This is a genomic window from Pontibacter ruber, assembly GCF_023630205.1.
GTDB lineage: Bacteria > Bacteroidota > Bacteroidia > Cytophagales > Hymenobacteraceae > Pontibacter > Pontibacter ruber.
Genome location: NZ_JALPRR010000001.1, coordinates 519,043 through 749,728, shown reverse-complemented (window position 1 = coordinate 749,728; position 230,686 = coordinate 519,043). Strand labels below are relative to the sequence as shown.

Genomic DNA, 230,686 nt, shown 5'->3' with positions numbered 1-230,686 from the left:
TGAGGGTGCAGCTGTGGTAGGCAGCATGAGCGGCTGGTTGTCTTCTCCCCACAGGTGCCGCTCTACACGCAGTTTGCTGTTGTTATACTCCTGCAGGGCCTGGCTCAGCAACACCTGCCGGTTAAGCGCTTCGGTGCGAGCCTCCACGGTATCGATGGCTGCCAGATCTCCCTGACGCGCACGCTCGTTCACAGCTTTTGCCCGTATGTTTGCCAGCTCCAGCGCCTCCCGGTATAGTTGTACCTCGTTGTAGTAGTACAGCCAGTCCCAGTAATCTTTGGCCACCTCCAGCAGCAGCTTGTTTACCAGTTTTAGTCTGTCGGCCTCTGCCATGCGGGGCAGCAGCTGTGCCTGCCGGATGGTGGCGCGGCGCTCGTCGGTGAGCAGGCCCTGCCCAAGCGGAATGCTGATGCCGGCATAGCTCAGGCCATCAGCCGGAGTGGTATATTCCGGGTTGATGTATTGGCCCTGGTTGCGCTCATAACCCAGTTTCAGCTCCGGCCCAAACCATAACGGCAGGCGCAAACTATTGTCCCAGTAGCTGTAGTACTCTTTGCCACCATACTCCTTTTCGCTGTACTTGGTACTCAGTACCGGGTCCAGGCGGCCCCGTGCCATCCGCAGTTCCTGGTCGGCCTGCTCCGAGAACAAAGCCGCCTGTGCTGTAACGGGGTGGTTTGCCAGCACCCTGCGGTACAATTCGTGCATGGTCAGCACCTGTAGGGTATCGCTCTGCCGGGCGTAGGCAGTTGTTGCCATACCTGCAGCAGAAAACAGCCAGACCAGTAGCACTATCATGTGTTTATACTTCCGGATCATGCGCTTATTTCTCTTCCTTGGCTGGTTTTGCGTCTGTTGTTGAAGTGCTGCCTGTATAATCAGGCGGGAAGCCGTTGAGCTGGCGCCATAGTTCGTACCAGATTGGCACGGTGTTGAGCATGGCCCAACCGTTGGCGCCGGTGCCTATGCGGAGCGCCTCGGGCCACGGCCCCTGCTCCGGATCGGGCACTACCAGCATGCGGTACTGGCCGTTGGTGGCTGTATTGTCGATTACGGCTACTTTGCCGCCAAACGTACCGAAGCCCACATTAGGCCACCCCGAAAACACCAATGCAGGCCAGCCGTCGAACTGAAGACGCACAGGTGCCCCCCGGTAGAGCAGCGGCAAATCCATTGGTTGCACGAACAGCTCTACCGCCATCTTCGGATTTTCAGGCATGATGGTGGCGACAGCCTCCCCTTCCTTGATATTCTCTCCTATACCGGCTTTTAGCGTGCGTACCAGGTAACCTGTTTGCGGCGCTACCACCTGGTAAAACTTGCTTCGCTCGAGGGTGCTGCTGTACTCGCTGCGCAACTTGGAGGTTTCGCCTGCAGTGCTGTAGAGGTAAGCGCGGGTGGCACTCAGCTCGGATTCGGCTTTGGCAATCTTGTCACCGTACTCGGCCCGTAAAGAGTTTAGCTCGGTGTAGGCGTTCTGTAGTTCGGCGCGGGAGCTGCCCAGCTTGTTTTGTTGCGCAACCAGCTTTGCCTGGGCTTCCTGTAGTTTCAATCGACGTGCCTCCAGCTCTGTAAGGGACTTTAGCCCTTGTTTGTACAAGGCCTCCTGGCGCTCGAACTGGTTCCGGGCAATATCCATTTCTACGCGTTGGGCCACCAGATCCATGCTGTCGCTCTGTGCTTTCAGGCGCGATTGTTCTACCTTATTCTTTCCTTTGGCAAGGCTGAACTGTAGTCCCTGGCGCAGGGCCTGCAGCTGCTTTTCCAGCGCGTCGGCCTTGGCGGCGGTAGCTTCCTGGGCGCCTTCTTTGGCCTGCACCTGCTCGTCTAGGCGCGTGAGCAGCTCCGGGTCAAAGTACTTTTCCTTCACCTCCGACAGGCTTACAATGGTGTCGCCTTTCTGCACCAGTTGGCCTTCCTGCACATGCCAGCGCTCGATGCGGCCAGCAATGGTAGTCTGCACCGTTTGTGGGCGGTCCTGTGGGTTAAGGGCTGTCATAGTGCCTCTGGAGCTGATGTTCTGCGTCCAGGGCAGGAAGAGGCAAAGTATGAGCAGCAGCACGATGCCGATGAGCCAGTAAGCCAGCGTACGCCCCAATTGCGGGGTACGTACCATGTCCATGGCCTTGTATGGAATTGGCTCCAAAGGTGCTTCCTTAAGTTCTTTCTGCTTCATCTTCTATGCGGTTAAATAAGCCAGTTGCTGATATTGCCTGCTGGTGCGTACTTCCTCGTAGGTGCCGCTTGCTACCAGTTCGCCATCGGCCAGTACCAGGGTGCGGTCGCAGCTCCTCATCACATCCGGGTCGTTGGAGATGATAAGGAGAGTCCATCCAAACTCTGGCGACGACAGCATCTGGATCAGACGCATTTTCTCGTGCTTCTCCATGCCGCCCCAGAAGTCGTCGAGGAGAAGCATTTTAGGGCGGTGTACCAGGCAGCGTGCCATAATGATCTTACGCGCTACACTGGCTGACAGGCGCATGCTGCCACCGGTCAGGTGTGTTTGCAACCCCTCCGGCAGGGCATGTATAAACTGCGTCAGGCCGACACTCTCTGTTGCCCACACCACATCCTCAATGGGCACGGTTGGTGTGCCAAGGGTGATGTTCTCCAGGATGGTGCCGTCAAAAACCTGTTCTTTGGAAGTGTTATCGCCGATCAAGCGGCGCAGGCTGCTCTTTTCCAGGTCACGCAGCGAAAGGCCGTTGTAGGCAATGCTGCCCTCATAAGAATCATAAAGGCCCAGGAGCAGGTTGCTCAGGGTAGACTTGCCCGAACGGTTAAAGCCGGCAATACACACCCGCTCCGAAGGCCTCACATCAAATGAAATTCCTTTGATGGCATACTCTTCGGCTTTAGGGTAACGGAAGCGTAGGTTGCGCACCTGCACACTCAAGCCTTCAATGTTGCCGCTGATCGGGATGCCTCCTTCTTCCTCTAACGGCAGGTCGGTTACCTGCCCCAGTTTGTCCAGGCTTGTCAGCAGGTCGTATACCGTATCCAGTTTTATGATGATCTTTTCTACCGCCGTCATAATAAGGATGATGATGATCTCGGACGCCACAAACTGGCCAATATTGATCTCCCGCTGAATTACCAGCACACAACCCAATACCAGCAGGCCACCTGTGATAAGCGTTTTAAACCCGACAAAGCTCAGGTACTGCGTCATCAGGATGCCAAAGTGCTGCTTTCGGGCTTTGATGTACTTGGTCACGTACCCATCGGTCTTTTGCATGGGCAGGTCCGACTGGCCCACCAGCTTAAAGGTGTTCATGGCGCGCGCCATCTCCTGCAGCCAGGCGACCAGTTTATATTTATACTTCGATTCTGTGATACTAGAATCAATGCCCCTGGGGCCGGAAAAGTAGAAAATAGCGATCAGCACTACTACCAGAAACAAGCTGAACACAATAAAGTACGGGTGGTAGAACGACAGCAGGATCAGGCCAAACACAATCTGGATAGCTGCTGTGGAAAAATCCGTCAGAATTTTGGCCATGGATTTCTGCAGCGACACCGTGTCGAAAAAGCGGTTCATAAGTTCGGGCGGGTAATGCTTGTGCAAAGCCTCTGTCTGCAGCCGCGGTACCCGGAAAGCAAAGTCGAAAGCGGTTCTGGTAAAAATGCGCTGCTGGATGTACTCTACGAGCCAGAGTTGCATGACCTGCATGCCACCCACAATCAGCAGGCCCACCACAATGAGCGTGATCAGCACAATAACCGATGCCGTGATCTGTCCGCTTGACACAAAGGCAATGATGCTTTGTATGCCCAGTGGCAGCGAAAGACTGATGAGGCCGGCTACCACGGCATAAATGTACAGGTACATTATCTCGCGTTTTTCGGTGGCCAGTAGCTGCCAGAAGCGCTGCATGGGCGTGTAGAGTGGCTTTTGTTTTGTATTTGCCATAATGTCTTTTCTGGTTGTGATGGTTAAGCCTGCACTTTGTTATCGATAGCGGCAAAGATGAGGTGGCGCAGAAAGCGGGTGGTATCGGCGTTTGTCTGCTGGGCGCCCTGCACCTCGGTAAGCGAAGGCAGGTGCTGCGCAAAAAACTGCTGCTGGTGCGCGGCCTCTACCATCGTGCTGCTAAGCGAGTGTGGGTAAGGGTAATTGGGGTTTATTTCCAGTATAATCTGCCCGATATGGCGGCACAGGCGTTTGTACTCCAGAAAGTAGCCCTCTTTGTTGTCCAGGTCCACTTCTTTGGTCAGGTATACTTTAGACGACTCTGCAATTACGATGCGGTGCAGGGTGCTTTCGCTGACGTGCAGCGTGGTAGGGTCGTCAGCATTTGCGCTCGTGATTACATCGATTACATGGTTAAGCCGCTCTCTTGGGTCGGGCAGGTTGTTGGTTCTGAAGGTAACAGCATAGTATAGCCATGCCCAGTACCACGACACCAGGTATACCAGCAGCTTGTGCTTGTTCTCGAAATAGCGGTAAACAGAAGCCTCCGTCGAGCCGATCACGCCTGCCAGCTTTTTGAAGGTGAACTGCTCAAAGCCCAGCTCATCTATGAGTATGATGCTCTCCTTGATAATCTTGCGCCCCAACTCGGTTTGTTCCGGATCGCGGAGGTAAGATTTGTGGTTCAGGTTGATTTTTATACTGGAGCCTGCTGTGGTATAGTTCATGACTTTAGGTGTCGTTTGTTCTGCTGATGTTTTATGACAAAGTTATACATGCTTTTGTTTATAATAGCATTACTATTAAAAAAGTTTGCTTTACTCTCTTTTTTTCGCCGAAGTGCAGCTATAGGTAGCCAGCGTACGCTACAGGTCCGCAAAATCCTTTCAGGAGGATTAGTAGGAGAGACGGAAACCACCCTAATGGAGGGAGAAGTAAAGTATAAATCTTGCCAGGCCTTCTATAAGCACGGGCAGGCGGTGAGGGTTATGTGGCTACTGACAAACAGCCTGTATTAATTATCCTGCAGCAATTAAACAATTCACGCTACCTTTGCATTTCGTGCCTGCACTACGTACAGTAAAGGCAGTAGGCAAGTATAACCGCATTACCATGAAATTCGCAGATTACCGCATATCCGACGAGATCAAGAAAAGCCTGGACAAACTGGGTTTCAAAAAACCTACCGATATCCAGTTCAAAGCCATTCCGCCGATCATGAAGGGAGAAGATGTGCTGGCCATTGCCCAGACAGGTACCGGCAAAACAGCAGCCTTTGCCATTCCGGTGCTCGACAGGTTACAGTTCAGCAAAAACAGGAAACGGGAGGATGGCATCAAATGCGTAGTAATGGTGCCAACGCGTGAGCTGGCACTGCAGATAACAGAAGTATTCAACGAGATTGGCCGCGGCACCCGCGTGAAAACCTTTTGTGTATTTGGTGGTGTGGAGCAGGGCCCGCAGATCGCCAAACTGGAAGATGGCATCGATGTGCTGGTAGCCACCCCGGGCCGGCTGTTTGACCTGGTAAGCCAGGGCTACATCAAACTGCACCGCGTAGAAGTGCTGGTGCTGGACGAGGCCGACCACATGCTGGACCTGGGCTTTATCCACGACATCCGCCAACTGATCACCAAACTGCCCCGCCAGCGCCAGACGCTGTTCTTCTCGGCAACCATAGACGAAAAGATCAAGGATCTGGCGTACTCGCTGGTGAACAAACCGGTGCGCATCCAGATCTCGCCAAAAGACCCTGTATCTAAGAACGTAGACCACTCGGTGATGTACGTGGACATGGACGATAAGCGCTTTTTCCTGGAGCGCGTGGTGAAGGAGAACCCGGAGAAGAAGATACTGGCCTTTGTGCGTACGCAGGTGCGTGCCGAGCGTGTGGTAAAAGCTATGGAGCGTGTCGGCATTCAGGCGATGGCCATACACGGGGGCAAAGAGCAGAAAGACCGCCTGGACGCGATGAAGCAGTTCAAGAAAGGCGATGTGAAACTGCTGATCGCAACCGATGTGAGTGCCCGTGGCATCGACATCCCGAACGTGGATTATGTAGTGAATTACGACCTGCCGGAGCAGCCGGAAAATTATGTGCACCGCGTAGGCCGTACGGGCCGTGGCACAGCAAAAGGTATAGCCGTGTCGTTTTGTGCGCCGGAAGAAAAACCGATACTCGACGAAATACAGACCTACCTGACCAAAGACATTAAGGTGCTGGAGGTGGATAAAGAGGACTACGAAGCTACCATCGACTTCAGCGCCGACGCCAAGTATGACTGGAAAGCATTGATGAAAGAAGCCGAGGAGGCGGAGTCAAAAGCCAAGGCAGCCAAGAGCAAAAAGGCCAGCTCCAAAGCCAAGAAAAAGAAGTAACAGGATTTATAATTGTAAAACACCAGGGCCGGCACAGATTTACCTCTGTGCCGGCCCTGGTGTTTTACAATTATTGCCGGAAGTATGCTGACGTTTATGCCTGGCAATATTGCCCGGTCCTTCGGCGTCCTCCGACGCTGTACTCTCCTTCTTTAGGATGTTGATTATCAGGCAAAATATGTGCAATGCTTCTTCACTAAATAGCTGGGCTGTTAAGGCACATTTGTATGCTATTTGCGTATACTAAATTGTAGATATACTTTAAATTTTTAACTTATTTAAAGAGTATCGATTGGTTTAGTATCAATTTATTTAAGAAAGGAGCGTGTGAAATGAGACGACACAGGAGACCTTCAACAGGTGCAATTTCTGATACCTGGAACTATAGCCAGCGATCAGCGGACGAAAGCCTGGAGTTTACCCACCAGTTTACAGACACAGTGAACGAGCCCCTGATGGAGGAGGACAGAATAGAGCACGAGAAACAGCTGCATCATCCGGTTGAGCCCACCAATGAGCCTGCTGAAAGAACCGACATGGTACCACCAGAAGAAGGAAACACAGAAGTATAACTCAGATCCTTTTCAGAACACCAAGCCCACGTTATTGTACCTGATCCCGGATAACCAGAATATCCACCTCGCGCCTGGCAGGCGTTAGCTTCAGACCATACTTTGCCAGCTCCTTGTGGATGTTCTCCGGGTTCTCATTTACCCACGTAAGCTGCAGGTCATACTTTTGTGTTAATCCGGTTTCGTCTACCACTACAGCCTGAAGCTGCTCTTCCAGGAAAATTCTTACCTCCTCTATCCTGTTATTTACCATTGTTAGTCCTCTGCCTCCATAGGTAAAATCACTTTCTGCAGTTAAAATGCTTGGCTTTAATTTAGATTTCTTGCTCTGCGTAAGCAACAGCACATCGGTAGTTCTTTTTTCTACATTGGCTGTGAGACCAAAATACCGGGAAAGATCCTGCTGCATGATCTTATACTTCCGGCCAGCCGCTTCTGCCGGCACGATCAGTTCGTACGTATAGCGGTTACTTTCATTATCGATATCATACTTGTCTTCCTTCTGCACCTGCACATCTATTCTAATAGGGCTCCACTGATACGCTGTTTGCAGCATGGTTATAGGATCAAGGTTAGATAACATGATTCTGCGGTTTGCAAAGGGGCCAGATGTAGGGGTTCTTCCCCCTGAAGGGGCACCTTGCTGGTACGGCAACAGTATAGATTGGAACAGAGACTGATCAGCCATTGCCGCAAGAGGCTTTGACGCATCAAACTCCATCATGTCCTTTTTCACCGGCAGGTTTGCGGGCTCCCCGGCCAGCATTTTTTCTATATTGGCTTTCGTGATGTACTTTTCTTCCGTGATCGCCAGCACCACACCATTGCCATCCAGCACGGCATAATGTGGTTTGCTGCGGTGTTTAAAGAAGTTGTTGATCACTCTTTCCTCATCCAGCACAACAGGGATGTTGACCGGGCGCTTCTCCAGGAACTTGTCGATGCGTTTTGCCGGCTCATCGGTAATGGCTAAGAACTGAATCTTGTTGCCGAAGTGCTGCTGCAGTTCTGCGTTTTTGGGAAAACTTTCGATGCAGGGCGCGCACCAGGTAGCCCAGAAATCAAGTATAACCAGCTTGTCGCGGAAATCTTTCAGCGTAGCTGTTTTCTGCGTATGGTTGTAGATCTTCTGCAGCTTAAAATCCGGGGTGGCTTGACCAACGGTTGCTTCTGCCGGCAGCTGCTGGGCTTTCAGGGTAAAGGCGGTGCTCAGCGCAAGTATAGCGGAAAGAAGGAAGGTTTTCATAGCAATAAGGAATGTTAGTTCTGTATTATCCTGTTAATATATAGATAAAAACTAATATCCTGTAGCTATACTTCAAAAATTCTCACTGCATACTGCTGCTTCCTGCTAACAACTATACTTCAGCTGCACAAAGCCATTCCGGTACTGGTTTCCTTCGGTAGGTTTTAGCTTTAGTTTATGCTCGTTGGCGTCTTCTGAGAAAAGCTTGATGCCCTTGCCCAGTATAATCGGGATGTAAGTCAGGATGATCTCGTCGAGGAGGCCGGCGTTCAGCACCAGCGAGTTGAGTTGCCCGCCGCCAATCAGCCAGATATCCTTCCCGTCCTGCTCTTTCAGCTTTTCGATAAACTCCACCGGGTTATCCTTCACAAACGATACATATTCCGTGTCCTCATGCGCTGAGCGGCTGAAAACATAGTTCTTCAAATCAGGGTAGGGGAAAGGCATATCGAAGCCCATCACTTCTTTGTAGGTGCTGTGGCCCATCAGCGTGGTGTCGATGGTTTGCAGGAAGGCGGAGTAGCCGAAGTCTTCGTCAGGGATGGTATACTTTTTATCGGTGAGCCAGTCGATGTTGCCATCGGGGCGGGCAATGTAGCCGTCGAGGCTGGCGGCAATGTAGAGTACGATCTTGCGCATAGCTTGGTGTTTGGGCTGTTAGTGTATGGTAAATTTTATAGGTACATAATGCCTGCTCTTAACGGGCTTGCCATCGATCATGGCAGGCACCCACTCGTTTGGCAACAGACTTATGGCACGTAATGCCTCCTCATCAATTCCATAACCTACTTTTTTTACCACCTCATGGTTGCTGGCTTTTCCATCTTCGTCTATGTCTAAACTAATGACGGCAACACCTTCTACCCGGGCACGTTGGGCTGCAATCGGATATCGAATATTTTTACCCAGGAAAAAGAACATACGGCTATCACCGCCAAAGTAGAAGGGCCGGTTTCCTACCTTTGTCTTTACCAGTTCACCATGCTGGTAAACCTTCACTTCGTTCCGGATCGTGTCACTTTTCCTGTCTGCAAAAACCTCTTGATTGGTGGTGAAATCAAACTTGTATTCAAGCTTATCTCTCCAGCCGTAGAACGACCAGAGGCCGCTTCTTTTCCCCATTTCATACTGGCCTTCGCTTCTCCAGCCAGCGGCGCCCATTGTAAACGGACCATGTTTTAGTTTTGGATTATCCTGCAGTACGTGATAGCGCTGGTTGTAATGCTTGAGTGTCTCTGTAACTTCTTTGGTCTTAGGCTCCGTTTGATTGTTGCCCTGAGCTGCAGCGCCATAACAGGTGATCAGTAAAAGCAGGAGTGTGTAGATGATCCGCATGTAAATCAGTTGTTTGTTTTTTAAGGTGAAGATACAGACCTGCAGGTGAATAGTAAAATAAAATATACTTTATTTACTATATTATGTTCTCCATCAGGCTTCCTATTTGGGCTCCTGCAAACTTACCGGCTCTACCTCCTTCAGCAGCACCTTGTCTATACGGCTGCCGTCCATGTCGAGCACTTCCAGCTGGTAATTCTGAATGCGGATCTTGTCGCCGATTCCGGGTATGCGGGCAAGGGTGTAAAGTATAAAACCGCCTAAAGTGGAGTAGCGCTCGGGCAGGTCGGGTATCAGCTCATTGCCTACCGCCTGGTTCAGGAAGCGGATAAGGATGGAGCCGCTGACGAGGTAAGAGCCATCGTCCCGCCTGAAAATTTCAGGCTCGCTTACTTCGCCTACATCCGGCAGTTCACCTACAATGGCCTCCATGATGTCGTGCAGGGTGATGATGCCTTCCACGTCTCCAAACTCATTCACCACAATACCCATGTACTGTTTCTTTTTCCGGAACATCTTCAGGGTGTTCATGGCGATCATCAGTTCCGACACAAACAAGGGTGGCTTTATGATTCGGGTAAGAGGTTCGTCTGGCCTGTTCAGGTGCTCCAGGTAATCTTTTACAGCCAGTATGCCGATCACGTTATCCATATTTCCCTGACAGACCGGGAATTTGGAATGCGAGCTTTTTACAATCAGCTGGTGGATGGTTTCAGGGGAACAGTTGAGGTCTATCCATTCTACTTCTGTGCGGTAGGTCATCAGGCTGCGGTTGCGCTGCTCGTACAGGTAAAAGATGTTGTCGTGGATCTGCTGCTCCTCTTTCTCCAGCACGCCTTCCTTGCCGGCCACTTTTATCAGGTAACGCAGTTCTTCTTCGGTAAGGGAGGCCGTATCCCTTTTCTGTGGTATATGCAGCAGGTGCAGGATCAGGTTGGTGGAGCCGGATAGTAGTTTAACGAGCGGGTAGGCAGCCTTGGTAAAAAAGTGCACAACAGGGGCTACCAGCAAAACGATGCGCTCTGCATTATGCAGGGCGATGGTTTTAGGTATAAGCTCACCCACCACAATGGTGAAATAGGTGATCAGGAATACGATCAGGGCAAAGGATATTTGTGGGGCGTAAGGGGTCAGCGCACCGACAGAGGCAACAAGTGGCGTAAGGCTGCCTGCGAGGGTGGTGCCGCCGTAAGCACCGGCAATGATGCCGATCAGCGTGATACCCACCTGCACTGCAGACAGAAATTTTGCCGGGTTCCGCAGGAGCTGCAACACAACTTTGGCATTCCGGCTTCCTTTGTGTGCCTTCTGCTCTATGTGCGTCCGCTTCACAGATACCAACGCGATCTCCGACAACGCAAAAAAGCCATTGATCAGGGCCAGTATAAGTATGACAAGAAATTCCATACTTGTATTTACGGTGCTGCAAAAGCTACCGCCTTACTTGTTGGCTTAGGGTCTGGGGCTTTTCAGGTCGGTGCAGCCGTTGTAGCCGATGGCTTGGTTTAGCGGGCAGTAACGCAGCATGCCGGTTACGATCGGGATGATGCCCAAGGCAGCCAGCGGCTTTATATTATAGTATGCACCAATACCGATCAGGGCGAGGCCGCCGAGTACGCGTGCTTTCTGTTCTACTAATCCAACATTGCATTCCATAGTTTCAGGCTTTTATAGTTCTATACCTAAGTATACGGCAGCCAGCAGAGTCGTTGCCTGCTTAGGGTGCCGTCTCGGGTTTGTCTTTGCGCTGCTGTTTGATGTAGGCCATCAGGTCGTCGAGCTTGTCATCCGGGATGGTTTCTTCTTTGAATGCCGGCATGGCACCGAGCTCGTTCCTGACCTGAAAACGGATAACAAAATCCGGCACCAGCTTGTCGTTTATAGCAGGAGCCAGGCCTTGATTCGCCGCCGGCCTCTACGCGTAGCAGCCTTGGCTCCAGGAACTCTTCGCCATACGAATAGCCGACCTCAATTACGTGCAGGTGTCTCTGGGCGTCAAATGCCACATCGGTAAGGTAAGTTAACCCGGTTGCCACAGGTTCCAGGGTATAGCCCGGAGGCAGTGTCACATCCGCAGGGTTCACGGGCAAATTGTCTTTCCGCACATAGCCCTGTCCGCCTCCCTCAGACGAGAGGGTACGGTAACAGCTACTAAGCAGGAGCAAGCCAGAAAGTATAAAAGGGTATAGTTGTTTCATATATTTATTTTTGTCATATTTATAGTATAAATTATACCTTGCTAATAGGTGCGACGCCTGTTCTGATAAGTTAGATAATGCCTTATACAAATACCTGTGCTACAAAAGTTGCATATAGCCCTGAAGGTCAACCTGTTAGAGGCTGTTTGCTGGATAGCGGGAGTAGGTTTGCTGGCGCTGTTAGAGCCTGCAGACGGGCACCTGTTTAGCCTGTGTGCTTTTAGCTGGGTGCTTGAAGGAGGGTGCCCGGGGTGCGGCCTGGGGCACAGCATTGCTTATTTGTTCAGAGGAGAATGGCAGGCCTCCTGGGAAGCGCATCCGCTGGGGCTGCCTGCTCTGTTTATACTTGCTTACAGGGTGTTCGCGCTGGTGCGACACTATTTGCTTTTGAAAAAATTTCATCTAACCCATACTTACCATGGCTAATATTTTACACCATATGCCGGAGCTCGATCCCGAAGAGATGGCCTTTGTGCAGGGCATTGTCAACCACATGTCTGACAACCAGGCACAGCAGTTCGTATCAATTTACCGTTCCCGTCGTCGCGAGCCGCTGCTGGTCCTGATCACCGCCGTTGTCGGCTTCTTCGGAGTAGCAGGCATTCACCGGTTTATCTTGGGTCATATCGGAATGGGTATACTGTACTTCTTCACCGGAGGCCTCTGCCTGGTAGGTACGATCGTAGACCTGATCAACTACAAGCGCCTGGCTTTTGAGTATAATATTAAGGAGGCGCAGAAAGTGCAGGCCATGATGAGTTCGCAGTATGGTGGTGCGAATGGATATTATTAAGGCAGACGACTTTGGATTGTCATTTCGAGCAGAGCGAGAAATCTTATAACTATAGCTCTGGTTTATACTTGCTTGCAGGCTAGCCTTTGCTCCGTAGCAGTCTTAGATCCTCAGTCTTACTCACCCATAGTTTCATTTTTACATTGGTGCGCTCACGGCCGCGGGGCCTCGTCCTCGGGCATCGCGCTGTCTAGCTTTCCTTTGCTACCCTTCGGTCGCAATGCCCTTGCGGGCACCGGAAACCCAGAAGGCGCTCAACCCAAGGACTGGAAACAATACTGCTTCGTGAGCCACTATGCAACTGGAACCGAATTGTAGAGACAGGTCGCGACCTGTCCGTGCCATACCTGCAGCTATAAAACTTCTACTTTGCACATAGCAGTAGCAGAGATTCCCCTCTTGAGAGGGGTAGGGGTGTGTTTATACTTCAGCTATGAAACTGAAACCTAAAATATAGCAAAGGCTTAAGCTCCCCTCCTTAGACAATGGGCTAGGGATGGTTGGACCACAGCAACGATGAAAGTATAACTCCAACTATAGCTAACGCTACTTAACTCAGCACTCGCTACGGTAGCTTGATAAAAGAAGAGCGGAAGATCTCAGAGTCATTGGTAACCCGGAGGATATAGAGCCCTGCCGGTAGGTCGGCTATGTTCATAGATACTTCTGTCTGCAGAGATAGTTGTTGTTTGCTTACCAGCCGCCCGGTACGGTCGAAGATCTCGGCTATAGTTGGATTGAACGTCAGGTTTACCAGCTTCAGGTAAGCAGAAGCGGGGTTAGGGTATACCATGGTATTTAGCTGAAACTCCGCAGGTATTTTCAGGTTTGTGTTCTTCACCACCTGTAAGGTAGTATTCAGGATCTGTTGGTTTGGGTCTATCTCAATACTTATAATCTCCTCATCCCTGACCTTCAGCAGGTATTGTTCTTCTGGATCGTCCTGCGTTACCCGAAAAGTGGTAACACCGGAAGCAGTCCTGACAAGGTAATCCACGTCCGTCTTAAAAAAGGGTGTGCTGCCGGTGCTGGTTTGTGTTGTTTGAAGGAGGAGCTTATCACCCTCCTGGTTCCACTCCACAGCAAACACGGGAGCGCCTTCGCCCTTGTACCACTGCTCAAAAAAGTAATCCAGGTTCTGTCCCGTTACCTGCTCAAACACCTGCTGCAGATCGGCGGTAGTGGCGGTTCCTCCACCAAACTGCTGTTGATATCGGCGCAATGCTTCGAAGAAAAGTGCATCGTTGTTGATGGTGTAGCGGAGCATGTGCACCACGGTTGCCCCTTTCTTATAGGTTAGCCTGCCGCTGAAAATGCGACTCACATTGCTGGTGTCAGGTACAAGTACGCTGCCACCCGGCTGCTGCAATACGGAAGCATGCGCGTTATCCATCCAGCTACTGGCGCTTCCCGGTTGGCCAAATCGCTCCAGCGCAAGAAACTCTGCATAAGACGCAAAGCCTTCATTCAACCAGATATCCTGCCAGCTGGCGCAGGTAACGTTATCGCCAAACCACTGGTGCGCCAGCTCGTGTGCTGTCAGGGTAAAAAAGAAGGTGCTTTGCGTGGTCATGGTCTGGTGTTCCATGCCGCCATTCATGGGTGCCATGCTGTGGCCGTACTTTTCGGCAGCAAAGGGGTAGAGGGTGAACAGGTCGGAGAAATGCTCGATAAGAGGTGCAGTAAGATCAATCTCGCTTTTGAACTTGTTCAGGGCCCCGCCGCGGTATACATAATTAAGTATAGGGATAGGTTTTGGCGCACCCTTGGTGTTGGTATAGATCAGGTATTCCTCGTAATCGGACATTGCTACCGATATCAGGTAATAGGCGATCGGGTACCGGGTTTTCCACTCATACCGTACCTTATTTCCGGGCAAGGGTACCGTGTTTGTCAGCAGACCGTTGGAGCCAACTTTGTTTTCAGTGCTGGTAGTCACGAATACATATGCCGAATCAGCTTTATCTGTGAGCACCTGTTTGGTAGGCCACCACTCGTAGGCGGCATAAGGTTCGCTCAGGCTCCAGGTTACCTGGTTGCCCCACGTGTTTTCAGTGGCGGTGTTAAAGCCGTTGCCAATGGCAGCATTGTTGCTCCGCGGAGCAGTTCCTTTATAGTATACAGTAGCCGTGAGCTTAGAGGTAGGAGCAACAGGCGTGATGAGAGCTACGGAAACATTGCTGCTGTTACGGTTTATACTTTGTTGCCTGCTCCCGTTCACGATAACCGAGTCTATCTGGAAATTAGGGTGCAGCTCAAAGGCAAAAGTCTCCAGAGTTGGGGCCTTTATACTTGCGACGATAGTTACATGGCCTGCGATAAAGGTTGTATTCCGCTCAAGCTGCAGGTTTAATTCATAAAAGCTGACATCATACTGATTCATGAGCCTCACATGCTCCGGAGTAGCAATGGCTTGCCGTTTTACAGAGCTCTGCCGGGTGGCAGAGCAGCTTTGTACGTCCTGTGCTTGTATCAAAAAGGTATGCAGCAGCCCGAAGAGCAAAGAAAGTATAATCGTAATGCTCTTTCCTTTCATTTGGTTAGCAGATAGTGGCGGTAATTTCAGGCAAGTATAGGAACAGGTGGGTATACGAAACAAAGCGGTTAAGTGGTGCCGCTATACTTTAAGTATAAAGGTATAAAAGCACTGTTGCGGTAAAGGGAGTTTAGGTTTAGAACTTCCTCCTGGTGGTAACTTGATAGTTTATACTTTGGGAATACTGGCCTTATAGCAAAAGGTGTATCGATGTCTGTTTATATGATAACATAAGATAGATGATCCTGCATGAAGCGTCTGCTGCCTTTACTTACACCCCTCGCTTGCCTACACCTAAGGCAGGAAAAACTAAAGCAGTTATGAGTATACAGTACTACATTGCGCTGCAGGAGCGAAAAAATTATTCAGTTCTATCTATGTTGCCGATACACAGGCATAGACCTAACCATCTGATTTTCTTTGTTTCTTCACTGCTCCACATCTGTTCTATGTGACAGCCAAACTCCTTAGAGGAGTAGCTCGAATTACGTTTTCTTGCTATTGTAACATGAAGTACATTTTAGAAGCTGTTTTTCTGTTGTTTGTCTTGTAAAAGTTATATTATGCAAGATTGTGCTTTTTTGATTTTATTGATGGATAATCTAAAGTATGTTTAAACATGGTTTCCTGTTGATGGTGATTTGGTAGAAATAAACTGCTGTTTCACGGATGATTATATGCTGTTTGTCAAAAATAAAAACAGATATGTAACCTTCGGTTTTGCATTATTTAAGTAGGTATGGTGATGGTGAAAAAAATATTTTTTAGTCAGCGCGTTTGTTTTGTAACATTTAGTCGATATTTTGGAGGACCAAATTAACCTAACCTAATAAACAGTTAACTAATCAAAACAAAAATGTAGTATGAAAAAGAGTTTACTACTCAGTTTTGTGTTTATGCTTGCGCTAGTAGTACAGGCATGGGCGCAGCAGGGGCGGGCCATCACTGGCCGCGTGACCTCTGCTTCGGGAGGAGGGGCGCTGCCCGGCGTAAGTGTTATCGTAAAAGGCACCACAGTTGGTGTTAGTACGGATGTGGACGGTAACTATTCACTCAATGTGCCGGCCAACGCCACCACACTTTTATTCCGTTATCTGGGCTTTGCTGATAAAGAAGTAGCTATCGGCAACAATTCCCAGATCAATGTTTCGATGGAGCAGGCTACAAGAACTATCGATGAGGTAGTTGTTGTGGGTTACGGTACACAGAAACGTGAAGAGCTGACAGGTTCTATTACTTCCGTTAGTGCGGAAGCGTTGAAAAACGTTCCTGTAGTATCCGTTGATCAGGCCCTGCAAGGTCGTGCTGCCGGTGTTCAGGTAACGCAAAACTCTGGTACTCCAGGTTCAGGTATTGCGGTGCGTGTTCGTGGTGCCGCTTCTATCGGTGCCAGCAACGAGCCACTTTATGTAGTAGATGGTGTGCCTATCAACACTGGTAGCTACACAAGCATCGGTACAGGTGGCCAGCAGACGAACGCTCTTTCTGATCTTAACCCGAACGACATCTTGTCAATGGAGATCCTGAAAGATGCAGCTTCTGCTGCTATCTATGGTTCAAGAGCATCGAATGGTGTGGTATTAATCACCACAAAACGTGGTAAAGCCGGTAGAACCAACGTGAACTTTGGCTACTATACTGGTACGCAGCAAGCCTGGAACAAACTGGATCTGCTTACTGGCCCACAGACAATAGAGCTTTTCAACGAGCAGTTAAGAAACAGATACCCTGTTAATGCTGCTGGTAATATCAGTGCTTTTGGTGTTAACTGGAATTCTTATGCTGATCTTGCAGCCTATGTGTTTGGTGGATCTAAACTTGGCCAGGGAGCAGATGGTAAGTATGTGTCAATGGATAATGGTGATGGTATTCGTGACGTATCAACATTTAACGATCCATCTTCTGCCGTTACTACTAACTGGATGGATGAGATCTTTAGATCAGCGCCTATCTCCAACTATGACCTTTCTGTATCGGGTGGTAACGACAAAACCAAGTTCCACCTATCAGGTACTTACTTTGATCAGGAAGGTATCGTGCTGGGCTCTGGTTTTGAGCGTATGAACGGTAGATTAAACCTGGACCACAGCCTGACTGATAAATTCAGAATTGGTGCAAGTGTTGGTTTGAGCCGTTCTAATGCCAGCCGTATCCAGAACGACAACAACATCAACGGTGTAGTTAGTACAGCAGTACTGGTAGCTACTGATATTCCGGTATACAAAGCAGACGGTACTTATGCAAAAGACCCGGGTGCTTCTACTGAAAACCCGGTTGCTGCAGCGTTAGAGCCTACACTTTCTGCAATTAGTGCACGTGTAATTGGTAACACGTTTGCTGAATACGACATTCTTCCTTCTCTGAAGTGGAAGTCTACTTTCGGTATAGATTACCTTACTTTCCGCGACGAGGACTTCAGGCCAACTACTACCAACACTGGTGCCGGTTCTAAAGGCTTAGGTCAGCAATCTTATTTGCAGGATGTGTCTTGGTTAACAGAGCATACCCTTAATTTTAACAAAACTTTTAGCGACATTCATAACTTCTCTGCTCTGTTAGGTATTGCTTACCAGCAATCTACACAGAACTCCATCTTTGCCGGAGCTACAGGCTTCCCTGGTAACGATATCAAGCAGTTGTCAGCAGGTTCAGTAAAAACATCTGCTTCTTCAAATGAGACAGCATGGGGTTTAGCGTCTTACTTTTCAAGATTTAACTACGCGCTTAAGAACAGGTATTTGCTTTCTGCTAGTGTAAGAACAGACGGATCTTCTAGATTTGGTGAAAACTATCGTTATGGTATATTCCCAGCAGGTTCAATTGGCTGGAGAATTTCTGAAGAATCTTTCTTACAGGATGTAGAATTTATCAGCGAGTTAAAACTTAGAGCAAGCTGGGGTGTAACCGGTAACTCTGAAATCTCAAACTTCGGATCGCTGGCCCTTATTTCTCCGGGTGCAAACTACATCCAGAATGCTGGTCTGAGACCATCTCAGTTAGGCAACCCAGACTTAACTTGGGAAGAAACAACGCAGTCAAACGTAGGTTTGGACTTCTCTGTTCTTAATAACAGAATCGTGTTCAACGCAGATGCTTACCTGAAAAAAACAGACGACCTGCTATTAGCAAGATCTCTGGTTGGTAGCTCAGGTTTTACTAGCATTACTGAGAACATCGGTTCTGTTGAGAACAAAGGTTTGGAATTTGCTTTAACTTCTTACAACGTAGATTCTAATACACCTGGTGGCTTTACCTGGAATACGAACTTCAACATTGCCATCAACAGAAACAAAGTAACCAAGCTGAATGATGGTACTCCATATGCACAAGGATTTGCAAGCTGGGTAGAAGAAGGTCAGCCGCTAGGCGCTTTCAGAGGCTACAGAGTAGAGCGTATTTTCCAGACACAGGCAGAGATTGATGCCCTGGATGCTGCTGCAAGACAAGCTACTGGCAATGCTGGTGCTCGTTACCAGTCTTCAGCAACCCGCCCTGGTGACATCATGTTCAAAGACCTGAACAGCGATGGTATAATTAACAGCGAGGACCAGGAAATACTTGGCAGCGCTCAGCCTGACTTTACAGGTGGTATCACCAACAACCTTGCTTTCAAAGGCTTTGATTTGTCTTTCTTCTTCCAGTTTGTACAGGGTAACGAAGTATGGAACCATACCAGAGCGTTTGCTGAAGGTATGAACGGTGTGTTTGGCCAGACATCTGCTGTGTTGAACAGATGGACTCCTGAAAACACAAGCACTGATATGCCAAGAGCGGTATACGGTGACCCTAACAACAACAGAAGAAACTCAGACAGATGGATCGAAGACGGTTCTTACACAAGGCTTAAGAACATCCAGTTAGGCTATAACCTGCCAACCAGCCTGGTAGAGCGCGCGAAATTAAGATCTGCACGTGTATTCGTACAGGGCCAGAACCTGCTGACTTTCACAGATTACTCAGGTATGGATCCGGAAGTGAACACGTTCAGCGGCAGCAATACATCACTTGGAACTGACTTCCTGGTGTATCCGCAAGCCAAAACATTAACCTTTGGTGTAAACATTGGTCTGTAATTATTATAAGTTGATTAAAATGATAAATAGAAGATATTTCAAAGTTTTAGCCTTGGGTCTGCTTCTCTCTACATCGGCATGCGAAGTGCTTGATGTTGAGCCTCAGGCTTCCCTACCGGCTGACTCTGCATACAATACACGAACTGGTGTTGAAGCAGGTTTAATTGGTGCCTACAGCGCACTACAGAGTGCTAACTATATGGGTTTGCGTTACTTCGTTTTCGCTGATCTTGCAACGGCTAACGTGGCGCACACAGGTACTTTCCCTTCATTTGCACAGATCGAGCAGAATAGCATTCTGGCAGATAACGTGGAAATCAGCAACATGTGGAATGCCATTTACGATGGTGTTAACAGGGTAAACACGCTGATATCTGTTATTCCTAACATCAGCGATCCTGCTTTCAATAACAATGCAGCTTTAGGAGAAGCCAGATTCCTGCGTGCTTACCATTACTTTAACCTGATCAATTATTTTGGCGGCTCTGGCACAGGTTATGGCGAAAACGGAGTTGGTGTGCCGTTGAAACTAACGCCAACACTTACTGCAGCAGATGCAGAACCGCTTGCAAGAGCGTCTGAAGCCGAAGTTATTGCACAAGTATACCAAGACCTTGACTTTGCAATTGAGAACCTGAATGGTGGTAACAAAGGCAGAGCTTCAAAAGCTGCTGCGCTAGCGCTTAAATCAAGAGTGGCTTTGTATCAGAAAGATTACCAGTTAGCAGCAGACCTTGCAAAGCAGGTAATAGAGCTGGGTAAATATAGCTTAGCTGCTAACTATGGTGATATTTATGCGCTGAAGAATACATCAGAAGCAATCTGGGAACTACAGTTCGATCCGGTAAACTCAAACTCTATTGCCTTCTTCTGGTTCCCGACCAGTCTTGGTGGTAGAAATGAGGTTTCTCCGGATGCAAGCTTAGCTGGTGCACATGAGGCAACTGATAAACGTCTCCCTGTAAACGTGAACGGGAGCTATACGCAAAAGTATACTAAGATTGCAGGTGGCGATGATAACGTGCTTCTGATCAGATATGCGGAAGTACTTTTGAACAGAGCCGAAGCATTAGCCAGGCTTGGGGGTGCTGCAAATGAGTTAGAAGCCTTAGATTTAGTGAACAGAGTTAGAGCTAGAGCTGGTTTGACACCTTTAGTAGCTACTGGTCAGGATCTGATTAACGCTATTCTGAAAGAAAGACGAATAGAGTTAGCTCACGAAGGTCACTACTGGTTCGACCTGAGAAGAACAAACACTACAGGTCTGGCAGATGCTAACAAGAACCTGTGGCCAATTCCGCAGAGAGAAGTGCTTACTTCTGGCGGTGTGATAACTCAGAACACAGGTTATTAATAGCTTGAGCACAGAAATGAAAAGGCAGGAAGTTTTTCCTGCCTTTTTTTATTTGCAAACAGCATTGGAATTGGTTTGTAGTGGGGTAGAAAAGTAAACTGTTGAAAAATTCTATACTATTATAAGCTAATAATTAAATTGTGGGAAAATAGAATAAAACAGAAAGCAATATGAAAAGAGAATACAAAGCTGCATTACTTGGAGTGGCATGCTTTGCCTCCGGAGCCTTCGTTACCAAAGTAGCAGATGAAACTAAGATAACGGTAGCGATGCTGCAGGGTGCACAGCAGCTGATGGGGTTGAATTTCACCAATGCGCAGCTCGACTCTGCTGTAAGCGAGGTGCAGGATTTTAGGGCAGGTTATGCCAATGTAAGAAAGCAGCCGTTAGGGAATGAGGTAGCACCGGCGATCATGTTCAACCCGATTCCGGTAGGTTATACTTTTGAGCAGAAGCGGGAAAAGTTTGAAGTAGAACGGGCGAAGAAAACAAAGCTTCCCGCCAACAAAGAAGATCTGGCTTTTTATACCGTGCCGCAATTGGCCGAGCTGATCCGTACCAAGCAAATTTCCTCCGTAGAGCTTACGACGTTTTTCCTGAACCGCCTGAAGCAATATGGTCCCACGCTGGAATGTGTGACTACGCTTACAGAAGAGCGGGCTATGCAGCAGGCCCGCAAAGCAGACCAGGAGATAAAGTCCGGCAAGTATAAAGGCATGCTGCACGGGATACCGTTTGGTGTAAAAGACCTGCTGGCTACAAAAGGCTACAAAACAACATGGGGTTCTGTGCCTTACAAAGATCAGCAGATTGACATGGATGCCACGGTAGTGCAGCGTCTGGAAGAGGCAGGTGGTGTGATGGTAGCAAAACTGACTTTAGGAGAACTTGCCATGGGCGATGTATGGTATGGAGGCAAAACCCGTTCGCCATGGGATATCTCCAAAGGCTCAAGCGGTTCATCGGCTGGCTCTGCTTCGGCGGTAGCAGCAGGCTTGCTCCCTTTTGCAATCGGCACCGAAACACTTGGCTCTATTGTCTCCCCATCCACTGCCTGCGGTACAACTGGCTTGCGTCCTACTTACGGCCGGGTGAGCCGGCACGGAGCAATGGCCCTGAGCTGGTCGATGGATAAAATTGGCCCGATAGCGCGTACGGCAGAAGATTGTGCCATTGTGTTCAATGCGATCTACGGGCCGGATGGTCAGGACTTATCGGTTTACGATGCGCCCTTCAACTACAACGACAAGATAGATGTGAAGAAGCTGCGGGTAGGCTACCTGAAGAAGGATTTCGAGCGGGAGTATGGCTTTAAGCAGAACGACCAGGCAACCCTGGAGGCACTTCGGAAGGCTGGTATCGAGCTGGTACCTATGGAGCTGCCTGACTTTCCGGTGCGCGACCTGACACTAACCATCTCTGTTGAGGGTGCTGCTGCCTTTGATGAACTGACCCGAAGCGGGCGCGACAGCCTGATGGTGCAGCAACATAAAAATGCATGGCCCAACAGTTTTAGATCGGCTCGCTTTGTGCCGGCTGTGGAGTACCTGCAGGCACAGCGTGTCCGTACGCTCATGATCCAGGAGATGCAGAAGAAGATGAAAGACATTGATGTATACATCAGCCCATCTTTTGCAAGCAACAACCTTGTGTTTACGAACCTGACAGGCCACCCATGTGTGGTGTTGCCGAACGGCTTCCAAAAAAACGGCATGCCGACAACCATTACCTTTATGGGTAAACTGTTCGGGGAGGCACAAGTACTGGCACTCGCCAAATTTTATCAGGGACTCTCAGACTTTGAGGAGAAGCACCCAACCCTTGCTTTAAAGGCAGAAAAGCAATAGAGATTTGAAAGTATAACAGCTGATTAAGTATGGCTGAATTTGGCGTGTCATACTTAATCAGCTAATTTGTAACGTCTAAATACTAACACCCTTCAATAAACAAGCTAACATGTTATTTAAAAGAAAGGCACTTGCGCTTGCTGCCTGGCTCGTACTCTGTGGTGGTGCGCTGCAGGCACAGGATGGCAAAATGGAGTTGAGTGTAGAGAAAATAATGCGCGATCCGAAATGGATCGGGATCTCTCCAAGCAACATCTTCTGGTCAGAAGACGGCAAAAAGATCTACTTCAACTGGAACCCTGAAGGCAATCGCAAAGATTCGCTCTACAGCGTGTCGGCAGATGGCAAGAACATCCGCAAAGTAAGTGCACAGGAACGCCGAAGCCTGCCAAGCCCGTTTGGTCGTTACAACAGAGCTGAAAACAAGAAAGTATATGAAAAGAGTGGAGATATCTTCCTGCTGGATATCAAGAGCGGAAAGGCACAGCAGGTTACCAACACCTCTGAACGTGAAAGCAGCCCTTCTTTCAGCCACGACGAAAAAAAGATAGCTTACCTGAAAGACAGCAACCTGTATACCTGGAATATTGCCAACGGACAGGTGGCGCAACTTACAGACTTCAAAAAAGGAGTAAAGCCTGCTGAAGGTGAACCCAAAGACCCGCAACGTGTGTGGTTGCGGGAGCAGCAAAAGGAGCTTTTGCAAATAGTACGCGAACGCGAAGCTGATAAAGAAGCAGCCAAAAAGCAGCAGAAAGCAGATACGCCAAAGCGCCCGAAAGAGATCTACACCAGCAATAAGTCTGTAGATAATATCGTGCTTAGCCCGGACGAACAGTTTATTACCTATCGTCTTGTTAACAGGCCTAAAAACGCAAGAATAGCTATTGTTCCAGATTTTGTTACCTCCTCAGGGTACACGGAGGACATTAACACCCGAACCAAGGTGGGGGATGCGCAGGCAACGTACGAGTTCTTTGTGTACGACACCCGCCGCGATACAACCTTTGCTGTAACCATGAAGGATATAGCAGGTATTTACGAACAACCTGCTTACCTGCAGACCCAAGCTGCCAAAGACGGATCTGATAAGGCTGGAGCAGAGAAAGCAGCCAAGCAGGAAATGCGCTCCACCACTATCTTCGGCCCTTTCTGGTCAGATAACGGCAAGAACGCTGTGGTAGTGGCTCGCTCCAACGACAACAAAGATCGCTGGATTCTGAAACTGAACCCGGCCACGGGAGCCTTGACATTGCTGGACCGGCAGCGGGATGAAGCCTGGATCAACGGACCTGGAATTAGCTACGGCGCTGGTGATATTGGCTGGATGCCGGATAACGAAAACGTGTGGTTCCACTCGGAAGAAAGCGGCTATTCGCACCTGTATACCGTTAATGTGAACAGCGGCAAGAAAAAAGCGCTGACCAGCGGTAAGTTTGAGGTATCGAACGTGCGCATGTCTGATGATAAAAAGCACTGGTACTTCATTGCCAATAAGGTACATCCGGGAGAGCAGCATTTTTACCGCATGCCGCTTCAGGGTGGCGAGATGGTGCAGCTAACTACCATGACAGGTGCACATGAAGTGGAGTTGTCGCCGGATGAAAAGAAGCTGGCCGTACGCTACTCCTATAGCAACAAGCCATGGGAGCTGTTTGTGATGGATAACAAAAAAGGTGCGAAGCCCCGCCAGGTTACCGAGTCTCTTACAAAGGAGTTTAAATCTTACAACTGGCGCGAGCCGGAAGTGATCAGCTTTAAAGCAAGCGACGGCGTTGATGTATACGCCCGTCTATACAAACCAAAGAATGCAGTAGCCAACGGCCCGGCTGTAATTTTTGTACACGGGGCTGGTTACCTGCAGAATGCGCACAAGTGGTGGAGCAATTACTTCCGGGAGTATATGTTCCATAATTTCCTGGCCGATAACGGCTATACCGTACTGGACATTGACTACAGGGGGAGTGCCGGTTATGGGCGTGACGTACGCACGGGTATCTACCAGTTTATGGGTGGCAAAGACCTGAGCGACCATGTGGATGGTGCCAAGCTGCTCGTCGACAAGTATAACGTTGATCCGAAACGCATCGGTATTTACGGTGGTTCTTATGGTGGCTTTATTACGCTGATGGCCATGTTCACGCAGCCTGATGTGTTTGCTGCCGGAGCCGCGCTGCGTTCTGTAACAGACTGGGCACACTATAACCACGGCTATACTTCCAACATCCTGAACACACCGTACACCGATAGTCTGGCCTATGCAAAGAGCTCCCCAATTTACTATGCGGAAGGTCTGAAAGGAGCCTTGCTTATGTGCCATGGTATGGTAGACACAAACGTACACTTCCAGGATATCGTGCGCCTGTCGCAGCGCCTGATCGAGCTGGGCAAAGATAACTGGGAACTGGCTGTTTACCCGGTAGAGGACCATGGTTTTGTAGAGCCTGCCAGCTGGACAGACGAGTATAAGCGTATCTACAAACTCTTTGAGCAGAACCTGAAAAAGTAAAAGCTTAACACAGGGTATTCTAAGGGCGTGAGGTGTAACAACATCTCACGCCTTTGTTTTTAATGGAGTATAAGTAGCTAGAAGATCGGAGAGGTAAATGTTAGAGTCGAGAGGCTTGTTTACACTAACAGGACGCTGAAACGTGTGGTGGAGATGTAAGTTGCTGACTTGCAATTTCTTATTTGAGCGCATTAAAAAAACGCGCAAATGGCTGCTCAGGAGCAGGTATTTGATAGTTTATTATCCGGCAAAAAGAAAATATACAATTCAGTGTTAGGCGGCAGAAGCTTTGTTTCTGTCGCCTTTCTTTTTTCTCCTGAGATGTATTTTGTAATTGTGGAAATATAGTACTATACTATATATTATGTTGGAACATCAAATTGAAATTTTATAATCTACATAACAAGAGATGTAAATGCTTATATATGAACAAGATAAATGCACTGGGAACATGGTGGATTTGTGAAAAATAGCTTTAAAACGTTCAAAGCGTATTTTTTTTCAGGTATAGTGTAGTTATAACCAATTAGGTAGTAACTTTGACTGCTTAATCTAATACCAAACAACCAATTATTCTAATTTTAATTTATGAGAAAAGTTCTATTTTTGAGCTTGGTTGTGCTCCTAACGCTTGTTAGCCAGGCGTGGGCGCAAAATCAGGCCGTCTCAGGGAAGGTAACCGACGCTGGGACAGGACAACCATTGCCTGGGGTGTCTGTCGTTGTAAAGGGTACAACTGCAGGTGCTTCTACAAGCGTTGATGGTACTTATACAGTAAACGTGCCTGCAGGGTCTACCACACTGGTATTCCGCTACATTGGCTATGCTACTGTTGAGCGTGCCATTAATGGTTCAGTTATTGATGTTGCTTTAGGAGTTGACAACAAACAGCTTTCTGAAGTTGTTATCACCGGTTACGGCACAACAGTTAAAAGTGAAGTAACAGGTTCTGTAACTACAGTTAGCGCTTCGAAACTGGAAGACAAGCCAATGCCTTCAGTTGATCAGTTGCTGCAGGGACAGGTTGCAGGTTTGCAATCAGTAGGTAGCTCAGGCCAGCCAGGTGCTAGCCAGCAGATCCGTATCAGAGGTGTAGGCTCAATCAACGCTGGTTCTAACCCGCTATACGTTGTGGATGGTGTGATCATCAACTCTGGTGACCTTTCCAGAAACACAACTTCTGCTAACCAGTTAGCAGGCCTGAACCCGAACGACATCGAGAGTGTAACAGTTCTTAAGGATGCGGCTTCTACGTCTATCTATGGTTCCAGAGGTGCAAACGGTGTAATCGTAATCACAACCAAGTCTGGTAAATCAGGAAAAACAAAGTTCAACTTCACAACAGAGCAGGGCTATACTGACGTTGCTACAGTTCCTGAAGCTGGTGAATACTTAAATGCAGCACAGTATTTAGAGTTAACCCGTGAAGGTCTTGTAAATGCAGGTTATTCAGCGGATGTAGTTAACGAGACAATGCTTGCATTTGGCGAAGGCTCCGGAGTAGACACCGATTGGAGAGACCTTATTACAAGAAGAGGAAACCAGCAGACATACAACCTGTCAGCTTCTGGTGGAAATGAGAAAACTCAGTTCTATGTTTCAGGTGGCTACTTTGATCAGGAAGCTCCGGTTATTGGCTCTGACTTCAGAAGAATTTCAGGTGCTTTGAACCTGAACCACAAGATCAACGACAAGATCTCTTTCTTCAACAAGCTTAATATTTCTAATATTAACCAAACTACGCCTTCTAACGGTGGTGCTTTCTCTAACCCTGTAGGGGCTATGGGCTTCTTGCTTCCAGTACAGAACCCTTACAACCCAGACGGTTCACTGAACATTTCTCGTACAGGTATCACAAATTTCAACTCACAGTTTAACCCACTGTACCTGGTTGAAAACGATATCAGAGATATGCGCAACACCAAGGTTTTAGGATCTATCGGTGCAGAGTATAACATCATCAAAAACCTGAAATTCACTTCTAAAGTTGGTGTTGACTACATCACTATTGAAGAAGAAATGTTCTGGAACCCATTCCATGGTGATGGTAGAACAGTATCTGGTCGTGGTTACAACTACTACACTCGTTTGTTCAACTGGATTACTACTAACCAGTTAAATTACCGTTTCACTGTACCAGGTGTAGAAAAGTTAACTGCTGATGCGACGCTTGGCTATGAAGCACAGAAGTCTCGCCAGTATAACATTACTACGAACTCTACTACTTATCCTAAAACAACGGCACTGCCTTCTTCATCAGTAGCTTCAGTTCCGATTGTAGGTAACGCTTCTGGTTCAGATTATACTTTCTCATCTATCATCTCTGCATTAAACCTGAACTATGATGAGAAATATGTACTGACTGGTACTTTCCGTCGTGACGGTTCTTCAAGATTCGGTTCAGAAAACAGATATGGTAATTTCTGGTCTATCGGTGCAACCTGGAACGCTCATGAAGAAGACTTCATCAAGGATCTTGACTTCGTGTCAACTGCTAAGCTGAGATCTTCTTATGGTGTAAACGGTAACGGTGATATCGGTAACTATACTTGGCGTCCGCTGTTTGGCTACGGCTTTAACTATAACCAGCAGCCAGGTGGAGCTTTCAACAACTTAGGTAACACTGACCTGACCTGGGAGCTTAACAAGCCATTCAACGTAGGTGTGGACCTGGGCTTCTTTGGTGAGCGCCTGACATTTACTGCTGATTACTATGAGCGCGTTACAAGCGACATGCTTCTGTACCGTGAGATCTCCAGAACAAATGGCTTCGGATCTTCTGTTCTGCAGAACATTGGCGAAATGAAGAACAGCGGTTTTGAATTAACGATCGGTGGTTCTCCAATCGATGGTGAGTTCAAGTGGACTTCTAACTTCAACATTGCCTTCAACAAAAACAGAATCACGAAACTGGTAGGCGGAAGAGACATCATTGATGGTGCTTACATCCTGAGAGAAGGCGAAGATTACAGAACTTTCTATGTACGCCAGTGGGCGGGTGTAGACCCTGCTACAGGTGACCCAATGTGGTGGAAAGATGCTGAAAAGACTGAGACAACAAAATCTTACAGCCAGGCAGCAAGAGTACTTTACAAGAGCGGTACTCCTAAGTTCTTCGGGGGCTTTAACAACACATTCAACTACAAAGGCTTTACTTTAGATGCGTTGGTTGTTTTCAACTATGGCAACTATGTAAGAGATGGTTGGGAGTATTACCTGATGGACGGTTCTTATCCTTTGGCTAACAAATATGCTAAGAACCTGAACAGATGGCAGAAAGAAGGAGACATCACAGATGTTCCTAAGTATGTTTACAACCAGCCAAACAACTCCAGCTCTTTGTCTACAAGATTCTTGTACAAAGGTGACTTCATGCGTTTGAGAAACTTAAGCCTGGGTTACGATCTGAAGTCTCAGTGGGTTGAGAAAGTAGGTCTGTCAAGAGCTAACGTTTACGTGCGTGGAACAAACCTTCTGACCAAGACTTATGATGATAATCTGACAGTAGATCCGGAAGCAGGCGTTAACAGCAGCGCGAACGCAGACATTCCAGCTTCTAAGTCTGTAACTGTAGGTCTTAATGTTAATTTTTAATTTTAGTAACTAATGAATAAGAGATTTATATATATGTCTTTACTCTCGGCAACATTGCTGCTGGGGTCTTGTAAAGATGAGTTCCTGGATCAGGAGCCGTATTCTTCCCTGCCGATTGGCAGTGCTATTCTTACTGCAGATGATATGCAGTCTGCAGCCAATGGTATGTACCAGTCGCTTCGCTCAACGGACACTTTCGGACGTAACATTCCGCTGATGGGCGATCTGATGGCTGACAACGTGTATATTGCTCCTGCGAACTCAGGTCGTTATATCGCACAAAACGCTTACACTACAACGGTTGCAACTGCAGAGCCAGCAAACATGTGGAGCGCGCTCTATACTACTATTCTTAGAGCAAACACCATCATCAATGCTACTGTACCTGCAAGCCCTACTGTTGATCAGTTAAAAGGTGAAGCTTATGCAGTAAGAGCTTTGTGTTATTTCGAACTAACAAAGTTCTTCGCAACCCCTTATACAGTAAACCCTAATGCACTTGGTGTACCTTTGGTTACAACATTTGATCCAAAGAACCCAACAAGCTACTATACAGGATCAAATCCGAAGAGAAATACTGTAGCTGAAGTGTATGCACAAATCAATGCTGACTTAGATCAGGCATATAGCCTGATCACAGCCACTAAGAACTCTTCTTATATAAACAAGTATGGCGCAAGAGCCCTGCAGGCAAGAGCATATTTGTATATGGGAGATTATCAGAAGGCTAAGGAAGCAGCACTGGATGTAGTTACCAACGGAGGCTACACGCTTGTTTCTGCTGCTAACTATGCTTCTTACTGGAAAAATGCAGCACCTGTAACCAACAAGGTTGAAACTATCTTTGAAATTTCGCTGGATGGTGTAAACAACAACGGTACAAATGCCCTGGCTTACATCTATGACCAGAACGGTTATGGTGACATGCTTGCTACAACAGACCTGTATAACACTTATGCAGAAGGTGATGTGCGCAAAAGCGTTATAACTGCAGGTAAGAAAGGTACAGTAAACCCAGCTTACATTGTTGCGAAGTATCCGAATACGCTGAACGCATCTGATAAAGATGATATCAAGGTAATTCGTTATGCAGAAGTATTGCTGACCCTTGCTGAAGCGGAAGCCAGAACTGGTAACCCGATTGAAGCTCTAAGAAGACTGAATGAAGTAGCAACAGCACGTGGTGCGGCTCCTTATGTTTCAGTTGGTGATCAGCTGATCCAGGATATCCTGACCGAGAGACGTAAAGAGCTTGCTTTCGAAGGCCATCGTTACTGGGACTTTATGCGCCTGAACTTGCCTATTATCCGTACTGCTCAGCATCCAAGTGCTGCAAGAGAGATTGCGGTTGACAACTTCCGACGTATTCAGCCAATACCACAAGGTGAGCTTGATGCTAACCCTAATATTGAGCCTAACCCAGGATACTAATCTTAAAGTTAGTACCTCTAAAAAGAAACAGCCGGCGCTATTATTTAGCGCCGGCTGTTTCTTTTTAGAGGTTATCAAGTCAAAGTGAGTTGTTTTTTATTAAGCTATATTTTAAAAAGTATAAGCAAACGATGCTCCTTGAAAAGCAGATCCTTCTAAAGTAGGAATCACGGTAGGAGCAATGGATATACCTGTGTTGTTTGTTTTCTTATGCAGTTGCGGCACCAGGATTCCGGCAGCGGCTCCTAATCCGTAGCCAAGCAAGTTATCGCTCAAAAAGTGCTTGCCAGCTTTCAGGCGCAAATAACCGACCGAGGCCGGGATGGCCGCTGCAGCAGCCCAAACGTAAGGCCGAGCAGGGGAGTCAGGGTTGAAATCGTGGAAAACCTTAGCTGCAAAGAATGTAGCGCTGGCAGTAGCAGCCGTATGGCCGGCGTAAAAAGAGTTCCGGGCGTTTGAGTTGGTCCGGTCCGACATCTCCACATCGTTACTGTAAACCATCGGTCTGGTGCGCGGTACAAGGCCGTTGGTAATAGTGAACAACGTACCGGTCACAGCCATCGTCTGAACATACAATACCGCTACCTGCCCGAACTTACTGCGTACATTGTCATTCAGGAGCATAACGGCTAGCGGCATGGCAAAGGAGCCGTAAAAAGGGTAATCACTCGCTTTTTTGGCTGCATCCGAATGGTACCCGGCAGAGAAACGGTCAAAGCCGTTTACATCACTTTTTCTGAGATTGGCAACCTCCTCTTCCGTTAAGCCTTCTTTGTCCTGCATCAGGGTAAGACCGTAGTAGCTTAGACCCATGCCCGCAATTGTTACAGGGGCGTCAACGGCAAATCTTGTTCTGTAAGGGGAGTCATCCTGAGCACGCGCCGTGCTGGTAAGGAGAGAAAGTATAAATACGATAACTATAGATGGTTTCATATGATCTTTTTGAAATAGAAAAATTCAATGCTCTTGAAACGCGACTATATATAAAAGGTTTAGTAGCTGCGGCAGGCTTTTCACCTCAGATTTTAAGTTAAACCTATACCTACGGTTACCCGTTTTGATACTACTTTGTAAATGTTTAACAACAAAAATGATAGCTTGTTTGTACTTTCATAATAAACTAACGTAAGGTGCTTTAATATTCCCCTTCATTTACATCATGTTTTTTAAGTGTGCCGTATTTCCCTTAGCTTTGTATCTGCTGTGTTAGAGCAGCCGGTTTATACTTTGTACCTAAACCCATTTGCAAAATGCCATACTTATTCACTTCTGAGTCTGTGTCAGAAGGACACCCTGATAAAGTAGCTGACCAGATATCGGACGCGCTACTTGATGAATTCCTAAAGCAGGACCCGCAGTCTAAAGTGGCCTGCGAAACACTGGTTACTACCGGTCTGGTGGTGCTGAGCGGCGAGGTTAAATCAGAAGCCTACGTTGATGTACAGAAAGTGGCCCGCGACGTGATCAAGCGTATTGGCTATACTAAATCTGAATACATGTTCGATGCCGATGCCTGCGGCGTTATCTCTGCCATACACGAGCAGTCGAGCGACATTAACCAGGGCGTAGAGCGTGCTAACCCGGAAGATCAGGGAGCCGGTGACCAGGGGATGATGTTTGGTTACGCTACCAACGAAACCGACAACTACATGCCGCTGGCATTAAGCATTTCGCACCTGCTGCTGGAGGAACTTGCTGCCATCCGCAAGGAAGGCAAAGAAATGACATACCTTCGCCCGGATGCAAAATCGCAGGTAACGATCCGCTACAGCGACAACCACGTGCCGGAGAAGATCGATACGATTGTTATCTCGACACAGCACGATGAGTTTGTGCTGCCGGAAAGCAATACTTCAGAAGCGAAGGATGCAGCAGAGAAGCAAATGGTGGCAAAGATCAAAGCCGATGTGGACAGCATCCTGATCCCACGCGTGCTGAAGCAGTTGCCGGAGCGTATCCAGAAGCTGTTTAACAGCGACATCGTTTACCACATCAACCCGACTGGTAAATTCGTGATCGGTGGACCACACGGCGACACGGGCCTGACTGGCCGTAAGATCATTGTAGATACCTACGGTGGTAAAGGTGCGCACGGTGGTGGTGCTTTCTCCGGAAAAGACTCTTCTAAAGTAGACCGTTCGGCAGCTTACGCTGCACGCCATATTGCCAAGAACCTGGTAGCAGCTGGTGTAGCAGATCAGGCATTGGTGCAGGTAGCTTATGCGATTGGCGTTGCCAAGCCGGTTGGTTTGTACGTGACAACGTATGGCTCTACCAAAGTGAAGGATGCGAGCGGCAGCGTGATGAGCGACGGCGAAATTGCAGAGAGAGTAGACAAAATTTTCGACATGCGTCCGTATGCCATCGTACAGCGTTACGGCCTGCAGAACCCTATCTTCTCTGAAACGGCTGCTTATGGCCACATGGGCAGAACGCCGGGTATTAAGCGTGTAGAATACTCCAGAAATGGCAACACAGAGGTGAAGGAGTACGAAACCTTTACCTGGGAGAAACTGGATTATGTAGATAAGATCAAAGAAGCTTTTGGTTTATAACCGAAGCAGAACTATAAAAAGAAAGGTCCGCTAGAGTTAGCGGACCTTTCTTTTTAAATCAGGTTGATATAATTAAGTATGGCTTAAAAGGCTGCCTGCTTGTCTTTGAACTTCTTAAGCTGGCGGCGCATGGCTTCCACGGCGGCATCGGCGGCGGCTTCAAAAGAAGGAGCGTCTTCTTCTGAGAAAAGGGTACTGCCCGGTACGTACAGTTTTATCTCTACGGTCTTTGTGTTTGTGCCGTCGCTGTTGTTATGTTTAAGAAACACTTCACCATCCACAACACGGTCGTAGAATGTTTCCAGTTTATCTACTCGTTGTTGAATGAAATCGGTCAGCTGCTTGTCAGCCTCGAAGTGGATAGAATGAATCTGTAACTTCATAGTCGTACATATTAAAGGTTTAACTTATGCTTTGGGATGCGCTTTCTCGAAGATCGATTTAAGCTTCTCGATAGAGTTATGGGTATATACCTGTGTTGCTGCCAGGCTGGCATGCCCCAGCAAGTCCTTTATGGCATTAAGATCGGCTCCATTGTTCAGCAGGTGTGTAGCAAAAGAATGACGCAGTACGTGCGGGCTGTTATGTTCTGAGGTTGTAACCAAGCTGATGTACTTTTTAACTACACGGTAAACAAATTTTGGATAAAGGGGGCGTGCTTTTGTTGTAACGAGCAGCTTTTCTGAATTGTTATCGCTAACTGCGGCTTTCTTGTAGGCCAGGTAGTCTTCCAGGCAGGTATAAAGCGAGTCGTTGATCGGTACGATGCGCTCTTTGTTTCCTTTGCCCAATACACGTACTGTTTTTGCGTGCAGGTCTATGTTGGCATGTTCGATGTTGATGAGTTCGGCAAGGCGCATGCCGGTGCCGTACAGGAACTCAAGTATAAGCCTGTCGCGCTGCCCTTCAAAAGTATCTTCGAAAGTAAAGCTGTCCAGAAAGTTGTTGAAAGGCTCCTCGGGTACAAAGCCTGGTAGCTTTTTAGATGCCTTGGGTGCCTTGATGCGCAGCATTGGGTTGGCCTTTATCCGCTGCTGACCTAATAAGAATCGATAGTATGTGCGCAGGCAGGCAATCTTACGGTTGATGGAGCGTGGCTCCAGGTTACGCTGCACCAGCGATAGTATCCAGGAGCGGATAATGGCATGGTCGGCTTCGGCCGCATCGGTGATCTCGTATACCTTTTGTAGGTACTGGGCAAATTGCCCGAGATCGGTGTGGTAGGAGGTAAGCGTATGCGGGCTGTACCGTTTTTCGTACTGGAGGTACTTAAAAAATAAATCCATAAACTAGTATACCTGATGGGTGAATCAGATATACTAATTTATGGAAAAATAAGATATCTTGGTCGAAAGACTAGTAGTTTTGCTGAGCGAAAAGCGACTGAATGTATTTCGCTTTCTCCTTCTGCTTTCTCTTTGTTACAGATGGCTTCTGGAAGAACGTTCTGGATCTCAGTTCTTTAAGAACACCAGTTCTTTCGAATTTCTTCTTAAATCTTTTTAACGCGCGGTCTACTGACTCGTTATCTTTTACGTTTACAATAATCATGTTTTCTCTCGCTTCTACTGATATTTAGGGTTGCAAATTTACAAAAGCTTTTGTCTATAAATCAATAGATTGAGAAAATATTTATCTCAATCTATACAAAAGTGTCGCCAGTGGAGCTGTAAAACCACACTGGAGGGAATATTTAACGTGTTTTTATACGTATCTGTTACTTCAGGATAGCCCTGGAAATTACCAGTTTCTGAATTTCGCTGGTGCCTTCGCCGATGGTGCAAAGCTTGGCGTCGCGGTAATATTTCTCTGCCGGGTAATCTTTGGTAAAGCCGTAACCACCGAAGATCTGCACCGCCTCGTTAGCCACTCTTACCGATACTTCCGAAGCATACAGCTTGGCCATAGCCGATTCTTTGTTCACGTTCAGGCCGCGGTTCTTCATGTCGGCTGCCTGGTAGGTAAGCAGCGATGCCGCTTCGATCTCCGTGGCCATATCAGCCAGTTTGAAGGCAATGCCCTGGAAGCTTGATATCGGTTTGTTGAACTGCGAGCGCTCCTGTGAGTAAGCAAGGGCTGCTTCAAAAGCGCCTTGTGCGATGCCTAAAGAAAGGGCAGCAATCGAGATGCGTCCGCCGTCCAGCACTTTCATGGCCTGGATAAAGCCTTCGCCTACATTGCCCAAAATCTGGCTCTGGTGTACGCGGCAATCCTGGAAGATAAGCTCTGTTGTTTCAGAGGCACGCATGCCCAGTTTGTCTTCTTTGCGGCCGGCACTGAAGCCAGGGGTGCCTTTCTCAATAACAAAAGCAGTCATGCCATGGGAATCGCCAACCTCGCCCGTACGCACGATCACCACTGCTACATTGCCTGTTTTGCCATGCGTAATAAAGTTCTTGGCACCATTGATCACCCAGTACTCGCCGTCCTGTACTGCTACGGTGCGCATGTTGCCTGCGTCAGAACCGGTATTTGGCTCTGTAAGACCCCAGGCTCCGATCCATTCTGCAGTAGCCAGCTTCGGCAGGTATTTCTGCTTCTGCTCTTCGTTGCCAAACTGCAGGATGTGGCCTGTGCAAAGGGAGTTGTGCGCTGCCATCGAAAGGCCGATAGAACCATCGATCTTGGAAAGCTCGGCAATGGCAGTTACGTACTCCAGGTAACCGAAGCCGGAGCCGCCATACTCGGTTGGTACCAGCACGCCCATCAGGCCCAGCTCGCCTAATTGCTTGAACACTTCCACCGGGAACTCCTGGCTTTCGTCCCACTCGCGCATTTTAGGTTTAATGTGCTTTGCCCCGAAATCCCGGACCATGTCCGCAATCATGCGCTGGTTTTCTGTAGCTTTTAATTCCATTAGTTAAGTTAAAGAAAGTTATAGTTATTAAGGGTGTATGTCGCGTATATAACGAGTCTGTTGTATCGTTGTTTACAAAGCTATATAATTACGTGCAATTGCCCAATGCTATGATACAAATTACCCTTTGATAAAGGCAGTTAAGAGCTGCGCCTGCTCATGCGAACATATTTTGATTGCGCATGATAATTGCTTTATTTTGAACTTGCTTTGTGTTCTTGTAAAAGCAGGGTGGCCGGTTGGCTGCCATAATGCTGTTGGTGTAGGTAAATGATAAAGTTTATTCAGAATCTGTTTGGTAGTAGCACTGCGCCAGAGGCCTCTCTGAGCGTGTTGGGCGTGGATATGCATTCGCATATTCTGCCGGGCCTCGACGACGGAGCAGATACACTGGAGCGCTCGCTGGAGCTGGTGCAGGTTATGCAGGAGCTGGGCTACCGCAAACTGATCATGACGCCTCACATCATGAGCGATTTTTACAGGAACACGCCAGAAGGTATACGGGAACGCCTGGAGGTGCTGAAGATAGCTGTAAAAGACGCCGGCATACAGATGGAGCTGGATTGTGCCGCTGAACATTACCTGGATGAAGGCTTCCTGGACAAGCTGGAGAACGGCGAAGAGCTGCTGACGTTTGGCGACAAGTATCTGCTGTTCGAAACGTCTTTTCTTAACGAGCCCCTGAACCTGCGGGAGGCTATCTTTAAAATGCGTACCTTTGGGTATAAACCGGTACTCGCCCACCCGGAACGTTATACTTATTTTTATGGAAAGTTTGACGAACTGGTGGCGTTACGGGATTACGGTGTGCTGTTTCAGCCAAATCTTAACTCCCTAACGGGTTACTATTCGCCGGCAGCCAGGCAAGTGGCCGAGAAACTGATTGATGCCGGTATGGTGGATTTCCTGGGGTCGGATGCACACAGCCTGAAGCATACAAACTCCTTGCAAAAGGTGCTTGGCTGCAAATACCTTCAAAAGGCACTGGAGCTACCTTTGCTCAACAATCAACTCTAATTAACTATTTCCGCAGCAATGATATTTGTAACAGGCGGCAGTGGCCTGATCGGTAGCTTTCTTATAGAGGCGCTTCTGGAACTGGGGCACCCGGTAAGGGCTTTGTACAGGGGGCAGAAACCGGCTGTGCGGGGTGCCGATAAAGTGCAGTGGGTGGAAGGCGATATCCTGGACCCGGTTCTGCTGCGGGAAGCCCTGGACGGGGTGCGGTATGTATTCCATTGCGCAGGGCTTGTTTCGTATGCCCCGCAGGATGAGGAACTGCTCAAAAAGGTGAACGTGGAGGGTACCGCCAACATCGTGGATGCCTGCCTGGAAGCCGGAAGTATAAAACTTTGCCACGTAAGCTCCATAGCAGCGATTGGCAGGCCCAAAGGGGCTACCGTGCTGAGCGAGCGCAACAAATGGGACCAGGCAGAAGAGCATTCTGCTTACGCCAGTTCCAAGTATTTCGGAGAGCTGGAAGTATGGCGCGGCGTATCCGAAGGGCTGGATACCGTGATCGTAAATCCATCGGTGGTGCTCGGGCCTGCGGACTGGAACCGCAGCAGTACCCGGCTGTTTAAGTATGTGTTTGATGAGCGTCGTTTTTATACTATAGGCAGCGCCAACTTTGTGGATGTGCGCGATGTGGTAGAGGCGATGATACGACTTACTTTCTCGGATATTTCCGGAGAAAGATTTATATTGAATGCAGGGCAGCTTACCTACAAGGACTTCTTTACACAAGCTGCCAGGTGCCTGGGCAAAAAAGCGCCCGGTACAAAGGTGCCTCCGGCGCTTGCCGAAGTAGTATGGCGCCTGGAGCACGTACGGTCCTGGCTTACCGGAAAAAGGCCGCTGATCACGAAAGACACAGCCCGTGTTTCCGCGAAAAGCCACCTGTTCAGCAATGAGAAAATAAAGCAGGCAGTAGCAATGGATTTCCGTCCGCTGGAGGAGACCATTGCCTGGAGCTGCAGCCAGTTGCTTGCCTCTGCACCTGCTCAAAATGGCTTTAAACCAAGCCAGGTAATCTAAACTATTTGCAGCATTAAAATGTAATAGGACAAAGGCTGTTTTGGTGCAGCCTGTTGGATTTTTGGAGATGAAAGATAACTTTGACGAGAACAGCGAAGACCTTGAACTGATACAGCGGTTCGAGCAAATGCTGGGGAGTAATGAGACTGTATTTTTTGACCTTACTGACTTTGAATATATTATAGACCATTATACTGCTAACTTCGATTACAAGAAGGCGATAATGGCCTGCGATTCTGCTATTGCCCAATATCCTTTCTCTTCTGAACTGCTGATCGATAAAGCACAGTTGCTGGCGATGTCCGGCAAATTTGACGAGGCATTGGTCCTGATCAACCAGGTAGGGGAGGTAGAGCCGGATAACCCGGATGTGCTGCTGACGCGTGGCATTATTTTTACACAGCGTGGCGAGTACCGCGATGCCATTGACCACTTCAAAAAGGCAGTGGCGTATGCAGAAGACCGAGACGATATTTACTTTAACATCGGACTTGCCTACCAGAGCTGGGGCAAGTTCAGCAACGCCATCAAGTACTACAAAAAGTGTATTGCCCTGAACATCGAGAACGAAGCGGCAATGCAGGAGGTGGTGTACTGCATGGAGATAACAGGTACCATGCGCGAGCACCTTCCTTTTTTCCAGGAGTTCGTCGACAAGGACCCGTATTCTTATGTGGCCTGGTTTAACCTGGGCAACGTGTACAACAAGCTGGGCATGTACGACAAGGCCATTGCATCTTACGATTACGCCACCATCATCAAGCCTGATTTTATCACCGCCTACAACAACATGGCCAATGCCTATGTGTTTTTAGGAGAGTACAGCAAGGCGATAGAGGCATTCAATGCGATGCTGGAGCACGGCTCGCCGTCGGCGGAAGTATACTGCAACATCGGGGAGTGCTACGAAAAGCTGCGCCAGTGGGATCTGTCCAGAAGGTACTATCAGAAGTCCATCGACCTTGACCCGGAAATGGACGAGGCCTGGTTTGGCATCGGGGTTATACTGGATGCACAGGGTAAATGGTACGAGGCAGTGCACTTCTTCAAAAAGGCTGTTGACTTATACTCCGACAGTGCCGATTACTGGGTTGCGCTGGCGGCTGCAGAATATCATGTGGGGCATGTGGTATCGGCGCTGGAGAGCTATGCACGGGCCGCTGAAGTGCAGCCGGGCGATAAAGATATCTACCTGAACTGGTCGATTATCCTGTACGAGCAGGGCAATTTCGACGAGGCAACCGATATCATTCTGAACGCAATCGAGATTCAGCCGGACGAGGCGGAATTGTACTATCGGGCGTGTGCGTACCTGCTTTCGGCAGGAAAATATCGCGAAGCTTACAATTATCTGGAAAATGCTTTAATTTTGGACTTCGAAAAGCATAAGCTTCTCTTCGAGTTCTTTCCTGAACTGGAGTCGCAGCGTGCATTGTCCCGATTAATTGACCAGTACCGCAAATAAAACTACATGAATTATACGCTGAATAACTTACCGGAGCGCGAGTCCAAGCCCCGTGAAAGAGGTTTTACCATGGCCATGGATAAGGGCCTTAGTATCCGGGAAGTTGAAGACTTTTTGGAAGTAGCGGGTGATTATGTAGACATCGTTAAGCTTGGCTGGGCTACCTCGTATGTGGTGCCTAATCTGCAGAAAAAGCTGGATGTTTACAGAGCCGCAGGTATACCCACCTACTTTGGAGGCACGCTGTTCGAGGCCTTTGTTGTCAGAAACCAGTTCGACGATTACCGCCGCATCCTGGACAAGTATAACATGACCTTTGCCGAAGTATCGGACGGATCGCTGGAAATGGACCACGGCCAGAAATGCGAGTATATCCAGACGCTTGCAGAACAGGTAACCGTTTTGTCAGAAGTAGGTTCCAAAGACGCAGAGAAGATCATTCCGCCGTACATGTGGATCAGGCTGATGCAGGCAGAGCTTGATGCCGGTGCCTGGAAGGTGATCGGGGAAGCACGTGAAGGCGGTAACGTAGGTTTGTTCCGTTCTACCGGCGAGGTACGCAGCGGCCTTGTAGAAGAGATCCTGACCAAGATCCCGTTCGAAAAGATACTCTGGGAAGCTCCGCAGAAAGCACAGCAGGTATGGTTTATCAAGCTGCTGGGCGCTAACGTAAACCTGGGCAACATTGCTCCAAGCGAGATCATTCCGCTGGAAACAATACGCCTTGGCCTGCGTGGCGACACCTTCTCTCATTTCCTGGAAATGGATAACAATCCTCGCAGAGGGTAGTATATACATCAATTACAAGGTTGCCCACCGGTTATCCCGGATGGGCAATTTTTTTGTCAGCTAGTACAGCGTACCGGTTAAGAGAAAAAAACAAGTATGGAAAGAAGAAACCTAAAACAGTATTTGCTGCTGTTCTCGAAAGGGGTGAGCATGGGCGCAGCCGATGTAGTGCCGGGTGTATCAGGAGGTACAATTGCCTTTATTACGGGCATATATGAAGAACTGCTTGATTCTATCCGCTCTGTAAACGGTGAAGCGGTAAAGCTGTTGCTCCGTCTGAACTTTGCGGGTTTTTGGAAGCACATCAACGGCAATTTCCTGGTGGTGCTGCTGGCTGGTATCGGGTTCTCTATCCTAATGCTCTCGCGGCTGGTTTTATACTTGCTGGAGTACCATCCGGAATTGCTCTGGTCTTTCTTTTTCGGGCTGATCGTTGCCTCGGCGGTGGTTGTCGGTAAAAAAATTACCCGCTGGACACCGATGGTGGTGCTGGCGTTTATACTTGGTGCCGCTATCGCTTACTGGATAACCGTGGCCACCCCTACGCAAACCCCGGAAGCTTACTGGTTTATTTTCATATCGGGTGCTATCGCGATCTGTGCCATGATCTTGCCGGGCATTTCCGGGAGCTTTATTCTGGTGTTGATGGCCAAGTATGAATTTATACTTAATGCGGTGAAAGACCTGAAACTGGCCATTATACTTACGTTCGGCCTGGGTTGCGTTACCGGCATCCTGTCGTTTTCGCATGTACTGAACTGGATGCTCAAGCATTACCACAACATCACCGTATCGCTTCTGACAGGCTTTATGGTGGGCTCTCTGAACAAAGTATGGCCCTGGAAAAATACCCTTGAAACCTACATCGACCGCCACGGCGAAGTGAAGCCACTGGTGCAGGCCAACGTGCTGCCGACCGACTACCTGCAGCTAACCGGCGAAGAACCTTACCTGCTGTACGGCATCCTGCTGGCGATCTTCGGGTTCCTGTTGGTATACTTTATCGATCGGGTAACCGACGATCATTCGACTGAAGTATAGGTACTTAAACTTTGTGAGAAGCTACGGACACAAATCCTGATAAACGAATAACGAAACACGAACAACGGAAATGCGCAAATTTGGTCTGATCGGCAGAAAGCTGGGGCACTCTTTTTCGAAGCGTTACTTCACCGAAAAGTTCGCTCGGGAGGGCATTACCGATGCAGCATACGAGCTGTACGAACTGGAGCAGATCGCCCAATTGCCTGCACTGCTAGCTAAGGAACCAGCTCTGGTAGGCCTGAATGTTACGGTGCCTTACAAAGAGGAAGTCATCCCATTGCTGGACGAGCTGGACGAAGCAGCTGCCCGGATCGGGGCGGTGAATACGATCAGGATTACCAATGGCAGAACGGTAGGCTACAACACAGATTATGTAGGGTTTAAAAACTCACTTGAAAAATTTTACCCGCTAAAGCATAAGGCCCTGGTGCTGGGAACCGGCGGAGCAGCCAAAGCCGTTACGGCAGCACTCGATGCGCTGGGTATAAGTTATACGCTGGTATCCAGGACAGAAGGTGTAAACACGTTGAGCTACAGGGATATAACACCTGATGTGCTGCGTCATCACCATTTGATCATCAACACCACCCCGCTAGGTATGTACCCGGAAGCGGACACTTGTCCGCCGCTGCTATACGAGCATCTGACGCCTGAACATTTTCTCTACGACCTGGTGTACAACCCGGAACAGACGCTGTTTCTGCAGCATGGAAAAGCAGCCGGAGCCGCTACCCTGAATGGTTTAGAAATGTTGTACGGACAGGCAGAAGCCGCATGGTCCATTTGGAACGCATAAAACGTTAAGAATCAATCTGTATTGCAAACAACCTGTGTTATGTTGTAACATTCTGCTGCTGTCGCCCCGTAAAAGGCTGAGATAGACAAGCAGCCTATGACACAGCTAACCACCCTTCGCCACAAGACACAGGAAATCAACACAGAGATTTACGCGCTATACCTCGCCACCCGCGACAGCCGGGTGAAGTGGTACGTGGGCTTGTTGCTTGCGTTTGTGCTTGGCTATGCCATCAGCCCCATCGACCTGATACCCGACCTGAAAGCCGTGTTCGGTTTTATAGATGACGTGGTAGTGGTGGCGCTGGGTGTGCACCTGGCATACCAGCTGGTATCTAAAAACGTGCTGGGTCAGGCGCGCCTGCAGGCTTATCAGGAGCTGTGCAGCCATTGCGAAGCTACGGCAGCGGCTTACCGGATAGTTGGCTACGTTTGGGTACTGGCAGCTACGTTTGTAGCGGTGTTCCTCTACAAGCTGCTTTACATGAGCATGCTCTAAAGTATAAACAACTATATAAGTATAAAACAGAAAGCCTCCTGCCCAGGGAGGCTTTCTGTTTTTAAAAGAACCGCTGGCTTTCCTGCACAGGCATTCTGCTGTCTTTCAATCAGGCTTCACCAGAATTATGTATCTCCCGAAAACGGAATAAAGTAATACAATAACAGTATTTAACTATATTTATACTTTATTTCTTTATAGCGTGTCGTTTGAGCCGGAAGGTGAGATAAAATATTCCAAAATATTTCTCTGCCCTTGCAACCATCAGGCGGCAACAGGAATCATAGGGGTACGAAGCTTAACGGAAGCAGCATTTGAAGCTTTTTACAAAGTCAAAAACAGAAGAGGAAAAACTCATAGAAGGATGCATTGCCGGGAAGCGGGAAATGCAGCGCCTCCTCTATGACCTCTATGCTAAAAAGATGATGATGGTGTGCCTGCGTTATGCGCCAACCAGCTTTGAGGCAGAAGACATGATGCAGGATGGTTTTGTGAAGGTGTTTGCAAACATTCAGAATTTTAAAAAAGACTGCCCGCTGGAGTTCTGGATCAGACGGATCATGATCAATACAGCGCTGAAACAGCTTCGTCAGAAGTCGCTGCTGACCGTTTCACATGAAACCGAAGAGGCTGCCAGTATCTCTTCAGACGATTTCAGCCTGACGGGCTACAGCCTCGACGAGCTGCTGGGTATGATCCAGAGCCTTGCCCCACGTTACCGGATGGTGTTTAACCTGTACGCCATCGAAGGATATAATCACAAAGAAATTGGCGAAATGTTAGGTATCTCTGAGGGTACCTCTAAATCTCAATATTCCCGTGCCCGGGCCATACTGCAAGGTATGCTCGAGCGTCAGGAAAAAACCTATAAAGAGCATGTCATCAGCAAATAACCATAAGCGCGATAAGATGGAAGAAGAGTTCTTCCTCCGCATGCACGATGCTGAGGCTTCCCCTGCTCCGGACCTCTGGGCCCGCATCGACCACGACCTGACGGTGCAGGAGAATAAACAGTATAAAAAACGAGCGTTGTTTTACCGCCAGTTGGCTGCAGCCTGCTTTGCGCTGTTTATGCTGGCGGGCTCGCTGCTGCTATACAACTACAACAGGGGCACACAACAGCCTGGCAACATTGCTGGCGGACAGCCGGGTTTAGCCGGTGCCAAGTATGAACGTAAGGCCCAGGGGCAAGGAACACCGCAGGTAAATGAAGCCCCTGTAGCGGGAATAGAAATACCATCTGAAAGTATAGCCAATGCAGAAGAAGCGGCTGTGGATTTGCCTGCGTTGGCTTACCAGCCTGAACAGGCAGAAACAGTAGCAGCGTACGGAGCAACCCGCGCAGCTAAGCATGAACTTGCCTATAACCCAACAAAGTATACTTCCGGAAGAGACGGCATAACTGCAGCGCCGGCAGCAACCAAGCCTGAGGAAATAAATTTTATACCTGAGACCACTGTGCTGGCAACTGCGCCGGCGCAATCAGAAAAGCCGGTGAGTGAAGTGGTGCGCGCAGCAATGCAACAGCGCGAAAGAAATAATACAAACTTGCCAAAAACGATCACCGAGTTCAACAAGCAGTTCAGTTTTGCGTCTTCAGCCTTGGAGAATCTAAGACAGCAGAAACAGACAGAGGCCCTGCAAACCTCCCTGAACAGCAGCAACGGCAAAAAGCAACAGGAAAACGAGCAGACCCGCGACAACCGCTGGAGCATGAGCATGGCCTACACGCCCTCTTACTTCGATCAAAACATTGGCATTCCGGATCAGATGATGAGTGCCGTGAGCAGATCCAGCTTTACTGCCGATGGCCCTACCGTTTCTACGCAAACAACACAGAATATGGAGGCCGCCCGCGACGAGTACGAGAATAATACCGACCCGGCTTTCTCTTATACCATGGAGGTGAAGGCTGGTTTTAAACTGGGTAAGAAACTTAAGCTGCTTACCGGTCTCGGATATAGCCAGAATGCAGCGCGTACCAAAACCAGTTACATCGTACGGCAGTTCTGGTTTAAGCCACGCACCAACGAGCGTTACGAGCTTAATCCGTCTACCATCTTTCTGCCATCGCTCAACAACAGCTTCACTACCGATTCTATTAGTGTGGCCCAGACGGATGCCTTTAATGTAAACTACAAGTACCGCCATGTGTCGGTGCCGGTAGCCCTGCAGTACGAAGGCAACATTGCCAAAAATTGGTACTGGTATGCAGCAGGCGGTATGGCTGCCAACTTTCTGGTAGAAAGCAGGGTAGAGGCCACCGATGATCAGGTGCAGACCGTGAACTATGACCCGGGAGACGATTCTCCTTTCCGTAAGGTACAGCTGTCTGGTAACGTGGCAATGGGCTTGGGCAAACGCCTGTCGGAAACGGTAACTGTTGCCCTGGGACCGGAGGTGCGCAGCTACCTGAGTACCCTGCTGGCCGATCCGGATAAAGCCATGGCTCCGCAGGGCAAACCGTACAACATCGGCCTGAGCATGGGGGTAAACTACAACCTGGGCGGCGCTAAAAAATAATTCCTTTTTTCAGATCACGCATGCAACCATCCGGGCCATACCGGAATCATGAGTATGTAAATGGAGCCAACTGTTTTGCCCTGAACTACACTTATGAAACCCGCATACAATTCTCTGATCGCCCTTGTTATTTTTTTACGGGCTAATCTTTCCGGATGGTATGTATTACTGGCTTTACTCTTTCTGTCGGTGTTGCTCTCCGGATGCGCAAAAGAAGAAGATGTAAGCCCGGAGCTCAAGCTGGAGGATACTCGTGGGGTCGTACTGGGCAAGTGGTCGATCAGCAAAATAGAGTACCAGCTTTGCCGGAGCAATAACTGCAACGCCAGCAACTATACCGGCACTGCACAGGATTACTTTGAATTCAGGGCCGACAGCGCTTTTCTGGTGCGCACCGATACGCAGAACAAACTTTGCAAAGACGCCTTCAGAATAGATTATACCCTGGCAGGCGGCTTTGTGCTGAGCAACAGCGAGTGGTCGGGCAGATTTATGATAAAAGAGCTGGATGGTAAAAAGCTGGTGCTGGAAAATGCCTTTACCGGCACCGATCCATACGCAGTGTTTAAGGATACTTACCATTTATACAGATAAAAGACTGACATAGGGCCGGTGCAGCCATCTTACTGCACTACTACCTATTCCTTAAGAACCCGGCAGTACTCCGGGTAGTTTGCACCGGTCCTTGTTAGTCGACACGCGCCACTAGTACAAAATAAAACCATGAAGAATACCTTTTGCATTGCGTTGCTTTACCTCTGTCTGTCGCTGCTGATCGCGAGCTGCTGCAGGGACAACGATCCGGAGCCCGCTTGTGTGCAGGCAGAGGTAGTGGGTCCTGATTGTGGCGGTAGCTGGTACCTGCTAAGCATTCCCAATACGGAGGAGATCAGAGCCGGTATTTTGCCCGGTGGTTGCTATGCCACGGATACCTACGTTACGGTCAACAACCTGCCTGAGGCTTACCGCAAGCCGGGTCTAAAGATAAACGTGGCGCTGGAGGAGAACAATGGGCAAGGCCCTGTCTGCACAGCTGTTTACATGATGTACCCAGCGGCAAGTATAAAACGCATCTGCAGCAGCGGCGACCGGTAAGTATAGTTTAAAGTATGATTAGGTGATTGATTAATAGATTAGTTAATGTTGTTTTTAAATTAGGAAAGTGATTAATTGCTAAAAGCCTGCTGTTCTTCGGCAGGCTTTTTCCTTTTCTGGCTGTTTGCCCTGTCGCTGCTTTAAATCTGCAAAAGCTAAACTTACGGCTGCTTTTCGGTGTTATAGTATATCTTTACTTCTCGTAAAATCAACGAATGGATTTTCAGCTAACTTCAGAATTTCAACCAACCGGCGATCAGCCGAAAGCGATAGCACAGCTCACCGATGGCATTACGCGGGGCGAGCATGCGCAGGTGCTTTTAGGAGCCACAGGTACAGGTAAGACCTTTACTATGGCCAACGTGATCAAAAATGTGGGCAAACCTACCCTGGTGCTGTGCCATAACAAAACGCTGGCAGCCCAGCTGTACGGCGAGTTCAAGCAGTTCTTCCCGAACAACGCGGTAGAATACTTCATTTCCTACTACGACTACTATCAGCCGGAGGCATACATTGCTTCTTCGGATGTGTTCATTGAAAAAGACCTGCAAATCAACGAAGAGATTGAGAAACTGCGTCTGCACACGACATCGGCACTTTTGTCGGGCCGCCGCGATGTGATCGTGGTGGCATCGGTGTCGTGTATCTATGGTATTGGTAACCCCGAGGAGTTTGGTAAGAACGTACTGCACCTGGCACCGGGCCAGCGCTACAGCCGCAACAACCTGCTCTATACCTTTGTGCAGATCCTGTATAGTCGCACCGAAGCCGAGTTCACACGTGGAACGTTTCGCGTGAAAGGCGATACGGTGGATATTTTCCCGGCTTATGCCGACTTTGCCTACCGCTTATACTTCTTCGGCGATGAACTGGAGCAGATACACCGTATCGATCCGCAATCAGGTAAAAAACTGTCGGACGAAACAGCTGTTACGCTGTATCCGGCCAACCTCTTCGTTACCGGCAAAGACACGCTGAACCAGGCCATACATGAGATCCAGTATGACATGGTAGCGCAGCACGAGTATTTCCTGAAAGAGGACAGGCCCGTGGAGGCAAAACGTATAAAAGAGCGTACTGAGTTCGACCTGGAGATGATCCGTGAACTGGGCTACTGCTCCGGTATCGAGAACTACTCCCGTTACTTCGACCGCCGTGCCCCGGGTGCCCGTCCGTTCTGTTTGCTTGACTATTTCCCGGATGATTTCCTGATGGTGATCGACGAGAGCCACGTAACCATGCCGCAGGTACGCGCCATGTGGGGAGGCGACCGCTCCCGTAAGGTAGCGCTTGTAGAGTACGGTTTCCGTTTGCCGGCTGCCATGGACAACCGCCCGCTTACGTTTAATGAATTCGAGAGCCTGATGCACCAGGTTGTGTTTGTCAGCGCTACACCCGGCGATTACGAGATGCAGAAGTCCGAAGGGGTTGTAGTAGAACAGATCATTCGTCCGACCGGCTTGCTTGATCCGGAGATCGAAGTACGCCCAAGTGCCAACCAGGTAGACGACTTGCTGGATGAGGTGGATGAGCGCATCAAACGGGGCGAGCGGGTGCTGGTAACAACGCTTACCAAACGCATGTCCGAAGAACTTACCAAGTATATGGACCGGCTCAACATCAAGGTGAAGTACCTGCACTCCGAGGTAAAGACCCTGGATAGGGTAGAGATCCTGCGGGAGCTGCGTTTAGGTGAGATCGATGTGCTGGTAGGTGTAAACCTGCTGCGCGAAGGACTTGACCTGCCGGAGGTAAGTTTGGTTGCCATATTGGATGCCGATAAAGAAGGTTTTCTGCGCGACCAGCGTTCCCTGATACAGACAATGGGACGTGCCGCCCGTAACGAGCGTGGAAGAGTAATCATGTACGCCGACCGCATGACGGGGTCCATGCAACGCGCCATTGACGAGACGAACCGCCGACGTGCTACGCAGATGGCTTACAACGAGGAGCATGGCATTACCCCACGTACGGTTCTCAAATCGAAGGACGAGATCTTTGAGCAGACATCTGTAGCCGACGTGAAGAAGCGTGAAGTGAAGATGTATGCCGGTCCGGAGGAAGTTTCGATTGCCGCCGAGCCTATCATCCAGACGATGAAGAAAGACGAACTGGAGAAGCTCATCAAGAAAACCGAAAAGCAAATGGAGGCCGCTGCCAAAGACCTCGACTTCCTGCAGGCTGCCAAGTACCGGGATGAACTGGCTGAACTACGCCAGTTGCTCAAATCGAAACGAGACTAGGAAGTTAGAGAGTTAACTAAGAAGTATAAAAACAAAAGGCACCTGCGGCTTGGGCTGTAGGTGCCTTTTGTTTTTATCGGCTATACTTACGCTGCTTTATACTTTCAATCCTGACAACAAAAGCGGTTGATTCGTGTGTCAGATAATAAGCTTCTATAGGCCAATTCCCCTCCTTGGAGGGGTAGGGGTGGGTTCAGGCTGCCATGGTAACTATAGAATAGCTTCATGCGCACCATTCAGTTGATAACGGTATGCATCCTGGTGCTGGCTGAAAGCTCCTTCTCCTGTTTATACTTTACTGCGGCAGCAGTACCTGGTCGATCACGTGTATCACGCCGTTGGACGTTGGGATAGAGGCCACAATGTTGGCGCCGTTTACCGTCACCTTGCCATCTTTTACGCCCATCGTTACACGACCGCCGTTTACCTGACCCAGGCTTTGGCCGTCTTCAATGTTATCTGTGTTCAGCACACCCACATACACATGGTACTGCAGTATGCTTCTGAAGTCGCTTCTTTTTTCCGGTGCCAGCAAGTCTTCTACGGTACCGGCAGGTAGTTTTTCAAAAGCAGCATTGGTTGGTGCAAACACGGTAAAGGGGCCCGCATTCGTGAGCACATCTACCAGGCCAGCCGCTTTCACTGCCGTTACCAATGTAGTGTGATCGGGCGAGGAGGCTGCCACCTGTACCACGTTCTTCTGCGATTCATCGTCCTGTACGGCAGACTGTCCGGCGGAGGCTTGCTCCTCGGAGGCTGTGCTTGTTTCCTGATTAGCAGAGGCTGTTGTCTGCGGATCAGATGAGTTGCAGGCCACCAGCATAGCTCCGGCTGCAACGGCTAGTAATATCTTTTTCATAATGCTGTGTGTTAGGTTTAAGAACATCACAATATTATGCAGATTTATACTTGAAAAGTATGACTTTGCTTACCTTAGAAAATGACTTGTGTTAGGTTTTTAGAGGTTGTGCAAGATGATGTTGTAACACAGTATCAGGAGGTTATCTATGCGTTTGGCGTATACGTGTTGTGGGAAGTAATGTGGTGGCGGATTATACTTTGCAGTTTGTCTCTGGCAAATGCCTTTGTTTCCCAGAAGCTCGTAGTAGTTGTGTTAGCATTGCTACTTTGTTTCGGATGCTTGGCTCTGTACTTTACTATACCCGTAGCGGCTTTTGATGCTGCATTTTCAACTATAATCTATACTTAATATGATTAAGAGAATTAAATCTTTGCTGCCCGCCGTGCTTCTGGCTGGTTTGTTTTCAGCGTGTCAGTCTTCCGGCGGCAGTACACAGGCTCCGGAAACGACTGCGGAAACGGTAGCTGCTCCTACATCGCCGGCTACTCCTCCTGCAACGCTTACCACCGAAAGCTTTGGCAAGTACCTGAGAGAAGTTTCTGCTGATGAGTTGGAAGGCCGTAAGCCTTTTACCAGTGGCGAGAAGAAAACCCTGGCCTACCTAGAGCGGGAGTTCAAGGCACTGGGGCTTGAGCCTGGTAACGGCAACAGCTTTCTGCAGGAAGTACCTATGGTAGATGTTAAAACTACTGCCAGCCCAACCATGACCATCAAAGGCAAGCAGACCTTCAAACTGGAAGGGCGCAAAGACTACGTGATCTGGACCCGGCGCACTGACCCAACGGTGAAGCTGGAGCCCAGCGAACTGGTATTTGCCGGCTTTGGCATTGTGGCGCCGGAGTATAACTGGAATGACTATGCCGGGTTAAATGTAAAAGATAAAGTAGTGGTGGTGTTGGTAAACGATCCTGGCTTTTATGCGCCGGAGGGTACAGGCTTCAAAGGCAAGACGATGACCTACTACGGCCGCTGGACTTATAAATTTGAAGAGGCTGCCCGGCAGGGAGCAAGAGGCTGTCTCATCATCCACAGCACCGAGCCGGCCGGGTATGGTTTTGAGGTTGTGCAGAACAACTGGAACACTTCCAAGCTTTACCTAGACTCAAGAGGAAAAGAAACCTATAAGTGCGCCATGGAAGGCTGGCTGTCGAACGAGGTTGGGCAGAAGTTGTTAGCCGCTGCAGGCAAGGATTATGCGACGCTGGTTGCCAGTGCGGCAAAGCCCGGATCCAAGCCGGTGCCGCTCAACATGAAGGTCAGCACCTCCATGACGGTGAAAACGAAGTATGACAAGTCGCATAACTTCATAGCAAAGATCACCGGCTTCAAGGCCCCTGATGAAAGCATCATCTACACCGCCCACTGGGACCACCTCGGCTATGGCAAGGCCGATGCCACAGGAGACAGCATTTACAACGGCGCCGTGGATGACGCCAGTGGTGTTGCCGGCTTGCTGGAGATAGCAAAAGCCTTCAAAAACCAACCAACACCACCGGAGCGAAGCATTGTGTTTCTGGCTGTAACGGCAGAAGAGCAGGGGCTTTGGGGCTCTGCTTATTATGCCGAGAACCCGGTCTTCCCGAAAGAGAAAACAGTAGCCAACATCAACATGGACATGCTCAACTCCTATGGCAGAACCAAAGACATTGTGCTTTTTGGTATGGGGCAGTCGGAACTGGAAGATTACATGGCGGAAGAAGCCCGCAAAGTGGGCCGCTACGTAGCACCGGAGCCGAACCCGGAAGCAGGTTTATACTATCGTTCCGACCACTTCAACTTTGCCAAAATTGGTATACCTGCTTTGTTCATAGGGCCGGGCATTGATGATGTGGAAAAAGGAAAGGAGTATGGCAAGCAGCAGCTGGATGCCTTTTACGCCAACTACTACCACAAACCCTCCGACGAGGTGCATGAAGGGTATGTGATGGAAGGGGCTGTGGAAGATCTGACCCTGCTTTTTCAGGTGGGCAAACGACTGTCTGCAACAGGCGCGTGGCCTAAGTGGAAAGCAGGCTCTGAGTTTAAGGCCGTAAGAGAAGCTTATCTGAAATAATTGGCTTATAAGTGTAAGTATAAATAACTTTGCTGGCGCCCCTGTACTAATGTATAGGGGCGTTATTTTTAAGTATAAACTTTTACTTACGCCATGCCTGCCGCAGATAATTATACCTTTCACTTCAGAACCGGCACCCCGGCCGATGCCGAACTACTGGCCGAGCTGGGCTGGCGTACTTTCGACCAGACCTTTGCTGCCTACAACAAACCGGAAGACATGACAGCATTTCGCACCACCATGTATACGCCGGAGCTGCAGGCCAAAGAACTGGCAGATCCCTATACAGAATTCATTATCGTGGAAGCAGAAGGAGAGGCCGTGGCGTACCTGAAGCTGAATACCGGAGCCGCACCGGAAGCAATTCAGGCAAAGAATCCGCTGCAGATAAACCGGCTCTATATCTTGCAGGAATGGACAGGCAAGGGCTTAGGCGACCGACTCATGCAACTGAGCCTTGACAAGGCCAGGCAGAAGGGGCATGATGTGGTGTGGCTCACCGTATGGGAGCACAACGAGCGGGCCATGCGCTTTTACCACAAGTATGGCTTCCGGGAAGTAGGCGAACTGGAGTTTATACTTGGCGAGGATGTGCAGCGCGACCTGTACATGCAGCGGGAAGTATAAAAGCTGCCTTACTGGCGGAGCTTATTCAGCTCGGCCAAACCATTTTCTTCAAATACCCAATCTAGAATAGCTGTAAGGATATCCACATTCCAGGTGTCTAAGAAGTAGAGATTGGTCCATACCTGGTGATCGCTTTTGCTGCTGATCACCAGCCGGTCATGCTTCATGTCGTAGTCCAGGTCAGACCAGGGGATGAGGTCGAACTTTTTTGACAGCGCAGCATCTGTAATAACAGCTACACCTTCCCGGTCAACCCGGCAGTTGCCGACTACCACCACGCCACCATCTGTAATAAGTTTTATACTTTCTTCCAGTAGCCGGTCCGTTATAGGGTCCCAGATCTCGTCCAGGATCTCGTCGAACAAACCGTCAAAGTAGTCGTTGTCAATCCGGAAGTAGCTTCTGAAAACGATGTCCAGCTGATCTGTCGGAGTTTTTAGTGCAATGAGGTATTTCCTGCCGATGGGGAAGATGTACAGCTGTATCAGCTGCAGGCCTGTTTTTATACCTGTTACCTCCTCCAGCCGGATTTCTTTTCCATTGAAGACAATCGTGCCCTTACCGATCCTGATCGGTACATGCTCATCTCCAAAAGAATTTGTTCTGATTACCTCATCCACCTTATGACAGATCTTGTTGACCCACACCAGATTACTGGAGCTACGCACAACTTGTTCTAAAGCAGTAAGTTTTATAGCAGCAGAAGCCCTTTTTCTCGCAGCTCAAACCAGGTAGGCGAGGCCAGAAACTCCTGGAAACTCAGATGCGCGTCCTGCGGGTAACTCTCTTCCAGATCTTTCAGCGTTACGGTAGCAGCGTCCTCAGCGGCAAGTAAGGTAATCTGCTCGAACAGCCATTGCCCGATGGTAGCCGTGGTTTTCACCTGAAAGTCTTCTGCCTTCTCGTAAAAGGTAAGCTCGCAACGCTCAATGGTCTGTCCTTTCTTGGCGTACATGGTAAACTCGATTTCCGGAACGTGGCCCAGCCAGAGCACGCGCATGTTGCGGCGCTCACTGCCTGCTTTCTGCGGCTCCTCAATGGCCCGGGCGATCAGGTCGCGTGCTACCGTGGTGCGGGGCACTTTAAAATCGAACCAGAACGAGAGCGGCTCCTCCAGCCCTACGCCGTGCATAAAGTTGTAGATCGACTTGGCCAGCCCTTCGCCAAACACTTCATGGTCGGTGCCCTGCGGATCTTCGTGCCAAAGGTCGTTGTAAGCAAAACCGCCTTCTTCCGGACCCACTTTCACTACGCCATACTTCTCCGGGTTTTTGCCAACCGGGCTGTGGGCCGTCATACTGAAGCGGTGCCAGTAACCCGATTGGATCACACCGGTCAGGAACAGCTGGCGCACGACTTCCAGCGAGTCGATGGTTTCCTGGGCTGTTTGGGTCGGAAAACCATACATAAGGTACGCGTGCACCATGATGCCGGCTTCCGTGAACCCGTGCGTTACGCGGGCGACCTGGGCTATACTTACGCCTTTTTGCATCAGGTCGAGCAGGCGGTCGGAGGCTACCTCCAAGCCACCTGAAACCGCTATACAGCCCGAAGCAGCTAGCAGGCGGCACAGGTCAGGAGTAAAAGTTTTTTCGAAACGGATGTTGCCCCACCAGGTGATCTTCACGCCACGGCGGATGAGCTCGATGGCCAGATCGCGCAGGGCGGCGGGTGGTGCCGCCTCATCTACAAAGTGAAAGCCAGTCTGCCCGGTCTGGGCGATGATCTGCTCAATGCGGTCAACCAGCAAAGTGGCTGGCGCCGTCTCGTAGCGGGAGATATAGTCTAAAGTGATGTCGCAGAAGGAGCAGCGCTTCCAATAGCAGCCGTGCGCTACGGTTAACTTATTCCAGCGGCCGTCGCTCCAGAGGCGGTGCATCGGGTTGATCACGTCGATCACCGACAGGTACTCCTGCAGCTTTAGGTCGCTGTAATCCGGGGTGCCTACTTCAGTGTGCGGAATATCTTTATCCAGGCAGCCGTTGATGTACTCTACCTTGCCATCCAGAAGCATAAAGGTGCGCTGCAGCAAATCTATCTGGCGCTGCCCCTGCAGGTACTCCAGTATTTTCAGCCACGGGCCTTCGCCATCGTCCAACGTTACAAAGTCGATGTACTTGAACAGGCGTGGCTCGCGGAGGCTGCGCAGCTCAGTGTTCGGGTAACCGCCGCCCATCATGGTATGGATGTGCGGATACTTTTGTTTGATGTACTGGGCCAGGCGCAGGCCACCGTACAGGTTGCCCGGGAAAGGAATTGAGAAGCCCACAATAGCAGGCTGTACTTCCTGCAGGCGTTCTTCCAGCAGTTCCAGCAGCATTTGGTCTACCAGGTTGGGCTCTTCCTGCAGCGCCTCCTCCAGCGAATCGAACGAAGTGGCCGACATAGCCAGTTTATCGGCGTAGCGGCTGAAGGCAAAATATGGGCAGATGGTTTCCTTGATCAGGTCGCCCAGGTCTTCTAAATATAGCGTGGCCAGGTGGCGGGCCCGGTCGGTGATGCCCATGCTGCCAAAAGCCCAGTCGATGTCGTCTACCTGGTCGAAGCGCGAAGCCTCGGGCAAAAAGCGGCTGTAGGAGATCTGCTGGGCCAGCGTCATGTCTTTGTTTTGGAGAAAACGGATCACCGGCTCGATCGTCTGCACGTACTCCCGCTTAAGGCGCAGGATACGGCGGCTGTTGTCCGATAGCTCGTAATCGCCGGCTTCTACGGCTTCAAAAATGCGTTGCAGACCTGCTTTGGTGAACATACGCAGCACCAGCTCAATGCCGAAATCAGCCTGGGTAACGGTATACCCTTGCCCTTGCAGGAAACCTTTGATGTAAGCAGTGGCAGGGTAGGGGGTATTGAGCTGCGTGAGCGGCGGCGTGATAAGCAGTATGGTTGGCTTCTCCAAAGTATAAACGTAGTAACGGTTCAGGTGCAGCAAAGCGTGCAAAAGGCAAAATTAACTATTCTGCCACGCTTTCTAAATAAATGCTGACTTCTGAACAGGCTGCCCGCCAGACAGGTTCAATAAGTTTACTTGGGAAAGTTTACTTGGGAGAAACGTAGGCTACTTACCGGCGGCTTTATCCACGGCATAATTAATGGCAGGGACAATGGCCAGAACCGTTGTGGATATCAGTACCAGGATCACGAAAAAGGAGCGAATCCAGCGGATAAAAAAGTCGGAGGCAATGCCAAAAGTATAAAGCTCCAGAGCCGAGGCCAGCAACAGGCTGATGATCGCAAGGATGATCAGTTTGCGCTTGGTTTGTGGTTGCAGGAAAGGCTTCTTCGAAGGCTTTTTCATACGGGCTGGTGTTTATACTTCTGCAAAAGTATAAACACCAGCCCGGAAAAGCATCAGGAATGTCCTTTTTCTGCTTCCTCTTCTTCCCGGGTCTGGCTGCTGCGGTTATCGCGCTGCGTATTGGTCGTTTGCTTTGGCGCTGCCGGTTGCTGCTGACCTTTCATTTTATCTGCATCCGAAGACATCGTTTTCGAAGTGTCTGTAGTTGGTGTTTTCTTATTTTCCTTCATGGTTGTTTCGCGTTAAATTCTGTAACGGGTTTACGCAGAAAGCTGGGAGAGGTGCTATTCTTTAACTATAAAGCGAAGCTGGTCGTACATTAGGGCAGGCTAATGCGCCTTTAATCAGATGTTTTAGAAAAGGAAATAAGGAATGAATTCGAAAAAGATAAATGCAACGCTACTGGCCGTACTGCTAAGTGCCGGTATCGGCTTAACAGCCTGCAACACAGGTACAGAGCCCGGTGAAACAAACGTAGAACGGGGCGGTGTGAAGGATGTAGAGGAAAAGCAGATACAGAGCAGAACCGATACTTCGGAAGAAAGTATGGAGAAGCATTATGAACATGCCGACCACGAGAATCACGACAATAACAAGCCCGGCAGCGCCGTAGGCGATGGCGCCTACAACCAGGACAATGCAAGGCAGAAGCGGGGAGAAGTACAGACCGAGAAAAAAGACCAGTAGTATAAGAGAGAAGGCAGATATAAGACCTGCCTTCTCTGTTTAAGAATTCCTTTTACTTCTCATGGCGCGAGCGTCCTCGCTCGTGTCTGTTATTGTTGGGCCTCTGGCCATTTTGCCGCTGTTGGTGTTCTCACCAACATACTGACATCAGCTGCCACGCAACTAACATGGTTCCTTAAAATAAAGTATAGCAAAGCTTACCGGAACACAAAGCCGTTTGGCGCAATGCCCACTCTGAAAGAATCCACAGCAGCACCGGAAGGGTTGAAGCGGATAACCCAGCCATCAGAAGTATAACCTGTAGAGCGGGCAGCATACAGGTAATTGGTTGCCGGATCAACGCCCAGGGCATTAAAGCTGCGGCCAATAAATGGCGTTCGGCTGAGTTGCCTAACCTGCGGGTCCTGCTGGTATGTCTTGCCGTTATAAGTAAAGTATAGCCTGGTCTTGTCTTTGCTGGTGGTCAGGTTGCCTGGGGAGGCAGACCGGCTGCTGAAGTTAGCTGTATCCACCACCGTATTGCTGCTGGTATTGATTTTAGACAGCGTGCCGGGTGCACTCGTTTCTGTACTGATCTCCCAGGTAACAGGGTCGTATACTTTCAGGCCGGAGGAAGTTACCCACAGGTTGTTGTTGTTATCTAGTGCCAGACCATTCGGACCATGTGTTACCGGAATCGTTGTCTCAAGGACATCGGTAGCCGTGTTGATCACAGAAAGTTTGTTGTCCTCGCGGTTGGCAACGTACAGCTTGCCACCAGCCAGCAGCAGACGCTCCGGGTTGATGCCTACTTCTATTATTTTGGTAACTGTCAATGTTTTCAGGTCGACTACGGCCACACGTCCGTTTCCGCTGAAAGTTACCCACTCCGTCACGTAGCCTTTGCTGTCGTTAAGCGCTACAAAATATCGGGGCATTTCCAGCCCGCTTATCTCGCCTTCGGCCTTAAAAGTATTGGCGTTTGCCACCACTACTTTCCGGCTGTTGTTCATTACCATAAAGGCGCGATCGCCGTGTACAGCCATACTTTGCAGCACATCGCCCAGCACCATTTCCGGGTTTGCCTTTTTGAAAATTTCATTTGTTACACTGCCGTTGCTGCGGTTCAGGTAGCTGACAGAAGCATTGGAGCTGTTAAAGTTTCCTTCGTTGGAGACAAGTACCGCGTCCTGCGCATATTCACCCGAAGGGCCTTCGTTGTCGTTTTCACAGCTGCTGAAAGAGAGGGAGCCGGTTAAAAGCGCTGCTGCTACAAAGAAGCGGCGCACGGTAATATACTTTTTCATGTTTTGAGTTATAGTTGATTATGGAATGATAAAGCGTAAGCTAAGGGCATACTGCCGGCCCGGCATGGGCAGGTTCTGCATGGTTTTGTAGTCGGTGTTGGTGGCGTTATCTACCCGCGCTGAGGCGATAAGCTTCTGCTGACCAAGTAGAAACTGCTTGTTTAGCGCGAAGCCTACTAAGGTAAAGCTTGGTAGAAAATTGGTGTTATTGCCGTTGGTATAGCGGAGGCCGTTATAGCTCAGGTTGCCGGAAAGAGACCAGGTACGGAAAGCGGCGTCGGTAAAGAAGGTAGCCTTGTGCAGCGGCACATAGGCCAGTTGCCTGTCCAGCTCCTCCGTTCCTTCATAAGCTTTCACCTGCTCCGTGGAAGTATAAGTATAGCCTGCCGTTGCCGTCAGCTTCAGATCTCCGAGCTGCCTGCTGGCCTGGCTGCTCAGCTCCAGCCCCTGCGACCGTACTTTCTGCAGGTTATGCGGCGTCCAAAAACCTTCGGGTGTAGGCACCCATTGCACCCAGTTATCCACCAGCATGTAGTAGGCCGTTGCTTCTGACTCTACAAGCAGACTGCCTAAAGTATAGACATGTCGCAGACCGCTCTCGTAGTTCCAGCCTTGCTCCGGCTTCAGGTTGGAGTTACCGCCCGGTTGCCAGAATCGCTCGTTCAGTGTCGGCACCCGGTAGCTGCCCGAAACATTGCCTTTCAGGTAGAGGTGGTGGTTTTGCCCTGAAGCTAGTTTCCAGTTGGCACCCACGGTGGGAGTAGGAGCGGGGTTGTAGTTCTTGATAAAAGCCTGGCGCATGTTCAGGCTCAGCTCCAGTGCTTCTGTCGGGTCGAAGCGGAAAAGGGCAAAGGCGGCGGCACGGTCTTCGGTCACTCCTCCGCCATAACCTTCTACATCACCTGTGAAGTGCTGCAGGTTTACGCCGCCGCGCAGGCTCCAGCGCTTGCCATAGGTATAGGTTTGCTCGGCCTGCACCTGGTAGGTCTGGATGTCAGTTACAGAATAGTTATTGTCGTCGGTATACTTAAGGTAGTCTGAGAACCAGGCTGTTTTTATACTTGTCTGGCCCCAGCGGCTGCTGTAGTCGTAGCCGGCCATCAGGCGCAGGTTCTTGTCGAGCTGCTGTGCGTTGGTGTAGGCCGCGCCCAGTGCGGGTTGTACTTCGCGGTCGGTGGACGTGTACCAGCTGTGCAGGGAGAGCTTACTTTTAGGCGAGAGATGCCACACCAGGTCCTGCGCAAAGCCATGCTGCTGTACCTCGGCGTGTTCCTGCTTTCGTTCGGGTGCTCCGAAGGTTGCATAATCCCTATAAGGGAACCTGTTCGGGGCAAGTTGCCAGTTGCCGCTTATACCTACAGCTAGTTTCTCGTTGCTATAGCTGGCCGCAGCGTTGCTGAAGTACCTGCCAAAGCTGCCGACTTCCTGCTGTAGATCGCCTCGGAAGCCTTGCCTGCCATAAGTGGGAGAGTTTAAAAGTATGGCGCCACCAATGGCGCCGCTGCCATACGTGGCGCCCGCCGCTCCGTGCTGCATGGCTACTTCGCCTACACTACTTAAGGGCAGGGTAGCAAAATCACTTTGGCCCAGCGAAGGAAGCGTAATGTTCAGGCCGTTCCAGAGCACGGCGGTATGGCCGGCACTGGTACCCCGGAAGGAGGCGCTCGAAATACCGCTGGCACCGTAGGTTTTGAAGTAGATGGGCGTGCGCGCCTGCAGCGCTTCTGCCAGCGAGCGCGACGTATACGTTTGCAGGTAGCTGCTGTCGAGGGTGCTCACGCGGCTGCCGGCAGCAAACACCTCGGCCGGTTTACCAAAGATCTCTACGCCCTGCAGATGATACAGTGCTGTGTCCTGCTGCGCCAGGGCAGCCGGTGCCATACCCAGCGAGGCAGCCAGAAAAAGTAAAATGCGTTTTGAAAACTTTGCCACGTATACGCTTGCTTTAATCCCGAAGCATGCAGGCAGGTATAGGGCAGGAACAGCGATCGCAGCAATAGCGGTGGCCGTGCAGCTTTTTACCCGAAAGCATACGACTATGTTTGTCGGACTGGCAGGTCTCCTGGCTCTCTTCAGTCAGCCGGCCTTCCCATGCAGCGGTTGCGGCACAGTGGCATTGGTGTTGGCTAACCCTCTGTTGAAGATTACAGTTGCGGGAACAGCACAGGTATCACACCTGTTTCCCTTTTAAGGCTTTTACTACGGGAGTAGCAAAGGCCACCAATCTGGAAGCAAAGCTAAGGTATTAATTACGAATTACGAATTAATAATTACGAATTATGCTTTGGGCGGAGCTGTATACTCCGGTGCGGGGCAGTGTTGTTGCATTCTGAAATAACTGCGCTATTTATACTCTCGCTCGCCTCTGGTGAGTGTGCGTCATTCGGTGGCGTCCCGCCGCAAAAAGAGCAGCCAGAGTCTGCAGGATAGCTCACAGGCAGTGTCGTTTCATTCTACTGTTTGCTGGCGCGGATCTGTGAACCGTGACTTTTTAGCATGTCGGATTTGCAATCCGACTGGGCCAGAGGCCCACCCTATACCAAGCCACGAGCGAGGACGCTCGCGCCATTAATGCTGATTTATTAGAATGAAAGGCCCTGTCTGTCCCCTGAGGTTAAGCCTATACTACCAGCTTCCAAGTTCCCCCGAATCAAGTTCGGGATTTTCAACTTTCAGGATGACAAAAACAAAGAATCAATCGACCTGCGTTGCGGGAGCCTCGTACCATACTTCCACACCCGATACACGAAACACAATAAACGAAAAACGATCTTGAAACTGCCCCAATCTTTTTACACCCGCCCCAATGTGGTGCAGATCGCGCAGGAACTGCTCGGCAAGTACCTCTATACGAATCACGACGGTATACTTACCGGGGGCATGATCGTGGAAACGGAAGCGTATTCTGGGGTGAACGACAAAGCCTGCCACGCGCACATGAACCGCCGCACACAGCGCACCGAGATCATGTACCACGAAGGCGGCGTGGCATATGTGTACCTGGTGTACGGCATTTATAACCTGTTTAACATCATCACGAATGTGGAGGGGCAGGCCGACGCGGTGCTGGTGCGGGCCATAGAGCCGGAAGTAGGAGTAGAGGAAATGCTGCTGCGCCGCAACATGGCAAGTATAAAACCCAACCTGACGGCCGGACCCGGTGTGTTAAGTATAGCTTTGGGTATCAACCGCAAACATTATGGCACGCCGCTTACCGGGGAAACCATCTGGATAGAAGACAAAGGCGTGGAAGTGCCTGCGGAAAGTATAGCCGTAGGCCCCAGAATAGGTGTAGACTATGCCGGCGACGACGCCTTGCTGCCTTGGCGCTTCTGGCTGAAAGGAAATAAGTGGGTGAGCAGGAAGGGGTAATTTATACTTTTCAGGTTGTTTATCTGAACAAGAAATTCAGCAACTTGGTCCTCAACTCACCTGAGGCCAAGATTGTGTTACCAGCCGTTTTGTTTGTCAGATTAACCTGCTTAAACCCATCATATATCCTAAATGCAGGCCTTCGTGGTAGTTGTTAAACTCAAAAGCGTCGCTTAGCGAAGCCAGATGAAACCCTGTTGCAGTTGTCCGTTCCGTATAGGTGTTGAATATGCCTTTTTGAAAATCGGATTTGGTTGTTGCGATAAGAGAAATCAAAAGTTCTTTCAGCTCATTTACTTGGGTTTGCGAAGTTGGACCCGTCGGCTTAGTCCCGGGTTGGTATAGATTTACTAAGTTGTCCGAAATATACATTGGTAAGTTTGAGCCTTTGTAAATTAGTGCTTGTTGTGCAACAATGATATGCCCAATATTCCAAATCAGGTTGTTATTAAAGCCGTCGGGGATTTTGTTTAGTTGTTCTAATGAGTAGTTATCAAAAAAATTTAAGTAGAGTTTCCTACTTGTTGCCCACGCTTTAAATACAGTTTCCATTTTGTAGTATCAATGTTATATCGTTTACGTTTGGTCTGATGTTAAATTAGCTCTCTGCTTATATTGTCTTAAAATTGGATTGTAACGGTACTCGTGTAAGCGGTGGCAGAGACCGTCGGCCGAAGGCTGCCCTTTACACTTTGTTAGCTCCAGATGTTTTTATTGACTTTGATTTTCCCACTACTATTAAAATTAGTGAAAGTGAAATCCTTTCCAGTATGAATGTCCATGGAGGTTTCCCCATCCAATATGTTTGTCGTAGAAAGGCAACTCAAACAGAATCAACAGCAAAAAGTATATTCCATACAAGAAGAGTGTTTTTCTTCTTACTATTTTTCTTTTAAGTAAGTCCCGTAATACAAAGAAACTTAATCCTAAACCTATCAAGTAGAACAAGCATTGAACGAGATATTTATTGATACCTAGGTATTCCTTTTTTCTGTATTCCGAATATTTCAAGATTATGTCGGGAAATTCTTTTAATTCGCTCCACTGAATTATAATTACTATGATGAAAGTCAGATTCGCTAAAACATAAAGTGCAATTAGTAATCTATTATTCATTCTTTATAATATTTACAATTGGAGCTAACTACCCGATAGCAGGAGTACCTACTCATACTATCTGCACTATATGTGGTGGACAAATACATACTTTGACCTAAACCTAATATAGCGCTACACTAATATAAGAATACCTTTCCATAATTCAACATAAACCACAAAGGCCATAGTCGTTAGACTATAGCCTTTGTGGTTTATAGAGTATACGTTAGAGCTTACTGCTTCTCGGTACCCTGCTCGTTGTCGGTTCGGTTTTGTGGCGTATAGTTGTTTGCGCCTTTGTCTCCTACTGCGTCACGGTCCAGGCTGTTGCTGGTATCTGACTTACTGCCTTTGTTCGGCTTGTCTAGCTGTGAGTCCTTCTGGTTTTTGGCCAGGTCTTTATTATCCTTCTCGTTTTTCATGCGTTCATTGTTTAAGTTTTAGAATCCTGATCAGTCAGGTAGCTTTGCATCCCATCTTGGTGCAAGGGCATTTCCATTAGCGGCCTTCATTCTGCTTGCCACCACCGGAGCGGTTCTCTCCCGATGCGCCTACGTTGCCAGTTATTTTAGAGGCTTTTAATACGTTTGAGGCTTGGCCAGTAGTTTCGGTAGAAGCCTTACCACCCTTTTTGCCTGCGTCAAATGACTTCTCCGGGTTGCTCTCCGATTTATGATGTTTATCACGTTTATCTTGCTCCTTCATGATCCTCTTTTGTTAAGTTAATAATAAATGCTTTTAGCCTTTGCTCATAGAGTTTACGGCTGCCTTTACAGCATGTTCGGGTTATCATAGTTACCAAAAAGCCCATAGCAGAGGCTACGGGCTTTTCAGCAAGTCTAGAATTAGTAAGTTAAGGCAGACTACGAGTTGCTTCGCCCGCTGTCAGATGATCCCTGGTTTCCGGAGCTTCTATTGCTCGAAGAAGAGTTGTCGTTTTTGTGGCTCTGGCTGCCGGCCTTTGCATGTCCCTGCGGGTCACCATGCCAGCCACGGCCCTCGCCCTGGCTGCTGCGGCCCTGCGACTGCGAGCTGCCCTGAGAAGAACTCCTGTTGCTGGTAGAAGAAGAAGAGCCGGAATTCTTGTGGCTCTGGCTTCCTGCTTCGGCGTGACCCTGTGGATCGCCGTGCCAGCCACGTCCTTCGCCTTCATTTCTGGCGTTCGATTTATTCTGATTAGATGAAGAACCTTGGTTCTGGTTTGACGGGTTCATGTTATTTCTTTTGTTCTGATCTTCATTATTACGTTTCATAGCTTTCATTATTTAAATGGAACATTTTTGCCTGCCCTTTAGGCCGGCTCTGCTCAGTTTTACGAGCTAAATGGCACCTGGTTAGCAAATTAGGGATTGCTTGAGCAAGGGGTGAATTGGATAATTGCTGTATAGATTGTTTTATGCTTATATACTTTCATTTAAGTATAACAGCGGACGTATGTGTCTTGTTTATAATGTGTTATCTGCAATAACAGCGAAGCCCATTCACAAAAAACGGTTGGATTTACAGCAGAGAAACTGAAAGAGGGGAACAGTGAAAAAAAATGAAAAATCAGGCCGTTGCTTTGCGGCAAACGAGCACCACCGGCTTCTGGTGCATGTCGGTGGTAAAGAACAGGTATACCTCGCCGCCTTCTTTGATGCCCGTCTTTTTGCGGATCTCGGCTACCGATTCGGGGAAGTTGCGGACGGTGATGTTGGCTTTTTTTTGCGGCAACAGGGGCAGAAGCTCCTTTTTATTGTAGCGACTGGTGCCGGAGCAGCGAAAAGCTCTGCCGGGGAAGTCGGCTACATAGGTGCTGGAAGTATAAAGATGGCTGTTGGGGTGCAGCTTGTGCAGGTTATACTTGGCGGCGATGCTTCGGTAGCCGCCAGCCTTAAGTATAGCTGTGTTGGGCTCATAAACGAAAGCCTCCGGATCAGCAAAGGTTACTTTTGCCTGGTCTTCCTGGCTTTTGGTGAAAGTGAGCTGCTGCATACCGCCGCTGGCAAGCAAGTTTACCGCATGCCGCTCCGCTTCACCTGTGGCCGCTCTACTGATAAAGTATAGCACCTCTTTGCACTCGTTCTGGAGCGCTACTACCCATACCTGTGCTACAGTTCCCAACTGCTCCACAGCCAGGTCAATGTCCAGCATGGGAGATGTTTTAAGTATAACAGTGTGGGCTTTGCGGAGGAGTTGTGGCAACAGGCGCAGGATGTCGGGCTCGCAGTCTTCCAGCAGGTGCACCTTTTCATCACGACCTCCGCGGCGTGCCGGATCCAGGTAAATCACGTCGGCTATACTTTCAAAGCTTTCCAGAAACTGCTGCGCTGTGGTATTTATACTATGCACATTATCTGCACCCAGCAATCCGAAGTTATACTTTGCTATCTCCTGCAGCTCCTGGTTCTGCTCTACGTGCACCACCTGCTCAAAACGTTTGGCAAAGTATAAACTGTCCACTCCAAAGCCACCGGTCAGGTCCACGAGCAGCTTTCCTGATACCAGGGAGGCCTTAAACGCCGCCGTAGCCTCTGAAGAGCTCTGCTCCACCGACAGCGTCACAGGGAACACCACATCCGGGTTTGCGACCCAGCTAGGAAGCTTGCCTGCTGCTTTCTGCCGTGCCTGTATCTGTTGCACCAACTCCAGCATGGGCAGGTCAGGGTAGCGCTTCGCCTGAAGCATCAGCTCGGAAGGGTGTTGGTGCAGGTGTTCGGCTATAAACTCTTTCTCTGTCTCGCTGAAGGTGCGCATGCTGCTATACATTGGCTGACGGGTAAATTGCTTTACCGGCAGGGTGTAAAGATAGTTGTTTTTCAGGAGTAGGGGTAAGTTGGTCTCGGATAAGAAAATTTTGTTTAATATTTTTTTAAAAATATTAAACAAAGCCTCAGGCGTCGGGTTGTATTGATGATAAACTTAATAACTAACTTTTAAAATTTTTCTACTATGAAGAAATGGATGAAACTTCTGCTACTTGCTGTACTGCCTGCACTGGCTTTTACCAGCTGCGATGACGACGACGATGATGACGACAGCCTGATGAACAACGCAATGGTGATGGTCGTGCACGCCTCGCCTGATGCGCCCGGCGTAGACTTGCTTATAGATGATGCCAAAGTGAATTCAGCTGCACTTACTTTCCCGAACAACACGGGTTACCTGCCTGTGCGCGCTGGTAACCGTAACATCAAAGTCAATGCTGCCGGTACTTCTACTACGGTTATAAACGCTGATGCAAACCTGGCTGCTAACCAGAGTTATACTATTTTTGCTGCCAATACCTTAACCAATATCGAGCCGGTGGTGTTAATGGATAACCTAGCTTCCCCAGCCTCGGGTAAGGCACATGTTCGTTTTGTGCATTTGTCGCCTGATGCCCCAGCTGTAGACATCGCCGTTGTGGGTGGCCCGGTGATCTTCAGCAACCAGAGTTTTAAATCTGCCACAGCATTTACGCCGGTAGATGCCGCCACCTATGACCTGGAAGTACGCCTGGCCGGCACAGAGACAGTAGTACTTACCGTACCGGATGTGCAACTGGCAAACGGAAAGATCTATACTGTATTTGCGCGTGGTTTTGTAAGTCCGCCTGCAGGTAACAATAACTCACTGGGTGCCCAGATTATCGTGAATAAATAAAGCTGTTTAAGTATAAAGTGGCGCCTGGTACTGCATCAGGCGCCACTTTGCTTTTAGCGAAAGCTATACAGTAACAAGGCAATTGCAGAATTTTGGTTGTGATATGCGCAACAAATTGTGTAATTTTGTGTTTAGAACAGTAAAAAATAGTAAGATGATCGATACGCAGCTTAAATACAAAGTAAAAGATATTTCGCTGGCCGAGTGGGGCCGTAAAGAAATCAAACTGGCTGAAGCCGAAATGCCAGGCCTGATGGCTATCCGTGAGGAGTATGGCCCGAGCAAGCCGTTGGCAGGTGCCCGCATCGCCGGCTGTCTGCACATGACCATTCAAACGGCTGTGCTTATCGAAACGCTGGTAGAGCTGGGTGCTGAAGTTACCTGGTCTTCCTGCAACATCTTCTCTACACAGGACCACGCTGCTGCTGCCATTGCCGCTGCCGGTATTTCTGTATATGCCTGGAAAGGTATGAACGCGGAAGAGTTTGACTGGTGCATCGAGCAGACCCTGTTCTTCGGTGAAGACCGTCAGCCATTGAACATGATCCTGGATGACGGTGGTGACCTGACCAACATGGTACTGGACAAGTATCCGGAGCTGGCCCCTGGCATCAAAGGCCTTTCTGAAGAGACAACTACCGGTGTGCACCGTCTGTACGAGCGCATGAAGAACGGTACGCTTCCAATGCCTGCCATCAACGTGAACGACTCGGTTACCAAGTCTAAGTTCGATAACAAGTATGGCTGTAAAGAATCTTTGGTAGATTCTATCCGCCGTGCTACAGACGTAATGATGGCTGGTAAAGTAGCGGTTGTAGCTGGTTACGGCGACGTAGGCAAAGGTTCTGCTGCCTCTTTGCGTGGTGCAGGTGCCCGCGTGATCGTTACGGAGATCGACCCGATCTGTGCGCTGCAGGCTGCCATGGACGGCTTTGCTGTGAAGCGTATGGCTGACGCAGTAAAAGATGCTGACATTGTAGTAACAGCTACAGGTAATAAGAACATCATCACAGAGCAGCACTTCCGCTCTATGAAGGATAAGGCTATCGTTTGTAATATCGGCCACTTCGACAACGAGATCGATATGGCCTGGCTGAACGACAACTATGGCCACACCAAAGATACCATTAAGCCACAGGTAGACCTGTATAACATCGAAGGCAAAGACATCATCGTGCTGGCTGAAGGCCGCCTGGTAAACCTGGGTTGCGCTACCGGTCACCCATCGTTCGTTATGTCTAACTCGTTCTCTAACCAGACGCTGGCACAGATCGAGCTGTGGACGAATGCTGAGGCTTACGAGAACAAAGTTTATACTTTGCCAAAGCAGTTGGATGAGAAAGTGGCCCGCCTGCACCTGGGTAAGATCGGTGTAGAGCTGGATGAGCTTACTCCTGACCAGGCTGCTTACATTGGCGTGGAAGTGGAAGGTCCGTTTAAGCCGGAGTACTATAGATACTAAGCAAAACTTACGTATAAAGGGAAAGCCGATGCACTGCATCGGCTTTTTTATTTACATGTGACGAGGTATTCCCTGTTCAGATGATGTTAAAACGAGACATCAGTGTTCTTTTATAAGACTTCCCGATCGGGATATCGCCCTTGGAGAACACGACCGAATTTTCTTCCAGAGCCTCGATCTTGTCGAGGTTTGCAATGTAGGAGCGGTGCACGCGTACAAAGTTCTGGGGAGGCAGCTTGCTTTCCATGTCCTTAAGCGTTGAACTTACCAGGTACTTCTGGTCTGCCGTTACTATAAAAGAATAGTTGTCGTAGGCCTCCACCCAAAGGATGTCTTTGTAGTGCACCTTAATGATGCGGTGCTTTACTTTTACGAAAATATAATCAGCAGCAATTTCTGGCTCATGGTTGTGATTCAGAGGCTGTGAAGCAGGCTCTTCTTCTTTAGCCTCAGGCTTTGCACTGGTGTCGTGCTTGTAAAGTGCTATTTCAATGGCGGACCGCAGGTTCTTTTCATCAAAAGGTTTTACCAGAAAACCGTCCGGTTCCGTTTTTTTTGCTCTGTCTATAGTAGCTTTATCTGCATAGGCTGTAAGATAGATAAAAGGTATGCCAAATTCTTTTTTTATGCGTGCGCCTAGCTCTACTCCGTCAATGTCGCCGCGCAGGTTTATATCAAGCAATACCAGGTCCGGGTGCGTTTCCCGGATCATATCGATTGTAGCCTCGCCGTTATCAATTGCACACGTTTCATAACCCAGCTCTTGCAAGCTCGCAGCAATGTCTTCTGCGATGATAACCTCATCTTCTGATATTAATATTTTAGGTTTCGTCATAGCATTAGGTTCTTACGTGAATTTACGAATTATGATGGTAAAACAAAAAATAATGTTGATTTTGTGCCATTATTATTATTGTAATAAATATTGCCGCTCAATTTTTTGCTCAGTGTTGTAACAAGCTTTAAGCCAAAGGATTGGTTCTTACGCTGTTCGATATCTGCAGGCATGCCCGGGCCATTGTCGCTTATGGTAAGCACATAGCTCCTGTCGTTTTGCTTTACTAACTCCAGGTGTAATACTCCTTTCCCTTTATCAGAAAAAGCATATTTAAAAGAGTTGGATATCAGTTCGTTTACAATAAGGCCTAAGGTGATGGCCGTGTCAATGTCTACCTTAACCGGGGGCACCAGGAATTCCAGTTTTACATCCGCCTGCGTAAGGCCATAAGAGGCATACAAACTCTCGCATATGCCCATGAAGTAATCATCGAGGTCGATGTGTGCCAGGTCGTGCTGGTGGTAAAGCTGCTCGTGCAGGATGGCCATGGAGCGGACCCTGCTCCGGATGGCCTGCATTACATCCAGTTCTACAGGATCCTGCAGGTGACGGGCCTGCAGGTTAAGCAAACTGATCACGATCTGCAGGTTGTTTTTTACCCGGTGGTGTATCTCTTTCAGCAGGATCTCTTTTTCTCTGTTCTTTTCCTCCAGCAGGCGGGTGCGGTGGTGTACCTTACGCTCCAGCAGCGTATTCAATTTTACTAGGTTACGCTCCCGCAGGCGCACCACCCCGATAAAAGAGCCGGCTATCACCAGCATCATGAGTGTAACAAACCACTCGTTCCGCCAGATAGGAGGGGCAATGGCAAAGGAATAGGTAAGCGGTTTGGGCATCCAGAGCCCATCGTTGTTGCAGGCCAGTAGCTGGAACTCGTAATCGCCGGGCTCCAGGCTGGAGAAGCTGGCAAAAGACTGCTCCGTTACAGGCGACCACTCTTCATCCAGACCCAGAAGCCGGTACTTGTAACGTACCTGCTCCGGTCCTGTCAGACAGATGCCTTGGTAATCTATGGTAATGTGGTTTTGCTTGTGAGGCAGCTGTGGTTTAACAGGAAGGCCGGTAGTACTATCCGTTTTATAGCCCAGTTTCTCCCAATTGGTGTGCTTCATAAACAGCAGCACATCGGTAAGTATGATTTTTGGGTAAACCTGGTTCTGTTGGTCCAGAGAAGGTATATAGTTTGTTGCACCTTTGGCTGTGCCAAACCACATGGTGCCATCCGCAGCTTCGGCAATGGCGTTCGGGCTCACCTCTATTCCTCTGAAGCCGCTCTTGGCGTTATAGGTTCTGAAAGCTGGTTTCTCTTGCTTGTAAAAAGAGCTGAGCGGCATTTTCAGTACATTCCGGCTGGTGCCTATCCACAGGTGCTGATGCTTGTCTACATACAAACCCGTGATGCCTTGGTTCGGCAGCCCGCTGTTGCTATCGAGCAGCTTCGGCTCTTTCCAGGAACTGTTCCAGATCAGCACGCCTTTATTGAAGCCCCCAAAGTATAAAGTACCTTTATTGTCTTCGGCAATGGTGGTTACCTGTGTGAAGGGCGTGCGGCTAAGAACCGGATGTTGCCCAAGTTTTCCGGCGCTTAAAGTATAAATTCCCTTATCGGTACCGACCCACATAACGCCCTTGCGATCGCGGTGCAGAAATAAAGCTTTCAGGGTTGTATTTGTAGATGCCAGAGGAATAGTGGAGAATCTCCCGCCTGCAAATCTTACCAGGCCGCGTGCGGTAGCAAACCAGGCACTGCCACCTGAGTCCACCAGGCAGTGGTATACTTCGTCTGCCGGCAGGCCATCTTTGCGGCCATAGTGCCTTTGCCTGTTGTTTTGTATGTTCCACACCCCGCTACTTGTGCAAAGCCATACATTATTATCCTGCCAGGTATAAATATTGTTAATAGTAGTGCCTTCAGGCCAATTCTGAGTTGGCAGCCATACCGGTTCCCCGTTTTTCAAATACCCTGCCTGGCTATCATCGGTACCAAACCAGATGTATCCCCTGTTATCCGAAGTAAGTGCTGTTATTTTGGGTTCTTCAAGCTTGCCTAATTCAAAGTAGTGCACGAACCAGGGGTTACGGTGCTGCTGTACGCCATGACCATTCGTTCCGATCCATAACGTGCCTTCGCTATCGGCAGCCAGTGATGCAATGCTGTTTGTACGGAGGCCGTTTTGCTTGGTAAGGTGTACAAAGCGCTCTCCGTCATACTTCAGTAAGCCACCTTTGCGCAATCCTATCCAGATGTTTTTATACTTGTCCTGCACGATGTCCGCTACATGGGCTTCCGTAACGGAGGCAGGAAGCTGTACCGGGTAAAACACCCCCTGATCATACCTTGCCAGCCCGTTGGCCGTGCCGATCCAGAGAGTACCTGCTTTGTCCTGGAACAGTGTGGTGATGGTGTTATGCGGGAGCTCGCTGTTTTGTGTCGTATAGTTTATACTTCCACTGCGATCGGTTTTGTATAATCCCATGCGCTTGCTGCCACTCCAGACGGTGCCTGCAGAAGTACAAAGAATGCTGTTGTATGCCTGCGCCGGCAATTGGCTTGATTTTTTGAAAAGGTCTTGCTGCTGGTAGTATACACCGCTGTCGGTAGCTACCCACAGACGTCCCTTGTTATCTTCCGAAATACAAGTGATGTTTTTGTCGGTGAGGCCCTGCTTATCAGCGTATACTTCAGTGGTATGGCCGTTGTAGCGGGTAAGGCCTGCGTCTGAGGTACCTATCCAGATGTATTGCTTGCTATCCTGAAACAGGTAGCTTGTGTTATTGCTGCCCAGGCCCTGTCGGTCGGTGTAATTGTGAAATGTATTGCCATCGAAGCGGCTTGCGCCCCCAAGTGTGGCAAGCCAGAGCTGCCCGTTGTGGTCCAGTAGCAGACTGTTTACCTGCGACTGCGGGAGGCCGTGTTCCAGCGTCCAGCTCCGGAAATTGTATTGCTGCGAGTACGATAAAGTCCCCTCAAACAGAAGAAAAAGAAGCAGAACTACTCGCATGTGCTATATTATAAGTTACGGGTACTGCTCCACAGGATTCCTAAACAAAAAGGATGGGGCAGTGACTAGATAACGCGTTATAATGATAGTACGGCTTACTTATAAATAGGATATTATAAATTAGATAAGTGCAAGTATAGTTGGTGCTTTTACCTGCCGTTTGTTACTTCCTGGTATACCTGCAGCGTGTGCAAAGCGGTGTTCTCTTTTGAGAATTGTTGGGCCAGGTTTGCTGCTTTTTTTACCAGGCGCTCGCGCAAAGGAGCATCTCTGAGTATTTGGATTACTTTCTGGGCCAACAGGTCCGGGCGTTTTACGGGAGCCAGCAGTCCGGTGTGGCCATCCTTTACAATTTCGGGTATGCCGCCCGCCTGCGTTGCTACCACAGGCACCTGGCAGGCAAATGCATCCAGAATGGTGGTGCCCAGGCCTTCGGTTTCAGAAGTGATCAGCATCACATCCAGTTCGGGCAATATTTCAGGTATGTCGTTTCTGAAGCCTGTAAAGGTAATGTGGTTCTGCAGCTGTTTCTGCTGTACATAAGCCTGTACCTGTTCCCGCTCTGGCCCATCCCCGATGATAAAGAACTGCGCCTGCAGGTGTTGCTGCACCAGGAGTTCTACGGTATCTACAAAAGTAAAGTAGTCTTTATGCGGGGCAATTGCGGATACATTGCCTATGATGGGCAGGTGCAGCGGAAGGGTGAACTCACGGTGCAGTTTACCGGTGTTGCGGCTGTGCGCGAAGCGGCTCATGTCCACACCGCTGTACACAGTTACGCACTTCTCCGGCTGCTTCAGGCTCTGCGAAACCACCTCTTTTATCTTATCCGAAACGCAGACCACCCGCGCTATACCAGGATGGTTATACTTGAACTGCGAGAGGAAATTCTGTTTAACCGGGAAATCAACGCGGCGGCTAAGTATGATCGGGCGGTGGTTGCCCAGTATGTAAGCCCAGATACTGATGGCATGGGCATGCGCGCTGTGTACGTGCACTACATCTACCTGCTGTTGCTCTGCGTACTTTTTTACCTGCCAGGCCGTGCCAAAATCAAACTCGTTGGCAAAGGCAAGTGCAACATGCGGTATGTTCTGCCGGAGGCAGTAATCGTGGAAAGGCGTACGACGGCGGCAGGCTACAAAACACTGCACGCCCTGCTTCAGAAGCTCTTCTATCAGGTAAGCTACCTGCTGTTCGCCTCCGCGCCAGGTTTTCTCCGATACCAAATGCAGTACCCGCATGGCCTAATCCAGTTTATAGTTTTCTTCCTGCAGGCGCCAGATCTTCAGGTAGCGCATAAAAACGCTGCTGGCCGCCAGGTACGCGATCACAAACCCTACACGCCCGTCCAGTATGCCCAGTTTCAGAAAGTACTGCCGCATGAAGCGCGCCCACGGTTTTACCGCCAAATGGAAGAGGGTTACCTGCTTTGTTTTCTTCGCCTTATCCTGTGCCGAAAGCCAGCTATACTTGTTCCACTTGTCAAGGTAGTGCGGCAGGTTTTTGTAAGTATAGTGCAGGATCTTATGCTGTAGAGTACCGGTTGCGCCGGTTACCACCAGTTCTTCGTGCACGTTTTTGTCAGAGTAGCGGCAGTGTGTCCGGTCAAAGAGCCTTACGACGCCGTCGTTCTGCCAGCCGCTGAAGCGCACCTGCTGCCCCATAAAGTAATTCCGGCGAAATATTTTGTATGCCTGGTGGGCAGGTGTTGCCTGCAGCAACTTCCGGATTTCATGTGCGAGCTCTTCTGTAACGCGTTCGTCGGCATCCAGCATCAGCACCCAATTGTTGGCAGCCTGCTCGGTAGCCCAGTTCCGCTGGCGGGAGTAGTTGTCAAAAACGCGCTGTAGAATTTTAATCGGGTATCTGGCGGCAATATCCAGCGTATCATCTGTGCTGTAGGAGTCTACAACAAGCACCTCGTCAGCCCACAGCACCGTTTCCAGCGCCGCTGCTATGTTCTCCGATTCGTTTTTACAGATGATGATGGCTGTTATTCCGTGCATAAGTATAGGCAGAAATCTGTGCCAAAAGTACAACATTCCTGGCTATACTACCGCAACCTTGTAAAACTTTGAAAATGTGCTTGGGAGAGCTAAGTATAGCAAAAGAGGGGGAGGGCGCAGGAACAGCCTGTGAAATAAATTGGAGGGTGATGAGCGACTAGAAAAGGTCTTAAAAACAGGGACAATCAAAAAGAAGCAGAGAACCACAACAAAGCGGTAAGCACCACAGTACTACCAAAATGCGTGAAATATTTTCTAATCCCAGATTAGTATGCGGTCGCAACGTATAAGGAGTTGGTTTGTATAGGCGCTGACATATCCGCTAACCCAAATCTGCCGCAGCATGGCCATTTGCAGGCACATAGCGGTGTGGTGTTGCAACCCAAATGAGGCAAGATAGGTATGTAAGTAAAATTTCTATATTTGCGTATTATACGCGGTTAACTGACTTTATAAAAGTACAAAATCAAGTCAAATGAGCGAGCAAACAGGTAAACAAATGAGTAAGGAGGAAAAAGACGCCCGGTTCGAAGCCGAGTTGCTGCCTGTGTTGGACCCTCTGTACAACTTTGCCTACAGGCTCACTCTGGACGAAGACGACGCGAATGACCTTGTACAGGAAACATATCTTAAGGCTTACCGCTTTTTTGATTATTTTGAACAAGGAACTAATGCAAAAGCATGGCTGTTCCGAATCCTGAAGAACTCCTTCATCAACGAATTCCGGAAAAAGAGCAAGCAGCCCGCCAAGGTGGACTACAGCGAAGTGGAAGGGTACTACAATTCGGATGATGTGGAGGGCGAGGGTGGCGTGGCTACCACAACCGATCTTCGCACCGAGAGTGTGCAGGACCTGATAGGAGATGAAGTGGCGAGTGCACTCAATGCGCTGCCGGTCGATTTCAGAACCGTCATTATCCTTTGCGACCTGGAAGGGTTCACGTACGAGGAGATGGCTAAGATTCTGGATATCCCGATCGGCACAGTACGATCCAGATTGCACCGTGCCCGAAATTCCTTGAAAGAGAAGTTGGAGAACTATGCCAAAAGCATGGGCTATAATAACAGTTAGAAAATATATAGAGTTTGAGCTAAGATGGAATCGAAATTTACAGAAGCGTATCAAAAAACGTCGGAGGAGGGTCACGAATCAGATTGTGACAAGACTGCCCATTTACTGGATCTGATTATTGATGGAGAGGCCTCTGCTGAGGAACAATCCTTTTTTACCACCCATATCGAAGATTGCGCTCCCTGTTTTGAGAGCCATCAAAAGCAAAAACTCCTTAAAAATCTTGTAAGCGGCCATTTAAAGCGCGTTATTGTGCCCGAAAGTCTGGCGTTGTCCATTAAAGCCCGGATTCAAGAAACAGCGTAACCCCTGATGCAAGGTAAAATCATCATATTCTCGGCTCCATCCGGAGCCGGTAAAACTACTATTGTTAAACACCTGTTACAGGTAAATCCTAATCTTGCGTTCTCTATTTCGGCTTGTACCCGCGACAAACGCGGACGCACCGAAGAAAACGGCAAAGATTACTACTTCATCACCCCGGAAGATTTCAAGCAGAAGATCGAGAACGACGAGTTCGTGGAGTGGGAAGAAGTATACGAAGGCGCCTTTTACGGCACTTTAAAGTCAGAGATCGAGCGCATCTGGGAAAGTGGTAAGCATGCCATCCTGGATGTAGACGTTAAAGGGGGATTAAGTATAAAGCATTTTTACAAAGAAAGAGCACTTGCCATTTTCGTTAAGCCGCCTTCCGTAGAGGAGCTGGCCAAGCGCCTTACGGCCCGCGCTACCGATTCTGCTTCCAGCATATCCAGCCGCGTGTTTAAGGCGGAATTCGAGATGAAGTTTGAAGATCAGTTTGACGAAGTGATCGTGAACGACAACCTGCAGGAGGCTTGCAGCAAAGCGGAAAAGCTGGTTGAAGAGTTCCTGAATGCTGAACCTGCTATTGTATGAAGGTAGGGCTGCTGTTTGGCTCCTTTAACCCCATCCACATCGGGCACCTGATCCTGGCAAACTTCATGGCCACCAACACCGACCTGGATGCGGTGTGGCTGGTTGTGTCGCCGCAGAACCCGTTTAAACCCAGCAACACGCTCCTGCACGAGTTCGACAGGCTGCACATGGTGTCGCTGGCGATAGCAGATAACCCGAACCTAGGTGTGTCGAACATCGAGTTTAACATGCCCAAACCAAGCTACACGATTGACACGCTGACATACCTGCAGGAGAAATACCCGAGTTATGAATTTGTGCTGATCATGGGAGAGGATAACCTGGCAGGCTTTCCAAAGTGGAAAAACTACGAAAGCATTCTGGAGTACCACAAAGTATACGTATACCCCCGCTCCGGCTCCCTAACAACCGAGCTTATCGGTATGCCCAACGTGTCGTTTGTTAAAGCGCCCATACTTGATATCTCGGCTACTTTTATCCGTGATTGCTTACGGCAGGAGAAAAGTATAAAGTACCTGGTACCCGATGAGGTGGCCGATTATATCCGGGTGCACAAACTGTACCAGTAGGTTTTTTGTATTATGTAGCACGATATTCGTATCATGACCAGGTAAATGACCTGAATGTATAACAGAAAAGCCCTTCGATCTTGATCGAAGGGCTTTTCTGTTATCGTGTATCTTGATACGTGCTTCGAGATACGAACTTAGATCGTCATGATCTCAGCCTCTTTCTTCGTCAGCAGCTCATCGATCTTTACGATGTGGGCATCGGTCAGCTTCTGTACTTTGGCTTCTGCATCGCGTACGGCATCTTCGGAAGTACCTTCTTTCTGCAGCTTTCTCAGGGAGTCGTTTACATCTTTACGGATGTTACGGATGGCCACTTTGCCGGCTTCCGTTTCATGCTTCACCTGCTTTACCAGGTCGCGGCGGCGCTCTTCTGTCAATGGCGGAATGTTCAGGCGAATGGAATCAGCTTCCTGCAGCGGGTTCAGGTTCAGATCGCTGTTCTTGATTGCTTTATTGATTTCGCCCAGCATGTTTTTTTCCCATGGCTTGATCAGCAGGGTGCGTGCGTCCGGCACAGCGATGTTGGCTACCTGCGAGATAGGAGTAGGGGATCCGTAATAATCTACACGAAGGTCCTCAACCATAGCAGGAGAAGCTTTGCCAGCTCTGATCTTTGTTAGCTCTGAATTGGTGTGCTGCACCGCTTTTTGCATAGACTCCTCTGCTTCGCTGAGGTAAAACTGAATTTCTTCCGTCATATCACTTTTAGCTTAATAAGGTTCTGCTTGAACTTTACTCTTTATACTATAATCTTGGTTACTATTTATTGATGTTCTTTTGCCTTTCTGCTGCCTCAAGGCTGTCAACAGTTTCTTTCAGGGGCTCAGCAATATCTTCCATACTTACCAGTGTACCTATTCTTTCTCCCTGCACCAGGCGCTTCAGGTTACCGGATGTGTTCATGTCGAATACAATGATCGGCAGGCCGTTTTCCTTGCAAAGGGTAAAAGCCGTCATATCCATCACGTTCAGGCCTTTTTCAAACACATCTTTAAAGGAAATGTTGGAATAGAAAACAGCATTCGGGTCCTTCTCCGGGTCAGCAGAGTAAATGCCATCCACGCGGGTACCCTTCAGCACCACATCGGCCTCTATCTCGATAGCACGTAAGCTGGCTGCCGAATCAGTAGTAAAATATGGATTACCGGTACCGGCACCGAAAATTACCACACGGCCTTTCTCCAGGTGACGTACAGCACGGCGGCGGATGTAAGGCTCGCACACCTGCTGAATGTTGATACCGGAAAGCAGTCGCGTATACACACCCAATTTCTCGAGTGCACTCTGCAGGGCCATGCTGTTGATAACCGTAGCCAGCATACCCATATAATCCCCCTGCACTCGATCCAGACCAACTTTTTCTGCCTGCACCCCTCTGAATATGTTACCGCCTCCGATCACAACTGCAACCTCTACTCCAAGTTGAGACACTTCCTTGATCTCCTGCGCGTACTGCATCAGTCTGTTCGAGTCGATGCCGTACTGCTGATCTCCCATCAGCGCCTCTCCGCTAAGCTTCAGCAATATTCTTTTATACTTCACGCGATTTAGTTTGTATAGTTTATGGATACCAGTGTTTCAGACGGGCAGTTGGTGCTGCCCATTCGGCAACACAAAAAATCTAAAATAGGATCAAAACCTGGTTCTTTTCTACGTTCTGCTTTACGGCCACCTTTATTTCCTTCACCACGCCATCGCCCGGCGCTTTGAGGATGTTTTCCATTTTCATGGCTTCCAGGATCATGATCGGGTCGCCCTTTTTCACCTCCTGTCCTGGTTGCACCTTTATCTCAAGTATAAGCCCAGGCATGGGAGCCTTTACGTCGTTCACCTTCTGGGCGTTGGCATTGCTCATGCCGAGTTTGTCGAGCAGCAGGTCAAAGCGGTCTTTCACGCTAACCGTTTGCTTTACGCCATTAATTTTGAAAGTGAAAGTTTTATCCTGGTAGTTGGCTTCCACCAGTTCTGCCGTATACGACTTGCTGTCTTTGATAATGTGGTAGGTGTTGGGGCCTATCGGGGCGATGTCCCAGTTGAAAGGTGTTCCGTTTAAAAGTATAGCATCTTTCTGTATGTCAACCTGCCATGTTTTGTCGTCAGCGGTTTTTACCTGGAGCATCTTCGTAAATCTGGTTTTGAAGCTTAAAGATAATTGATTTATCAGAGTATTTTTAGAAATTACCCTCAAAATTAAAACATTCCATCATGAATCATAGGTTTTTGAGTGTTGTAGGCCTGGCGGCCGCAATGGCCTTTACAGGCGGTTGTAGTGCAAACAAGGGTGCTGTTGGTACAAAAGAGCAACCCGTGGGCGAGGCCAAAACCACACCTGAAGCCAAACAGGTGCCGGAGTGGGCGCCTAAGAAACATGCGTTCAATCCCTCCCGAACCAGGGAGCATGATTTGTTGCATACAAAACTGCGCGTAAGCTTTGACTGGGAAAAACAGCAGCTTAAAGGCCTGGCCGAGCTCACGCTTAAACCATATTTCTACCCGCAGAACAAGCTGGTACTGGATGCGAAAGGCTTCGACATTCACGGGATACACCTCATGAAAGGCAATGATGGAACGCCGCTCAAGTACACTTATGACAGCCTCAAACTGACCATCGACCTGGGCAAGTCTTATACCCGCAACGACAAGTATACGATCGAGATCGACTATACTGCCAAGCCGAACGAACTGCCGTCCGGCGGGAGCGAAGCCATCACCCAAGACAAAGGCTTATACTTTATCAATCCGCTCGGCACCGACAAAGACAAACCACGCCAGATCTGGACACAAGGCGAGACAGAGGCAAACTCTGCCTGGTTCCCGACGATCGATGCGCCAAACGAGCGCATGACGCAGGAAATCTACATCACGGTAGATAAGAAGTATACCACACTTTCGAATGGTACTTTTGTTTATTCCCGCCAGAACGCCGATGGTACCAAGACCGACTACTGGAAGATGGAAGTGCCGCACGCACCCTACTTGGCTATGATGGCCATAGGCGAATTTGCAGTAGTGAAAGACAAGTGGCGGGACTTGGAAGTAAGCTACTATGTGGAGCCGGCTTATAAAAACACGGCAAAAGACATCTTCGGTCATACGCCGGACATGATGGAGTTCTTCTCTAAAAAGCTGGGAGTAGATTACCCGTGGCCTTCTAAATACTCACAGGTTGTAGTCCGAGATTTCGTGTCGGGTGCCATGGAAAATACCACGGCCTCTACCTTCATGGAAGACCTGCAGCTGAACAAGCGCGAACTGCTGGATAAAAACTGGGACAACATCATTGCCCACGAGCTGTTCCACCACTGGTTCGGCGATTACGTGACCACTGAATCGTGGGCTAACCTGCCGCTGAACGAAGCCTTTGCCAACTACTCGGAATACCTGTGGGCAGAGCACAAGTATGGCGCTGACGAAGCCGCTTATCTGCAGATGGACGAGCTAAGCCAATACCTGGATGAAGCAGAGACAAAGCGCGAGCCGCTGATCCGCTATCACTATGGTGACAGGGAAGATATGTTCGACAGCCATTCGTATGCAAAAGGCGGCCGCGTGCTGCACATGCTGCGTAAGCTCGTAGGCGATGACGCTTTTTATACTTCCCTTAACCGTTACCTGACCCGCAATAAGCTGTCGGATGTGGAAGTAGCAGAGCTGCGCATGGCCTTTGAGGATGTGACAGGGCAGGACCTGATGTGGTTTTTTGACCAATGGTTCATGAAGGCCGGCCACCCCGAGCTGAAAGTAGCCCATACTTACCAGAATGGCCAACTGAGCCTGCAGGTAAGCCAAGTGCAGGACACCGCCTATGCGCCTGTCTATCGCCTGCCGCTGAAGGTGGCAGTGTGGGCAAACGGAAAGCGCAGCGAATTCCCGATAGAGGTTACAAAAGCAGAGCAGACGTTCACCTTCCCGGTAACTTCGCAGCCGCAGGCCGTGCTTTTCGACGCAGAGCAGCAGTTGCTTGGTACAGTAGAGCACACAAAAGCCGATGCGGAGCTGGTTTATCAATACTATAATGCAAAAAGCTTCGGGGCAAAGTATGAGGCCGTTGCCAAGCTCACCGAGAAGGTGCAGGATCCGGAAGTACTGAAACTGATGCAGGCAGCCATGAAAGAAGAGTTCTGGGCATTGCGCAGTGCAGCATTGGGTGCTGTAGGAAAGCTAAAGCAATATGAAGCAGCTGGTGTGCAGGAGCAGGTAGCACGCATGGCCCGGCAGGATAAAAAAGGTTCGGTACGGGCAGAAGCGATCATGACGCTTGCCAGCTGGGGAGGGGAGAAGTATAAGCCGCTGTTTGAGCAGGCTATGCAGGATAGTTCCTACAAAGCAGCGGCAGCTGGTATCATGGCCTATGCCGGTACGGGTGCGCCTGATGTAAAAGAGCGGCTGCAGAAATTTGAGAATGAGAACAACGAAGAGATCGTACTCGCGCTGGCAACTTTCTATGCGGTGCAAAGCGGGCAGGAGAAATACGACTGGTTCATGCAAAAAGTAAAACAAAGTAAAGGAGGTGCGTTGTACTACCTGCTGCAGAGCTATGCAGCCTACCTGGCGGGTAACAGCAACACCAATACATCAGAGGTTATAGCACTACTATCGGACATAGCTCAGAATCATAACTTGTACTATGTCAGGCTTTCAGCATACCAGGCACTGATGGTAATGTCGGAGCGCCCGGAGGTAAAAGAACTACTGAGTGAGATCAAACGGAACGAGAAAGACAAGCGTTTGCTGGAGCTCTATAACCAGCTGCCATAAGGGCAAACGAAAAAAAAGAAGATTTTTTTTCCGGAATATTTGACTCTAATAAAAAAGCGCTTAATTTTGCATCTCCTTAGAACGAACAGGGGCTGAGAAGTTCAAAAATTAAGTGCTAAGGCTGTTAAAGTAGTTAACAGAAATAAGAGTTTGGGGAGATTCCAGAGCGGCCAAATGGGACGGACTGTAACTCCGTTGTTGTAATGACTTCGCAGGTTCGAATCCTGCTCTCCCCACTTTTTAAACCATTATGGTTTAGTAATACTATTTGAAGCGGGAGTAGCTCAGTTGGTAGAGCGATAGCCTTCCAAGCTATAGGCCGCGAGTTCGAATCTCGTCTCCCGCTCAATTGCAAAATGTACAGTAGGACTTACGGGTTTTAATCTAAAGGAATTTCATGCAGATGGATTTCCTTTTTAGTATAAACTCAATTCTGTATTGTTCTGAAGGAATAAGCCGACGTAGCTCAGGGGTAGAGTACTTCCTTGGTAAGGAAGGGGTCGTGGGTTCAATTCCCATCGTTGGCTCAAAGTCCGTTACGTGTAAGAAAACGCAACAAGAATTAAACGTTTTAACCTTAATTTAATATCATACAATGGCTAAAGAAACATTTGACCGTTCCAAACCGCACGTAAACATCGGTACTATCGGTCACGTTGACCACGGCAAAACAACCCTGACTGCTGCCATTACTACAGTATTGGCTAAAAAAGGTCTGGCTGCACTACGCGACTTCTCTTCAATCGATAACGCTCCTGAAGAAAAAGAAAGAGGTATTACTATCAATACTTCACACGTAGAATATGCAACTGAAAACCGTCACTATGCACACGTTGACTGCCCAGGTCACGCTGACTACGTGAAGAACATGGTTACAGGTGCTGCTCAGATGGACGGTGCTATCCTTGTGGTGGCTGCTACTGACGGTCCAATGCCACAAACTCGTGAGCACATCCTTCTTGCCCGTCAGGTAGGTGTTCCTCAGCTAGTTGTGTTCATGAACAAAGTGGACATGGTGGATGACCCAGAGCTTCTTGAGCTTGTTGAAATGGAAATCCGTGAACTGCTTTCTTTCTACGAATTCGATGGCGATAACATTCCAGTAATCCAGGGTTCAGCTCTTGGTGGTCTGAATGGCGACGAGAAGTGGGTGAAGACAATCGAGGAGCTGATGGATGCAGTTGATAGCTGGATTCCAATCCCTGCTCGTCTGGTTGACCTTCCATTCCTGATGCCAGTTGAAGACGTGTTCTCTATTACTGGTCGTGGTACAGTTGCTACTGGCCGTATCGAGCGTGGTGTAATCAACTCTGGAGAGCAGGTTGAAATCCTTGGTATGGGTGCTGAGAACCTTAAGTCAGTAGTTACTGGTGTTGAGATGTTCCGTAAAATCCTTGACAGAGGTGAAGCCGGTGACAACGTAGGTCTACTTCTTCGTGGTATTGAGAAAACTGATATCCGTCGTGGTATGGTTATCTGTAAGCCAGGTTCTGTTAAGCCTCACACTGAGTTCAAAGCAGAGGTTTACGTTCTTTCTAAAGAAGAAGGTGGTCGTCACACTCCATTCTTTAACAAATACCGTCCACAGTTCTACTTCAGAACTACAGACGTTACAGGTGAGATCGTACTTCCAGAAGGTGTAGAAATGGTTATGCCAGGTGATAACATCACAATCACTGTGAAGCTGATCAACAAAGTAGCAATGGAGAAAGGTCTACGTTTCGCTATCCGTGAGGGTGGTAGAACAGTAGGTGCTGGTCAGGTAACTGAAATCATAGACTAATTATACTACAAACCCGTTTCTAAGAAGTTTTTTAGAGACGGGTTTGTTTTTAAAAAAGAAATAAATAAATTTGCACTCCATTTCATAAATGAAGTGCATTTTTTTACGGGTGTAGCTCAATTGGTAGAGTAGTGGTCTCCAAAACCATTGGCTGGGAGTTCGAGTCTCTCCACCCGTGCAAGTAAAACAATCAGATAAGTGAAGCAATGAGCAAGGTTAAAGGCTATATAGACGAGACAGTAGAGGAAATGAGGAATAAAGTCTCATGGCCAAGTTATTCTGAATTGCAGAATAGTTCTGTGTTGGTACTAATTGGCTCTTTGATTTTTGCACTGGTAGTAGGAGCAATGGATTTTGCATTTGACTCTACTTTGTCTTGGTTCTACAACCAATTTTAAATAAGAAGCAATGGCTGATTTAAAGTGGTATGTAGTTCGCGCTGTTAGCGGCCAGGAGAAGAAAGCTAAGTCTTATCTGGAGAATGAAATAGTAAGACAACACCTGGAAGAATATATTCCTCAGGTTCTTATACCAGCAGAAAAGGTATACGAAATGAGAGGAGGTAAGAAGAAGATCCGCGAAAGAAACTTTTTTCCAGGGTATGTATTGGTTCATGCTGATCTTTCTCACGGAGAAGCAGAGCACGTGATCATCAGTACGCCAGGTGTAATTGGCTTCCTTGGTTCTAACGAGGGTGGGATAAACAAGAAGCCTGTGCCTCTGCGCCAGTCTGAAGTAAACAGGATACTGGGTACTGTAGACGAAGCAGAAGAGCAGGCAGAAGTTTTGGAAACACCATTCCTGGTTGGAGAAACAGTAAAAGTAATGGATGGTCCGTTCAGTGGGTTCTCCGGCACTGTTGAGGAGGTGTTTGAAGAGCGTAAGAAGCTTAACGTTATGGTGAAGATATTCGGAAGAAATACACCGGTTGAGCTGAATTACATGCAAGTAGAAAAAGAATCGTAGTAAATAAATAATGGCAAAAGAAATAAAAGGTTACCTGAAACTTCAGGTAAAGGGAGGTGCTGCGAATCCGTCGCCACCGATTGGACCTGCACTTGGTTCTAAAGGTCTTAACATTATGGAGTTCTGTAAGCAGTTTAACGCTAGAACCCAGGATAAGCCAGGACAAGTGTTACCAGTATTGATTACAATCTATGCAGACAAGTCTTTTGACTTTGTAATTAAAACTCCTCCTGCTCCGGTATTGTTAATGGATGCTGCTAAAATCAAGGGCGGTTCAAAAGAGCCAAACCGTAACAAAGTCGGTTCGGTAACATGGGATCAGGTAAGAGCAATTGCCGAAACAAAGATGCCAGACCTTAATGCGTTTAAACTGGAGTCAGCTATGAGAATGGTTGCCGGAACTGCAAGAAGTATGGGTATCACTGTGACAGGTAACGCTCCGTGGAACGAATAATTAGAGTTAAAGGATAATGGCGAAGATTTCAAAAAATAGGAAAGCGGCTTTAGCCAAAGCCGACCTGACAAAAGAATATTCTTTAACAGATGCGGCATCTGTAGTAAAAGACATCACTTTTACAAAATTTGATGCCTCTGTTGATATTGACGTACGTTTAGGCGTTGACCCTCGCAAAGCAGACCAGATGGTACGCGGTATTGTTACCCTGCCACACGGTACAGGTAAAGAAATCAAGGTGCTTGCACTTGTTACTCCAGATAAAGAGCAGGAAGCTAAAGACGCTGGTGCAGACTATGTAGGTCTTGATGACTATATCCAGAAAATTGAAAAAGGCTGGACAGACGTAGATGTGATCATTACTATGCCTGCAGTTATGGCAAAAGTAGGTCGTCTGGGTAGAATCTTAGGTCCTCGTAACCTGATGCCAAACCCTAAGTCTGGTACAGTTACACAGGACGTAGCAAAAGCTGTTAAGGAAGTTAAAGCTGGTAAGATCGACTTTAAAGTTGACAAAACCGGTATCATCCACACAAGCGTAGGTAAAGTTTCTTTCTCAGCTGAGCAGCTTGCTGCTAACGCTGCAGAAGTAATTGCTACACTAAACCGTCTGAAGCCATCTTCAGCTAAGGGTACTTACATTAAAAGTATAACATTGTCTAGCACAATGAGCCCGGCCGTAATCGTTGACAAGAACGCAACTATCTAAGAAAATGACCAGGGAAGAAAAAGAGATAATTGTAAAAGACCTGAGCGAGAAGTTAGCAACTACAAACTACTTCTATATCACAGATGCTTCTACTATGTCAGTAGCCAGCATCAACCAGTTCAGGAGATTAGCTTTCGAAAGAGGTCTTGAGTATAAAGTATACAAAAACTCTTTGATCAAGAAAGCATTAGATACTTTAGAAGCTGATACAACAGCTTTGGAAGGTATACTGAAAGGTTCTTCTGGTATCGTGTTCTCTGCAGAAGCAGGTAACGCACCAGCCAAACTGTTGAAAGATTTTAGAAAGAAAGGCAACACGCTTCCACTTTTAAAGGGTGCCTACATTGATGCAGGTATTTATGTTGGTGATGACCAACTGGATACGCTGACAAACATCAAGTCTAAATTTGAACTCATTGGCGATATCATTGGTTTACTTCAGTCTCCTGCGAAGAATGTTGTTTCTGCGCTTCAGAGCAGTGGAGGCAAGCTGGCAGGTATCCTGAAAACTTTGTCTGAAAAAGAATAATTTAAAAAACGTAATCAATAAGTAACTTTTAATTTCAATAAAAATGGCAGATTTAAAAGCATTCGCTGAGCAGTTAGTAAACTTAACTGTGAAAGAAGTTAACGAACTAGCTACAATCCTTAAGGACGAGTACGGTATCGAGCCAGCTGCTGCTGCTCCAGTAATGGTTGCTGGTGGTGGTGCTGCTGAAGGAGGCGCTGCAGTAGAAGAAAAAACTTCGTTTGACGTAATCCTTAAGTCAGCAGGTGCATCTAAACTAGCAGTTGTGAAACTAGTTAAAGAACTTACTGGTCTAGGCCTGAAAGAAGCTAAAGAACTAGTTGACGGCGCTCCTAAGCCTTTGAAAGAAGGTGTAGCTAAGGACGAAGCCGATTCACTGAAGAAATCTTTGGAAGAAGCTGGTGCTGAAGTGGAGGTTAAATAATCTCACTTTATCAACATACTGAGAACAGGTAGACCTGGCGAATAAGTCAGGTCTTTTCCTGTTTGTACACGGATTCAAAGTTTGGATCCTTTTTTTGCCTGTAGCTGTTTTGTTGCTACATGCTTGAATCATTTTGTAAACGTTAAAATTCCAAGGCTTTGGCTAAGAATAAAACGACAGAGCGAATCAATTTTGCCTCTATAAACCCGGTAATCGACTATCCTGACTTCCTGGATGTTCAGCTTCAGTCGTTCCAGGATTTCTTCCAGTTGGAAACTCCGGCTGAGAATAGAGCTCAGGAAGGTTTGTTCAAGGTGTTTGCCGAGAACTTCCCGATCTCAGATTCAAGGGAGAACTTCGTGCTCGAGTTCATCGACTATCATATAGACCCACCTAAATATTCTGTAGACGAATGTATAGATAGAGGTCTGACCTATTCTGTTCCGCTTAAAGCCAAGTTACGACTCATCTGTAATGATGAAGATAACGAAGACTTTGAAACGATTGAGCAAGAGGTTTTCCTGGGTAATATTCCATACATGACTGAAAAAGGCTCCTTTGTTATCAATGGGGCTGAACGTGTTATTGTATCTCAATTACATAGATCACCAGGTGTGTTCTTTGCACAAAGCAAGCATACCAACGGTACTAAACTATATTCTGCCAGAATTATTCCTTTCAAGGGATCGTGGGTTGAGTTTGCAACAGACGTAAACAATGTGATGTATGCATACATCGACCGTAAGAAAAAGTTTCCGGTAACTACGTTGTTGCGTGCAATTGGATATGGTTCTGATAAGGATATCCTTGACCTGTTTGGCTTATCTGAAGAGATTCCTGCAACAAAGGCAAATCTTAAGAATACGGTAGGCAGAAGACTGGCTGCACGTGTTTTAAGAACCTGGACAGAAGATTTTGTTGATGAAGATACTGGTGAAGTAGTTTCGATCGACAGAAACGAAGTTCTTTTAGAGCGTGATTCTGAAATTACAGCGGAAGATATTGACTTGATCCTGGATTCAGGTGTGAAGTCAGTTATCATGCACCGCGAAAATGTAAACATTGCTGATTACGCAATCATATATAATACACTTCAGAAGGATAACTCTAACTCTGAGCAGGAAGCGGTAGAACAGATCTATCGTCAACTGCGCAACACAGAGGCACCAGACGTTGAAACAGCCCGCGATATCATTCAGAAGCTGTTCTTCTCTGACAAGCGTTATGACCTGGGTGAAGTAGGGCGTTACAGAATCAACAAGAAGCTGGGGCTTGATACAAACTGGGATGCGAAAGTATTGACCAATGAGGACATTGTTCTGATTGTGAAGTACCTGATCGGTTTGATCAACTCTAAGGCTGTTGTGGATGATATTGACCACTTGAGCAACCGCCGTGTAAGAACGGTTGGTGAGCAGCTTTACGCTCAGTTTGGTGTTGGTCTGGCACGTATGGCCCGTACTATTAAGGAACGCATGAACGTGCGTGATAACGAAGACTTCAAGCCGGTTGACCTGATCAACGCGCGTACATTGTCTTCTGTGATCAACTCGTTCTTCGGTACCAACCAGCTTTCTCAGTTCATGGACCAGACGAACCCGCTGGCAGAAGTGACGCACAAGCGTCGTGTTTCTGCACTGGGACCAGGTGGTCTGTCAAGAGAGCGTGCAGGTTTCGAAGTACGTGACGTTCACTATACACATTACGGCCGTCTGTGTACTATTGAAACACCAGAAGGTCCGAACATCGGTCTGATCTCTTCTCTTTGCGTGCATGCTCGTGTAAACCACATGGGCTTCATCGAAACTCCTTATAGAAAGGTGAATGAAGGGAAAGTAGATACCGACGGAAGTGTAGTATACCTGACAGCTGAAGAAGAAGATACCCACCACATTGCACAGGCTAACGCCGTGATCGATGAGAACGGTAACTTCATTAACGATAGAGTAAAAGGACGATTTGAGGGTGACTTCCCAGTAGAAGAGCCATCAACTTATTCTTACATGGATGTGGCGCCGAACCAGATCGTATCGGTTGCAGCTTCGCTGATTCCATTCCTGGAGCATGACGATGCTAACCGTGCCCTGATGGGTTCAAACATGCAGCGCCAGGCGGTTCCTCTGTTAAAGCCTGAAGCACCTATTGTAGGTACAGGTCTGGAAAGAAGAGCTGCGATCGACTCCCGTGCATTGGTTGTAGCCGAAGGCGATGGTGAGATCGATTTTGTAGACGCTAAGAAGATCATCGTAAAGTATGATCTGACTGAAGAAGAAAAGCTGGTTTCTTTCGATGCTGAGTATGTAACCTATAACATGGTGAAATTCAGAAGAACCAACCAGGATACCTGCATTAACCTGACGCCAATCGTTAAGAAAGGACAGCGTGTAACCAAAGGGGAACCACTGTGCGAAGGTTATGCAACGAACAATGGTGAACTGGCGATCGGAAGAAACATGCAGGTGGCTTTCATGCCATGGCAAGGGTATAACTTCGAGGACGCGATTGTAATTTCTGAGCGAGTAGTACGCGATGACGTGTTTACCTCAATTCACATCGAGGAATTTGAGCTGGAAGTTCGTGAAACGAAGCGTGGTGAAGAAGAACTTACTTCTGAAATCCCGAACGTAAGCGAAGAGGCGGTGAAGAACCTGGATGAGAACGGTATCATCCGAATCGGTGCTGAAGTGAAGGAAGGCGATATTCTGATTGGTAAGATCACGCCGAAAGGTGAGACCGATCCAACACCGGAGGAGAAGCTGCTTCGTGCCATCTTCGGTGATAAAGCCGGTGATGTGAAGGATGCTTCGCTTAAGGCGCCGCCATCACTCAACGGTGTGGTAATCGAGACTAAGCTGTTTTCTCGTCCTAAGAAAGACAAGAACCTTCGTGCTAAATCTAAGAAAGAGGTTGAAGAACTGAAGGTGAAATACTCGAAGGATCTGAACGTGATCAAAAACATAATGGTTGATAAACTGGTTGCTTTGCTGGATGGCAAGACTACACAGGGTGTCAAGCATAAGTTTGGTGACGAGATCCTGACGAAAGGCTCTAAATTCAGCAGAAAGAACATCATTGAAGCACTTTTCCCAGAAAAGAACCCATACAAGGACGAAAGTAACTATGCGGTTCCGGAAGAAGTGAACATGTTCAAAGATCTGATTCTGGAAAACTGGACGAGCGACGAGAGAACCAACAGCATGCTGGTAGAGCTTGTGAAGAACTATAACAAGCGTCGTAATATCGTTTCAGCACACTTCAAGCGTGAGCGTTTCACATTAGAAGTAGGAGACGAGTTGCCAGCAGGTATTGTGCAGCTTGCCAAAGTATACATCGCCAAGAAGCGCAAGCTGAAAGTGGGTGATAAGATGGCAGGTCGTCACGGTAACAAAGGTGTGGTAGCACGTATCGTGCGCGAGGAAGATATGCCATTCCTGGAGACAGGTGAACCAATGGATATCGTTCTGAACCCACTGGGTGTACCTTCAAGGATGAACATCGGTCAGATCTACGAGACTGTACTTGGATGGGCTGGTAAGAAGTTGGGTAGAACCTATGCTACTCCAATTTTCGACGGTGCTACCGAGGATCAGGTTTCTGCTGAGCTGACTGAAGCGGGTCTTCCAAGATTCGGACGTTCGTACCTGTACGATGGTCTTTCAGGCGAGCGCTTCGACCAACCGGTAACAGTAGGTGTTATCTACATGCTGAAACTGGGTCACTTGGTTGACGATAAGATGCACGCCCGTTCAATTGGACCATACTCTCTGATAACACAGCAGCCGCTTGGTGGTAAAGCACAATTCGGTGGTCAGCGTTTCGGTGAAATGGAGGTTTGGGCGCTTGAAGCCTTCGGTGCTTCGAACGTACTGCAGGAAATACTTACAGTTAAATCAGATGACGTGATCGGCCGTGCGAAAGCTTATGAAGCGATCGTGAAAGGCGACGTGTTGCCGAAGCCAAATATCCCGGAATCATTCAACGTATTGATTCACGAGTTAAGAGGCCTGGCTCTGGAGATCACATTAGAATAGTAAAGTATAAGCTAAGCGCTGCGGAAATATCCGAAGCGCTTAGCGCACTTTATAGAGAGTGGCTGTAAGGCATATTCATTGTATCGACATTATTATAATAATATGGCATTTGCAAAAAACAAAAAGCTAACTCAGGACTTCTCCAAAGTAACGATAAGCTTGGCTTCTCCAGAGTCGATTCTGGAGCGTTCCAACGGGGAGGTGACAAAGCCTGAGACAATCAACTATAGAACCTATAAGCCTGAAATGGGAGGTTTATTCTGCGAAAGAATATTCGGACCAGTGAAGGACTGGGAATGCCACTGCGGAAAGTATAAAAGAATCAGATACAAAGGTATCATCTGCGACCGTTGCGGTGTAGAGGTTACTGAGAAGAAAGTGCGTCGCGAGCGCATGGGCCACATCGAACTGGTAGTTCCTGTAGCACATATCTGGTACTTCAAGTCTCTTCCGAATAAAATAGGATATCTGTTAGGCTTGCCCACAAAGAAGCTTGACCAGATCATCTACTACGAAAGATATGTAGTTATTCAGCCAGGCATCTTGGCAGAAGACGGTGTAAACACACTGGACTTCCTGACAGAAGATGAGTACCTGGATATGATTGACAAGCTCCCTCGTGAGAACCAGATGTTGGATAATAACGATCCAAACAAGTTCATCGCGAAAATGGGTGCTGAAGCATTGCAAATGCTGCTGGAGCGTACGAACCTGGATGACCTGTCATACGAGCTTCGTCATGCTGCCGCTCACGAGACTTCGCAGCAGCGTAAAGCTGAGGCGTTAAAGCGTCTTCGTGTAGTAGAAGCATTCCGTGATGCTGCAACAAGAATTGAGAACAGACCAGAGTGGATGATCATCCGCATGGTGCCTGTTATTCCGCCAGAGCTTCGTCCGCTTGTTCCGTTGGATGGTGGACGTTTCGCCACTTCTGACTTGAACGACCTGTACAGACGTGTTATTATCCGTAACAACCGTCTGAAGCGTCTGATCGAGATCAAAGCGCCTGAAGTAATCCTTCGTAACGAGAAGCGTATGCTACAGGAAGCGGTAGACTCTCTGTTCGACAACTCACGTAAAGTGAACGCTGTTCGTGCAGAAGGTAACCGTGCGCTGAAGTCACTTTCTGACATGCTGAAAGGTAAGCAGGGCCGTTTCCGTCAGAACTTACTTGGTAAGCGTGTTGACTACTCTGGCCGTTCGGTAATTGTGGTTGGCCCTGAACTGAAGCTGCACGAGTGCGGTTTGCCTAAGAACATGGCAGCTGAGCTCTTCAAGCCGTTCATCATCCGCAAGCTGATCGAAAGAGGTATCGTTAAGACTGTTAAGTCTGCTAAGAAAATAGTAGATCGTAAGGACCCTGTAGTTTGGGATATCCTGGAGAATGTGCTGAAAGGCCACCCGGTACTCCTTAACCGTGCCCCTACGCTCCACAGATTAGGTATTCAGGCATTCCAGCCAAAACTAATCGAAGGTAAGGCAATCCAGTTACACCCACTGGTGTGTACTGCGTTCAACGCCGACTTTGACGGTGACCAGATGGCGGTGCACGTTCCACTAGGACCTGCTGCTGTACTGGAAGCCTCTATGCTGATGCTTGCTTCGCACAACATCCTGAACCCAGCAAACGGTGCGCCTATTGCGGTACCTTCTCAGGACATGGTGCTAGGTTTATACTATGTATCTAAAGGAAAGCGTAGTACAGAAACTGAAAAGATCGCCGGTGAAGGCATGAGCTTCTACTCTGCGGAGGAAGTGATCATTGCCATCAACGAGGGCCGTCTTTCTAAGCAAGCTTACATCAAGGTAAGAACCAAGGTGAAGAACGAGAAAGGTGAACTGGAGCTGAAACTCATCGAAACAGTTGCCGGTCGTGTTCTCTTCAACCAGTTCGTACCGGAAGAAGTAGGCTTTGTTGACGAACTGTTAACGAAGAAGAAGCTGCAGCAGATCATCTCCAGAGTGTTCAAAGAGACAGGTATGGCTCGCACAGCACACTTCCTGGATGATATCAAAACACTAGGATTCCAGTCAGCCTACAAGGGTGGTCTGTCAATGGGTCTTGGTGATATTCAGATTCCGAAAGAAAAAGATATACTTGTTGAGCAGGCCAAGAAAGATGTAGATGCTGTATGGCAAAACTACTCAATGGGTCTGATCACAGATAACGAGCGTTACAACCAGGTAATCGATATCTGGACTCGTATCAACAACCAGATCACTGAAACGTTGATGCGCCGTCTGGAGAATGACGACCAAGGCTTCAACTCGATCTTCATGATGATGCACTCCGGTGCCCGTGGTTCGAGAGAGCAGATCCGTCAGTTGGGTGGTATGCGAGGTCTGATGGCTAAGCCTCAGAAATCATTGCAAGGCTCCGTAGGTGAAATTATCGAGAACCCGATCCTTTCTAACTTTAAGGAGGGTCTGGATGTAATCGAGTACTTCATCTCTACACACGGTGCTCGTAAAGGTCTTGCCGATACGGCCCTTAAAACTGCCGATGCGGGTTACCTGACTCGTCGTCTGGTAGACGTGTCTCAGGACGTGATCGTGAACGAAGAAGACTGCGGTACACTACGAGGTCTGGAAGTAAGTGCACTGAAAGACAACGAAGATATTGTAGAGTCTCTGTCAGAGCGTATCCTGGGCCGTGTAACAGTACACGATGTGTATGATCCGATTACAAACGACCTAATCGTAGAGTCTGGTTCTGAAGTAACGGAAGAAGTTGCTCGTGCTATCGAGAACACTGCGATCGAGACAGTAGAGATCCGTTCAGTACTTACCTGTGAGTCGAAGCGTGGTATTTGCGCTAAGTGCTACGGCCGTAACCTGGCAACAGGCTTTATGGTGCAGAAAGGTGAGGCTGTTGGTGTAATCGCTGCACAGTCAATCGGTGAGCCTGGTACACAGCTGACACTTCGTACTTTCCACGTAGGTGGTACTGCTTCCAACATTGCAGTAGAAGCTACAATTAAGGCGAAGTTCGGAGGTAGAATCGAGTTCGAAGATGTTCGTACCATCGATACAATCAATAACGAAGGAGAGCCTGTTAAAGTAGTAATGGGACGTTCAGGTGAGGTGAAAGTAGTAGATGCCGAATCTGGCAAGCTGCTTATCAGCAACCACGTACCTTACGGTTCATTCATCACCGTGAATGAAGGACAACTAGTAGAGAAAGGTGACCAGCTATGTAACTGGGATCCATACAACGCTGTTATTCTTTCCGAGTTTGATGGTGAGATCAGCTACGAATCTATCATCGAAGGTATCACATACCGCGAAGAGTCGGATGAGCAGACTGGTTACCGTGAAAAAGTAATTATCGATACAAAAGATAAGACGCAGAACCCTGCTATTGTGGTGAACCCAAGAAATGGTGAGCCGAAAGGTTATAACATTCCAGTGGGTGCGCACTTAACGGTTGAGAACGGAGAGAAGATCAAAGCAGGACAGATCCTTGCTAAGATTCCACGCGCGATCGGTAAGACACGCGACATTACAGGTGGTCTGCCACGAGTTACTGAGTTGTTCGAGGCGCGTAACCCGTCTAACCCGGCCGTAGTGTCTGAGATCGATGGTGTAGTAACCTATGGTAGCGTGAAGCGTGGTAACCGTGAGATCTTCATCGAGTCGAAAGATGGTGTGAAGAAGAAATACATGGTGCCGCTTTCCAAGCACATCCTGGTACAGGACAATGACTTTATCCGTGCAGGTATGCCGTTATCGGATGGTGCCATCACACCGACAGATATCCTGAATATTCAAGGCCCTGGTGCAGTACAAGAGTACCTGGTAAACGAGATACAGGAAGTATACCGTCTGCAGGGTGTGAAGATCAACGACAAGCACATTGAGGTTGTTGTTCGCCAGATGATGCAGAAAGTAGTAGTGATTGAAGCAGGTGATACAAGCTTCCTGGAGCACCAGGTAGTAGATAAGATAACCTTCATGGAAGAGAACGACAGAATCATCGACATGAAAGTTGTTGAGGATGCAGGAGACTCTGTGAATGTGAAGCCAGGTCAGATCATTACTGCCAGAAGATTGCGTGATGAGAATTCAAGCCTGAAGCGTCGTGACTTGAAACTGGTGACTGTGCGCGATGCATCACCAGCAGTATCTCGTCCGACATTGCAAGGTATCACTCAGGCATCACTGGGTACACAAAGCTTTATCTCTGCCGCTTCATTCCAGGAAACTACAAAAGTACTGAGCGAAGCAGCAATCAAAGGTAAAGCCGATGAGTTACTGGGCTTGAAAGAGAACGTGATCGTAGGTCACCTGATTCCGGCGGGTACAGGTCTGAGAGAATATCAGAAACTGATCGTTGGTAGCCAGGAAGAGTATGATACACTGGTAGAGTCTAAAAAGACAACTACCCGTTCGAAACAGCAAGAGTATCAGGATAAATAAATAGAAGATGGCCGAGGATCTGCAAAATCAGAATCAGATTAACATAGAGCTAACTGAAGAGATAGCGGAAGGGGAGTACGCCAATCTGGCAATGATTGCCCATTCGAGCAGTGAGTTCGTAATCGATTTTATACGATTGATGCCAGGTCTGCCAAAAGCTAAAGTAAAATCAAGAGTAGTTATCACGCCAGAGCATGCCAAACGATTGTTGGCTGCTCTGGCAGATAACATTCAGAAATTTGAAGAAAGTTTTGGCCAGATAAAGCAATCAAAAGATGCTCCATCCTTCCCCATGAATTTTGGTGGAACGGTTGGCGAAGCATAAGGTGCTAATAATTAGTGAATTAAAATTTTGAATTTGCAAAGCGTTTTTTATACCTTTGCAGACCAAAATTTAGAATGGAAAAATCTATAATTAACAGATTGTAAATGCCTACTATACAGCAATTAGTAAGAAAAGGAAGAGAGAAGTTAACGTACAATTCAAAATCTCCTGCCTTAGATTCATGCCCACAGCGCCGTGGAGTATGTACAAGAGTATATACTACTACGCCAAAGAAGCCAAACTCTGCTATGCGTAAAGTTGCAAGGGTGAGGTTAACAAATGGTAAAGAAGTTAACGCCTACATCCCAGGTGAAGGCCACAACCTTCAGGAGCACTCGATTGTGCTTATCAGAGGTGGTAGAGTAAAAGACCTTCCAGGTGTACGTTACCACATCGTACGTGGCGCTTTGGATACTGCCGGTGTAAGTGGTAGACTACAAAGCCGTTCTAAGTACGGTGCAAAGAGACCAAAGCCAGGTCAACCAGCAGCAGCTGCAGGTAAAGGTGGTAAGAAAAAGTAATTCATAGAGTAATAATACAATGAGAAAAGCAAAGCCGAAGAGTAGAATTCTCCTTCCTGATCCTAAATACAAAGAGACATTAGTAACACGTTTCGTGAACTACCTGATGGTAGACGGAAAGAAAAGTGTTGCTTATGGTATCTTCTACGATGCTGTAGAATTAGTAGAGCAAAGAACAAAAGAAAACGGTCTTGAAACTTGGAAGAAGGCATTGAACAACATCATGCCTAGCGTAGAAGTTAAAAGCCGCAGGGTAGGGGGTGCTACGTTCCAAGTGCCGACTGAGGTTCGTCCGGACCGCAGAGTATCTCTAGGAATCAAATGGATGATTTCCTACTCGCGCAAGAGAGGCGAGAAAACAATGAAAGATAAGTTAGCAGGTGAAATAATTGCAGCTGCTAAAGGTGAAGGTGCTGCCGTGAAGAAGAAAGACGATACGCACAGAATGGCAGAGGCAAACAAAGCATTCTCACACTTTAGATTCTAATATGGCACGCGATTTAAAATACACCAGAAACATCGGTATTGCCGCTCACATCGATGCTGGTAAAACAACAACAACAGAGCGAATTCTATACTATACAGGTAAATCTCACAAGTTAGGTGAAGTACACGAAGGTGCTGCAACAACTGACTGGATGGAGCAGGAGCAGGAGCGTGGTATCACCATTACTTCAGCTGCTGTAACAGTAGACTGGAAGTATAGAAACCAGAACTACCATATCAACATCATCGATACACCAGGTCACGTTGACTTTACAGTAGAAGTAAACCGTTCACTGCGTGTACTGGATGGATTAGTATTCTTGTTCAGTGCAGTAGATGGTGTAGAGCCACAGTCAGAAACAAACTGGCGTTTGGCTGATAACTACAAAGTTGCACGTATCGGTTTCGTAAACAAAATGGACCGTTCAGGCGCAGACTTCCTTGCTGTTTGCAAGCAGGTGAAGGAAATGCTGGGTAGCAACGCGGTAGCACTTCAGTTACCAATCGGTGCTGAAGATAACTTCAAAGGTGTAGTTGACCTTGTAAACTTCCGTGGCATTGAGTGGAACGAGCACGATAAAGGTATGACCTTTACCGAAGTGCCAATTCCGGATGATATGCTGGAAGAAGCAGAAGAGTACAGAGAGAAACTTCTTGAAGCTGTTGCAGAGTATGACGAGTCGTTGATGGAGAAATACTTCGATGATCCGAACTCTATTACAGAAGATGAGATTCTGGCTGCGCTGCGTGCTGCAACTATTGACATGGCAATCGTACCAATGCTTTGCGGTTCTTCTTTCAAGAATAAGGGTGTACAAACAATGCTGGACTATGTGATGGCCTTGATCCCTTCTCCAGTAGATAAAGAAAGCATCAAAGGTACAGATCCGGATACAGGTAATGAGATTGCCCGTAAGCCAAGCGTCGAGGAGCCATTCGCAGGATTGGCCTTCAAAATTGCAACTGACCCTTATGTAGGTCGTCTGTGCTTTGTACGCGCATACTCAGGTGTGCTTGAATCAGGCTCTTATGTATTCAACACCCGTTCGAATAACAAGGAGCGTATCTCCCGTATTTTCCAGATGCACGCTAACAAGCAAAACCAGATCGAAAGACTGGAGGCTGGTGACATCGGAGCGGTAGTAGGTTTCAAAGACATCAAGACTGGTGATACGCTGTGCGATCAGAGTGCCAAGATTGTACTTGAGTCAATGGAGTTCCCAGAGCCGGTAATTGGTTATGCAATTGAGCCTAAAACACAGGCTGACTCTGATAAAATGGGTATGGCAATTGCTAAACTTATTGAGGAGGATCCAACGCTTCAGGTAAACACTGACGAAGAAACTGGTCAGACGATCTTGAGAGGTATGGGTGAGCTTCACCTGGAGATCATCATCGATCGTATGAAGCGTGAGTTCAAAGTTGAGCTGAACCAAGGTGCTCCACAGGTTGCTTACAAAGAAACAATTACGAAATCTGTTGAACACAGAGAAGTATTCAAGAAGCAGTCTGGTGGTCGTGGTAAATTTGCGGATATCGTATTCGAAATGGGACCACGTGAAGATGGCAAACCAGGTCTGGAGTTTGTAAATGCAATCGTTGGTGGTGTGATTCCAAAAGAATTCATCCCTGCCGTTCAGAAAGGTTTCGAAGAAGCAATGAAGAACGGTATCCTTGCAGGCTTCCCAGTAGATTCAATGAAAGTACGTCTGTTCCACGGTTCTTACCATGATGTAGACTCTGACTCATTGTCTTTTGAATTAGCTGCCCGTCAAGGTTTCAAAGAAGCAGGTAAGCAATGTGGTCCGAAACTTCTTGAGCCAATCATGGCTGTAGATGTTGTTACGCCGGATGAATACACTGGTCCTGTAACAGGTGACTTGAACAGAAGAAGAGGTATCATGAAAGGTATGGATACGAAAGGTACATCAACAGTTGTTAAAGCAGATGTTCCGCTTTCAGAACTATTTGGTTATGTAACCGATCTTCGTACGATCACCTCTGGTAGAGCTACTGCCTCCCTGACTTTCTCGCACTACGAGCAAGTACCACAGAACATGGCAGATGGCATTATTGCAAAATTGAAAGGAACTGCAGCTAAATAGTAGTAATAATAATGAATCAGAAAATAAGAATTAAGCTTAAGTCTTACGACCACAACCTGGTAGACAAGTCTTCTGAGAAGATCGTAAAAGCTGTAAAAGCTACAGGTGCAATCGTAAGCGGACCAATTCCACTTCCAACAGAGAAGGATAAATTCACAGTACTACGTTCACCACACGTGAACAAGAAATCTCGTGAGCAGTTCCAACTTTGCACTTACAAGCGCCTGGTAGATATCTATTCTACAAGCTCTAAAACAGTAGATGCACTTATGAAGCTGGAGTTGCCAAGTGGTGTAGATGTAGAAATCAAAGTTTGATAAACTACAAGAATGATAGAAAAGAGAACCCTCGGGTTCTCTTTTTTTTTAGGTGCTGATTAATAATATTTTAGAGTAAGTTTGTTAAACAAAAATAAAATTCATTAACTTTGCACTCCCTTAGCCAGAACTGAGGGGTTAAATCATTATATCCATCTTTAAAAACAAGTTGAATGCCTGGAATTATCGGTAAAAAAATCGGAATGACAAGCCTCTTCACAGCAGATGGTAAATACACACCAGTAACCGTTATTCAGGCGGGCCCATGTGTAGTTACTCAGGTGAAGACAGTAGAGACTGACGGCTATGCAGCTGTACAGCTTGGCTATGGCGACAAGAAGCTTAAAAGAGTAACAAAAGCAGAAGCCGGTCATTACAAGAAAGCAAACACTGCTCCAAAGAAAAAAGTAGCTGAGTTTGATGTAGAAGGTGTTTCTCTGAACTTAGGTGATCTGGTAGATGTGAACCTGTTCGAGGAAGGCGAATTCATTGATGTAGTTGGTACATCAAAAGGTAAAGGTTTTCAGGGCGTTGTGAAACGTCACAATTTTGCCGGTGTAGGTGGTCAGACGCACGGCCAGCACAACAGAGCAAGACACCCTGGTTCTATCGGTGCATGCTCATGGCCATCAAGAGTATTCAAAGGAATGCGCATGGCCGGAAGAATGGGCGGTAACAGAGTTAAGATCCAAAACTTGACTGTGGTACGCGTTATCGCAGATAGAAATCTGTTAGTGGTTAGTGGCTCTGTTCCAGGTGCCAAAAATTCTTACGTGTTAATTGAGAAATAAAATGGAGCTTTCTGTATTGAATATCAAAGGTGAGGATACAGGTAGAAAGGTGACCCTTTCGGATGCTGTATTTGGACTAGAGCCAAATGCGCATGCCATGTATCTTGACGTGAAGCAGTACCTTGCAAATCAAAGACAGGGTACACACAAATCAAAAGAGAGAAACGAAGTAGCAGGATCTACAAAAAAGATCAAAAAGCAAAAAGGTACTGGTGGTGCAAGAGCAGGTAGCTTAAAGTCTCCTGTATTTGTTGGCGGTGGTAGAGTATTTGGTCCAAAACCAAGAAACTACAGCTTTAAGCTAAACAAGAAACTGAAATCAGTTGCTCGTCTTTCTGCTCTTTCTTTATTAGCACGTGATAATAAGGTGGCTTTGGTTGAATCATTCACATTAGATGCACCAAAGACGAAGGAGTTTAAGAATATCCTGACTAACCTTCAGGCAAATGGTAAAACTCTAATGGTTCTTCCAGAAGGTAATTCAAACATCGTTCTGTCAGGCAGAAACCTTCCTAAAGTAAAGGTTGCTACTGTTAACGATTTGAATACTTATGATCTGCTGAACACTGATAAACTGGTGCTGGTAGAAGAATCACTGAATGTATTTGAAAACCTCTTAAGCGCAAAATAATGAACGTTCTTAAAAGACCGCTTGTGACGGAGAAATTCACTGCCATGAACGAAGTTGGAAAGTATGCTTTCGAGGTGAATACAAAAGCCAACAAAGTAGAAATCAAGAAGGCAGTTGAAAAGCTTTACGGAGTAACTGTAGAGAAGGTAGCTACCATGAAGACGCAAGGTAAACTAAAGACAAAGTATACAAAATCTGGTACAGTGTCTGGCCGTGCGGCTACAATCAAGAAAGCAATCGTAACCTTGAAAGAGGGCGAAGTAATAGACTTTTACAGCGGCATTTAATATAAATTAAGCAAATGGCTTTAAAAAAGTTAAGACCAATAACACCAGGTCAAAGATTTAGAGTAGCTCCTGCTTTTGATGAAGTAACGACTTCTACTCCAGAAAAATCTTTGTTGGCACCTCTTAAAAAATCTGGTGGACGCAACAATTCAGGTAAAATGACTATGCGCTATATCGGCGGTGGTCATAAGCAGAAGTACAGATTAGTAGATTTCAAGCGCACCAAGCATGGTGTTCCTGCAACTGTAAAATCTATTGAGTACGATCCGAACAGAACAGCGCGTATTGCATTGGTATACTATGCAGACGGTGAGAAGAGCTACATCATTGCTCCAGCTGGACTTCAGGTTGGCACAGTAGTTACATCAGGCCCAGGTATCGCGCCGGAAGTAGGCAACTGCCTTCCATTATCAGAAATTCCTCTAGGTACTATTATTCACAACATTGAGCTTCAGCCAGGCAACGGTGCTACATTAGCAAGAAGCGCCGGCTCATATGCTCAGCTGGTAGCAAGAGAAGGCCGCTATGCAACAATCAAACTCCCTTCTGGTGAGTTGCGCATGGTACTGGTTAACTGCTATGCTACAGTAGGTACAGTTTCTAACTCTGACCACATGAACGTTAAGATCGGTAAAGCTGGTCGTAACAGATGGTTAGGTAAGCGTCCAAGAGTACGTGGTGTTGCGATGAACCCAGTAGATCACCCTATGGGTGGTGGTGAAGGTAAATCTTCAGGTGGTCACCCACGCTCACGTAAAGGCCTATATGCAAAAGGTCTGAAGACAAGAAACAAGAATAAGTATTCTGAGAAGCTCATAGTTAATAGAGGAAAGAAATAATCAATGGCTAGATCATTAAAAAAAGGGCCTTATATTGACTACAGGCTCGAGAAGAAAGTGAATGTAATGAACGAGGCAGGCAAGAAAACGGTTATTAAGACCTGGTCTCGCAGATCAATGATTTCACCTGATTTCGTTGGACATACATTCGCAGTGCATAACGGAAATAAATTCATTCCGGTGTATGTAACTGAAAACATGGTAGGACATAAGCTTGGTGAATTCGCCCCTACCAGAAACTTTAGAGGTCATATTGCTAAAAAAGATAAAGGCAAGCGTTAAGATGGAAGCAGTAGCAAGATTAAATAATGTGCCTACTTCTCCTCGCAAAATGCGATTGGTAGCAGGACTGGTACGTGGTAAGAGCGTATCGAAGGCTTTGGGTTTACTTAAGTTTGAAGCAAACTCAGGTGCTGCAAGAATTGAAAAGCTTCTTTTATCAGCATTAGCAAACTGGCAGCAAAAGAACGAGGATGCAAGAATCGAAGATGCAAACCTTTATATCAAAGAGATCTTTGTAAACGAAGGTAAAATGCTGAAGCGTCTTCGTCCGGCTCCACAAGGCCGTGGCTATCGCATCAGAAAAAGATCGAATCATGTCACTGTTGTAATTGACAGCCTGACTGAGGAGCAACTAGAGCAGCAAACAAAGAAATCTAAAAAAGCCAACAAGTAAGAAAATGGGACAGAAAGTAAATCCAATCGGTTTTCGACTAGGAGTTATCAAAGGCTGGGATTCTAACTGGTATGGCGGTAAAGATTTCGCTGATAAACTAGTTGAAGACGAAAAAATCAGAAAGTATATTTTAGCGCGTATCCCTAAAGGCGGTATCTCTAAAATCATTATTGAAAGAACGCTTAAGCGTATTACCATCACCATCAACACTGCAAGACCAGGTGTTGTAATCGGTAAAGGCGGACAGGAAGTAGATAAAATCAAAGAAGAGCTTAAGAAGCTTACTAACAAAGATGTGCAGATCAACATCTTTGAAATTAAGCGACCTGAGCTGGATGCTAAGCTGGTAGGTGAGTCTATTGCCCAGCAGCTGCAAGCTCGTATCTCTTTCCGTCGTGCTATGAAGCAGGCTATTGCTTCTGCTTTACGTGTAGGTGCTGAAGGTATCAAGGTTCAGGTTTCAGGCCGTTTAGGTGGTGCTGAAATGGCAAGAACGGAGCACTATAAAGAAGGAAGAACTCCTCTGCATACGCTTCGTGCTGATATTGACTACGCACTTTCTGAGGCGCAGACAGTATACGGTAAGCTTGGTATCAAAGTATGGATCTTCAAAGGCGAAGTATACGGCAAGAAAGATCTTACTCCTAACGCTGGCTTAGAAAGCAAAGGTGGACCAAGTACACAAGGTGGTGGTGGCGAAAGAAGAGGCCGTGGTGACCGTGACCGTAAGAAAACGGACGGTGCTCCTAAGCGTAACAAGCGTCGTCAATAATTGATTGTTAACATTATTAAGTTTTAGAAAATGTTACAGCCTAAAAGGACTAAATATAGAAAAATGCAAAAAGGCCGCGTGAAAGGTCTGGCTCATAGAGGCAGTACTATTTCATTTGGTTCTTTCGCAATAAAATCTCTGGAAGCTTCTTGGATAACAAGCCGCCAAATAGAGGCAGCTCGTATCGCGATGACAAGAGCAATGAAACGTGAAGGACAGGTATGGATCCGTATCTTCCCTGACAAGCCTATTACAAAAAAGCCTGCAGAGGTTCGTATGGGTAAGGGTAAAGGATCTCCTGAGTACTGGGTAGCCGTTGTTAAACCTGGTACTATCATGTTCGAATCTGACGGTGTGACTTTAGAAGTAGCAAAAGAGTCGTTAAGACTGGCTGCACAAAAGCTCCCTGTAAAAACAAAGTTTGTAGTACGTAGAGATTACGTTGAGAAATAGTAATATGAAAAATTCAGAGATTAAAGCTTTGTCTTTAGAAGAATTGAAAGAGAGGCTTAACACGGAGCAAACGAACATGCAGAACATGCGTTTTGCACATGCTATCTCTCCGTTGGAAAATCCGATGAAAATACGTGAGACGAAAAAGGCTATTGCCCGTCTTAATACCGAAGTTCGTCGTCGTGAAATTGAAGCTAACTCTTAATACACAATAAGCATCATGGAAGAGAGAAATCTTAGAAAAGAAAGAAGTGGTAAGGTTGTTAGCAACAAGATGGACAAATCTATCACGGTATTAGTGGAAAGCAGAATGAAACACCCAATGTATGGTAAGTTCGTTAGCAAGTCCACTAAGTTCATGGCACACGACGAGAATAACGAATGCAACATTGGCGACACTGTACGCATTCAGGAGACACGTCCTCTTAGCAAGAGCAAAAACTGGCGTTTAGTAGAAATTATAGAAAGGGCTAAGTAAGATGATACAACAGGAATCAAGATTAACTGTAGCTGACAACAGCGGAGCAAAAGAAGTTCTTTGCATCCGTGTACTTGGCGGCACTGGTAAGAAGTACGCTTCTATCGGCGATAGAATCGTTGTAACAGTAAAATCTGCCCTTTCTTCTGGAAACGTTAAAAAAGGAACTGTTTCCAAGGCAGTAATTGTAAGAACAAAGAAGGAAATCAGAAGAAAAGACGGCTCATACATTCGCTTCGACGACAATGCAGCTGTGTTATTAAACGCAAACAACGAACCACGTGGTACCCGTATCTTCGGACCAGTGGCGCGTGAACTTCGTGAAAAGCAATTCATGAAAATTGTTTCATTAGCACCTGAAGTTCTTTAATCCCTAATTCAGACATCAAGATGAATAAGAAAAAACTTCATGTAAAGACTGGCGATACAGTTAAAGTAATTGCCGGTGACGAGCGCGGTAAGACAGGCCGCATCACTGCTGTTCAGGTAGATAAACAAAAAGTTATCATAGAAGGCTTAAACCTGGTTACAAAGCACTCTAAACCTAGTGCGAAAAACCCACAGGGTGGCATTTCTAAAGTAGAAGCTCCTATTCATGCAAGCAACGTTGCGTTAGTTGATCCTAAAACAGGAGAAACAACAAAGGCTGCAAGAAGAAAGAACAGCGAAGGTAAATCAGAGCGTTATTCTAAAAAAACAGGAGAAGTAATCTAAAATGGCTACTGCAAGATTAAAAGAAAAATATCAGAAGGAGGTTGTACCTGCCCTGAAAGAGAAGTTCCAGTATAAGAACATCATGCAGGTGCCTAAGATCACTAAGATCTCCATCAACAAAGGTATTGGTGCAGCTGTAGCTGACAAGAAGCTTGTTGATATCGGTGTAGAAGAATTAACTACAATCAGCGGCCAAAAGGCTGTTGCTACAATCGCTAAGAAGTCAGTATCAAACTTCAAACTGCGTGAGGGCATGCCGATCGGTGCACGTGTTACACTGCGTGGCGAAAGAATGTATGAATTCCTAGACCGTCTTCTTACCATTGCTCTTCCACGTGTTCGTGACTTCAGAGGTGTAAATGACAAAGGCTTTGATGGAAGAGGTAATTATACTATGGGCATCAAGGAGCAAATCATCTTCCCTGAGATCAGCATTGATAAAATCAAAGCTATATCTGGTATGGATATAACTTTTGTTACCACTGCTCAGACTGATGAAGAAAGCTACGAGCTATTGAAAGCTTTCGGTATGCCTTTCACTAATATTAAGAAATAAAAATAATGGCGAAAGAATCAGTAAAAGCTAGAGAGCTTAAGAGACAGAAGATGGTAGCTAAATATGCTGCCAAAAGAGCTGAATTGAAAGCAAAAGGAGATTACGAAGCTTTAGATAAACTTCCTAAAAATGCATCTCCTATTAGGTTACATAACCGTTGCAAATTGTCTGGCAGACCAAGAGGTTATATGAGAAAGTTCGGTATTTCTCGTGTGGTTTTCAGAGAATTAGCTGTTATGGGTAAAATTCCTGGTGTAACAAAGTCAAGCTGGTAATTTTTTCTTAAGTAATTAAGAAAGAAGAAAAGATATTCGTATCTTTGCCGCTCGCTTAGAAAAAGCAAGTCATTATTTAAGTGATTCATAATGAACTCAGATCCAATAGCAGATTATTTAACTAGAGTGCGTAACGCCATCAAAGCGAACCACAGAATAGTTGAAATACCATCTAGCAATATCAAAAAAGAGATTACAAAAGTATTGTACGAGAAAGGGTACATCCAGAGTTATAAATTCGATGACTCTTCTGTACAAGGTACAATCAAAATAGCTCTGAAGTATAACCCAAGCACTAAGCAATCTGCTATTGTGAAACTTGAGAGGGTTAGTAAACCAGGGCTTCGTAAATACGCTGGCCAAGACAATCTTCCTCGTGTTCTGAACGGACTCGGAGTAGCTATATTGTCTACTTCAAAAGGCGTAATGACAGAGAAAGAAGCTAAGTCACTGAACGTAGGTGGCGAAGTATTGTGTTATGTTTACTAATTAAGGAGGATAGACAATGTCACGAATAGGAAAATTGCCAATCTCTCTGCCAAATGATATCCAAGTAACAATCAGTGATGATAACACTGTTACGGTAAAAGGACCAAAAGGTACTTTAAGCACACCGATCGACAGAGATATCATTGTGAAGCAAGAAGATAATCAGATAGTTGTAGAGCGTCCTACTGAGCAGAAGCGTCATAAAGCGATGCACGGTCTGTACAGATCTCTTATCAACAATATGGTTGTTGGAGTTACACAAGGTTATAAGGAGCAGCTTGAACTGGTTGGTGTAGGTTACAAAGCAACAGTACAAGGTAAAGTTTTAGAACTAGCTCTTGGTTACTCTCACAATATTTTCTTGACTTTACCAGAAGAAGTTTTAGCTTCAGCAGTTACTGAAAAAGGCAAGGCACCAGTTATCACTCTTGAGAGCAATGATAAGCAGTTGATCGGTCAGGTTGCTGCTAAAATCAGATCGCTCCGCAAAGTAGAGCCATACAAAGGTAAGGGTATACGTTTTGTGGGTGAAGTTGTAAGAAGAAAAGCTGGTAAGACAGCATCTAAATAATTATCATCATGTCTGCTAATAAAGTAACAAGAAGACTTAGAATCAAAAGAAGTATCAGAAACAAGATTTCTGGTACAGCTGAAAGACCAAGATTGGCTGTGTTTAGAAGCAACCGTGCTATCTACGCTCAAATCATTGATGATACTACTGGTAAAACTTTAGTTGCTGCTTCTTCAGCGAAAATGGATGGTGTTAACAATGCTAACGTTGAAGTTTCAAACCAGGTTGGTAAAGAAATCGGAGCAAAAGCTATTGAAAAAGGAATTTCTCAAGTAGTTTTCGATCGTTCTGGTTACCTTTACCACGGCAGAGTTAAATCATTGGCAGAAGGCGCTCGTGAAGCTGGCCTTAAATTCTAATAGTTATGTTGAAGAATAATATACGTAGTGTAAAGGCTAGCGAAATCGAGTTAAAAGAGAGAGTAGTAGCTATCAATCGCGTTGCCAAAGTAGTTAAAGGCGGTAGAAGATTCAGCTTTGCTGCTATCGTAGTTGTTGGAGATGGTAACGGTGTTGTAGGTTACGGTCTTGGTAAAGCAAACGAAGTAACTGACGCTATTGCTAAAGGCATTGATGATGCAAAGAAGAACCTGGTAAAGGTGCCTCTGTATCATCATACTGTACCTCACGCAATGGAAGGTAAGTTCTCCGGCGGATTCGTTCTGGTAAAGCCAGCTGCGGCAGGTACTGGTGTAATTGCCGGTGGTGCAATGCGTGCTGTACTGGAGAGTGCTGGTATAAAGGACGTACTTTGCAAGTCAAAAGGTTCTTCTAACCCTCACAACGTGGTTAAAGCAACTTTCGACGCTCTGTCTAAAATGCGCGATCCATTGACTGTTGCACAGCAGCGTGGTGTTAATCTTAACAAAGTTTTTAACGGTTAATTGACATGGCTCAGATTACAATAAAACAAATCAAAAGCATTATTGATAAACCGAAATCTCAGAAGCTTACAATCAAAGCTCTAGGACTTGGCAAGATCAATAAATCAGTAACTGTTGAAAATACTCCGCAGATTGCTGGCATGGTAAAGAAAGTTCAACACCTTATAGAAGTAAATAATATCTAACATGTATCTAAACTCATTACAACCAGCTGAGGGTTCTGTAAAGAACAGAAAGAGAATTGGTAGAGGTACTGGTTCAGGTAGAGGTGGTACTTCTACTAGAGGTCATAAAGGTGCCAAGTCACGTTCTGGATATTCACAGAAGTCTGGTTTCGAAGGTGGTCAGATGCCACTTCAGAGACGTGTACCAAAGTTTGGATTTAAAAACATCAACAGAGTTGAGTACAAAGCAATCAACCTGGATGTTATTGAATCTTTAGCAGCGGCTACTAATGAAACAGTGCTTAACTTTGATTTCTTCAAGGCACATGGCCTGGTTTCTAAGAACGATAAAGTTAAAGTGTTAGGTAGAGGAGAGATCTCTAAAGCTGTAGAAGTACATGCTCATGCTTTTTCTCAAACTGCCACTACATCTATTGAAAAAGCAGGCGGTAAAACAGTAGCTCTCTAATTTTTATGAAGAAGTTTATAACAACTTTAAAGAACATATTTGCTATAGATGACCTAAGGGTAAGAATATTGAATACCTTGGGTTTTATAGCCATATTCAGATTAGGTTCTTATGTTGTTCTTCCTGGTGTAGATCCTAACCAATTAAAAGCTAATACAGCGGGTATATTCGGCTTATTAGATACTTTCTTAGGTGGAGCATTTAGCAATGCTTCCATCTTTGCGTTAGGTATTATGCCATACATTTCAGCTTCTATCGTATTACAGCTACTTACTATTGCCGTCCCTTATTTCCAGAAAATGCAGAAGGAGGGTGAGTCTGGTCGAAAGAAAATCAACCAAATCACCCGAGTTCTTACAATTATCATTACCCTAGCACAATCTGTCGGATTCGTTGCTACTATTAACAGTGAAGCCATTGCAATAAATACCACTCTCTTCACGATTACTTCCATGATCGTGCTTACATCCGGCACCATCTTCTGTATGTGGCTTGGTGAGAAGATCACGGATAAGGGAATTGGTAACGGTATCTCCATGCTTATCATGATTGGTATCGTTTCGCGCTTCCCTGGGGCTATCGTAGCTGAGTTCTTATCGAAGCAGTTAGGTGGCGCACTTGTATTCCTGTTTGAGTTAGTGGTTCTTTTCTTCGTAGTAATGTCAGTTGTAATGTTGACCCAAGCGATAAGAAGAATTCCAGTTCAATATGCGAAGCAGGTAGGTGGTAGCTCTCTGTACAGCGGTCAACGACAGTTCATTCCTTTGAAAGTGAATGCTGCAGGTGTAATGCCAATCATTTTTGCTCAATCTCTGATGTTCCTGCCTTCCATGATTGCTTCGATCTGGGCGGAAAGCAGCGAAACTGCAAGCTATATTGGCGCTACGTTCTCTGACTTTACCTCTTGGCAGTATAACCTGGTGTTTGGATTGATGATCTTGATCTTCACCTACTTTTATACTGCTATCAGTGTAAATCCAAATCAGATTGCTGATGATCTTAAAAGAAGTGGCGGATTCGTGCCTGGTGTGAAGCCTGGCAGAGCTACCTCTGAATACATTGATAACATTCTGACAAGAATTACGCTACCTGGTGCAATTTATCTCGCACTGGTTGCAATCTTCCCATCACTGGCAATGTTGCTAGGTGTTACAAGAGAGTTCTCCCAGTTCTTTGGAGGTACTTCTCTGATCATCATGGTGGGTGTTGTATTGGATACATTACAACAAATTGAAAGTTATCTACTAATGCGACACTACGATGGTATGATGAAAACGGGTAAGCTAAGAGGCAGAACCGAAAACATCGCCATGGTTTCTTAAGAATGGTATTTTACAAGACTGAAGAAGAAATAGAGCTAATTCGCCAAAGTGCTTTGATCTTAAGCAAAGCACATGGCGAAATAGCTCTTCTTATAAAAGAAGGTACCTCAACTGCAGCTTTAGATAAAAGAGCAGAAGAGTTTATCAGAGACAACGGTGCTCAACCTTCTTTTAAGAATTACAATGGCTTTCCTTATAGTTTATGTATTTCGGTAAATTCAACTGTTGTACATGGGATGCCAAGCAATTATGAATTGAACGATGGAGACATCATTTCTGTTGATTGTGGTGTCTTTTATAAAGGTTTTCATAGCGACAGTGCCTATACCCATCCGGTAGGCAATGTAACTGAAGAAGTTTCCAACTTACTTTCTGTAACTAAAGAATCTCTTTACTTGGGAATAGAAAAGGCAGTGGTTGGACAACGGCTTGGTGATATCAGCCACTCCATTCAGGAACATGCCGAGAAGCAAGGGTATGGAGTTGTGCGTGAACTAGTTGGTCATGGTATTGGCAGAAGCCTTCATGAATCGCCTGAAGTACCGAATTATGGTAAAAGAGGCCAGGGAATGAAGCTTCAAAATGGACTTGTTTTAGCTATCGAACCAATGATCAATTTAGGAACACGCTATATTGTTCAAGAGGATGATGGATGGACGATAAGAACCAGAGATAAAAAACCATCAGCTCATTTTGAACATACAGTAGTGGTTCGTAAAGATAAAGCTGAAATATTAACAACTTTCGATTACATAGAACAAGTTAAAAAACAATAAATGGCGAAGCAGTCCTCTATCGAACAAGACGGTACAATCATAGAAGCATTATCAAATGCGATGTTCCGGGTAGAGTTAGAAAATGGTCATCAGGTTATCGCACACATTTCTGGCAAGATGAGAATGAATTACATCAAAATTCTTCCAGGCGATAGAGTAAAGTTGGAGATGTCTCCTTATGACCTAACCAAAGGCAGAATTGTTTATCGATATAAATAGATCCAATGAAAGTTAAAGCATCAGTAAAAAAGAGAAGTGCTGAATGTAAAGTGATCCGCCGTAAGGGGAAGCTTTATGTTATCAACAAGAAAAATCCAAGATATAAACAAAGACAAGGATAATTTAAATTAAGTATGGCTAGAATAGCAGGAGTAGATATTCCGGATAACAAAAGAGGAGAGATTTCTTTGACTTATATCTTCGGGATAGGTCGTAATCTTTCTAAATCAATCTTAACCAAAGCCGGGGTGGATCTTGACAAAAAGGTGAAAGACTGGACCGAAGATGAGGCTAATGAAATTAGAAATATCATTGCAGCAGAACACAAAACAGAAGGTGTTTTAAGATCTGAAGTGCAATTGCATATTAAGCGTCTTCTTGACATTGGTTGCTACCGTGGTTTAAGACACCGTAAAGGTCTGCCTGTACGTGGACAGCGCACGAAGAACAACTCGCGCACTAGAAAAGGTAAGCGTAAGACAGTTGCAAACAAGAAGAAGGCTTCTAAATAATAGTTAATCATGGCTCAGAAAAGAAAAGATAAAGCTAAAAAGCGTGTCGTAGTTGTTGAACCAACTGGCCAAGTACACATCAAAGCTTCTTTCAATAACATCATTATCTCAGTAACCAATAACGCAGGACAAGTTATCTCTTGGGCTTCTGCTGGTAAAATGGGTTTTAAAGGTTCTAAAAAGAACACTCCTTACGCTGCACAAATGGCAGCTTCAGATTGCGCTAAGGTTGCTTATGACCTGGGTATGCGTAAAGCTGAAGTTTTTGTTAAAGGTCCTGGTGCAGGTAGAGAGTCCGCCATCCGTACTGTACAGAATGCTGGCATCGAAGTAACAACTATCAAAGACGTTACGCCACTTCCTCACAACGGATGTCGTCCTCCTAAACGCAGAAGAGTTTAATTCGCTAAATTAGATTTAATAAAATGGCAAGATATACTGGTCCTAAAAGTAAGATCTCAAGAAAATTCAACGAAGAGATTTTCGGTCCAAGCAAAGCACTAAAGAAGAAAAGCTATCCTCCGGGGATGCACGGCCGTGGCCGTCGTAAGAAGCAGTCTGAATACGCTGTTCAGCTTGCTGAGAAGCAGAAAGCCAAGTACATTTATGGCATGCTTGAGAAGCAATTTGCTAACCTGTTCGATAAAGCCCACAGAAAAGGTGGTATCACAGGTGAGAACTTGCTGATCTTACTGGAATCAAGATTAGATAACACTGTTTACAGACTAGGTATTGCTCCTACAAGAAGAGCTGCCCGTCAGTTGGTGCTTCACAAGCACATTACTGTAAACGGTGAATTAGTAAATATACCTTCTTATAGCTTAAAAGTTGGAGATGTAGTAGCTGTTAGAGAGAAATCAAAGTCTCTGGAAGCTATTACTACTAGCCTTTCTGTGCGTAACGCAAGAGCATTTAGCTGGTTGGAGTGGGATGGAAGCGCAATGGCTGGTAAATTTATCTCTGCCCCTCAGCGTGATCAGATCCCGGAGAAGATCCAGGAGCAGCTAATTGTCGAGCTTTACTCTAAGTAAGCCTAATCAATTTTTAACCTTTAACACTGCAAGTATGTCAATATTAGCATTTCAAATGCCAGAGAAAGTTGTAATGGAAAAAGCCGACGACTTTCATGGGTTATTTGAATTCAAGCCGCTTGAAAAAGGTTACGGTGTAACCATCGGTAATGCTCTGCGAAGAATATTGCTTTCCTCCCTTGAAGGATATGCGATTACAAGCGTTCGCATACCTGGTGTACTGCATGAGTTTTCGTCTGTTGAAGGCGTGGTAGAGGATATATCTGATATTATCCTTAACCTGAAGATGGTTCGCTTAAAGAAAGTAAGCGAAGTGATTGATGATAAAATCACAGTTACTATCAGTGGTAGAGATACTTTCACTGCTGGCGATATAAACAATTTTACTTCCAGCTTCGAGGTGCTTAACCCGGAGCTGGTAATCTGCAACCTCGACAAGGGTATTTCTCTTGAGGTAGAGCTTACTGTTCAGAAAGGCCGTGGTTATGTGCCTGCTGAAGAGAACAAGCCTGCAGACCAAGTGTTTGGCCTTATCGCTATCGACGCGATCTTCACACCTATTAAAAATGTGAAGTTCAGTGTAGAGAACACTCGTGTGGAGCAGAAAACTGACTATGAAAAGCTGGTGCTTGACATACAGACAGATGGTTCTATCCACCCGGAAGATGCCTTGAAAGGTGCTGCCAATATCCTGATCCAGCACTTCATGCTTTTCTCTGATAACACCATGACCTTTGAGACAGCCAAGCCTGAAGAAGAGGAGGCTGTAGATGAAGAACTGCTGCACATGCGCAAAGTTTTGAAGACTCCATTACAGGATATGGACCTTTCAGTTAGAGCGTACAACTGCCTTAAGGCTGCGGACATCAAAACACTCGGTGACCTCGTGCAGCTTGATATTTCTGACATGATGAAGTTCAGAAACTTTGGTAAGAAGTCATTGACTGAGCTGGAAAACCTGGTTCAGGAGAAAGGTTTGACTTTTGGCATGGACCTTTCTAAGTATAAATTAGAAGAAGATTAATAATCCTACGGCATAATTCCCGATCCCATATAGGTTGATCGACGGTATGCACGTGCACAAATTACAATAATGAGACACGGTAAAAAAGTAAATCACTTAGGAAGAACCGCAGCGCATCGTAAGGCGATGTTGTCAAACCTGGCATCATCTCTTATCCTTCACAAGCGCGTTTCTACTACAGTAGCAAAAGCAAAAGCTCTTCGCAAGTATGTTGAGCCACTGTTGACAAAATCAAAGAACGATACTACTCACTCCAGAAGAACAGTATTTGCTTATCTTCAGAACAAGGAGTCGGTTCAGGCGCTTTTTGATGAAGTAGCAGCTAAAATCGCTAACAGACCGGGTGGCTACACTCGTATCCTGAAGACTGGTTATAGACTTGGTGACAACGCAGAAATGTGTGTGATCGAGCTGGTAGACTTCAACGAGGATATGGTATCTACAACTGGTGCTGCAGCCGCAGGTGCTAAGAAAACTCGTCGTCGCGCTGGTGGCGCCAAGAAGAAAGGCGCTGAGTCTGCTGAAGGCAACACTGCTGAATCTTCAACTACAACAGAAGAGACAAAAGATGCTGAATAAGCGTTGCTTGTTAAATATTTCAAAGGGGCACGGCGTAAGTCGTGTCCCTTTTTTATTTTTGCGTAAATCATAATCATGAAAAAACATACATCTTCAGAGGCTATACTTTTATTAGAAGACGGTACCATCTTCACTGGTAAAAGCCTGGGTCGTATCGGTACATCTTCCGGTGAGCTATGTTTCAATACTGGCATGACCGGTTACCAGGAAATTTTTACAGACCCATCTTATTACGGGCAGGTAGTAGTTAATACTGTTTCGCATGTTGGTAACTATGGTGTGATACCTGAAGAGGTAGAATCTAACAGAGTGCAGATAAGCGCCCTCGTATGTAAAGAGTTTTCCCACCATTTTTCCAGATTAACTGCTACCGGATCGCTGCAGGATTATTTCGAAAAGGCAGGTGTGGTAGGTATCTGCGAGATCGATACCAGAGCGCTGGTACGCCATATCCGTGACAAAGGCGCCATGAATGCTATCGTGTCTTCAGAAATAACAGATATAGAGCAACTGCGTAGAATGCTGGCAGAAGTACCGTCTATGGGGGGACTTGAACTGGCATCGCATGTAAGCACAGCAGTAACGTATGAAATGAAGCCGGAAGAAACAAAGTATAGAGTTGCTGTACTTGACCTTGGTGTTAAGCGTAACAGTTTGAATAACCTGGTAGCAAGAGGTTGCGAAGTGAAGGTGTTCCCGTATAACACTCCTTTTGAAGAGATGGAACAGTGGAACCCGGATGGCTACTTTATCTCGAATGGGCCTGGTGACCCGGCAGCCACCACTGTGGCTATTAACAGCGTTAAGCAAATACTGTCTAAAAACAGACCGATGTTCGGCATTTGTATGGGGCATCAGATGCTGGCGCAGGCGAATGGTATTGCTACGTACAAAATGCACAACGGCCACAGAGGCTTGAACCACCCGGTAAAGAACCTGATCACAGGTCGTAGCGAAATTACCTCACAGAACCATGGCTTCGTGGTAGACGCCGAGCAGGTAAGGAACCACCCGGAAATAGAAGTGACGCACATTAACCTGAATGATAATACCATTGAAGGCATACGCATGAAGACCAAACCTGCGTTCTCTGTACAGTACCACCCGGAGTCTTCTCCTGGCCCACACGATTCAGAATACTTATTCGACGACTTCGTCGCTTTACTAGAGCAAAACAAGTAAAACTATAAAAATAAATCGATGAGCTTAATCACAGATATCAAGGCAAGACAGATCTTTGATTCGAGAGGTAATCCTACTGTAGAGGTAGATGTTGTTACTGAAAATGGTATAATTGGTCGTGCTGCTGTTCCATCCGGAGCATCTACCGGCGTGCATGAGGCGGTTGAACTCCGTGACGGAGACAAAAGCCGTTTCATGGGCAAAGGGGTTATGCAGGCGGTACAAAATGTAAACGATAAGATTGCAGAAGAACTCATCGGTTTTCCGGTGTTCGAGCAGAACCTGCTTGATAAGATCATGATCGAACTGGATGGCACCAGCAACAAAGGCAACCTGGGTGCCAATGCCATACTTGGTGTATCACTGGCTACGGCACGCGCTGCTGCTCACGAGCTGAATATGCCGCTTTACCGTTACGTGGGTGGCGTAAACGCTAATACGCTGCCAGTGCCGATGATGAACATCCTGAACGGTGGCAGCCATGCCGATAACGCGATCGACTTCCAGGAGTTTATGATCATGCCGGTTGGTGCTCCTTCTTTCTCTGAAGCGCTGCGAATGGGTTCGGAAGTGTTCCACCACCTGAAGAATGTACTGAAGAGCAAAGGCCTTTCTACAAACGTAGGCGATGAAGGCGGCTTTGCTCCGAACATTGCTTCGAACGAAGAGGCGATCCAGGTAGTGCTGCAGGCTATTGAGGCGGCTGGTTACAAGCCAGGCGACGACATGATGATTGCCATGGATGCAGCCAGCTCTGAGTTCTACGATGCCTCCTCCGGTATGTACCACTTCAAGAAGTCGACAGGCGATAAGCTTACTTCTTCAGAGATGGCTAGTTTCTGGAAAGACTGGACGAACAAATACCCGATCATCTCTATTGAAGACGGTATGGCAGAAGACGATTGGAGCGGCTGGAAAGAACTGACTAATGCTATCGGCAACAAAGTACAGCTGGTAGGCGACGACCTGTTCGTAACCAACGTAGAGCGTCTGCAGCAAGGTATAGACCAGGGTGTGGCTAACTCCATCCTGATCAAAGTGAACCAGATCGGTACGCTTACTGAAACCATTAACGCCATCAACCTTGGTCTGCGCCACGGCTACAAGAGTGTGATGAGCCACCGTTCCGGCGAGACAGAAGACAATACCATCGCTGACCTGGCAGTAGCGCTGAACACAGGCCAGATCAAGACTGGTTCTGCTTCCCGTTCAGATCGTATGGCCAAGTATAACCAGCTGCTTCGTATTGAAGAAGAATTAGGAGAGGTAGCTTACTACCCTGGTAAGAAGTTCTAAAATCAGGACAAAAATATTTATGGCTAAGGCTGTGGGTCGTATGGCTCACAGCCTTATTTTTGTATTATATCTTTAGTGCCTGTACTTATGCTGAAGCGCATTCCGAAATTTTTCCGAAGCTTTTACTTTATCACCACATTACTTTTTGTGGCCTGGATGCTCTTTTTTGATTCCAATGACTTTGTGACGCAGTACCAGATGAGCAAAAAGCTGGACGACCTGGAAGAAGAAAAGGAGTACTACCTGGAAAAAATAGCGGAAGTGCAGAAAGACCGGAAAGAGTTGATGAGCAACACGGAATTACTGGAGAAGTTTGCCCGCGAAAAATACCTGATGAAGCGCCCGAACGAAGAGGTGTTCATCATTGTGCCCAAAGAGGAAGAATAGACTGAAGTGCTGAGTCTCGGGTTCTGAGTCATGAGTTATATTTTGTATAGCGTGCAGTAAAGCGAGCCTCCTTTAGTTTATACTTGATAATTACATCACATTGTATTGCAAGAGCATTCTTTAGTTTAATACTGGCAGTAAAACCACGCATTCTTAAACCCTCCCCAAATAATTTGTAACTTTGTGCTATAGCGCTGCTGCGTTTTTGCGGCGGCCTCACGTAAGTACAGATACTATGGCAAAAGTTGCAATAAACCTTTCTACAGGTGCCCTTCAGCAGGAAGAGGTAATTGTAGGTATAGATCTCGGGACTACCAACAGCCTGGTAGCCTACATCCATCCGGAAGAAAAAAGACCCATTGCGATAAACGACCAGGACCGTGGTACCATTGTGCCGTCGGTGGTACACTTCTCTAAAACAGGGGAAGTACTTGTCGGTAACGAAGCAAAGGAGTACCTGATCACAGATCCGGCCAACACCATTTACTCGGTAAAGCGCCTGCTGGGCAAGTCTTACAAAGACCTGGGCGAGCACAAAGATTACTTCGGTTATAAGATCATCGACGACGATACAGAAGGACTTGTAAAGATCCGGGTAGGGGATCGTTTCTTTTCTCCGATCGAGCTTTCGGCGGAGATACTGAAAGAGCTGCGTGCCCGTGCCGAACATGCCCTGAAAACGCCGGTTAACAGAGCCGTTATTACAGTGCCGGCTTACTTCAACGATTCGCAGCGTCAGGCTACCCGCGATGCTGGTAAGCTGGCCGGGCTGGAAGTGTTGCGTATCATCAACGAGCCAACAGCGGCATCCCTGGCATACGGCATTGGTATAGATCCGGCGGAAGAGAAAACGATTGCAGTTTACGACCTGGGCGGCGGTACTTTTGATATTTCCATCCTGAGCATACACCAGGGCATTTTTGAAGTGTTGGCTACCAACGGCGATACTTTCCTGGGCGGCGACGATATGGATCGTGCCATCATCAACTATTGGATTCAGGAAAACCAGCTGATTGCCGACACCGTGAACCAGGACAAGAACCTGTCGCAGGAGCTGCGCCTGAAAGCGGAAGAGGCAAAGAAGGCCTTAACGAACTCAGAAGCTTTCGCTGGCAATATTGGCGGAATAATCGAGTGCCACATCTCGCGCCATACCTTCGAAGAGCTGATCGCACCTATAGTAGCCCGTACCATTGAAAGCTGCCGCCAGGCCATGAGCGATGCCAAACTCTCAACAGAGCAGATCGCTGCCGTGATCATGGTGGGAGGTTCTACACGTGTGCCGCTGGTATACGAAGCCGTATCTGAGTTCTTCGGTAAGCCAGCCAACAACACGCTTAACCCGGATGAAGTGGTAGCTTTGGGTGCTGCGATTCAGGCCGACATCCTGGCTGGTAACCGAAAAGACATCCTGCTGCTCGATGTAACACCCCTGACGCTGGGCATCGAAACGATGGGCGGTTTGATGGACCCGATCATCCCGCGCAACTCCAAGATACCAACCAAAGCAGGCCGGCAGTATACCACCTCGGTAGACGGGCAGGTGAACATGAAGATCTCGGTGTATCAGGGCGAGCGCGACCTAGTGAAAGAGAACCGTAAACTGGCGGAGTTCGACCTGAAAGGTATACCGGCTATGCCGGCAGGCTTCCCGAAAGTGGATGTTAACTTTTTGCTGAACGCAGATGGTATCCTGAAAGTGGAAGCTATTGAATTGCGCTCCGGCGTGCGGCAGGAGGTGGAAGTGAAACCACAGTATGGCCTGACAGACGCGCAGGTAGAGCAGATGCTGATGGACTCTATCACACATGCCAAAGAGGACGTGTCGGCGCGTATGGTGATTGAAGCACGCACCACAGCCGAGCAGATGCTGTACCAGGTAGAGCGCTTCCTGGAGAAGAACGGGCAGCACCTGACGGAAGAGGAGATTAACCTGACAAGAGAAAACCTGCAGCGCCTGCGGGAAGCTTTGTCAACAAACGACAAAGACACCATACTTAGGGCAGTAGATGTGCTGGAAGAGCAGACGAGCCCCTTTGCTGAACGCGTAATGCAGATCTCGATCAAGCAGGCAATGGCTGGAAAGAAGATCGAGTAGAGAATTTATACTTTATACTTAATGGCAAAGGCCGGCGAACAACTGATGTTCGCCGGCCTTTTCTGTTTACTAAAACTTACACAGTGATATCTACCACTGTGTATGGCTCATAGTTTCACGCCGAATTTTTTGGAAAGTTCCTCCAGGTCTTTTTCAACAGGTGACAGTAACGGAATACCTTTCTTCAGCCTTTCTTCTGTCATCTCACGCTCCGGATCACCCGGTATCAGTACGGCTTTTTCGCCTTTCTTCACCTTTGCCTTCCGGAACCTTTCGATCCAGTTGTCCATGTGCGTTTTAAACTCATCAGCAGGACGGAACGCGTCAATGCGCATGGCTCCCAGGAAATGGCCGATCCCTTCGCCCGGCAGGTTATCTGCAACAGGCAAAAAGCTTACAAAAGGAGGCACCCAAGGGCCATAGTTAGCACCCGACAGCACCGCTGAGAAAATATCGACGATAGAAGCCAGCGCATATCCTTTGTGGCTGCCGTGTGTCAGGTCGCTGCCGAGTGGCAGCAGCGCGCCGCCGTCTTTGAGTTCATTGGCATTGTCTGTATCTTCTCCCTCAGCTGTTTGAATCCAGCCGATAGGTGCCTTTTTTTCTTTGCGCTGCAGTATCTCCAGTTTGCCGTTGGCTGCAGAAGCAGTGGCAAAGTCGGCAACAAAGGGTGGCTGATTTTGGGTAGGTATAGCCACCGCAATCGGGTTTGTGCCCAACATTCGCTCTGTAGAGTGAGTAGGTGCTACCAGGGGGCTGGCATTGGTCATGGCAATGCCGATCATGTCAGAAGACAGCGCTTCCATGGCGTGGTAGCCGGCAATGCCAAAGTGGTTCGAGTTTTTTACCGATACCCAGCCGGTACCTACTTTTTCTGCCTTTGCTATCGCGATGTCCATGGCAAGGGGGGCTACTACCAGGCCCAGACCGCCGTCTCCATCTACAGTTGCGGTGCTGGGGGTTTCGTGCACAATGCGCAGTTTAGGCGTTACGTTTATGCGGCCAGCTTCCCACAGGCGCACATACCCGCTCAGGCGGGCCACCCCATGCGAATCTACGCCGCGCAGATCGGCTTCCAGTAAAACTTCAGCGGCTAACTTGGCATCTTTGGGCGGGCAACCCATCTGCAGGAAAATCTCCCGGGTAAAATCAAAAAGCTGACGGTATGGATACATAAGTATATTCTGGTTAATGCGGCAAATTAATAAAATCTCTTACCAAACCCGCAGCGAGCTATACTTTCGATAGCAGGAGGTATCTGTAAAAAAGATATATAGTTTTTTCTATGCTTTATACTTTGCCTATGTTTGTGGAACAGAATTTGTCTTAAGAATTTTTAGACAAAAGCCCCGCCTATATGAAAAGAGCTCTACTACTTACCTATCTGCTGATTGCTTTTTTAGGAGCACAGGCACAAACCAAGCTGGTGTTTGAGGAGACTACTCCGGAAGCTTACCTGATAAAGTATAACCCAACCGGCAACTCCAGCCAGCAAAGTATAAACAACATCCTTAACCTGCTAAGCGATGGGAACACCGCCTCGCCAAGAGGGGGCAGACCCAACCGGAAGCCGGAGTATGTCGTGCGTTTTGAGCAGCACGCCCGTATTGCCGATGCCGGCGATGTACTTCAACTGAAGGTGCAACTGCAGAAAGCGCAGGTGTCGGGAGATGTGATCTACAGAGGTTTTGATATGGGTGAGGTACTGCTGCCGGAAAAAGTGAGCGCAAAAGTAAAACTGCTGAATGCCCAGAACAAAGAGGTGCAGGTTTATACTTTACCCGGTGTTGCATTGGATAAGGCAGGAACCGTTCTGCATGAGGTAACCATGCCCGACACAGCTGCCAGCCAGAGCTACAAACTGCAGGTAGTGGAGAAAGAGCTGATCTATACTGCAGAAAATGTTAAACGTGTACAGGAACGACAGGAGCTGATACGTGCCTACTATGCCGCCGAAACAAAAATAAATGGCGCACTGCAGGATGTAATGCGCGTGCAACCCGACGACATCGACCGCCTGACTTTCCACGACCGTAACCTGCGCCTGCTGGAGGATCTGCACGGACAAATAAAGGATGCCCCGTTCCGCGAGAAACTTAACCTGAAGCAGCATGATCCACAGGGGCTGAATGCAAAGCTTAGCAACCTGTATCGGTTAATGGAAGATCGGCGGCGGGCTATTACCCATGCCTTTGCTACCCTGGATGAACAGTTTTACAACCGCGGCATAAGCCTGCTGACAAGAGGCAATGCAAAGGGAGCGCAGGAATATTTTATCCGTTCGGTGGAGGTAAACCCGCGCTTTGCGCCATCGCTCCTGCAACTTGCCCGCCTCGATTTTACCCATGGCTACCTCAAAGAGGCAGAGGGCCGCACACGCGAAATCCTGACTCAAATGCGTGTAGACCCGCAAACAGAACAACTGGCCCTGGCTTTAGCACATGATATCTATGGTGTGTACATCAACGATGGCAACAACCTGACAAGCAGAGGAGAGTATGGCAATGCTCTGGCAGCTTACGCCAATGCACGCAACCTTTGCAGCACCATTGGAGGCATGCATTGTAACTTGCCTGCGCTACGCGATGGAGAAGCCCGCGCTGCTTACGGCGAGTACAGAAGTATAACTGCGGAAGGAAAGCGCTTGCTTGCACAAAACGATCTGAAGAAGGCTGAGCAACTGGCTGAAGAGGCACTGCAATTTCAGCGGGAGTATCAGGATGTGCTGCGTGGCGCAACCGATGCCCAGGAACTGCACAGCCAGGTGAAATTTCAGTTTTATGTGCAGTTCATCGACAGTGGCAAACGCTACCTCAGCGAGAAAAATTACAGCACAGCCCTAAGCCAGTTCGAAGCCGCCCTGGATATGGAAGGTAAGTATGGCTTTCAGCCGGTGCGGGAGCTGGGAGCGTTGGCACAGAAAGCAGCCAAACCGGTGTTGCTGGCACAGCTAACCGATGGCTACCAACAGGCAATGAACAACCGGCTGACAGACGCAAGGGCAACTGCTTCTTCGGCCACTGCCTTGCGGAGCCGTTATGCGCTGGAGCAGGATAAGGAAGTACAGACAAAGTATGATTTGCTACGCGAACGGATTTTTACCCAGGAATGCCGCAACCAGCAGGCCGAGTACAACAGGCATTTACAGAATGCAAAGAGCCTGGTGCGCGAGGAAAAATACTTGGCAGCAGACCAGGCTTTTTTGGCAGCCATAAAAGCAGCAAACGACAAAACCGCCTGTGGTATTGCGGCTTTTACTGCCATAGATGGCCGTGAGGTTATTGCAATGGCAGTTACGTACCTGCGTATGCTCGAAGATGCGGATCGTTTTGTTGCCGGCAGCCGTTACGAGGAGGCCATTCAGAAGTATAACGAGGCGGAAAGCTTTTACCTGCAACAGGAGGTGAACAAGTTTGGACTGGATCATATCTCCCTCTTCAATTATGCAAAGGATAACCAGAAGAAGCCTTTTACTGCAGCTGTAGTTAACCATTTTGCAAGTATAGAACAGGAGGAGGTAGCTATACTGCTGCTGACAGCCTTACTGGAGCAGGACTATCCGAAGCGCAAAACCAAGAAAGTACAGCAGCAGATTGGCCTGCAATTAGCCGCCAGAGACATGCGAGGCGGACAGCTGGAAAATGCAGAACTGCAGGCTGCAAAGTATACCAAAGGCAACCGCAACCTGAAGCACCTTGGCAAAGCCTATGAAAAGGAGTGGAAGAGGCTGAAGAAGAATTAAGAGTTAAGAGTTCCGAATTCCGGGTTAGGAGTGCAGAAAAAGTAACGAAGTCCCCTCTCCTGACAGGAGAGGGCTAGGGTGAGGTGAGTTTGCTGCTGCTATAAAACTTATACTTTGAAAGTATAGCAGTAACCAAAAATTTCACTCTTGGGAGGGACTAAAATGGGCTCATACTTTTGCTGATTCAAATTTCTGGTGGTTGGATAACTACAAGCCTTATTCCTACAGCATCTGATACAGCACGCCTTCCTTCAGGGCGTAAGAAGAAACACGTATTTCCTGCAGGTTGTATTGCTGCAGCACAAAGTCCACGGCTATACTTGCCAGCACGATCATATCCACGCGCATTTCCAGCATGCCCGGAATGGCCAAACGTTCTTCGTGGTTCTTGCGCAGCAGGTCCTGGTAAATCTTGTAGAAATCCTCTATCGGTAGCACAGAAGCCGGTGGTATACTTTGCTGACGGGAGGTATCGCCTTTGCTCAGCGCGTCGATGTCGCAGAGGGTGTCGAAGGTGCCGGAGGAGCCTACGAGTACAGTTGGTTTATACCTGGCTACTGCTTCTGTTAAAGGCTGCAGTTTCTGCTGCAGGTATAATTTCTCGGCTTCTATACTTTCAGGAGCGATCGGGTCCTGCTTGAAGAACTGGTCCATCAGGCGCTGAGCTCCGATCTCAAAGCTGCGTTTCCAGAAGATCTCCTGCTTGTTGCAAAGTATAAATTCCACGCTGCCGCCGCCGATGTCCATGATCATGGCTGTTTTTTCGTCCAGCACTCCGGCCGCGCGAACACCATAGTAGATCAGCTCCGCCTCGCGCTCGCCTCCGATTACCTCTACCTGTATGTCCGTTTCCTTGAAAACGTCCTTCACAAAATCCTCGCCGTTGCTGGCGTTGCGCACCATGCTGGTGGCCATGGCCCTTACGGTCTCCACGCCATACTCATCGATCTGCCTGCGGAAATCCTTCAGCGTTTTCAGGGCACGCTCATAAGCCTCCGGCGCAATGGCTCCGTTGCTAATGCCACCTTGGCCCAACCGTACCGGCAGCTTTGTCTTTACCAGGTCGCGAAGCTGTCCCTTTTCATCCAACTCTGTTATCAGCAGGTGAAAGGTATTGGTGCCCATATCGATGAATGCGAAGCGTTTGGTCATGAGATAAATTGTTGATTGTTATTTGCTGATTGTTGGAAAGGCTAGTTTATTAGCTACTCTATCTTGAGTAGCTATTCTTAAAGTCTAAAGATAGATCTATATTACATTAGCTTCTGAGAGTCAGGATAAAAGTAAAAGTTTTTGTCTATTTGCTTCTGATACTTCTCCAAATATGTAGCAGTAATAAAATTGTACTTGATAGCTCTTAAGGGAACAACATATAATTGCTCAGGATTGGAGGCACTTCCTCCAACACCTAAAGCAATGAAAACTGGAATTTTACGATCCTCCTCAAACTCCTTGTATCTTTCAAGCTGTTCAGAGCTTGCAATGACTATTCCTTCATTATAAAAATCTCTCCTCCATTTACATTCAACAGCAAGTTCTGAGGTTTCAGTTTTGTAGGAATGCTCTAACAGTAAATCTGGATGCTGGGTTGTTTCGGCATACCTCCCATTAACATACTTATCGCCCGCCCACTCTTTTATCTTAAAGTATTTCTTATCGAACTTCTGCACAACAAATTTCTCAAAGTCATCTCCGTTCTTCTTGTTGACATCAATCATTTAGGTTTCTGCTACACCAGCTGATGTAATTCTATTCTCGACATCTCTGATAATGACATTATAGTTGAGTCCCTTTGTGTCGGCTAACTCTTTGATTAGATTACGTTCATTGGGAGTTAAAACACCATCGGCAATTGCCATACTAATTATCCTTTCCAGCTCATTGCTGGCTTCAGAAGGTCGTCTAACTGAGGGGCTTTCTATTGGTGTAGCTGGAGTTTTTGGAGCTCGTTCAACAGAGTTGTTTTGCTTCACTGTATCGGAAGGAGCGTTCTCAGCTAATTTGCCTTTTTCTGTTGGCTTACCAGAAGAAGTATAAAAAACTAAGCCAACTATAAAACAAATAACTCCTACGATCATCAAAGTCATGCCTGCCATCTTGTTCATCCTTTATGCCTGTATTACTAAACGCGTGAAAATTACATAGCAAAAAATACTCTTTCAGTGCAATTTCTGTTGCATTATTATAATACCTGGCTAGATGCACCCTACATATGCTGTAATCCCAAAGTGACAAGAAGCGCACCTATCAAAATCATTAAAAGATAGAAGGCCACCAGAGAGGTGAAGGCTGCAGCAAATAGGAAAAAAGTATAAACAAGTGCTTTCTGTGCTATCGGAGACGTTGAAAATCCTTCTCTATAGTATAGAGTCTTAGCAGCGCGGATATGTAGCCAGATGAATATACCTGCGGAGCCTGTTAAGGCTCCCAGTATAGTAATGATCATGCCGTAGGAAGGTCCTCCGCTGAGTAGGATCATGGTTAGCGGATGGCTAAAAGGTAAGTTATATTCCTGATACAGCCTTAGAATGCTGTCTGGCATTGTATTTATGGATAACTCCTTCCAGATCTATTTTTAACAGGGGAGTCTCCTGAATATATTTCACTGTCTCAGGGTCATCCTCAAAATATTTACTCATTCTCTTTTTTAGACCAAAACCATTATAACTCGTTGCCTTTTCTTCACTTGCCCTTTTTACATACAAGGTTATTACCCCATACATCGTGCCTAAATGACCATAACCGTACAGACTTACTTTTCCTTCAATAAATTTAGACATTAGCAGCCTGTATCTCGCACCCTCAATAGCCAGGTTTTCAATTCGCATTACGGAGCTATCACTTTTAAGTGTGATAGCACTGACCTCTTCCGCTTCTATCTTGATTTGTTTATCATCTGGAGTTGCCTGATATTTAATTTTTTTTGTGTCTGGAGCAGGCAGTTCAATCAAGCCTTTTTTGACATCCCCATTAAAGAATTCAAGTATGGCAGGGTATGTTTTTTGAGCATTGGCATTTACTGAAATCAATAGAAATGCCCCAATTAAAAAAGAGTAAAATTTGATCATAAAGTTGATGGTTAAGTTGTTGTCAAGTTTCACAGAAAATACAGGTGAGAAGTATAGGTATAATATTTCACAACTACTATATATAGAGCCGTAAATCCTACGCTATGATTTTAAGTGCTAGTTCAAAGTATGAATTTCTACCTCCCCACCGAAGTAAACCTGAAAAACGTACCCAGCGGCAGTTTGCGCTCGCCGCGGTCGTGCAGGTAAATTTCACCCAGCTCTTCGTTTTTGATCTGCTCTCCAAATGTCAGGCGCATGAGGTTGTCCAGGATCAGGGCGGAGAAGCCGAGTGAGTAGAGGTTGATCACCAGGAAATAGTCGGTTTTGTCGAGCATCTGGTGGCAGAGCTTGATGAGCTCGTTCAGCTCTTCTTCCAGTTGCCACTTCTCGCCGTTCGGGCCACGGCCATAGGCAGGAGGGTCCAGGATGATGCCGTTGTAGGTATTGCCACGTTTTACTTCGCGGCGGGCATATTTCATGGCGTCTTCCACGATCCAGCGCACGTTGTCGAGGCCGCTGGCTTCCATGTTGTCGCGGGCCCAGAAGTTAACCTGCTTCACCGAGTCGAGGTGTGTTACGTCGGCACCGGCAGCTTTGGCAGCCAGGGTGGCAGCACCGGTGTAGGCAAACATGTTCAGCACCTTCGGAGGCTTGGCCTTTAGCTTGCGGGTGTTGTCGTAAATAAACTTCCAGTTGCTGTCCTGCTCCGGAAATAAACCCACGTGCTTGAACGAAGACAGGCCCAGGCGGAAACGCAGCTTCAGGTCGTTATACTTATAGTTGATGTACCACTGCTCGGGCATTCCTTTCTTCAGTTTCCACTGGCCTTTTTCCTGGCTGCCTTTGTCGCGGGTAAACACGGCATTGGCCAGGCGCTGCCACTCCTGCTCGGACAGGTGCTTGTCCCAGATGGCCTGCGGCTCCGGGCGCGCCACGTAATACTCCCCGAATCGCTCCAGTTTCTCGAAATTTCCGGAATCTACCAGCTCGTAATCAGCCCAGTTTTCTGTTGTAAGAAAGGAATACATATCTTTGTCGTTTATTTCTGGCTGTGTGCCATCTGGCGGCAAAAGTACTACTAATCTGCCGAACCTAAAAAGTGCACGCATCAGCGGTTTTATTTGTTACACAAGCATGGCACTTAGCTTTTATAAATACCAGGGCACGGGCAACGACTTCGTGATGGTAGACAACCGTAAACTCACTTTCCCGGCCGATGACGAGCAACTGGTGAAACACCTTTGCGACCGTCATGTGGGCATCGGAGCCGACGGACTGATCCTGCTGCAGGACCACCCAGATTATGACTTCGAGATGGTATACTTTAATGCCGATGGCCGCCTGGGCTCCATGTGCGGTAACGGCGCACGCTGCACCGTACGCTTTGCTCGCCAACTAGGCGTAATCGAGGATGTGGCCTGCTTTTTGGCTGCCGATGGCGAGCACCAGGCCAGCGTAGAGCGCGACCTCATCCAACTTAAAATGAACGATGTGAAGGGCGTGGAGCGCATCGGTGAAGATTATTACCTGAACACCGGCTCGCCGCACTATGTGCGTTTTGTAGACAATGTACGGGACCTGGATGTGTACGAAGAAGGACGAGCCATTCGCTACAATGACCGCTTCAGCGCTGTGGGCACCAACGTAAACTTTGTACAGCGCCTGTCTGAGAACGAAATTTATGTGCGCACCTATGAGCGTGGCGTGGAAGACGAAACCCTATCCTGCGGTACAGGCGTAACAGCCGCTGCACTGGTGACAAGTATGGAAGGCGCTCAGAGTCCGGTAGCGGTTAAAACACCGGGCGGCGACCTGAAGGTGCTTTTCGAGCGAAGCGGTGATGTGTTCAAGTATATCTACCTGGTAGGCCCGGCCAAACTGGTGTTTACAGGATCTGTTACGATTTAACCAAGTATAAACCATGGCGCGAGTTGCAAACTCACGCCAGCAAACTATAAAAAGACTTCCAGCAAGTATAAATTGCTGGAAGTCTTTTCTTTTTGTAGATTGATTCAAGTATAAAAGTATAAACTACGTGTTCCTACGCTCCGACCATACCTACCTCCGCGCTTTAGAACCTACTGACCTGGAGTTTCTGTACTCGCTTGAGAACGACATTTCCGTTTGGCAGGTGGGCAACACGCTTATGCCTTACTCCAAATTTGTGCTGGAGCAGTACCTGGAGAATGCCACGCAGGATATTTATACCATCAAGCAGTTGCGCCTGGTTATCTGCAACCATACGCATACCGCCGTTGGTGCCATCGACCTCTTCGATTTTGATCCCTTGCACCGCCGTGCAGGCATTGGCATTGTGGTGGCAGCTGACCACCGGGGCAACGGCCATGCTGCGGAGGCGCTGCAGCTATTGCTTGGCTACTGCAAAAGCACTTTGCAACTGCATCAAGTCTACTGCTCGGTCACTGCTACCAATATGGCAAGTATAAACCTGTTCAAAAAAGCTGGTTTTCAGGAGGTAGGCGTACGGCAACAGTGGCTGCGCACCTCCGAAGGCTGGGACGATGTGATCGAATACCAGCTGCTCTTCTAGTAGCTGTACACTCTGAACTTCTAACCTCTCTCTGTAGTTTTAAATTATTGGGCATCTGCCACAATGCCACAGCTTACCTATTATGGCATAGCTTTTTAAACTCCGGGATAAAGTATAGCTGAAGCGCTATGCTTGTCCGGTAAATATGGCAGATAACCTATGCGGCTGTTAATCTGGTATTGTTTTAGTACAGAACGTTAGAAATATCAGAAAAACAGCTTATTTTTGACGATATTGCAAACGCAGGATTTCATTTAAGAACAACAATACAGATGTTTGATTTTTTCGGTAAAACCGTTGCGAAATTATTCGGAACCAAGTCCGACAGAGATATTAAAGAGGTTGTACCTTACGTATCCCGAATAAACGAAGAGTTTGCCAGGCTAGCCAGCTTAACAGATGACCAGCTTCGCCAGAAAACAGAAGAGGTAAAGCGCACGATTGATGAGCGGCTAAAGCCAATAGACGATAAGATTGCTGCTCTGCACCAGCGCATTGCCAATGAGCCGGAGCTGAACATCGTGCAGAAAGAAAATCTCTTCGCAGAGATTGATGAGCTGGAAAAGCAGCGCAACAAAGACCTGGAAGTAGTGCTGCTGGAAGTGCTGCCTGTAGGTTTTGCGATTGTGAAAGAAACTGCCCGCCGCTGGAAAGAGAACGGCCAGATGGTGGTTACTGCCACTGACCTTGACAAAAAACTGGCTTCCTACAAATCCAACGTAGTTATAGAAGGCGACAAAGCCACCTGGGCGAACAAATGGATCGCTGCCGGTAACGAGATCACCTGGGACATGATGCACTACGATGTGCAGCTGATCGGTGGTATCGTACTGCACATGGGTAAAATTTCCGAAATGGCGACCGGTGAGGGTAAGACCCTGGTAGCAACCCTGCCTGCCTTCCTCAACGCACTGGCCCGCCGCGGGGTGCACGTAGTAACCGTAAACGACTACCTGGCCAAGCGTGACTCTGAGTGGATGGCGCCTTTGTTCGAGTTCCACGGCCTGACCATCGACTGCATCGACAAGCACCAGCCGAACTCGGAAGCCCGCCGCAACGCTTACAGAGCCGATATCACCTACGGTACCAACAACGAATTTGGCTTCGATTACCTGCGCGACAACATGGCCCGCGAACCGCAGGACCTGGTACAGCGCAAGCATCACTATGCAATGGTCGATGAGGTTGACTCTGTGTTGATCGACGATGCCCGTACACCGCTGATCATTTCCGGTCCGGTGCCACGTGGCGATGAGCACGAATTCTACCAGCTGAAGCCACGCATTGCCATGCTGGTAGAGGCGCAGCGTAAAATCGTAAACGGCTTCCTGACAGAGGCCAAGCGTTTGATCAAGGAAGGAAACGAGAAAGAAGGTGCACTGGCCTTGTTCCGTGCTTACCGTGGTTTGCCTAAGAGCAAGCCGCTGATCAAATTCCTGAGCGAGACGGGTAACCGTGCCATCATGCAGAAGGTGGAAAACTATTACCTGCAGGATAACTCCCGCATGATGCCGGAGGCCGATGAGCCGCTGTACTTTACCATCGACGAGAAGCACAACCAGATCGAACTGACCGAGAAAGGCATCGACCTGATCACAGGCCAGGGCGAAGATCCGAACCTGTTCATCCTGCCAGATATCGGAACCGAGATCGCCAACATCGAACATAACAAGTCGCTTTCCAACGAAGAGCAGCTACATGCAAAAGAGCACCTGATCGCGGACTTCCAGGAGAAGTCGAAGCGTGTGCACACGATCAACCAGCTGCTTAAAGCTTATACTTTGTTTGAGAAGGACACCGAATACATCGTTACGCCGGATCATAAAGTGAAGATCGTGGACGAGCAGACCGGCCGTGTAATGGAAGGTCGTCGTTATTCAGACGGTTTGCACCAGGCAATTGAAGCGAAAGAGAACGTGAAGGTAGAGGATGCTACGCAGACCTACGCCACCATCACGCTGCAGAACTACTTCCGTATGTACCACAAACTGGCTGGTATGACGGGTACTGCCGAAACAGAAGCAGGCGAGTTCTGGGACATCTACAAACTGGACGTGGTAGTAATTCCTACCAACCGTCCGATCCAGCGAAAAGACGAGCACGACAAAGTATACAAGACTGTTCGCGAGAAGTATAACGCCGTAGTAGACGAGATTGTGGAGTTGACCGAAAAAGGTCGCCCGGTGCTGGTTGGTACTACTTCGGTAGAAATTTCCGAGCTCCTGAGCCGCATGCTGAAGCTGCGTAACATCCGCCACCAAGTACTGAACGCGAAACTGCACCAGAAAGAGGCTGAGATCGTAGCCGAAGCCGGTAAGCCAGGCACGGTAACCATCGCTACCAACATGGCTGGTCGTGGTACCGACATCAAGCTGACGCCGGAGTCGAAAGCTGCGGGTGGTCTGGCCATTATCGGTACAGAGCGCCACGAATCCCGTCGCGTTGACCGCCAGCTGCGTGGTCGTGCTGGTCGCCAGGGTGACCCGGGTTCTTCGCAGTTCTTCGTGTCGCTGGAAGACAACCTGATGCGTCTGTTCGGATCTGACAGAATTGCCCGCCTGATGGACCGTATGGGTCTGGAAGAAGGCGAAGTGATTCAGCACTCCATGATCACCAGCTCTATCGAGCGTGCACAGAAGAAAGTAGAAGAAAACAACTTTGGTCAGCGTAAGCGCCTGCTGGAGTACGACGACGTGATGAACGCACAGCGCGAAGTAGTATACACGCGTCGCAGAAATGCTCTGTACGGCGAGCGTCTGGAGCTGGATATCTGGAATATGATCTACGATATCAGCGAAGACCTGGTGCTGAACTATAAGAACGTAAACGACTACGAAAACTTCACGCTGAACATCATCCGCATTTTCGGTTTCAACACTGCAATTACGGAGGATGAGTTCAGATCAACCAACGCGAATGCACTGGCCGAACGCCTGTACAACGAAGCGCTCGGTTACTTCCTGAACAAGAACAAGCAGATCGCTGATCAGGCCTTCCCAATCATCGCCGACATCCACCAGAACCGTGGACCGATGATTGAGAACGTAGCCGTGCCGTTTACCGATGGCAAGCGCCAGATGGCTGTAGTGGCCAACCTGACCAAGACCTACGAAACGCATGGCATGGAACTGATCCGCTCCATGGAGAAGATCATCACGCTGGGCACCATCGACCAGGCCTGGACAGACCACCTGCGCCAGATGGACGACCTGAAGCAAAGCGTGCAGAACGCGGTGTACGAGCAGAAAGACCCGCTGTTGATCTACAAGTTCGAATCGTTTGAGCTGTTTAAGCGTATGATCGGTAAAGTGAACGAGGAAACCATCAACTTCCTGTTCCATGCCTTTATCCCGGTACAGGCACCAGAGCAGGTACAGGAGCCGCGTCCGCAGCCAAGACCAAAAGCACCGGTGTTGCACGAGCAGAAAGCCGAAGTACACTCTTCGCTGGAAGATGAGCAGGGCCATACTTCTATTCCTGCACCGGAAGCGCCAAAGTTGGTGCCCGCTCATTCGCAGAAAGTAGCCGGCCGTAACGAGCGCGTAAGCGTGCAGTACAACGATGGCCGTGTGCTGAAGGATGTGAAGTTCAAGAGCGTGGAAGACGACCTGCTCCACAACCGTTGCGTAATCATTGAAGAATAAAAAAACAGCCGCCTCATTAAACCTGAGGCGGCTTTATACTTATTTGTTGAAACAATTTCCGGAGGTGTTAGGTGTAAGAAAGTCATTTGTCTTATGTCTAACATCTTTTGTCTAAAAACATGTCAGGACAAGAAGTAGCTTCTTATATAGACCATACCCAACTGCGCCCGGAAGCAACTGCCGCCTTGGTGGAGCAGCTGTGCGACGAAGCCCGTAACTACGGCTTTGCGGCTGTTTGTGTGGCCCCATGTTACGTGCAACTGGCCAAAGAACGACTGGGGCCTGGTGCCCTCGTGAAAGTGGCAACCGTAGTAGGCTTCCCGCTGGGGTACCAGCATCCGAAGGTGAAGTTCCTGGAAACCCACCAGGCCATTGCCGACGGAGCCAGCGAAATAGACGTTGTGATGAACATCTCGGCATTTAAATCCGGCAGGTATGAGGAGGTGGAAAACGAGCTGAGCGATCTGGCCAAGTTCTGCCACCTGAAGGAGGCGGAGCTGAAAGTGATCATCGAAACGGCGCTGCTGTCGGAGGAGGAGATCGTGAAGGCCTGTGAATTGTGTGCAGCAGCCGGTGTTGATTATGTAAAAACCTCTACCGGTTTCTCCAGCAGAGGTGCGTCTGTAGAAGATGTGCTGCTGATGCGCCGTACCTTACCCGGCCATATCAAAATAAAAGCCGCAGGCGGCATAAAAACATTTGCCGATGCACAGGCATTAATCCAGGCGGGCGCCGACAGGTTAGGCTGTTCGGCCAGCATTCAAATCGTAAAGCATGAACAGAGCGTTTAGTATACTTTTCTCCCTTGTATTTTTATTTATCACGGCCTGTGCCTCTTCTACAGGAGCGGGTAAAGATAGTGGCAGGGCAGGTGGCAAAACCAAAGCCGTTGAAGACCTGAGCGATTACCGTCCGAAGTACCCGACCGAAGATACCGAAGCACCGGTTGCCCGTCTAGAGCCAACCAATCATGTAAATGATAAAGTGGAAGTGCTGCTGGACACCGTAGCAAGCGTAAATAAAAGTATAAAGTATGCGCGAGGCTACCGTATTCTGGCGTATAACGGCTCGGAGAGGCAAACTGTCATGAATCTGCGCAAATCCATACTCAGGCGCGTGCCCGAAGAAAAAGACTACCTGACGTACAAGCAGCCAAATTTCAGGCTTATGATCGGGGATTATTTTACACGCATGGAAGCACAGCAGGTACTCAACCAACTTCGCGACATCATCCCGAATGCCCTGATTGTAAGTGACCAGATCAACATCAACAAGAACGTACGATAAGACCTGGTTCTAAAGTATAGCGAAGCGTTGTGGCCCGAACCGGTCGCAACGCTTTTTATTTAAAAGCCGGTTGTGTAGCTTTAAACATTGTGTGCGGGATCGCTTTATGTAAGGTCTGATACCATTAAATAAACGATCACCGCACAACCAATAACGAAGAATAAAATGCTATTATCTGATAAAATAAAAGCCTTAGCGCACACCTATGCCCCCGATACGGTACAGGTCCGCCGCCATATACACGCTAACCCCGAGTTGTCTTTTGAAGAGCACAACACCGCCGCTTACGTGGAGGAAGTGCTCAAAAGCTACGGCCTGCAGCCCCAACGTATGGCCAATACGGGTATCGTAGCCATTATTGAAGGTCGTAACCCGGACAAGAAAACGATTGCCCTGCGTGCAGACCTGGATGCTTTACCGATCCTAGAAGCTAATGCCGTAGACTACAAATCAAAAAACGAAGGGGTGATGCATGCCTGCGGGCATGATGTGCATACCGCTTCGCTGCTGGGTGTTGCCCGTATCCTGCAGGAGTTGCGCAACGAGTTTGAAGGAAGTATAAAACTGGTGTTTCAGCCGGGCGAGGAGAAATTTCCGGGTGGCGCCTCCATCATGATCAAAGAAGGAGTGCTGACCAATCCGGTACCGGAGAGCATTATCGCGCAGCACGTATTCCCGCTGTTGCCTGCCGGCAAAGTAGGCTTCAAATCAGGCATGTACATGGCGAGCGCCGACGAGATCTACATTACCGTAAAGGGCAAAGGCGGCCACGCGGCTATCCCGGAAATGAACGTGGACCCGGTGCTGATTTCTGCCCATCTTATTGTTGCCTTGCAGCAGGTAGTGAGCCGTATGGCCAGCCCCAAAGTGCCGACGGTACTGTCGTTTGGCAAAGTAGAGGCCAAGGGTGCTACCAACGTGATCCCCAACGAGGTGAAGATAGAAGGCACCTTCCGGACCATGAACGAGGTATGGCGACGCGGGGCGCATCAGAAAATAAAGAAGCTGGCCGAAAACCTCTGCGAAAGTATGGGCGGCAGCTGCGACATCGACATCAAAAACGGCTATCCTTTCCTGCAGAACGAACCGGAGCTTACGGCCCGTGCCCGCGCTGCTGCCCAGCAGTACCTGGGGGAAGAGAACGTAGTAGACCTGGACCTTTGGATGGGCGCCGAAGACTTTGCGTACTATTCGCAGGAGGTAAATGCCTGCTTCTACCGCCTGGGCACGCGCAACGAAGCCCGCGGTATCACCTCGTCGGTACACACACCTACCTTTGATATCGAGGAAGCTGCACTGGAAACCGGTATCGGGTTGATGGCCTGGATTGCGGTGCAGGAACTGCAAAGCCAGGGAAACAACTAAGTATAAAGTATAACCACATGTACAAGAAACTATACTTACTGCTGCTTTCCCTTATGGCCTTCAGCGCCTGCGACAGCGCTAAGCAGGAGGCGGCAAAAGAGCAGCAGGCAGGAGCAACACAAACACAGCAGGAAGTACAACCGGCTAAACCGGCTGTGCTGCATGCCAACACCCAAACCCGCATCTTCTCCAATCCCGAAAAACAGGATACCTTTAAAGTATACCTGACAGGCGAATCCATCCTGAAAGCGCAGGTTACGCTTGAGATCATCAGTGCTGAAGGCAAGCAGCTGTTCCAGGACACTTTCCCGGCAACCGACCTGATCGGCTTTGCTACCGATTATAACAAAACACCGCAGCTGCAGGAAGAGTATATCCGCAAGCGCGTGGACGAGTTTTTCCAGAACGAGAACTTTGACCAGCCCGCCATTGCCGCTGACGATGAGTTTGAAGAAGGTTATGCTACCCGGGAAGTATGGGAAAGTATAAAGTCAGATAAAAAGGCGGTTGGTTTTTCGTACCTGGTGGGGGAAGAAGACATTCGCTTTATCGCTTACGCCAGGGCTGCAGATAAAGTAGTGCAGTACTACGGCTGTTGTTAATCTTAAATCAAGTATAGAATTTAATTACACGATATGCGTTCACGATTACTCCTGTTGATGTTTGTGGCAATGTTGCCTTTGCTGGCACAGGCGCAAAGCAAAGTAACGGCTTCAACCTCTATCTGGCCGGAGCTGCAATTTAGCTACGGTGTGGGGGAGAGCGGCATTCTGTTCCTGCAGAGCCAGTACCGCATCAACACCGACGGTCGCTACAACGATCTGTCGGAAAGCGGGTTGCTGAGCGGACTCGAGCGCATCGAGCTGGTGGCAGGTTACGAACATACTTTAACCGAGCACTGGCGCCTGGGAGCGATGTATCGTTATGCCATCGAAGACTACCCGAAAACCTCTTTTATCGGAGCTTTCCTGCGCCACAACGGCAATATCAAGAGCTTATACTTCAACAAGCAGGTGCAATACGACCATGTGCTGCAGGAGGACCAGGACGCGAAAGGCAACTTCCGGGCAATGGCAGAATTGGGCAAACGCCTCCCGCTCAAGGACAAGTACATTACGCCTGCCATCAGTTACGAGCTGATGTTGCTATCGGATTACAAGAAGGACGAAAACACCTCGGCGGACGAGCGCACCGTAGACCGCACCCGCCTGCGCCTGGGCCTTACCTATGAGCTTACAGAGCAACTGCGCATCACGCCATACTTTATGCGTCAGACAGATTACTACTACGTGCAGGCCCGCTTCGACGAAGACATGCAGGTGATCGAAGAGGCATCGAAACGCAACCGCATCGTGCCAATAATAGGCCTGGAAATAAAGTATAGCCTGAATACCACTCCCAATACAGCAAGTTATACTTACTGATCCGGACTTCTAAAGCTGAAAAAAAGACAGTATAAGTTTGAAAATACTGACTATCAAAATGACATTATTTCAGGATTTATTAAGATGATCAAGTTGGTATAGTTTTTACTATCAGATAGTTGTACATCATGTATAACTAAATTAAGGAGGTAAAACTATGACACTAACAAGATTTAACGGCATGCAGGAAAACATGCCTCAAAACTTTAGTTCTATGTTGGACAGGTTCTTCAACGAATCTGTAAACACCAGAGGCATGGCTGGTTTTACACCAAGTGTAGATGCCAGCGAAACCGAAAGAGGCTTTGAAATAGAAGTGGCCCTGCCAGGCGTTAAGCGCGAAGATATATCCATCGATTTCCAGGAAGGCCGATTGACTATTTCAGGCGAGCGTAGGTTCGAGAAAAGAGAAGAGGGCAGACGTTACCAGATGATGGAAACGCAGTATGGTTCCTTCACCAGAAGCTTCTACCTGCCAGATAACGTGAACCCGGACCAGATCCAGGCGAAATTCTCAGATGGAGTGTTGTCGGTTATGGTTCCGAAAGACGAGAAGAAAACCATGAAGCGTCAGATACGGATCGAGGCTGGAGAAGAAAGAGAGGCAGCTCCAAAGCAAAAGAAAACTGCAACAGCATCTGAAAACGGCAAGACAGCAAAATCTTAAAAAAATCTATAAGAAAAGAGGCCAACGATTTTGGCCTCTTTTTTGTTAAATATATGTTAAATGCTTCGAATGGCTAGGTATCTACCGTAATTAATTATTATTATCGTATACACTATTACCGTAAGTCATTTACAGGATAGGCAATTCTTAATTTACATAAGTATAACAGAATCAGATTAATTCATGAACACAAAACAGTTTATTGTTGGCTTAACACTTTCTGCCATGCTTGGTGGCGGTGTGGCTGTTGGTAGCTATAAGCTGCTGGAAGATGATACAGAGCAGTACACCCAAACGCAGGAGCAACCTGCTACCGTCCGCTATACCAGCGACATGCGTAGCAGCAACGTAATCGTTCCGGAAGGGCTTAACTTTATCAAAGCAGCGCAGGTGTCTACACCGGCTGTGGTGCACGTAATGACGGAGTACAGCGCGCGTGCTACCGAGGGGTACGGCAGCCCGATGGACCCGTTTCTGCGTGAGTTTTTCGGCGATGGTTTTGGCGAACGCGCCCCCCGCGGTCCGCAGATGGGATCCGGCTCGGGTGTGATCATTGCCTCTAACGGGTACATCGTTACCAACAATCACGTGATCGACAAGGCCGATAAAATAGAGGTAGTACTAGACGACAAACGTAAATTTGAGGCCACCCTTGTAGGTACAGACCCTACCACTGACCTCGCCCTACTCAAAATAACTGCGGATAAGCTTCCGGTAGTGCGATACGGCAACTCCGACGAACTGCAGGTAGGCGAGTGGGTGCTGGCCGTAGGTAACCCGATGAACCTGACTTCAACCGTAACAGCCGGTATCGTAAGCGCCAAAGGCCGCAGCATCAACATCCTGCGTACCAACGCCACCAAAGACCTTAGCATCGAATCGTTCATCCAGACGGATGCTGCCGTAAACCCGGGTAACTCGGGAGGCGCTTTGGTTAACCTGAACGGTGACCTGGTAGGTATCAACACGGCCATTGCTTCGCAGACAGGTTCTTTCTCCGGTTATTCTTTTGCGGTGCCATCTTCTATTGTTAGCAAAGTGGTAGACGACCTGCTGAAGTATGGCGAAGTGCAGCGTGCATTGCTGGGTGCATCGATCCAGGAGATCGACGCGACGTTGGCGAAAGAAAAAGACCTGAAAACACTGAGCGGCGTGTATATCGCAGGTGTTGAAGAGAAGAGTGGCGCCAAAGAGGCTGGCCTGCAGGCTGGTGACGTGATCACGGCCATTAACGGTGTTGGTGTAAGCAAGAGCGCGCAGTTGCTGGAGCAGGTAGCCCGTTACCGCCCTGGCGATAAGGTAAAAGTAACCTACATGCGCGATGGCAAAGAGAAAACAGCCAATGTAACGCTGAAGAACCTGCAGTACAGCACCGAGATTTCGAAGCGCAGTGTCGCAAAAGCCGTGACCTTTGATGGTGCTACATTCGAGCCTGTTTCCAAGCAGGAAATGAACAAGCTGGGTATAGATGGCGGCGCCAAGATCACGGGTGTAGCAAAGAGCAAGTTCCGTGAAACCGGTATGAAGGATGGCTTCATCATCACAAAGATCGACAAGTACTCCGTGAACGTGCCGGGCGATGTGGAGAAGCACCTGAAGAACTTTGACAACGGTGTAGTGTACATTGAAGGCGTTTATCCGGATGGCCTGAAGGCATACTATCCTATCGGCAAGAGATAAAGATTTCTTAGCTCAAACATATCAGAAAGCTTCCGTAAGATTGCGGAAGCTTTTTTGTTTTTATAGATTTGTAGATACCCTCACTTAAAACAGATAACCATGAAACAAACGATAGATGAGCTTCCGCTAACGAAAGCAGTAACCGATGTGCTGCATCAGCTTGGCGTGAAAGACATAAACCCTGCGTACAGCACCGGTCTTGCATGGGGTGGCCAGGAAGGTTGTACAACCAAAGAAATTTACTCGCCTGCCGATGGCAACCTGATTGCCTCCGTTAACATGGCCACTGCCGAAGATTACGAGCAGGTGGTAAAGCAGGCGGAAGAGGCTTTTAAAGTATGGCGCAAAATGCCTGCTCCAAAGCGCGGCGAGATTGTGCGCCAGATCGGAAACAAGCTGCGCGAGCACAAAGAGGCGCTGGGTAAGCTGGTAAGCTACGAGATGGGTAAAATTCTGCAGGAAGGCTTGGGCGAAGTACAGGAGATGATCGACATCTGCGACTTTGCTGTTGGTTTGTCGCGCCAGTTGCACGGTTATACCATGCACTCGGAGCGTCCGCAGCACCGCATGTACGAGCAATACCACCCGCTGGGCATCGTAGGCGTAATCTCTGCCTTTAACTTCCCGGTAGCTGTCTGGAGCTGGAATGCCATGCTGGCTGCCGTTTGCGGCGACGTGGTTATCTGGAAACCATCTGAGAAAACGCCGCTTACAGCGGTTGCCTGCCAACATATCCTCCGCGAAGTACTGACGGAGAATGAACTGCCGGAAGGTATCTTCAACCTGGTGATCGGCGATGCCGAGATCGGTAGCCTGATGGCCAACGACACCCGTATTCCGCTGGTATCGGCAACAGGCTCTACGCGCATGGGCAAGAAAGTAGGCGAAGCGGTTGGTGCCCGTTTGGGTAAGTCGCTGCTGGAGCTGGGTGGTAACAACGCCATCATCATCACCGAGCATGCTGACCTGGAGATGGCGCTTCGTGCGGTGGTATTTGGTGCTGTGGGTACCTGTGGCCAGCGCTGCACGTCTACCCGCCGCCTGATCATCCACGAGAATGTATACGAACAGGTAAAAGAGCGCCTGCTGAAAATTTACCCAAGCCTGCCGATCGGTCACCCGCTGAGCAACACCACGCTGGTAGGCCCGCTGATCGACAAAGATGCTGTTAAAGCATTCCAAAATGCGCTGGAGGCGGTGCAGCAGGAGGGTGGTAACTTACTGATTGGTGGCGAAGTGCTGGAAGGCGAGCAGTATGCTATCGGCACGTACGTGACGCCTGCCATTGTAGAGGCCGAAAACCACTACCACATGGTGCAGGAAGAGACCTTTGCTCCGATCCTGTACCTGATAAAATATAGCGGTGATGTGGAGAATGCCATCGAGTTGCAGAACGGCGTGAAGCAGGGCTTGTCTTCTTCGATCTTCTCTACCAACCTGCTGGAGACCGAAGCCTTCCTGAGCCACTGGGGTTCTGACTGCGGCATTGCCAACGTTAACATCGGTACGTCCGGTGCCGAAATCGGCGGGGCTTTCGGTGGTGAGAAAGACACAGGAGGCGGTCGCGAATCCGGTTCTGATGCTTGGAGAGTATACATGCGCCGCCAGACCAACACCATCAACTATGGCCGCGAGCTGCCGCTGGCACAAGGCATCAAGTTCGATATCATGGATTAATTGTCTGCATCAGGATTTCCAGGATATAGAAGGATAAACAGGATTCAAAATACAGCAGAAATGATACAAGCATCTTCCATAAGTATAGAAGATATCCTGTAAATCACAGTTGATCCTGGAAATCCAGATTCAGACAAAAAGCCGGCCTTGCAATAAGGCCGGCTTTTTTGTGTCTGCAGTTATAGCACACCGCATGTTTATACTTCGTTTAAGCAAGTGTAACCCGCTGGCAACGAGCCTGTAAAGTATAAATTATAGCGAAGCGCAAAATATTTTAGAAAATTTTGCAGCTTCGTGCAACCTCACCTCTTTGGTTTTGTCTTTAGTGTAAATTGAATAAAAGGAGACAAAAGACCTGAAAGCTTAGACGAAACCCTATAATTGATCGCTGAACCTGTAAGTGCCATAAATAAGACCAGAACTTTGGAAACACTGAGCTATCAAGATGTAAACAGGCATGTGATTGACCGCTGCAGGGAAGGCGACAACCGGGCGCAGTACGAGCTGTACAAACTTTACTCCAAGGCTATGTTCAACGTGAGCATGCGCATCACCAACGACTACGCCGAGGCCGAAGATGTACTGCAGGAAGCTTTCATCAGTGCTTTTAAGAATCTCCATAGTTATAAAGCAGAAGCTTCTTTCGGCAGCTGGCTGAAAAAAATCGTGGTGAATGCCGCCATCAACGCCGTCCGGAAACGGAAATCGGAACTGGTGCCGCTGGAGGAACGCACGGTGGGCGATGTGCCCGACGAAGTATACGAAGACGAAACCGAGTGGCAGGTAGAAAAAGTCCGGCGGGCCATACAAAAACTCCCGGACGGGTACCGGGTGGTGCTGAGTTTATACTTGCTGGAGGGCTACGACCATGCCGAGATTGGCGAGATCATGGGAATAACAGAATCAACCTCGAAATCGCAGTACAGCAGGGCCAAAAAGAAGCTATTGGAAATAATGCGGGAGCCGCAGTTTGCGGCTTAGCAACAGGATAGAATAAACAGGGACTTTAGATATGAAGGAAGGTTTAGAAAAGTTTGTGAGCGAGCACCGGGATGAATTCGATGTATTCGAGCCCCGGCCTGAGCTATGGCAGAAGATCTGCCCACACGTACCGCCAATTGAGCAGGTAAAAGATAAAAAAGAGGCGAAGGTAATCAGCTTCAGCTTTGGCGAGCGCGCCAGCTTCAGTGCAGATATGTTCTTCATGCGTGTGGCGGCTGCCATCATCCTGTTGCTGGGCTGCGGCCTTACGCTGTTCCTGATGAAGCAGAATACTCCGGAGGCAGCCTATACCATCGCAGCCACTACGGAGCAGGCAAAGCTCCGCAAGATTGCGCCTGAGCTGGTAGAGGTAGAAGCCTACTACACCAGCCAGATAGAAGAAAAGAAGAGCCAGCTGACAGAGTATGATCTGAAAGTGCTGGGGCTGGATGAGCAGCAGGACATTGACCGCGAACTTGCCCGCCTCGACAGCAGCTATACGCAACTGAAAAAGCAACTATACACAACACCAAATACCGATAAAGTAATGGGTGCCATGATCCAGAACCTGCAGATACGGATCGAGGTGCTTAACCGCCAGCTGGAAGTACTCCAGCGCATCGAAAAGTTGCAAAAACAACGAACCACACAACCTCAGAAAGATGAAACCTCTAATGTTTAACTCTATACGCCACCTGGCCTTGCTTCTTGCCTTGATGCCAGCACTGGCTTTTGCCCAGCAGCCTGCAGCACCGTCAACGCCTGCAGCCCCGGAAGCGCCATGCCCATCGGCTAACGTAAAAGCCCTTGAGGCGCACCGCGCAGTAGCTCCGGCTAACCCATACCTGCTGTCGCTGGCAAGCGCCAGAAGCCTCGCTTCCCTGTCACAGACCGGTGCCGAAAATCAGCAGCCTAATGTTGAGATGGCTTTTGATGCAGAGAAGCGCAAAACTATCAACAAGGCTTACAAAGTGAGCAGCTCCGATATGCTGAACATCGAAAACAAGTTTGGCAGGGTACACGTGAACACTTGGAACAAGAACGAGATACAGGTAAAAGTGGAGATCATTGCGCGTGCCGGTACCGACCAACGTGCGCAGGACATACTGGATAACATCCGGGTGGTAGATGCCCGCGAAGGCCAGACGATATCGCTCCGTACCCAACTGGAACCCATGAAGATCTCAGGCAACAACCAGAAGAGTTTCGAGATCAACTATACGGTGTCCATGCCCGACAATAACCCGCTGACGATCAAAAACAGCTTCGGCGATGTATACCTGCCGGCTTTCAAAGGCAAAACCAACATCAGCGTGAAGTATGGTACGCTGAAAACCGACCGCCTCAGCAACAGCGCCAATACCGTAAAACTGGCCTATAGCACCGGTAACTGCGGTTACATCAACGGCGGTAATGTAGAGGTTGCTTATTCTAACCTGAACCTGGGCGGAACCAACGGCATCCAGGGCTTTTCCAAGTACAGCGATTTTAAGATTGGCAGCCTGAACGACGCCCTGGACTTTGATGTGAAGTATGGCTCGTTCCGGGTAGACAACGTGAGCAAGAACATCCGGCGCATCAATCTGGATAGCGGCTTCAGCCCAATCTCCCTCAATTTCGAAGACGATTCCGCCTTCAGTTTTGATGTAAATGTGCAGTTCGGAGATTTTAACGTGGATAAGAACCTCGTCAACATAACCTCTTTGGAGAAAGATTATACTTCAGCAGAGTATAAAGGAAAGTTCGGAGGTGCCTCGCCCAAGGGGGTAATAAGTATAAACTCGAAGTATGGCGATGTTAAATTCACCCGGTAATCTTTCCGCGGTAAGCATACAATAACTTTGTGATCATTGTGTTTGTTAAGGTGAAAGAGCCGGCGGTAAGCCGGTTCTTTTGCTTTAACAGGCGTCTGACTCGTAGAAGAGGATAGGGAGTGTGCTGCTATCTTAATAGACCTATAAATTTTTATATATTTGGGTATGGCAAACGAAAAAGACATTCTTAATTCATCGAAAGCACCGGAACCGGTGGGGGCGTACCCACATGCACGGCGTGTAGGAAACCTGTTGTTCTTATCTGGTGTTGGCCCACGGGAACGAGGAACTAAGAAAATACCCGGTGTGGAACTGGATGAGAAAGGCAACATCGTCTCCTACGACATAGAGGCCCAGTGCCGCTCGGTGTTTCAGAACGTGCGCAATATTTTAGAAGATGCTGGCTCTAACTGGGATAACCTGGTGGATGTAACGGTGTTCCTGACCAACATGAAAGATGATTTTGCCACGTACAACCGCCTTTATGCAGAGTATTTCAAGTATAACCAGCCTTGCCGCACCACAGTAGAGGTAAACAAACTGCCGACACCTATTGCCATTGAGCTGAAATGCATTGCCACCATTGATTAGGCAGGTAGAGCAGCTTTACTAAATCTTACAATCCGAGTGAATAATAACAGAGAAGAGGAGTTCAGACAACGCGCAGTAGCCTTTCAGGAAGAAGAAAAACGAGCCGCATCCAGCTCACGGACAGTTTCGTGGTTGCGGGTGCTGGTATTTATACTTGGTGCTGCCGTAGCTTATTATTTTTTTAAAACCGGCCATACGACCGAAGGCATCGCGAGCATCGTGGTGTTTTATCTATTGTTTATACTTGTAATGCGCTGGCACAGCCGCCTCGACTACAAGTATAAACAGCTGCAATTGCTGGGACAGTTAAACCTGCACGAGATCGAGCGGCTGCAGGGGCGGCTTCAGCAGTTCGACGGGGGAGATGCGTTTATCGACGATCACCACCCGTATACATCCGACCTGGACATCTTTGGCAGAAGTTCGCTGTTTCAGCTGGTGAACCGCTCGGTAACCAATGTCGGCAAGTATAAACTGGCGCAGTGGCTGCAAAAAGGGGCACCTGTGTCGGAGATACTGCGCAGGCAGGAGGCCGCAGCTGCCCTTGCCAATACTTCTGAACTGGAGTGGCTGCAAGGGTTTCTTGCAATGCCCATGCACTACAAGCACGCTGATAGCAATGCCCCGGCATTTTTCGATTGGCTGCGGCAGCGCAGCTTTTACGGACAGTACCCGTTTATGAAAGTGCTGCTGTTTGTGCTGCCTGTACTTACGCTGGCTTCTATTGCAGCCTGGCTGTATGGTTACTCCGGTTATATTGCTGTTGGTTTCCTAGTAGTGCAATATCTGGTGGGGCTGCGCTTTCAGAAAGTACGGGACGATTACTATGATAACAGCATGGGCATGTATGAGTCCATGCGCAGCTACACCGATCAGTTGCAGCACATCGAACAACATACCTTCAAAGCACCTTTGCTGGAAGAGTTGAAAGCAAAACTGCATCGGGAGCATATTCCAGCCTCCAAAGCAATTGGTAAAGTAGCCACCATCATCGACTATTTCTCCTGGCGCCTGAGCACGCTGATGAGCTTTTTCCTTAACACCATCCTGATGTGGGATTTTGTGTGGATCTACCGCCTGGAGAACTGGAAAGAGCAGCACCTGGACCAGGTAGAGGAGGCGTTGGATGTGCTTGCTCATTTTGAAGCCATCGCCAGTATTGCCGCGTTTCAGTATGCACACCCGCACTTTGCGGTACCGGAGCTCAGCCAGCAGCCATTCGAGTTCGATGCGGTTCAGTTAGCCCATCCACTTATCTTCTCCAGTAACCGTGTCGCCAACGATTTTACCATGCAGGGAGCCGGTAAAACCATTGTAGTAACGGGTTCTAACATGTCGGGTAAAACTACCTTCCTGCGCACAGTAGGCATTAACATGGTACTGGCCTTTATAGGAGCGCCTGTGTGTGCTGATAAACTGAAAGTGGCACCGGTGCAGGTATACACGGCCATGCGCACGGCAGATAACCTGGCCGAAAGTACCTCGTCTTTTTATGCAGAGCTCAAGCGCCTGCGCATCCTCCTGAACCTGACAGAAGACGGCCAGCAACCTGTTTTCTATCTGCTGGACGAGATCCTGAAAGGTACCAACTCCCGCGACCGGCATTTAGGCGCTATGTCGCTGATCAGGCAGCTGCACCAGCGCAACACGTCGGGCCTTATCTCTACTCACGACCTTGAACTGGGCGCCATGGAGCAGGAACTGCAGGGAAGCGTGGAAAACTATAGCTTCAACAGCGACATCATTGGCGACGAGATCAACTTTGATTACAAGCTTACACGGGGCATTTGCCGCAGTTTTAATGCAAGCAAGCTCATGCAGCTCATGGGCATCGCTATAGAAGACGAAGTATAAATATGAACTGTAAGCCTGCAGTCAAAGTATAAATCCGTATTCAAATCCAGAAATTTAAGATACACCAACATGAGAATAGTAGCCGATATACCGCACCCACAGGTCAAGATCACGTTGATGTCGTGGAACGGAAAGTTTTTGCTCAAGTTTGAGAAAGGCGATTTTGAGCAAACCTATAAAATAAGTGAGATGGATGTGTTGGGAGACGCGGGTGCAAAAGAGCTGATAGATGACGAGTTTATCGAAGCAGTGCTGAACCGCTTCACCGACATGCGCGATGCGTTTGTAAGTACTGTCAGAAGAAACGGTTGAGATTGCTCTGATAATGTAGTATTCCAATTATAGAAGGCAATGAAAGCAGCCTATCTTTTTCTCATTGCTATCGCTCTTTGTGGCTGCAAAACGGCAGAAAGAGGTGTAGTAGTTGATGAGAAAAGAACTTATGCTAATCAAGGCGAATACGCGAATCGCTTAGCTGAACAATATTTCAGTCAGGACCTCGAGACTAAAAAGTACCAGAAATTCAATGGAAGCATTCTCAAAGACTCTCTTAGTGAGTACAAAGTAGTTTACTTTGATAGCTTAAGAATAATTTTAGACATTGAAGATGAAGTATACCAAAGGGTATTTACAGAGGGGATTATTAACCCAAAGCATCTTTACCACAGTCAGTCAATGCAGATATGTTGCTTTGAAGAACTAATTCATCTAAATAAAAATGGTAACCATAGACGGTTTAGGCTTTGGGTGTTTGAAAAAGGTATAGCTAACCCGTTTGAATATCTTATTGAACTTGCAAATGGTAAAGCAACAAGTCAAACTACTTTGTCGGAGTTTCTGAACAAAGCAGAAGTGACTCATATATCAGAACCAACAGTAATTTTATAAAGAATAGCACTACTAACCCTCACAGGCTTAAGCTTTGCCTTAGCTTATAGCCGCTATAGCATAAAAAAAGCCCGCTGTAAAGCGGGCTTTTATACTTTATAAGCTGGGTGCAATTAAGCACCGATAGCTACACGCTTAAAGTCAGTAACTGTTAAGCCTTTGCTCGTTTTTTCAAGCAGCTGAGCGATTGTTAAAGAAGAATCTTTAACGAACTCCTGGTTCAACAGTGTGCTTTCTTTGTAGAACTTGTTCAGTTTACCCAAAGCAATTTTCTCAAGCATCGCTTCTGGCTTACCTTCAGCACGCGCCTGCTCTTTACCGATCTCGATTTCACGCTCTACTGTAGCTGCATCAACACCGTCTTTGTCCAGTGCAATTGGCTTCATAGCCGCAATCTGCATTGCGATGTCTTTGCCAACTTCAGTTACATCAGTACCGTTTGTGTTGTTCAGGCCAACCAATACACCTAACTTACCATTAGAGTGATTGTAAGCTACAACTTTCTCAGCGTTTACAGTCTCGTAAGACACTACATCGATCTTCTCACCGATCTTGCCCATCAGGTCAGTGATGTGGTCCTGAAGTGAACGACCGTCAGCCTGAGGTGTAGCAAGTAATTCTTCTTTAGAAGCAGCGTTTGTAGAAACAGCTGCATCTAAAACTGCCTGCGCAAGGTTTCTGAAATCTTCAACTTTAGATACCGGCTCAGTTTCGCAAGCAATAGCTACTACTTTACCAGTCGAGCCATCAGCAGAAACCTGCGTTAACACAATACCTTCAGAAGTTGTGTTGTCAGCACGCTTGCTGGCAATTTTTTGTCCCTGCTTACGCAGAATATCTTTAGCCGCTTCGAAGTCGCCGTTTGCTTCAGTAAGCGCCTTCTTGCAGTCCATCATACCGGCTCCGGTTTCCTGACGGAGTCTGTTAACGTCTTGTGCTGTAATAGCCATCGTTTTATAATTAAGAATTAGGAATTATAAATTATGAATTTCAGTATCGATAGGTTCTGATAAGCAGTTTTTATCTTTCCTGAACCTATAAAACAAACTGAACATTGAAGCAGCAGAAGCGCCCAATGTTCAGTTTATTGTTATGGCAATATGAACAATTGACTATTGCTCGTCTGCTTCTTGCTTAGCCTTGATGCCTTCTTCTTCAGAACGCTTACGCTCAGTTTCTTCTTTGTCCACTTTGCGCTCAGACAGACCTTCTTCAATAGCCTTACCGATGATAGAAACGATAAGAGCGATTGACTTGGAAGCGTCGTCGTTCGCAGGGATTGGGAAGTCAACCAGGTTCGGGTTAGAGTTTGTATCGCAGATAGCGAAAACAGGCAGGTTCAGCTTCTGAGCTTCTTTAACCGCGATGTGCTCACGCTTCACGTCAACGATGAAAAGCGCTGCAGGCAGTCTTGAAAGGTCAGCGATACCACCCAGTACACGCTCCAGTTTCTCACGCTCACGAGAAAGCATCAGACGCTCACGCTTTGCAATCGCTGCATAAGCAGTGTTGTCTTTTACCATCTTGTCGATAGTAGACATTTTCTTCAAAGACTTACGCACAGTAGCGAAGTTAGTCAGCATACCGCCTAACCAACGATCGGTAACGTAAGGCATTTTAAGACGCTTCGCCTCTTCCGCAACGATGTCCTGAGCTTGCTTTTTAGTAGCTACGAACATGATCTTACGGCCAGACTTGGCGATGTTCTTGATAGCTGAAGTAGCTTCATCAAGCGCAACCAGCGTCTTGTTCAGGTCAATGATGTGGATACCGTTCTTCTCCATGAAGATGTACGGAGCCATTTTCGGGTCCCACTTTCTGGTAAGGTGTCCAAAGTGTACACCAGCTTCCAGTAATTCTTTATAATTAGTACTTGCCATGTTGTTGATACACCTTTAATATTAACGTTTGCTGAACTGGAATGAACGACGCGCTTTACGCTTACCGAACTTCTTACGCTCCACCATACGTGGGTCACGTGTGATGAAACCTTCTTTTCTCAGAAGTGTTTTTGTCTCGGCGTTCTCAACTACCAGTGCTTTAGAGATAGCAAGTCTAAGTGCTTCAGCCTGGCCGCTTACACCACCACCTTTTAGATTAGCAGTCACATCGTACTTGCCAATTGCGTCCAAGGTTTTAAACGGCTGATTTACTATAGTCTGCAGTACTTCGTCAGGGAAGTATGCCTTGATATCTTTACCGTTAATAGTGATATTCCCTTGCCCAGGCGTCATGTACACACGCGCCACCGAGGTTTTTCTTCTACCGGATGTATTGATAATTTCCATTAATAATTAGATGTTGAAGGTTAATTCTTTAGGCTGCTGAGCTGCAAACGGATGCTCGCTTCCTGTAAAAACATGAAGGTTTCTGAACAGCTCGCGACCTAGAGGGCCTTTAGGCAACATGCCACGAACAGCGCGCTCTACAAGCAGTGTAGATGATTTTGCCTTTAGCTCACGTGGAGAAGTTTTCTTCTGACCACCTGGGTAACCCGTGTGTGTCAGGTAGTACTTCTGGTCCCACTTACGGCCAGAGAAACGCACGTTATCAGAGTTGATAACAATCACGTTGTCGCCGCAGTCAGCATTTGGCGTGTATGAAGGCTTGTGCTTGCCTTTCAGGATCTTGGCGATTTCAGACGCCACGCGACCCAAGTTTCCTTGCCCTGCATCAACAATCACCCAGCTTTTGTTAGCTGTTTTCTTGTTGACCGTAAGGGTCTTATAACTTAAATGATCCATTTTTGGTGGTTGTAAGCGATTTATTTAATGAACAATTGTTTTCTTCGGTTCTCGAAAAATGGTCACAAAGATAGAAATACTTTATTTGATATGCAATACTTGACTTAGAAATATGCTGTGTAACAGGAATGTAGCTCAACAATAAAGAGGTATAGTTAAAAGAACAGCCCCTAAAGTATAGCTGATACCTTAGGGGCTGTGTCATAAGTTGTTTGATTAATTCTTCTTGATCATGACAGGCGGCGGTGGAGGCAATACAGTTGGAAACTTGCCATACTTGCCTTCTGCGATAGCCATACTTTGGCTGTTGTTTAACTCATAGCGTTCTGTGCCTCCAGACTTCATAAACAGAACAATTACCTCAGACTTTGTCTGCTTATTCATTGTCCAGCCCACTTTTTTTACAGAAGGGTTCTTCTTCAGGAAATTTGTATAATCCACAGGCAAATTGCTTCTGTCTTTGTAGTAGTCTATTTCTTCCGGTATAAAGATCTCATCATTCTCTTGCGGGCCTTTTTTAACTTGCGCATCAAATTCTTCTTGTGTCATAACTCTTGCCGGCGGAGGCGAAGAAGGAAGCTGGCCATACTTTTTCTCGGCCGCAGCCCGGCTCCTTTTGTCATTAAGGTTATACACCTCTTCCTCTGATTCAAGCCTGATCCTGATCTCATTGGCAGCTATCCATTCAATTTTTCTTACCTGCGGGTTGCGTGCATAGAAAGCTTTGTACTCATCTGATAGCTGAATAGCTCCCTGACCATTCGGCTGAGGGGCAGTTAGTTTCTTGTTAAACTTCAGTACTTCCGGTGTGTCTTTGTTTTTCTTGGTCGTGATCGAAATAACGCCCTTCTCTGCTTTATCTCCGAAAGCCTTTTTTGCACCTTCTCCTTTGAGTACGTTCACGCTGTGGATTTCTTTCGGATCCAGCTTTTTAGCGGCTTCAGCTGTTACTTCCTTCCCGTCAATGTAATACACAGCCGAATCCGGTAGGCTTGTCTTTGCTTCAGTTTTATTCTGAACTGGCGGAGGCGGAAGCTCAGGAGACTCTGGAACTACAGGCAGGTCACCGTATTTCTTTTTGTATGTGCTTATGCTTTCCCGATCATTATAATTATATCGCTCCATTTCTCCGTTTTTCAGTTTGATCACAAAACCGGTTATTTTCTGCTCTGCGCCCATTTTATCTGTGCTCAACCAAGCCAGGCCGGTCACATTTGGGTTTCGTTCATAAAATGCCTTGTTAAGCGATCGGCTATGATCTACTACTGGCGGTGGTGGCAGTTGCTCTTTTGCAGGTACTGGCGGTGGTGGGGCTGGCAGATTTGGTAACTGGCCATACTTAGCTTCCAGTGCCGGTATACGCTGGTTCTGGTCAAAATCATACGTCTCCACTTTGCCGTTCTTCAGTAAGATCACTACAGATTTTAAGTTGAAATTAATCCTGTCTTCGAACTTCCAGCCAAGCTTTCTAATAGCTGGGTTGCGCTTCAGAAATGCTTTATAGTCTGCAGGCAGGTTGTTTTTGTAGTATGGCTCGTCTTCTATACTAAAAATGTATGCCTTACTATCATCTGCTTGAACATTAACTGGCGTACTTGTAGCGGAGGCTGAGGAAAACTTATCCTCGGTTACCAAACCACTTCCCTGTGTAGCGCTCCGGAAAGCAAGCAGCAATATAGCAGCGAGCGGCACAGCAATCAGCAACCTGAGTTTACTGGCCTTATGGGTAGGCTTTTTATTCATCATGGCAATTCTTCGTTTAAGTGATGGAAAATTAAACTGATTGGCAATCTGAGGTTGTGTGGCGCCTACAACTTTCAGTAAGAGGTATTGGTAAGCTACTCGATCGACGCCAGCATTTACAACATGCTGGTCGGCTATAAATTCAAGGTTTTCTTTTACAGCTTTTTTCATGAGCCAAGCGCCCGGGTTAAACCAGTAAAACACCGTACTAAGCTCAGTCAGCAACACGTCCAGCGTATGCCAGCCGCGCACATGCACCTGCTCATGCCGAAGTATGGACTCAAGCTCCGAAGCTTTGTGCTGGTCCGGGGCCAGGTAAATGGTCTGCCAGAAAGAGAACGCTTCGCTTACACCTTGCACTTTCCTGAACGCAACGCCGTGGTGTTTGGCAGGCAATGAGGCACGATGAATCTGGTAAAGCGATACGAACTGCAGCAGCAGCCGGGCAGCCATCACAGCAGCACCTACCCAGAAGAGAAGCACCGGAATCTGCCAGTAGTCAAAAGCCGGGGCCTGCTCCGGTATTGGGGGCGTGGCATTCCAGGCAGTTATAGGAATGGCGTACGTTTGGATGGCCGCCAGTTCCTGGTGCTGGTTAAACAATTCTGAAAGGTCGAAGAGCGGGTATAAGGTTGAGAATACAATGCCGAATACCAGAAACACACGGTTTAAAGTATAAAATGTGAGCTTGCGCAGCACCAGGTGGTAAGCCAGGCAGAACAGCACCAGGGCTACGTTCACTTTGAGCAGGTATAGGATCAGCGCCGGCATGTTATTCAGACTTTTTGTTTTCGATCATGTCGATGATTTCTTTCAGCTCTTCGGCGCTTATCTGCTTTTCTTTCGCGAAAAAAGCCACCAACTCTTTGTAGGAGTTCTTAAAGTAATCGCCTACAAAGCCTTTCATGAACCGTTTCTTATAATCTTCTTCCTTGATCAGGGGAGTATAAAGGTAAGTGTTTCCCAGCCGCTCGCTTTGCAGGTAACCTTTCTTCTCCAGGTTCTTAACAGTAGAAGCCAGCGTGGTGTAAGGTGGCTTTGGCTCGTCAAGCTTCTCCAGGAAATCTTTGATAAAGCCGCCATCTAGTGCCCATGCTACCTGCATGGCTTCTTCCTCTTGTTGCGTTAGCTTTTCCATAGTTCTACGATGTTTTCGTATAGTTACGAAATATTCGTAGAAGAGTCAATGTTTTGGAATATTATTTTATAAATATTTTATTGTTGTAGTTGAATACTGCCTTTGGAGGCAGCAGAGGAGGCTTTTAGGATCGTAAATATCTTTCTCTGTTTAACTTGCGTCTAGAGTTTAAACTAACACCTACTTCATGAAAGCTATACTTGTAAATCAACCCGGTGGCCCTGAGCAGCTTATACTTAGCGAGTATGAACAGCCGGTGCCAAAGCCACATGAGTTGCTGGTACGCGTACATGCCACTGCCCTGAACCGTGCTGACTTGTTGCAACGCCAGGGGAAGTATCCGCCACCAGCAGGTGCCAGTCCGTTGCTGGGCCTGGAAATAGCCGGTGAGATAGCCGCTGCAGGGGCCGCTTGTACAAAGTATAAAGTAGGAGATAAGGTATTTGGGCTGCTGTCGGGAGGAGGCTATGCCGAATATGCCGTGATAGACGAAGCCATGGCCATGCCTGTGCCGGAGAACCTAAGTATGGACGAGGCCGCTGCTATACCGGAGGTGTTCCTGACGGCTTACCAGGCGCTTGTGTGGCTGGGCAACCTGCAGGCCGACGAGCGTGTGCTTGTGCATGCCGGAGCAAGCGGCGTGGGTACAGCTGCCATCCAACTTGCCAGGGAAATAGGAGCCGAAGTATACGTTACTGCCTCTGCTGCCAAGCACGACACCTGTCTGGCGCTAGGAGCAACAAGAGCCATTGATTACAAAGCTGCCTCCTTTAAAGAAGAAATTCTGGAGCACACTCATCAGCAGGGGGTAGACCTGATCATCGACTTTATTTCCGGGCCATACTTTGCCGACAACATCGATTGCCTGCGGTTAGACGGACGCCTGGTGCTGCTGGCCTCGTTGGGAGGAGGTAAGGTGGAGTACTTTGATCTGCGCAAGATCCTGATAAAGCGCCTGCAGGTGATGGGATCTACCTTGCGTTCCCGCTCCCGCGATTACCAGGTGCGGTTAACCCAAGACCTGAGTGCCTTTGCGCTGGAGCGTTTCCGGTCAGGCAGGTTAAAACCCATTATCGACTCTGTGCTCGACTGGCAGGATGTAGCCGAAGCGCACTATTATATGGAAGCTAACAAGAACACCGGCAAAATTGTACTGCGGGTAGTATAAGGTTTCTGACAAAGCATTTTGTGACAAAAGACAAAGGAGGGGAGGTCATTTACTTCCCTCCTTTTTGTCATCCTGAAAGGATCTTGTGGGCCTGTGGCGAAAGCTTAAACTCTGGGCTCTTTGCTCTTTCGGACTTGGGCGTCCGAAAGAGCAGCTTTTTATTGAAGTATAATTTGTTGGTGAGAATACTAACAACGGCTTAAAAAGGCTTGAAAAAGGACAAAGGAGAGAAGTAGAAGTATAAACTTCGTAACAATAGGCAGCCTGGTATCTAACCAAAACGACAAAGGACAAAAGAACCAGCCGAAACCGCTTCTTTTGTCCTTCGTCACAAATTCTTTTGTCAAAAACTAGTAAGCCCGCAGCTGCTTAACCAGTACTGCAAAGTCTTTTGGGTAAGGCGCCTCGATCTTCACCTTTTCCCCGTTCAGCAGCGTGAAGCCTATCGTATAAGAATGCAGCGCAAAACGCTTGATCAGGGGCTGCTCTTCTGTTTGCTGTTTCAGGTTAAATTTACGTTTCAGGCTGCTCAGGTAAAGTTGCTCACCACCGTACAGCTCATCGCCAACGATCGGAGCCTTCAGGTAGGCCAGGTGCACGCGTATCTGGTGCAGGCGGCCGGTTACGGGCATACACTCTACCAAGGTATGGCGACTGAAGTTCTCGAGCGTGGTGAAGTATGTTTCGGCTGGCTTGCCCTGTGGCGTAAGCTTTGCAACGCCTTTTGCATTAGGTAGGATGGCGCGGTTTACCAGCTCATCCTCGAACTTATGTGTGCCCCACACCACAGCATGGTATACTTTGTATACTTCGCGGTGCTCGAACTGCATGGCGAGGTTACGGTAAGCTTCCGGGTTCTTGGCAAATACAAGGCAGCCGGAGGTGTCTTTATCCAGGCGGTGGCAAGCCTGCAGGTCTGGGTTGTACTGGCGCGCGATCTTCAGCAGGTTTGTAGAGTTGGGCGTGCGGTCCTCCAGCGTAGCCAGGAACGGCGGCTTGTTCACTACAATGTAATCTTCGTTCTCGAATATGATCAGGTCTTTAAAAACCGGGTATTTCATGGGTGTTATACTTTGTTCAGGTACGGCTATACTTTGTGCCGCGCATCCTGCAAAGATACAGATTTTAATTGTTGATTGTCAGTTGTTGATTGTTGAAGAACTGTTCAGATACCTGTTTGCCATTTCAAGTGGAGAGAGAATTCTCTAGAGGCCTGTTTATACTTGGTCGAAGGTGAAATGGCAGATAAAGTAAACATCCTGATAGTAATTAGCCTTTATTCGCCCTTATTGGTGTTCTCACCAACAAGTTATACTGCAGCGGCCTAAGTGCTTGCTGGTGAGAACACGCAGTAAGGGCGGCAGCTACATCAGGTCAAAAGACTCTATTGTTCATCACACTAAACTGTGTAGCAGATTAACAATTCAACAATCAACAATTTAGCAACCAACCCTACTTCTCTTTCGATAGTTTGAAGCGCAGCGTAGTGCCCTTCCCAACCTCGCTTTTTACAGCAATAACAGAGCGGTGAGCTTCCACAATGTGCTTGGAGATAGCCAGACCAAGACCGGAGCCGCCCTTATCACGTGACCGGCTTTTGTCGATGCGGTAAAAGCGTTCAAAAATGCGGTTGATGTGTTCTTCCCCAATGCCTTTGCCATCATCTTTTACCGTGATGGTATACTTCTTCCGGCCCTCTTCGAAGGATGCCCAGATATTGCCCCCCCTGCGGCCATACTTGATGGCGTTGTCTACGAGGTTAATGAACACCTGGCGTATGCGGTTAGGGTCTGCGTAGAGCATAATCTTTTCGCCCGGTTTTACTTCCAGGTGCAGCGAAATATTGCGGTCAGCAGCCTTTAATTCCAGTTGCTCAAATACCTCCCGCATCAGCTTTGCTGCATCAAAGTTTTGCTTCTCCATCTTCACCACCCCTTTCTCGAACTGTGATATGCTGATCAGGTCCTGTACAAGGGTATCCAGCCCGTCGAGGCTGTTGGCGGCTTTCAGGAGAAATTTGTCACGAACATTCGGGTCGTCCATAGCACCATCCAGCAAAGTATGGATAAACCCCTGGGCCGCGAAGATAGGTGTTTTCAGCTCATGCGACACATCGGCCAGAAACTCGCGCCGCATCACCTGCAGATGCCGGAGCTCGTCGATCTCCTGCTGCTTTTTCTGTGCTATCTGGTAAATGTCTTCTTTGATCTTGGTAAGTGGGTCGGAGTTGAAGAGCGAGCGGCTTTCTACTTTTTTATACTCCTGCCTTTTTATTTTCTCGATGCTGGAGTACACGTTCTTCACCTCACGGAAAACAAGCGCCTCATAAGAGAAATAGACAAGCATAAAGCAGCTGATAAACACCACCACCAGCGCTATCACAAGGCCTTGGGAAGAGAAATAGCTGGCTAAAGCAAGAAAGGCGGTCAGCACTACTGCCACCGCCAGAGAGGTTAAAAGAGCAAGCGTACGTGAATTCAGGTTCATGTTTTAGTCGGTGTTGAACTTGTAGCCGACACCTTTTATCGTTTTGATATTGTCTTCTCCGATCTTCTCGCGCACTTTCCGGATGTGCACGTCAACGGTTCGGGCTATTACATACACATCACTGCCCCACACATTGTTCAGTAACTCCTCGCGGCTGAACACTTTGTTTGGCGTAGCAGCCAGGAAGGCCAGCAGCTCGAATTCCTTTTTAGGAAGCGTTATCTTGTCCTCGCCTTTATACACGGCAAAGCTGGTGCGATCGATGCGCAGGCCGCCAATATCTATTATTTTTTCTTCTGCTTCCTGCTGCGAATCACGACGCGCAAAGGCAGCCAGTCGGCTCAAAAGAGCCCGTGGTTTGATCGGTTTCGTAATGAAATCATCCGCGCCTGCATCAAAAGCGGCCACCTCTGAGAACTCTTCAGAACGTGCAGTCAGGAAGATGATGTGTGTAGAGCGGAACTCGTTCATTTCACGGAGCTGTCTGCAGGCTGCAATGCCATCCAGCACCGGCATCATCACGTCCATCAGAATCACGTTGGGCTTAAATGCCTGCGCTACTTCAATTGCTTTTTTTCCGTTTTCGGCCTGTGCTACTTCATAGCCTTCGCGTGTCAGGTTATAGTGCAGTAGCTCCACGATATCCGGATCGTCGTCTACTACCAGTATTCTGTAGTTTGATGCAGTTTGCACAGTATGTTGGGTTTAGGTTGCTGGTAGAAGAACAGTTGAAAGTTGCCGCTGGTTATACTTCAGGTATTTAAAGCCAGGTTTATACAGTCTCTGGTATTCTTTCGGTAACCTCTGTTCTCTTTAACAAAGATACTATAGTTTAAGCTACAGTACTTTAGCTTTATCAAATCATAATATTTTCTTAACACAGCCAAGACCCGTCCTAAACAACAAAGCCAGCGTTTCGGCTGGCTTTGTTTTATTTTTTAGCAAGGTATACTTTATGTTTCAGGTTCTTGTATTCATAAAGGTCTACTTTTACAGAGCCAACAAACATCTCGGCCTGTACCAGCACGGGTATCTTGTTCTTATCATCCGATAGGTATACTGAAACCGCGTTTTCACCATCAAAAAGCTTGTTCTTAGGCATTACCGGCACTAATTTGATGGCTTTGATATTACCAACCTTGGTGCTCACCGTTTCGCGACCCTTAAAAATAACCACCATGTCAAACGTTTCTTCATCAAAAAAGCCTTTCACGTTCAGTTTATCGCCAGGCTTTAGCTTGTCGTAGTTGATGGTGCGCAGGTAATAAAAGCCGCTTACAATGTCCTGCGCATTGTTTGGTATTTTATGCGTAGATGTTTCCTTCGGCTTAGATTTTTTCTTTTTCTCTACAAGAGCGGTGTTGTTGTAATGGTTAAAGTCAACGGTTTCGCGCTTGCGGTAATTGCCTTCCTCTATGTTGCGGAACGAGCGGTGTGGTACGATAGCGGCCGTATCGATGTATGATTGCCAGGTATCCCGGATCTTGATAAAAAGATCGAAGGAGCTGGTGGTTTTACCGTACACGGTAGCTTTGTAGCAGGCCCTCTCGTTTATGCGGTGCAGCCCTGGTGAGATGTCGATCACCGCTTCTGCTGCATTGATAGGTCCGTAGTGTACTTTATACTTCAGTATTTCGCCGGTAGAGAAGCTCTCGTTCGGTACGCTGCGCATAGTATCTTTGGCCACAAAGCCCGAGATGACTAGCAGGAGTAGGAGTATGGCTGGGAAAAGCTTTTTCATTCGTCTTTCGCATTAAAGTTGCAGTCTTCTTTCGTTACAATCAACTTTTATACCAACTGCCGGGCTATTGCTCAATTTAGGCAGAGATTGGCAGCTATTCAACATTTTATAAAGCAAAAAGGTGCTATATAGCTATAGCACCTTTTTATTTACTTTAAGTTCGAAAATAAAGTTCACTCGCCTGAAGTGTCCTCAAGGGCGGCTGCTACCTTCTCAGGCTCGCCTTTCACGATTGCTCTGATCTTGCCCTCGATCTCTTCCATCAGTTCCGGGTTGTCCAGCAGGATCTGCTTCACGCCATCGCGGCCCTGACCCAGCTTGTTGCCGTTGTAAGAGAACCAGGAACCAGACTTCTGCACGATTTCCAGCTCTACACCCAGGTCCAGTACCTCACCTACTTTAGAGATACCTTCGCCGTACATGATGTCAAACTCAACTACCTTGAACGGAGGTGCTACCTTGTTCTTCACTACTTTAACACGGGTGCGGTTACCTGTAATATTATCAGCACCCTCTTTTATCTGGCCGATACGACGGATGTCCAGACGCACAGAGGCATAGAATTTCAGTGCATTACCACCAGTGGTTGTTTCAGGGTTACCGAACATCACACCAATCTTCTCACGCAGCTGGTTGATGAAGATACAGCAGCAACCGGTCTTGTTGATGGTACCGGTCAGCTTACGCAGTGCCTGCGACATCAAACGTGCCTGCAAACCCATCTTGCTGTCGCCCATGTCGCCTTCCAGTTCGCCTTTTGGCACAAGAGCGGCAACAGAGTCGATCACGATGATATCAATCGCGCCTGAGCGGATCAGGTGATCGGCGATCTCCAGGGCCTGCTCACCGTTGTCAGGCTGCGAGATCAAAAGGTTTTCTGTATCAATTCCGAGTTTCTCGGCGTATGCCTTGTCGAATGCGTGCTCAGCGTCGATAAACGCTGCAAGACCGCCCTGGCGCTGTGCCTCAGCAATAGCATGCATGGTAAGCGTGGTTTTACCGGATGATTCTGGTCCGTAAATCTCGATAACACGGCCACGCGGCAAACCGCCAATACCCAAAGCAATGTCCAGCCCAAGCGATCCGGTCGAGATAGCAGGAACATCCTCTACCTTGTTGTCGCTCAACTTCATTACGGTTCCTTTGCCGTAGGTCTTGTCGAGCTTATCGATGGTCAGCTGCAGGGCCTTAAGTTTTTCGTTGCTTACGCTCATGTGTGTTTAATTAAATAGCTTTATATTAAAGGTGAAATTACTAATTACGGAGCCAATATGCAAACATACGAACAGGTATTTTGCTAATTTTTTTAGTTGTTTAGCGCCGTCTGATTACAACATACTTTACTCTCTTTTTGTGCCATTCCTGACACTTTTTTATGCACTATTTTAGGCTGTTTTTCTTTCTTTTTTTCGTGTTTAACAGCTTGTTAGCGCAAGCGCAGCTCAGCAACAAAGCCTTGCTCCAGCCCCTGCCTGTAAAAGCAGAAAATGCTAATGAGCTTAGAGCGGGGTTGTACGTGCTGGGGTTCTCTAAGAACAACGAGTACTTCAATAAAATTGCAGATGGCTATACTTTATTTGGCTATCATCTCCAGCCGAAGCTGATCTATTTTCCCAGCGCCTCCATCAGAATAGAAGCCGGAGCACTTATCTCGAAAGATTTTGGGAACGACGATTTTCAGGACCTGGAACCAACTTTTACGGCGAAGGTGCAGCGGGAGAACTGGGCCTTGCTGTTCGGCACCTTGCAGGGTAACCTGAACCACGGGTACATCGAGCCGCTCTATGATTTTGAACGTGTGATTACCGACAGGCTGGAGAACGGGCTGCAGTTTCTGCTGAACACGAATCGCCTGGAGATGGATGCCTGGATTGACTGGCAAAAAATGATTTACCCCGGTGATCCTGATCGTGAGGAAGTGGCCGGTGGCGCAAGCGCCGCCCTAAACCTGTGGCGCAAGGAAGGCAAATGGGGCGAGGGCGATATGGTACAACTGTCGCTGCCGCTACAATTCACGGCACAGCACAAAGGAGGGCAGATCGATGCTTCGGAACTTCCGTTGCTAACGGTGGTAAATGCAGCGACAGGTATAGAACTGGAACGCCAGTATCCGTTCAAGGTGCTGCACCGGCTGTACACGAAGAACTATATAGTCGGTTTTAAGGATTTCTCGAACGAGTACCAGTTGGCTTATAAGAGTGGCGGGGGCATTTACCTGAATGCCGGCATCGATACAAAATACCAGGATGTGATGCTCAGTTACTGGCAGGGTGATGGGTATATCTCGGAGCTAGGCGGTAAACTCTACCAATCGGCTTCCACCACTTACAAAGATCCGGATTACGTGCAGGAAGAACGCCGCCTGCTTATCCTGCGTTTTATGGAAGACTTCGAACTGCTTGACAATCTATACCTGACCGTGCGTCTCGAGCCCGTAGTGGACCTGGATAACCCTAAGCTGGAGTTCTCAAATGCCTTTTACCTTACCTTCGACACCGACTTCTTTTTAGCGAAGCCAAAGCGATAGCAGGTTATACTATACTGCCCGTACTATTATTTAATCATTCAAAACTCACCATTCAAAGTTATCAAAGCTAAGCCATGATCTGCGAACTGTCTGCTTTCATGTGCTGCAGCTGTTCGTAGTCTTTGCGAGTGAGGCCATAATAGGTCACATCGAGCAGTTCGCTGGAGTCAGCGCCCCTGTAATCGCTGCGCATGATGCCTTCCTTCACAAAGCCGCAGGCCTGGGCTGCTTCGCCATAGTAGGCATTTGTGTGCATGCACCGCATGTACAGCTTGTTGAGCTTAAGTGTATCAATGCCAAATTTTACAATTGCCATCAGTCCCTCCAGTACATATTCTCTTGACTCGGGCCAGCCGGTAAAGTATAAACCGATCTCTGCTTTAGGTATCTGGTGGTCCAGGTTTTTCAGGGTAATGTCGCCGATGTAGGTGTCATTCTCTTTGAGCCATACGCCAAAGTCGAACATCTTATGATTGTCCCAGGCAGTGCGTAACTGCTGCACCTGTATGCGTGCATCCTCCAGCATGCGCACCCTTGCAAGCCGGCCACTGAAAGCAGGATTCAGTTCAACGGTGTTTTCCTGGATCAGGCGCATAAAATCGTTCTCATCGCCTTCCTGGTAAGGTCTCAGGAGTAAATGTTCTGTTTCCAACCGTTCTTCAAAAGAATCAGACAGGACGCTGTAAAGTGAGCTCATGTTAAATGGTTTAATAATGTAAGTTGCGCTGCTGCGCCAGCGGGTGCTCTGGAACAGAGCTTGGTACTTCATACGCTAACCATGTAAAAACGTGTACTTTATCAGCCATAATAGTCGAAAACAAACCCATCCGGGTATCAGCCGTTAGTACAAAAAGCATTTAATACATTATAACTATGAAAGAAATGGGAAACAGACTGGAGGGTAAAGTTGCGATTGTAACCGGTGGCGGCAGCGGTATAGGCGAAGCTATATGTAAGAAATTTGCCAGCGAAGGCGCCCGCGTTATTGTAGCCGGATTTCCGGAAGATCCGGTAGAGGAGGTATTAAAAGAGATCCAGAAAAATGGCGGCACAGCCATTCACTTTACAGGCGACCTGTCAACGGAAGCAAACGCGAAACGCTGTGTAGATCTGGCGGTGAGCCAATACGGCAAGCTCGATATCCTAATTAACAATGCGGGTGTGTTTCCGGAAGTGAACCTGCTGCAGGATTACTCGGAAGAGGCGTTTGAATACATGCTGAAGAACAACATCAAGACTGCATTCGTGATGTCGAAAGCTGCCTTGCCGGAACTGCACAAGACCAAAGGCAACATCGTGTCGGCAGGCTCAGAGGCTGGTGTGATCGGTATTGCGCAGAACACGCCCTACGGAGGCACGAAAGGATTTATACATGCTTTTATGCGCGGCCTGGCCGTAGAGCAGGCGCAGTTTGGCGTGCGTTGCAACATCGTAGGTCCCGGCCCGATAGACACGGCCTGGACGCACGAGAGCACCGGCCCGATGGACAGCAAAATGGTGAAGACGATGAAACAGGCAACGCCGATGGGCCGCAGAGGCACGCCGGAAGAGGTGGCCAATGTATACCTGTTCCTGGCTTCGGACGAGGCGTCTTATGTGACAGGAGCTACCTACATGGTGGATGGCGGCATCACGTTGGCTAAAGGACCGGTAGGCGAGGAGGCGGACTCAAGTATGAAATCTCAGCCCGCAGGACAGCTAGACCTGGAGCATTCCAAAGAAGGCCATACTTCGATCCGTAAGTAACGGAGCTTACAGTATAACCAGGTACTAAGTATAGATTGCACTTGATATCTACAGAAGTATACTTGCTATACTTTGCATGACGTAGAGGAAACTGTCAGAATACAAAAATGCCAGCGGCTAAAGTAAGCCGCTGGCATTTTCATTATCGTTAAAGTATAAATACTAGTTCTGTTGGTTCAGGAACGGGTACTTAAAGTGTTTCGGGCTATGCAGTTGCTGCTGGGTCATCATCACCTGCAAGGTATGGGCTGTCTCGTTAAAGTATTCCAGTCTTCTTACCAGCATCTCTTTTTGCAGTACCACTCCGGTCGTAGTTCTCATGTAAGCCCGTTTATCTTCCAGCACGCGGTGCATCACCTCCGATACGGCCTCTTCGTTTTGCAGGTACCACTGGTGGAAGTCTTCCAGGCGCTTAGCACCAGGCGTCTCTGAGCGGAAATCCAGACCGTGCAATCGCAGTACGTCTGCCAGCAGGTTTACCTCCAGCGGAATAGAAGTATTGTAAGGCATAGAGCGCACTTCCAGTTTGCTGTTCAGCGCACCAAGTATAGTTGCCAGGTTATCTTTAAAACGGAAGTATAAAGCAGGCGCTTCCATAAGTATCAGGGTGTTGTGGGTTGAAATTCTAAAGCTGCAAAATTACACCAATTTGGATGTATTGCAATTGGTATAATTTTGAATGTGTGAATGAGTGGATGAGTGAATAAGAGGCTGATCTTTAGTTTGGCTGATCAGGCTATACTTTGAGTGGAAAGAAAGTAATTGCTACTCTTCTTTATTCACTAAGTAACTCATTAATTAAAGCAGTTCTGCGATCAGCTTTTCTACGGTTATACCTTCAGCTTCGGCCTTGAAGTTGCGCACCACGCGGTGGCGAAGTATAGGAAGGGCTACTGCCTGCACGTCCTCGATGTCCGGGCTATACTTGCCGTTGAGCAGGGCGTTGCATTTGGCGCCTACGATCAGGTGCTGCGAAGCCCGCGGTCCTGCTCCCCATTCCAGGTACTGGTCGGCCAGCTTTGATCCCTTTGGGGTATTAGGACGGGTTTTATGCACCAACTGTACTGCATACTCGATCACGTTGTCTACTACCGGCACACGGCGCACCAGCTGCTGGTAGGCCAATATGTCATCGGCGTGCAGTACCTTGTTTAAGGAGTAGCGCACGGCTCCGGTCGTATTCTTCACAATCTGCAGTTCCGATTCATAGCTCGGATAATCCAGCATGATGTTGAACATGAAGCGGTCCAGCTGCGCTTCCGGCAGGGGATAGGTTCCTTCCTGCTCAATCGGGTTTTGCGTGGCCAGCACAAAGAAAGGCCGCGGCAGATCATACCTTCTGCCTGCCACCGTAACCGAGTACTCCTGCATCGATTCCAGCAGGGCTGCCTGCGTTTTAGGAGGCGTACGATTTATCTCGTCGGCCAGAACGATGTTGGAAAAGATAGGACCGGTGATGAACTGAAAGTTGCGGTCTTTGTCCAGCGTTTCGGCACCTACAATGTCGGAGGGCATGAGATCCGGCGTGAACTGGATTCTGCTGAACGACATATCCAGCGAGGAAGCGATCGTGTGGATGAGGAGGGTTTTGGCAAGGCCGGGGACGCCTACCAGCAAACAGTGCCCCTGACAAAAAACGGCCGTAAGTACCAGCCTGACCACATCTTCCTGCCCTACAATTACTTTTGAAATCTCATCGGTAAGCTCCCGGTAGGAGCGGTGTAGCGCGTCTGCGGCTTCTTTGTCAGAGGTGAACTGCTTCATCGGTTCGTCTAATTGGTTAGTTGGAGCACCTTGCAATCCTGGTATTCCGGGTCGATTTCGATGTATACGGAATCAAAGTTTTTTCGGAACCATGTATCTACTGCTTTGCTCTTTTTTTCGTTCAGAGCGGCGCTCGCTATTTTCTGGTAGTCGTCATCCAGGTTTGCCTGATGCGGTACAGACTTCGATTTTACGTAAATGATGCGGGCTGCTTCTCTGCCATCTTCCGTACGGAAAGCAACCGGCTTTGATACTTCTCCAACCTCCATGGTATCGATGACAAAGAAAATAGCAGGGTCTACCTGGTCCATCGGCGTATAGGTGCTGCCGGTAGCTCGGTTTGCAATCATACCGCCGTTATCTTTGGTAGCCTTGTCATCCGAAAACTCCTTAGCGGCTTTGGCAAAGGTAAGGCTGTCGTTCATGATCAGGGTGCGGATGCTGTCCAATGCCGTAACTGCCTCTTGAACGTTTACTGTGGCCGTAGCCGGTTTGATCAGGATGTGACGGGTGTTGAATTCCTGTCCTTTGCGCTCTATCATCTGGATCAGGTGGAAACCGAATTGCGACTCCACCACGTTTGAGATCTGGCCTGGCTCCAGTTTAAGGGCTGCTGCTTCGTACTCGGGTACCAGCTCTTTCTTTTTAAAGAAACCCAGCACACCACCTTCCTGTGCCGAGCCCGGGTCCTGCGAGTATTGCTTGGCCAGCGTAGCAAAGTCTTCGCCAGCCAGAATGCGCTTGCGGATTTCCTCCAGTTGCTGGCGTGCAGCAGCCTTCTGCTGTTTGCTTACTTCGGCAAACTTCACAATGTGGCCCAGTTCTACTTCGCTGGAGAAATATGGCAGGCTGTCGCGCGGAATCTCGTTGAAGTAGCGTTTGATCTCTTTAGGCGTAACGGTTACTTTGCCCGTGATCTCCTGCTGCATTTTTTCCATCACCAACTGATCGCGTACGGTGCGGCGCAACTCATCCTTCAGCTGCTTTACCGTTTTGTTGTAATACTGCTCCAGGCGCTCTACGCCACCCACCTGTGCGGTCAGGTAGTTCATGCGGCGGTCCAGTTCGCCACTCACCTGTGCGTCTTCTACTGTTATCGAGTCGATCTCGGCACGGGCCAGCAATAGTTTATCCTGTACCATAGAGCGCAGAATCTCACACTTCAGCTCCGGGCGCGGCTGCTGTTTTGACTGCGCCAGGTACTGCAGGTAACTGAACTCCAATTCAGAGCGCAGGATAACGTGGTTGTCTATTTTGGCAATGATGCCGTCTACTTTTGTTTGTACAGGGGCCTGTGCAAAGGCAGAAACAGATGCCACTATGCAGCAGATAGCTACATAGGCCATTCTTGCTAATAATTTTTTCTTCTTCAAGGTGTTTAACTTATAGCTTTAATGCGCTGCTAAAAAACAACGCACAAAATACGGCTTTATTCTCTAATTATACTTACAGCCCCTGTAAAAACAGGCATGGCCGCAAGCGAGGTAATGGCTTAGTTCTTAATTAGTTTCTCTACTTCCGGCTCCTGTACTGTTACCGGATATTTTTTGCGCAGCTCTTTCACCCATTCCTGCTCCAGGTAGTTCTGGTAATCGGAAGTGGCCAGGCCGCGTACTTCGTTCAGGTGCTTGTAGCCAGCAGGTAGTACATCGTGGATGATGATCAGGTACTCACGGCCGTTTTGCTGGGCAGTATAAGTGCCTTTTTCCCAGGTAACATTATCCAGTGCCTTGTTCTCACCTTTCTGGAACTTCTTCTCCGTGATCTGAACTGCCAGCGGATTGCCGGCATTCAGGTTTTCAGCGAGTACGCCCAGGTCAGAAGAGTAAAGTGCAAAGGAAACGCGGCGGTTGCGGCGACGACCGGTTTCTGTATTATCCGGACCTGCTTGCTTCGATTTTCCTAAAACGTTCTTTTTCAGCTGCGCTGCCGGCACGCCTCTGCCTACGAGGTAGGCGATCGCTTTATCGGCGCGGGTCGCAGCTACATTGCCTTTTGCACTTGCCTCACGGGCATCGGCATGGCCGTTCACGTCCAGCGACAGGTTCGGGTTGTTCTTCAGGCGCTCGGCCAGTTCGTTCAGCTTTGATACAGATTCAACCCCAAGATCAGCTTTGTTCTGCTCGAAAAGGATGTCTGACAGCTTTGCAGAACGTACGGCATAGCGGCGGTCTGCCAACTGTGCCTGCGTTTTCTGAAGCAGTTCTTTGTCTGTAGCACTGATGACAGTAGCCTGCACGCGTGGTCCCCATTTATACTTCTCCTTGTTCTGCTCAAAGTATGCCTGTAGCCCCACAGTATCTTCCACCGCTTTTGTCCATACTTTCTCGTCCATCAGCTGGAAAAGCAGAATGCCATCGTGGTACTCCTGCACCAGCATGCGGTAGTCGGTGTGCTTATTCTCCAGGTTTGCCTTCTCGTAATCGAACAGGCTCTTGTTCACAAAGCTATCGTAGAGCAGGTTCAGGTAATGCGCAGCAGTACCGGTTGCACGTGGGCGCTGCTCAGCTTTGGCATAGGTATAAAAATCACCTATGGTATACGTCTTGCCCTGTATGGTAAACAGCGTTGTTTTCAGTGCTTTGTCTGCCTCGTCGTAGCTCCAGGTGCCTTGCAGCAGCTTGTCATCGGCTTTGGCCAGGGCAGCTGTTTTGGCGGCAGCATTCTCGGTAAAGTTGTTTTCTGCTTTGATGCGCTTCAGGAAGGCAGCTTTGTTCAATTCGGAGCGGGAGTCCTTCGCTATTTTGTTGCGCAGGTTCTGCTCCATGTCCTCGTAAGGAGGCAAACCACGTTTCTCGATCAGCTTGATGATGTGCCAGCCATAAGGAGTGAGCACCGGTTTGGCGATGTCGCCTTCTGCTTTCAGGGCAAATGCTGCTTCCTCAAACGAAGGGATCATACGCCCAGTGCCAAACCAGGGCAGCTCGCCACCATTTGCTGCAGAGTTGGCATCTTCAGAGAATTCAGCAGCCAATTTGTCCCAGTTTTCCTTGCGCTGCACGCGTTTGTAAATGGCATCTACGCGCTGCTTGGCAGCCAGAGAATCGGCCTTAGGTATGCCTGGTGTAGCGCGCACCATGATGTGGGCTACTTTCACTTCGCCCTGTGCCGGTCGAACGTTGTTTACCTTAATCAGGTGATAACCAAAACGGGTGCGAACCGGCATGGAAACCTGGCCGGCAGGGGTTTTATAGGCAGCATCTTCAAACGGATAAACCATTTGCATGGCTGTGAAGTAGCCCAGGTTGCCGCCGTTTTCAGCAGCCGACGGATCCTGCGATTGCTCGCGGGCCAATTTGCCGAAATCTTCGCCAGCCATTGCACGCTTGCGCAGTTCCAGCACGCGGTTGTAGGCAGCCAGCGTATCTTCCGGAGCCGCGTCCGGGGCCAGGTTGATCAGGATGTGCGACGCGTTTACCTCCTGTTTCAGGCGCTCGTAGGCTTCCTTCACCAGGTTGTCGGTAACGTTTTTATCGGTAAGGTAGGGCAGGGCCAGTTGCTCTTTGTAACCCTCCAGCTCGCGCTTAAAGGCAGTAGTCGTGTCAAGGCCGCGGCTCTCTGCTTCGAGTACTTTAAGCTTGAAATTGGTATACAGGTTCAGGTAATCTGTAACGCTCTGGCGGGTGAAGGCGTCGTCGTTGCTGCCGTTATTTTTTTCGTACACGTACCGGAACTCCGAAGTATAGACAGGGTGGGAGCCAAGCGTAGCGATAACGGGTTCTTTTGTGTCGTTCTTCTTGGTAGCGGTACAGCCAGCGAGGAGCAGGGCCGCAGCCGCAACAAGTAGGTGGTTGCTGCGCATAAGTAGATTAAAAACAAACTCTTAGTTTCGCTGATCGAGATCAGATCATGCAATTTTAGTTATTTTTTTTGACAGATGAGCCAAAAAACATAACTATAATCCTATTGCAAAAGATTTCGTTCCGGATAACGGGCAGCAGTCCGTTAAAGTGTGTGGCGCTGTGTTATTTAATTTTTTTGTAAAGCAGGCAGATGTTCTTGCTGCCGTTGGTGCTAAACTCCACTTTATCCATAATGCGGTTGACCAGCGCAATGCCCACGCCGCCTTTTTTCCCTACCTTAACGTGCTCCTCTATATTCGGCTCCTTGTAATTCGATTTCTGGAAAGCGACGCCATTGTCCGTGATCTCGAACTTGAGTACGCTGGGCTGCTTGTGGATGGCAAGCGAAATATACTTGGAAGGGTCTTCCTGGTTAGCATGTATGATGAGGTTGGCGCATATCTCATCCACAGCCAACACGATCTGGTTCATCATGATATCTGAAAGCTTTAAAGGCTCCAGATATTCTGTGACGAAGTCCCGTATTGGCTTAAGATTTTTTTTACTACAATTTACCCTGATTACATTATTCATCTGCGATGGTCAATGCTTCCTCGTAGTTCGAAACGATGGTCATGAGCAGGTCAAGGCCTAAAATCTCGAATACGTTTCTTACTTTGTCCTGCATATTGAAGAATATAAGTTTTATCTGGGCATCCTCGAAGCGCTGCAGGTGGGAAATAAATACGCCAAGACCGGCTGAGGAAATATAATGCAGGTTTTTGCAGTCGACCAGGATCTTGCTATACTTCATGATCTCCGGATCGGATAACTCTTCGTCCAGAATTACAGAAGAGCTGGCATCTAACTCACCATCGAGGGTGATGATGATGGTGGATTCTTTGATTTCGTGTGTAATTTTCATCGACATACTGTACGTCTATTTATTCGTTAGGTTGAGTAGCTTTAAACTTAATCACAAGCAGGGTCTGGTCGTCGTAAAGACTGCCGGTACCCGTAAAGTCCTCCAGGTCGTTTATGATAGCACACTTGATATCCTCTGCTTCAAGGTGATAGGTTTGTGTAAGCATATACCGTAAGCGGTCTTCCCCGTACTCATCACTTTTATCATTCCGGGCCTCTACAATGCCATCGGTGTAAATCACCATCACGTCGCCGGGGTTATAATCGTAGTACATCTCCCGTACGTGGTTGTTGTAGCTTTTGTCGCGAATAATGCCCAAACCCAAACCTTCTGTCTGAAAATAGAAGGTATCCTCCATCATGGCATTATAGTAAAGCGTGTGGCAATGGCCGGCGCGCGCAAACATAAAGCCTTTCATGCGATAATCAATGATATATAGCGCAGAAGTAATGAAAGAGGTTTTCTCCAGGCAGCGGCTCAGGGCGGAGTTGGCCTGTTTCATAAACTCGCTCGGGGCCATGTCCTGCTGCATCAGCCCGTGAAAAATACCTTTCATCTGCGCCATATGGAACGCTGCCGAGATACCCTTGCCCGATACGTCTCCAATGATAATGGCAATCCGCGACTCGCTCAGTTGCAGGAAGTCGTAAAAGTCACCTCCTACCTCCTTAGCAGCTTTGGAGTGCGTGCTTATCTCAAACCAGCTGTCGCTAGGGAATGTTTTCGGGATGAGGTTTTCCTGTACCGTACTGGCAATTTTCAGTTCCTCCTTGTAACGCTCGTTCTGCAGCGATTCTGCCACCAGGCGCAGGTTTTCGATGGTCAGGATGGTCTGGTTTGTGAACGTGCGCAATACGTTTACGGTCTCCCGGTCAAAGCCCTGTTCAATGTCTTTGAGCAAGTATAAAACCCCGAACTGGTGCTGCTTGGACTTGATCGGAAGTATGATCAGCGACTTCCAGGGCAATGTCAGGTCGCGGAAGCCCGGGTTGCGGTCCAGGTTGTTGTTGATGTAGTCGATGTTCTGGATGTTGTAGGCCATCAGCAGGTGCCGGATACGCTCGATCTGCTCGTTTTTAATGGTGAGCAGGTGCGAAACCTGCGGATCGGTGCCTTTGTAAAGCTCGAACCAGGCAGCGCTGGCATCCGAGGCCCGGATGGTGCTCTCGAAAAGCATGTTGTATACCTGCGGCTCGCTTTGCCCCTGCTGGATAGACTGGCTCAGGCGCTGGAAGTTAAGCAGGTCTTCGCTTTTCTGCTCAAACACGCTGGAGGTTGGCAAACTGAAGAGCGACACCAGAAAGGCCGCCAACGTATAAAGCCCCACAAACAGCATCGCCAGCAGCAAAAATGCCACATCAGAATAGTCGATCACCAGATCGGGGCTATCGGCAAACTGATGGAAAAAGCGGATGAAGATGTAGCAGCTGACAAGTATGGCACCGATCAGCACCAGCGAACGGCTCTTTTTGTTGAACGTCAGGAAGGCAACCCACTTCAGGTTGGTGCACAAAAACAAAGTATAAAACCCGAGCAGCGCCAGCAGCGGCAGAAACACGTAGCTGGTGTAGTTGAAGTTGAGCAGCGTGAGCAGCAGTGTGCTGAACAGCAGCAGCTCGTACCAGTCCCAAGCGATCTGCAGAAACCTGTTTTTATGGTAAAGCAGCAGCTTTTGCCAGATGTAAAATGCTTTTGCCAGGAACAGCACCAGCAGGCCAAAGTTTACCTGGTACACAATGTGCAGCAGCAACGGCGATTGCAGGTTGGCATAGCTGGTTATCATGCGATAACCCAGGATCAGGGCTATGCTCAGGTAAGCGGCAATTCCGGCCTTTGAAAACAGATTCCAGAGGTACCCGATAAAGTCTATGCCCTTTAGGTTTTCGGTACTGAGCCGCTGGTAGAAGAAGACAGAAAGTATAAAAATAACCGTCAGGATATTGTCGACATATGGCAAGGCCAGCTTTACTGCACCAGGCTGTCGCATGGTTTCTGCAGAAAGCAGCACATTGGCCAGAAGCAGCGACCAGCTGATAATGGCAACAGTAACCAATAATGATCTTGCGTTTGTCCTGTAAAGCATAAAACGGAAACCCGTGCTTTTATTTGATTGCGGGAGCTTGTGCCGTGCCTGAAGCTTTAGCAGTATGTAAGGTAAGAAAAATTTCTGCTCATTGGCCAAGGTGTCGGGATGTGTTTCTTTTAAAAAACACCTTGCATAACGTAATATAATGTAAGTAGGTTAGCTTTTTGTTGCTAACCTACTTACAAAACCTTATCGGCTATAGTTTGGTGCTTCGCGCGTGATCTGCACATCGTGCGGATGGCTCTCGCGGAGGCCTGCTCCTGTAATCTTCACCATCTTAGCATTTTGCAATTGCTCGATGGTTGCAGTGCCGCAATACCCCATACCTGCTCTGATACCGCCCACCAGCTGGTAGATCATTTCAGATACAAAGCCCTTGTATGGCACGCGGCCCACGATGCCTTCCGGCACCAGTTTTTTAGAGTCGCTTTCGTTGCCCTGGAAGTAACGGTCTTTCGAGCCTTCTTCCATCGCTTCGATCGAGCCCATACCGCGGTAGGTCTTGAACTTACGGCCTTCGTAAATAAGCATTTCGCCCGGAGCCTCGTCTGTTCCGGCCAGCAAAGAGCCAACCATTACAGTGCTTGCGCCACCTGCCAGTGCTTTTACAATATCGCCCGAGAACTTGATGCCTCCATCTGCTATAATCGGAACACCGGTACCCTGCAGGCCTTTTGCAGCCTCCATTACAGCGGAAAGCTGCGGAACACCGATGCCGGCGATCACGCGGGTAGTACAGATACTGCCCGGGCCTACACCTACTTTCACGGCGTCAGCGCCGGCATCTGCCAGGGCGCGGGCACCTTCTGCGGTGGCAATGTTGCCGGCTATTACCTCCAGGTTCGGGTATGCCTGCTTGATATTTCTAACGGAATCCAGTACACCTTTGGAATGGCCGTGTGCAGTGTCAATGCTGATCACGTCAACGCCTGCTTCTACAAGCGCCTTGATACGGTCCATCACGTCAGGCGTAACGCCCACGGCAGCTCCTACACGCAGGCGGCCGTACTCATCTTTGCAGGCGTTCGGGCGGTCCTTTTTCTTCAGGATGTCTTTGTAGGTGATAAGGCCTACCAGTTTGCCGTGCTCGTCTACTACAGGCAGCTTTTCGATTTTATACTGCTGCAGGATGTCTTCTGCTTTCGCCAGGTCAGTGCCTTTTTCAGCAGTGATCAGGTTCTCGCGCGTCATCACATCGGCAACCGACTGGGTCAGGTCTTTCTCGAAACGCAGGTCGCGGTTTGTGAGGATACCGGTCAGCTTGCCATCTCCGTTCGTAACCGGAATGCCGCCGATCTTGTGTTCCGACATAATGCGTACGGCATCACCAAGGGTTGCATTTTCTTCCAGCGTGATCGGATCGAGGATCATGCCGCTTTCCGAGCGCTTTACTTTGCGCACCTGTTCGGCCTGTGCCCTGATCGACATGTTTTTATGGATAATGCCGATACCGCCTTCCTGAGCCATGGCAATGGCCAGATCTGCCTCGGTTACAGTATCCATAGCCGCAGAAAGAAGCGGAATGTTGATACGGATATTTCTGGTAAGCTGTGTGGAAGTATCGGTGTCTTTAGGGAGTACCTCGGAATAAGCCGGGAGCAGAAGCACGTCGTCGTAGGTGAGTGCTTCGAATAAAATCTTAGACTGATCAGAGAGCATGGCAAATAATTTAGGGGTTCTTATTTGCCGCGTAAAATTACAACAATTAATTAAGAAATGTATGCTACAGGTTGTATAATATTTTTATAAATGTTTCAATCCGTTACGGATAGCAGGCCGGAACATACTTCCTGAGAGGCGGATTGTCTGCAATCAATGGGCTAGTACACCCGCATGGTCGGGTCTACCTGCGTAGCCCAGGCATGGATACCGCCTTTCAGGTTGAGCAGGTTCTCGTAGCCAAGGCGTTGCGTGAGGTAATTGATGGCCTGTGCGCTCCGAAATCCATGGTGGCATATCAATACTACGGGAACATCGCGTCTGATGCGGTTAGCCTGTTTGGGCAGTTCGCCGAGCGGAATGAGCTCGCCTCCGAGGTTGCATAATTCGAACTCAAAAGGCTCCCGTACATCCACCAGTTGCATTTCATTCTGTCTGGCCAACCTGTCCTTTAGTTCCTGAGCTGTGATCTCCTGCATATACTTTTAACTTGTTATAGTTGCGCGTTGGCTTTGGCCGTTTTGTTTTATTTGCAAACTTACAAACGAAATCGGGTATAAAAGCGATTTAAAGTATAGTATGAATAGTACAGACATTGCAGAGAGCCTGGCAGCAGCCTGGCAAGCCATGAGCCTGCTGGAACTGGCCGGCGCAGTAACAGGTGTGGCCGGCGTGTGGCTGGCAGCGCGGCAAAACGTCTGGACATGGCCCGTAAGCCTGGTGAGCGTGGCCATGTATGTGGTGATCTTTTATGAAGCGCGGCTGTATGCCGACATGGGGCTGAATGCCTTTTATGTAATTACGAGCCTGTACGGATGGTATTTGTGGCTGTACGGAGGCAAAGGGCAAACCGAAGAGAAAGTAAGCCGGGTAAAGAAGAAGGAAATGCTGCTTATGCTGGTGCTGGGAGCAATTTTTACGTTGTGCCTGGGCTACTTTCTGGATAACTATACCCAGGCCGACTTGTCGTACACCGATTCCGCTACCACGGCCATCAGTCTGATCGGGTATTGGATGATGGCCAAGAAGCAACTGGAAAATTGGATTGTATGGCTGGTGGTAGATGTGATTTATGTTGGTGTTTACCTTTACAAAGAGCTCTACCTGACCAGCGGTTTGTACTTTATTTTCCTGATTTTATGTATAATCGGGTACCTGGACTGGAAGCGCGACCTTGAAAACAACAGTAAGGAGGCAGAATTGGCTATTTTATAGTTAAAGTGCAGGTTTATCCTTTAATTTTAGCTTACCTCCGGGCACAGCAGCTACGTAAACGTTAGTGACTCTCGTCATAGAAGATACTCTTTGGTGAGGCTCTGTTTTGAGTGCAAATCAGTATAAACCAACGTAAGCACCTCCTATGAAGCAACGTAAGATTGAATTGCCCGAAGAATTGAAGTATGTTAACCGGCTAAAGTGGGGATATGAGTCTCCGGATGAGAGCCCCAAAAGAGTGATTTTTAGACAATTTGGTGATAGGAGGCCGAAAGAAGTAGAAGTGTACAATTTCTATGACTACAGCTTTTCCGAGAACTGAAGATTGCAGCAAATGCTTACTTGATGAGCTTTAAAAAGTGCACCCTTAGAGGTGCACTTTTTGTTATGAGTAGTTTTTCTTTTGCCAGCCCTTATCTTTATATGCTTGCTATGGAAGCAATCCATCAAAATTGCTACTATAGTATTCACCCTCTTATACCCACCTTTTAAGGATGTTTACAAAATCTTTGGCCCATATATTAAAAATAGTCATATTAATAAGAGGCTGAGTGCAAGTGTGTTTCGTAAATTAATATAACCAGTCAAATAATGGTTAAAGCCTTTGCTGCGAAGTGTTCCTGTCTGTTTTGGCGGAATAACTCTGCTGTTGTCAGTGCTTTAAGTACTGGAAGAGTTCCTGCCCTTAAGACTCGCTTCTCCCTTCTATAAGCCTGTTTAGAAGGGCTGGAAGCCTGAATCAAGGTTTCCCTATCCTTTACAGAGATGTATCAAAGAACTTAAACACGCATTTAGTTGTGAGAGAGCTCTATACACCTTTTAGCGTCTTCGATCAATGTTCTTGCCTGCACCATCTCTTTCGCGCAGGCCCCTGATTTCCTGTAAAAGACACGACTTAGTAGAATTACGACCGCTTCTCCGGTAATAGCGAGCAGCTGTAGCACCTTGATGATGGTCTGACCTCATTGGGGTGGTACTGCTTTGCCTATTCTTTGATGTGAGCCGAGTTAAGAGCAAAGTCTGCAACAAAACCAAACGGAAAACATGAAGGATTTTAACAATCACACGAGCAGAAGGGGGACCCTTCTTTTAAAGCAGTTGCAGCTACTATGGTTGTGTACTATAGTAGCTGTTCTTACATTCACGACCAACTCCTATGCGCAAGACTTGCCTGATCCTGACAGGTGTACTGCCCAGGACCTGCAGGTAATTGGAGCTACTCTGACAGGCACAGGTTGCGTCACCTGCGAACCAGGTGCCCCTTTGACTTCCTCCATTACCTTTACAATCAAGAATACAACCCAGTCTCTGCGGACATCTTATGCCTATTGGGGAACTGTAGTGATCAGAAACGCTGCCGGTGTTGAGACAAGCCGATTTACGATAGATGGCTGCAACAGCGAAGGTTTTCCGGGAGGCGCTACCAGAAGTATAGTTGACGACAGAGTAATAAACTATAACTGTGGGGATAGGGTAGAGGTTATTAACTTTTACGGCGCCTGGACAGATGCCTCTGGTGGCTCCAGGAATCAATGCCCTTTAGATCCTTCCAAGATCGCTCCTAAGTGCGATGTGGTGGCTGTTTTGCCGATCACTACGCCGGTCGTGGTCAACGCGGGTGCCGACTTTACCATAACCTGTGTTTCCAATCAGAACGGAAAACAGATCGGAGAGGCAGCGCAGCCAGGCTATACTTACTCCTGGAGCCCAACAGCAGGGCTGAGTGCGGCTAATATCAGCAATCCGATAGCCAATCCATCGGCTACCACCACCTATACCGTCACTAAAACCAGCACAGAAACAGGCTGCTCTGATACAGACCAGGTGACTGTTACCGTAAATAAGGCTCCTGTAACTGCTAATGCCGGGGCAGACTTTACCAAGACCTGTACTACCAACCCGAGTGGCAGGCAAATAGGGGAGGCACCTGAGGCAGGCTTTACCTACGCGTGGGCCCCAGCTACGGGCTTAAGCGCTACAAACATCAGTAATCCAGTTGCCAATCCGTTGGTTACTACTACCTATGTTGTGACCAAGACGAACACAGCAACAGGTTGTTCAGATACAGACGATGTAACCGTCACTGTTAATACTACCCCGATCAATGCTCCTGTAGCAGGCAATGCCCAACGATGCGGCCCTGGAGAAGTAACACTTACAGGTAATGCTACAGGTGCTGTGAGCTACCGATGGTACACAGCAGCAAGCGGCGGAACACCTATAACCGGTGAAACAGACAACACGCTGGTAGTAACCCTGAATGAAACACGTAGTTACTGGGTGAGCGCTATCGGAGCCAATGGCTGTGAAAGCGCACGTACACAGGTAACAGGTACAATCTTCAGCCCGGTAACAGTAGAGGCCGGTGAAAATGTTACCCGTTGCCAGTCTACTACTACGCAGTCAATTCCATTGACCGGAGCAAGTATAACCGGTGGAGCTACAACAGGTACCTGGAGCATTGTGTCATCGAATCCAGTCAATGCGGGTAATGTGTTATCAAACAACACGCTGGCAAGCGGAAGGTTGACAGTGGCTGCCAATTATGTTGGTACCATCACGCTGCGTCTGACCAGCGCTGATCCTGCAGGCCCTTGTGAGGCGGTAAGTGATACCAGAACCATAACCATCAACCCGGCTGCTATAGTAGAGGCCGGTGGCCCTGATGTACGTTGCCAGTCTGCAACAGCACAGGTAATCGCCCTCTCAGGAGCAAGTGTAACCGGAGGCGCTACTACCGGTACCTGGTCAATAGTCTCTTCGGTGCCAGCCAATACGGGCAATATTCTGGCCAACAACACACTGGCCAGTGGCAGCCTGACTGTGGCGGCAAACTATACAGGTACCATTACTCTAAGGCTGACAAGTGCTAATCCTCCCGGAGTTTGCAGTGCTGTGAGTGACACCAGAGTCATAACCATTAATCCTGCAGCTGTTGTTAATGCCGGGCCAGCTATTGTTCGTTGCCAGTCTACTACGGCACAAGCCATTGCGCTTGCAGGAGCCAGCGTTACCGGAGGTACTACAAGCGGTACCTGGTCGATTGTCTCTTCAGTGCCGGCGAATTCGGGCAACATACTTACCAATACCACTGTAGCGGGTGGTAGCTTAACTGTAGCAGCTGGTTATAGCGGTGTAATCACCTTACGACTGACAAGTGCCGATCCGGATGGAACCGGTCCATGCCAGGCAGTGAGTGCTACCAGAACCGTAACCATTAATCCAGCGGCTGTAGTGGAAGCCGGCGAAAATATTACCCGATGCCAGTCTACTACTACGCAGTCAATTCCATTGACCGGAGCAAGTATAACCGGTGGAGCTACAACAGGTACCTGGAGCATTGTGTCATCGAATCCAGTCAATGCGGGTAATGTGTTATCTAACAACACGCTGGCAAGCGGAAGGCTAACTATAGCTGCCAATTATGTTGGTACCATCACGCTGCGTCTGACCAGCGCTGATCCTGCAGGCCCTTGCGAGGCGGTAAGTGATACAAGAACTGTCACTATCAATCCTGCTGCCATAGTTGAGGCGGGCGGTCCTGATGTGCGCTGCCAGTCTGCTACGGCACAGGTTATAGCTCTTACAGGTGCCAGCGTTACAGGTGGCGCCACCACAGGTACCTGGTCTATTGTTTCTTCGGTGCCAGCCAACGCCGGCAACATCCTGACCAACAATACGCTGGCTGGTGGCAGCCTGACCGTGGCGGCCAACTATGTGGGTACCATTACCCTGCGCCTGACAAGTGCCAACCCTCCTGGAGTTTGCAGTGCTGTGAGCGACACCAGGGTAATAACCATTAATCCTGCAGCCACAGTCAGTGCAGGCGGACCTTATGTGGTTGCCTGTACAGAGCCACGAAGAGTACAACTGAGCGGAACATTTGGTGGTAGCGCTACAAGTGCCACCTGGACAGTTCCTGCCGGACAGGGTAGCGTTACAGGTAATATCTATACTCCTAGTGCAACCGCTATTGCGGCCGGAACGCCAGTTGTTTTAACATACACAACAAATGATCCTGCAGGTCCATGTGGAGCCGTAAGCGCGACAGCAATTGTTACCTTTGAAGTGTGTGCTCTGGAAGGTTGTACTCCAGGTTATTGGAAACAATCGCAGCATTTTGGCAACTGGGGTTGTGGCTACGATCCAGGTGATTCCTTCTTTGCGCTCTTCCCACAAATCACCAACAGACGTGGACTGCCAGCAGATCTTACTCTGCTCGAAGCACTATCTCCTGAGCTAGGCAAAGCAACCGGAACATGGGGTGCTTTGGCAAGAAATGTAGTAGCTGCCTTGTTGAATGCTTGTCAACCAGAGGTAAACTACGAGTATACGGCTGCACAGATTACCAGTATGGTAACCACTGCATTCCAGACTGGCAACGTGTCTCCAACACTTGATATGCTGTCTGTTGCGAACGACAGAGTTTGTCCACTTGGCAGAGCTGAGCTTGCAGCAACTTCCAGCAGCTCACTACAAGGCCTGGAGGGTGCGGAAGGTAAGCTGCAATTGAAAGCCTATCCAACTCCGTTTGCAGACAAAGCTACCATCGAGTTTACACTGACACGAGAAGAGAACTATAGTGTTAAGCTGTATGATCTGAAAGGTAGTCTGATTCGTGAATTGAAATCCGGTACTGCCAGAACTGGTGAAGTAACCCAGGTAGAGGTAGATGGTAGTGGCCTTGCCGAAGGTCTGTACATCGCCCGCATGGTGAGCGACTCCGGATCAGGCAGCGTGAAACTGTTGCTGAAAAAACAATAACCTATAAAACAACAGCGGAAAACTGTTAGAACTGAATAGCCGCAGGCAGGGAAACTTGCCTGCGGCTATTCTATTTGTACGGAGGCAAGTATACCAGCTTCCTGTAAATTTTTCCGACCTTTGCCTTATGCTGAAAATTGCGATCACAGGTCCTGAGTCTACAGGTAAGTCTACTGTTGCCGAAAAACTGGCCCGGCACTACGATACGGTCTGGGTGCCGGAGTATGCCCGCACCTACATCGGCAACCTGGGCAGAACTTATACTTTAGAGGACATCGAAGCCATTGCCCGGGGGCAGGTGGCACTGGAACAGGAGCTGAAAAGCAAAGCAGATAAACTATACTTTGCTGATACCGATATGCTGGTGCTCAAGATCTGGAGCGAGCATGCTTTCGGCCACGTTCCGGCGTATATACTTGAAAAACTAAAGCAGCAGGACTACAACCTTTACCTGCTGATGGGCGTTGATTTGCCCTGGGAGCCGGACCCGCAACGCGAGCACCCGCACATGCGCCAGTTTTTCTACGATTGGTACAAACGCGAACTGGAAGCCATGGGAGCTCCTTTTGTAGAGGTAAGTGGCCAGCAGGATGCCCGGTTTGAACTGGTCCGCCTGCACGTCGAAAACCTGCTCCCCACTGTAAACAACCTGTAATACCCGAACATGCTATACTTCATCGAAAACGACAATTTCAAAGTGGGCGTCGAAAGCAAAGGCGCCGAATTGCACCACTTCATCAAGAAAGACGAGAACCTGGAACTTATCTGGCAGGCCGATCCGGCCATCTGGGGCAGTCATGCACCTAACCTTTTCCCGATTGTGGGCGAGCTGCCGGACCAACAGTATACTTTCCAGGACAAAACTTACCAGATGAAACGCCACGGCTTTGCCCGCCACAAAGAGTTCAAGGTGGTAGACAATGAAAAGGACAAAGTGGTATTTGAGCTGAACTACGATGACGAGACGCTGGAGCAGTTCCCGTTCAAGTTTGCTTTGCTGGTGGCCTACAAGCTGGAGGGCAACCGACTGGGTGTTTCTTACCTGGTGCGAAACGAAGACGACAAGGCCATGTACTTTTCGGTAGGCGGACATCCGGGCTTCAACGTGCCGTTTTATCCTGGAGAGAATTACGATGACTATTATCTCGAATTTGAGAATAGGGAAACAGTGAGCCGCTACCTGCTGAATGATGCCGGTCTGCTGAACGGGGATACAGAGCGGGTGCTGGAAAATACGCACCTGTTGCCCCTGCGCCACAGTTACTTTGAGAAAGATGCAATTGTGCTCAAAGACCTGACCTCAGAAAAAGTAACCTTGGGCAGCCGTACCAATCCACTGCGCATAGAGGTTTCGTTCCCTGGTTTCCCGTTTTTGGGCATCTGGGCCAAACCGGGGCCATCGCCTTACCTCTGCATCGAGCCTTGGTGTGGCATTGCCGGCCGGGCAGGGGAGTCGGGCAAGTTGGAGGAGAAAGAAGGCATCAACATGCTTGGCCCGAAACTATCTTTTGAACGAACCTTTACCATAACTATACTTTAGAAGTATAGTCTGCCCTAAAACACAGCGGCCCTGGCTTTACAAAGCCAGGGCCGCTGTGTTTTGCACGAATTCAGTGCAAAGAGGGTTCCGGAAACTTAGGAACCTTTATGCTTCTCAGATCATACTTAGGCTCAAAATCATTGATAGGCAATGATATGCCTGGGGGGAGGTCCAGATCTGGCAGGTCGTCGCCCAGCGGCTCGCCTCCATCATCGTCGCTGTCCGTAGACGGTGGTCTTTTATACCTGGTGCGCGGTGAGAAAGCGTAATATGCCAGTATTGTTAAAAGTGCTACAGTATACAGTAAGCTGATCATCATCACGTTTCTACAAAAAATTAAAATTGTTCAGCTGGCAGATCTTCACGGCAAAGTAAAATGCATGGCAGGTGCAGGAAAATGTGCCTGTATGATTTCAACGTACATTTTAGCTAACTGGTTTTTACCATTGCTTAAAAAAAAGTGTGCATTAGGCAGGTCGTTATCCTATGTTGGCCCTGCATGTGCGCTCCTGCTTTGTTTATAACTAAAAACTCTCCTACATTTGCCCTTAGTTTAGGGGTGCCTTATCATAACGGGCTGAGATCATACCCATTGAACCTGATCCAGGTAATGCTGGCGAAGGGAAAACGAGGGAAATAAAACTATAGCGGGCGGCTAACCCCTGGCATGCCTGTATGTTTTACCTTTTTCTAACTTATTACCTCATGAAAAAATTGTGTATTGTGATGGCAGTTTTGCTGTTGCCATTGCAACTGCTTGCCCAGTTTAAGCTGAGCGGGCGAATTACCGATGCTTCGGGCGGCAACGCGCTGCCGGGTGCCAACGTGGTGCTGGATGGGAGCGGTAATGGTGCTACGGCCGGCCAGGATGGGTACTACGAGTTCCGGAACCTGGCGGCTGGCAAGTATACGCTGCGTGTGAGTTACTTGGGCTACGCGCAGGTGGTGCGCCAGGTAAGCCTCCAGGCCGACACGCAGTTGGATGTTGCGCTCGCACAGACAACCCACCGAACCGGCGAAGTGGTGATTTCGGCCACACGTGCCAGCGAGAAAACCGGTACCACCTTTACCAACGTCAGCAAAGAAGAGATTCAGGAGCGCAACTTTGGCCAGGATCTGCCTTACCTGCTGGAGCAAACGCCTTCTGTTGTGGTGAACTCGGACGCCGGTGCCGGCGTGGGCTATACCGGTATCCGCATCCGTGGCTCTGATATTACGCGCATCAACGTTACCGTAAACGGCATTCCGATCAACGATGCCGAGTCGCATGGTACGTTCTTCGTGAACATGCCCGACCTGGGCTCTTCGATCCAGGATATACAGGTGCAGCGCGGAGTGGGTACTTCTACCAACGGTGCCGGGGCTTTCGGTGCCAGCCTCAACATCCGCACCCTTGGCCTAAACCGCGAAGCCTATGCCGAGGCACTGAACAGCGTGGGCTCCTTTAACACCTGGCGCCATACTGTGTCGTTTGGCTCCGGTCTGATCAAAGACAAATTCACCTTCGATGGCCGCCTCTCCAAGATCTCTTCGGATGGCTATGTGGACCGGGCGTTCTCTGATCTGAAGTCGTACTATTTCTCGGCGGGCTACCACGGCAAAACCGGCATGCTCAAGTTTGTGACTTTCTCGGGCAAAGAGCAGACCTACCAGGCCTGGAACGGCGTGCCGCAGGACAAGCTGGAGACCGACCGTACCTACAACTCCCTGACCTATGAGAATGAAACGGATAATTACCAGCAGGACCACTACCAGCTGCACTATTCCAAAGACCTGGCAAGCAGGCTGAACCTAGGCGGCGCCTTCTTCTATACCCGTGGACGTGGCTATTACGAGCAGTACAAGGAGAACCAGAAGCTGTCGAAGTATGGCATTTCGCCGGTTGTACTCGGCGATACCACCATCAGCAGATCTGACCTGATCCGCCAGAAATGGCTGGATAACCACTTCTACGGTGCTACTTACGCGTTAACCTACACCGATGAGGCTGGTAAGCTGGAAGCCACCTTGGGTGGTGCCTGGAACAAGTATGACGGCGACCACTACGGTGAGGTGATCTGGGCACGGTATGCGTCCAACAGCGAAATCCGCCAGCGCTACTACTTCAACAACGCCATTAAAACCGATTTCAATATCTTCGGCAAGGCTACTTACCAGCTGAACGAGAAGCTGGGTTTGTTTGGCGACCTGCAGTACCGCACCATCAACTATGAGATCGAGGGCGAGGACGATAACAACATCAACGTAACGCAGCAGGTGGATTATCACTTTATCAATCCAAAGGCAGGTATCACCTACGAGCTAACGTCCAACCAAACGGTGTATGCCTCTTATGCAGTGGGCAACCGCGAGCCGGTGCGCAGCGATTTTACCGACCAGCCGCTGGCCGACCGTACGCGTGGGGTGCAGCCTGAAGCCGAGACGCTCTACAACTGGGAAGCAGGCTACCGTCTGCATGGCAGCAGTACAGCTATACTTGGTTATAATACCCGCTACAGCGTTGACGCCAATTATTTTTTTATGGATTACAAGAACCAGCTGGTGCTGACCGGGCAGCTGAACGACGTGGGTTCGCCGTTGCGCACCAACATCAAAGACAGCTACAGAACCGGTATAGAACTGGCTGGATCGGTAAACCTGAACGATGTGGTGGAACTGAGTAGCAACCTGAACCTAAGCCGCAACAAGATCCGCAATTACAACGAAACGGTGTACATCTACGACGAGAACTACAGCGTGGAAGGAACAACCGAAAACAAGTACAGCGAAACCGATATCTCGTTCTCACCTGCCGTGGTATCTGCACACAAACTGGAAGTACAGCCGGTGAAAGGCTTTAAGGCCGCCCTGCTCTACAAAACCGTAAGCAAGCAGTACCTCGATAACACCAGCAGCGAGGACCGCAAGATCAACGGCTACCAGGTAGCTGATTTGCGCCTGCGTTATATTTTAAAGCCGTCGTTTTTGCGCGAACTGGAAGTAGCGCTGCTGGTAAACAACCTGTTCAATAAGAAGTATGAGGCCAACGGCTATACCTTCAGCGAGCAGTATGCCGGCGACCCAACCCGCTACGACTACAACTATTACTACCCGCAGGCAACCCGCAACTTCCTGTTGTCGCTGGGCGTGAAATTTTAAGTATAGCTTTATACTTTGCGTGAAGGAGCCCTGCCACTTGGCAGGGCTTCTTTGTTTGAATCAGGATTTACAGGATTGGGAAGGGTGGACAGGATTTATACTTTAAATTAATTCATGGCGCGAGTGTCCTCGCTCGTGACTGCTATAGGCTGGGCCTCTGGCCCAGTTGAGTTACAAACTCAACATCATACTTAGGCACGAGTTGCAAACTCGCGCCAGCTTTAGGGATTGATATTGAAGTATAAATCCTGCTCATCCTTCCCAATCCTGTAAATCCTGATTCTGAAACATTACTACAATCTAACACCTTTACTATAGCACCTTTACCCGAAAATTTTAACTTTGCAAAACAACCTTACCCTTAAACAAACTATGGCCTACGAATCGACAGGAGCACCTGACTACTATAACATCGACGACCTGCTCACCGAAGAGCACAAACTGATCCGCCAGACCATGCGCGACTTCGTGAAGCGCGAGATCTCCCCATGCATCGAGAAGTGGGCGCAGGACGCGCATTTCCCTTCGGAGATCGTGAAGAAGTTTGGTGATGTCGGTGCTTTCGGACCAACCATCCCGACCGAGTATGGCGGCGGTGGACTAGACTACATCAGCTATGGCATCATCATGCAGGAAATTGAGCGCGGCGATTCGGGTATGCGCTCTACGGCTTCGGTGCAGGGCTCGCTGGTGATGTACCCGATCTACAAGTATGGCTCTGAAGAGCAGCGCAATAAATACCTTCCTAAGCTGGCAAGCGGCGAGTGGCTGGGCTGCTTCGGCTTAACAGAGCCAGACTTCGGTTCTAACCCGGGTGGTATGGTTACCAACATCAAAGACATGGGCGATCATTACCTGCTCAACGGCTCCAAGATGTGGATATCCAACTCGCCGGAGTGCCAGGTGGCGGTGGTGTGGGCGAAGAACGAAGAAGGCCGTATTAAAGGCCTGATCGTGGAGCGCGGCATGGAAGGTTTCTCAACACCGGAGATCCACAACAAGTGGAGCCTGCGCGCCAGCTGCACCGGCGAGCTGGTATTCGATAACGTGAAAGTGCCGAAAGAAAACCTGCTGCCAAACGTAGACGGCCTGCGTGGTCCGCTCGGTTGCCTTGATTCTGCCCGTTACGGTATTTCGTGGGGTGCCATTGGTGCCGCTATCGATTGCTACGAGTCGGCGCTGAAGTATAGCAAAGAGCGCATCCAGTTCGATAAACCAATCGGTGGTTTCCAGCTGACACAGAAGAAACTGGCTGAAATGCTGACCGAGATCACAAAAGCACAGCTGATGGTATGGCGCCTGGGCACGCTGATGAACGAAGGCAAAGCCACTACCCAGCAGATATCGATGGCAAAACGCAACAGCGTAGACATGGCCCTGCACATAGCCCGCGAAGCACGCCAGATCCACGGGGGTATGGGCATTACGGGCGAGTACCCGATCATGCGCCACATGATGAACCTGGAGTCGGTGATCACCTACGAAGGAACCCACGACATTCACCTGCTGATTACGGGTGCTGACATTACCGGTATTCAGGCGTTTAAGTAATCGTTGATCGTTTTTCGTTGCTCGTTTATCGGTGTCGAGGCAAGTATAAAGTATAAAAAGGCAGCTGCGCGAGTGGCTGCCTTTTTTTTGAATCAGGATCTACAGGATTTGGGGATAACAGGAATTTAAAATAGCACATGGCGCGAGCGTCCTCGCTCGTGTCGAACTATAGTTTGGGCCTCCGGCCCAGCCGGATTACAAATCCGACATCATAATAAGGCACGGGTTACAAACCCGCACCAGCAAAAGAGATCAATACTCCTCATCCAGGTTTTTCCTAAACTCCTCCCTGCTTTTCCCTCCGGGGTTATACTTCATCATACTTCCCCAAAGCTTATCAAACTCGCGGCTAAAGTCCTGCACAATGCTGAAGTTATCGGTGATGAGTATGTTCTCGTGGTTGTGCTGGGCGGCGCTACGGGTCCAGTTGTAGCTGCCGGTAAGCACGCGTGCCTCATCAAAAATAGCAAACTTGTGGTGCATGTGGCTGCGCGTTTTATCTATCCGCACTTCCATGCCTCTGGCCGCCAGTTCTTTTATATCAGAGCCTGCATCATGCAGTTTGTTGTTGTCGGTGATGATCTTTATACTTATGCCACGCTTGTAAGCCCTGGTAATAGCCTCCGAGATCCGGTCGTCGCTGATGGTAAACACGCAGATCTTCATCGTTTTTTTAACTTCGTCTATACTTTCTACAATGGCGTTGAGGCAATCGTCACCCGGGCTGAAGAAGGCGTGGCTGGTAATCTTTTGCTGATGAGTTTGCATATTGCGTTGGTTGGCTCTCTGTAAGATACTACAGTCGCGACAATAAGGAAGCATATAGATAATGGATTGCTAATATGGTTAGATTTATGACGAATAACTATAAAATAATTAGCAAAAATTCGTAAATTCGTACGTATAAATGGAGCGAAAGCAATATCCAAACTGTTACCTTTAGGTAGTGCTAAAGCTGATTTTAAAGTATAAAGTATAACAATGAGAGAAGATTATCTCACCGGCGGTAATGAATACATGACGCCGACCGAACGCGATATAGACAAGGCGCTCCGTCCGCTTAGCTTTTCCGATTTTACCGGGCAGGCAAAGGTGGTGGAGAACCTGAAAATATTTGTGCAGGCAGCGCGCAGGCGTGGTGAGGCACTGGACCACGTGCTGCTGCACGGGCCTCCGGGACTTGGTAAAACGACCTTATCGCATATCATCGCCTCGGAACTGGGTGCAGGTATAAAAATGACATCTGGCCCGGTACTGGACAAGCCAAGCGACCTGGCTGGTCTGCTGACCAACCTCGATGCCAACGACGTGCTGTTTATCGACGAGATTCACCGTCTGAACCCGATCGTGGAAGAGTACCTGTATTCGGCCATGGAAGACTATAAGATTGACATCATGCTCGATTCCGGTCCGAATGCGCGTTCCGTGCAGATCAGCCTGAACCCGTTCACGTTGATCGGGGCTACCACGCGTTCCGGTCTGCTTACTGCACCGCTACGTGCGCGTTTTAGTATCAACAGCCGTTTGGAATATTACGATGCCGAATTGCTTACTTCAATTGTGAAGCGTTCGTCCGCCTTGTTAGGTGCGCCTATACATGAGGATGCCGCTTTCGAGATTGCCCGCCGCAGCCGTGGTACCCCGCGTATTGCCAACAACCTGCTGCGCCGTACCCGCGACTTTGCCCAGGTAAAAAGCAATGGTACCATCGATGTGGAGATCGCACGTTTTGCCCTGAACGCCCTGGATGTGGACCACAACGGCCTCGACGATATGGACAAACGCATTCTTTCCTGCATCATCGACAAGTATAAAGGTGGCCCGGTGGGTATCTCAACCATCGCAACGGCCTGCGGCGAAGAAGCCGAAACCATTGAGGAAGTGTACGAGCCGTTCCTGATCCAGGAAGGTTACATCAAACGTACTGCCCGTGGCCGCGAAGCAACCGAAGCTGCTTACCGGCACTTGGGCAAAATTCCGCCGCAACATGCACAAGCCTCTGGCGGTTTGTTTGACCAGGAGTAAAGAATAGTAAAAGCTGTTTGTAATTATGTAGAAAAGCAGGCTCTGATGGGCCTGCTTTTTTGTTTGGGGAAGTATAGTTTACTAAGTTCTTTGCTTTTCTTAAAGCTAATTTAGCTATACTGTTTGACCTTCTTGTACTTTCTCTAGTCTATGTAGGGTGCTTAAAAGCTGATCAGAATAATCATAGATGTTGTCCAGTAATTTGATCTCTACTTTAGTCTCTTTCCCTGTTTCGTCAAATAGGCCTAGATATTTTTTAGTTCCATTTAGATGAAGCCTGCATATTGTTTTTCGGATGTTATCGTCTAACAATATATTCAAGTAGCGCGTTGTGTCACGATAAAAGATTCGGGAGCCATCCACTTTTTTACGAACAATTGATTTTATAATAAAGTAACCCTCACGCTCTAAGTCCGAGAATTCAATTTTATTTTCCTCAGGTTGTACTACTTGCTGGGTTTGAATTATCTCCTGCTCCTGTTCTTTTTTGGATGCATCAACCTCGTTCGACAAGGCTGTTTTCAGTCTATCACTTATTATGTCGCTTACATATTGGTGCAGAGACTTCTTAACCATAGGTGTGAATTGTTCCATTATCTTGGCAGTTACAGGGCCAGAATAAATTTGTTTAGCAAAATGCTTTACAAACATTTCTGTAGGATTGCCAAACTCACTAGAAATAATCTTTTTAATTTCCCGTGTATACTTCAATTCAGTGGCAGCGCTTAGTATCTCCTCAACATCGAAAGTATTTTTCTGATACTTTTTAAGTTCGAAAACTGCTGCCTCGCTCATATCGGTAATGTTGAACTCCCAAAATGGTTTATTATCCATTTTGTTAGGCTCTTCCAAATCAGTGTAAAAGCGATAAATAATTCCATTAGTTAAAATTCCGAATCGCGTGCTGCAGACATGAAAATAGCGATGCAATTGGGAGTTATGTACATTTAATTCCTCCTTCCAATGTTTGCACTCAACAATTATGATTGGCTTACCATCCTTCTGAATACAATAATCTACTTTTTCGCCTTTCTTTATACCCAAGTCTGCTACAAACTCAGGAATAACTTCCAACGGGTTGAAGACATCATAGCCAAGTGCAGCAATAAAAGGCATAACAAAAGCATTTTTAGTTGCTTCTTCAGTTTGAATGGAGTCTTTCAGGCGGGACACTTTCTCGCCTAAAGCTTTGATTACATCAATAAAGTCCATCAGGTAAGCTCGTTTTATGGTGGTTTTTTATTTTAATATCAATATATATATAAATATTAATAATCTACAAACGAATTGAATTTTATTAGTGATGTTGAAAGTATAAAGATTTATCTTCTAGTATCCCTTTAAAATATGTATTAGAAAACCTGAAAATCCATACAACTGACTATCATCTAGATCATCCGATATAATCAAATCGGATTTATTTCTCCCTAAATTTGTTCTTCTGAAAGTATAGCCACCAAGTATAACACCGGCTGCAACGTATAACTTGAACAAATCACAATACACATACCTCATCAAGCAGAAGGCGCAGGAACTGGGCTTTATGTACTGTGGCATTTCCAAGGCGGATTTTCTGGAGGAGGAAGCGCCCCGGCTGGAGAATTGGCTAAAGCAGAACATGCACGGGCAAATGCACTACATGGAGAACCACTTCGATAAGCGCCTGGACCCGCGCCTGCTCGTGGAGGGGGCCAAGTCGGTGGTGTCGCTGCTGCTCAATTACTACCCGGAGAAGGAGAACCAGCAACCAGACGAGGATACCTATAAAATATCCAAGTACGCCTACGGCACCGATTACCACTTCGTGATCAAGGATAAGCTGAAGACGCTGCTCCAGTACATCAACGAAAGTATAGGGGAGGTGGGCGGCCGCTGCTTCGTAGATTCTGCTCCGGTGCTCGACAAGGCCTGGGCAAAGAAAAGCGGTCTGGGCTGGGTAGGCAAAAACTCCAACCTCATCACGCCGCAGGTAGGTAGCTTCTACTTCATTGCCGAACTCATCATCGACCTGGAACTCGACTACGATGGACTGATCAAAGACTACTGCGGCTCCTGCACCAAATGCCTCGATGCCTGCCCGACCAATGCCATTGTAGCGCCTTACGTGGTAGACGGCAGCAAGTGTATTTCCTACTTCACCATAGAATTAAAAGACCAGCTGCCGCAGGAAATGAACGGAAAGTTTGGCAACTGGATCTTCGGCTGCGACATCTGCCAGGATGTATGTCCCTGGAACCGCTTCAGCAAGCCACACAAAGAGCCTGCCTTTGCGCCGCATCCGCAGCTAAAGGAGCTGAAAACTTCTGACTGGCAGGAGATAACACAGGAGGTCTTCTCACAGCTGTTTAAAAAATCAGCAGTGAAGCGCACCGGCTTTGCGGGCCTGGTGCGCAACATACAGTTTGTAGAGGGTGAACCCGGAGAAAAATAAACTGGAATCAGACTTTAGAGAACACTTTGTTCAGGATCAGGAGATACATCCCTGAAAACAGATCGTAGCACCATTGCTTGAGTTGTGTAAGCTCTTCTTTCACTAAAAATCTGAAAGATTTTCTTAACTCTTTCTCAAACAGCATCTTGTCGAAACTAACTTTCGTCAGGATGGTCTTAACGTACTCTAACATTTTGGTAAGTGTAAAAAAGATAATTATGGTTTGGTCTCAGATACGGGAAAACTCCGGAAAGGGTATCGTATTTGGGTACAAAGGTCCAAATTTATAGTGGATGATTTATATTCGGTGTAAAATTATTTTTATACATGCCTCTTCCTTCCTCAGAGCTTAACTTATACTTCCGTTTACTAAACCAGCAGCTGCTTTTGCCTCGCTTGCAGGCACCTGTAACGTATTTAGAAGAACCTCTTAACAGAGCATGCTGCAGCAGGCAAAGGCTGGTAAGGAAGTTGAAATTGAAGTGCAGGAAATTGTTAAATTTGCTGTTATCGTTTTAACAGCTGTTGTGTGCAGTACCGGTCTATGCGCTTTTCAATTCTCTTAACTATACTTTGTGTGTTGCTGGCTGTACCCGCATGGGCGCAACGCATTGCAGTGGAGTTAGGAAAAAGCCCGCTTCCGATCAACCAGTATTATACCGTCTCAATAAGGTTGCAGGACCAGCCCTTGCAGGAGTACAGCCCCTTCCCGGAAATCGAGGGATTTAAGAAAAGCACAAAGTTCTCCTCTACCAAAACCATCATCACAGGCGGTAAAACCACTACCATCCTAACCATTACCCAAAACTATGCTGCCCTACGCGAAGGCGACTTTGTGCTGAAGCCTTTCTCCATGAAAGTGAACGGGCAGACCGTTCAATCGCCGGGAGCTCCCATCAAGATACTGCCTATGGCAGCCGTACCTCCGCAGGGGCCTGCACAGCCCAACGTGGCACCGGCAGAAGAGGCAGAGCGGGCAACAAAAGAGGCGCAGGAATTTGTAGACAAAGCAGATAACGCCTTTCTAACACTTTACACCGATAAAAAGGAAGTATATGTAGGAGAGGGAGTAAACGTGACCTTATACTTCTACCTGGCCAACGAAGATCAGCGCCTGCTCGATTTCTATGATTTTGTGAACCAGATTGAGGGCATTCTGCGGCAGCTAAAGCAACCCAATGTATGGGAAGAGTCTTTTGAGTTCACAGAGATCACTCCGGAGAACGTGGTGATCAAAGACAAGCCGTTCCTGCGATTTAAGCTTTACGAAGCCGTGCTGTACCCGCTCAATGCGGAGCCGCTCCGCTTTCCGGCCTTGTCGCTGAAGATGATCAAGTATAAAGTTGCCCAGAACCCAACGCTACTCACCGAAGACAGGCAGGAAGGCTATAAAACGTTTTATGCCCGGGAGCAGGTAGTGAAGGTGAAAGAGCTGCCGCCGCACCCCTTACGCGATATGGTGCCTGTGGGGCAGTACGTGTTGCGCGAAAACCTGTCGAAGAAAAGTGTTGCCGTAAACAATAGCTTCAAATACCAGTTTCGGCTGGAAGGCGAAGGAAATCTGGCAGCGATCATGCCGCCTGTACCGGCAGCCATACCGGGCCTGGAGTTCTTTCCCCCGGACCTGCGGCAGGACGTAACCCGGCAGGCGGGCCACGTAATTGGCTCTAAGATCTTAACGTATGCGGCCATGGCGCGCGAGCCAGGCAAGTACGACCTGGGAGATGCGTTCGAGTTTATATACTTCAATACCGCCACTGCTACCTACGACACCTTGCGCGCTACTCTGAACGTGCAGGTAACCGGTGCACGCGATGCAGATGCCCAGATCCTCTCCAGAGATCTGGGGCCATTTTATAAGATCATTGAAAACGAAGATGCCACGCTGGTGAGCCTCTACCAGGTTGACGAGATCAAGCGCTATACCAACATCATTTTGCTGGTGCTGCTGGCCCTGTCGGGCTTCATCTTCCTGAAACGAAAGAAATTATGAGCAATTCATACGGAAAGATATTCAGAATAACCACTTTTGGCGAGTCGCATGGTGCTGCTGTGGGCGTGATCGTGGATGGTTGCCCTGCCGGCCTGGAGATATCCGAGGCTGAGATTCAGCAGGCCCTGGATCGCCGGCGCCCCGGCCAGTCCGATATCACCACACCCCGCAAAGAGGAAGATAAAGTAACCATACTTTCAGGTGTGTTCGGGGGCAAAACAACGGGTACGCCCATTGCCATGGTGGTGAACAACAAAGACCAGCACAGCCACGACTACAGCCACATCGAGCATGCTTTCCGCCCGTCGCACGCCGACTATACTTACACGGCCAAGTATGGCACCCGCGATTACCGGGGCGGCGGCCGCAGTTCTGCCCGCGAAACGGTTGCCCGCGTGGCTGCAGGCGCTTTGGCTGCCAAACTGCTCAGCCACTACGGAATTGCTGTCTCGGCCTATGTGTCGCAGGTGGGAAGTATAAAGCTGCGCAAGCCTTACTATAAGCTGGATCTGAGCAAGATCGAATCGAACAAGGTGCGCTGCCCGGATGGGAAAACAGCTTCCCGCATGATCGGGTTGATCGAAGAGACTCGGGACAAGCTGGATACGATTGGAGGGGTGGTAAGCTGTGTGATAAAAGGCGTGCCGGCAGGATTGGGCGAGCCTGTATTTGATAAGCTACACGCAGAGCTGGGTAAGGCCATGCTAAGTATAAACGCCGTGAAAGGCTTTGAATACGGCAGCGGCTTTGAAGGCGTGCAGATGCGCGGCTCTGAGCACAACGACCAGTTCTATACCGATGAAGCGGGAAACATCCGAACCCGCACCAACCATTCCGGTGGCATACAGGGCGGCATCAGCAACGGGCAGGACATTTACTTTAACGTTGCCTTCAAGCCGGTAGCTACCATCCTGCAGCCGCAGCAAACCATTAACGATGCCGGCGAAGAGATTACCCTCCAAGGCAAAGGCCGCCACGACCCGTGTGTGCTGCCGCGCGCCGTACCAATCGTAGATGCCATGGCCGCCTTGGTTTTGGCTGATTTTCTGCTGCGCCAGAAGGTGAACCAAGTATAGCAAGCTTGCCTGTTAACTAAACTTGCCTGCCGGAACATAGCCCCACCGGAGCAGCTCTGCTTCGTGCGTAATCGGCCGGCAATAACCATCGGCCAGAAGTATGATCCTGCGGCTCACGCGCAACACCGAGCGGTAATCGTGGTCTGTAATGATAAAGCCTTTGGTGCTGAGGTGCGATTGCAGGAGCATTTCAATATGTTCTACATAGAGCGGCTCCACACCTGAGAAGGGTTCGTCGAGTAAGAGAAACTTAACATCGAGCTGCAGCAGGAGCAAAAGCTCAAGGTATCGCCGTTCTCCCTTCGAGAGCTCGTCTGCTCGTTTATGAAGGTGCTTCTGTATTCGTATGTCCTGCTTTACAACCTCTCTTTTTTTAGGTGCCGGCAAGTATAGATCGATGATTTTCGTTAGCCTGATGTTCTTTGGCAGGAAGTCTTGCTGCGGCAGGTACGCCATCAAGGTCTGGTGTTTGTAAGGCTCGGGGTACACCTGGTTATCTATCCGGATGTGCTTGTTCTCGGTAGCCTTTGTGCCAAAAATGATCTGGAGCAGCGTGGTTTTTCCGCAGCCGTTTCTGCCCAGTAAACCTACGATCTCGCCTGTTTCGCAATGCAGATAAACATCTGTTAGCAATTGCCTGTTACCCACCTGGTACCGTATGCTGTCTGCTTCGAGTTGGTGCTTAGGCATACAAGTATAGTTTAAGGCAGAACAACAGCAGGGCAATAGCTACATTGATTAAATATGCCCCTATAACCAGACTTAGCTTGCTCAGGCCCAGGTTGTGGTAAAAAAAGTATTGGCCGCTGTACCGCTGCTCAAAGAAGTAGAGCGCAAGTATAAAGCTGCCTGTCAGCAGGTTTAGGCTAAACGCATTGATGAACCCGATCAGCTTATGTTCGCTGAAAGCCATACTTACCACGCCTGCCAGCAGCGAGAAAGGCAGACCAAAGCTTTGAAGGCCTTTGTAGTAGTGCAGGTGCAGTTTAAGCTTTTGCATAGTTGACGTATAGTGCCCTGTGTTTTTAGCTGTAAGCAGGCTTATTTAGATTTTCGTTTAGGTAACCGGAGCAATTTGCTGATAGGGATAGAAGCCAGCTTTATATCCGGAGGTACCATATACCGGCTTTGCATCTGGCGATGCTGTTGCTGCTGCACATATTTCCCGACCGATTTTGCATCCATGGCATAACCTGTTCTGCTGATATCACTTTTAGCTACCTGCAGATCCACTTCCTGCTTGGCTTCTTTTGGCAATTTTACTTTGGATATGGCCACCTTCAGGTCCCGTTCCGTGGCCCACGGCATTACATCCACTGTCGGCAGGGCAATGCTGCTTTGCTGTAGCACGATGGTAGCAGAGTAGCTTTGCGTTGTGAAGTCTTTCGGAATAAGGATGTAGTGCCGTTCATAACCCAAGGCAGCTATCACAACGCTGTCGCCAGGCAAAACAGGTAGCGAGAAAAACCCACTTTTATTCGTCTGTGTACCTCTGGAAGTATGTGGAACAAAAACAGCGACGCCGGCCGCAGCTGTCACACTATCCCCGGATGTGACCAGGCCCGATAACTGCACCACCTGCTGCGCCTTTGCCTCTTGCCGGCAGCCTGTCCAAAGTATGGCCAACATACAGATTACAAAGGCAAGCGCTCGCAAGTTTATCTTCATATGTAGCAAGTGCCCAACCGCAGGCCCGTTTATACTTATAATATTAACATTTTTATATATAATAGCAAACACCAAAGTAGCTTATTTTCGCATGCCTTACGGCACGTCAGGCATCACATGGCATAAAAGCAACAGAGCCGCCCCTGTGTACCAGGGGCGGCTCTGTTTGTAAGTATAAAAATGATCAGGCTTGTATCTTACATCCTGATACCTGTGTCTTTTTAGAACAAACGCAGGTGCACTACCAGGAACCAGATCAGTACCAGGATCGGTAACAGGAACGGAATGGAAAAGCGGAAAACATAGGCAAAGAAAGACGGCATTTTGATACCTGCACTTTCTGCAATCGCTTTCACCATAAAGTTCGGACCGTTTCCGATGTAAGTAAAGGCTCCAAATAATACAGAAGCCAGCGAGATTGCCTCCAGCAGAATCAGCGTAATCGGGTCGGTGCCGGTTCCGTTGGCAAAATTCCTCACTTCTACCACGCTGTTCTGGGCCATATCATACTTGGCCATGGCCAGCGACAGGAAGTTGGCATAGGTTGGTGCATTGTCCAGGAAGCCGGAAAGCGATCCGGTGGCCCAGTATAGGAAGTTGGCCGTGATGTACTGCGCATACTGCGGCGAAGATGCAACCTCAGCAGAAAGCTGCAGGGCGGGCATCATGGTAAAGAAAATACCGAAGAACAGGAATACCACTTCCAGGATCGGGTGGAAGTTGAACTGGTTACCTGCCAGCGCCGTCTTGCTCGAGAAGCGGAAGCAGGCAAATGCTGCAGAAAGCTGGATAACCTCACGCAGGAAAGAAAACTTATTGCCATCATAGGCAATGTGCGGCAACCCTTCTACCACGTTCGGGTCCAGGAAAATGGCACCGATGATGATGGCCAGCCAAAACAGGTTTCGCTTTCCGGTGATGTAGAACTCTGTCTTTTCTTCTATTTTGGAAACCACTTCCGGACGAGGGGTAAACTCTTTTTCCTTGTTGCGTCTGTCGAGCAGAAAGAAGGCCAGGCACAGAAGGATAATTGCTAATACCCAGGGCATGAACAGGTGCTGCAATGTCCAGAAGAACGGCACACCCTTCAGGAAGCCAATGAACAGGGGCGGATCACCCAGTGGCGTCAGCAAACCACCGGCGTTACTTACAATAAAGATGAAGAATACAATCTGGTAAGGTTTGATGCGGTGGATGTTCAGGCGGATGAACGGGCGGATAAGGAGCAGGGAGGCACCTGTTGTACCTACTATGTTTGCCAGCACAGCGCCAATAGCTACCAGGGCGACGTTCATCAGCGGGGTAGCGCGGGCATTAATGTTGATGTAAATACCGCCTGCAGCAATGTATAGCGAACTAAGCAGAACTGCAAAGGAGGCGTATTCGGCCAGTGTGTGTATCGGCATGTGAACATCCTGCAGCGCAAACAGGTAGTAGGCCAGCACCAGCAGGCCAAGCGTTACTGCTACTTTTTTATAGTTATGCTCCCAGAAATGAGGAAAAAGTACAGGGCCACTTGCAATCATCCCGATCAGGAGCAGGAACGGAATGATGAGATAACCAGGTACAGGATGTTGGGTCTGTGCTAATAGTATAAAGTTAAAGAGCATGTTTTTTGGTGCGGGGGTTACATCAGGTAAAAAATTAACTTCAGCACAAAGTTACATTTTACGCTCAGAAATGCTAGGTCAAATCGCACAAACTGCCCGAAGCAGAGGCCTCCTGGGGCGGCATTGGCCCTGGCTGCAGTAGGTGGTTGTCAGAATTATTGACTACTTTTGGAAACTTTAACACCTCTGTAAAAGTTTTAATTTTAAACTGATATGTCTATGACAGAAAATAAAGAAAAGATGGTTTCAGTTTACGCTGAGGCCAATCCAAACCCGGAATCCATGAAGTTTGTGATGAACGTAGCCCTGCTGCCGGATGGCCAGAGCGTAGATTATCCGAACCTGGAGAGCGCAATGGAGTCACCGCTGGCACAGGAGTTGTTTAACTTCGATTATGTGTCGCGTGTGTTCATTGCCAGCAACTTTGTTACCGTAACCAAAAACAGCAGCATCGAGTGGGTGAAGCTGATACCAGAACTGCGTACTTTCCTGAAATCATATGTTGAGGCTGGTGGCCCGATCTTTAACGAAGGGTTCTCTGCTGCTAAAACAGAAACAGCTGCCAACAGCGAAGCATCTGCAGAAGACACCGAAGTATCCAAGAAGATCATCGACCTGCTGGATAACTATGTACGCCCTGCCGTGGAGCAGGATGGTGGTAACATCACCTTCAAGTCATACAACGATGGCATTGTAACCGTACACCTGCAGGGTTCCTGCAGCGGCTGCCCGTCTGCAACCGTAACCCTTAAAGCCGGTATCGAGAACCTGCTGAAGCGTATGGTGCCTGAAGTAAAAGAAGTAGTAGCAGATGGAGTAACCATCTAAGTATACTTTACCAGAAGCATAAAAAAAGCCAGCCTGATGTAGGCTGGCTTTTTTGTTTGATATGAAGTAAAACTCCCGAAGCTGTCGAGGCTTCGGGAGTTTTTGTTTTATACTTAGCGGGCTTGTGCCACAGGCTTAGCCGGAGTTGGAGTAGACTCCGGCTTTTTCTTCATGGTATCAACTACAATCGGAGCTGCAATGAACAGCGAAGAGTAAGTACCAAACAGGATACCGATCAGCATGGCCAATGAGAAGCTGCGCAGGATCTCGCCACCGAAGATGAACAGCACCAGCACCACCATAAACACTGTGAATGAAGTGATAATGGTACGGCTGAAGGTATTGATCAGGGCCGGGTTGATGATCTCACCAACGTGCTTGCGAGGGTTATCTACCATGTACTCGCGCACACGGTCAAAGATTACCACCGTATCGTTGATAGAGAAACCAATAATGGTCAGTACTGCCGCAATGAATACCTGGTCCATCTCGTAAGAAATGCCGAACAGATCAAGTATAGCGAAAACTGCAATGATCATGAGCGCGTCGTGCAACAAGGCAACCACACCGCCCAAGCTGAACTGCCAGTTGCTGAAACGGAACATCACGTAGATGAAGATACCAACCAGCGACAGCAGCAATGCGATCAGGGCTGTTTTCTGGATGTCGTCGGCCATTGTGGCACCTACTTTAGAAGAGCTCAGAACCTGTGGGTTAAGCGACTTGTACTCTTCCAGACCCTGCAACAGAGCTGTTTTAACCTGCTCGTCTGCCGTTGTGCTTTCGTCATCAGCCAGGTAGCTGGTAATTACTTTCAGTCGGTTAGATGCACCAAAGGTCTTCACTTCAGTACCTGCTTCCTGGAAGTTGTCGATCAATGCGCCACGTACTTCAGAAGCCGGAACAGCCTGGTCAAGCTGCACGATATAAGAACGGCCACCTTTGAAGTCCACACCCAGGTTTGGTCCTTTGATAGCCATGGCGATAAAACCAAAGGCAAGTATGGCCAGAGAAAAGGCATAAGCAGGCTTCTTCCACTTCATTACATCAAACTTCACGTTAGCGAACATTCTGTCTGTGAAAGAAGATGAGAAAGACAATCTGCCGGCTCTCTTGAAGCTGCTCTCGATAAGGAGTCTTGAAATGAATACTGAAGTAAAGAACGATGTTACGATACCCAGCATCAAGGTGATGGCAAAGCCTTTTACAGGTCCTGAACCGAAGAAGTAAAGTATAAAACCAGCCAGGAACGTAGTAACGTTCGCATCCAGGATGGTCATGAACGCCTTATCATAGCCTTTGTTGATCACTTCGCGCAGAGGCAGGCCTTTGGCAGCTTCTTCGCGCATACGCTCAAAGATCAGTACGTTCGCATCCACGGCCATACCCAGTGTAAGTACGATACCGGCGATACCAGGGAGTGTAAGCGCTGCGTTAAACTGCGCCAGGATACCCAGGATGAAGAACACGTTGAACACAAGGGCAAGGTCAGCGATAAATCCGCCTGTTCTGTAGTAAGCGATCATGAAGACAACTACTACAAGCAGACCAGCAATAGTAGAAAGCAGACCCTGGTTGATAGCTTCCTGGCCCAGTGAAGGACCTACGATCGCTTCTTCCACGATGCGGGTAGGAGCTGGCATTTTACCTGCTTTCAGGATGTTGGCAAGGTCTTTTGCCTCTTCTATAGAGAAGTTACCGGTAATCGAAGAGTTACCGCCGGTAATCTCGCCCTGAACGACAGGGGCAGAGTATACATAGTTATCCAGTACGATGGCAACCTGACGGCCTACGTTGTCGCCTGTAAGGCGAGCCCATTTCTTGGCACCGGTTGGCGTCATGGTCATGTTGATCTCAGGAGAACCGTTTTGGTCGAAGTCCTGACGGGCATCGTTAACAGCCTCACCTGTCATAGGGGCTTTGCCGTCACGACCTTTTTTAATAGCATAGAACTCCACGAACTCCTGACGGTTATCGCCGGCAATTGGCTTCACGCCCCACAGGAACTTCATGTTTGGAGGGAAGATAGCGCGTACTTCTGGTTTTGCGAAGATATCGTTGATACGGGCTGTGTCGCGTACGTTGGCACCGATACCGCCAGGCATTGCTGTGAACAGACGTGCCAGCACGCCACCCTGCTGTGCTGCAGCAAGCGAGTCGATGGTAGAAGTAGCTTTAGCAGAGTCTTTGGTCGGGGTAGCTTTCGCCAGTGCAGTAGAGTCAGTGGTACCAGCTGCTTTGGCCAGTACGTCTTCGTTTGCAGCGCCTACCGCAGCAGAGTCGGCTGCAGCATTGGCTAAAACATCTTTTTTAGCGGTTTCTGTAGTGCCCAGGTTCAGCTGGCCTGCTTTTTCCTGCTTGTCCAGCTGCTCGCCCAGTTGTGCAAAGTATGGAGAGAATTCTTCCGGAGTCCATACTTCCCAGAACTCCAGGTTAGCCATACCTTGTAACAGCTTACGAACGCGGTCAGGGTTGTCGATGCCCGGAAGCTCGATCTGGATACGGCCGCTGCCTTTCAGGCGCTGGATGTTTGGCTGGTTTACACCGAATTTGTCGATACGGGTACGCAGGATGTTGAAAGAACGCTCGATGGCATCTTCTACTTCCTTGTCGATCACGTTGATCACTTCTGCGTTGCTGGACTCGTAGCTGATCTTACCACGGTTGGCCGTATTAGAGAAGATGCGGCTCAGGCGGCCATTTGGCTCTACTTCGCGGTAAGCTTCAGCAAACAGCGTAGTAAAGTTTTCCTGGCTGTTTTTCTGCAGCTCCTGTGCACGGGCAAGAGCTTTCAGGAAGTTCGGGTCTTTGCTGTTGCCAGACATCGACTTGATGATCTCTACCGGAGAAACCTCCAGTACCACGTGCATACCGCCACGAAGGTCAAGGCCTAGGCCAAGCTCGTTCTCTTTTACCTCCTGGTACGTATAGCTGGCACCCAGAAAGTTGTAAACCGGCTCTTTCCAAACCGAGTCCAGGTAGGTCTGCTTCTTGTCCATATCAACGTTGCCTTGCGCGTCGGTAGCATAAGACTCTGCGTCCTTCTGCACGCCGCGGGCAACAAAAGAAAACGACAGGTAGTACAGGCAGAGCGCCGATACAATTGCCGTTAAAACAATTATTAAGGTTTTATTCCGCATGGGTTAATGAATAAATAAAAAGGTATAGTTGATTAAATTCATGTTAAAGGGCAGGCAGCATAGGTTCTAAAAAGAACAACTATAGAAGGTAGCCTGCTTGTTCCGCACACGCCCGATTTTAGCCTGTGGGAATTTATACTTCCGGAAAGTATGGGAAAGGGGAAAACCCCAGCCTAAGGAGCGTTGGGCTGAATGGTAATAGGGAATAACCGGGCAACAAAGCCTTTACCGGGTGCTCTTGCAGCATAGGCAGGCACTACCTCGTCGGCTGGTGCGGCAAAAGAAGGCAGTGGTGCCGGCTCTAAAGCCTGTTGCTCCAGGTTCAGTACTACAAAGGATGTAGTTGCCTCTAAGGATACTTTTTGCTTTACAACAGTCTTGCGCTCTGCACCAGGGGCAGAGGCCAGCTTAGACGCTGTTTGTTTTGGCGCATTGTCGTAGGTATAGGCCACCACCTCCTGCCCGTTGAGCATAAGTGCCCAAAGCAGGGTTACCGACATCAGCAGATGCCTGAAATGGTACGATATGGTTGGTCGGCCTGACATGCAGAAAACAAATGTAATGTGTTTCTTTTAAAAATGAAACGTTTAGCGGTTAATATCAACAAATCGCTTTACGTCCTGCTTTTTGCCGATAAGGATCAGGATATCAGAAGGGTAAATGATGGTATCGGCTTTGGGTACGCCAATGATGTGCTCTACCTGTGTTGGCTTGCCATCCTGGATCTCCTCAAAAAAACGCTTGATCGTGATCAGGTTGAGGTTGTACTTCTCGCGAAGGGATATTTTGGCCAGGCTGCGGTTGGCAATGCCATTGGGCGCATTGATCTCCACGATCTCGTAGTTATCGGGCAGGGGCAGGAAGGTACGGATGCTGGGCTGCAGCAGGCGCTCGGCCACGGTACGGCCTACTTCACCCTCCGGCGAGAGGATCTCGTGCACGCCCATCTTTTCAAGGATGCGGCGCTGCTGGGCATTAGAGGCCCTGGTAATGATACGTTTGATGTTAAGCTCCTGCAGGTTGGCTGACGTGATCAGAAGTGCTTCGAAGTTTTCCCCGATGGCTACCACCACCGCATCCATGTCCTGGATGTTCTGTGCCTCCAGCGCGCGCAGGTCCGTAGAGTCAAGAGTTACGGCGTGAGCCACATCGTCTTTGATGTCGTCTACGTGGTCTTCGTTGTTATCGATGGCCAGTACCTCGGCGCCCCGCTCGGCAAGGGTGCGCGCAATGGAGTTTCCGAATACTCCGAGCCCGATCACTGCAAACTTGTGCCTTATCATGCTTTTATTTTGGCGTTTAAATAAGTTGTCAGTACATCGAGTCCCTTCTCAAAGTTATTGTTGTTGGGGATGATGATGTCCGCGTCGTTTTTATACGGCTTGATATACTTTTCGTAGGTTGGTGCAACGTGGTGCGTGTAGCGGTACAGCACGTCGTCAAGGTCGTAGCCACGCTCAATCTTATCGCGTACAATGCGGCGCTGCAGCTTGATGTACTCTTTGGCGTCGATGTATACTTTCAGGTCGAGCAGCCTGGCGATCTCCTCAAAGTAAAACACGAAGATGCCTTCTACCACCACAATAGGAGCCGGCCTGAACTCGAGCTGTTTTGGCACTACGTTCGGGTTATTGAACGTATACTCGGTGCGGTATACGGTTTCTCCCTTGCTCACCCTCAGCACATCCTGGGCATAGGCTTCATCATCTATGCAGGAAGGAAGGTCAAAATTGATCACACCGTTGGCGTCGCTTGTCTGGTGCTCGCGCGCCTTGTAGTAGTTGTCCTGCGAAATGAGACATACGTTCTCAGGGTCGAACGATGTCAGTAGCTTGTTCAAAAAAGTAGTTTTTCCTGAAGCACTACCTCCTGTAATCCCGACGATAAATGGCTTTTGCATTGGAAGCTATGGTTTCAGACTACAAAATTAAGGTATTATGCAGTACGTGCTACAGGTAAGGCAATAATTTTACGCTCCGGCAGGTTGCTGCGCTTTCAAAAACTCCACAAGCCTGCGAATGGCTTCGCCGCGGTGGCTGATGGCGTTTTTCTGATCCGGCGTCATCTGGGCAAACGTCTGGTCATAGCCATTGGGTACAAACACCGGGTCGTAGCCAAAGCCTTTGTCGCCTTTCCATTCTTGGGTGATGTGCCCGTTCACGATGCCTTCGAACTGGTGTTCCTGCCCGTCTAAGTATAAGGTAATGGACGTGCGGAAGCGGGCTTTGCGGTTCTCTTTGCCCTGCATGCTTTGCAGCAGCTTGTTGATGTTGTCGGCGTCGGAGCGTTGCGGGCCTGCATAGCGGGCAGAGTACACACCGGGTTCGCCGCAGAGTGCGTCTACCTCCAGGCCGGTGTCGTCGGCAAAGCAGTTTACCCCGTACTGCTCCCACACGTATTGCGCTTTTTGCCGGGAGTTGCCCTCCAGCGTATCCTGGTCTTCTGCCAGCTCTTCGTAGCAACCCACGTCTTCCAGGCTCAGCAGTTTATACTTGCCCTCGAGCATACGGCTTACTTCGGCAATCTTATTTTTATTATTGGTAGCAAAGCAAAGTTCTTTCATGATCAGGATTTTCAGGATGTATGGATTGGCAGGATTTATACTTGGCACTCCTAGTTGTTTCTATACTTGATGCCCTCGTTGTGTGTTTTCACCAGCAAGTATAAAGGTGGAGAAAGCAAGAAGTATTGGTTGTTGGTGAGAACACCAACAACGGCGAATGTAGGCATTCATTATAGTGTGCTCTCTACTCCAAGTATAGAGATTTAGACTCATGTCATCGTATCATGAAGCTTTCAGGATGTAAAAGCATCGCTTGTTAAACAAGATGATTTAAGAGGAGTATCAACAATTTAACAATCATCAATTAACAAGTAGAGCTTAATGCAAATATGCCGCTAACTCATGCTCCTGCAGTACCACATCTACGTGCTCGCGCAGGGTGGTGGCCAGGGAATAGCCGGTATAGGTGGCGGCAACCGGGAACAGCGTGTGGTGGCGGTTTACCAGTGTGGCGATCTCTACTTTTTTAGGACTGTGCTGCAGGAAGGTGTTCATGGCATAGGCCAGCGTCTTGCCCGTGTTCAACACGTCATCCACAAGTATGATCGTCTTGTTTTCAAGTATAACCGTGTCTGGCGCCAGATCCACCGGCGATTGCAGTGGTGCGTCTTTGTCCAGTGTAACGCGCAGCAGGCTCACTTTAAGAGGAGAGATGGACTCTAGTTGCTTTGCCAGCAGTTCGGCCAGTTTGTAGCCGTTCTGGTAAATGCCTGCCAATACAAGTTCCTGTTCTTCAAAGTTGTTTTCGTATACTTCGTAGGCCATGCGGATGATCTTCTGCTGGATCTGCGCCTGGTCGAGGATCAGGTTCTGGTGTGGATGTGTCATAGTTGTAGGGGCTATAGTCCGGCGCCCTCTGCAGCGCCTGATACAAATTTACAGATTTATCGGTTGCACGTCCTGTTTTCGTATCGGTACAAAATAATTTGGTTAGTAGCGTTTTAAATTCCGAATTTGTTATTATTTTTGCAGTCCGATTCAGAATTAAGGTTAATAAACGTTTATAATAATGAAAAAAGGCATTCACCCAGAATACAGAGAGGTTGTATTTCAGGATATGACGAGTGATTATAAATTCATCACCCGCTCTACGATGACATCTAGCGAAACGATTACAATGGAAGATGGCAAAGAATATCCTGTAATCAAAGTGGAAGTTTCTTCTGCGTCTCACCCTTTCTACACTGGTAAAAACATCTTCGTGGATACTGCTGGTCGTGTAGAGAAATTCAACACGCGTTACAAGAAAAAATAAGCGGTTTCTTCCGGTTAAAACGTTTCAATTTAAGAGTCTTCTCGTTTAATCCCGGGAAGACTTTTTTATTTTTGTCCCATGCGCATCATTCTCTTCGACGAACCAAGCATACGGCAGTCGCTGCTGCCGCTGACGTTTACCAGGCCGGTAGCCGAAATACGGGTAGGCATCCTTACGATTGCTGAAAAATGGCAGCATTATACCGGAGAAGCTGTCTCATACCTGACACAGCCCTACCTGCAGGCAAAGTATAAACTGCAACACACAGACAGCAACCTATACGTGAACGGGGCTGTGTGCCCCTCCGAAGAACTGCTCAGCGAGATCAAAGCGCTGCAGCCAGGGGAGGCGCTGTACCAGAACGACCTGCTGCTGGCGCTGCATGCCGGTAGCGAACAGCTGCTCCAGCCTGAAGAACTGGCCGCTTATACTTCTGGAAAGCGATCAGAAAGCAGCTTTGCAGGCACCATCATCCGGGATGTCTGGGAGATTTTTGTGAACAACGGGCAGCAGATCCGCCGTGACTTCAGCTTGATCACGAAGGGGCGCCAGAGCCAACCGGTTAATGACAAATTCACGGCTGTGTATGGCGAAGAGAACATCTTTATTGAAGAAGGCGCGACAATCAAAGCAGCTATTCTGAATGCTGAGGGTGGCCCCATCTACATCGGCCGTGATGCGCAGGTGCAGGAAGGTGCTATTATCAGAGGACCGTTTGCTTTGGGCGAAGGCAGTACCGTGAACATGGGCGGTAAAATGCGCGGCGATACCACCATTGGGCCTTTTAGCAAGGTGGGGGGCGAGATCAGCAACTCGGTTATATTTGGTTACAGCAACAAAGGCCACGAGGGCTTCCTGGGCAATTCAGTATTGGGCGAGTGGTGCAACCTGGGTGCTGATACCAACACGTCCAACATGAAGAACAACTACGCCGAGGTAAAGATATGGAACTATGCCAAAGGCGGCTTCAAAGGCACCGGGCTTCAGTTCTGTGGGCTGGTTATGGGCGACCACAGCAAGTGCGGTATCAACACCATGTTCAATACAGGCACGGTAGTAGGCGTAAGTGCCAACATTTTCGGTACAGGTTATCCGCGTAATTTCGTGCCGTCCTTTAGCTGGGGCGGTGCCTCGGGCTTCGAAACCTATCAGCTGCGCAAAGTATACGAGGTGGCTGAAAAAGTACTGGAGCGCCGCAACAAGAAGCTCGACGATACAGAAAAAGCCATACTTGAGGAAGTGTTCAACCAGACCAAACCATACCGGGTGTGGGATAAAAAAGCGTAGCTTTTTTGACAAAAGACCAATGGACAAAGGAGTGCTTGATAAAAGAGGTATGCTTAAAAGTCCTTTGTCTTTTGTCAAGTAGTCAAAATGTCAATTGCTATATTGTTAAATTGCTGAATGGTTAAATTGTTGATTAAGTATAAATTCTGATCAGCCACCCATTCGTAATTCATAATTCTTAATTCGTAATTCAAAAAGGTGCAGTTCTCACAGATAAAAGGACATCAGGAAACAAAAACATTACTGCTCAATTCGGTGCGGCACAGCCACGTGGCGCATGCGCAGTTGTTTCTGGGTAAGGAGGGAAGTGCGAACCTGGCGCTGGCGTTGGCCTATGCCACCTACATCAACTGCGAAGACAGGCAAGCCGATGATTCATGTGGAACGTGCAGCAGCTGCGTTAAAATGAACAAGTTGGTGCACCCCGACTTCAACTTCGTGATGCCGGTTACCAGCACCAAGTCTGTTACCAAAGACGTGCTGAGCCAGAAGTTCCTGACGGAGTGGCGCGAGTTTGTGCTGGATAACCCTTACCAGGGGCTGAACGAATGGATGCAGCACATCGGCGCCGAGAACAAGCAGGGAGCCATCTCGAAAGAGGAAAGCCGCCAGCTGGTAAAACTCGTGTCGCTGAAGGCATTTGAGGGCGATTACAAGATCGTGGTGATTTGGTTGCCGGAACTGATGCACCCGTTTGCCGCCAATGCTTTGCTGAAGTTACTGGAAGAACCGCCTGCCAAAACATTGTTCCTGCTTGTGTCGCAGGCCGCTGAGAAGCTGCTGGCTACCATCACCTCCCGCACCCAGATCGTGCAGGTGCGCAGCTTTACCGAGCAGGAAGTAGTAGAATACCTGCAGGAAAACTATAACACCGACCAGAACACCGCTTACCAGATCGCGCAGCTGGCCGAAGGCAACCTGAATGCGGCCGTAAAACTTACCGGCGAGATCAGCAGCGACTATTTTTCCTTTTTTACCTCCTGGATGCGCCATTGCTACAGCTACAAGTTCGGCGAAGTGGTGGACATGAGCGAAGAGTTTCAGAAGCTGGGCCGCGAGAACCAGAAGAACTTCCTGCTTTACGCTCTCAATCTGTTCCGGAAAGTGACGCTGTATGGCGTAGATGCCTCGCTGATCTCATACCTGCCCCCCAACGAACTGGACTTTGTGCAGAAATTCTCGAAGGTGATCACGCAAAACAATGCCGGGCAGCTGGCAGAAGAACTCAACCAGGCCCATTATCATATCGAGCGAAATGCCAACCCCAAAATGGTGTTTGTAGACAGCTCCATACAAATTGCCGGCTATTTGCGCGGCGCAAACTAAGTTATACTATGACAACGGAAACGACTGTTAAAACCATACGCATCGGCACCCGCGGCAGCAAACTTGCGCTCTGGCAAGCCAACGCCGTAGCCGATAAATTACAGACCGCCAACCTGCTTACCGAGATCGTGATCATCAGCACCAAAGGCGACCAGGTGCTGGATAAATCGCTGGACAAGATCGGCTCGAAAGGCGTGTTTACCGAAGAGCTGGAAGTAGGCCTGCGCGACGGAAGTATAGATATTGCCGTGCATAGCGCCAAAGATGTGCAGTCTACCATTCCGGATGACCTGGAACTGGTGGCTTTTATGGAGCGCGAGCAGGTGCACGACGTAATCCTCTCTTTTGATCCGAACTTTAAACTGGAGCGCGACAGCAAGGTAGTAATCGGAACTTCTTCTACCCGCCGTAAAGCTTTGCTGAAGAAGTTCTACCCGAACGTAACTACTGCCGAATCGCGGGGCAACCTGCAGACGCGCCTGAAGAAGCTAGAGGATAAACAGTTCGACGCGCTCATGCTGGCCTATGCCGGCGTTTTCCGCATGGAGTACGACAACCTGATCGTGCACGCCTTCCCGACAGACGAGTTTACGCCGGCCGCCGGACAAGGCAGTGTGGCCGTGGAGTGTGCCAAAGACCTGGACCCGGAGCTGAAGCAGCAGATCAAAGCAGCGCTGGACCACCCGGAGACACACGTGTGTTTGCTGGCCGAACGCGCCTTCCTGAGAACCATGGAAGGGGGTTGCAGCATTCCGTCGTTTGCCCTGGCTACTTTAACCGCAACCGGGCAGGTAAGTATACGCGGTGGCATCGTGAGCCTGGACGGACAGCAGCACCTGGTAGAGGTGTTTGAGGCGCCTCAGAGTGAGGCAGAAGCCATCGGGGTAAAACTGGCCGAAACCATACTTGCACAAGGTGGCGCCCAGATCCTGAAAGACATCCGGGAGCAGCGCAGCTAGGCGTTTATACTTATACTTTACATCCCCATGCTACCCCTTTCGGAGTCGGCATGGGGATGTTTGTTTTTATACTGCCGCCTACTAAAACCGCTTAAATTTGGAATAGAGCAAAAAAAAGGGAAACTTAAAGACCGATTTGGTTAAATAACAAGTATGTTTCAAAAGAAAAGTTTAGCTCATACTATTGTGGCAGCAGCTTTTGCTGTGCTCGCGCCCCTCTCTGCTTTTGCACAAAAAGCACCCAAAGGCAAAGATCAGCTGGTAACGATTTCCACCCCTCAGGGCGAGATAAAGCTGGTGTTGTTCAACGACACACCCAAGCACAAGGAGAATTTCCTGAAACTGGCGAAAGAAGGATTTTACGATGGTACCACTTTTCACCGCATTGTGGACGGCTTTATGATACAGGGCGGTGATCCTAATTCCAAAGACGATGATCCGCGGAATGACGGTGGCGGAAATCCGGGCTATACCGTTCCTGCCGAGATCAACCCCAAGTATAAACACCAGCGTGGCGCAGTGGCTGCGGCCCGCCTTGGCGACCACATGAACCCGGAACGTGCTTCCAGCGGCTCTCAGTTTTACATTGTAGAAAATCACGATGGCACCCCCATGCTCGACGAAGCTTATACAGTGTTCGGGCAGGTGGTAGATGGCCTGGATGTGGTCGACAAGATAGCCGAGCAGCCGAAGGATGGCCGTGACCGCCCGCTCTCTGACATCAAAATGAAGGTGAAGGTGGAAGAGGTGAAGAAGAAGAAGATTGCCAAGAAGTACAACTATACTTACAACAACTAATCCCTTTCAAAAAGGATGAAAAGAATACTAATAACGGGCGCTAACGGCCTGCTGGGGCAGAAGCTGGCAGAATTGCTGCTAACGCAGGCAGACGTGGAGGTGCTGGCCACCAGCCGCGGCGAAAACAAACTGGCTGCTGTTTTTCCAGACCTGCCCTTCGCATCAATGGACGTGACCGACAAGGCCCAGGTAGAGGAGGTGGTAAGCCAGTTCAAACCGACGCACATTATCCATACGGCCGCCATGACCAACGTGGACCAGTGCGAAACAGACCATGAAGGTGCTCTGAAACTGAACCGCGATGCCGTGCAGTACCTGGTAGAAGCCTGCGAAAAGTATAACGTGCACCTGATCCACGTATCAACAGACTTTATTTTTGATGGCGAGGCCGGTCCTTATACCGAAGAAGCCGAAGCCAATCCGGTTAACTTTTATGGCGAGACCAAGCGCCTGGCCGAAGAGATCGTGAAGAAAGCCAAATGCAAGTGGGCCATTCTGAGAACTGTGCTGGTTTATGGCGTAGCCCATGATTACGGCCGCACCAACATTGTGCTGTGGGTGCGCGACAGCCTGCGTGCCGGCAAAACGATCAATGTAGTAGACGATCAGTTCCGGACGCCAACGCTGGCAGAGGACCTGGCGCAGGGCTGCTGGCTGGCCGCCAAGCACGATGCAGAAGGCATCTACAACATTTCCGGCAAGGAGATGCTAACACCTTATGATATGGCACTGCAGGTAGCCGATTACTTCTCGCTCGATAAGTCCCTGATCAACAAAGCGGACGGAAGCACTTTTACGCAACCGGCAAAACGCCCGCCACGCACCGGTTTTGACATTACAAAAGCGGAGAAAACGCTGGGGTATAAGCCACATGCCTTTTCAGAAGGAATACGTGTTGTGGCAGAACAGGCGGGAAATTAGCCTTTCGAGTGGCTCGATTTACTTATTCAAAAAAGTATGAATAAGACAGTTATATTAAAAAAAAGCGATTATTTAATGGGTGTAATCAAATCCATTAGCTAAATTGTACGCTTTAAATTCAGCAAACAACCTACAAACCTAAACCTAAACTAACCAACTTCTACCCTTATTTATGAGTGCTAATAAAGAATCTTGGGGCTCCCGCGTCGGACTTATCCTGGCCATGGCCGGTAATGCTGTCGGGCTTGGAAACTTCCTGCGCTTCCCGGTGCAGGCGGTGCAAAACGGCGGTGGCGCCTTCATTATCCCTTACCTTGTTTGTTTCTTAGTGATGGGCATTCCGCTCCTCTGGATCGAGTGGTCTATGGGGCGCTTCGGAGGCAAATTCGGCCACCACTCTACGCCGTTCATCGTGGATACCATGGGCAAGAACCGTATGTGGAAATACATCGGTGTATTTGGTATCTGGACAAACATTGCCGTAGCTGCTTACTACTGCTACCTCGAATCCTGGACACTCTCGTACATGATGCACTCGGTGATGGGCTCTTTTAACGGGCTTGATCAGAATGGCGTGGCAGAGTTTTTCAACCACTATGTAAACCTCGATACGTCTACAACAGGTATTCCGTACGAGCCAATCGTGTTCTTTGTGATCTGCTTGCTGATGAACACCTTCATACTTTCACAAGGTCTGGCCAAAGGTGTGGAGCGCGTTGCGAAAATAGGTATGCCGTTGCTTATTCTGTTCGGTATATTCCTTGCTTACAGAGGCTTTACAATCACTGCAGGTGAGCAAGGCGCTATCAACGACAGCTCTGTTGGTCTGAACTTCCTCTGGACTCCGAACTACGACCAGCTGTGGTCGCCAAGTGTTTGGTTGGCTGCTGCCGGCCAGATCTTCTTCACACTTTCCGTAGGTATGGGTACAATCCATTGCTATGCTTCTTATGTGCGCTCTAAAGACGACATTGCGCTGAACGCGATGTCTGCCGGCTGGATGAACGAGTTCGTGGAAGTAGTACTGGGTGGTGCTATCCTGATCCCGATCTCGATCGGTTACCTGGGCATCGACCGCGTAACAGAACTGGTGCAGCTCGGTGGCCTTGGTCTTGGATTTAAAACGCTGCCATACCTGTTCTTCCAGTGGGGCCCAGTTTTAGGTGCGATCTCCGGGGTGATGTGGTTTGGCCTTTTGTTCTTTGCCGGTATCACCTCTTCACTGGCCATGGGTACACCGTGGATCGGTTTCCTGCAGGACGAGTTTAACTGGAAGCGCAAGCCAGCTGCCTGGTCGTTTGGTCTGATCGTGTTCCTGCTGGGTATGCCAACTGTATTGTTCTTCAACTACGGTGTGTTTGATGAGTATGACTACTGGGCAGGCACGGTATCGCTGGTAGTGTTTGCCTTGCTGGAGTCGATCTTGTTTGCCTGGGTATTTGGTATCAACAAAGGCTGGAGAGAAATTACTTCCGGTTCTGATATCAAGGTGCCTAACATTTACAAGTTCATCATCAAGTTTATCACGCCTGCTCTTTTACTGTGGGTGTTCCTGGGCTCGCTGTTCACGCCAAAAGGTGGCGACTGGGGGGCTGCCCTGAGCGGTAACTGGGTGTTGGATAACGGTTCGATCATCAAGAAGCTGATGAACAGCGGCCTGAAAGAACAACTTGCTGCTGCTACCGACCCGGCACAGATTGCGCAGTTAGAGGAGACAATGTTCTTTGTGAACGCATCCCGTACATTGCTTGTACTTGTGTTCCTGAGCATTGCAGCCCTTGTTTACATTGCTTATAAGAAACGAGTTAGAGAAGGTAGAATTTAGAAATTATGAACGCATCTGCACTTGTTATCATGCTTATCACACTGATATCGGTAACCGGAATTACGATATACTTTTTCTCTTTGGTGTTGAGAACTCCACCGAAGCCTGAACCAGACTCTTATCTCAACAACGATGATGAGGTAGAGCGGCAGGTTCACGTATAATAACTACACATGAAAAGGATCAGGCTCTGGATAAGACGCTACTTTGGCTTTTCGCAGCGCGAGGTAAACGGCTTTCTGTGGCTGATAAGTATAATGGTGCTGCTTACGGCAGCACCATTTTTATTTGACCTGTTTTACAAACCAACCAACCCTGATGCTGGTACCGCTGCCGACAAGCAGCTACTGGACAGCCTGGTGGCGCAGCTCGAGGCCAGGCAACCGGAAGAGCGTGGCGGCCGATACAAGGTACCCACCGTAGCGTTGAGGCCTTTCAACCCGAACCAGCTGACGGCAGAACAATGGCAGGCTTTCGGCTTGCCCAGGTACCTGGCACAACGCATTCTCAATTACCGCAGCAAAGTCGGCGACTTTACCTATAAAGCAGAACTGGGCAAGATCTATGGCCTGCCTGATTCGGTCTTTCAGCGGTTGTACCCTTACATCGAATTGCCGGTAGAGCGCCCGGATAAGTATGGCCGAAGCAAAAGTATCGCTGGTACTTCATCAAAGCCATACTCTAACCCGAATTGGAGCAGCCGTCCGCGGGAGAAATTTATACTTGCTCCCTTCAACATCAACACCGCCGATACTACTCAACTTAAGCAGATTCGGGGCATTGGCAGCAAACTTTCGGCAAGAATTGTGAAGTATAGAAACAGCTTGGGCGGTTTCCATAGTATGGCGCAGGTAGGAGAGGTGTACGGCCTGCAGCCGGAGGTGGTGGATAGCCTGCACAAGTATACGTTTGTTCCCAAAACCAACACCCTGCAACAACTAAGTATAAACACGGCTACAGCCGATCAGCTTCGGGCACACCCTTACATTTCTTCTAACGTAGCGCGGGCGATCGTGGCATACCGGGAGCAGCATGGACCTTACCAGCACCTGGAAGAGGTGCGAAAGGTAAAGCTGGTCACACAGGAGTTGTTTGAGAAGATCAGGCCTTATCTGGTATTGTAGTCTGGGTTATGCTTTCATAGTGATCCAACCACCCCTTACTCCTCAGAGCTTCGCTCGCTAGCTTCGAACTCGCATTCTCGCTAGTCTACGGCGGGAATTCGGTCTTTGCTATACTTGGAAGTATAAGTTTCATAGCTACTGCAGTTCATCCCCCAATCACCTTCAAAGGGGACTTTTTCTGCTTCTGCTATCTTTAATGTCATCCTGAAAGGATCTTGTGGGCTGGGAGGTTAAGCCTTTGCTTTAACACACCCCTGCCCCTCTCAAGAGGGGAATCTCTGCTTTTCCTACTTCCCAAGTAGAAGTTTTATGGCTGCAGGTATAGCACGGACAGGTCACGACCTGTCCCTACAATGGGTTCTAGTTGCATAGCCGCTTACGAAGCAGTGTCGTTTCCAGTCCTTGGGTTGAGCGCCTTCTATTGTTGCGGTGCCCGCAAGGGCAGCCTACAGGCGGAGCCGATGGCAGCTTCAATAGACAGCGCGATGCCCGAGGACGAGGCCCCGCGGCCCTGAGCGCACCAATAGAGACTATGAAAGTAAAGACAAGTATGACTGAGGAATACAAGCAGCTACGAAGCAATATGCTTGCCGGCAAAAAGTATAAAATGCAGCTATAGAACTTAAACGCGTTAGTTGCAGTGTTAGGAATCATGCGACTGCAACAAAAGCGGCTATGTTAATCCTGCAAGGTATAGCCGCTTTTGTCTTATGTCAGGAAGTATAAGCCTTGGCCTGGATGAAGGTATAAAAGAACACGGCATTCGGGCTTTTTGCTACGACCTGCATTTCCTCCTTTACTTTATCGGCCAGTTCGGCATCTACGTAGCCGGCTTCCAGTAGCTGGGGTAAACCGCTCAGGAGTAGTTCAGTCCAATAGGCAATCATTTCGGCACGCTTGGCGGGGTTGCGATTATCGAGGTGATAGGTCTTGGTCTCGGTGGTGATGCGCTGGTAGCCTACCGACTGCAGCAGGTTGCCTAGCTTGGCGCCTACAAACGGGTCGCCGCCCATGTCGTACTGCAGGTCGTTGAAGCGCATCCAATACTGCAGCACACTCGGGGAATAAGGCTCTACAAAAAAGCTGGAATTGAGCACCTCCGTGATCACGACCGGACTGCCTGGCCGCAGCACCCGCCGTACTTCCGACAGCACACGCGATGGGTCCGGTATGTGCTCCAGCACCCAACAGAGAAAAGCACCGTCGAACTGCGATCCGGAAGCAAACTCCATGTCCATGGCATTGCCCTGCAACAGCTCATAACGGTCTTTAGCATAGGCAACAGTAGACAGGAAAGCCCTGGCCTGCTCGATCTGTTTTTCAGAGTAGTCGAGCCCCGTAAGGTAAATATGCGGGAAGCGGCGCAGCAGAATTTCGGACTGGGCTCCTACACCACACCCTACTTCCAGCAATTTATTGACTGTGGAGAAATCAATATCGGAGTATATTTTATTCTCCATGAAGCGGGCTTGCTTGTAGAGGCGCTGCTGCTCTTCGCTGGAGTAACCGTGCAGGTACTTTTCTTCGGATTGCTCTTTTGATGATGAGGTCATAGTAGCTGAATCAAGAAATAAAATCGATCAAACTACTAATACGTGCTCAGCCGTGAAAGAGGCGTGCGTTAGCTGGCTATTACTGCCTCCGCTTTCGGGAACAGAAACGTGAAAGTGGTACCCTCACCCGGAGTAGAAAGCACTTTCAGCTTTATCCTGTGGAATTGCGCTACGGTTTGCACAATGGAAAGGCCCAGCCCATGGCTCTCGCCATCGGGTGCGTGCAGGCGCTTGAAGCGGTTGAACAGATTGGGGATCTGCTCGGCATCTATACCAATACCGGTGTCTTTTACCTTAAGCGCATACCCTTTGCCGTTTACATGCCCCTCAATCGTTACCTTGCCGTCGGGCTTGTTATACTTGATGGCGTTGTTCACCACGTTGAACAGCATGGTGAACAGCAAAGTATAGTTAGCCTGCGGCAGAATCCAGTCCTCACTGATGTTGACCTCCAGACCTACCTGCTTTACTTCTGCCCGCTCGGCAATTTCTTCTGCAACCTCATCTGCCAGTATTTTCAGGTCTACCGATTCGTTCTTCAGATACTGTTCGTTCTCGATGCGGGAGATGAGCAGCAGCGTCTGGATGATACTTTTCATCCGATGCAGTGTTTTCTGATTCTCCACCATCTTAATCAGTATATGCTCCGGCAGTTCCGGATCGGTAAGCAGGTTCTCGAGCCTTGTCTGCAAAATAGAGATGGGGGTGAGCAGCTCGTGCGAAACATTGCCGATGAACTCTTTTTCTTTCAGGAAAGCAGCCTGGATCTGGCCCATCATGTTGTTGATGGTATTGTTGAGGTATAAAAAGTCGGATGTGGTAGTTTGCAGTTGCTGCGGTTTGAAAGCGCCCGGGTGCCCGATGCGCTGCAGCCTTCGGATAATGAGCATAAGCGGGCGCAGCAAAATTTTGCTGAAGGTCAGGTCAATGAACACCGTGATCAGCACCACTGCCACCAGGAAGTATAACGCATACTGCTGAAGCGTATCGGTGTTCTCGCCGATGGTGGCAAGGCTGCGGCCTATTTCCATCAGGTAAAAGTTACCTTCTACTTCAAACGTAAGGCTCAACACGCGGTACTCCACCACTTCGCCTTCTACCTTGCGCAGGCTGTTCTCGATAGTATCCACAGCAACCGCTTCCGGTATCTGTTCCAGCGAGATAAACTCCTCCTTCAGCAGGTTATAGCTGCCGTAAGCCCCGTTGTCCTCCTCCGAAATAAAGCTTTCGATGCCCTGCTCTTCGATAATGCGCAGCACCTGCTCTCTTTTCTGGATCAGGCGATCGTCGGTGTTGTGCAACGCCACCCGGTGCACCAAAGGCGGGATCACCAATACCAGCAACAGCAGCACAACAGCTTTAGAGGCCGCACTGAACAGAGTAAGTTTGGATTGAAGCCGCATGTTATACTGTCAGTCGGTACCCCACGCCCCGAACCGTTTCCAGCCACTCGATGGTGCTGTGGGCCGACAGCTTTTTGCGCAGATTCTTGATGTGCACATCGATGTAATTGGAGTCGTAATCGTCTTCCAGGATGTTGCCCCAGATGTGCTCTGTCAGCTGCAGCCTGGTCAGGATGCGGTTTTTGTGCAGGAGCAGGTAATGGAGCAGGTCATACTCCTTTTTGGTAAGCGTGATCTCCTGGCCCTGGTAGCTGAGCCGGCGATCCGCGCTATCCAGCTCGAAGCCATGAAACGCAAGGACGGAAGACTTTACTTTAAACTTCCGGCGCAGCACGGCCTGCATGCGGGCCTGCAGCTCCAGCAGGGAGAACGGCTTTGGCAGGTAATCGTCAGCGCCAAGATCCAAACCCTGCACGCGGTCTTCCAGGGAGCCGCGCGCTGTTAGTATGATGATGGCCGGTTCGTGGTCCAGTTGTTTTGCTTCCTGCAGCAGGTCCAGCCCGTTGTAGTCGGGCAGCCCCAGGTCCAGAAGTATAAAATCGTACAGGTTAACGGCTATTTTCTCTGAGGCATCTTGCCCGTTTGGGGCCCAGTCGCAACGGTAACGCTCCTGCTTCAGAAAATGCATCAGCTCCGTGGCGAGGCTGGCCTCGTCTTCTACCACCAGTACATGCATATTTTGCTTCCTAAGTATAAATTAAAAAGTATAGTTTGCCTTGATGCTGTAAAACGACTGCGCCTTCGACTCGTCGCCCTCCAGCAGGTTTACCGGTATGGAATAACGCCAGGACGGTTCCACCTCAAAATTACCAAAATTCACCACCACAGGCACCAGGAAATCATAGTTCAGGATTCTGAATTTGTGTGTTGTGGTAGTTGTGGTGGTGCTGCCGTTTTTGCCGTTTCCGGGGCGCAGCGGATCCAGTACGCCTCCAAAACCCGGTTTTTTCTCAACGGTATAGGTCTCCGAAAATTCCTGCGTGCCTGCTGTTATACTTACTTTGGGGTCAAGGCCAATGGCGCGCTTTCCGTTCCACAGCGGGTTAAGCGCAATGTAGCGCGAGTTATCCAATACCACAAACAAATCGCTGCTGCCCCCGAAAAAGTAGCTGGTTGTTAAGGCCGTGTACAGGTATTTCCAGTCTACTTCGGTTTTGGCGGTCAAGGCATTGTTGGTAACGGATTTAAGCAGTGGTGAATTTTCGCTGAAGAAGAAATGAGAGTAAAGTATATTTCCTTTCCCCCGTTTGCCGATCAGGTAAGTATAACCTACCGATACATCGGTCTCATCTATAAAGTCTTCGGTGTCGAATAACTGGTACGAGGTGGCGGATGCCCACAGGCCGCTTTGGTGCAGGTAGGTAAGCGAAGTGGAAGCATACGGGTACCGTTGTGCGGTGCTACGCCCGTAAAACGACGAATTATTTGCTACTTCCAACTCTGCTGTCCACCAACCTTTTTTGGTAACAGAATCAGCAGAGGCCGGGGCGTCGGGGGCAGTTACAGCTGCAGTAGCAACTGTGGCTGTTGCCAGGCCCGGTGCCATCAGCACCAGGCCCAGCAGTATCCATAAACTGAATGTCTGTTTCATATATGATAAATTATCCGGCCACTGGCAAAGCAGCAGCCGGATAACTGTAAATTCTAAATTATTGCTTGCCTACTTTCACACCGGCGCCAACTTTAACGGCAGTGTTTACTTTAACCGGGCGGGTAGCACCACCGGCAGCCTTCAATACACGGGCCGGGCGACCTGCGCCTGTTGGGCGTCCGGCACTTACACGGGCAGCACCGGTTACTCTGGTAGCTGATGTGGTAGTAGCTTTACCATCTACTTTTGCAGGTTTTTCCTGACGCTTGGCAGTAGCCACTTCTTTTACGCCCTGGGTCTGGGCAGCTGTCTGTGCTTCGACGTTCTGCGCTACTTCTGCCACTGCCTGGCCGTGGGTTTCCTGCTTGGTTTTGGTTTCTTTCGGTGCCCTGGCTTTCTTATCTTTGGCAGGTTTGTCCTGCTTCTTTTCAGGGGCTATTTGTACTTCAGGAGTTTCAGCAGCAACTTCGGTAGCGCTTTCGGTCACCACTTCGGCAGAGTGTTTTCCGTTGCTGGTAGCAACCTCTTTCACCAGTTCGCCACGGGTAGTGGCAGAAGCTTCCGTAGAATGTGCTGCTTCTACTACAGCCTTGCCGTGGTTTTCCTGCTGTGCTTTAATGCTCTCAGATTCTTCTTTTGTTTCTTTAGCAGCCTTTCTTGATTTCGGTGCTACTTCCTGCTGCTCTTTTTCCTTTCTAGCTTCTGCTTCAGATGCTTTGGCCTTAGCATTAGCTTTTCCGTTGGCGGCAGCTTCGCTTACCACTGCGCCTTTACCAGCTGTTTCAGCAGTAGCAGTGCTGGAGGTCTGTGCTGCTGTGCTCACAGATTTGCCGTGCTCGTTAGCCGATACCTCTGTAGAAGCTTTTGTATTAGTTTTTACCTGAGTAGAAGTTGTCTGGGCGAAGGTAGCGGCTGTGCTCAGCAAAGCGGCCACCAGGAAAGTTAACTTTTTCATATTATCGGTTCGTTTTTTATAGTTTATGAGCCAAAACTATAATGTCAAGATGAAGAGAAAATGAAGAATCGCTTTTCTTGAAAAAAAGTTTAAAATATTTTTCTGAAGGGGCAAGTTAAACTTAAGGAATGAGTAATACCCTGTTCAAATCTCATACTTAGCCAGAAAGATGGGGATGGGAAAAACAAAAGAAGTATACCTTCAATGTACGGCGTGAAGCGGCTGGGTTTACTGTTGAAGTGCTGCAATGCGTTCTTCCGCTTTTTCCAGAACCTGGCGCTCGCTTTTGAATGACAGCATGGCTTTGGCCTCAGTAATGGGTACCCATCGTGCCTCGTTTACTTCCCAATCGTGTTTGCTGATGTCGCCGGAACGGTAGGAGAGCAGAAAGAAGTGCACGAATTTATGAAACCGCACCCGCTGCGCGTCCTGTTTGCCAAAATACCAGTACTCGATGGTATTCAGCTTTTCAATTAGCTCTGCTACGATGCCAGCTTCTTCGCGTACTTCCCGCACCGCGGTTGCTTCCGGGGTCTCGCCCGGGTCAACGATGCCTTTCGGCAGCTGCCACCTGGCCTCAGGCCCAACAGAAATAAGCGCTACTTCAACGGATGTTCCGGTATGCCTGAAAGCAACACCGCCAGATGATACCTGTTGCACGGTGGCAGGCTTGGGGTGATCAGGAGCGGAAGCAGGTTGCTTTTTAGGCATAGCTTAGGTATAAAAAGCCAATCATTGTTGTGCCTGCTGTTTTACTGGCGCTTGCTTTTGCTGTTTGCTAAGCCACAGCAGGCTGGGGTTATAAGCCATGTCATGCACGCCCTCGTACAGCACCAGCCTCACTTTATCAGACTCCCGACGGAAAAGCACAGGAGGATCATCAGGTCCAAAGTATAAACTGTCTTCCGTGGCGCCTCTCAAGCCGGGAGGTATCTTTTGTTCTTTATCGATGTAATCCATTTCCTCCTGCGTGAATCGGTCTTCCGGGTTGGCAAGCAGGTTAAAGGCGCGCATAGAATGGTTCGGTGGCACGAGTACGTCGATGGTGCCATGTGCCAGAAACAAAGGCACTCCTTTGGCGTTGCTCAGGTAAGTACTCGGGCTGCGGCGTTTGGCTTCTTCGGCTGCCGGGGTGCCCGGCAGCGGTTCGCCTCCGCAGGCAGCCACTATATGGCGGTTGTAGTCGCGGTGCGGATAGTTCTGGCTGAAGGCGTACCAGTCTACCAGGTCGAAAACGGGAACCCAGGCCACCACACCAGCCCAGATCTCGGGATGTTTGCCTGCTGCTACCAGTGCCGTCATGGCGCCACCCGAAGAGCCGACAATGTAGATGCGTGAAGTATCGATGTCTGCAGTCTTCTTGGCATAATCTACGGCATCTACAATATCCTGAATGGCCACATCGGAAGCCACGGCTTCCGGGTCATCGAACTTGCCGCGGTAGTTCGGCTGGATAAATACCCAATCGTATTCCTTGGCCCAAAGCGCGTAGGGGATGCTTACTACCTGCAGGTATTCGCTGCTCCAGCTGTGCAAAACTACCAGCAGTGGTTTCATTCTGTACGAATCAGAATTATACATCAGAGCGGGCTGCTGTTTGCCATCTGCCGTGGAGGTGATTTGTACCTGCTCTACTTCAGGCACTTTTTTATGCCATATAGCTATACTTTCGTCAGCAACTTTGCCAGGGTACTTTTTAGTGGTACTGTATTCCTGCATGCGCTTTATCCTTTTATGCTCTTTGCTGTAGCAAGAGCTCAGCAGCAAGCCTATCAGGAGGCACAGCAGCAAGTGCATGCTTTTATGGGGTATGAGTAATTTAAAGTTAAGGAGATACATGATACGCTTAGGTATAGTATAGTCTAAAACTCAATATGTAGTCAAATGTTGCATAACACACTACATAAGAAAGAAGATGCATTGAAAATTTATGTTGCTCCGTTCCGGCTTTAAAGGTAAGCGATCCGAAGGAGAAGCCTGGTGTTTTTACCCATCATTCCTGTAAAGAAAAAGGCTGATCTGTTCGCTTCATTAATGGGGCTGCGCTGCTTCCTGCCCTGCTTTCCTTCCATCTCAGCACAAATACTGCTAACTTGCTGGTGCTGCTATAGATTAACGATGCCTTTTTATCGTTACTCATTACTGAACCATGAAAAGCATTCTCAAAAGTTACCAACGCAGGCTCCTGAATCTCAGCTCCAATAACCGGGCGCTGCTGTTGCTGCGTTTGTACAAAGAGATGCACCTGGATGTTCAGGAGCTTGATTTCTTGATCAACTCTCCCGCCTTCAGTATTGTGCAGCACCTGATCGCCGGCAAAAAGCGCATCATCATCAGCCCCTATGCCGACAGTCGCTACGCCCCGGTAGCTCCGGTAAGCCGCAGGTTGCGCCAGATCCGGCGGCGGGAAGACATGATTTTTGAGGAGCGGGGCAGCCGGGAACTGTATGTAGGCTGGCCTTTTGTGCACGGCAAATTTCCGGACGGAACGGTGGTGCGCAGTCCCTTGCTCTTTTTCCCGGTTCGGCTGCAGGTAAATGCGGCACAGGAGTGGGAGCTGGAAACAGATACCTCGCAGGCGCCGCACTTTAACCAGAGCTTTTTACTGGCCTATGCGCATTATACCGGTACCGGGCTGGCAGAGCCGCTCATGGACCTGGACCTGACGACACTTCCCAAAGACCCGCTGGCGTTCCGGACGGCTATTTACGAATTGCTGAAAGAGAACCAATTGCAGGTACATGCCGGGCGCGAGTTTTTTGCCGACCGGCTGAAGAACTTCCGTGATGTTAAGCGTGCCGAGTTTGAAGAGGACCTGAAGCCAGGGCAACTATACCTGGAGCAGGAGGCTGTACTTGGTATTTTTGCACAGGCGGCTTCTTTCCTGTTGGCTGACTATGACGAGCTGCTCGGACGCGAGAACCTGAACGGAATGGAAGATCTTTTCGAGCATACTTCCTCCGATGCACCAACTGCCAATGCCCAGGCGCAGCAGACGTTCACGGCTTTTCCAATCGACGCCTCACAGGAAGCTGCACTGCGGCAGGTGAAGCAGGGAAAGTCGCTGGTGGTGCAGGGGCCGCCGGGCACGGGTAAATCGCAGCTCATCTGCAACCTGGTATCGGACTTTACGGCACGGGGTAAGAAGGTATTGGTCGTAAGCCAGAAGCGGGCTGCGCTGGATGTGGTTCATCAGCGTCTGTCTTCGCTGGGGCTGGGTACGTTTACCGCTTTGGTACACGACATCCATGCTGACCGTAGGGCTATTTACACACAGCTGCAGCGCCAGATAGAACAGGTGGAGGAGTACCGCCGCCAGAACCTGGCGCTTGACAGCATCTATACTGATCGTACGTTCCTGGAAGTATGCCGCGGCATTAACAGGTGCACCCAAAAGCTGGAGGCATTCAAGCACGCCCTCTTTGATACGAGCCGCTGCGGCTGGTCGCCAAAAGAACTCTACCTGCAGAGCAGCCTTGCGCAGCCGCACCTTGCGCTGCCGCCCACCTTCAGGCATTTTACAGCCGCTACCATACCCGATTTTCTGCCCCGCCTGCGGCAATACCTGCAGCTGGCCGTGGTGGCCACGCAGGAAGCTTTTCTGCTGAAAGACAGGCGCAGCTTTAAGGGCTGGGGCTGGCCCGAACGGCAGCAACTGCAGCAAACCATCATACATGCCCCGGAGCAGTACAAGCAACTACAGCAAAGTATAAGTGCGCTGAGTGGCTATACTTTTCATCCGGATAATTTGCCCCGCTACACTGCTGCACAGCCAACCTTAGAAGCGTTGCAGGCACATTTGCAGCAGCAGGATGTGATGGCAACCTTTTTGAAACTGCAGCAGACCCACGCAAAACCGGAAGAACTTAAGGCACAGCTAAAGCAACTGCGCGAGTTGTACCTGGTATGTCCTTCGCCGGACGCAACTTTGCCGGCAGCCATGTTACCGGAAGTAGAAACGGCATTGGCTGCCTACGAGCAGCAGCGCGGGCAACTGCTTAAAAGTATAAGCTGGGCTTTTTCACCGGAAAAGAAAACACTGAAGCAGGCGCTGGCGCTGTACAACTGGGAGCTGAACGAAATAGACGTAGCCAGGCTGCAACGTCGCCTGGAACTGCGGCAGCAGACAGAAAAGCTCATGCAGCAAGTCAATCAAAGCACCGGCTATGCGCTGAAGATAGAAGACCTGCCCACACCTATTCTCCATAAACTGGATGTAGCAGAAGAGGCGCTGAAAGCGCAGGAACTGCTGGCAAAACTGCACCAGAACAAGGTGCTAAGCGAGAAGCTGTTGTCTACGACCAGCCTGCCGGAGCACCTGAACGCGCTTTCCCAAAGTATAAATACCTTCCGGGCCAAGTATAGTAACTGGCTGCAATGGATGCCGGAAGCGCAGCTGCAGCGGGTGGTGGCTGAGCCGGCACACTGCGATGCGTTGCTGGCCGAACTGCAGCAGCATTTCGAACCACTGGTAGCCCACGATACGCTGTACAGTTCTTTTACAGAGGCCGAGCGCGAGATGGCGGCGGCACTGCTCACAGGAAAGCTCGAAGAGGCTGATGAGGTGGAAAAGCTTTTTTTGAACAGCCTTTACCTGGCCTGGTTGCACGAACTGGAGCAACAGCACCCCGAACTGCGCATGCCCTCCAGCGGCGAACTGGAAACGCTGGAAAAAGAGCTCCAACGCCTGCTACTCGAGAAGAACAGATTAAGCCAGGAAATCGTGCTGTCGCAATTGCGGGAACAAACATACCGGCACCTGGAGTATAACCGGCTTGGCAATGCTGTTACTTACCGCCGTCTGCACGCGCAGGTAGTGAAAAAGCGCAGCCTGTACCCGATCCGCAAGTTGTTTTCGCAATTCTCTGACGAGATATTAGACCTGGTGCCTTGCTGGCTCGCTTCTCCTGAAACCGTATCGGCGGTAACGCCGCTGCAGCAGTGCTTCGATTTGGTTATTTTTGACGAGGCTTCCCAGACTTTTGCCGAAACCGGTATACCATCCGTGGTGCGCGGCAAACAGGTGGTGGTAGCCGGCGACGAGCAACAGCTGCAACCCTCGGACCTGTACCGGGCGCGTTGGAACCCGGAGGATGAAGAGGCAGAAGAACTGATCGCGGAATCGTTGCTACGCTTGTGCAGTTTATACTTGCCACAGACCATGCTCCTTCAGCATTACCGCAGCCGCTACCCCGAACTTATCGATTTCTCGAACCGCCATTTTTACCACCAAAAGCTGGAACTGATACCAGACCGGCAGGACGTGAATGCCTCTAAACCGGCTATCGCTTACAGGCAGGTGCAGGGCCTGTGGCAGGACAACACCAACGCGCCGGAGGCCGAAGCCGTCGTAAATCTGGTGCTGGATCTGCTGAAGGCGGGGCAGGCGGATGTGGGCGTGATCACGTTCAACTATCCGCAGCAAATGCTGGTGCAGGACCTGCTCGAAGAAGCGGCCCAGCAGCAAAGTATAAACCTGCCCTCGTCGCTCATCATCAAGAACATTGAAAACATGCAGGGCGATGAGAAGGAGGTGATCATACTTTCCGTAGGGTACGCACCAGATAGAAAGGGGCGGTTTGCCATGCAGTTTGGCAGCCTGAGCCAGGCCGGAGGCGAGAACCGCCTGAATGTGGCCATTACCCGTGCCAAGCTGCAGGTGATCGTAGTAAGCAGCATCTCGCCGGAAGAGCTGCAGGTTGAACAAGCGCTGCATGCAGGGCCGAAACTACTGAAAGCCTACCTGAGTTTTGCCCGGCAGGTAAGCAAAGGCGAGTTTACCTTTACGCCGAAGCAAGGCTTTATCCCTAAAGGCATCAGACTCTTAAAAAATACCCTGGAAGAGCAGGACGAGAACCTGAAACAGAAAGTACCTTTTGCCGACCTGACGGTGGTAGAGCAGGGTAAGTATAAAGGCGTGGTGCTGACCGACGATGACCTGTACTACAGCCAGCTCTCCGTAAACCATAGTCATGCCGATGTGCCGCAACTGCTGCAAAGCCGCCACTGGCCATACCTGAAAGTATACAGCCGTCAGTTCTGGGAGAATAAGGAAGCGGTGCTGGGGAAAGTTAGAGCGTTTAGGAGTTAGAGAGGTAGAAAGTTGGAGAGGGGAGGAGGATACAAAACTATACTTTGTAGGGTAAGTATAAAGACTGCCAAAATCATACTTCATGATCACACTCTTTACGCTGTATGTATACTTTCAAAGCCTGCTGTGTGGCTGCGGACACGATAGGCGGCACAGCGATTTCGAAAGGCTACGGAAAGTGTATGATGTAAAGGTGCAAAAGATCGGTCGCCTCGACAAACGCATAACCGAAAGCTCCGGCCTTGCCCGTGCCTCCGACTCCACCTTCTGGACACACGCCGACAGCGAGCCTTTCAGGGAATTATACTTGTTCAACCTGAAAGGCGAGCTGCTGCAAACCGTGCCGCTGCAAGTGCCAAACCAGGACTGGGAAGACCTGGCACAGGATGAGCAGGGGAGCATCTACATTGGCGACTTTGGCAACAATGCCAACATGCGCCGCAACCTGCAGGTGTACAAAGTGCAGCCAACTACAAGATCTGTAACCGACACTATCCGTTTTCGCTTTTCAGACCAAACCGAGTTTCCTCCACCTGCCGCCCGGCGCCACTACGACCTCGAAGCATTCTTTTACCAGAATGATTCCCTGTATCTTTTCACCAAAAGCCGCGCCCTGAAAGGCATCACCAAGCTGTATGCGCTGCCTGCCGAGACGGGCAAGTATGATCTCGCACCCCGTGAAGAACTGCGGGTACAATCGGCGATTACGGCGGCAGACGTAGCGCCGGAGCAGGATGGTTTTGCCTTACTGGGTTACGGACGGCTGTACCTGTTCAGGCAGCAGGAGCGGGGTGGCCGCGTAACTTTCCAGGGAAAACGTTTTTGCCTCCCTTTGGGGCGAACGGGGCAGGCTGAAGCCATACTTTACCTTTCGCCAAACGAGCTGCTTATCAGCAACGAAAAAGGCAAGTTGTACCGGGTAAGTATAAAGGAAAAGAAGTAAGCCTGTACCTGTAAGTAAGCAGCTTCCCAAAACTTTCCTGCACCTACAAAAAGCCGCCGGCTATACTATAACGCCCGCAATGCCGTAGTAGCAAGTATAAATACCAATCTAAGACGAAAACTATGCAAGAAACTATACTGGTCACGGGTGCAACAGGCAGTGTTGGCCGTGAAGCAATAAAGCAGCTCTCCATGCAGGATGTAAAGGTGCGGGCAGGGGTTCATTCCATCATTAAAGGGGAAAACCTGAAGCGCCTGCCGGGTGTGGATGTTGTGGAAATGGAGTTCACCAATCCGGATTCCCTGCACGCTGCGTTCACCCATGTCGATCGTGTTTTTTTGGTCACGCCATTTACAGAAGGGGAGGTTGAGATGGCAAAAATACTGATAGATGAGGCAAAGAAAAGAGGTGTAAAATACATCGTGAGGTTATCGGCGATGGGAGCTGATGCAGAACCGGGCATACAGCTCGGGCGCTGGCATCGCGAGGTTGAAGCGTACATCGAGAAGAGTGGCATCCCTTATACTTTTCTACGCCCTGCCGGATTTATGCAGAACCTGGTTAACTACAATGCCGGTTCAATTGTAGAGGAGGGTAAATTTTATTCGCCGGTCGGGCAGGGTAAGGTAGGCTTTATTGATACCCGCGATATAGCGGCAGTTGCCGTGGAGGTGCTAACCTCTGAAAGGCATGAAGGCCTGGCGTATGAACTGACAGGGCCGGAAGCACTGTCTCACGACGAAATGGCCTCTATCCTGAGTGAAGTGACCGGCCGCCAGATCACGTTTGTGGATGTTCCGGAGGAAGCAGCCCGAAAGGCTATGGCCGCGCAGAACATGCCGGACTCGATCATCAATGCCATGCTGGAATTATACGGTATTTACAAGGCCGGTTACTCGAGCCGGATTACGGACATGGTTGCGCAGGTAACCGGCCGGGCACCGCACACCTTTAGGCAGTTTGCCCACGATTACCGCGAATGCTTTATTCCTTAATCCAGCTTCGGTCAAAGGATAAATAAAAAGCCCCTCCTGTTTAGGAGGGGCTTTTCTATATCAGTTACCTGATGTAGCGCTTAGTCCACATTTCTGTAACGATCACTGCGTCTGCTGTGGAAAAGACCTTCGTCTTCGCCTGAGCGAGAAGAACCGCTCTGCTGTGAAGATCCCTGGCTCCCACCACGGTAGTTCTCTCTTGATGAAGAACCCTGGTTGTCGCTGTAGTAAGAGGTGCTGCTGTCCATGGATCCATAACGGCTCTGATCGCCGCCACGTCCGCCTTGGCCATAGCCGCCTTCACGGTAGCCGCTCTGGCCGTAGTTGCCCTGGCTGTAACCACCCTGCTGCGAACCATAGCCGCCACCGCTCATGCCGCGACCAGACTGGCCACCCTGCTGAGAAGACGATCCATAGCCACCTCCCTGAGAGCTGGATCCGTAACCGCCGTAGCTACCTTGTGAGCCGTAACCACCCTGCGATGAACCATAGCCGCCTTGTGAACCCCGGCCGCTGCCAGAAGAACGATACTCGTCGTTATAAGAGCCGCCTCTTGAGCCGTAACCGCCCTGGCTGCCGTAGCCGCCCTGCATGTCACGCTGTGAGCCGTAGCCTCTTGAGGAACCATAATCATCTCTGTCGTACTCGCCCATACCTCTTGAAGAGCCGTAGCCCATAGAGCCGTAACGGTCACGATCCTGTCCGCCGCTATAGCTGCCGCTGGAACCGGTACGGCCCGATCCTGAGCCACTCATGCTGGATCCGTAACCTTGCTGTCCGCTCTGGCTACCATAGCCACCCTGAGATGAACCATAACCACCTTGACCACTCTGGCCGCTCATGCCGCTACCGTATCCGCCTTGTGACGAACCGTAGCCACCCTGAGAAGAACCATAGCCGCCCTGGCCGTATCCACCTTGCGATGAGCCGTAGCTGCCACCTTGTGAGCCTCTGCCACTGCTGCCATAGCCGCCGCCCTGAGACGAGCCGTAGCCACCTCTGCCACTTTCGTAGCTACCGTAGCCACCCTGGCCGGAGCTGCTGCCTGAACCAAAGCCTCCTTGCGAGCCACCAAAGCTATAACCGCCTTGTTCGTCACCTTCTCTGTCTTGGTAGCCGCCTTGCATGCCGCCTCTGGATGCGCCATAGTCCTGGTCCTGGTAGCGGGTGCGGTTGCCTTCCATGCCACCCTGGTTGCCGTAGTTGTAGCCACCTTGTGAGCCCCAGTCGCTGCTGCCCTGAGATGAACCATAACCACCTTGACCACCCTGGCCGCTCATGCCGCCGCCATAGCCGCCCTGTGACGAACCGTAACCACCCTGGCTACCGCTCTGGCTGTAGCCGGTGCTGTCGCCGTAGCCACGCTGCATACCGCCACCCTGCGAAGATGAACCATAGTCGCCCTGGTAACCGTAGCCGCTCTGGCCACCGTAACCGCCGCCGTGTTGTGAGCCATAGCCATAACCACCCTGTGATCCATAACCCTGGCCACCCTGCTGCTGCGAGCCATAGCCGCCCTGCCCATAGCCACCTTGTGAGCCGTAACCACCTTGTCCGTAGCTACCGCCTTGCTGCTGAGAACCATAGCCTTGCTGGCCTCCTTCATAGCCGCCCTGTGAGCTCATAGAGCCGTAGCTGCCGGTGTCGGTGCCAGAGCTGCTCTTTGAAGTAGAACCGCTTGTGGATGATTTGCCGCTTTTTGTATCTGAAGTTTTGCCCTCTTTTTTAGAGCTTGATTTTGCTTTTGTAGTAGAAGTAGACTTTGCATCAGTTCCTGAAGTAGAAGCTGATGTTTTGCCACTCTTAGATGAAGTTGAGCCCATGCTGCTTCCTGTGCCCATAGAGGATCCTGATCCGGAAGTCAATCCGGAGCTGGACGAAGAGCCAGAAGAACTTGTGCCGGAGCCGCTCATGCCGGAACCGCTCATGTTAGATGAGCCTTGGTTTGAGGAACTCTGGTTCGATGATCCGCTTGATGAACTGCCTGACATGTTACTGCCTTGATTTTTCTCGTTGTCTTTCATAGTTATTATCTCCTTAGATTATAGTTGTAAAAATTCACACGCTGCTCCCGGTATTACCTTGTGCCAGCGCCCTGGCAGGTGCTTACCGGTGGTTGCTGTTACACTTCATCATTTAGTAACGATACTGTTTTTTTGGTGTAACTGAACGTTTTAGCTATACGAACCAAGCGAAACAGGGTTATTTTCGATTAAAAATGATGCTGCTGTGGTGGTGGTAAAGAGCAGGGGTGTAAACGATGTGCAAAGCAGAAGCTTTCATCTGACAGAAGAGCAGGTGCGGAGTATATTCTAACGAGAGGCAGGAGGGCGTTTATAACGGTGCAGCCGTGTAAAGCGGCAGAACATACGATGCCTTGAAAGGCTAACTCTTTAAATACGAGAAGAATGATAAATAACAGCTCCCTCCATTTATTTAGGGGAATGTAGTTGTTATTCGGAAGATATCGCTATCTTTGCTTCATTATAAATAATTCATTATCATGAAAACAGGTAAAGTAAAATTCTTCAACGTATCTAAAGGTTTCGGTTTCATCGTTGCTGATGATACAAATCAAGACATCTTTGTTCATCAGACAGGCCTGATCCACGAAGTTCGTGAGAACGACCGTGTGTCTTTTGAAGTAAAAGATGGCAAAAAAGGACTGAATGCTATTAACGTAGAGAAAATCTAAGTTAAGAATACATATCGCCTTAACAGGCAACACATTCATCAGTTTTTAACCCGCTCAGTTTTCTGAGCGGGTTTTTTATTTTCAGGCGGCTCCGTTCTGATTTTTCTCTTCGTTCAGTTCAGCGCCTTTCTCAAGACCTTCCTGTATCAGCTCGTTTGCCTCTTTATGATCTTCATGGGTGGCAACAGGTTGCTCCTGTTCTTCCTGCTCCAGTGGCTCATAGCTCAGGCTGATCAGAATCGGGAAGTGGTCAGAGCCAAACTTGTTCAGGCGGTGTATCCGTACCAGCCGGAAGCTTGGATCATAAAACACGTGGTCGAGGGGGTAGCGGAACAGCGGGATGTTGGCGTTGTAGGTGTTGTAAAAGCCACGCCCGACACGCGGATCCAGCAGGCCGCTGATGTTCTTGAACAGTTTGGTGGTGCTGGACCAGGCCACATCGTTCAGGTCGCCGGCTACGATGGTCGGGTAGTGCTTTTTCTTGGAAAGCTTGGCTACCAGTAGCAGCTCTGCTTCTCTTGTTTCCGTGTTTCGCATCAGGCGCGGTGGCTGCGGGTGTACCGTAAATAGCTCAAACTTGGCACCGCTTGGCATCTCCACAATCGTATGGAAGGAGGGGATCTCATCTTCCACCAGGAAGTTGATTTTACTATCCAGCAGCTTATACTTGCTGTACAGTATCATACCATACGTGTTTTCCAGTGGCTTTTTGATGGCATAGGGGTAACGCACATCCAGCTCTTTGCGCAGGTACTGGTGCCAGGCCTCGTTCGGCTCATTTATTACGAGCATATCCGGGTCCACTTTCAGCACAAGGTCCAGGAACTTCTGGTACTTCTTGTTGGTCATGCGCACGTTGGCAATCATCAGGTTGAGGCTGTTTACCAGTTGCTTCCGTTCGGTAAGCAGCGCTTCCTCTTTCGCCAGCGGGGTAAAACTATAGATATAGCGCACCTCATTTACAATGGCAACTGCCCAGATCACCAGCATGATAATGTCTCCCGTGGTTTCAACCCCATACCGGAACACATAGGCAAACAAGGTTGCCGACAGCAGGAGGGCAATGTGAGCCCGCGGGAAGTCGAAAATTCGGATCCACCAAAGTGGTGTGCGTATTAAGGGCAGGAAAGAGAATATGGTTAAAATGAACCCTATGTAGGTAAGGGCGTTCTTCATGTTGTTGTATTGTTGTAGGTGAGCGAGAAGTAATAACAGGTATCATACTTCGCTGGTGTTACAATGGTTACCGGCTCAGTTGATAGTTATACTACGTGTCAGGATATTTTGTGGTGAGTTTTAATTAGAAGAATAAAATATAAGCCCCCTCTGCATAGCCAGTTGCATGCAGAGGGGGCTTATTTGTTCAGGTAAGTATAACCTATTTTTCAGCTTTGGCCACGCGGGCGCCAATAGCCAGAATACCTGGTAACGGATCGCGGCGCATGTATTGCGTCAGCTTTAACTTATAGGTCCCGGTTTTGGGGAAAGACACATTTTTGATCGCCATTACCTGCAGGTCGTAGCGGTCGCTGGAGCCGTTGCCCAATGGTTTGCCTGTTTTGGCATCCATCAGTAACAGCTCGTGCAGCTGCGACGAAAGCTGCGCGCCATCGGGCCCGATAAGCTGGTGCCGCAGGTACAGGTTGTAGTAGTCGTAAGACAGTGCGTAGCGCACGTTAAAGTATATGTTGTAACGTTGCGTGGTATCCTGTACTTCAAACTCAAAAACAGGAGCATTGTCTACGTGCCAGTTGCCTTCCGGCAGGTCAACGTTTTGCTCATAAACCCGGTTCGGGTCACAGCTGGTTAACAGCAGCAACAGGGCTGCTGCCAGCCATACAAGGTGCTTAGGCATCAGTGCGTGGATTTGTTTGATCAGGCTTTTTACCTCTGAACGGTTTTCTGTTTCTGTTCTTTTTAGGTTGCTGCGCCCCTCCCTGATTTGCCTGCTCTCCTTGCGCGGTTGCAGCCCTCGGACCTTCCTCGCGAGGACCTCTTTCTCTCGGTTCTCTCGGCGGCCGTTGTTCCCTTTGTGTGCCATCCTGAGGTGCACGGTCACGTTCGCCGCCCCGCTCCCTGTTCTTGTTGAACGGCGGCTTTGGCCTGCGCGGCTTTTGCGCCTGCTCTCCGCCTCCTGCGTTAGGTCTGGCTTCTGCTGGTGCAGCTGCTGCCTGTGGCTTGGTATTGGTCGCCTGTGCAGGTTGCTCGGCAGAACTGCCTTCGGGTTTGTTTTTCTTTTTTTTCTTTTTCTTCTTTTTGCTCTTGAACTTGTCGTCCAGGCGCTCCAGGCTGCCTTCTACCTGTGCTACAAACTCGTTCTGTTTTGGCTCCTGCGGTACCTCTACCAGCAGCGCATCCGGAATGATGCCTTTGGCGTTCTGCTGCAGGATTTCCTGCACGCGCGCTACCGGCACCGGGTACCAGTTATTATCGCCACGGAACCCAAACCACATCATCTTCTTGAAGATGTCGGTCTTTTGCAGCATGGCATCACCCTGCTTGGTTTGTAGCGGCCGCGATACGGTAGGGATATCCTTCAACGCGTCCATGTACGTCTCCAGTTCGTAGTTGAGGCAGCACTTAAGGCGGCCGCACTGGCCGGAGAGCTTGCTTGGATTAAGCGACAGGTTCTGATAACGCGCTGCCGTTGTGCTAACGCTCTTGAAATCGGTGAGCCAGGTAGAGCAGCAAAGTTCACGGCCACACGAGCCGATACCACCTAAACGGCCCGCCTCGTGGCGCAGGCTGATCTGGCGCATCTCGATGCGTACCTTAAACTCTTCTGCCAGCTTCTTGATCAGGTCACGGAAATCGACGCGGTCGTCGGCAGAGTAGTAGAACGTTGCTTTGGATCTATCGGCCTGGTACTCTACGTCCGACAGCTTCATGCGCAGGCCAAGCGACTGGATAATCTCGCGGGTGCGGTACATGGTGCCGCCTTCCAGCACGCGTACTTCCTCATACTTTTCCAGGTCGCGTTCGTTGGCAACGCGGTAGATGCTGCGAATTTCTTCGTTGTTCTCTACCTTCTTTTTAAGCATCTGCAAGCGCACCAGTTCGCCTTTGAGCGATACATACCCGATGTGGTGCCCGTTGGGCACGTCCACTACCACCGGGTCGCCGGTAATCAGACTTAGCTTATTTATATTGCGATAGAAGTCTTTGCGACCTCCCTTAAAACGAACTTCAACGATGTCAAACTCCTCGAACATGGTTGGTATTTCCATGTCGCTGAGCCAATCGAATACGTTTAAACGGTTGCAACCTCCGGTGCTGCAGCCGCCGTTGCTTTTGCAGCCACCTGGTTTGGTGCCGCATCCGCCACTAGAACACGAATTACATCCCACAGTTTTATATCTCCTTATATAGCTTAAATAGCAGGGCTATTCTTGTTTTCTGATTTACTTAATTAACAAATATACTAATTTTTTGAGCTTTTGCTTTAGCTGCTGCCAAATGTGGCCTGCCTGACAACATCCTTTAGTATATTAAAGTGCATCAGGGCGCCTTTAAATATGCTCAGGAGCCTGTATACGAAAGTGCAGGCAAAGTGCGGGCAGCTGAAAATTAAAGTATAATTTTAGGCAATGCTACGCAAACTTCTGTCTCATGCTGCTATCTATGGTCTGTCGGCGCAAGTGCCCAGGCTGGCCGGTGTGCTGACGCTCCCCATCATTACCCGCTACCTGACTGCCGCCGATTATGGCGTGGCCGGTGTGGTGATGGCCTACATTGCGGCTGCAACCGTGCTGCACTCGCTGGGGCTGTCGGTGGTACTGATGAACAGCTTTGTGCAGCATCCGAAGCGTTTTAAATGGGTATGGCGGCAACTGCACGGGTTTATGGTGGTGTGGTCGGTGGTGTATGCAGGGCTGTTGAGTGTGATCTTATACTTTGGCATACCGGACGAGACCGGCGCCAACAAGTGGATCATCATGCTGCTGCACGGCATTACGGCGCTGGTTTTTATGAACACCGACCTGGTGGGCAACCTGTTTTACCAGATGTCGCAGCGGCCTTTGCCGGCGGCATTGCGCAATTTTGCCATCGGCGTGATCGTGGTGGTGCTGAATGTGTATACCATCGCTTACCTGAAGCTGGGGTACATGGGCTGGTTCTATGCCAACTTTGTGGGGAGTGCGGCCGGCTTTCTGGTGTATGCTTATACTTTGTATGGGAAGGAAAAGCTCTGGCCGATCCTCAACTTTAAATGGCATCGGATCCGGCGATCTTTTAAAATTTCGTTGCCGGTTATACCGGATCAGTTTTCATACTTTCTGCTGGAGACCTCCGACCGTTTGGTGATGGATGTGCTTAGAGTGCCCTTGCCCCGAATCGGCTTTTATAACATTGCATCCAACTTCGGATCATACTTCTGGGCGGCTACCATGGGTGTTGTGCAGGCAGCTACGCCGTTCTACATGCAGCTGCATACTAAATCGGACAGAAAAGCCGCGGCCCTGGAAGCCCGTAACCTGACGTTTGGCTTGCAGGCGCTGTTCCTGCTTGTTACCTTCCTAATCTGCCTCTGGATGAAAGAGATTTTTCTGCTGCTGATTGCCAATGCCGAGCTTCAGGGAGCTTACCCCTTGGGTATCATTATCCTGATGGGCTTTAGCTTCCGTCCGATGCATGTGGCGGCTACTTCGCTGCTAGTGCACAAGGAAAAAACGCGGGCGCTCTGGAAAGTATCATTTATTGCTGGCCTTGCCAACGTGCTGTTAAACTTAGTGTTCGTGCCTGTCTATGGCGTTGAAGCAGCTGCAGTAACGACCTTTGCCTCGCTGATGTACATGGGCTACTCGGGCTTTTTTATGAAGGAGTACAGGCAGTTTGCCATCGTTAGTTATTATCCGTTGCTGTGGCTGGCTGCGACGGTAGCTACGCTGGCAGTAGTTTATACTTTAGCCGATGTGAATTTGATGGTAAAGGTAACTATAACAGCAGTGGTTTTGGTTGCCTTGCTCGCGACGCTGCTGAAGTATAAAAGTGCCTTAACGCAGCACGTGAAAGTATAGCTCCAGCAACCGCTGGTGCAGTATGCGCTGGTCGAAGTGCTGTTGTACATAGGCCCTGCCAGCTTTGCCCATTGTCTCGCGTAATTCCGGATCATTGAGCAGCAGTCGCAGCTTCTCTGTGAGAGCAGCAACATCGCCGGCAGGTAAAACAAACCCGGTTTCGCCGTCGATCAATCCTTCCGGGGCGCCGCCTGCATCGGAAGTGATAACAGGCAATTCCATACTTTGTGCCTCCTGAATTACCAGCCCCTGCGCTTCTACCTCTCCATCGGCTGCTACTACACCACTCAGTACGAACACCTGCGCCAGGTTAAAGTATTCGCGCACTTTCTCCTGTGTGGAGGCACCGTGCAGGTACACCTGGTCCTGTAAGTTAAGTGCGGCAACCAGTTCTTTCATTTCTTCGTGCTGCTCTCCATCTCCCAATATGTGGTACTCCAGGTCAGGGTATTCACCGATCAGATTCGCGACAGCCTGTATGCTATACTTTATACCTTTGAACTCAGTAAGCCGGGCTACGGTCAGCACAATGCGGCGGCTGCAACTTTGCCGTATCTGCTCATCCTTTACAAAATTGTCGGTATGCAAGCCCTCTGGCAGCAGGGCTATTTTTTCAGGAGGGATAGACAGAAGCTCTGCCTTCCGGCCAATGTAATTGGAGTTGACAGTAAACAGGTCGCATACGTTGATTAAATCTTTGTAAAGCCCTTTTCTGCCGTAGTGGCTGGGCCAGTCCAGGTAATCCTGCTTGTTTACATCATACCCATGAAAGGAGGTAATCAGCTTGCCGCGCAGCAAGCCAACCTCCCGGAAGTTAACGGCCTTGATGCCATTTGGCCCGAAGTGGCAGTGCACAATATCGAAATCCTTCTTTTTAAGAAACGGAACTGCGTCGTAGAAAAACTGCAGGTTGAGCGCGTACATACCATACTTAAAGACATTCAGGGTCTTTAGCAGGGGAATGGCATTTTCAATATTTTTGCCAACCAGGTAAGCCGCTTTCAGCACCCGGAGTACTTTGCTTCGGGGAATGTGCGGCCGGTACACTGTTTTGAACAGCATGTCATACTTTTCGATGATATGATGTCGGGTATAGTCTTCCGGCTGGCCAATAGAGAATATGGTCACCTCATGGCCATCGTCCATCAGGTCGGCAAGCTGGTTGAACAGCCATGTCTCCGAAAGAGCCGGGAAAAAGCTCAGACAGTAAGCAATTTTCAGCTTTTTTGCAGGAAGGTTGTTGTTATTAAGCATGGGAGGAACTTGTACCTATCCGAAATTATAATTTTGCCAATGGGCGTGCCAAACGATAGCTTGAGGTAAGGTAATGAATCGCTTTCAAAATAAAGTATGTTCTCGCATATAGCCTGCTTTTAGTCATGCTGATGAACTTGAGCTCGTTGATAAGTATGTGCCTGTTATTGGTAAGGATATCAGCAAATGCTTTGTTGCTCCCGGACATATGGTGCAAAATAAGCGGTTCGGGAGAGTATAGAACGCGATACCCCAATTGCCTTATCCGGTAGCACCATAACTTGTCCTCTTCATACATAAAGAAATCTTCGGGAAGTTTTTGCTGGGGAAGCCTTTCAATGACTTCGCGCCGGATAAAAAAGAAAGTAGCCCAGATCCAGTCCGGTTCCAGCTCCGTTTTGTAATCGAAGTAGTTGGACGCGAATACTTTGCCGCGCTTCTCCCTCGGTATGAGATGGTACAGGCGCAGTATTTCCAGCATCAGGAGTTTAACGGACGGAAACTGTTGCGCCACAAGCTGCACTTCTCCGGTCGGGTATACCAGTTTGCCGGTAACGGCAGCTACCTTATCGGATTGCAGCAACCGGGAGTAAGCCAGAAAGATAGCGTTGTTGAGCAGCCTGGTGTCGCTGTTCAGGAGCAGTATGGTACGGTCGGTAGCGT

The 230,686-nt window shown here is 48.6% G+C and carries 219 protein-coding genes, 4 tRNA genes and 2 riboswitches (2 of these 225 running past the window's edge); of the genes, 133 read left to right on the top strand and 90 right to left on the bottom strand.

The window, feature by feature from the left end; genetic code table 11:
* The 4 genes in view from MJ611_RS03275 to MJ611_RS03260 are tightly spaced (at most 25 nt apart) and all read right to left on the bottom strand, a layout consistent with a single transcriptional unit that may run on beyond the window.
* A protein-coding gene (locus tag MJ611_RS03275; RefSeq protein WP_250427983.1) for a TolC family protein crosses the window boundary here: on the bottom strand, positions 1–798 show its 5' portion. The gene continues 624 nt to the left of window position 1, outside the view; only the first 798 of its 1,422 coding nucleotides appear in the window; its start codon is at positions 796–798; the stop codon falls past the left edge of the window.
* Between the two features lie 25 nt (positions 799–823).
* Positions 824–2,176: an HlyD family secretion protein gene (locus MJ611_RS03270; RefSeq protein WP_250427982.1), complete on the bottom strand. Its 1,353-nt coding sequence runs from the start codon at positions 2,174–2,176 to the stop codon at positions 824–826.
* A gap of 3 nt (positions 2,177–2,179) precedes the next feature.
* A complete protein-coding gene (locus MJ611_RS03265; RefSeq protein ID WP_250427980.1) occupies positions 2,180–3,916 on the bottom strand; it encodes a peptidase domain-containing ABC transporter in 1,737 nt (578 codons plus the stop codon).
* Positions 3,917–3,939: 23 nt separating this feature from the next.
* Positions 3,940–4,644 (bottom strand): TetR/AcrR family transcriptional regulator, encoded by a 705-nt coding sequence (locus MJ611_RS03260; RefSeq protein ID WP_250427978.1) that lies wholly within the window; start codon positions 4,642–4,644, stop codon positions 3,940–3,942.
* Positions 4,645–5,029: 385 nt separating this feature from the next.
* On the opposite strand from MJ611_RS03260, the gene MJ611_RS03255 reads away from it, so the two are divergent.
* Together MJ611_RS03255 and MJ611_RS03250 are read left to right on the top strand one after the other, a co-directional pair.
* A complete protein-coding gene (locus MJ611_RS03255; RefSeq protein WP_250428766.1) occupies positions 5,030–6,295 on the top strand; it encodes a DEAD/DEAH box helicase in 1,266 nt (421 codons plus the stop codon).
* 332 nt (positions 6,296–6,627) lie between these two features.
* The gene (locus tag MJ611_RS03250) at positions 6,628–6,867 is read left to right on the top strand and encodes a hypothetical protein (RefSeq protein WP_250427976.1); all 240 of its coding nucleotides are present in this window, start codon (positions 6,628–6,630) and stop codon (positions 6,865–6,867) included.
* A 31-nt stretch (positions 6,868–6,898) separates the two neighbouring features.
* On the opposite strand, the gene MJ611_RS03245 is transcribed toward MJ611_RS03250, so the two are convergent.
* From MJ611_RS03245 to MJ611_RS03220, 6 genes are all read right to left on the bottom strand, one after another.
* The gene (locus MJ611_RS03245; protein WP_250427975.1) at positions 6,899–8,113 is read right to left on the bottom strand and encodes a TIGR03435 family protein; all 1,215 of its coding nucleotides are present in this window, start codon (positions 8,111–8,113) and stop codon (positions 6,899–6,901) included.
* 105 nt (positions 8,114–8,218) lie between these two features.
* Positions 8,219–8,752: a dihydrofolate reductase family protein gene (locus MJ611_RS03240; RefSeq protein WP_250427974.1), complete on the bottom strand. Its 534-nt coding sequence runs from the start codon at positions 8,750–8,752 to the stop codon at positions 8,219–8,221.
* 18 nt (positions 8,753–8,770) lie between these two features.
* On the bottom strand, positions 8,771–9,448 hold the full coding sequence (locus tag MJ611_RS03235; protein ID WP_250427973.1) for an energy transducer TonB: 678 nt from the start codon (positions 9,446–9,448) through the stop codon (positions 8,771–8,773).
* A gap of 102 nt (positions 9,449–9,550) precedes the next feature.
* Positions 9,551–10,855, bottom strand: coding sequence for a hemolysin family protein (locus MJ611_RS03230; RefSeq protein WP_250427972.1), 1,305 nt, complete (start codon positions 10,853–10,855; stop codon positions 9,551–9,553).
* Between the two features lie 45 nt (positions 10,856–10,900).
* Positions 10,901–11,104, bottom strand: coding sequence for a YgaP family membrane protein (locus tag MJ611_RS03225; protein WP_250427971.1), 204 nt, complete (start codon positions 11,102–11,104; stop codon positions 10,901–10,903).
* Positions 11,105–11,232: 128 nt separating this feature from the next.
* Positions 11,233–11,646 (bottom strand): hypothetical protein, encoded by a 414-nt coding sequence (locus tag MJ611_RS03220; RefSeq protein ID WP_250427969.1) that lies wholly within the window; start codon positions 11,644–11,646, stop codon positions 11,233–11,235.
* Between the two features lie 96 nt (positions 11,647–11,742).
* On the opposite strand from MJ611_RS03220, the gene MJ611_RS03215 reads away from it, so the two are divergent.
* Entirely contained in the window at positions 11,743–12,072 is a 330-nt protein-coding gene (locus MJ611_RS03215) for a DUF2752 domain-containing protein (RefSeq protein WP_250427968.1), read from the top strand.
* Positions 12,065–12,439: a TM2 domain-containing protein gene (locus tag MJ611_RS03210; protein ID WP_250427966.1), complete on the top strand. Its 375-nt coding sequence runs from the start codon at positions 12,065–12,067 to the stop codon at positions 12,437–12,439. The genes MJ611_RS03215 and MJ611_RS03210 overlap by 8 nt, the downstream gene beginning before the upstream one ends.
* A 565-nt stretch (positions 12,440–13,004) precedes the next feature.
* Here the strand turns inward: MJ611_RS03210 and MJ611_RS03205 are convergent.
* Positions 13,005–14,975 carry a M1 family aminopeptidase gene (locus MJ611_RS03205; protein WP_250427965.1) on the bottom strand — a complete coding sequence of 657 codons (1,971 nt, stop codon included), beginning with the start codon at positions 14,973–14,975 and terminating at the stop codon, positions 13,005–13,007.
* A gap of 863 nt (positions 14,976–15,838) precedes the next feature.
* On the opposite strand from MJ611_RS03205, the gene MJ611_RS03200 reads away from it, so the two are divergent.
* From MJ611_RS03200 to MJ611_RS03175, 6 genes are all read left to right on the top strand, one after another.
* Positions 15,839–19,048, top strand: coding sequence for a SusC/RagA family TonB-linked outer membrane protein (locus tag MJ611_RS03200; RefSeq protein WP_250427964.1), 3,210 nt, complete (start codon positions 15,839–15,841; stop codon positions 19,046–19,048).
* Between the two features lie 19 nt (positions 19,049–19,067).
* Positions 19,068–20,402, top strand: a complete 1,335-nt coding sequence (locus tag MJ611_RS03195; RefSeq protein WP_250427963.1) for a RagB/SusD family nutrient uptake outer membrane protein — start codon at positions 19,068–19,070, stop codon at positions 20,400–20,402.
* A gap of 170 nt (positions 20,403–20,572) precedes the next feature.
* On the top strand, positions 20,573–22,249 hold the full coding sequence (locus tag MJ611_RS03190) for an amidase (RefSeq protein ID WP_250427962.1): 1,677 nt from the start codon (positions 20,573–20,575) through the stop codon (positions 22,247–22,249).
* Positions 22,250–22,358: 109 nt separating this feature from the next.
* The gene (locus MJ611_RS03185) at positions 22,359–24,758 is read left to right on the top strand and encodes a prolyl oligopeptidase family serine peptidase (RefSeq protein ID WP_250427961.1); all 2,400 of its coding nucleotides are present in this window, start codon (positions 22,359–22,361) and stop codon (positions 24,756–24,758) included.
* Between the two features lie 588 nt (positions 24,759–25,346).
* The gene (locus MJ611_RS03180) at positions 25,347–28,352 is read left to right on the top strand and encodes a SusC/RagA family TonB-linked outer membrane protein (RefSeq protein WP_250427960.1); all 3,006 of its coding nucleotides are present in this window, start codon (positions 25,347–25,349) and stop codon (positions 28,350–28,352) included.
* Positions 28,353–28,364: 12 nt separating this feature from the next.
* Positions 28,365–29,783: a RagB/SusD family nutrient uptake outer membrane protein gene (locus MJ611_RS03175; protein ID WP_250427959.1), complete on the top strand. Its 1,419-nt coding sequence runs from the start codon at positions 28,365–28,367 to the stop codon at positions 29,781–29,783.
* A gap of 111 nt (positions 29,784–29,894) precedes the next feature.
* Here MJ611_RS03175 and MJ611_RS03170 read toward each other — a convergent pair whose 3' ends face one another.
* Positions 29,895–30,716, bottom strand: a complete 822-nt coding sequence (locus MJ611_RS03170) for a phosphatase PAP2 family protein (protein WP_250427958.1) — start codon at positions 30,714–30,716, stop codon at positions 29,895–29,897.
* A gap of 317 nt (positions 30,717–31,033) precedes the next feature.
* Here MJ611_RS03170 and metK point away from each other — a divergent pair, with 317 nt between their 5' ends.
* A complete protein-coding gene (metK, locus tag MJ611_RS03165) occupies positions 31,034–32,338 on the top strand; it encodes a methionine adenosyltransferase (RefSeq protein ID WP_250427957.1) in 1,305 nt (434 codons plus the stop codon).
* A gap of 83 nt (positions 32,339–32,421) precedes the next feature.
* On the opposite strand, the gene hpf is transcribed toward metK, so the two are convergent.
* From hpf to MJ611_RS03145, 4 genes are all read right to left on the bottom strand, one after another.
* Positions 32,422–32,721: a ribosome hibernation-promoting factor, HPF/YfiA family gene (gene hpf / locus MJ611_RS03160; protein ID WP_250427955.1), complete on the bottom strand. Its 300-nt coding sequence runs from the start codon at positions 32,719–32,721 to the stop codon at positions 32,422–32,424.
* A 24-nt stretch (positions 32,722–32,745) separates the two neighbouring features.
* Positions 32,746–33,624 carry a tyrosine-type recombinase/integrase gene (locus MJ611_RS03155; RefSeq protein WP_250427954.1) on the bottom strand — a complete coding sequence of 293 codons (879 nt, stop codon included), beginning with the start codon at positions 33,622–33,624 and terminating at the stop codon, positions 32,746–32,748.
* A 70-nt stretch (positions 33,625–33,694) separates the two neighbouring features.
* The gene (gene rpsU, locus MJ611_RS03150; protein ID WP_250427953.1) at positions 33,695–33,889 is read right to left on the bottom strand and encodes a 30S ribosomal protein S21; all 195 of its coding nucleotides are present in this window, start codon (positions 33,887–33,889) and stop codon (positions 33,695–33,697) included.
* A 166-nt stretch (positions 33,890–34,055) separates the two neighbouring features.
* Positions 34,056–35,195, bottom strand: a complete 1,140-nt coding sequence (locus tag MJ611_RS03145) for an acyl-CoA dehydrogenase family protein (protein WP_250427952.1) — start codon at positions 35,193–35,195, stop codon at positions 34,056–34,058.
* A 270-nt stretch (positions 35,196–35,465) separates the two neighbouring features.
* Between MJ611_RS03145 and MJ611_RS03140 the strand changes: the two genes are divergently transcribed.
* The 12 genes from MJ611_RS03140 (at position 35,466) to uvrB (ending at position 47,685) form a co-directional block, all read left to right on the top strand.
* Positions 35,466–36,212 carry a tyrosine-protein phosphatase gene (locus MJ611_RS03140; protein ID WP_250427951.1) on the top strand — a complete coding sequence of 249 codons (747 nt, stop codon included), beginning with the start codon at positions 35,466–35,468 and terminating at the stop codon, positions 36,210–36,212.
* Positions 36,213–36,230: 18 nt separating this feature from the next.
* Positions 36,231–37,232, top strand: a complete 1,002-nt coding sequence (locus MJ611_RS03135; protein WP_250427950.1) for an NAD-dependent epimerase/dehydratase family protein — start codon at positions 36,231–36,233, stop codon at positions 37,230–37,232.
* 67 nt (positions 37,233–37,299) lie between these two features.
* A complete protein-coding gene (locus MJ611_RS03130; RefSeq protein ID WP_250427949.1) occupies positions 37,300–38,697 on the top strand; it encodes a tetratricopeptide repeat protein in 1,398 nt (465 codons plus the stop codon).
* 6 nt (positions 38,698–38,703) lie between these two features.
* A complete protein-coding gene (locus MJ611_RS03125) occupies positions 38,704–39,486 on the top strand; it encodes a phosphosulfolactate synthase (protein WP_250427948.1) in 783 nt (260 codons plus the stop codon).
* Between the two features lie 96 nt (positions 39,487–39,582).
* Complete coding sequence (locus MJ611_RS03120; RefSeq protein ID WP_250427947.1) at positions 39,583–40,527, top strand: DUF368 domain-containing protein; 945 nt, start codon at positions 39,583–39,585, stop codon at positions 40,525–40,527.
* 70 nt (positions 40,528–40,597) lie between these two features.
* Positions 40,598–41,326, top strand: coding sequence for a shikimate dehydrogenase family protein (locus tag MJ611_RS03115; RefSeq protein ID WP_250427946.1), 729 nt, complete (start codon positions 40,598–40,600; stop codon positions 41,324–41,326).
* Positions 41,327–41,422: 96 nt separating this feature from the next.
* Positions 41,423–41,824, top strand: coding sequence for a YkvA family protein (locus MJ611_RS03110; protein ID WP_250427945.1), 402 nt, complete (start codon positions 41,423–41,425; stop codon positions 41,822–41,824).
* Positions 41,825–42,138: 314 nt separating this feature from the next.
* Positions 42,139–42,717 carry an RNA polymerase sigma factor gene (locus MJ611_RS03105; protein WP_250427944.1) on the top strand — a complete coding sequence of 193 codons (579 nt, stop codon included), beginning with the start codon at positions 42,139–42,141 and terminating at the stop codon, positions 42,715–42,717.
* Positions 42,701–44,347, top strand: a complete 1,647-nt coding sequence (locus MJ611_RS03100) for an outer membrane beta-barrel protein (RefSeq protein WP_250427943.1) — start codon at positions 42,701–42,703, stop codon at positions 44,345–44,347. The genes MJ611_RS03105 and MJ611_RS03100 overlap by 17 nt, the downstream gene beginning before the upstream one ends.
* A gap of 93 nt (positions 44,348–44,440) precedes the next feature.
* Positions 44,441–44,941 carry a lipocalin family protein gene (locus MJ611_RS03095; protein ID WP_250427942.1) on the top strand — a complete coding sequence of 167 codons (501 nt, stop codon included), beginning with the start codon at positions 44,441–44,443 and terminating at the stop codon, positions 44,939–44,941.
* A gap of 129 nt (positions 44,942–45,070) precedes the next feature.
* Positions 45,071–45,442: a hypothetical protein gene (locus tag MJ611_RS03090; RefSeq protein WP_250427941.1), complete on the top strand. Its 372-nt coding sequence runs from the start codon at positions 45,071–45,073 to the stop codon at positions 45,440–45,442.
* A gap of 215 nt (positions 45,443–45,657) precedes the next feature.
* On the top strand, positions 45,658–47,685 hold the full coding sequence (gene uvrB / locus MJ611_RS03085; RefSeq protein WP_250427940.1) for an excinuclease ABC subunit UvrB: 2,028 nt from the start codon (positions 45,658–45,660) through the stop codon (positions 47,683–47,685).
* 295 nt (positions 47,686–47,980) lie between these two features.
* On the opposite strand, the gene MJ611_RS03080 is transcribed toward uvrB, so the two are convergent.
* Positions 47,981–48,544, bottom strand: a complete 564-nt coding sequence (locus MJ611_RS03080) for a fasciclin domain-containing protein (RefSeq protein WP_250427939.1) — start codon at positions 48,542–48,544, stop codon at positions 47,981–47,983.
* Between the two features lie 352 nt (positions 48,545–48,896).
* On the opposite strand from MJ611_RS03080, the gene MJ611_RS03075 reads away from it, so the two are divergent.
* Complete coding sequence (locus MJ611_RS03075; RefSeq protein ID WP_250427938.1) at positions 48,897–50,600, top strand: M28 family metallopeptidase; 1,704 nt, start codon at positions 48,897–48,899, stop codon at positions 50,598–50,600.
* Positions 50,601–50,693: 93 nt separating this feature from the next.
* A complete protein-coding gene (locus MJ611_RS03070) occupies positions 50,694–51,227 on the top strand; it encodes a GNAT family N-acetyltransferase (RefSeq protein ID WP_250427937.1) in 534 nt (177 codons plus the stop codon).
* An 8-nt stretch (positions 51,228–51,235) separates the two neighbouring features.
* On the opposite strand, the gene MJ611_RS03065 is transcribed toward MJ611_RS03070, so the two are convergent.
* From MJ611_RS03065 to MJ611_RS03050, 4 genes are all read right to left on the bottom strand, one after another.
* Entirely contained in the window at positions 51,236–51,895 is a 660-nt protein-coding gene (locus MJ611_RS03065; protein WP_250427936.1) for a hypothetical protein, read from the bottom strand.
* 23 nt (positions 51,896–51,918) lie between these two features.
* Positions 51,919–54,123: a B12-binding domain-containing radical SAM protein gene (locus tag MJ611_RS03060; protein WP_250428765.1), complete on the bottom strand. Its 2,205-nt coding sequence runs from the start codon at positions 54,121–54,123 to the stop codon at positions 51,919–51,921.
* A gap of 159 nt (positions 54,124–54,282) precedes the next feature.
* Positions 54,283–54,522: a DUF2798 domain-containing protein gene (locus MJ611_RS03055; RefSeq protein ID WP_250427935.1), complete on the bottom strand. Its 240-nt coding sequence runs from the start codon at positions 54,520–54,522 to the stop codon at positions 54,283–54,285.
* Positions 54,523–54,575: 53 nt separating this feature from the next.
* A complete protein-coding gene (locus tag MJ611_RS03050) occupies positions 54,576–54,752 on the bottom strand; it encodes a hypothetical protein (RefSeq protein ID WP_250427934.1) in 177 nt (58 codons plus the stop codon).
* 142 nt (positions 54,753–54,894) lie between these two features.
* Between MJ611_RS03050 and MJ611_RS03045 the strand changes: the two genes are divergently transcribed.
* Entirely contained in the window at positions 54,895–55,209 is a 315-nt protein-coding gene (locus MJ611_RS03045; protein WP_250427933.1) for a hypothetical protein, read from the top strand.
* Between the two features lie 197 nt (positions 55,210–55,406).
* On the opposite strand, the gene MJ611_RS03040 is transcribed toward MJ611_RS03045, so the two are convergent.
* Positions 55,407–56,495 carry a DUF5074 domain-containing protein gene (locus tag MJ611_RS03040; RefSeq protein ID WP_250427932.1) on the bottom strand — a complete coding sequence of 363 codons (1,089 nt, stop codon included), beginning with the start codon at positions 56,493–56,495 and terminating at the stop codon, positions 55,407–55,409.
* Between the two features lie 18 nt (positions 56,496–56,513).
* Positions 56,514–58,427, bottom strand: a complete 1,914-nt coding sequence (locus MJ611_RS03035) for a TonB-dependent receptor plug domain-containing protein (protein WP_250427931.1) — start codon at positions 58,425–58,427, stop codon at positions 56,514–56,516.
* A gap of 103 nt (positions 58,428–58,530) precedes the next feature.
* Positions 58,531–58,735: riboswitch (cobalamin riboswitch) on the bottom strand.
* A 532-nt stretch (positions 58,736–59,267) separates the two neighbouring features.
* On the opposite strand from MJ611_RS03035, the gene MJ611_RS03030 reads away from it, so the two are divergent.
* Positions 59,268–59,867, top strand: coding sequence for a DNA-3-methyladenine glycosylase (locus MJ611_RS03030; RefSeq protein WP_250427929.1), 600 nt, complete (start codon positions 59,268–59,270; stop codon positions 59,865–59,867).
* A gap of 96 nt (positions 59,868–59,963) precedes the next feature.
* Here the strand turns inward: MJ611_RS03030 and MJ611_RS03025 are convergent, their stop codons facing one another.
* From MJ611_RS03025 to MJ611_RS03005, 5 genes are all read right to left on the bottom strand, one after another.
* Entirely contained in the window at positions 59,964–60,419 is a 456-nt protein-coding gene (locus tag MJ611_RS03025) for a DinB family protein (protein WP_250427928.1), read from the bottom strand.
* Between the two features lie 779 nt (positions 60,420–61,198).
* On the bottom strand, positions 61,199–61,387 hold the full coding sequence (locus tag MJ611_RS03020; RefSeq protein WP_250427927.1) for a hypothetical protein: 189 nt from the start codon (positions 61,385–61,387) through the stop codon (positions 61,199–61,201).
* A 76-nt stretch (positions 61,388–61,463) separates the two neighbouring features.
* Positions 61,464–61,670: a hypothetical protein gene (locus MJ611_RS03015; RefSeq protein ID WP_250427926.1), complete on the bottom strand. Its 207-nt coding sequence runs from the start codon at positions 61,668–61,670 to the stop codon at positions 61,464–61,466.
* A gap of 158 nt (positions 61,671–61,828) precedes the next feature.
* Positions 61,829–62,218, bottom strand: coding sequence for a hypothetical protein (locus MJ611_RS03010; protein ID WP_250427925.1), 390 nt, complete (start codon positions 62,216–62,218; stop codon positions 61,829–61,831).
* Positions 62,219–62,513: 295 nt separating this feature from the next.
* Positions 62,514–63,713, bottom strand: coding sequence for a class I SAM-dependent methyltransferase (locus MJ611_RS03005; RefSeq protein ID WP_250427924.1), 1,200 nt, complete (start codon positions 63,711–63,713; stop codon positions 62,514–62,516).
* Between the two features lie 183 nt (positions 63,714–63,896).
* Between MJ611_RS03005 and MJ611_RS03000 the strand changes: the two genes are divergently transcribed.
* Positions 63,897–64,589: a DUF4397 domain-containing protein gene (locus tag MJ611_RS03000; protein WP_250427923.1), complete on the top strand. Its 693-nt coding sequence runs from the start codon at positions 63,897–63,899 to the stop codon at positions 64,587–64,589.
* 154 nt (positions 64,590–64,743) lie between these two features.
* Entirely contained in the window at positions 64,744–66,051 is a 1,308-nt protein-coding gene (ahcY, locus tag MJ611_RS02995) for an adenosylhomocysteinase (protein WP_250427922.1), read from the top strand.
* Positions 66,052–66,127: 76 nt separating this feature from the next.
* Here ahcY and MJ611_RS02990 read toward each other — a convergent pair whose 3' ends face one another.
* The 4 genes from MJ611_RS02990 to MJ611_RS02975 all read right to left on the bottom strand — a co-directional run bounded on the left by MJ611_RS02990 (position 66,128) and on the right by MJ611_RS02975 (position 71,900).
* Positions 66,128–66,886, bottom strand: a complete 759-nt coding sequence (locus MJ611_RS02990; RefSeq protein WP_250427921.1) for a LytR/AlgR family response regulator transcription factor — start codon at positions 66,884–66,886, stop codon at positions 66,128–66,130.
* 29 nt (positions 66,887–66,915) lie between these two features.
* Complete coding sequence (locus MJ611_RS02985) at positions 66,916–69,891, bottom strand: ligand-binding sensor domain-containing protein (protein WP_250427920.1); 2,976 nt, start codon at positions 69,889–69,891, stop codon at positions 66,916–66,918.
* Between the two features lie 149 nt (positions 69,892–70,040).
* Positions 70,041–71,135: a glycosyltransferase family 4 protein gene (locus MJ611_RS02980; protein WP_250427919.1), complete on the bottom strand. Its 1,095-nt coding sequence runs from the start codon at positions 71,133–71,135 to the stop codon at positions 70,041–70,043.
* Between the two features lie 3 nt (positions 71,136–71,138).
* Positions 71,139–71,900: a glycosyltransferase family 2 protein gene (locus MJ611_RS02975; protein ID WP_250427918.1), complete on the bottom strand. Its 762-nt coding sequence runs from the start codon at positions 71,898–71,900 to the stop codon at positions 71,139–71,141.
* Between the two features lie 475 nt (positions 71,901–72,375).
* Between MJ611_RS02975 and MJ611_RS02970 the strand changes: the two genes are divergently transcribed.
* The 4 genes from MJ611_RS02970 to nadD are packed head-to-tail and all read left to right on the top strand — an operon-like array spanning position 72,376 to position 74,438.
* Positions 72,376–72,972 carry a sigma-70 family RNA polymerase sigma factor gene (locus MJ611_RS02970; RefSeq protein ID WP_250427917.1) on the top strand — a complete coding sequence of 199 codons (597 nt, stop codon included), beginning with the start codon at positions 72,376–72,378 and terminating at the stop codon, positions 72,970–72,972.
* Between the two features lie 24 nt (positions 72,973–72,996).
* Entirely contained in the window at positions 72,997–73,278 is a 282-nt protein-coding gene (locus tag MJ611_RS02965; protein WP_250427916.1) for an anti-sigma factor family protein, read from the top strand.
* A gap of 6 nt (positions 73,279–73,284) precedes the next feature.
* Positions 73,285–73,869, top strand: a complete 585-nt coding sequence (gene gmk / locus MJ611_RS02960; protein ID WP_250427915.1) for a guanylate kinase — start codon at positions 73,285–73,287, stop codon at positions 73,867–73,869.
* A complete protein-coding gene (gene nadD, locus MJ611_RS02955; RefSeq protein ID WP_250427914.1) occupies positions 73,866–74,438 on the top strand; it encodes a nicotinate (nicotinamide) nucleotide adenylyltransferase in 573 nt (190 codons plus the stop codon). The genes gmk and nadD overlap by 4 nt, the downstream gene beginning before the upstream one ends.
* A gap of 137 nt (positions 74,439–74,575) precedes the next feature.
* Here the strand turns inward: nadD and frr are convergent, their stop codons facing one another.
* From frr to MJ611_RS02940, 3 genes are all read right to left on the bottom strand, one after another.
* Positions 74,576–75,139: a ribosome recycling factor gene (frr, locus tag MJ611_RS02950; RefSeq protein ID WP_250427913.1), complete on the bottom strand. Its 564-nt coding sequence runs from the start codon at positions 75,137–75,139 to the stop codon at positions 74,576–74,578.
* A gap of 61 nt (positions 75,140–75,200) precedes the next feature.
* A complete protein-coding gene (gene pyrH / locus MJ611_RS02945; RefSeq protein WP_250427912.1) occupies positions 75,201–75,983 on the bottom strand; it encodes a UMP kinase in 783 nt (260 codons plus the stop codon).
* A 79-nt stretch (positions 75,984–76,062) separates the two neighbouring features.
* Positions 76,063–76,560, bottom strand: coding sequence for an acetyl-CoA carboxylase biotin carboxyl carrier protein subunit (locus tag MJ611_RS02940; protein WP_250427910.1), 498 nt, complete (start codon positions 76,558–76,560; stop codon positions 76,063–76,065).
* An 86-nt stretch (positions 76,561–76,646) separates the two neighbouring features.
* Between MJ611_RS02940 and MJ611_RS02935 the strand changes: the two genes are divergently transcribed.
* From MJ611_RS02935 to hscA, 52 genes are all read left to right on the top strand, one after another.
* Complete coding sequence (locus MJ611_RS02935) at positions 76,647–79,199, top strand: M1 family aminopeptidase (protein ID WP_250427909.1); 2,553 nt, start codon at positions 76,647–76,649, stop codon at positions 79,197–79,199.
* 152 nt (positions 79,200–79,351) lie between these two features.
* A tRNA-Tyr gene (locus MJ611_RS02930) sits at positions 79,352–79,435 on the top strand.
* Between the two features lie 37 nt (positions 79,436–79,472).
* Positions 79,473–79,545 (top strand) — tRNA-Gly (locus tag MJ611_RS02925).
* Between the two features lie 109 nt (positions 79,546–79,654).
* Positions 79,655–79,726, top strand: a tRNA-Thr gene (locus tag MJ611_RS02920).
* A gap of 68 nt (positions 79,727–79,794) precedes the next feature.
* Complete coding sequence (tuf, locus tag MJ611_RS02915) at positions 79,795–80,982, top strand: elongation factor Tu (RefSeq protein WP_250427908.1); 1,188 nt, start codon at positions 79,795–79,797, stop codon at positions 80,980–80,982.
* Positions 80,983–81,087: 105 nt separating this feature from the next.
* Positions 81,088–81,160: transfer RNA gene (locus tag MJ611_RS02910), tRNA-Trp, on the top strand.
* Positions 81,161–81,188: 28 nt separating this feature from the next.
* On the top strand, positions 81,189–81,380 hold the full coding sequence (gene secE / locus MJ611_RS02905; RefSeq protein ID WP_250427907.1) for a preprotein translocase subunit SecE: 192 nt from the start codon (positions 81,189–81,191) through the stop codon (positions 81,378–81,380).
* 10 nt (positions 81,381–81,390) lie between these two features.
* Positions 81,391–81,948 (top strand): transcription termination/antitermination protein NusG, encoded by a 558-nt coding sequence (gene nusG, locus MJ611_RS02900; protein WP_250427906.1) that lies wholly within the window; start codon positions 81,391–81,393, stop codon positions 81,946–81,948.
* Positions 81,949–81,958: 10 nt separating this feature from the next.
* A complete protein-coding gene (rplK, locus tag MJ611_RS02895; protein ID WP_250427905.1) occupies positions 81,959–82,402 on the top strand; it encodes a 50S ribosomal protein L11 in 444 nt (147 codons plus the stop codon).
* 16 nt (positions 82,403–82,418) lie between these two features.
* On the top strand, positions 82,419–83,111 hold the full coding sequence (gene rplA, locus MJ611_RS02890; RefSeq protein ID WP_250427904.1) for a 50S ribosomal protein L1: 693 nt from the start codon (positions 82,419–82,421) through the stop codon (positions 83,109–83,111).
* A 4-nt stretch (positions 83,112–83,115) separates the two neighbouring features.
* On the top strand, positions 83,116–83,640 hold the full coding sequence (gene rplJ, locus MJ611_RS02885) for a 50S ribosomal protein L10 (protein WP_250427903.1): 525 nt from the start codon (positions 83,116–83,118) through the stop codon (positions 83,638–83,640).
* Between the two features lie 43 nt (positions 83,641–83,683).
* Entirely contained in the window at positions 83,684–84,064 is a 381-nt protein-coding gene (rplL, locus tag MJ611_RS02880; protein ID WP_250427902.1) for a 50S ribosomal protein L7/L12, read from the top strand.
* 158 nt (positions 84,065–84,222) lie between these two features.
* Complete coding sequence (gene rpoB / locus MJ611_RS02875) at positions 84,223–88,095, top strand: DNA-directed RNA polymerase subunit beta (protein WP_250427901.1); 3,873 nt, start codon at positions 84,223–84,225, stop codon at positions 88,093–88,095.
* Positions 88,096–88,197: 102 nt separating this feature from the next.
* Positions 88,198–92,514, top strand: a complete 4,317-nt coding sequence (gene rpoC / locus MJ611_RS02870; protein WP_250427899.1) for a DNA-directed RNA polymerase subunit beta' — start codon at positions 88,198–88,200, stop codon at positions 92,512–92,514.
* A 7-nt stretch (positions 92,515–92,521) separates the two neighbouring features.
* The gene (locus MJ611_RS02865; RefSeq protein WP_250427898.1) at positions 92,522–92,839 is read left to right on the top strand and encodes a DUF3467 domain-containing protein; all 318 of its coding nucleotides are present in this window, start codon (positions 92,522–92,524) and stop codon (positions 92,837–92,839) included.
* A 104-nt stretch (positions 92,840–92,943) separates the two neighbouring features.
* Positions 92,944–93,360, top strand: a complete 417-nt coding sequence (rpsL, locus tag MJ611_RS02860) for a 30S ribosomal protein S12 (RefSeq protein WP_250427896.1) — start codon at positions 92,944–92,946, stop codon at positions 93,358–93,360.
* A gap of 19 nt (positions 93,361–93,379) precedes the next feature.
* A complete protein-coding gene (gene rpsG / locus MJ611_RS02855) occupies positions 93,380–93,847 on the top strand; it encodes a 30S ribosomal protein S7 (protein ID WP_250427894.1) in 468 nt (155 codons plus the stop codon).
* 1 nt (position 93,848) lies between these two features.
* Positions 93,849–95,951, top strand: a complete 2,103-nt coding sequence (gene fusA / locus MJ611_RS02850; protein ID WP_250427892.1) for an elongation factor G — start codon at positions 93,849–93,851, stop codon at positions 95,949–95,951.
* Between the two features lie 11 nt (positions 95,952–95,962).
* On the top strand, positions 95,963–96,268 hold the full coding sequence (rpsJ, locus tag MJ611_RS02845) for a 30S ribosomal protein S10 (RefSeq protein WP_007654312.1): 306 nt from the start codon (positions 95,963–95,965) through the stop codon (positions 96,266–96,268).
* Positions 96,269–96,441: 173 nt separating this feature from the next.
* Positions 96,442–97,059, top strand: coding sequence for a 50S ribosomal protein L3 (gene rplC, locus MJ611_RS02840; protein ID WP_250427891.1), 618 nt, complete (start codon positions 96,442–96,444; stop codon positions 97,057–97,059).
* 1 nt (position 97,060) lies between these two features.
* A complete protein-coding gene (gene rplD / locus MJ611_RS02835; protein ID WP_250427889.1) occupies positions 97,061–97,690 on the top strand; it encodes a 50S ribosomal protein L4 in 630 nt (209 codons plus the stop codon).
* Positions 97,690–97,977 (top strand): 50S ribosomal protein L23, encoded by a 288-nt coding sequence (rplW, locus tag MJ611_RS02830; RefSeq protein WP_250427888.1) that lies wholly within the window; start codon positions 97,690–97,692, stop codon positions 97,975–97,977. The genes rplD and rplW overlap by 1 nt, the downstream gene beginning before the upstream one ends.
* 14 nt (positions 97,978–97,991) lie before the next feature.
* The gene (gene rplB / locus MJ611_RS02825) at positions 97,992–98,816 is read left to right on the top strand and encodes a 50S ribosomal protein L2 (protein WP_250427886.1); all 825 of its coding nucleotides are present in this window, start codon (positions 97,992–97,994) and stop codon (positions 98,814–98,816) included.
* 3 nt (positions 98,817–98,819) lie between these two features.
* A complete protein-coding gene (rpsS, locus tag MJ611_RS02820) occupies positions 98,820–99,098 on the top strand; it encodes a 30S ribosomal protein S19 (protein WP_250427885.1) in 279 nt (92 codons plus the stop codon).
* A 1-nt stretch (position 99,099) separates the two neighbouring features.
* Positions 99,100–99,492, top strand: a complete 393-nt coding sequence (gene rplV, locus MJ611_RS02815) for a 50S ribosomal protein L22 (RefSeq protein WP_250427884.1) — start codon at positions 99,100–99,102, stop codon at positions 99,490–99,492.
* A gap of 4 nt (positions 99,493–99,496) precedes the next feature.
* The gene (rpsC, locus tag MJ611_RS02810; RefSeq protein WP_250427882.1) at positions 99,497–100,264 is read left to right on the top strand and encodes a 30S ribosomal protein S3; all 768 of its coding nucleotides are present in this window, start codon (positions 99,497–99,499) and stop codon (positions 100,262–100,264) included.
* A gap of 30 nt (positions 100,265–100,294) precedes the next feature.
* Entirely contained in the window at positions 100,295–100,717 is a 423-nt protein-coding gene (gene rplP, locus MJ611_RS02805) for a 50S ribosomal protein L16 (protein WP_219875612.1), read from the top strand.
* 4 nt (positions 100,718–100,721) lie between these two features.
* Positions 100,722–100,922 (top strand): 50S ribosomal protein L29, encoded by a 201-nt coding sequence (gene rpmC / locus MJ611_RS02800; protein WP_250427881.1) that lies wholly within the window; start codon positions 100,722–100,724, stop codon positions 100,920–100,922.
* 15 nt (positions 100,923–100,937) lie between these two features.
* Positions 100,938–101,195: a 30S ribosomal protein S17 gene (gene rpsQ / locus MJ611_RS02795; protein ID WP_250427880.1), complete on the top strand. Its 258-nt coding sequence runs from the start codon at positions 100,938–100,940 to the stop codon at positions 101,193–101,195.
* A gap of 1 nt (position 101,196) precedes the next feature.
* Entirely contained in the window at positions 101,197–101,565 is a 369-nt protein-coding gene (gene rplN / locus MJ611_RS02790; protein WP_018476849.1) for a 50S ribosomal protein L14, read from the top strand.
* 20 nt (positions 101,566–101,585) lie between these two features.
* Positions 101,586–101,909 (top strand): 50S ribosomal protein L24, encoded by a 324-nt coding sequence (rplX, locus tag MJ611_RS02785; RefSeq protein ID WP_250427879.1) that lies wholly within the window; start codon positions 101,586–101,588, stop codon positions 101,907–101,909.
* A gap of 1 nt (position 101,910) precedes the next feature.
* Positions 101,911–102,465: a 50S ribosomal protein L5 gene (rplE, locus tag MJ611_RS02780; RefSeq protein ID WP_250427878.1), complete on the top strand. Its 555-nt coding sequence runs from the start codon at positions 101,911–101,913 to the stop codon at positions 102,463–102,465.
* Between the two features lie 5 nt (positions 102,466–102,470).
* Positions 102,471–102,740 (top strand): 30S ribosomal protein S14, encoded by a 270-nt coding sequence (gene rpsN / locus MJ611_RS02775; RefSeq protein WP_250427877.1) that lies wholly within the window; start codon positions 102,471–102,473, stop codon positions 102,738–102,740.
* Positions 102,741–102,830: 90 nt separating this feature from the next.
* Positions 102,831–103,229 (top strand): 30S ribosomal protein S8, encoded by a 399-nt coding sequence (rpsH, locus tag MJ611_RS02770; RefSeq protein WP_250427876.1) that lies wholly within the window; start codon positions 102,831–102,833, stop codon positions 103,227–103,229.
* Between the two features lie 16 nt (positions 103,230–103,245).
* Positions 103,246–103,800 carry a 50S ribosomal protein L6 gene (gene rplF / locus MJ611_RS02765; protein ID WP_250427875.1) on the top strand — a complete coding sequence of 185 codons (555 nt, stop codon included), beginning with the start codon at positions 103,246–103,248 and terminating at the stop codon, positions 103,798–103,800.
* Positions 103,801–103,808: 8 nt separating this feature from the next.
* Complete coding sequence (gene rplR / locus MJ611_RS02760; RefSeq protein ID WP_250427874.1) at positions 103,809–104,159, top strand: 50S ribosomal protein L18; 351 nt, start codon at positions 103,809–103,811, stop codon at positions 104,157–104,159.
* A 5-nt stretch (positions 104,160–104,164) separates the two neighbouring features.
* A complete protein-coding gene (gene rpsE / locus MJ611_RS02755; RefSeq protein ID WP_250427873.1) occupies positions 104,165–104,683 on the top strand; it encodes a 30S ribosomal protein S5 in 519 nt (172 codons plus the stop codon).
* Between the two features lie 5 nt (positions 104,684–104,688).
* Entirely contained in the window at positions 104,689–104,868 is a 180-nt protein-coding gene (rpmD, locus tag MJ611_RS02750; protein WP_250427872.1) for a 50S ribosomal protein L30, read from the top strand.
* A 1-nt stretch (position 104,869) separates the two neighbouring features.
* Positions 104,870–105,316, top strand: coding sequence for a 50S ribosomal protein L15 (gene rplO, locus MJ611_RS02745; protein WP_250427871.1), 447 nt, complete (start codon positions 104,870–104,872; stop codon positions 105,314–105,316).
* 5 nt (positions 105,317–105,321) lie between these two features.
* Complete coding sequence (secY, locus tag MJ611_RS02740; protein ID WP_250427869.1) at positions 105,322–106,638, top strand: preprotein translocase subunit SecY; 1,317 nt, start codon at positions 105,322–105,324, stop codon at positions 106,636–106,638.
* Positions 106,639–106,640: 2 nt separating this feature from the next.
* Positions 106,641–107,414, top strand: coding sequence for a type I methionyl aminopeptidase (map, locus tag MJ611_RS02735; protein ID WP_250427868.1), 774 nt, complete (start codon positions 106,641–106,643; stop codon positions 107,412–107,414).
* Positions 107,415–107,633 carry a translation initiation factor IF-1 gene (gene infA, locus MJ611_RS02730; RefSeq protein WP_007654265.1) on the top strand — a complete coding sequence of 73 codons (219 nt, stop codon included), beginning with the start codon at positions 107,415–107,417 and terminating at the stop codon, positions 107,631–107,633.
* 5 nt (positions 107,634–107,638) lie between these two features.
* A complete protein-coding gene (gene rpmJ / locus MJ611_RS02725) occupies positions 107,639–107,755 on the top strand; it encodes a 50S ribosomal protein L36 (RefSeq protein WP_007654264.1) in 117 nt (38 codons plus the stop codon).
* 12 nt (positions 107,756–107,767) lie between these two features.
* Positions 107,768–108,145: a 30S ribosomal protein S13 gene (rpsM, locus tag MJ611_RS02720; protein WP_250427866.1), complete on the top strand. Its 378-nt coding sequence runs from the start codon at positions 107,768–107,770 to the stop codon at positions 108,143–108,145.
* A 9-nt stretch (positions 108,146–108,154) separates the two neighbouring features.
* Complete coding sequence (rpsK, locus tag MJ611_RS02715; RefSeq protein WP_250427865.1) at positions 108,155–108,547, top strand: 30S ribosomal protein S11; 393 nt, start codon at positions 108,155–108,157, stop codon at positions 108,545–108,547.
* Positions 108,548–108,570: 23 nt separating this feature from the next.
* Complete coding sequence (rpsD, locus tag MJ611_RS02710; RefSeq protein WP_250427863.1) at positions 108,571–109,176, top strand: 30S ribosomal protein S4; 606 nt, start codon at positions 108,571–108,573, stop codon at positions 109,174–109,176.
* 34 nt (positions 109,177–109,210) lie between these two features.
* Positions 109,211–110,200, top strand: a complete 990-nt coding sequence (locus tag MJ611_RS02705; protein ID WP_250427862.1) for a DNA-directed RNA polymerase subunit alpha — start codon at positions 109,211–109,213, stop codon at positions 110,198–110,200.
* Positions 110,201–110,269: 69 nt separating this feature from the next.
* The gene (rplQ, locus tag MJ611_RS02700) at positions 110,270–110,779 is read left to right on the top strand and encodes a 50S ribosomal protein L17 (RefSeq protein ID WP_250427860.1); all 510 of its coding nucleotides are present in this window, start codon (positions 110,270–110,272) and stop codon (positions 110,777–110,779) included.
* A gap of 75 nt (positions 110,780–110,854) precedes the next feature.
* Positions 110,855–111,961 carry a glutamine-hydrolyzing carbamoyl-phosphate synthase small subunit gene (gene carA, locus MJ611_RS02695; protein ID WP_250427858.1) on the top strand — a complete coding sequence of 369 codons (1,107 nt, stop codon included), beginning with the start codon at positions 110,855–110,857 and terminating at the stop codon, positions 111,959–111,961.
* Positions 111,962–111,979: 18 nt separating this feature from the next.
* The gene (eno, locus tag MJ611_RS02690) at positions 111,980–113,257 is read left to right on the top strand and encodes a phosphopyruvate hydratase (RefSeq protein ID WP_250427857.1); all 1,278 of its coding nucleotides are present in this window, start codon (positions 111,980–111,982) and stop codon (positions 113,255–113,257) included.
* A gap of 87 nt (positions 113,258–113,344) precedes the next feature.
* On the top strand, positions 113,345–113,644 hold the full coding sequence (locus MJ611_RS02685) for an FtsB family cell division protein (protein ID WP_250427856.1): 300 nt from the start codon (positions 113,345–113,347) through the stop codon (positions 113,642–113,644).
* Between the two features lie 235 nt (positions 113,645–113,879).
* Positions 113,880–115,742 carry a Fe-S protein assembly chaperone HscA gene (gene hscA, locus MJ611_RS02680; protein WP_250427855.1) on the top strand — a complete coding sequence of 621 codons (1,863 nt, stop codon included), beginning with the start codon at positions 113,880–113,882 and terminating at the stop codon, positions 115,740–115,742.
* Between the two features lie 107 nt (positions 115,743–115,849).
* Here the strand turns inward: hscA and MJ611_RS02675 are convergent, their stop codons facing one another.
* The gene (locus MJ611_RS02675; protein WP_250427854.1) at positions 115,850–116,917 is read right to left on the bottom strand and encodes an Ldh family oxidoreductase; all 1,068 of its coding nucleotides are present in this window, start codon (positions 116,915–116,917) and stop codon (positions 115,850–115,852) included.
* A gap of 182 nt (positions 116,918–117,099) precedes the next feature.
* On the opposite strand from MJ611_RS02675, the gene MJ611_RS02670 reads away from it, so the two are divergent.
* Positions 117,100–119,484 (top strand): tetratricopeptide repeat protein, encoded by a 2,385-nt coding sequence (locus MJ611_RS02670; protein WP_250427853.1) that lies wholly within the window; start codon positions 117,100–117,102, stop codon positions 119,482–119,484.
* 222 nt (positions 119,485–119,706) lie between these two features.
* Here MJ611_RS02670 and MJ611_RS02665 read toward each other — a convergent pair whose 3' ends face one another.
* The 6 genes from MJ611_RS02665 to MJ611_RS02640 form a co-directional block, all read right to left on the bottom strand.
* Positions 119,707–120,636 carry a Ppx/GppA phosphatase family protein gene (locus MJ611_RS02665; RefSeq protein WP_250427852.1) on the bottom strand — a complete coding sequence of 310 codons (930 nt, stop codon included), beginning with the start codon at positions 120,634–120,636 and terminating at the stop codon, positions 119,707–119,709.
* 101 nt (positions 120,637–120,737) lie between these two features.
* Positions 120,738–121,202 carry a hypothetical protein gene (locus MJ611_RS02660; protein ID WP_250427851.1) on the bottom strand — a complete coding sequence of 155 codons (465 nt, stop codon included), beginning with the start codon at positions 121,200–121,202 and terminating at the stop codon, positions 120,738–120,740.
* Entirely contained in the window at positions 121,203–121,589 is a 387-nt protein-coding gene (locus tag MJ611_RS02655; protein ID WP_250427850.1) for a prominin family protein, read from the bottom strand. It abuts the gene before it with no gap.
* Positions 121,590–121,690: 101 nt separating this feature from the next.
* Positions 121,691–121,963: a hypothetical protein gene (locus tag MJ611_RS02650; RefSeq protein WP_250427849.1), complete on the bottom strand. Its 273-nt coding sequence runs from the start codon at positions 121,961–121,963 to the stop codon at positions 121,691–121,693.
* A gap of 25 nt (positions 121,964–121,988) precedes the next feature.
* Complete coding sequence (locus MJ611_RS02645; protein ID WP_250427847.1) at positions 121,989–122,552, bottom strand: hypothetical protein; 564 nt, start codon at positions 122,550–122,552, stop codon at positions 121,989–121,991.
* Between the two features lie 137 nt (positions 122,553–122,689).
* Complete coding sequence (locus tag MJ611_RS02640) at positions 122,690–123,583, bottom strand: class I SAM-dependent methyltransferase (RefSeq protein ID WP_250428764.1); 894 nt, start codon at positions 123,581–123,583, stop codon at positions 122,690–122,692.
* A gap of 106 nt (positions 123,584–123,689) precedes the next feature.
* Between MJ611_RS02640 and dapF the strand changes: the two genes are divergently transcribed.
* The 18 genes from dapF (at position 123,690) to MJ611_RS02550 (ending at position 142,978) form a co-directional block, all read left to right on the top strand.
* Positions 123,690–124,463, top strand: a complete 774-nt coding sequence (dapF, locus tag MJ611_RS02635) for a diaminopimelate epimerase (RefSeq protein ID WP_250427846.1) — start codon at positions 123,690–123,692, stop codon at positions 124,461–124,463.
* A 127-nt stretch (positions 124,464–124,590) separates the two neighbouring features.
* Positions 124,591–125,106 (top strand): GNAT family N-acetyltransferase, encoded by a 516-nt coding sequence (locus tag MJ611_RS02630; RefSeq protein ID WP_250427845.1) that lies wholly within the window; start codon positions 124,591–124,593, stop codon positions 125,104–125,106.
* Positions 125,107–125,378: 272 nt separating this feature from the next.
* The gene (gene secA / locus MJ611_RS02625) at positions 125,379–128,750 is read left to right on the top strand and encodes a preprotein translocase subunit SecA (protein ID WP_250427842.1); all 3,372 of its coding nucleotides are present in this window, start codon (positions 125,379–125,381) and stop codon (positions 128,748–128,750) included.
* A 119-nt stretch (positions 128,751–128,869) separates the two neighbouring features.
* The gene (deoC, locus tag MJ611_RS02620) at positions 128,870–129,541 is read left to right on the top strand and encodes a deoxyribose-phosphate aldolase (protein WP_250427841.1); all 672 of its coding nucleotides are present in this window, start codon (positions 128,870–128,872) and stop codon (positions 129,539–129,541) included.
* Positions 129,525–130,037: a sporulation protein gene (locus MJ611_RS02615; RefSeq protein ID WP_250427839.1), complete on the top strand. Its 513-nt coding sequence runs from the start codon at positions 129,525–129,527 to the stop codon at positions 130,035–130,037. The genes deoC and MJ611_RS02615 overlap by 17 nt, the downstream gene beginning before the upstream one ends.
* A gap of 165 nt (positions 130,038–130,202) precedes the next feature.
* Positions 130,203–131,402, top strand: coding sequence for a M20 metallopeptidase family protein (locus tag MJ611_RS02610; protein WP_250427837.1), 1,200 nt, complete (start codon positions 130,203–130,205; stop codon positions 131,400–131,402).
* A 17-nt stretch (positions 131,403–131,419) separates the two neighbouring features.
* The gene (locus MJ611_RS02605; protein ID WP_250427835.1) at positions 131,420–132,004 is read left to right on the top strand and encodes a hypothetical protein; all 585 of its coding nucleotides are present in this window, start codon (positions 131,420–131,422) and stop codon (positions 132,002–132,004) included.
* 33 nt (positions 132,005–132,037) lie between these two features.
* The gene (locus MJ611_RS02600; RefSeq protein ID WP_250427833.1) at positions 132,038–132,826 is read left to right on the top strand and encodes a DUF2490 domain-containing protein; all 789 of its coding nucleotides are present in this window, start codon (positions 132,038–132,040) and stop codon (positions 132,824–132,826) included.
* Between the two features lie 157 nt (positions 132,827–132,983).
* Complete coding sequence (locus tag MJ611_RS02595; RefSeq protein WP_250427831.1) at positions 132,984–133,493, top strand: Hsp20/alpha crystallin family protein; 510 nt, start codon at positions 132,984–132,986, stop codon at positions 133,491–133,493.
* 183 nt (positions 133,494–133,676) lie between these two features.
* Positions 133,677–135,173: a Do family serine endopeptidase gene (locus MJ611_RS02590; RefSeq protein WP_250427829.1), complete on the top strand. Its 1,497-nt coding sequence runs from the start codon at positions 133,677–133,679 to the stop codon at positions 135,171–135,173.
* Between the two features lie 99 nt (positions 135,174–135,272).
* Positions 135,273–136,850: an L-piperidine-6-carboxylate dehydrogenase gene (gene amaB, locus MJ611_RS02585; RefSeq protein WP_250427828.1), complete on the top strand. Its 1,578-nt coding sequence runs from the start codon at positions 135,273–135,275 to the stop codon at positions 136,848–136,850.
* A 423-nt stretch (positions 136,851–137,273) separates the two neighbouring features.
* Complete coding sequence (locus MJ611_RS02580; RefSeq protein WP_250427827.1) at positions 137,274–137,831, top strand: RNA polymerase sigma factor; 558 nt, start codon at positions 137,274–137,276, stop codon at positions 137,829–137,831.
* 31 nt (positions 137,832–137,862) lie between these two features.
* Entirely contained in the window at positions 137,863–138,513 is a 651-nt protein-coding gene (locus MJ611_RS02575; RefSeq protein ID WP_250427826.1) for a hypothetical protein, read from the top strand.
* A complete protein-coding gene (locus MJ611_RS02570; RefSeq protein ID WP_250427825.1) occupies positions 138,494–139,645 on the top strand; it encodes a DUF4097 domain-containing protein in 1,152 nt (383 codons plus the stop codon). The genes MJ611_RS02575 and MJ611_RS02570 overlap by 20 nt, the downstream gene beginning before the upstream one ends.
* Positions 139,646–139,810: 165 nt before the next feature.
* Positions 139,811–140,236 (top strand): RidA family protein, encoded by a 426-nt coding sequence (locus MJ611_RS02565; RefSeq protein WP_250427824.1) that lies wholly within the window; start codon positions 139,811–139,813, stop codon positions 140,234–140,236.
* A gap of 36 nt (positions 140,237–140,272) precedes the next feature.
* A complete protein-coding gene (locus MJ611_RS20600; RefSeq protein WP_250427823.1) occupies positions 140,273–142,090 on the top strand; it encodes a MutS-related protein in 1,818 nt (605 codons plus the stop codon).
* Positions 142,091–142,159: 69 nt separating this feature from the next.
* Positions 142,160–142,402 carry a hypothetical protein gene (locus tag MJ611_RS02555; RefSeq protein ID WP_250427822.1) on the top strand — a complete coding sequence of 81 codons (243 nt, stop codon included), beginning with the start codon at positions 142,160–142,162 and terminating at the stop codon, positions 142,400–142,402.
* A gap of 39 nt (positions 142,403–142,441) precedes the next feature.
* Entirely contained in the window at positions 142,442–142,978 is a 537-nt protein-coding gene (locus tag MJ611_RS02550; RefSeq protein ID WP_250427821.1) for a hypothetical protein, read from the top strand.
* A gap of 113 nt (positions 142,979–143,091) precedes the next feature.
* Here the strand turns inward: MJ611_RS02550 and tsf are convergent, their stop codons facing one another.
* The 6 genes from tsf to MJ611_RS02520 all read right to left on the bottom strand — a co-directional run bounded on the left by tsf (position 143,092) and on the right by MJ611_RS02520 (position 148,603).
* On the bottom strand, positions 143,092–143,928 hold the full coding sequence (gene tsf, locus MJ611_RS02545) for a translation elongation factor Ts (protein WP_250427820.1): 837 nt from the start codon (positions 143,926–143,928) through the stop codon (positions 143,092–143,094).
* 162 nt (positions 143,929–144,090) lie between these two features.
* Complete coding sequence (gene rpsB, locus MJ611_RS02540) at positions 144,091–144,858, bottom strand: 30S ribosomal protein S2 (protein ID WP_250427818.1); 768 nt, start codon at positions 144,856–144,858, stop codon at positions 144,091–144,093.
* A 21-nt stretch (positions 144,859–144,879) separates the two neighbouring features.
* Positions 144,880–145,266, bottom strand: a complete 387-nt coding sequence (gene rpsI / locus MJ611_RS02535) for a 30S ribosomal protein S9 (RefSeq protein WP_250427817.1) — start codon at positions 145,264–145,266, stop codon at positions 144,880–144,882.
* 6 nt (positions 145,267–145,272) lie between these two features.
* On the bottom strand, positions 145,273–145,722 hold the full coding sequence (gene rplM / locus MJ611_RS02530; RefSeq protein WP_250427816.1) for a 50S ribosomal protein L13: 450 nt from the start codon (positions 145,720–145,722) through the stop codon (positions 145,273–145,275).
* Between the two features lie 216 nt (positions 145,723–145,938).
* On the bottom strand, positions 145,939–148,236 hold the full coding sequence (locus MJ611_RS02525) for a M56 family metallopeptidase (RefSeq protein WP_250427815.1): 2,298 nt from the start codon (positions 148,234–148,236) through the stop codon (positions 145,939–145,941).
* 1 nt (position 148,237) lies between these two features.
* Complete coding sequence (locus MJ611_RS02520) at positions 148,238–148,603, bottom strand: BlaI/MecI/CopY family transcriptional regulator (protein ID WP_250427814.1); 366 nt, start codon at positions 148,601–148,603, stop codon at positions 148,238–148,240.
* A 187-nt stretch (positions 148,604–148,790) separates the two neighbouring features.
* Here MJ611_RS02520 and MJ611_RS02515 point away from each other — a divergent pair, with 187 nt between their 5' ends.
* Complete coding sequence (locus tag MJ611_RS02515) at positions 148,791–149,771, top strand: NAD(P)H-quinone oxidoreductase (protein ID WP_250427813.1); 981 nt, start codon at positions 148,791–148,793, stop codon at positions 149,769–149,771.
* A gap of 350 nt (positions 149,772–150,121) precedes the next feature.
* Here the strand turns inward: MJ611_RS02515 and MJ611_RS02510 are convergent, their stop codons facing one another.
* The 5 genes from MJ611_RS02510 to recA form a co-directional block, all read right to left on the bottom strand.
* Entirely contained in the window at positions 150,122–150,832 is a 711-nt protein-coding gene (locus tag MJ611_RS02510) for an RluA family pseudouridine synthase (RefSeq protein WP_250427812.1), read from the bottom strand.
* A 391-nt stretch (positions 150,833–151,223) separates the two neighbouring features.
* The gene (locus tag MJ611_RS02505) at positions 151,224–152,258 is read right to left on the bottom strand and encodes a sensor histidine kinase (RefSeq protein WP_250427811.1); all 1,035 of its coding nucleotides are present in this window, start codon (positions 152,256–152,258) and stop codon (positions 151,224–151,226) included.
* Between the two features lie 3 nt (positions 152,259–152,261).
* Positions 152,262–152,951: a response regulator transcription factor gene (locus MJ611_RS02500; RefSeq protein WP_250427810.1), complete on the bottom strand. Its 690-nt coding sequence runs from the start codon at positions 152,949–152,951 to the stop codon at positions 152,262–152,264.
* Positions 152,952–153,189: 238 nt separating this feature from the next.
* The gene (locus MJ611_RS02495; RefSeq protein ID WP_250427809.1) at positions 153,190–153,999 is read right to left on the bottom strand and encodes a DUF3108 domain-containing protein; all 810 of its coding nucleotides are present in this window, start codon (positions 153,997–153,999) and stop codon (positions 153,190–153,192) included.
* A 173-nt stretch (positions 154,000–154,172) separates the two neighbouring features.
* A complete protein-coding gene (recA, locus tag MJ611_RS02490; protein WP_250427808.1) occupies positions 154,173–155,213 on the bottom strand; it encodes a recombinase RecA in 1,041 nt (346 codons plus the stop codon).
* A 242-nt stretch (positions 155,214–155,455) separates the two neighbouring features.
* Between recA and MJ611_RS02485 the strand changes: the two genes are divergently transcribed.
* Entirely contained in the window at positions 155,456–156,526 is a 1,071-nt protein-coding gene (locus tag MJ611_RS02485; protein WP_250427807.1) for a hypothetical protein, read from the top strand.
* A 67-nt stretch (positions 156,527–156,593) separates the two neighbouring features.
* Here the strand turns inward: MJ611_RS02485 and MJ611_RS02480 are convergent, their stop codons facing one another.
* On the bottom strand, positions 156,594–157,295 hold the full coding sequence (locus MJ611_RS02480) for a GNAT family N-acetyltransferase (protein ID WP_250427806.1): 702 nt from the start codon (positions 157,293–157,295) through the stop codon (positions 156,594–156,596).
* A gap of 104 nt (positions 157,296–157,399) precedes the next feature.
* On the opposite strand from MJ611_RS02480, the gene MJ611_RS02475 reads away from it, so the two are divergent.
* Entirely contained in the window at positions 157,400–158,272 is an 873-nt protein-coding gene (locus tag MJ611_RS02475) for an SDR family NAD(P)-dependent oxidoreductase (RefSeq protein WP_317233129.1), read from the top strand.
* A gap of 162 nt (positions 158,273–158,434) precedes the next feature.
* On the opposite strand, the gene MJ611_RS02470 is transcribed toward MJ611_RS02475, so the two are convergent.
* The 9 genes from MJ611_RS02470 to MJ611_RS02430 all read right to left on the bottom strand — a co-directional run bounded on the left by MJ611_RS02470 (position 158,435) and on the right by MJ611_RS02430 (position 168,967).
* Positions 158,435–158,869, bottom strand: coding sequence for a hypothetical protein (locus MJ611_RS02470; RefSeq protein ID WP_250427805.1), 435 nt, complete (start codon positions 158,867–158,869; stop codon positions 158,435–158,437).
* Positions 158,870–159,070: 201 nt separating this feature from the next.
* A complete protein-coding gene (locus tag MJ611_RS02465) occupies positions 159,071–160,036 on the bottom strand; it encodes an AAA family ATPase (protein WP_250427804.1) in 966 nt (321 codons plus the stop codon).
* A gap of 8 nt (positions 160,037–160,044) precedes the next feature.
* Positions 160,045–161,409: a peptidylprolyl isomerase gene (locus MJ611_RS02460; protein WP_250427803.1), complete on the bottom strand. Its 1,365-nt coding sequence runs from the start codon at positions 161,407–161,409 to the stop codon at positions 160,045–160,047.
* 119 nt (positions 161,410–161,528) lie between these two features.
* On the bottom strand, positions 161,529–163,838 hold the full coding sequence (locus MJ611_RS02455) for a peptidylprolyl isomerase (protein WP_250427802.1): 2,310 nt from the start codon (positions 163,836–163,838) through the stop codon (positions 161,529–161,531).
* A gap of 163 nt (positions 163,839–164,001) precedes the next feature.
* The gene (locus MJ611_RS02450) at positions 164,002–164,412 is read right to left on the bottom strand and encodes an ATP-binding protein (protein ID WP_250427801.1); all 411 of its coding nucleotides are present in this window, start codon (positions 164,410–164,412) and stop codon (positions 164,002–164,004) included.
* The gene (locus tag MJ611_RS02445) at positions 164,405–164,749 is read right to left on the bottom strand and encodes an STAS domain-containing protein (protein WP_250427800.1); all 345 of its coding nucleotides are present in this window, start codon (positions 164,747–164,749) and stop codon (positions 164,405–164,407) included. The genes MJ611_RS02450 and MJ611_RS02445 overlap by 8 nt, the downstream gene beginning before the upstream one ends.
* A 13-nt stretch (positions 164,750–164,762) precedes the next feature.
* Positions 164,763–166,826 carry a GAF domain-containing SpoIIE family protein phosphatase gene (locus tag MJ611_RS02440; protein WP_250427799.1) on the bottom strand — a complete coding sequence of 688 codons (2,064 nt, stop codon included), beginning with the start codon at positions 166,824–166,826 and terminating at the stop codon, positions 164,763–164,765.
* 192 nt (positions 166,827–167,018) lie between these two features.
* Positions 167,019–168,488: an IMP dehydrogenase gene (guaB, locus tag MJ611_RS02435; protein ID WP_250427798.1), complete on the bottom strand. Its 1,470-nt coding sequence runs from the start codon at positions 168,486–168,488 to the stop codon at positions 167,019–167,021.
* Between the two features lie 161 nt (positions 168,489–168,649).
* Positions 168,650–168,967 (bottom strand): rhodanese-like domain-containing protein, encoded by a 318-nt coding sequence (locus MJ611_RS02430; protein WP_250427797.1) that lies wholly within the window; start codon positions 168,965–168,967, stop codon positions 168,650–168,652.
* 100 nt (positions 168,968–169,067) lie between these two features.
* Here MJ611_RS02430 and pnuC point away from each other — a divergent pair, with 100 nt between their 5' ends.
* From pnuC to MJ611_RS02410, 4 genes are all read left to right on the top strand, one after another.
* Positions 169,068–169,703, top strand: coding sequence for a nicotinamide riboside transporter PnuC (gene pnuC / locus MJ611_RS02425; RefSeq protein WP_250427796.1), 636 nt, complete (start codon positions 169,068–169,070; stop codon positions 169,701–169,703).
* 1,044 nt (positions 169,704–170,747) lie between these two features.
* Complete coding sequence (locus MJ611_RS02420; protein WP_250427795.1) at positions 170,748–174,467, top strand: Ig-like domain-containing protein; 3,720 nt, start codon at positions 170,748–170,750, stop codon at positions 174,465–174,467.
* A 127-nt stretch (positions 174,468–174,594) separates the two neighbouring features.
* Complete coding sequence (locus MJ611_RS02415) at positions 174,595–175,122, top strand: AAA family ATPase (protein WP_250427794.1); 528 nt, start codon at positions 174,595–174,597, stop codon at positions 175,120–175,122.
* A 9-nt stretch (positions 175,123–175,131) separates the two neighbouring features.
* A complete protein-coding gene (locus MJ611_RS02410; protein ID WP_250427793.1) occupies positions 175,132–176,007 on the top strand; it encodes an aldose 1-epimerase family protein in 876 nt (291 codons plus the stop codon).
* A 70-nt stretch (positions 176,008–176,077) separates the two neighbouring features.
* Here the strand turns inward: MJ611_RS02410 and MJ611_RS02405 are convergent, their stop codons facing one another.
* The gene (locus tag MJ611_RS02405; protein ID WP_250427792.1) at positions 176,078–176,326 is read right to left on the bottom strand and encodes a hypothetical protein; all 249 of its coding nucleotides are present in this window, start codon (positions 176,324–176,326) and stop codon (positions 176,078–176,080) included.
* 226 nt (positions 176,327–176,552) lie between these two features.
* Positions 176,553–176,649: riboswitch (TPP riboswitch) on the top strand.
* A gap of 63 nt (positions 176,650–176,712) precedes the next feature.
* Here MJ611_RS02405 and MJ611_RS02400 point away from each other — a divergent pair.
* Positions 176,713–179,145 carry a TonB-dependent receptor gene (locus MJ611_RS02400; RefSeq protein WP_250427791.1) on the top strand — a complete coding sequence of 811 codons (2,433 nt, stop codon included), beginning with the start codon at positions 176,713–176,715 and terminating at the stop codon, positions 179,143–179,145.
* A gap of 372 nt (positions 179,146–179,517) precedes the next feature.
* Positions 179,518–180,696, top strand: a complete 1,179-nt coding sequence (locus MJ611_RS02395) for an acyl-CoA dehydrogenase family protein (RefSeq protein ID WP_250427790.1) — start codon at positions 179,518–179,520, stop codon at positions 180,694–180,696.
* A 252-nt stretch (positions 180,697–180,948) separates the two neighbouring features.
* On the opposite strand, the gene MJ611_RS02390 is transcribed toward MJ611_RS02395, so the two are convergent.
* Positions 180,949–181,464 carry a phospholipase D-like domain-containing protein gene (locus MJ611_RS02390; protein ID WP_250427789.1) on the bottom strand — a complete coding sequence of 172 codons (516 nt, stop codon included), beginning with the start codon at positions 181,462–181,464 and terminating at the stop codon, positions 180,949–180,951.
* A gap of 213 nt (positions 181,465–181,677) precedes the next feature.
* Here MJ611_RS02390 and ruvB point away from each other — a divergent pair, with 213 nt between their 5' ends.
* A complete protein-coding gene (gene ruvB, locus MJ611_RS02385; protein ID WP_250427788.1) occupies positions 181,678–182,721 on the top strand; it encodes a Holliday junction branch migration DNA helicase RuvB in 1,044 nt (347 codons plus the stop codon).
* 114 nt (positions 182,722–182,835) lie between these two features.
* On the opposite strand, the gene MJ611_RS02380 is transcribed toward ruvB, so the two are convergent.
* The gene (locus tag MJ611_RS02380) at positions 182,836–183,933 is read right to left on the bottom strand and encodes a type I restriction endonuclease (protein WP_250427787.1); all 1,098 of its coding nucleotides are present in this window, start codon (positions 183,931–183,933) and stop codon (positions 182,836–182,838) included.
* 274 nt (positions 183,934–184,207) lie between these two features.
* On the opposite strand from MJ611_RS02380, the gene queG reads away from it, so the two are divergent.
* The gene (gene queG / locus MJ611_RS02375; RefSeq protein WP_262921578.1) at positions 184,208–185,152 is read left to right on the top strand and encodes a tRNA epoxyqueuosine(34) reductase QueG; all 945 of its coding nucleotides are present in this window, start codon (positions 184,208–184,210) and stop codon (positions 185,150–185,152) included.
* 7 nt (positions 185,153–185,159) lie between these two features.
* Here the strand turns inward: queG and MJ611_RS02370 are convergent, their stop codons facing one another.
* Complete coding sequence (locus MJ611_RS02370) at positions 185,160–185,345, bottom strand: hypothetical protein (protein ID WP_250427786.1); 186 nt, start codon at positions 185,343–185,345, stop codon at positions 185,160–185,162.
* A gap of 351 nt (positions 185,346–185,696) precedes the next feature.
* Between MJ611_RS02370 and MJ611_RS02365 the strand changes: the two genes are divergently transcribed.
* Together MJ611_RS02365 and aroC are read left to right on the top strand one after the other, a co-directional pair.
* On the top strand, positions 185,697–187,145 hold the full coding sequence (locus MJ611_RS02365; RefSeq protein WP_250427784.1) for a BatD family protein: 1,449 nt from the start codon (positions 185,697–185,699) through the stop codon (positions 187,143–187,145).
* The gene (gene aroC, locus MJ611_RS02360; protein ID WP_250427783.1) at positions 187,142–188,221 is read left to right on the top strand and encodes a chorismate synthase; all 1,080 of its coding nucleotides are present in this window, start codon (positions 187,142–187,144) and stop codon (positions 188,219–188,221) included. Before MJ611_RS02365 ends, aroC begins: the two co-directional genes overlap by 4 nt.
* A gap of 12 nt (positions 188,222–188,233) precedes the next feature.
* On the opposite strand, the gene MJ611_RS02355 is transcribed toward aroC, so the two are convergent.
* The 4 genes from MJ611_RS02355 to MJ611_RS02340 form a co-directional block, all read right to left on the bottom strand.
* On the bottom strand, positions 188,234–188,911 hold the full coding sequence (locus tag MJ611_RS02355; RefSeq protein ID WP_250427781.1) for an ATP-binding cassette domain-containing protein: 678 nt from the start codon (positions 188,909–188,911) through the stop codon (positions 188,234–188,236).
* On the bottom strand, positions 188,904–189,221 hold the full coding sequence (locus tag MJ611_RS02350; RefSeq protein WP_250427780.1) for a hypothetical protein: 318 nt from the start codon (positions 189,219–189,221) through the stop codon (positions 188,904–188,906). Before MJ611_RS02350 ends, MJ611_RS02355 begins: the two co-directional genes overlap by 8 nt.
* A 41-nt stretch (positions 189,222–189,262) precedes the next feature.
* Positions 189,263–189,889, bottom strand: coding sequence for a carboxypeptidase-like regulatory domain-containing protein (locus MJ611_RS02345; RefSeq protein ID WP_250427778.1), 627 nt, complete (start codon positions 189,887–189,889; stop codon positions 189,263–189,265).
* Between the two features lie 221 nt (positions 189,890–190,110).
* On the bottom strand, positions 190,111–191,499 hold the full coding sequence (locus tag MJ611_RS02340; RefSeq protein ID WP_250427776.1) for a sodium:proton antiporter: 1,389 nt from the start codon (positions 191,497–191,499) through the stop codon (positions 190,111–190,113).
* A 219-nt stretch (positions 191,500–191,718) separates the two neighbouring features.
* Here MJ611_RS02340 and MJ611_RS02335 point away from each other — a divergent pair, with 219 nt between their 5' ends.
* Positions 191,719–192,327 (top strand): NifU family protein, encoded by a 609-nt coding sequence (locus MJ611_RS02335; RefSeq protein ID WP_250427774.1) that lies wholly within the window; start codon positions 191,719–191,721, stop codon positions 192,325–192,327.
* Positions 192,328–192,440: 113 nt separating this feature from the next.
* Here the strand turns inward: MJ611_RS02335 and secDF are convergent, their stop codons facing one another.
* The 6 genes from secDF to MJ611_RS02305 form a co-directional block, all read right to left on the bottom strand.
* Positions 192,441–195,467 (bottom strand): protein translocase subunit SecDF, encoded by a 3,027-nt coding sequence (secDF, locus tag MJ611_RS02330; protein ID WP_250427773.1) that lies wholly within the window; start codon positions 195,465–195,467, stop codon positions 192,441–192,443.
* Positions 195,468–195,640: 173 nt separating this feature from the next.
* Positions 195,641–196,012 carry an RNA methyltransferase gene (locus MJ611_RS02325; RefSeq protein ID WP_250427772.1) on the bottom strand — a complete coding sequence of 124 codons (372 nt, stop codon included), beginning with the start codon at positions 196,010–196,012 and terminating at the stop codon, positions 195,641–195,643.
* Positions 196,013–196,054: 42 nt separating this feature from the next.
* The gene (locus MJ611_RS02320; RefSeq protein ID WP_250428761.1) at positions 196,055–196,747 is read right to left on the bottom strand and encodes a potassium channel family protein; all 693 of its coding nucleotides are present in this window, start codon (positions 196,745–196,747) and stop codon (positions 196,055–196,057) included.
* Complete coding sequence (gene udk / locus MJ611_RS02315; protein ID WP_250427770.1) at positions 196,747–197,367, bottom strand: uridine kinase; 621 nt, start codon at positions 197,365–197,367, stop codon at positions 196,747–196,749. The genes MJ611_RS02320 and udk overlap by 1 nt, the downstream gene beginning before the upstream one ends.
* 69 nt (positions 197,368–197,436) lie before the next feature.
* Positions 197,437–198,030, bottom strand: coding sequence for a non-canonical purine NTP diphosphatase (locus MJ611_RS02310; protein ID WP_250428760.1), 594 nt, complete (start codon positions 198,028–198,030; stop codon positions 197,437–197,439).
* A gap of 318 nt (positions 198,031–198,348) precedes the next feature.
* Complete coding sequence (locus MJ611_RS02305; protein ID WP_250427768.1) at positions 198,349–198,858, bottom strand: phosphoribosyltransferase family protein; 510 nt, start codon at positions 198,856–198,858, stop codon at positions 198,349–198,351.
* 181 nt (positions 198,859–199,039) lie between these two features.
* On the opposite strand from MJ611_RS02305, the gene MJ611_RS02300 reads away from it, so the two are divergent.
* The 9 genes from MJ611_RS02300 (at position 199,040) to MJ611_RS02260 (ending at position 207,525) form a co-directional block, all read left to right on the top strand.
* Positions 199,040–199,285 carry a type B 50S ribosomal protein L31 gene (locus tag MJ611_RS02300; protein WP_250427766.1) on the top strand — a complete coding sequence of 82 codons (246 nt, stop codon included), beginning with the start codon at positions 199,040–199,042 and terminating at the stop codon, positions 199,283–199,285.
* Between the two features lie 78 nt (positions 199,286–199,363).
* Positions 199,364–200,572 (top strand): GlmU family protein, encoded by a 1,209-nt coding sequence (locus tag MJ611_RS02295; RefSeq protein WP_250427764.1) that lies wholly within the window; start codon positions 199,364–199,366, stop codon positions 200,570–200,572.
* A gap of 198 nt (positions 200,573–200,770) precedes the next feature.
* Positions 200,771–201,898, top strand: a complete 1,128-nt coding sequence (locus MJ611_RS02290; protein WP_250427763.1) for a DNA polymerase III subunit — start codon at positions 200,771–200,773, stop codon at positions 201,896–201,898.
* 8 nt (positions 201,899–201,906) lie between these two features.
* Complete coding sequence (gene hemC / locus MJ611_RS02285; protein WP_250427762.1) at positions 201,907–202,857, top strand: hydroxymethylbilane synthase; 951 nt, start codon at positions 201,907–201,909, stop codon at positions 202,855–202,857.
* A 153-nt stretch (positions 202,858–203,010) separates the two neighbouring features.
* Entirely contained in the window at positions 203,011–203,655 is a 645-nt protein-coding gene (locus MJ611_RS02280) for a peptidylprolyl isomerase (protein WP_250427761.1), read from the top strand.
* A gap of 15 nt (positions 203,656–203,670) precedes the next feature.
* Positions 203,671–204,576 (top strand): SDR family oxidoreductase, encoded by a 906-nt coding sequence (locus MJ611_RS02275; protein WP_250427760.1) that lies wholly within the window; start codon positions 203,671–203,673, stop codon positions 204,574–204,576.
* A gap of 172 nt (positions 204,577–204,748) precedes the next feature.
* The gene (locus tag MJ611_RS02270; RefSeq protein WP_377495758.1) at positions 204,749–206,401 is read left to right on the top strand and encodes a sodium-dependent transporter; all 1,653 of its coding nucleotides are present in this window, start codon (positions 204,749–204,751) and stop codon (positions 206,399–206,401) included.
* A gap of 5 nt (positions 206,402–206,406) precedes the next feature.
* Positions 206,407–206,565 carry a hypothetical protein gene (locus MJ611_RS02265; protein ID WP_250427759.1) on the top strand — a complete coding sequence of 53 codons (159 nt, stop codon included), beginning with the start codon at positions 206,407–206,409 and terminating at the stop codon, positions 206,563–206,565.
* A 9-nt stretch (positions 206,566–206,574) separates the two neighbouring features.
* Positions 206,575–207,525 (top strand): ComEA family DNA-binding protein, encoded by a 951-nt coding sequence (locus tag MJ611_RS02260; RefSeq protein WP_250427758.1) that lies wholly within the window; start codon positions 206,575–206,577, stop codon positions 207,523–207,525.
* 713 nt (positions 207,526–208,238) lie between these two features.
* On the opposite strand, the gene MJ611_RS02255 is transcribed toward MJ611_RS02260, so the two are convergent.
* The 7 genes from MJ611_RS02255 to MJ611_RS02225 all read right to left on the bottom strand — a co-directional run bounded on the left by MJ611_RS02255 (position 208,239) and on the right by MJ611_RS02225 (position 214,824).
* Complete coding sequence (locus MJ611_RS02255) at positions 208,239–209,078, bottom strand: class I SAM-dependent methyltransferase (RefSeq protein ID WP_250427757.1); 840 nt, start codon at positions 209,076–209,078, stop codon at positions 208,239–208,241.
* A gap of 68 nt (positions 209,079–209,146) precedes the next feature.
* The gene (locus MJ611_RS02250) at positions 209,147–210,481 is read right to left on the bottom strand and encodes a sensor histidine kinase (protein WP_250427756.1); all 1,335 of its coding nucleotides are present in this window, start codon (positions 210,479–210,481) and stop codon (positions 209,147–209,149) included.
* Between the two features lies 1 nt (position 210,482).
* Positions 210,483–211,157 carry a response regulator transcription factor gene (locus MJ611_RS02245; protein WP_250427754.1) on the bottom strand — a complete coding sequence of 225 codons (675 nt, stop codon included), beginning with the start codon at positions 211,155–211,157 and terminating at the stop codon, positions 210,483–210,485.
* 21 nt (positions 211,158–211,178) lie between these two features.
* Positions 211,179–212,072, bottom strand: a complete 894-nt coding sequence (locus MJ611_RS02240) for a hypothetical protein (RefSeq protein WP_250427752.1) — start codon at positions 212,070–212,072, stop codon at positions 211,179–211,181.
* Positions 212,073–212,130: 58 nt separating this feature from the next.
* The gene (locus MJ611_RS02235; RefSeq protein ID WP_250427750.1) at positions 212,131–213,027 is read right to left on the bottom strand and encodes a hypothetical protein; all 897 of its coding nucleotides are present in this window, start codon (positions 213,025–213,027) and stop codon (positions 212,131–212,133) included.
* A gap of 228 nt (positions 213,028–213,255) precedes the next feature.
* Positions 213,256–213,738 carry an NUDIX hydrolase gene (locus MJ611_RS02230; protein WP_250427748.1) on the bottom strand — a complete coding sequence of 161 codons (483 nt, stop codon included), beginning with the start codon at positions 213,736–213,738 and terminating at the stop codon, positions 213,256–213,258.
* Between the two features lie 21 nt (positions 213,739–213,759).
* Positions 213,760–214,824, bottom strand: coding sequence for an alpha/beta hydrolase family protein (locus MJ611_RS02225; RefSeq protein ID WP_250427747.1), 1,065 nt, complete (start codon positions 214,822–214,824; stop codon positions 213,760–213,762).
* Between the two features lie 352 nt (positions 214,825–215,176).
* On the opposite strand from MJ611_RS02225, the gene MJ611_RS02220 reads away from it, so the two are divergent.
* The 3 genes from MJ611_RS02220 to MJ611_RS02210 all read left to right on the top strand — a co-directional run bounded on the left by MJ611_RS02220 (position 215,177) and on the right by MJ611_RS02210 (position 221,056).
* Entirely contained in the window at positions 215,177–219,118 is a 3,942-nt protein-coding gene (locus MJ611_RS02220) for an AAA domain-containing protein (RefSeq protein WP_250427746.1), read from the top strand.
* A gap of 82 nt (positions 219,119–219,200) precedes the next feature.
* Complete coding sequence (locus MJ611_RS02215; RefSeq protein ID WP_250427744.1) at positions 219,201–220,061, top strand: NHL repeat-containing protein; 861 nt, start codon at positions 219,201–219,203, stop codon at positions 220,059–220,061.
* Positions 220,062–220,183: 122 nt separating this feature from the next.
* The gene (locus MJ611_RS02210) at positions 220,184–221,056 is read left to right on the top strand and encodes an SDR family oxidoreductase (protein WP_250427743.1); all 873 of its coding nucleotides are present in this window, start codon (positions 220,184–220,186) and stop codon (positions 221,054–221,056) included.
* Positions 221,057–221,136: 80 nt separating this feature from the next.
* On the opposite strand, the gene MJ611_RS02205 is transcribed toward MJ611_RS02210, so the two are convergent.
* Positions 221,137–222,681: a hypothetical protein gene (locus tag MJ611_RS02205; protein ID WP_250427742.1), complete on the bottom strand. Its 1,545-nt coding sequence runs from the start codon at positions 222,679–222,681 to the stop codon at positions 221,137–221,139.
* A 22-nt stretch (positions 222,682–222,703) separates the two neighbouring features.
* Between MJ611_RS02205 and MJ611_RS02200 the strand changes: the two genes are divergently transcribed.
* Complete coding sequence (locus tag MJ611_RS02200) at positions 222,704–223,060, top strand: hypothetical protein (RefSeq protein ID WP_250427741.1); 357 nt, start codon at positions 222,704–222,706, stop codon at positions 223,058–223,060.
* A 499-nt stretch (positions 223,061–223,559) separates the two neighbouring features.
* Positions 223,560–223,751, top strand: coding sequence for a cold-shock protein (locus MJ611_RS02195; protein WP_250427740.1), 192 nt, complete (start codon positions 223,560–223,562; stop codon positions 223,749–223,751).
* An 81-nt stretch (positions 223,752–223,832) separates the two neighbouring features.
* On the opposite strand, the gene MJ611_RS02190 is transcribed toward MJ611_RS02195, so the two are convergent.
* From MJ611_RS02190 to ricT, 3 genes are all read right to left on the bottom strand, one after another.
* On the bottom strand, positions 223,833–224,927 hold the full coding sequence (locus MJ611_RS02190) for an endonuclease/exonuclease/phosphatase family protein (protein ID WP_250427739.1): 1,095 nt from the start codon (positions 224,925–224,927) through the stop codon (positions 223,833–223,835).
* Positions 224,928–225,129: 202 nt separating this feature from the next.
* On the bottom strand, positions 225,130–225,606 hold the full coding sequence (locus tag MJ611_RS02185; RefSeq protein ID WP_250427738.1) for a gliding motility lipoprotein GldH: 477 nt from the start codon (positions 225,604–225,606) through the stop codon (positions 225,130–225,132).
* Positions 225,599–226,978: a regulatory iron-sulfur-containing complex subunit RicT gene (gene ricT, locus MJ611_RS02180; protein WP_250428759.1), complete on the bottom strand. Its 1,380-nt coding sequence runs from the start codon at positions 226,976–226,978 to the stop codon at positions 225,599–225,601. The genes MJ611_RS02185 and ricT overlap by 8 nt, the downstream gene beginning before the upstream one ends.
* A gap of 360 nt (positions 226,979–227,338) precedes the next feature.
* On the opposite strand from ricT, the gene MJ611_RS02175 reads away from it, so the two are divergent.
* Positions 227,339–228,769 (top strand): lipopolysaccharide biosynthesis protein, encoded by a 1,431-nt coding sequence (locus tag MJ611_RS02175; protein ID WP_250427737.1) that lies wholly within the window; start codon positions 227,339–227,341, stop codon positions 228,767–228,769.
* On the opposite strand, the gene MJ611_RS02170 is transcribed toward MJ611_RS02175, so the two are convergent.
* Entirely contained in the window at positions 228,746–230,023 is a 1,278-nt protein-coding gene (locus MJ611_RS02170; protein WP_250427736.1) for a glycosyltransferase, read from the bottom strand. The genes MJ611_RS02175 and MJ611_RS02170 overlap by 24 nt on opposite strands.
* Before the next feature lie 25 nt (positions 230,024–230,048).
* Positions 230,049–230,686, bottom strand: the 3' portion of a protein-coding gene (locus MJ611_RS02165; protein ID WP_250427735.1) for a glycosyltransferase family 2 protein. The gene runs 238 nt beyond the window's last position; the window shows 638 of its 876 coding nt (coding positions 239–876); its start codon lies off the right edge, out of view — the gene reads right to left on this strand; it ends in the stop codon at positions 230,049–230,051.

What these genes read in the sequence shown, in the direction of transcription:
- MJ611_RS02340 (WP_250427776.1), bottom strand. Translation starts at nt 191,499, where the DNA reads ATGCTCTTTAACTTTATACTATTAGCACAGACCCAACATCCTGTACCT.
- MJ611_RS02525 (WP_250427815.1), bottom strand. Translation starts at nt 148,236, where the DNA reads ATGCCGGCGCTGATCCTATACCTGCTCAAAGTGAACGTAGCCCTGGTG.
- MJ611_RS03015 (WP_250427926.1), bottom strand. Translation starts at nt 61,670, where the DNA reads ATGAAGGAGCAAGATAAACGTGATAAACATCATAAATCGGAGAGCAAC.
- MJ611_RS02345 (WP_250427778.1), bottom strand. Translation starts at nt 189,889, where the DNA reads ATGAAGATAAACTTGCGAGCGCTTGCCTTTGTAATCTGTATGTTGGCC.
- map (WP_250427868.1), top strand. Translation starts at nt 106,641, where the DNA reads ATGGTATTTTACAAGACTGAAGAAGAAATAGAGCTAATTCGCCAAAGT.
- MJ611_RS02270 (WP_377495758.1), top strand. Translation starts at nt 204,749, where the DNA reads ATGAGTGCTAATAAAGAATCTTGGGGCTCCCGCGTCGGACTTATCCTG.
- MJ611_RS02415 (WP_250427794.1), top strand. Translation starts at nt 174,595, where the DNA reads ATGCTGAAAATTGCGATCACAGGTCCTGAGTCTACAGGTAAGTCTACT.
- MJ611_RS02190 (WP_250427739.1), bottom strand. Translation starts at nt 224,927, where the DNA reads ATGAAGAACGCCCTTACCTACATAGGGTTCATTTTAACCATATTCTCT.
- MJ611_RS02410 (WP_250427793.1), top strand. Translation starts at nt 175,132, where the DNA reads ATGCTATACTTCATCGAAAACGACAATTTCAAAGTGGGCGTCGAAAGC.
- MJ611_RS02935 (WP_250427909.1), top strand. Translation starts at nt 76,647, where the DNA reads ATGAATCATAGGTTTTTGAGTGTTGTAGGCCTGGCGGCCGCAATGGCC.
- frr (WP_250427913.1), bottom strand. Translation starts at nt 75,139, where the DNA reads ATGACGGAAGAAATTCAGTTTTACCTCAGCGAAGCAGAGGAGTCTATG.
- MJ611_RS02865 (WP_250427898.1), top strand. Translation starts at nt 92,522, where the DNA reads ATGGCCGAGGATCTGCAAAATCAGAATCAGATTAACATAGAGCTAACT.
- MJ611_RS03125 (WP_250427948.1), top strand. Translation starts at nt 38,704, where the DNA reads ATGAATTATACGCTGAATAACTTACCGGAGCGCGAGTCCAAGCCCCGT.
- MJ611_RS02965 (WP_250427916.1), top strand. Translation starts at nt 72,997, where the DNA reads ATGGAATCGAAATTTACAGAAGCGTATCAAAAAACGTCGGAGGAGGGT.
- rpsB (WP_250427818.1), bottom strand. Translation starts at nt 144,858, where the DNA reads ATGGCAAGTACTAATTATAAAGAATTACTGGAAGCTGGTGTACACTTT.
- MJ611_RS02370 (WP_250427786.1), bottom strand. Translation starts at nt 185,345, where the DNA reads ATGTTAGAGTACGTTAAGACCATCCTGACGAAAGTTAGTTTCGACAAG.
- MJ611_RS02505 (WP_250427811.1), bottom strand. Translation starts at nt 152,258, where the DNA reads ATGAACCTGAATTCACGTACGCTTGCTCTTTTAACCTCTCTGGCGGTG.
- MJ611_RS02970 (WP_250427917.1), top strand. Translation starts at nt 72,376, where the DNA reads ATGAGCGAGCAAACAGGTAAACAAATGAGTAAGGAGGAAAAAGACGCC.
- MJ611_RS02480 (WP_250427806.1), bottom strand. Translation starts at nt 157,295, where the DNA reads ATGAAGTACCAAGCTCTGTTCCAGAGCACCCGCTGGCGCAGCAGCGCA.
- MJ611_RS02280 (WP_250427761.1), top strand. Translation starts at nt 203,011, where the DNA reads ATGTTTCAAAAGAAAAGTTTAGCTCATACTATTGTGGCAGCAGCTTTT.
- MJ611_RS03175 (WP_250427959.1), top strand. Translation starts at nt 28,365, where the DNA reads ATGAATAAGAGATTTATATATATGTCTTTACTCTCGGCAACATTGCTG.
- MJ611_RS02565 (WP_250427824.1), top strand. Translation starts at nt 139,811, where the DNA reads ATGGCAAACGAAAAAGACATTCTTAATTCATCGAAAGCACCGGAACCG.
- MJ611_RS02640 (WP_250428764.1), bottom strand. Translation starts at nt 123,583, where the DNA reads ATGTATTCCTTTCTTACAACAGAAAACTGGGCTGATTACGAGCTGGTA.
- MJ611_RS02250 (WP_250427756.1), bottom strand. Translation starts at nt 210,481, where the DNA reads ATGCGGCTTCAATCCAAACTTACTCTGTTCAGTGCGGCCTCTAAAGCT.
- MJ611_RS03240 (WP_250427974.1), bottom strand. Translation starts at nt 8,752, where the DNA reads ATGCGCAAGATCGTACTCTACATTGCCGCCAGCCTCGACGGCTACATT.
- MJ611_RS02675 (WP_250427854.1), bottom strand. Translation starts at nt 116,917, where the DNA reads ATGTATCCATACCGTCAGCTTTTTGATTTTACCCGGGAGATTTTCCTG.
- MJ611_RS02470 (WP_250427805.1), bottom strand. Translation starts at nt 158,869, where the DNA reads ATGGAAGCGCCTGCTTTATACTTCCGTTTTAAAGATAACCTGGCAACT.
- recA (WP_250427808.1), bottom strand. Translation starts at nt 155,213, where the DNA reads ATGAGCGTAAGCAACGAAAAACTTAAGGCCCTGCAGCTGACCATCGAT.
- MJ611_RS03245 (WP_250427975.1), bottom strand. Translation starts at nt 8,113, where the DNA reads ATGAAAACCTTCCTTCTTTCCGCTATACTTGCGCTGAGCACCGCCTTT.
- MJ611_RS02235 (WP_250427750.1), bottom strand. Translation starts at nt 213,027, where the DNA reads ATGAAAAAGTTAACTTTCCTGGTGGCCGCTTTGCTGAGCACAGCCGCT.
- carA (WP_250427858.1), top strand. Translation starts at nt 110,855, where the DNA reads ATGAAAAAACATACATCTTCAGAGGCTATACTTTTATTAGAAGACGGT.
- amaB (WP_250427828.1), top strand. Translation starts at nt 135,273, where the DNA reads ATGAAACAAACGATAGATGAGCTTCCGCTAACGAAAGCAGTAACCGAT.
- rpmC (WP_250427881.1), top strand. Translation starts at nt 100,722, where the DNA reads ATGAAAAATTCAGAGATTAAAGCTTTGTCTTTAGAAGAATTGAAAGAG.
- MJ611_RS03195 (WP_250427963.1), top strand. Translation starts at nt 19,068, where the DNA reads ATGATAAATAGAAGATATTTCAAAGTTTTAGCCTTGGGTCTGCTTCTC.
- rpsI (WP_250427817.1), bottom strand. Translation starts at nt 145,266, where the DNA reads ATGGAAATTATCAATACATCCGGTAGAAGAAAAACCTCGGTGGCGCGT.
- rplK (WP_250427905.1), top strand. Translation starts at nt 81,959, where the DNA reads ATGGCAAAAGAAATAAAAGGTTACCTGAAACTTCAGGTAAAGGGAGGT.
- MJ611_RS02515 (WP_250427813.1), top strand. Translation starts at nt 148,791, where the DNA reads ATGAAAGCTATACTTGTAAATCAACCCGGTGGCCCTGAGCAGCTTATA.
- MJ611_RS02310 (WP_250428760.1), bottom strand. Translation starts at nt 198,030, where the DNA reads ATGAAAGAACTTTGCTTTGCTACCAATAATAAAAATAAGATTGCCGAA.
- nusG (WP_250427906.1), top strand. Translation starts at nt 81,391, where the DNA reads ATGGCTGATTTAAAGTGGTATGTAGTTCGCGCTGTTAGCGGCCAGGAG.
- MJ611_RS03200 (WP_250427964.1), top strand. Translation starts at nt 15,839, where the DNA reads ATGAAAAAGAGTTTACTACTCAGTTTTGTGTTTATGCTTGCGCTAGTA.
- metK (WP_250427957.1), top strand. Translation starts at nt 31,034, where the DNA reads ATGCCATACTTATTCACTTCTGAGTCTGTGTCAGAAGGACACCCTGAT.
- MJ611_RS02195 (WP_250427740.1), top strand. Translation starts at nt 223,560, where the DNA reads ATGAAAACAGGTAAAGTAAAATTCTTCAACGTATCTAAAGGTTTCGGT.
- MJ611_RS03045 (WP_250427933.1), top strand. Translation starts at nt 54,895, where the DNA reads ATGAATTCGAAAAAGATAAATGCAACGCTACTGGCCGTACTGCTAAGT.
- MJ611_RS02520 (WP_250427814.1), bottom strand. Translation starts at nt 148,603, where the DNA reads ATGGAAAAGCTAACGCAACAAGAGGAAGAAGCCATGCAGGTAGCATGG.
- rplO (WP_250427871.1), top strand. Translation starts at nt 104,870, where the DNA reads ATGTATCTAAACTCATTACAACCAGCTGAGGGTTCTGTAAAGAACAGA.
- ahcY (WP_250427922.1), top strand. Translation starts at nt 64,744, where the DNA reads ATGATCGATACGCAGCTTAAATACAAAGTAAAAGATATTTCGCTGGCC.
- MJ611_RS02940 (WP_250427910.1), bottom strand. Translation starts at nt 76,560, where the DNA reads ATGCTCCAGGTAAAAACCGCTGACGACAAAACATGGCAGGTTGACATA.
- MJ611_RS02455 (WP_250427802.1), bottom strand. Translation starts at nt 163,838, where the DNA reads ATGCGCAGCAACCACCTACTTGTTGCGGCTGCGGCCCTGCTCCTCGCT.
- MJ611_RS02605 (WP_250427835.1), top strand. Translation starts at nt 131,420, where the DNA reads ATGTACAAGAAACTATACTTACTGCTGCTTTCCCTTATGGCCTTCAGC.
- MJ611_RS03090 (WP_250427941.1), top strand. Translation starts at nt 45,071, where the DNA reads ATGAAGAATACCTTTTGCATTGCGTTGCTTTACCTCTGTCTGTCGCTG.
- MJ611_RS03005 (WP_250427924.1), bottom strand. Translation starts at nt 63,713, where the DNA reads ATGTATAGCAGCATGCGCACCTTCAGCGAGACAGAGAAAGAGTTTATA.
- rpsM (WP_250427866.1), top strand. Translation starts at nt 107,768, where the DNA reads ATGGCTAGAATAGCAGGAGTAGATATTCCGGATAACAAAAGAGGAGAG.
- MJ611_RS03260 (WP_250427978.1), bottom strand. Translation starts at nt 4,644, where the DNA reads ATGAACTATACCACAGCAGGCTCCAGTATAAAAATCAACCTGAACCAC.
- MJ611_RS02555 (WP_250427822.1), top strand. Translation starts at nt 142,160, where the DNA reads ATGAGAATAGTAGCCGATATACCGCACCCACAGGTCAAGATCACGTTG.
- MJ611_RS03190 (WP_250427962.1), top strand. Translation starts at nt 20,573, where the DNA reads ATGAAAAGAGAATACAAAGCTGCATTACTTGGAGTGGCATGCTTTGCC.
- MJ611_RS02980 (WP_250427919.1), bottom strand. Translation starts at nt 71,135, where the DNA reads ATGCGGGTACTGCATTTGGTATCGGAGAAAACCTGGCGCGGAGGCGAA.
- MJ611_RS03000 (WP_250427923.1), top strand. Translation starts at nt 63,897, where the DNA reads ATGAAGAAATGGATGAAACTTCTGCTACTTGCTGTACTGCCTGCACTG.
- MJ611_RS03170 (WP_250427958.1), bottom strand. Translation starts at nt 30,716, where the DNA reads ATGAAACCATCTATAGTTATCGTATTTATACTTTCTCTCCTTACCAGC.
- MJ611_RS02325 (WP_250427772.1), bottom strand. Translation starts at nt 196,012, where the DNA reads ATGTCAGGCCGACCAACCATATCGTACCATTTCAGGCATCTGCTGATG.
- rpsC (WP_250427882.1), top strand. Translation starts at nt 99,497, where the DNA reads ATGGGACAGAAAGTAAATCCAATCGGTTTTCGACTAGGAGTTATCAAA.
- MJ611_RS03265 (WP_250427980.1), bottom strand. Translation starts at nt 3,916, where the DNA reads ATGGCAAATACAAAACAAAAGCCACTCTACACGCCCATGCAGCGCTTC.
- rpsD (WP_250427863.1), top strand. Translation starts at nt 108,571, where the DNA reads ATGGCAAGATATACTGGTCCTAAAAGTAAGATCTCAAGAAAATTCAAC.
- MJ611_RS02265 (WP_250427759.1), top strand. Translation starts at nt 206,407, where the DNA reads ATGAACGCATCTGCACTTGTTATCATGCTTATCACACTGATATCGGTA.
- rpsS (WP_250427885.1), top strand. Translation starts at nt 98,820, where the DNA reads ATGGCTAGATCATTAAAAAAAGGGCCTTATATTGACTACAGGCTCGAG.
- MJ611_RS03255 (WP_250428766.1), top strand. Translation starts at nt 5,030, where the DNA reads ATGAAATTCGCAGATTACCGCATATCCGACGAGATCAAGAAAAGCCTG.
- MJ611_RS02660 (WP_250427851.1), bottom strand. Translation starts at nt 121,202, where the DNA reads ATGATTGATGTCAACAAGAAGAACGGAGATGACTTTGAGAAATTTGTT.
- MJ611_RS03010 (WP_250427925.1), bottom strand. Translation starts at nt 62,218, where the DNA reads ATGAAACGTAATAATGAAGATCAGAACAAAAGAAATAACATGAACCCG.
- MJ611_RS02300 (WP_250427766.1), top strand. Translation starts at nt 199,040, where the DNA reads ATGAAAAAAGGCATTCACCCAGAATACAGAGAGGTTGTATTTCAGGAT.
- rplN (WP_018476849.1), top strand. Translation starts at nt 101,197, where the DNA reads ATGATACAACAGGAATCAAGATTAACTGTAGCTGACAACAGCGGAGCA.
- MJ611_RS03110 (WP_250427945.1), top strand. Translation starts at nt 41,423, where the DNA reads ATGACACAGCTAACCACCCTTCGCCACAAGACACAGGAAATCAACACA.
- MJ611_RS02210 (WP_250427743.1), top strand. Translation starts at nt 220,184, where the DNA reads ATGCAAGAAACTATACTGGTCACGGGTGCAACAGGCAGTGTTGGCCGT.
- MJ611_RS03140 (WP_250427951.1), top strand. Translation starts at nt 35,466, where the DNA reads ATGATAAAGTTTATTCAGAATCTGTTTGGTAGTAGCACTGCGCCAGAG.
- rplJ (WP_250427903.1), top strand. Translation starts at nt 83,116, where the DNA reads ATGACCAGGGAAGAAAAAGAGATAATTGTAAAAGACCTGAGCGAGAAG.
- rpmJ (WP_007654264.1), top strand. Translation starts at nt 107,639, where the DNA reads ATGAAAGTTAAAGCATCAGTAAAAAAGAGAAGTGCTGAATGTAAAGTG.
- rpmD (WP_250427872.1), top strand. Translation starts at nt 104,689, where the DNA reads ATGGCTCAGATTACAATAAAACAAATCAAAAGCATTATTGATAAACCG.
- MJ611_RS03095 (WP_250427942.1), top strand. Translation starts at nt 44,441, where the DNA reads ATGAAACCCGCATACAATTCTCTGATCGCCCTTGTTATTTTTTTACGG.
- MJ611_RS03145 (WP_250427952.1), bottom strand. Translation starts at nt 35,195, where the DNA reads ATGGAATTAAAAGCTACAGAAAACCAGCGCATGATTGCGGACATGGTC.
- MJ611_RS02440 (WP_250427799.1), bottom strand. Translation starts at nt 166,826, where the DNA reads ATGCTTTACAGGACAAACGCAAGATCATTATTGGTTACTGTTGCCATT.
- MJ611_RS02400 (WP_250427791.1), top strand. Translation starts at nt 176,713, where the DNA reads ATGAAAAAATTGTGTATTGTGATGGCAGTTTTGCTGTTGCCATTGCAA.
- guaB (WP_250427798.1), bottom strand. Translation starts at nt 168,488, where the DNA reads ATGCTCTCTGATCAGTCTAAGATTTTATTCGAAGCACTCACCTACGAC.
- MJ611_RS03115 (WP_250427946.1), top strand. Translation starts at nt 40,598, where the DNA reads ATGCGCAAATTTGGTCTGATCGGCAGAAAGCTGGGGCACTCTTTTTCG.
- MJ611_RS02245 (WP_250427754.1), bottom strand. Translation starts at nt 211,157, where the DNA reads ATGCATGTACTGGTGGTAGAAGACGAGGCCAGCCTCGCCACGGAGCTG.
- MJ611_RS02405 (WP_250427792.1), bottom strand. Translation starts at nt 176,326, where the DNA reads ATGATGATCAGCTTACTGTATACTGTAGCACTTTTAACAATACTGGCA.
- rplV (WP_250427884.1), top strand. Translation starts at nt 99,100, where the DNA reads ATGGAAGCAGTAGCAAGATTAAATAATGTGCCTACTTCTCCTCGCAAA.
- secE (WP_250427907.1), top strand. Translation starts at nt 81,189, where the DNA reads ATGAGCAAGGTTAAAGGCTATATAGACGAGACAGTAGAGGAAATGAGG.
- tsf (WP_250427820.1), bottom strand. Translation starts at nt 143,928, where the DNA reads ATGGCTATTACAGCACAAGACGTTAACAGACTCCGTCAGGAAACCGGA.
- MJ611_RS03250 (WP_250427976.1), top strand. Translation starts at nt 6,628, where the DNA reads ATGAGACGACACAGGAGACCTTCAACAGGTGCAATTTCTGATACCTGG.
- MJ611_RS03235 (WP_250427973.1), bottom strand. Translation starts at nt 9,448, where the DNA reads ATGCGGATCATCTACACACTCCTGCTTTTACTGATCACCTGTTATGGC.
- MJ611_RS03185 (WP_250427961.1), top strand. Translation starts at nt 22,359, where the DNA reads ATGTTATTTAAAAGAAAGGCACTTGCGCTTGCTGCCTGGCTCGTACTC.
- MJ611_RS03040 (WP_250427932.1), bottom strand. Translation starts at nt 56,495, where the DNA reads ATGAAAAAGTATATTACCGTGCGCCGCTTCTTTGTAGCAGCAGCGCTT.
- MJ611_RS02240 (WP_250427752.1), bottom strand. Translation starts at nt 212,072, where the DNA reads ATGAAACAGACATTCAGTTTATGGATACTGCTGGGCCTGGTGCTGATG.
- MJ611_RS02255 (WP_250427757.1), bottom strand. Translation starts at nt 209,078, where the DNA reads ATGACCTCATCATCAAAAGAGCAATCCGAAGAAAAGTACCTGCACGGT.
- tuf (WP_250427908.1), top strand. Translation starts at nt 79,795, where the DNA reads ATGGCTAAAGAAACATTTGACCGTTCCAAACCGCACGTAAACATCGGT.
- MJ611_RS03270 (WP_250427982.1), bottom strand. Translation starts at nt 2,176, where the DNA reads ATGAAGCAGAAAGAACTTAAGGAAGCACCTTTGGAGCCAATTCCATAC.
- MJ611_RS02615 (WP_250427839.1), top strand. Translation starts at nt 129,525, where the DNA reads ATGAACAGAGCGTTTAGTATACTTTTCTCCCTTGTATTTTTATTTATC.
- MJ611_RS02365 (WP_250427784.1), top strand. Translation starts at nt 185,697, where the DNA reads ATGCGCTTTTCAATTCTCTTAACTATACTTTGTGTGTTGCTGGCTGTA.
- MJ611_RS03135 (WP_250427950.1), top strand. Translation starts at nt 36,231, where the DNA reads ATGATATTTGTAACAGGCGGCAGTGGCCTGATCGGTAGCTTTCTTATA.
- MJ611_RS02650 (WP_250427849.1), bottom strand. Translation starts at nt 121,963, where the DNA reads ATGATCCTACTCAGCGGAGGACCTTCCTACGGCATGATCATTACTATA.
- MJ611_RS02670 (WP_250427853.1), top strand. Translation starts at nt 117,100, where the DNA reads ATGAAAAGAGCTCTACTACTTACCTATCTGCTGATTGCTTTTTTAGGA.
- MJ611_RS03100 (WP_250427943.1), top strand. Translation starts at nt 42,701, where the DNA reads ATGTCATCAGCAAATAACCATAAGCGCGATAAGATGGAAGAAGAGTTC.
- hemC (WP_250427762.1), top strand. Translation starts at nt 201,907, where the DNA reads ATGACAACGGAAACGACTGTTAAAACCATACGCATCGGCACCCGCGGC.
- MJ611_RS02275 (WP_250427760.1), top strand. Translation starts at nt 203,671, where the DNA reads ATGAAAAGAATACTAATAACGGGCGCTAACGGCCTGCTGGGGCAGAAG.
- MJ611_RS02655 (WP_250427850.1), bottom strand. Translation starts at nt 121,589, where the DNA reads ATGAACAAGATGGCAGGCATGACTTTGATGATCGTAGGAGTTATTTGT.
- MJ611_RS02990 (WP_250427921.1), bottom strand. Translation starts at nt 66,886, where the DNA reads ATGACGAAACCTAAAATATTAATATCAGAAGATGAGGTTATCATCGCA.
- MJ611_RS02420 (WP_250427795.1), top strand. Translation starts at nt 170,748, where the DNA reads ATGAAGGATTTTAACAATCACACGAGCAGAAGGGGGACCCTTCTTTTA.
- MJ611_RS02260 (WP_250427758.1), top strand. Translation starts at nt 206,575, where the DNA reads ATGAAAAGGATCAGGCTCTGGATAAGACGCTACTTTGGCTTTTCGCAG.
- MJ611_RS02295 (WP_250427764.1), top strand. Translation starts at nt 199,364, where the DNA reads ATGCGCATCATTCTCTTCGACGAACCAAGCATACGGCAGTCGCTGCTG.
- rpsQ (WP_250427880.1), top strand. Translation starts at nt 100,938, where the DNA reads ATGGAAGAGAGAAATCTTAGAAAAGAAAGAAGTGGTAAGGTTGTTAGC.
- rpsH (WP_250427876.1), top strand. Translation starts at nt 102,831, where the DNA reads ATGAACTCAGATCCAATAGCAGATTATTTAACTAGAGTGCGTAACGCC.
- MJ611_RS02575 (WP_250427826.1), top strand. Translation starts at nt 137,863, where the DNA reads ATGAAGGAAGGTTTAGAAAAGTTTGTGAGCGAGCACCGGGATGAATTC.
- MJ611_RS03075 (WP_250427938.1), top strand. Translation starts at nt 48,897, where the DNA reads ATGATTAAGAGAATTAAATCTTTGCTGCCCGCCGTGCTTCTGGCTGGT.
- MJ611_RS02380 (WP_250427787.1), bottom strand. Translation starts at nt 183,933, where the DNA reads ATGGACTTTATTGATGTAATCAAAGCTTTAGGCGAGAAAGTGTCCCGC.
- fusA (WP_250427892.1), top strand. Translation starts at nt 93,849, where the DNA reads ATGGCACGCGATTTAAAATACACCAGAAACATCGGTATTGCCGCTCAC.
- gmk (WP_250427915.1), top strand. Translation starts at nt 73,285, where the DNA reads ATGCAAGGTAAAATCATCATATTCTCGGCTCCATCCGGAGCCGGTAAA.
- rplC (WP_250427891.1), top strand. Translation starts at nt 96,442, where the DNA reads ATGCCTGGAATTATCGGTAAAAAAATCGGAATGACAAGCCTCTTCACA.
- MJ611_RS02205 (WP_250427742.1), bottom strand. Translation starts at nt 222,681, where the DNA reads ATGAGCTCACAGGGCGGCTATGAAGGAGGCCAGCAAGGCTATGGTTCT.
- MJ611_RS02445 (WP_250427800.1), bottom strand. Translation starts at nt 164,749, where the DNA reads ATGTCGATGAAAATTACACACGAAATCAAAGAATCCACCATCATCATC.
- MJ611_RS03055 (WP_250427935.1), bottom strand. Translation starts at nt 54,522, where the DNA reads ATGAAAAAGCCTTCGAAGAAGCCTTTCCTGCAACCACAAACCAAGCGC.
- rpsU (WP_250427953.1), bottom strand. Translation starts at nt 33,889, where the DNA reads ATGATTATTGTAAACGTAAAAGATAACGAGTCAGTAGACCGCGCGTTA.
- rpsN (WP_250427877.1), top strand. Translation starts at nt 102,471, where the DNA reads ATGGCGAAAGAATCAGTAAAAGCTAGAGAGCTTAAGAGACAGAAGATG.
- MJ611_RS02495 (WP_250427809.1), bottom strand. Translation starts at nt 153,999, where the DNA reads ATGAAAAAGCTTTTCCCAGCCATACTCCTACTCCTGCTAGTCATCTCG.
- rplQ (WP_250427860.1), top strand. Translation starts at nt 110,270, where the DNA reads ATGAGACACGGTAAAAAAGTAAATCACTTAGGAAGAACCGCAGCGCAT.
- MJ611_RS02475 (WP_317233129.1), top strand. Translation starts at nt 157,400, where the DNA reads ATGAAAGAAATGGGAAACAGACTGGAGGGTAAAGTTGCGATTGTAACC.
- MJ611_RS02170 (WP_250427736.1), bottom strand. Translation starts at nt 230,023, where the DNA reads ATGCTTAATAACAACAACCTTCCTGCAAAAAAGCTGAAAATTGCTTAC.
- MJ611_RS02975 (WP_250427918.1), bottom strand. Translation starts at nt 71,900, where the DNA reads ATGCACGGAATAACAGCCATCATCATCTGTAAAAACGAATCGGAGAAC.
- MJ611_RS03050 (WP_250427934.1), bottom strand. Translation starts at nt 54,752, where the DNA reads ATGAAGGAAAATAAGAAAACACCAACTACAGACACTTCGAAAACGATG.
- MJ611_RS02610 (WP_250427837.1), top strand. Translation starts at nt 130,203, where the DNA reads ATGCTATTATCTGATAAAATAAAAGCCTTAGCGCACACCTATGCCCCC.
- rplR (WP_250427874.1), top strand. Translation starts at nt 103,809, where the DNA reads ATGTCTGCTAATAAAGTAACAAGAAGACTTAGAATCAAAAGAAGTATC.
- MJ611_RS02645 (WP_250427847.1), bottom strand. Translation starts at nt 122,552, where the DNA reads ATGATCAAATTTTACTCTTTTTTAATTGGGGCATTTCTATTGATTTCA.
- MJ611_RS02685 (WP_250427856.1), top strand. Translation starts at nt 113,345, where the DNA reads ATGCTGAAGCGCATTCCGAAATTTTTCCGAAGCTTTTACTTTATCACC.
- MJ611_RS02510 (WP_250427812.1), bottom strand. Translation starts at nt 150,832, where the DNA reads ATGAAATACCCGGTTTTTAAAGACCTGATCATATTCGAGAACGAAGAT.
- MJ611_RS02595 (WP_250427831.1), top strand. Translation starts at nt 132,984, where the DNA reads ATGACACTAACAAGATTTAACGGCATGCAGGAAAACATGCCTCAAAAC.
- MJ611_RS02350 (WP_250427780.1), bottom strand. Translation starts at nt 189,221, where the DNA reads ATGCAAAAGCTTAAACTGCACCTGCACTACTACAAAGGCCTTCAAAGC.
- MJ611_RS02230 (WP_250427748.1), bottom strand. Translation starts at nt 213,738, where the DNA reads ATGCCTAAAAAGCAACCTGCTTCCGCTCCTGATCACCCCAAGCCTGCC.
- ricT (WP_250428759.1), bottom strand. Translation starts at nt 226,978, where the DNA reads ATGGAAATACCAACCATGTTCGAGGAGTTTGACATCGTTGAAGTTCGT.
- MJ611_RS03225 (WP_250427971.1), bottom strand. Translation starts at nt 11,104, where the DNA reads ATGGAATGCAATGTTGGATTAGTAGAACAGAAAGCACGCGTACTCGGC.
- MJ611_RS02465 (WP_250427804.1), bottom strand. Translation starts at nt 160,036, where the DNA reads ATGAAGCAGTTCACCTCTGACAAAGAAGCCGCAGACGCGCTACACCGC.
- rpsE (WP_250427873.1), top strand. Translation starts at nt 104,165, where the DNA reads ATGTTGAAGAATAATATACGTAGTGTAAAGGCTAGCGAAATCGAGTTA.
- MJ611_RS02355 (WP_250427781.1), bottom strand. Translation starts at nt 188,911, where the DNA reads ATGCCTAAGCACCAACTCGAAGCAGACAGCATACGGTACCAGGTGGGT.
- dapF (WP_250427846.1), top strand. Translation starts at nt 123,690, where the DNA reads ATGGCACTTAGCTTTTATAAATACCAGGGCACGGGCAACGACTTCGTG.
- nadD (WP_250427914.1), top strand. Translation starts at nt 73,866, where the DNA reads ATGAAGGTAGGGCTGCTGTTTGGCTCCTTTAACCCCATCCACATCGGG.
- MJ611_RS03205 (WP_250427965.1), bottom strand. Translation starts at nt 14,975, where the DNA reads ATGAAAGGAAAGAGCATTACGATTATACTTTCTTTGCTCTTCGGGCTG.
- ruvB (WP_250427788.1), top strand. Translation starts at nt 181,678, where the DNA reads ATGAGAGAAGATTATCTCACCGGCGGTAATGAATACATGACGCCGACC.
- rplP (WP_219875612.1), top strand. Translation starts at nt 100,295, where the DNA reads ATGTTACAGCCTAAAAGGACTAAATATAGAAAAATGCAAAAAGGCCGC.
- rplF (WP_250427875.1), top strand. Translation starts at nt 103,246, where the DNA reads ATGTCACGAATAGGAAAATTGCCAATCTCTCTGCCAAATGATATCCAA.
- MJ611_RS03025 (WP_250427928.1), bottom strand. Translation starts at nt 60,419, where the DNA reads ATGGAAACTGTATTTAAAGCGTGGGCAACAAGTAGGAAACTCTACTTA.
- hpf (WP_250427955.1), bottom strand. Translation starts at nt 32,721, where the DNA reads ATGAAGTTACAGATTCATTCTATCCACTTCGAGGCTGACAAGCAGCTG.
- MJ611_RS03020 (WP_250427927.1), bottom strand. Translation starts at nt 61,387, where the DNA reads ATGAAAAACGAGAAGGATAATAAAGACCTGGCCAAAAACCAGAAGGAC.
- pnuC (WP_250427796.1), top strand. Translation starts at nt 169,068, where the DNA reads ATGAATAGTACAGACATTGCAGAGAGCCTGGCAGCAGCCTGGCAAGCC.
- MJ611_RS02430 (WP_250427797.1), bottom strand. Translation starts at nt 168,967, where the DNA reads ATGCAGGAGATCACAGCTCAGGAACTAAAGGACAGGTTGGCCAGACAG.
- rpsL (WP_250427896.1), top strand. Translation starts at nt 92,944, where the DNA reads ATGCCTACTATACAGCAATTAGTAAGAAAAGGAAGAGAGAAGTTAACG.
- rplM (WP_250427816.1), bottom strand. Translation starts at nt 145,722, where the DNA reads ATGGATCATTTAAGTTATAAGACCCTTACGGTCAACAAGAAAACAGCT.
- MJ611_RS02590 (WP_250427829.1), top strand. Translation starts at nt 133,677, where the DNA reads ATGAACACAAAACAGTTTATTGTTGGCTTAACACTTTCTGCCATGCTT.
- MJ611_RS02600 (WP_250427833.1), top strand. Translation starts at nt 132,038, where the DNA reads ATGCGTTCACGATTACTCCTGTTGATGTTTGTGGCAATGTTGCCTTTG.
- MJ611_RS02395 (WP_250427790.1), top strand. Translation starts at nt 179,518, where the DNA reads ATGGCCTACGAATCGACAGGAGCACCTGACTACTATAACATCGACGAC.
- MJ611_RS03070 (WP_250427937.1), top strand. Translation starts at nt 50,694, where the DNA reads ATGCCTGCCGCAGATAATTATACCTTTCACTTCAGAACCGGCACCCCG.
- MJ611_RS02335 (WP_250427774.1), top strand. Translation starts at nt 191,719, where the DNA reads ATGACAGAAAATAAAGAAAAGATGGTTTCAGTTTACGCTGAGGCCAAT.
- MJ611_RS02390 (WP_250427789.1), bottom strand. Translation starts at nt 181,464, where the DNA reads ATGCAAACTCATCAGCAAAAGATTACCAGCCACGCCTTCTTCAGCCCG.
- MJ611_RS02665 (WP_250427852.1), bottom strand. Translation starts at nt 120,636, where the DNA reads ATGACCAAACGCTTCGCATTCATCGATATGGGCACCAATACCTTTCAC.
- udk (WP_250427770.1), bottom strand. Translation starts at nt 197,367, where the DNA reads ATGCAAAAGCCATTTATCGTCGGGATTACAGGAGGTAGTGCTTCAGGA.
- aroC (WP_250427783.1), top strand. Translation starts at nt 187,142, where the DNA reads ATGAGCAATTCATACGGAAAGATATTCAGAATAACCACTTTTGGCGAG.
- rplE (WP_250427878.1), top strand. Translation starts at nt 101,911, where the DNA reads ATGGCTACTGCAAGATTAAAAGAAAAATATCAGAAGGAGGTTGTACCT.
- MJ611_RS03210 (WP_250427966.1), top strand. Translation starts at nt 12,065, where the DNA reads ATGGCTAATATTTTACACCATATGCCGGAGCTCGATCCCGAAGAGATG.
- MJ611_RS03080 (WP_250427939.1), bottom strand. Translation starts at nt 48,544, where the DNA reads ATGAAAAAGATATTACTAGCCGTTGCAGCCGGAGCTATGCTGGTGGCC.
- secY (WP_250427869.1), top strand. Translation starts at nt 105,322, where the DNA reads ATGAAGAAGTTTATAACAACTTTAAAGAACATATTTGCTATAGATGAC.
- rpsJ (WP_007654312.1), top strand. Translation starts at nt 95,963, where the DNA reads ATGAATCAGAAAATAAGAATTAAGCTTAAGTCTTACGACCACAACCTG.
- rplL (WP_250427902.1), top strand. Translation starts at nt 83,684, where the DNA reads ATGGCAGATTTAAAAGCATTCGCTGAGCAGTTAGTAAACTTAACTGTG.
- MJ611_RS03120 (WP_250427947.1), top strand. Translation starts at nt 39,583, where the DNA reads ATGGAAAGAAGAAACCTAAAACAGTATTTGCTGCTGTTCTCGAAAGGG.
- rplX (WP_250427879.1), top strand. Translation starts at nt 101,586, where the DNA reads ATGAATAAGAAAAAACTTCATGTAAAGACTGGCGATACAGTTAAAGTA.
- rpoC (WP_250427899.1), top strand. Translation starts at nt 88,198, where the DNA reads ATGGCATTTGCAAAAAACAAAAAGCTAACTCAGGACTTCTCCAAAGTA.
- MJ611_RS02225 (WP_250427747.1), bottom strand. Translation starts at nt 214,824, where the DNA reads ATGCACTTGCTGCTGTGCCTCCTGATAGGCTTGCTGCTGAGCTCTTGC.
- secA (WP_250427842.1), top strand. Translation starts at nt 125,379, where the DNA reads ATGTTTGATTTTTTCGGTAAAACCGTTGCGAAATTATTCGGAACCAAG.
- MJ611_RS03130 (WP_250427949.1), top strand. Translation starts at nt 37,300, where the DNA reads ATGAAAGATAACTTTGACGAGAACAGCGAAGACCTTGAACTGATACAG.
- rplB (WP_250427886.1), top strand. Translation starts at nt 97,992, where the DNA reads ATGGCTTTAAAAAAGTTAAGACCAATAACACCAGGTCAAAGATTTAGA.
- eno (WP_250427857.1), top strand. Translation starts at nt 111,980, where the DNA reads ATGAGCTTAATCACAGATATCAAGGCAAGACAGATCTTTGATTCGAGA.
- MJ611_RS03230 (WP_250427972.1), bottom strand. Translation starts at nt 10,855, where the DNA reads ATGGAATTTCTTGTCATACTTATACTGGCCCTGATCAATGGCTTTTTT.
- MJ611_RS02985 (WP_250427920.1), bottom strand. Translation starts at nt 69,891, where the DNA reads ATGCGAGTAGTTCTGCTTCTTTTTCTTCTGTTTGAGGGGACTTTATCG.
- secDF (WP_250427773.1), bottom strand. Translation starts at nt 195,467, where the DNA reads ATGCGGAATAAAACCTTAATAATTGTTTTAACGGCAATTGTATCGGCG.
- MJ611_RS03155 (WP_250427954.1), bottom strand. Translation starts at nt 33,624, where the DNA reads ATGGATTTATTTTTTAAGTACCTCCAGTACGAAAAACGGTACAGCCCG.
- hscA (WP_250427855.1), top strand. Translation starts at nt 113,880, where the DNA reads ATGGCAAAAGTTGCAATAAACCTTTCTACAGGTGCCCTTCAGCAGGAA.
- infA (WP_007654265.1), top strand. Translation starts at nt 107,415, where the DNA reads ATGGCGAAGCAGTCCTCTATCGAACAAGACGGTACAATCATAGAAGCA.
- rpsG (WP_250427894.1), top strand. Translation starts at nt 93,380, where the DNA reads ATGAGAAAAGCAAAGCCGAAGAGTAGAATTCTCCTTCCTGATCCTAAA.
- rpsK (WP_250427865.1), top strand. Translation starts at nt 108,155, where the DNA reads ATGGCTCAGAAAAGAAAAGATAAAGCTAAAAAGCGTGTCGTAGTTGTT.
- uvrB (WP_250427940.1), top strand. Translation starts at nt 45,658, where the DNA reads ATGGATTTTCAGCTAACTTCAGAATTTCAACCAACCGGCGATCAGCCG.
- MJ611_RS03180 (WP_250427960.1), top strand. Translation starts at nt 25,347, where the DNA reads ATGAGAAAAGTTCTATTTTTGAGCTTGGTTGTGCTCCTAACGCTTGTT.
- rplW (WP_250427888.1), top strand. Translation starts at nt 97,690, where the DNA reads ATGAACGTTCTTAAAAGACCGCTTGTGACGGAGAAATTCACTGCCATG.
- rplD (WP_250427889.1), top strand. Translation starts at nt 97,061, where the DNA reads ATGGAGCTTTCTGTATTGAATATCAAAGGTGAGGATACAGGTAGAAAG.
- MJ611_RS02550 (WP_250427821.1), top strand. Translation starts at nt 142,442, where the DNA reads ATGAAAGCAGCCTATCTTTTTCTCATTGCTATCGCTCTTTGTGGCTGC.
- MJ611_RS02220 (WP_250427746.1), top strand. Translation starts at nt 215,177, where the DNA reads ATGAAAAGCATTCTCAAAAGTTACCAACGCAGGCTCCTGAATCTCAGC.
- MJ611_RS02305 (WP_250427768.1), bottom strand. Translation starts at nt 198,858, where the DNA reads ATGACACATCCACACCAGAACCTGATCCTCGACCAGGCGCAGATCCAG.
- MJ611_RS02185 (WP_250427738.1), bottom strand. Translation starts at nt 225,606, where the DNA reads ATGCCTAAGCACCTTGTATGGCTGGCAGCAGCCCTGTTGCTGCTGTTA.
- MJ611_RS02215 (WP_250427744.1), top strand. Translation starts at nt 219,201, where the DNA reads ATGATCACACTCTTTACGCTGTATGTATACTTTCAAAGCCTGCTGTGT.
- MJ611_RS02450 (WP_250427801.1), bottom strand. Translation starts at nt 164,412, where the DNA reads ATGAATAATGTAATCAGGGTAAATTGTAGTAAAAAAAATCTTAAGCCA.
- MJ611_RS02570 (WP_250427825.1), top strand. Translation starts at nt 138,494, where the DNA reads ATGAAACCTCTAATGTTTAACTCTATACGCCACCTGGCCTTGCTTCTT.
- deoC (WP_250427841.1), top strand. Translation starts at nt 128,870, where the DNA reads ATGTCAGGACAAGAAGTAGCTTCTTATATAGACCATACCCAACTGCGC.
- rplA (WP_250427904.1), top strand. Translation starts at nt 82,419, where the DNA reads ATGGCGAAGATTTCAAAAAATAGGAAAGCGGCTTTAGCCAAAGCCGAC.
- MJ611_RS02175 (WP_250427737.1), top strand. Translation starts at nt 227,339, where the DNA reads ATGCTACGCAAACTTCTGTCTCATGCTGCTATCTATGGTCTGTCGGCG.
- MJ611_RS02705 (WP_250427862.1), top strand. Translation starts at nt 109,211, where the DNA reads ATGTCAATATTAGCATTTCAAATGCCAGAGAAAGTTGTAATGGAAAAA.
- MJ611_RS03220 (WP_250427969.1), bottom strand. Translation starts at nt 11,646, where the DNA reads ATGAAACAACTATACCCTTTTATACTTTCTGGCTTGCTCCTGCTTAGT.